The sequence below is a fragment of the Marinobacter confluentis genome, assembly GCF_004785685.1.
In the GTDB taxonomy this organism is placed as follows: Bacteria; Pseudomonadota; Gammaproteobacteria; order Pseudomonadales; family Oleiphilaceae; genus Marinobacter; species Marinobacter confluentis.
In genome coordinates, this window is sequence record NZ_SRPF01000001.1 from 283,226 (window position 1) to 512,709 (window position 229,484).

The following is a 229,484-nucleotide window of genomic DNA, read 5'->3' on the forward strand; positions in this document are numbered from 1 at the left end:
GTCACAGGACGAAATTGATGCGCTGCTCCACGGTGTGGACGATGGCGACATTGATACTTATGACGAATCTGACGGGGAGGGCGTCAAGAATTACGACCTCGCCAGTCAGGACCGGATCGTCCGTGGCCGGATGCCCACTCTGGAAATGATCAACGAGCGCTTTGCCCGCTACACCCGTATCAGCCTCTTCAACCTTCTGCGCCGTAACGCCGACGTATCAACCGGTGGCGTCCAGATCATGAAATTCGGCGAATACATCCATACGCTCTATGTTCCCACCAGCCTGAACCTGACCAAGGTTCGCCCGCTGCGTGGCACTTCCCTGTTCGTGCTGGATGCCAAGCTGGTGTTCAAGCTGGTCGATAACTTTTTCGGAGGCGAGGGACGTCACGCCAAGATTGAAGGCCGCGAATTCACGCCCACGGAAACCCGCATCGTGCAGATGGTGCTCAACCAGGTTTTCCACGACATGAAAGAAGCCTGGCACGCCGTTCTGAAAGTAGATTTCGAGTACCTGAGTTCCGAAGTAAACCCGGCCATGGCGAACATTGTCAGCCCCAGCGAAGTGGTGGTGGTCAGTACGTTCCATATCGAACTGGACGGTGGTGGCGGCGAGCTTCATATGGCACTGCCTTATTCAATGATTGAGCCGGTCCGGGATGTGCTGGATGCGGGCGTGCAGAGCGATATAGATGACGTGGATGAGCGTTGGGTCAGCGCACTGCAGGAAGACATCAAAGACGTTCATGTTCCCATCAACGCGACGGTTTGCCGCCGGCGAATTTCACTGAGGGATGTTGCCCGGTTCAAGGAAGGCGACATCATTCCGGTGGAAATACCGGACACACTGACGCTCACTGCCAATGGTATTCCGGTTTACCACGCAACCATGGGAACCCGTGACGGCAAGCTGGCACTCAAGATCAAGGGTCGGGCAACGCTGCCCAAAGTAAAAAAACAACTGAAGGTGGGACGCAATGGCTGACGACGACAAGAAAGACGAGCAGGAGCTCAGTGAAGACGAGAAGCTCGCCGCCGAGTGGGAATCTGCCATGGAAGAATCGGGCGATTCAGACGGCGAAGATCGGGATGATGAATGGGCAGCCGCCATGGCAGAAGCTGGCGAAACCGGCGAGGACGAAAAGCCCAGGAAGGACAACGTACGCGCAGCGCCCATGGAAGAATTCCCGGAAGGTTCCAGAATTTCCCAGGGCGACGGCCCGGCGCCGGACCTGGACGTTATCCTTGATATCCCGGTGACCATTTCCATGGAAGTGGGCAACACCCAGATTCCCATTCGCAACCTGCTGCAGTTGAACCAGGGCTCGGTGATCGAACTGGACCGGCTGGCGGGCGAACCGCTGGACGTGCTGGTCAATGGCACCCTGATTGCCCACGGTGAAGTGGTTATGGTGAACGAGAAGTTCGGCATACGCCTGACCGACGTGATCAGCCCGGGCGAGCGTATCAAACGGCTGCAGAAATAATATGGACGGCGACGAACAGGCTGCAGCAGCGGCGGCGGCAGAGACCGCAACAACGGGGTCAGCCCCGGACACACTAATGACCATGCTGAGCCTTGGTCTTGGCCTGCTGGCGGTGATCGCCGTTATCTTTGGCTGCGCCTGGCTTGTTCGCCGGATGAGCGGCATGACCGGCGGCAATACCCGCGCCATGAAAGTGGTGTCGGTGATGCCCATGGGCACCCGCGAACGGATTGCCCTGATCGACGTTGGCGGCAAACAGATCCTGATTGGCGTAACGCCCCAGGCCATTCGCACCCTCCACGTGTTTGACGAGCCGGTGGTTGCCCCCGGCGAGCCTGTGTCCGGCGATTTCGCCCGTAAACTCCAGGGCATGATCGGCAAATCCTGGGGATCCGGTTCCGCTAACAGGGACGGTTCCTGACATGATCTTTCGGCTTTCCGGGCGGAGCGTCGCTCTGGTTTCGTTGATTCCGCTTCTTTTCTGGCTGCCGTCTGCGATGGCTCAGGATGCCGGTATTCCAGGCATCCCTGCATTCACGGTAACGCCCGGCGAAGGCCAGGGCACCGAGGAATACTCGGTATCGCTGCAGATTCTGGCGTTCATGACGGCGCTGACCTTCCTGCCGGCGATGCTGATGATGATGACCTCGTTCACCCGCATCATCGTGGTGTTTGCCATTCTGCGGCAGGCCCTGGGCCTTCAGTCGACGCCTTCAAACCAGGTGCTGCTAGGGCTGACGCTGTTTCTCACCATTTTCATCATGAAACCGGTGTTCGAAGAGGTGAACACCCTGGCACTGCAGCCCTATATGCAGGAAGAAATTACCTCAATGGAAGCGGTAGAGCAGGCCAGCCTGCCGTTCCGCGAGTTCATGATGGCCCAGACCCGCGAAAGCGATCTGGCGCTGTTCATGCGGATTTCGGATGAACAGGCCGCAACCCCTGAGGACGTATCATTCTGGGTGTTGATGCCTGCATTCGTGACCAGCGAACTGAAAACCGCGTTCCAGATCGGCTTTATCCTGTTTATCCCGTTCCTGATCATCGACATGGTCGTAGCCAGCGTTCTGATGGCCATGGGTATGATGATGCTGTCGCCGATCATTATTTCCCTACCGTTCAAGATCATGCTGTTTGTGCTTGTGGACGGCTGGGCCCTGATCATGGGCACCCTGGCGGCCAGTTATGGGATATAGATCCGCTATGACACCGGAAGGAGCACGCTCATGACACCCGAGACCGTCATCGATATCCTCCGTGAGGCGCTCTGGATGATTGTGCTGCTGGCCAGCCTTATCATCGGGCCGGGCCTGGTGATTGGTCTGGTGGTGAGCACGTTTCAGGCGGCCACCCAGATCAACGAACAGACCCTGAGCTTTCTGCCGCGTCTGCTGATCACCCTGATCACCATCATCGTCGCCGGGCCCTGGATGCTGACCCAGTTGATGGACCACGCCGAACGCCTGATTTCCAGCGTTCCCTATCTGATCGGCTGACCGGGAATGCCCACCGAAATTACCGTCGACCTGATCAGCCAGTGGATCGGCCAGCATTTCTGGCCCCTGTTCCGGCTGGCCAGTTTCATGATGGTGATTCCGTTCATTGGAACCCAGCTGGTCCCCGCCCGGGTTCGCCTGGGCCTGGCGCTACTGATCACCGTGCTGATTGTTCCCATGATTCCCCCGGTGCCCACCGTTGACCCTTTCAGCGCCAACGCAGTGATCATTACCCTGCAACAGATACTGATCGGCGTCGGCATGGGCTTCGCCCTGACGGCACTGTTCCAGCTTTTTGTGGTGGCGGGCCAGATGATCGCCATGCAGATGGGGCTTGGCTTTGCGTCCATGGTGGACCCGGCCAACGGCGTAAACGTACCGGTGCTGTCTCAGATCTACAGCATCACCATCACTCTGCTGTACCTCGCGATGAACGGCCACCTGGTGGCGTTCGATGTGTTTATTGAAAGCTTCTACACCCTGCCCATCGGCCTTGAAGGGTTGGGGCAGGCCGGTGTTTGGTCCCTGGCCCACAGAATCAGCTGGATGTTCGCCGCCGCCATGCTGCTGGCGCTGCCGGCTGTAACTGCCGTGTTTATCGTCAACATCTCCTTCGGCGTGATGACCCGCGCCGCGCCCCAGATGAACATTTTCGCCCTGGGCTTCCCGATTGGCCTGATTTTTGGATTGTTTGCCATATGGGTACTGCACGCCAATTTTCTGCCACATTTCGAGCAGTATTCCCGAGAGACTTTCGAATTCATGCGCCAACTGCAGGGCCAGCCTTAGCCAGCAATGAACAGATGAAATGTTTTTGTTTAAGGCGCGCTTAGACGTTGGCAAAGGTTGGTGGGGATGGTTATCCAAAACTGTGCGGAGCCATGGATGGCGGAGCCCAAGCGTCACATGGATGTGCCGTAAGGAGCGTGTTTTGGATAACCATCCCCACCAACCGACACCCCCAGAGTAGAAAGTAAAATGGCTGAAGAGAACGATAACAGTCAGGAGAAAACCGAAGAGGCCACCCCCCGAAGGCTAGAAAAAGCCAGGGAGGATGGCCAGACTGCCCGTTCCAAAGAGCTGGCCACCATGGCCGTGCTGCTCGCCGGTGCCGGCGGGCTGCTGGTGTTCGGCGCCGCTATGGGCACGTCCATGGTCGACATCATGCGCGACAACTTCATTCTGGAACGGTCCGCCATATTCGACACACGGGAAATGAGCAACCAGCTGCTGGCTGCCGCAAAAGATGCCACCTGGGCCACAGCGCCCCTGTTGATACTGATGCTGGTAGCCGCCATTGCCGGTTCCATCGGCATCGGCGGCCTGCTGGTCAGTGGCAAAGCGATAGCGCCCAAGCTGAACCGGATGGACCCGATCAAAGGGCTGGGCCGAATGTTTTCAATGCGCTCGCTGATTGAGCTGGTTAAAGCCCTGCTCAAAGTGGGCCTGGTGCTCGTGGTGGCAATTCTCATCCTCAACGTGCGCACCGACGACCTTCTGAGTATCTCCGAGGAACCTGTCAATTCAGCGGTGGAGCATGTGCTCTGGACCCTGGGCTGGAGCTTTGTGATTCTGGCCTGTGCCACCATTATTATCGCGGCCATCGACGTGCCTTTCCAGATCTACGATCACCAGAAAAAGCTGCGGATGACCAAGCAGGAAGTGAAGGACGAGTTTAAGGACACCGAGGGCAAGCCGGAGGTCAAAGGCCGCATTCGCCAGTTGCAGCGCGAGATGGCCCAGCGCCGGATGATGCAGGAAGTGCCGGGGGCCGACGTGGTGATTACCAACCCGACCCATTATGCGGTAGCGTTGAAGTACGATCAGAAAAAGATGGCGGCGCCGGTTGTGGTCGCCAAAGGATCGGATGAAACGGCTTTCAAGATCATGGAGATCGCCCGTGAGCACAAAGTGGAAATCATGCGAACGCCGCCGTTGACCCGGGCGGTTTACCACAACACCGAGCTGGGTGATGAGATTCCGGATGGCTTGTATATGGCCATTGCCCAGGTTCTGGCCTACGTGTTCCAGCTAAGGCAGTTCCGCAAGGGGCGCGGTGACAAACCTCATGTGCCGGACTTCCCGATTCCTTCAGATCTGCGGCGGGATGTTTAAGCGAATACTGGTTCTGTTGGTTATTCTGGCGCTCTCCGGGGCCCTGTATGCGCGCCATGAGTGGCAGCAATGGCGCGCGGCCAACCATATTCAGGACCTTGAATGGCAGGGTATGGGCGTTTCCTGGAATGGTGTCAGCTTCGATAGCCTTTCAGTGACTCAACTGCGTGACGGGCAACCCTGGCATGCCCGGGGCGACCTGAAGGTCTCAGGGCTTCTCACGCCCGGTGAACGGGAGTTTACGACCGGCTCCATGACCGTCACAGCGCCTCTCCCCAATAGGGCGCTGGCCGGCTGGCAGCCCCGTGAAGGCCAGGTCAACCTGGTCATTGCCGGAACCGCAAGCGAGCAATCCGCAACCCTGACCCTGATGGCTGGCAGCCGCCTCGAGCTTGCCGAATTGACCGCACCCGAGGGTGCCGCGAGTTTCGACAGACTGACCCTGGATCTGGCCGGTCTGGAAGTGAACGGCGAATACACCCTGGCCCCCATATCACTGGAAAGCCTTGTGTTCAGCGGTCCGATTGTGGCCGCGGCGCAGGCCATCCATCAGCCGCAGTTGTTGCCTCAGCCATGGCGCCTGAAAGGACATCTGAACGGAAATCTGGAATCGGTCGCACTGGATGGCAGGCTGTCTTCGGATGCCGGCGCCGATACTGATATCAGCCTGCAGTTGCCGTTTAACGGGGTTCCGGAGCTTGACGTTGAGTTGGTCTCCACCGGCGCCTTGGGCGGTCGGGCTCTGGCAGCCACGTTTACCGCCTGGCCTGAAGCGCTGGAAATTACGGAAGGCACTGCAAAGGCGGTTCTTGGCGTGAAACTCCTGCCCGAGGGCACCAGTTTGAACGGAGACTTTGAGTTTGAAACGGTGAGCGGATTGTTCGACCGAACCGCCTGGACCGGACTCAATGGCTCTGTCGCCCTGAACATATCCGGGGAACAACTTGATGTGAGCACATCGGATCTGTCTCTGGATACGGTGAACCCGGGTATTGCACTGAGCAACATCCGTTTTACCGGCCGCTATGGTTCGGCACTGGAAAAGCCGTTAGAAGGCGAACTCTCAGTGAATCGCGCAAGCGCCGGGTTGCTGGGTGGTCTGGTTCAGGTTGAACCGGGCCAATGGCAGCTGTCGGATCTGTCGTCCCGGAGACCCCTGCGGGTGCCTGTTGATCTCTCGGGTATCAAGCTGTCAGAACTGATGCAGGTATACCCCGCCGAAGGGCTGGCGGGCAGTGGGGTGATCCATGGTCGAATTCCGGTTCTGGTGGGGCCCGATGGAGTTACTGTCGAAGCCGGGCGGGTGGCGGCAATGGCCCCGGGGGGAACACTGAAGCTGCCCGCCGACCGGCTCAGGGGCCTGGCTCAGGGCAACGAGGCAATGGCGCTGGTGGTTCAGGCCATGGAAAACTTTAACTATGACGTGCTGAGCAGCACCATAGACTATGATCAGGATGGTAGGCTGATGCTGGGACTAAGGCTTGAGGGCAACAGCCCTGAGGTGCGCGACGGCCACCCGATTGTGCTCAACATCAATCTGGAAGAGGACATCCCCGCGCTACTGACCAGCCTTCAGCTCAGCGGCCGAGTCAATGAGGCGGTGACAGAAAAGGTGCGCGACCTGATCCAGAAGCGGAATGCGAAGCCCCAGTCAGACGGGTCGGGGAAATAATCGGGTAACTAATCGGGAGCAAGGCAGATGGACGGATACAGACCGGGCAACTCACCCGGAAAGAGTCGGAAAGTACTGGTGATTCTGGCGTTTGTTCTGGGGGCGGCAGCCTGCACACCCACCGTTCGGATGGAGGCACCCAAAGAGCCCATCACTGTGAATCTTAACGTCAAGATTGAGCACGAAATCTACGTGAAGGTGGATGAAGATGTGGATGAACTCTTCGGTGAAAAGGGCTTGTTCTGATGGTTAACTCTGAATCCAGGGAGTCACTCATGAAACGGTTTGTACAGATCGGTGCTTTCGTCCTTGCGCTCTGCCTGGCCCTGCCAGCATTCGCAATGGAGCTGAACGACGCTAAAAAACAGCTGGATACGGCCAAACAACAGGGCCTGGTGGGTGAAACCCCGACCGGTTATCTGGACGTGGTCAGATCCGAGGGCAATGCCAGCAGCATTGTGGAGGCCATTAATCAGGCCCGGCGGGACGAATACGCCCGCATCGCAGAGAAGCACAACATCCCTGTCACTCAGGTGGAAACGGTTGCCGGCCAGAAAGCCCTGGAGAAAACACCGGCGGGGCAGTACATCCTGGTAAACGGGCAGTGGAAGAAAAAATAGACGTGTGCTGCTGATTCGCCTCAACCGGCCTGGTCAGGCACCTCCGACCGGTGCCAGACGGCACCGGTGTAGAGGGCGTTAAACCTGATTCCGCTGCTGCCGCTGGCTGAGCGGTCCTTAGTGGTCCGGCGTTTCATCGATATTCCCCCAGGCCTCGCCTTTACCGGGCAACACCAGGTTCAGGACGATGGCGGCGACGGCGCATAGGGCGATGCCTTCCATCTGGCCCAGCGCCATACCGCCGATGCCGAACACGAGGGTAATGGCCACAATCACCAGGTTCCGCGCCTGGGACAGGTCTACCTGATGACGGATCAGGGTGTTCAGGCCTACGACCGCGATAGAGCCAAACAGCAGGCATAGAATGCCGCCCATGACCGGAACCGGGATGGTCTGCAGGGCCGCGCCAAACTTGCCGACAAAGGCCAGCACAATGGCAATGGCTGCGGCCCAGATCATCACTTTCGGGTTGAAGTTGCGGGTCAGCACGACAGCGCCGGTAACTTCCGAGTAAGTGGTGTTGGGTGGCCCACCAAATGCCGCCGCTGCGCTGGTTGCCAGGCCGTCGCCCAGCAGGGTGCGGTGCAGGCCGGGTTTCTTCAGGTAGTCCTTGTGGGTGACGTTGCCAATGGCCAGTATGTCGCCGATGTGTTCTATCGCCGGGGCAATGGCTACCGGAATCATGAACAGAATGGCGCCGGTGCTGAACGCCGGGGCGACGAAATTGGGAATGGCCAGCCAGGGTGCGTCGGTAATCGGTGAGAAATCAACAATGCCGGTAAAATAGGAAATCACGTAACCGACAATGATGCCAAACATGATCGGAATCAGTCGCAGGAAGCCGCTGGTCCAGACCGACATGACCACGGTGACCAGCAGTGAAATCATCGCTATCCAGATGGCAGTGTCGTAGGGGATCAGCTGATTCGCGCCATCACCGGTGCGGCCAGAGGCCATATGAACCGCAACCGGCGCCAGGCTGAGGCCGATCACCATGATCACCGGGCCGATGACCACCGGGGGCAGCAGTCGAGTGATGAAGCCGGTGCCCCGGGCTTTGACCAGTCCGCTCAGAACGATGTAGAGAATACCCGCGGCCATCAGGCCACCCAGGGTTTCTTCCATGCCAAAGCGGCCCTTGGCAGCGATGATGGGGGCAATAAAAGCGAATGACGATGCCAGAAAGATGGGAATCTGTCCGCCAGTCACGATGTGGAAGATCAGGGTGCCAATGCCGGCGGTGAACAGCGCTACGTTGGGGTCCAGCCCGGTGATCAGGGGCATCAGCACCAGTGCGCCGAAGGCAACCAGCAGCATTTGCGAGCCGGCAATGACCTGTTTCCAGACCGGGTCGTTGGTGTGGTCCTGCATGATCAGACGTCCTTTTGTTTAGTACCGAAGATTTTGTCGCCGGCGTCGCCGAGGCCGGGAAGGATATAGCCTTTTTCGTTGAGACCGTCGTCAATTGACGCGGTGTAGATTGAAACATCCGGATGCTTATCAAGCACTTTTTTGATGCCTTCGGGCGCTGCCACCAGTACCAGCGCGCGTATTTCATTGCTGCCGGCTTTCTTCAGGAGGTCAATGGTGGAAATCATTGAGCCACCGGTGGCCAGCATAGGATCAACGATCATCGCCATGCGTTGATCCAGTTCGCCCACCAGTTTTTCGAAATAAGTGCTCGCTTCCAGGGTTTCTTCGTTCCGCACCTGACCAACCACGCTGACCCGCGCACCCGGTATCAGGTTCAGCACGCCATCCAGCATGCCGAGGCCCGCGCGCAGTATCGGCACGATGGTGATTTTCTTGCCCTGGATCTGTTCGATGGTGACCGGCCCAGCCCAGCCTTCAATGGTTTTTGGCTGAAGCGAGAAGTCCTTGGTGGCTTCATAGGTAAGCAGGGCGCCGACTTCCTGGGCCAGTTCCCGGAAGTTCTTGGTGCTGATTTCAGCGCGGCGCATCAGGCCGAGTTTGTGACGAATGAGCGGGTGTTTGACCTCGTGAACGGGCATGGCGCTACCTTTTTTGCAAAAGCGCAAGGATACCGCATCTGGAAACAAGCGTCAGGCCGGGTGTGAATAAAATAATGCAGTACTGGTACGGATATTGCGATGACTCCCTGAAACCGGCCCTGGCGTCAAAAAAACCACTGGCCCCGCCGGCCACAGAGCGATAATCAGAGAGTTTTCCGGCATGGACCGAGCGTTAATCGTCAATAATGTCAAATCCCTGACGCGGGGCAATATCGGCATCCCGGTGATGCTGATGGGGCTTCTGGGCATGATGATTCTGCCCATGCCAACGTTTTTGCTGGACGTGTTTTTCACTTTCAACATCACCCTGTCCATTGTCATTCTGCTGGTGTGTGTCTATGCACTACGGCCGGTGGAGTTTGCGGCTTTTCCCACGGTTCTGCTAGTTGCCACTCTGTTCCGTCTGGCGTTGAACGTGGCGTCTACCCGGGTTGTTCTGTTGAACGGCCAGGAGGGTGGTGACGCTGCCGGTAAGGTCATCGAGGCGTTCGGCGCCGTCCTGATCGGCGGTAACTACGCGGTCGGCCTGATCGTGTTTGCCATTCTGATGATCATCAACTTCCTGGTGGTGACCAAAGGTGCCGGCCGGGTATCGGAAGTCAGCGCCCGTTTCACCCTGGACGCCATGCCGGGCAAGCAGATGGCGATCGATGCCGACCTGAACGCCGGGCTGATTAATCAGGAGGAGGCCAAGTTCCGGCGCGCCGAAATCGCCCAGGAAGCGGACTTTTACGGCTCGATGGACGGTGCCAGTAAATTCGTCAAGGGCGATGCCATTGCCGGTCTGCTGATTCTGGCGATCAACATTATCGGCGGTGTGGCCATCGGTATGATCCAGCACGGGCTGGAATTTGGCACTGCCATGCAGAACTACGCGCTGTTGACCATCGGTGACGGACTGGCGGCGCAGATTCCTTCGCTGCTGCTGGCTACGTCCGCGGCTATTATGGTGACCCGGGTTACCTCCAGTCAGGACATGGGCGGCCAGATCCTGCAGCAGATGTTCAATGCCCCCAAGGCCATCGGCATTGCTGCCTTTATTCTGATTATCCTCGGTCTTATTCCCGGCATGCCTCATCTGGCGTTTCTGGGCCTGGGCGCCATTGCCGCCGCCATTGCCTGGTATATCTGGCAGAAAGACCGCCAGACGGTAGAAGAAGAAACCGTGGTGCCAGCCCGCGGCGGCGCAAGGCCGGCGGGCCGTGATATTCAGGCTGGCGATACCAGCGACCAGGGCCGTCAGCTTCCCGCGCCGGGCGAGACCCGGGAGCTGGGCTGGGATGATGTGGCCACCGTTGACATTGTCGGCCTGGAAGTGGGCTATCGCCTGATTCCCATGGTGGACAAGTCCCAGGGCGGGCAGTTGCTCAGCCGTATCAAGGGCGTGCGCAAGAAACTGTCCCAGGACCTGGGTTTCCTGATGCCGTCGGTGCACATCCGCGACAACCTGGATCTGATGCCCAACGTTTATCGCATCACCCTGATGGGCGTGACCATTGCCGAAGCGGAGATCCATCCGGACCGGGAACTGGCCATTGATCCCGGCCAGGTGTTCGGCAAGATCGAGGGTATTGAGGGCAAAGACCCTGCGTTTGGCCTGGACGCCAGCTGGATTGAAACCGACCGGAAAGATCAGGCCCAGACCCTGGGCTACACCGTGGTGGATGCCAGCACCGTGGTGGCCACCCACCTGAACCAGATTCTTCAGAAGCACGCCCACGAATTGCTCGGCCACGAGGAAGTGCAGAAGTGGCTGGACCAGCTTGAAAAACTGTCACCGAAGCTGGCGGAAGAACTGGTGCCAACCACGGTATCCATCAGCCTGCTTTTGAAGGTGCTTCAGAACCTGTTGAAAGAAGAAGTGCCGATTCGCGATATGCGCTCTATCGCCGAGGCCATTGTCAACGTTCATCCCAAGAGCCAGGACCCGAAAGTTCTCACCACCATGGCCCGGCAGGCCCTGCGCCGGATGATCATCCAGAGCATCTGCGGCAATGAAAGCGAAATCCCGGTGATTACCCTGGACCCCGATCTGGAACAGTTATTGCTGAAGTCGGTTCAACAGAGTCAACAATCTGGCGGCCAGGACGACATTGGTCTGGTGCTTGAGCCCAACATGGTTGAGAAGTTGCAGCGGTCCCTGCGGGACAGTGTCCAGCGCCAGGAAATGCTGGGTAAGCCCGCCATTCTGCTGGTTTCCGGGCCGCTGAGGCCGGTGCTGGCGCGCTTTGCCAGTTACGGGGTCGAACGCCTGCACGTGCTGTCTTATCAGGAAGTGCCGGATAACAAACAGATAACGATTGTGGCCTCCGTTGGCCAGTAAGCGCAGCGGTTCACAGAGCGGCCGGCGACAGATGTCGCAGGCCCTGGAGGAAAGTTCATCATGAAAGTACAACGGTTTTTTGCCAAAAGCATGTCTGAAGCGCTGCGTCAGGTGCGTGATCAGATGGGAGAGGACGCAGTGATTCTCTCGAACCGACGGGTGGACGGCGGCGTCGAAATCGTGACAGCTCTAGATTATGACGAGAATATGGCGCGTCAGCGCCTGGGCGATGCCGCCAAGGAAGCCACCAATGGCTCTCGCCTGGCAGAACTTCAGGCGGAACAGCACCGCAGGCTGGAAGCGGAACTGAGCCGCTCCCGCGACCGGATACGGGAAGTGCGGGACGGCCAGTCTGAAAAAGACAGGCCGGAGCCGTCACGCCCTGTTCACACCGAGTCGCTGGCGGGCGTCTACCCACAGTTCAGCGAAGAACCGGCCAACGAGTTTGCCGAGCCCGGCTATTCCGGCGAGCTCGCCCAGATGCGGGCGGAAATCAGCTCGCTTCGGGATATGATGAGTGCCCAGCGTATCCGTCAGGAAGGTCAGAGAGGCAGAACTGACGCTCCTGAAAAAACCGGCACCAGTGCGGTACAGCAACGTCTGGCCGAGCGGCTTCAGGAATTTGGCCTGGGTGCGGAACTGTCGGGCAGCCTCGCCCGCCGCCATCGTGAGGGTCGCCTGGAAGATGGCTGGAAGCAGAGCCTCAAAATGCTGGCGGCGGGCGTTAAAACTGCCCGCGGCGATTGGGGCGCAGAGGGCGGTGTCTACGCGTTAGTGGGCCCGACCGGGTCTGGCAAAACCACGACCATTGGCAAGCTTGCGGCCCACTATGTTCTGAGCAATGGCCCGGAGTCGCTGGCGCTGGTCACCACTGACCGTTATCGGGTCGCGGCCCACGAACAGCTTTTCGTGTTTGGCCGGATTCTGAATGTGCCGGTCAGGGTGGTTGATGAACGCCATTCCCTTGATGATATTCTTGATGAGCTGTCCGACCGGCACCTGGTGCTGATCGACACCGCGGGACTGACCAGTTCCGACAAAGGGTACGAAGAACAGCTCAATGAACTGGCCAGAAGTCACCACCAGATAAGGACCCATCTGGTGGCCTCGGCAACCAGTCAGCCGCGGATTATGAAATCCGTCTGGCATTGCTATAAGATGGCGAATCTCACTGGTTGCGTGGTGACGAAAACCGATGAAGCACTGACCCTCGGGGAAGCTCTCGGCTTTGTGATGGAAACAGGTTTGCCCGTTGCCTACTACACTAACGGACAGAAGATTCCGGAAGACCTGCATCGGGCAGAATCTGTGCCGCTGGTGCGCATGGCAGTAGAGAGGCTGAAAAAGATTCAGCAGCAGTCCCCGTTGGCCGTCTGATTACAGCAGCCCGGAAAAAGCACTCAAAAATTACAAAACAGAGCCCTCGGTTTTCAAGGGCAAGAGATCAGAGCCAGTATGAGCAGACCACACGCGGTTCAGGTAATAGCGGTCACAGGCGGTAAAGGAGGGGTTGGCAAGAGCAACGTATCGGTCAACCTGGGCATCGCGCTGTCCCAGATGGGGCGCCGGGTTGTGCTGCTGGATGCCGACCTTGGTCTTGCAAACATAGATGTGCTGCTCGGCATTACGGCCAACCGCAACATTCAGGATGTCATATCCGGCGATTGTGACCTGCGCGACGTTCTGGTCAATGGCCCGGGTGGCATAAAGATCGTTCCTGCCTCCTCGGGCACCCAGAGAATGACCCAGCTGTCGAACCTGGAACATGCCGGGTTGATCAATGCATTCAGCGAGCTGGGCGACCAGATTGACGTGCTGATTGTGGATACCGCAGCGGGCATTTCCGAATCGGTTGTCAGCTTTCTTCGCGCTTCCCAGGAGCTGCTGCTCGTGGTCTGTGACGAACCCACGTCCATCACCGATGCCTACGCGCTGATCAAACTGATGAATCGGGATTATGGCACTGACCGATTCCGGATTCTGGCCAACCAGGTTCGCAACGAGCAGGAAGGCCGCCACCTGTTTGAAAAACTGACCAGAGTGACCGAGCGATTCCTTGATGTGGCGCTACAATATGTGGGTATCGTGCCTTACGACGAAGCCGTGAAGAAGGCGGTGCAAAGACAGAAAGCGGTTCTGGATGCCTATCCCCGGGCCAAAGCGTCGTTGGCGATCAAAGCCCTTGCCGAAAAAGTCGACAACTGGCCGTTGCCGATGTCTCCCCGGGGCCATCTTGAATTCTTTGTGGAGCGGCTCGTCGAAGTCTGATTCTGATCCTGTCACTGAGTAACCGGATACATGACATTGGCGAAAGAACTAGGAATCTACCAGAGAACCGGAGCGGGCGGCGCTTCAGCACTTGTTGAAGAGCATGCGCCTCTGGTCAAGAAAATCGCACTTCACCTTCTGGCCCGCCTCCCGGCTTCCGTCCAGTTGGAAGACCTGATGCAGGCCGGAATGATGGGGCTGCTGGAAGCTTCCCAACGCTATACCTCCACCAAGGGCGCCACTTTCGAAACCTACGCCGGTATCCGTATCCGCGGTGCCATGGTCGATGAAATCCGCAAGGGTGACTGGGTGCCACGGTCAGTTCACCGTAATGCCCGGCGTATTTCGGCGGCGATCAAGGTGGTTGAGGACCGGCTTGGCCGCGAAGCCCAGGACTGGGAAGTGGCGGAGGAACTGGGGCTGGAGCTGAACGATTATTATGCCAGCCTAAATGATGCAAGTAGCGGACGTCTTTTTAGTCTCGATGAGCTCAATGAATCCGGCGAGCTGCCGATAGACGTTCAGGACGTGGGAGATAACCCACTGGAGGGGCTGGCGTCTGACAATTTCAAAGCCAGCCTTGCCGGCGCCATTAACGAATTGCCCGAACGGGAAAAACTGGTGCTCAGCCTGTACTACCAGGAAGAGCTTAACCTGAAGGAAATCGGCGCGGTGCTCGGAGTCAGCGAGAGCCGGGTCAGCCAGATTCACAGCCAGGCCGCCCTGCGACTCAGAGGCCGTCTGTCAGACTGGCGTCAGTCATAGCCGGTGCAAAAAAAACGCTATAAACAAGGGCCTGCTAAACTGAACACTATTTTCGGGCACTTTTAACGGGAGGTCCCATTGGACAAAAACATGAAAATCCTGATCGTGGATGATTTCTCAACCATGAGACGGATCATCAAGAATCTGCTGCGCGATCTCGGGTTTACCAATACCGATGAAGCGGACGACGGCAACACGGCCCTGCCAATGCTGAAAAGCGGCAAATACGATTTTCTGGTAACTGACTGGAACATGCCGGGCATGTCCGGGCTGGATCTGCTGAAGGAAGTGCGGGCGAATGAGCAGCTCAAGACCATGCCGGTGCTGATGGTGACCGCCGAGGCAAAGCGGGATCAGATCGTGGCGGCGGCCCAGGCGGGCGTGAATGGTTATGTGGTCAAGCCGTTCACCGCTGCCGTCCTGAAGGAAAAGATCGAAAAGATCTTCGAACGCATCCAGTAACCAGAGGTCGGATAGGCTCTATGAGCAAGCATGAGACAGGCCATCAGGGCCTCGACGCCGAGGTTACAGAAAAACTTCGAACCCAGGCGACAAAGCTGGTCGAGCAGCTGAATGCGGGTGACTACGCAGGCGCGATGACGGTCATAAACGACCTCAGTGAAGTGCGGGACCAGAGCCTTTATCGGGAAGTGGGCAGGCTCACCCGAAGTCTTCATGAGGCGATACGGAATTTCCAGATAGACCCCCGTAATCCCGAGCAGTCTGAAGCGCTTTCCAAGATGACCGACGCATCGGACCGACTGGAATATGTGGTCCAGATGACCAGCAAAGCGGCTAACCGCACCATGGACCTGGTGGAAGAGGCGATGCCTCGGGCCAGCTCGATGCGGGATGAGGCGGCGGAACTGCGTGATGAGTGGCAGCGGTTGCGGCGTCGGGAAATGAAACCGGCCGAATTCCGGGCGCTGTATGCACGCATCGACAGTTTTTTCGTGACGCTCAATGCAGACGCCAATGCGACCTACGACAACCTGTCTGAAATCCTGTTGGCACAGGATTTCCAGGATCTGACCGGGCAGGTGATTCAGAAAGTCACGGCACTGGTGAAAGAGGTCGAAGAACACCTGTTGAGCCTGGTGGTGATGGCCAGCCACGTTGACCAGATAACCGGGACCGTCCATGAAGTTTCTCTGGACGACCGGGAACCGGAATCGGCAGAAAAGGGCGTTGGGCCCCAGATCAAGGCCGGCGAACGGGAAGATGTAGTGTCCGGACAGGACGATGTAGACGACCTTCTGTCCAGTCTTGGTTTTTGAGTTGCGAGGTTAACCCATGGCGTTGGATGCTGATGAAGAGATTCTGCAGGACTTCCTGATTGAAGCCGGCGAGATTCTCGAAAAACTGTCGGAGGAGCTGGTCGAGCTGGAGCAGCGCCCTGACGACAGCGATTTGCTGAACGCCATTTTCCGGGGTTTCCACACCGTGAAAGGCGGTGCCGGTTTCCTTCAGCTTGATGCGCTGGTGAGCTGCTGTCACTCGGCGGAAAACGTATTTGATACACTCCGGAATCACAAGCGCAAGGTCGATTCGGATCTGATGGACGTTGTGCTTCAGGCCCTGGACAACGTCAATGCCATGTTTGAGCAGGTTCGCCAGCAGGAGGAACCCACGCCCGCGCCGGATGAACTGATCAGGGCGCTCGACAGGCTGGCGGTGCCGGCCAGTCAGGATCAGCCCGCCGCTGATGCCACCCCCGATGCTGAAGAGTCTGAGCCCGTCGACGCCGGGGCGGCTGACGGCGACATCACCGATGATGAATTCGAGCAGCTGCTGGATGCCTTGCAGGATAACGGCGAGGAAGAACAGGGCAGCGGTGATGAGATCTCCGACGACGAATTTGAAAGCCTGCTGGACGAATTGCACGGCAAGGGCAAGTTTTCCGGCCCGCCGACAGCAGACAAGGCGCCGGCTGGTCAGGAAGACAGCGACCCGGACCTGATCAGCGATGATGAATTCGAGCGCTTGCTGGACGACCTGCACGGCAAGGGCGGAAGCCCCACCGAACCCAGTGCTTCAAAGCCCGCAGCGAAGAAACCCGCAGCAGACAAATCACCTGCTGACAAAAAGCCGGCGGACAAAAAGCCTGAAAAGGCCGCTGCGCCAGAACCAGCGCCAGCAAAAGAGGCCCCGGCTGCGCCAGCCATGCCCGCAAGGGATACTGCTGCGCCCGTGGCAGAAACGTCTGTGCGTGTGGATACCAAGCGCCTGGACGACATCATGAACATGGTGGGCGAACTGGTGCTGGTGCGTAACCGGCTGCAGCGGCTGGGTGGTGAAAGCGAAGACGAGCAGATGCACAAGGCGGTGGCCAACCTGGACGTTGTCACGACTGATCTGCAGTCGGCTGTCATGGCCACCCGTATGCAGCCGATCAAGAAAGTATTCGGCCGCTTCCCCAGGGTCGTTCGTGACCTTGCCCGCAGCCTCAAGAAAGAGATCAATCTTGAGATGCACGGCGAAGAGACAGACCTCGACAAGAATCTGGTTGAGGCACTGTCCGATCCGCTGGTTCACCTGGTCCGCAACTCTGTAGACCATGGCATCGAAGCCCCGGACGTCCGGGAAAAGGCCGGTAAGCCCCGGCAGGGCAATGTTGTGCTGTCAGCGGAGCAGGAAGGGGACCACATTCTTCTGTCGATCAGCGATGACGGCGCTGGCATGGACCCGGCGGTTCTGCGTCGAAAAGCCGTGGAAAAAGGCGTCTATGACCAGGACGCTGCGGACCGGCTGACCAACAACGAATGCTACAACCTGATCTTTGCCGCGGGTTTCTCCACCAAGGACCAGATTTCCGACGTGTCCGGCCGTGGTGTGGGCATGGATGTGGTCAAAACCAAGATCAGCCAGCTCAACGGCCAGATCAGCGTTGAATCGGAGCTGGGCAAAGGCTCGCGAATCATTATCAAGGTGCCGCTGACCCTGGCGATCATGCCCACTCTGATGATCAAGCTGGGCGATCAGGCGTTTGCGCTGCCGCTGGTCAACGTGGTGGAAATCTTCCATCTGGATCTGACCAAAAAGAACATTGTCGACGGGCGCGAGTGCATCGTGGTCAGAGACAAGGTATTCCCGCTGTTCCATATCAAGCGCTGGCTGGTGAAAAAGAATGGCGAGCCAGAACCAGAGAACGGCCACGTTGTGATCGTGGCCATGGGCACACGCCGGGTCGGATTTGTGGTAGACCAGTTGGTGGGGCAGGAGGAAGTGGTTATCAAACCTCTGGGCCGGGCGCTTCAGGGCACTCCGGGCATGGCGGGGGCCACGATCACAGGGGATGGCCGTATTGCACTTATCATTGATGTGCCGAGCCTGCTTCAACACTACGGTTAAGGGACGCCCTGCATGGCAGTGTCTAGGAGAAATGGATGACGGTTTCTGTTCTGGTCGTTGATGATTCCGGATTCTTCCGTAAACGGTTGACGGAAATACTGACGGTTTCGGGCCAGATCAAGGTTGTGGGCGTTGCCACCAATGGCCGCGAAGGCGTCGATATGGCCGAGAAACTTCGGCCAGACGTGATCACCATGGACTACGAAATGCCGGTCATGGACGGCATTTCGGCGGTACGGGAAATTATGGCCAGGCGCCCGGTTCCGGTGCTGATGTTTTCCTCGCTCACCTATGAGGGCGCACGGGTCACTCTTGATGCCCTGGAAGCCGGCGCCGTTGATTTCCTGCCCAAAAACTTCGAAGAAATTGCCCGGGATTCAAGCCAGCTCCAGCGAATTCTGATTGATCGGGTGCTGGATGTGGCCCGCAGCAGCCCCGGGTCCCGGCCGACGGCGTCGACCAGTGTCGCGGCTTCGCCTTCGCCGGCGCGCCAGCCAGCGCCGGCACCCACTTCACGTCCATCAAGGCCGCAGGCTTCAGTTGCTGAGGTCCGGGCAGCGTCTTCACAGCCGGAAACGCCCCGGTCGACTTTCCGGCGCAGCCCGGCCAAGCGCTACAGTGTTGTGGCCATTGGCACATCGACCGGCGGCCCGGTGGCGCTTCAGCGGGTGCTGACCCACCTGCCTGCGTCTTTCCCGGCGCCGGTGGTTCTGGTCCAGCACATGCCGGCCAGTTTTACCCCGGCTTTTGCCGAACGCCTGAACAAACTGTGCAAGATTGAGGTTCGGCAGGCGGAAGACGGAGACCTGTTAAAGCCGGGGCTGGCATTACTGGCCCCCGGCGGCAAGCAGATGGTGATTGAGAACCGCGGAGGCCAGGGCAGGGTGAAAATTCTGCCCGGTGATGACCGCCTGCATTACAAGCCGTGTGTGGACGTTACCTTTGGCTCACTGGCCAGAGCCTACCCCGGCAAGACCCTGGGCGTGATCCTCACCGGCATGGGCGCCGATGGTAAAGAAGGTTGCCGGCTGATGAAACAGAGCGGCTCGGTTGTCTGGTCGCAGGACGAGAAGTCGTCGGTGATTTACGGCATGCCCATGGCCGTTGCCAAAGCCGGCCTGACCGACGAGGTGCTGTCGCTGGATGACGTGGGTCCCCGGCTGATCGAGGGAGTGAGCTGATGGATATTCTCAGCCTGCTGGGAATCATTCTTGCGTTTGTTGCCATTCTGGGAGGAAACCTGCTGGAGGGTGGTGCCCTCGGCTCGCTGTTCAATGGGCCGGCGGCCCTGATCGTGATCGGTGGCACCCTAGCCGCCACCATTCTGCAGACTTCGTGGCCGCTACTGAAACGCGCCTGCCGCCAGGTTCGCTGGGTGTTCTTCCCGCCTTATATCAGCCTGGAAGACGGCATTGGCAAAGTGATCGACTGGAGTGTGAAAGCCCGCAAGCAGGGGCTTCTGGGGCTTGAGGGCCTGGCGGAAAAAGAACCGGAGCGGTTCGCCCGAAAGGGTCTGCAACTTCTGGTAGACGGTTCCGAGGCGGAAACCATTCGCAGCATTATGGAAGTGGAGCTGGAATCCCGCGAACAGAGGGACATGGAATCTGCCCGGGTATTTGAGGCCATGGGCGGTTACTCCCCGACCATTGGCATTATCGGCGCGGTGATGGGGTTGATTCAGGTGATGACCAACCTGGAAGACCCGGAGTCCCTGGGCAGCGGCATAGCGACGGCCTTTGTCGCCACTATTTATGGCGTCGCCCTTGCCAACCTGCTGTTTTTCCCGGTGGCCAACAAACTGAGGGGAATTCTCAGAGAGCGTACCCGCTACGAAGACATGATGATCGACGGCATTATTGCCATCGCCGAAGGCGAGAATCCGAAATCCATTGAGCTCAGGTTGCGGGGCTTCCTACAGTGAAAGGTTTTCTGCAGTGATCCGACGCCGCCGCAGGGCAGAAGAAGACGATCTGCACAACAAGGAACGCTGGCTGATTTCCTACGCCGATTTCATCACCCTGCTGTTCGCTTTTTTTGTGGTGATGTATTCCGTGTCTTCGGTAAACGAGGGCAAGTACAAGGTACTGTCTGAAACCCTCACCGGTGTCTTCAATGCCCCGCAGCGTTCTCTTCAGCCTATTGAAATAGGAGAGGAGCCGCCGGTTTCAGCGCAGCCGAGCCAGGATGTGATTCAGCCCCCGGTTACCGAAGCGCCGCGCAATCCGGACATGGATGAGGCGGGTCGGACCGAAGCCCTGCGGGCTATGGCGGATACCCTGGCTCTGGAGTTTGATGAACTGATCAACCAGGGCGTGGTGACGGTGGAAAGTAATGAGGCCTGGCTTGAGCTTAGCCTGCGAAACAGCCTGCTGTTCAGCAGCGGCGATGCAGAGCCACACTATGACGCCTTTGAAGTGATTGAAACCATCGCCTCGGTGCTTGTGAACAAAGACAACGCCGTGCGGGTCGAAGGTTTTACCGATGACCAGCCCATTCGCACCAATGCCTTTCCCTCGAACTGGGAGCTCTCTACGGCCAGGGCGGCAGCGGTTGTTCGCATGCTGACCATGGAAGGGGTCGAACCCGAACGCATGGCCGCCATCGGGTATGGCCAGCACCAGCCGGTTGCGCGGAATGATACTGAGGAAGGACGCCGCCGGAACCGGCGGGTTGTATTGCTGATCTCAAGGGATGCCAGCATTCGCGGGGCTGTGCGTTAGGCGGTAAATTGCTTGCCGAAAATTCTTCAAGTTAGGCGGATTTCAGCCGATAACTCTTTGTGGATTCCGGGTTTTCCGGAGCGGTTCATTCTGGGGAGCAGCGTGTGCGGATCTGGGCAGTAGCCAATCAGAAAGGTGGTGTGGGTAAGACGACCTCCGTCGTTGCCCTGGGCGGCTTGCTGGCAGAGCGGGGCAAGCGGGTGCTTGTGGTGGATCTTGACCCCCATGGCTCACTGACCAGCTGGTTCGGCTATGACCCGGACACCATCAGCCACAGCGTTTTCGATCTGTTCCAGCATCAGGGCAAGGTGCCCGATGGTCTGACTGCCCAGCTGATTACTGAAACCAGCTGCAAGGGTCTGTCCCTGCTGCCGGCCAGCACGGCGTTGGCGACCCTTGAGCGGAAAATGGTGGGCGTGTCCGGAATGGGACTGATTATTTCCAGGGCGTTGGCGCAGATCTGGGACGATTTCGATTATGTGCTGCTGGACAACACGCCCTCACTGGGGGTTCTGATGGTCAATGCTCTGGCGGCGGCCCAGCATCTGATCATTCCTGTTCAGACTGAATTCCTGGCGCTCAAGGGTCTGGAGCGCATGCTGCACACCCTTGAGATGATCATGCGGTCTCAGAAAAATACCCTGTCCTACACCATTGTTCCGACCCTGTTTGACCGCCGCACCCAGGCATCGGTCAAGAGTCTGAACCAGCTTCGCAAAAGCTATCCGGATACCCTCTGGAAATTTGCCATACCGGTGGACACCAAATTCCGGGATGCCAGCCATGCCGGGCTTACTCCTTCAGCACTTGATTCCGAAACCCATGGGGTCAGGGCTTACGCTCGGCTGCTCAATGACCTGCCGTCGCTGACCCGTGCACGGTCGGAGCAGCAACATGGGTGAACGCAAGCCTGACTTCAGGGCCGACAGAAAATTGACGCAGGTCAGCAGTCCCAGCTCGGCCATTGCCAGTTATCTTGACGACCTTCTGCACACGGCGACTGATACGGCGGAAGATGAGATTTTTCTGGAGCCTGAAATTCAGGTCAGCAAGCCTGTTCCGCCAGAGCCAGAGCCAGAGCCAGAGCCAGAGCCAGAGCCAGAGCCAGAGCCAGAGCCAGAGCCAGAGCCCGTCGAAACGCCCATGCCACCTGCCCAGGAGCCACCGGGCCGTCCGGACTGGTCCCACAAACCATTCGAATGTCTGATTTTCACGGTGGCCGGGCTGAAACTGGCAGTGCCACTTATTCTACTAGGCGCCATTCACCGCATCGAAGAGCCGGTAAAACCCTTGCCGGGCAGCCCCCGGTGGTACATGGGGATGCGGCCGGATCGCGGCCATAACCTGCGGGTGGTTGATTCCGCCGAATGGATCATGGCCGGCAGGGCGCCCGCCGATGCCCGGGAGCAATACCAGTTTATTATCCGGCTCGATAAAAGCGACTGGGGGCTGGCCTGTGACGACGTGGCCCAGTCCTTCACCCTCAAGCCTGATCAGGTGCGCTGGCGCACCGCCCGCAGCAAGCGGCCCTGGCTGGCGGGCACGGTGATTGACCATATGTGTGCGCTGATTGACGTGCGCACCATGGCTGATCTGCTGGTTCGGGCGGAGCGGGAACAGCACCTGGATCTGAGCTGACCGAACTGAAAACCGCCCGTGCCCTGCGCTAGTGGCACGGTTTGTGCCCTGAACTATAGTAATGGGCACTGGTGATGATTTTTTGACGATCAGGTTGCCCGCCGGGCAGCCGAACAGGAGAGACAAGGCTATGGCATCCCCGAGCGGACAACAGAAACAGGCTCACGATGATCAGGTACTGCAGTATGTGACTTTCAGGCTGGACGATGAAACCTACGGCATTGACGTGATGCAGATTCAGGAAGTGCTGCGTCACACCGAGATCGCCCCCGTACCCGGCGCGCCGGATTACGTACTCGGCATCATCAACCTGAGGGGCAATGTGGTAACAGTGATTGATACCCGCCGCCGCTTTGGACTGGCCGACGCTGAGATCACCGATTCGACTCGGATTGTGGTGATGGAATCAGCCAATCAGGTGATGGGTATTCTGGTGGATTCAGTGGCCGAGGTGGTTTACCTGAAGGCCAGTGAAATTGAAACAGCGCCCAATGTGGGCAACGAGGAAAGCGCCCGGTTCATTCAGGGTGTGTGTAACAAGAACGGCGAACTGATCATTCTGGTCGAGTTCGACAAGATGTTGTCAGACCACGAGTGGGCTGAAATCTCCGGACTGTAAAACCGGCCTGAACCCGGACAGATCCCAGATGGACGTTCCCGTGGCATCACAAGCGAGGACGTCCGTAATGACCGAAATTCTGTTTGCAAAGGCCCCCTGGTTCCTGACCGCTGCCATTCTATGCCTGATGTTTGTTCAGGGTATTGCCGCCCGCCGCCAGATCCACAAGCTGCGGGCGGAACTCAAAGCCCGCTGTGAAGATCTTGGCCGCGAACTGCACGCAACCGCCAGTGGCAGCATGGGGGTCGGCCAGCGGGTTGTGGCCTGTGAGCGCCAGCTGCATGAACTGCGTGGCACCCTGGATGAAATGCGCCAGAACGATCCCCTGAGAATTTCCTACGATGAAGCCTCCCGGCTGGTGGACCTGGGCGCCGATATAGACGACCTGATGAATACCTGTGGAATTTCCCGGCCGGAAGCTGAACTGGTGTCTGCCCTGAGAAAACGACAGGCCGCCTGACCGCTGCAGCGCATCAGTCTCTGCTGGGGGGATGGCCCGCGTCCTCGGGTGTCCGGCCCTCCAGGTTGAAGGCAAACGCCAGAATCTCCGCAATGACCCGGTACAGGGTTTCGGGGATTTCCTCGTTCAGGTCCAGTCGCGCCAGAATTCCGGCAAGTTCGGCATTCTCGTAAAGCGGTACCCCGTGCTCACGGGCGATCCGGATGATCTCTTCCGCCAGTTCGTGGGTGCCTGTGGCCGCAATGGTCGGCGCGTGCGTGCCGTCGTATTTCAGGGCCACAGCCGCAGGTGATGCCGGTTTCTGATTGCTGTCTGTCATGCCCTTGTATCCACCAGCCGGTGTTCCAGATGGGTTGTTGCCCCCCGGGGTATACCTCGGCGGCATTCGAGATCGGTCACCTCCAGCCCCAGGTCGACCAGGCTTCTGCGAAGCTCGGGCAGCCGTTCCCTGGCCTGCTGGAGCGTCGACTGTCTTTCTGCCCAGACCTGCGCGGATACCTTTCCGAACCCCAGTGACACATCGAAATGCAGGGCGCCTGCTTCGTCAAGATTCATTGCCAGGGACAGCTTCCATTCGGTGTTCCGGGACCGGTTGTTGCGGTCGTTATCGCTTTCCCTGGCCTGTTCTTCCACCCTTACCTGTATGACCCGGGGTTCATTGTTCTGGTTCAGCCAGGGCAGGTCCACTACCAGGGTGTTGTTCGGCGCTGGCGCGTCTGCGGTGGTTCGTGTGGACAATATCTGGCTGTGCAACTGGTTTACGGTGATCCGGTTCAGCACCCCGGCCAGCAGCCTGAGCATCTGGCCCACGCTGACGGGTTCTGATGAGAACTGCGCCATCTGTGGGCTGGAGGCGGCCGGGAACTGCAGCGGTGCCTGCACCAGATCCGGGCTGGGGATGGGCGTCAGCCGGTTGAATGCGTTCAGGTTCTGGCCCTGCAGTTCCAGTAGCTGATGAATGATTCTTCCGATCGCCAGTTTCAGGTCGGCCGGCGGGGCATCGGGGGCGCGGGCGGTTCGGGATTCCGCAAAAACCCCGCTTTGTTCAAGCCATTGCCTGATCTGATTGGCCGCAGGTGCGCCGGGGCCCGTTGTAGTTGCGGCACCACTGCCACCAAGAGGCGCGGACCCGGCGGCTGGTGGGGCCGCCTGCCCGCGGGGGCCAGCATCTCCGGCGACCAGCGCGGACAGGGCCTGGCGGTTGGGTAACAGGGTTGCTAACTGTTCGATAGCCTGGCGTACCCCTGGCGGCAGCGGTTGGGCGGCGTCCGTAAATCCCGTGGCAGGCGCCGGGATGGCAGTGCCTGCATCGGCTCTAACCCCGCTGGTCAGAGCAGTCAGTACCCGCGCCAGGCCTGCATCCAGGGACTGCTGCCAGGGCAGCCGCTGGGCCAGGGCTCTGGCAACGGTGGATTCGGCGGCAGTCGCAAGTTTCCCCATTAGTCGCAGTTCGTTGCCGGCCCGCATGACCTTGACCCAGTCGCCGGTTTCCAGCGCGGTTTCACCAATGGTGGCATTGACCGCCAGGCTCTGCCCGCGCACATCGAGGAGCAGGCGGCTGGCGCCAGTGGACTGCTGGTTAATGACTTCTGCCACCCGTGCCAGTACGGTCTCGCGGTTGGCAAGATTGAGCTGGGCAAGCTGGGCCCGTGCAGAATTGGCCTGGCTGACCTCTGCGGGCTGGCCTTGCAATGCCGCGCGGGCGGTCTGCAAAGGCCCGTCCGGAGCTGGGGGCGGCAGATTGCCGTTAGGTACTTTCATCGCGTCTGGTCTCGAGTCCGAATTGCTGCCTGAGCAGAGTATTCCGGTAGCTCTTTCGTTATAATACCGGCCGCCGGCGGGTCTTGCCCGGCCGCAACCATGAACCAGTTCCGGGGCCGTGATGTCCGAACCACTGCTACAGGCCGTCAATCTGCATTGTGAGCGGGATCATCGTACCCTGTTCCGGGACCTGTCCTTCTCCATACTGCCCGCTACCCTGACCCGTGTCGAGGGCCCGAACGGTTCCGGCAAAACCACGCTGTTGCGGGTGCTGGCGGGCCTGAACGATAACGCTGACGGCCAGGTGCTCTGGCATGGCGAGGATCGTGGTGCCAGTCGCGAATCCTTTTTGCGCAATACCCTCTATATCGGTCACCGGCCCGGAATCAAGGCCATGCTGACTCCTCTGGAGAATCTTCAGGCCCTGACCGCCGGAAGGGGAGGTTGCCCGGATTCAGCCCTGCGCCAGGCCCTCGCGGGTACCGGGCTGTCGGGTTTTGAGGATATTCCCTGCCGCCGCTTGTCTGCAGGTCAGCAGCGACGGGTTGCGTTGGCCCGGTTGCTGGTCGCGGATGAGCCACTTTGGATTCTCGATGAGATTTTCACCGCCATCGACGCCCAGGGCGTTGAGGCGCTGGAGCGTCTGCTGGTTCAGCGGGTGGCAGAAGGTGGCAGTATTATCCTGACCACCCATCACGATCTGCGGGTGCCGGGCATGGAGCGCATCCGTCTGGGAGATAGCGACCATGAGGAGGTCAGCCATGGGCTCTGACCTCTCGGCGATGAAAGCGGTGATGTTGAGGGATATCAAAACGTCCCTGCGTCAGCCCCAGGATCTGTTGAACCCGCTACTGTTCTTTATTCTGGTGGTCATGCTGTTTCCTCTGGGGGTCAGCCCGGAAGTGGAGTTCCTGCAGCCTGCCGGTGGGGGTATCCTTTGGGTGGCGGCGCTGCTGTCGGTGTTGCTGTCGCTGGACCATCTGTTCCGGCACGACTTTGATGACGGCACCCTGGAACAGTTGATGCTCCAGCCTCAGCCACTGTTTCTGCTGGTGCTGGCAAAATCCATCGCCCACTGGCTGCTGACCGGGCTGCCGCTGGTCGTGCTGACGCCATTGCTCGCGGTTATGGTGCATCTTGAGGGGAACTCCATTGGCGTTCTCTGTCTAACGCTGCTGATCGGCACCCCGGTACTGAGTCTGATCGGCGCGATTGGTGCGGCCCTGACCCTGGGTTTGCGATCGGCAGGGGTGCTCTTGTCCCTGATGATCATTCCGCTGTACATTCCGGTCCTGATTTTTGGTACCGGCACGGTGATGGCCGCGGCAGAAGGTGCTGCGGTTGCGGGGCAGCTGGCGCTGATGGGCGCGTTTCTGGCGCTGGCGCTGACCCTGGCGCCTTTTGCAGCAGCAGCGGCATTAAGAATCAGTCTGTCGAACGGCTGACCGGACAAGGCAAAGAGGAAGGTAAAGACCGAATGTGGCAAATTTTTCACAAACTGGGATCGCCTAAATGGTTCTACGGCATTGCGTCCCGGTTGATGCCATGGTTGCTGTGGGTCGGGGTTGCGCTGTTCATCGCAGGGGTCATCTGGGGCCTGGCGTTCGCGCCACCGGAACGCCTTCAGGGCAACAGTTACCGGATCATCTATATCCATGTTCCGGCTGCGTTTCTGGCCCAGTCTGTCTATGTCATGATGGCGGTCGCCGCAGTGGTGACCCTCGTGTGGCGCATGAAGCTGGCGGATGTCTTCGTCAAATCGGTTGCGCCGATAGGCGCACTGCTGACTTTTCTGGCACTGTTTACCGGCGCGGTCTGGGGCAAGCCCACCTGGGGTACCTGGTGGGTCTGGGACGCGCGGCTGACCTCCATGCTGATACTGATGTTGCTGTACGCCGGCGCGATTGCACTGGGCCGGGCCATACAGGATGAAAAATCATCGGCCCGGGCGGTTGCCGTACTGGTGCTGGTGGGAGTAGTGAACATTCCCATCATTCAGTATTCGGTTGAGTGGTGGAATACGCTGCATCAGCCATCCACCTTCAAACTCACCGAGAAGCCGAAAATGGCCTCGGAGATGTGGGTGCCGCTACTGATGGCGATTCTTGGCCTGTACATGCTGTTCGGTTGGCTGGCCTGCCTGAGAATGCAGACCGAGGTGCTGGTTCGTGAAGGTCGAACACGCTGGGTGAAAGAACTGATACAGCAGGGAGGTACTCGCTAATGGCATTCGATTCCCTGGAAGCCTTTATTACCATGGGTGGTCACGGACCCTACGTCTGGTCCTGCTATTTCGTCTTTTTTGCGCTGTCGCTCGTACTGATTCAGTGGTCGCGGGTTCATCGCCGTTTTGTGCTGCGAACCCTGGCGCGAGGCTATGCCGAGCCAGACACCGCGGGTACCAGCAGGGCCAGCGCCGATTTCGCGCGGGTGGACACTTCAGATCACTGAGCTATCGATTCAATCATTGACGGGTAGGCAAAATGCATCCGATTCGTAAAAAACGGCTGACCATTGTTCTGTTTCTGGTGGTTGGCGTGTCAGTGGCAGTGGCGCTGACGACCTACGCCCTACGACAGAACATCAACCTGTTCTATGACCCCAGCCAGATTGCCGCCGGCGAAGCGCCTGTGGATGTCCGTATCCGCGCCGGTGGCATGGTCGAGGAAGATTCAGTGATCAGGGACCCGGAAAGCCTGATGGTTGAATTCAAGGTAACCGACTTTTCCTCCTCCGTGCTGGTGGAATACACCGGCATACTTCCGGACCTGTTTGCGGAAGGTCAGGGCGTGGTTGCCATGGGGCGCCTGAATGGCCAGGGCCGGTTCGTCGCCGATCAGGTGCTTGCAAAACACGATGAAAACTACATGCCGCCGGAAGTGAATGAAGCTCTCGAGAAAGCGGCCAACAAGCGCGCCAGCGAGAGCGGCGGACAGCTTGAGACATCGGCAGGCTACTGAGCCGGCTGACACACAGACTTCTGGAGTAAATCGATGTATCCCGAACTCGGACAGATGACGCTGATACTGGCGCTGTTGCTCGCGGTACTGCTGTCGGTGGTGCCGCTCTATGGCTCGGTCACCGGCAGGGAGCAACTGCAGGCGTTCGCCAGGCCCTTGACCGCCGGGCTGTTTGTGTTTGTGGCCCTGGCATTCGCGCTGCTTACCCACGCCTTCCTGACCGATGATTTTTCGGTGGCCTATGTGGCCAATAACAGCAACAGCCTGCTGCCCTGGTATTACAAGTTCAGCGCTGTCTGGGGCGGCCACGAAGGGTCGCTGGTGCTGTGGATTCTGATGCTGGCAGGCTGGGCGCTGGCGGTGGCGATCTTCAGCCGCCGGCTGCCATCAGTCATGGTGGCGCAGGTGCTGTCTGTGATGGGCATGGTGACGGTCGGTTTTCTGCTGTTCACTGTGCTGACGTCCAATCCTTTTGACCGGATTCTGCCGAACGTTCCCCAGGACGGGGCGGACCTGAACCCGCTGCTTCAGGACTTCGGGCTGATCATTCATCCGCCGATGCTTTACATGGGTTATGTGGGTTTCTCGGTAGCCTTTGCCTTTGCCATTGCGGCGCTGATCAACGGTCGCCTTGATGCAGCCTGGGCTCGCTGGTCCCGCCCCTGGACGACGGCTGCATGGGCTTTTCTATCGCTGGGTATCGCCCTGGGCAGCTGGTGGGCCTATTACGAACTTGGCTGGGGCGGCTGGTGGTTCTGGGACCCGGTGGAGAATGCTTCCCTGTTGCCTTGGCTTTCCGGCACCGCGCTGATGCACAGCCTGGCGGTTACCGAGAAACGTGGCGTGTTCAAAAGCTGGACCGTGTTGCTGGCGATCGTCACCTTTGCCCTTAGTCTGCTGGGGACGTTTCTGGTACGTTCGGGGGTTCTGACGTCCGTTCACTCCTTCGCATCGGACCCTGAGCGCGGCACTTTCCTGCTGGCCTTGCTGGCGATCACCATAGTCTCCAGTCTGACACTCTATGCCTTCCGGGCGCCGGTGGTTCATGCCCGGGCGTCCTACGCGGGGCTGTCGCGGGAAGTGTTCCTGCTGATGAACAACGTGCTGTTGGTGGCGTCAACCCTGCTGGTTCTGCTCGGTACACTCTACCCGCTGGTGCTGGACTACCTGGATATGGGCCGGCTGTCCATCGGTGAGCCCTTCTTCAACCTGACCTTCAGCCCCCTGGCTGTGGCGGCCGGGCTGCTTCTGGGCGCGGGCATTTTCTCCCGCTGGAAGAAAACCGACGGTGGCTGGCTTGGCCGAAAGCTGCTCTGGCCCCTGGCTGTCAGTACGCTGTTTACGGCGCTGGTCATGGTCGGCTACGGCGAATTCAAACCCTGGGCCTTCGCCGGTACTTTCTCGGCGTCCTGGGTGGTTATTGCCACTTTCTGGGATCTCTGGGAAAAATCTTCGTCCCGCAAGGGCAGGCTCCACGGTCTGAAGCGCCAGACCCGAAGCTACTACGGCATGGTGCTGGGCCATCTGGGCATGGCAATTGTCATGGCCGGCGCCACCATCGCCTCTAACTATGGCATTGAACGGGACGTCCGGATGTCACCCGGTGACACCGCTCAGGTGGGGGACTATCAGGCGCGGTTTACCGAAATCGGCAATCGGCGGGGCCCGAACTTCACCGCAGAGTACGGGCGCTTCGAGGTTCTGGACAGCGATGGCCAACTGGTGTCGGTTCAGTATCCGGAAAAACGCCAGTATCTGGTTCAGCGCAGCGTGATGACCGAGGCGGGCATTGATGCCGGTCTGTTCCGGGACATTTTCATTGCCGTTGGCGAGCGGGTATCGGACGACGCCTGGGCGATACGCCTGCAATACAAGCCACTGGTTCGCTGGCTGTGGCTGGGTTCCATCTTTATGGCCGTAGGCGGTTTCCTGGCGATTTCTGATCGTCGTTACCGGCTCAGGGACAAGGTGCCTGAATCTGCCGGTAAAGCGGCAGCAGAGGGGGGCGGCCAGGCACCCGGTAAACCGGCTGGAGCGACCTCATGAAGCGGCTGCTGATGTTTCTGCCGGTGGTGTTGGTGGTGGTTCTGGGGGTTATCCTGTTTGCCGGTATTGGCAAGGACCCGAACCGGCTGGATTCCGCGCTGATCGGCAAGCCGGTCCCTCAGTTCAGTCTGGCGGACCTGCGCGCGGCTGATCAGCAACTGGGCCCGGAGCTTTTTCAGGGGCAGGTGTCGTTGCTGAATGTCTGGGGTACCTGGTGCCCGGCCTGCCGCGACGAGCATGATGATCTGCTATGGCTGGCCAACGAAAAAGACGTTCGCATTGTCGGGCTGAACTACAAGGATGATCGCGAGGGCGCGTTGAAATGGCTTTCTGACCTTGGCGACCCTTACGCGGTCAATATCTACGATCCGAGGGGCAGCCTGGGGTTTGATCTGGGCGTGTACGGCGCACCGGAAACCTATTTCATCGACGCCGAGGGCATTGTGCGCTTGCGCCATGTCGGCGTGGTCAATGAGAAAGTATGGAACGAGAAGTTCCAGCCGTTGATGGAAGAGTACGGGGAGAGCCGTTCATGACCGCACCAGCCCGAGTCGGAATATTGCTGGCGCTGATGCTGTCATCGGTATCAGTGTTTGGCCAGAGCCAGGACGTGTACCAGTTTGATTCCCGGGAACAGGAACAGCGCTTCCAGACCCTGATCGCCGAGCTGCGCTGCCCCAAATGCCAGAACCAGAATATCGCCGACTCCAACGCGCCGATCTCCAAGGACATGCGCGAGGCGGTTTACCGGATGATGTCTGATGGCGCCAGTAACGAAGAAATCACCAATGCCCTGGTGTCCCGTTTTGGCGAATTTGTTCGCTATAAACCGGAAGTGGACAGCCGCACCATCATGCTCTGGGCGACCCCGGCGCTGGTCGTGTTCATCGGGGTTGTTGTGGTGCTGCTTACGGTCCGCCGGTCTGGCCGGGCCGGCCCCGCTGCCGGTGCCCTGACCGATGAAGAGCGGGCGCGCGCATCCCGTCTGCTCTATGACGAAGACCAGAACGACCGCTCATCCTGACCACATTTCAACCATTGACTGACGGATCTATGACACAGACCTTTTGGCTTACCGCCAGTGTGCTCATCCTGCTGGCGCTCTGTTTTATTGTTGCACCGCTGGTTTTCCACCGTTCCGGTCGGCGTGCCGCGCTGGATCTGCGGAACCAGAATCTGCTGGCCTATCGCAGTCGTCTCGCAGAGCTGGATCGTGAGCTGGAAGCCGGGACTCTTGATCAGGAAAGCTATCAGCAGCTCAGGGATGAACTGATCGGCAGCCTGACGGACGATGTACCGGACGCCGACCGGGGTATGCTGGATTCTCCCAACATGATGAAGGGTGGCAGAAGCGCCCGTGTGGTGGTGCTGGCATGCCTGATTGCAATACCGGCTGCGGCGGTGTTTTTCTACGAGCGCTGGGGATATATGGGCGAACTGGAGCAGTTTCTGACCATGCAGGAGATGGCGGCCAGCGACGGCGACAGGCGCGGCCAGATGCAGGGCCTGGCCGAGCAGTTGAGGGAGAAACTGGAAGCCAGCCCGGGCAATACAGATGGCTGGGCCATGCTTGGCCGCACTTACATGACCCTGGAGCAGTATCCGGATGCCGCCTGGGCGTTTGAACGCCTGGCCGAGAGTATTGAGGAAGATCCACAGCGGGAGGCCACCGCCTGGGGCCTGTCGGCCCAGGCCCTGTTTTTCCAGAGTGAGGGTCAGCCCGGTGGTGAGGTACAGCGGGCCATTGAAAACGCCAGGGCCATAAACCCGGACGAGGTGAATTCGCTGGGTCTTCTTGGTATTACCGCGTTCAGCCAGCAGCAATACGAGGATGCGCTGAATTACTGGGAGCGGATTCTGGAGGTCGCGCCCGACCATCCACAGGTTGCGTCAATTCGCCAGGGTATCGAAGAGGCCTATCAGCGTCTGGGCCAGGAAATGCCAACGACGGAAATGCCATCGACGGCCGGTTCCGCCGATGGCCAGGGATCGGCCGGGGTGCTGGTGAAAGTCGAGATTGATCCGGCCTTTGCCGATGACATTGCCGACGACACGGCCCTGTTCGTGTTTGCCCGCCCGGTGGATGCCACCGGCGGCGCGCCGCTGGCCGTTGCCCGCTTGACCGCCGGCCAGTTGCCGGCCGTGGTGCGGCTGGATGATCGCAACGCCATGTCACCCCAGGCACGGATTTCTGATGCGGAGTCGGTTCGGGTGCAGGCGAGGTTGTCCCGCAGTGGCAACGCCATGCCCCAGGCGGGAGACTGGCAGGGCCAGATTGATGAGCCAGTTGTGGTTCAGGAGAACGCCGGGGCAGCATCTGAGCCGGTCACTCTGGTGATTGATACCCAGTTGACCAATTAATCTTGGCTGGCAGCTGCACCGAGCATTATGAACGACCGGCGTCAGGGCTCAGTTCTTTCGGGTAGAGTGATGGCAGAGGGCTCCTGGCCGCCGGCCTTGCGGTCATGGCCTGTCGGCATTCAGATAGGGCCTTGACCAGCCGGTCACCCTGCCAGCCAGACGTGCTATCACTCGACTGACCGTAAGCCCGCGCCTGCAGGTTCCGGATTTCCTCCTCCACCCTGTCATCGCCGAGTAACTGGAAGGCGTCGCCAAGGCTGACGACGGAGTGCTGGGGGTTACTGTGCTGTACCCAGCGGATCAGGTGGTCCGGGGTTTCAGGGGCACCGACCTTCGCCGATTCACTCAGGGTTGAAAACAGGGATTTCTCGGACCTGTCTTCGCTGACCAGGGTCGCGTCCTGCCGTTTTGATGAGCGCTTCGAATACCACCAGCCAAATCCGGTCACGGCCCAGCCTGCCAGCAGTATCAGCGCCACAATCTGCCATATGGCCGTTGAAGCCGGTGCTGTCCCGGTCTCTTCTGATGCAGGCTCCGGTTCTGGCGATGCAGGTAGCTGCGGGCTTTCGCCGTCACCAGCACTGACGGGCGACGGAGCCGGCGCGCCCTGAACGGTCAGGGTTCTGGCCGGAAGCGTCGCAAATTTCTGGGTGTCGGTATCCGTGTCCCACCAGGGAATGCGGATTTCAGGCAGAGTGAGGTCGCCGCCGGCCACAGGCACCAGTGCCGTAGTCTGGGACAGTTTTGCGGTCAGCCCTGACTCTGTCGGCACGGTTGTCCGCTCTGCGTTCTCCGGGTAGGCCCGCAGGCCCTGGGGCATGTCATGGGTGAAGGGAGGCAGTGCTTCTGCGGGCAGGCCTTCCGCCACCAGTGACAGGCTACGAGACAGGTTCTGCCCGGCTTCCAGGGTGGGGTCATTGGGCAAGCCGGATTCTGACAGGGTCAGATCACTGGCGGGCAGCCAGGTGTCCCCGGTGAAGCTGTCTGGTATGTCCTGGACTGGCACCGTAAAGAGTTGTTTGCTGTCCCGCAGAAACTTCAGCCTTCCCGATGAATCCCGGGTCTGCCCCTCAAAGCGGATGGCCGGAAGGGTGAGCTCACCGGCCTGCTGGGGAAAGATTCCATAGCGGCGCTCAACGACCCGATAGCGGACACCATCACGGAATCGGGTGTACTCGGTCTGCTTGCCCAGGCTTTCGATAATGGCGTTGGGGTGCGACGGCTCCGATAGTTCGCCGCGGATCAGATTGCCGTTGAAGAAAAGTTTGACCGACAACACCATCTGCTCCTGCACATAGACGCTGTCTTTGTCGGCTGACAGTTCGATAAAGCTGTCTCTGGGCTCTCCGCTCTGTTCCGGCGCGGTGTCTTCCACCACTTCGATGGTGACGGGGTCCGATTGCGCATCGCGGAAGGTCAGCGGTGGTATGGTTAGTTGGCCCTGGGTTTTTGGCGCCAGCTGGTAAACCCAGGTGACTTCGCCGACCATTTCGCCGTTAACGGTCTGTATCGAGTAACGCTGGTTCTGCCCCACAATGTCGAAGTCACTCTCGACTTTTTCAATGTCCGGCTGGGGCAGGCTCGAGGTATCGAAATCAAACAGATTGTCCAGGTTGATGTCGATGGTCATGGTGCCCTTGACGGTCAGGGTCAGCACTTCTCCGGCGTACAGACGTTTGCGGTCAGGTTCAACAGAGAGGGTTTCCGACGCAGCTGCAGGGGTCACCAGGGCCCAAAGAAGCGGGATCAGAATGAGTGGAAAAACCAGCCGGTTTACCATGGTGTATCGCCCTCGTCAGTTTGTGTGTCCCTTTGCTGATACTGCTGAAGAAATTTTCGGCGAAGCAGCCCGCCAGGGTCATCCGGCACCCGCCTGAGCCATTGTTCCTGGCCCTGGGAGAGGGGAGATGTTTCCAGCTCGGCGGGCGCCTCGGCGGTTTGCTGCTGGTCATTATCCTCGCCCTGGTCACCCTGGGCCTGCTGCTCCTGACCGGGCTCGGCCTGCTCATCCTGCTTTGACGGCTCACCGTTCTGGCCATTCTGCTGCTGGTTTTCTGAGGGCTCGCTCTGGCTCTGGTTTTCGCCAGACTGGTTCTGCTCGCCGTTCTGGGTGTCTGAGCCCTGCTGTTCACTGTCCTGCTGGTCACCGTTTTCGGACGATTCATTTGAATTATCGCCCTGTTGTCCGGACTCCTGTTGCTGCTGTTGTTCGAGTAACTGTTTTACCAGGTCACGGTTGAAGCGGGCGTCCTCATGGTCGGGTTGCCGCTCGAGCAGTTGCTCGTAGGTTTCCAGTGCCTCCTCCAGTTTGCCAGCCCGGGCCAGGGCGTTGGCCTGGTTGTAGGCGGCAGACGGCTCGTTGCCCCGGGCAAAGGCTTCGGCGGCGCTGTCGAATTCGCCCTGGCGATAAAGTGCGCTGCCTCTCAGGTCCGGGTCTTCCAGTTGTTGAGCCGCCTGTTCCGGGTTCTGGCGGATCAGCTCTGGCGCACGCTGGTCTTCGCGCAGCCAGAGGCTGTCCCAGGACTGTGCCTGAGCAGGGCGCGGGGTGACGGGTAGCAGGGTAAACAGCACCAGCAATACGGCGCCCCTGCGCCACCCTAGCAGGGCCAGAGGGATGACAAGCCACAGCAGCCAGTAGCCGTCGTCCTGCCAGCGGTCAACGGTCAGGTCACGTTCGCTGTCCTGCCAGTCGTCGGAATCTTCTGAACGCAGTTCAAGCGCCCGTATATCTTCATCGGTAATAGTCATCTCACGGCTTTCACCGCCCCCGGCGTCAGCCGCTGCCTGCATGGAGCTCGGGTCCGACCGGGCAATCACTATTTCGCCCTGGTCGCGTATGAAGCCCTGGCGTGCCAGAGGAATAGGCCCACCGCCTGTTGTGCCAACCACCAGTGTGTTCAGTGGGTAGCGGCTATCGGCGAGGGCGTTTTGAAGGTTGTTCTGGTAACGCCGGGCAATGCCATCGGAGATCAACAACAGCCTGCCCTTGCCGGGTGCCCCCTGTTCCAGCAGATCCAGGGCCCGACGGATTCCGATATCCGCGCGATTGCCGGTTGCCGGCATGATGGTCGGGTCCAGCACGTCCAACATGCCCACTATGGTCTGGCTATCATCGGTGAGTGGGGTGACAACGTGGGCGTCAGCGGAATAAACCACCAGTGCCGTCAGGCTACCTTCCCGCGCCTGCAGAATGTCGCGGATCTTGCGTTTGGCAAGGGTCAGGCGGTCTGGCTCCACGTCGGTTGCCAGCATTGACAGCGACAGGTCCAGTACGATCACCAGGCTGTCGTTCTGCTGCTGCAATGGCGCCGGGGCCTCTCGCCAGGACGGCCCGGCCAGAGCAATGGAAAGCAGCGCAATCGCCAGCATCAGCGGGACCGTAGGCGAGCGAGCTCCGCTGGCCAGCTGGCCGGATGTGCGGATTAGCGGGGTCAGTAGTCTGGCAGGAATAACCCGGCCCCAGCCGCTGTCGTTGTTGCGGAATTTGCGCAACACCAAAGGCATGAATAGCGCAGCGAGCAGCAGTAGAAGCCAGAGCGGGCGGATGAAATGGAAATCAGCCACGGTCAGCCTCCTGGTTATGACTGGAGGATTTTGCCAGAATCAGCGCCCGCCCCAGTTGCAGTATCAGCCAGATCAGCACGGCCAGGCCGGCAGGCCAGAAGAACAGTTCAGTCACCGGGCGGTAACGCTTGCCGTCCAGTTCAATGGGTTCCAGCTGGTTAATGCTTTCATAGATCAGTTCCAGCTCGGGCAGGCTGCGTGCCCGGAAGTACTGCCCGCCGGTCTGCTGGGCCATGCGGGTCAGTAGGCCTTCGTCCAGGTCCCGGGATGGATTTACACGCCGTGAGCCTAACAGCCCCCGTTGGACCATGGATTCCGCGCCGATACCGATGGTGTAGATTCGCACTCCGGCGGCCTTGGCGATTTCCGAGGCCTTGTCAGGCGGTATTTCACCGGCGGTATTGGCGCCGTCGGTCAGCAGGATCACCACGCGCTGTTCCTGGGGCCGGTTGCGAAGCCGTTTGACTGCCAGGCCAATGGCATCGCCTATGGCAGTTGCCCGGCCCGCCATGCCAATGCCGGCTTCATCCAGCAGGGTTCGCACGGTGCCCAGGTCAAAGGTCAGAGGCGCCTGAATGTAGGGTTCGGTGCCAAACAGAAGCAAACCCAGGCGGTCGCCCTGTCGTCGTTCGATAAAGTCATGCAACACCCGTTTGACGGCCTGCAAACGGTTGATGCTGCGGCCCTGCATGACCATGTCCTGCTCGTCCATGCTGGGTGAAATGTCCACCGCGAGGAGCAGGTCACGGCCGGTCACCGGAAGCTGAACCTGGTCGCCCACATGTTGTGGCCGGGCAATTGCTGCCACAAGCAGCACCCAGATCAACAGCAGCGCCAGTTTCTGCAACAGAGAGGCTCGCCCTCCGCTACGGCTGACCCCGGGCAGGTCTGACAGCCAGTGCCCGGTTGGTAATACCGGCGCCTCCACGGAGGGCGCCCGGCGCTTGCGGATATTCAGCAGCAGCGGCAGGGCAATCAGCAACAGTAGCCAGGGGTAGGCAAAACTCAGCATCTCTGCCCTCGCAGCCAGAGCCTTGCGAATCGCAGGGCATCGTCGGTAGAACAGGTCGGCGTAGGCTGATAGCAACTGTCCACCATTGCCATAACCACCGGCCCGGACGCCACCCGTTCATTCGGGCTGGTTTCCAGCAGAAAATCGACCCAGGCCTGGCCGGTCAGGGATTCCGGTTGACGCTGGGGGTAACGGGCAATGGCCGATTGTTTCAGCAGCGCGTTCAGGTCACTGAACCACTGGCTGGTCACGGCCGCCCGGTTGGCCAGACGATCCAGATCACGGCTGGCCACCCGATGCCAGGCATTGCGTTGCCTGCGCCGACGGACTGCGACAGCGATGATCACCGCCAGGGCAATGACCGCAATCAGCAATACCCACCAACCAGGCGCGGGCGGCCAGAAACCGCCCGGCGCCGGGATGTGAATGTCTCTGAGCTGGCTCAGTGGGTCCTGTTCCATCATCGTTCCGAAATTAGGTGGTTAGCCAATATGCCCCCGGGGGCCGAGCAGGGCCTGAAGGGCAATAGCGGGCTCGTCACCGGTCATGACTGTTGCCGGCTGGACGCCGGCCGTTCGAAAACACTCGTCCAGCATGGCCTGATGTGCGGTAACTTTTTCAGCATAGGCGCGCTGAAATCGTGGGTTGCTGCCGTCGAACCAGACCGGGCCGTCTTCGCCGGCGATGGCAAATCGCCCGGTGTCCGGCAACTGGCGCTCCAGCGGATCCACAATTTGCAGGGCGCTGACGGTATTGTGCCTGGCCAGGGAACCCAGCAGTCGCGAAGTGTCGCCAGTAATGTGCATGAAGTCGCTGATCACAAAAATCCGGCTGCCGGTGTGGGCCACGCGCCTGGCTTCACTCAAGGCCGTATCAAGGTCCGCACCGGGGGTCGCGGTTGGCGACTCGGTACCCGGGCCCTGAATTCTTTGCTGACTGGCCAGGGTGTCCAGCAACTGCAGCACCGATTTCTTGCGCCGGGCCGGGCGCTGGACTGTCAGCTTATGGCCATCGAAGACAAGGCCACCAACCTGGTCACCGGACCAGAGAGCCAGCCAGGCAAGAATGGCGGCTACCTGCGCGCAACGAACCTGCTTATAGGCGCCGGTACTGGCGAAAAACAGTGACGGCCCCAGATCGCACAGCAGCAATACCGGTCGTTCACGCTCTTCTTCATACAGTTTGGTGTGTGGCGATTGCCTGCGCGCAGTAACCCGCCAGTCGATACTGCGAATGTCATCGCCGGGCTGGTACTGGCGCACTTCAGCAAAGGCCATACCCCGGCCACGACGAGGTGATCGCTGCAATCCCGCCTGGCGCGACCGCACCTGCCTGGCTGACGGCAGTTTCAGTGCCCGGGCATCCGCCTGAAGGCGAATCAGTTGCGGCAGAGCAATGTGGGTTAAGGGTTCTGCGGGCGTCATGGTCACCGCCGTCAGGCTGCTACCGGCACGTGCGCGATCAGGCGTTTGATAATGGCATCGGCGGTCATGCCCTCGGCCTCTGCTTCAAAGGTCAGCAGAATCCTGTGGCGCAGTACATCGAAGGCCACGGTTCTGACGTCATCCGGACTGACGTAATCGCGACCGTCCAGCCAGGCATGGGCCCGGGCACAGCGGTCAAGGGCGATGGTGCCACGGGGGCTGGCGCCAAAGGCGGTCCAGCGAGCCAGTTCCGGGGCAACCGCTGCCGGTGACCGGGTTGCCAGCACCAATGCCAGCAGATACTGTTCGACGGTTTCGGACATGTAGATATCCGCAACTTCGTTTCGCGCCTGGAAAACCTGATCGGCGGTGACCCGGGTCTCGGCGGCAACCTGACCGCGGCGGAAGTCGTTCCGCGCCAGGTGCAGAATCGCTTTTTCCGCCTCTGCTGACGGGTAATCAATCACCACATGCATCAGGAAGCGGTCGAGCTGGGCCTCTGGCAGCGGGTAGGTGCCTTCCTGTTCAATCGGGTTCTGGGTGGCCATGACCATGAACAGTTGGTCCAGCGGGAATGTACGCATGCCAACGCTGACCTGGCGTTCGCCCATGGCCTCCAGCAGCGCTGACTGAACTTTTGCCGGCGCCCGGTTGATCTCATCTGCCAGCACCAGATTGTGGAAAATAGGGCCCTGCTGGAATTCAAACTGGCCGGTCTCGGCACGATAGATTTCGCTGCCGGTGACGTCGGATGGCAGCAGGTCCGGGGTAAACTGGATCCGGTGGAAATCGCCTTCCAGGTGATCGGCCAGAGCCTTGATTGCGGTGGTTTTGGCGAGGCCGGGGGCGCCTTCGACCAACAGATGTCCGTCTGCCAGCAGGGCAATCAACAGGCGATCAACAAGCTTTTCCTGACCAATTATCCTTTTCGCTAACTGAGTTCTCAGGTCGCCGAACGTATCCTGTAATGCCATGGGTGTCGTTCACTCCAGTCAGAGACGATTTAGGTAAGTAGATGCCGCAGTTTTCGCATCTGGCCAGCAAAAATCAAGGGTTTGACTATCCTTATGTAACAGCTCAACGGTTACGTTTATTTCACACTTTTAGAGGTTGACTATGAATGCGCTGACAATCGCCAGCAAGGAACAGTTTTTCGAGCAGCTGGCTGATGCTTTCGCAGAGAAGATCGCGAAAGCAGAAGCGAAAAAAATTACGGACTTCGCAAAGCAGCATTTCGCCCACATCCCCCTTCAAGAGCTGGCCCACCGACGATTTTCAGATACCTACGGCGGTATTCTCTCTGCCTGGCAATTCCTGCAGAAGCGGGAACAGTATGAGTCGCCCGTGTCGGTTTTCAATCCGGACCTTGAGAGTGACGGATGGCAGTCAACCCACACCGTCATCTTTATCCTTCACCCGAATATGCCATTCCTGATTGATTCCCTGCGAATTGCCATCAACCAGCGGGAAATTGGTACCCACTCCATCCAGCACTCGGTTCTGCAGGTTGAGCGCAACGCCGACGGCAAGCTGAAGAACCTGCACCCGCCCAAGAAAAAAGCCGCGGATACCAGTTATGAAGCTTTCATCGTGCTGGAAATCGACCGCCACAGCAGTCCGGATGATCTGCGTGAACTGGAAGAGGTGTTCCAGAACATACTGCATGAAGTTCGTATCGCTGTGAACGATTTCCCGATTGTGACGGAAAAAGTCCATCAGATCCGTAAAGAGCTGGACAGCACTGCCGCGCGCATTGACGACGATGACAAACAGGAAGCCAAGGCGTTTCTGGACTGGTTGGTGAAAGATCATTTCACCTTCCTGGGTTACGACGAGTACGACTTTGTCAGAGACAAGAAGGGCATGGTGGTGCGCCGGGTCGAGAATTCAGAGCTGGGGATACTTAGGGTCAATAACGAACGGCCGGATATGGTCCGGCTGAACGAGCTGCCCCAGCGTACCCGTCATGAAATGACCCGCACCGACGACATCTTTATTTTTGCCAAGTCTGCCCAGCGGTCCCGGGTGCACCGCCCGGCCTACCCGGACTACATCGCGGTCAAGAAATTCGATGACAAGGGCGAAGTTGTTGGTGAGCGCCGGTTCCTCGGCCTTTACACCTCCCGCGTCTATAACGAACGCCCTGACGAGATTCCATTGCTCAGGAAGAAGTTCCAGACCGTGATGCGTCGCTCTGGCTTTATGCGCGACGATTACGCTGGCAAGGAACTGGATCAGATTCTGACCGTCTACCCGCGGGACGAGCTGTTTGAAATCGAGCCGTCGGACCTGCTTTCGGTCGCCAAGAACATCCTGTACATCCAGGAGCGTCGCCGCATTGAACTGTTTATGCGCGAGGACGTTTACGGCCAGTTTGTTACCTGCCTGGCCTTCTTCCCCCGGGATATCTACAACACCGAGTTGCGCCTGAAAGTCGAGCAGGTGCTGCTGGACCGGCTGGGCGCGGAAGACATCGAGTTTGTCACCCACTTTTCCGAGTCGGTGCTGGCACGGGTTCAGTTCACCATCCGGGTGCCCCAGGTTGAAAACCGCGAACTGCCGATTCAGGAAATCCGCGAGCAGGTGATTGCGCTGGCCCAGTCCTGGCGAGACGGCCTGCTGGAATCCCTGAATGAGTCCTATGGCGAGGAGCAGGGCAATGAAATGTACCGGTTGTATGCGTCGGCCTTTCCGGCCAGCTACAAGGATATGTTTTCGCCCCGTCGTGCTGCCATTGATCTTGAGCACATAGCCCAGTCGGCGAAAGGCAAAAAGCTCACCATGAGCTTTTACCGGGCCCTGGAAGAAGACGAAAACACGCTGCACTTCAAGCTGTTCTTCCCGGATGAAACCCTGCCCCTGTCCGACGTGATGCCAATTTTCGACAACCTGGGGTTCCGGGTGATCGGCGAGCATCCTTTTGAGGTGGTAGACCGCAGCGGTGCGGTTGTCTGGATCCACGATTTCACCCTGCAGACCACCGGCGGAACCGTCGTGGATATCCATCGCATTCGCCCGATTTTCGAAGATCTGTTCAGCAGGGTCTGGTACGGCGATGCGGAAAACGACGCCTTTAACCGGTTGCTGCTGTCGTCCTATATGAGCTGGCGTGAGATCGCCCTGTTGCGGACCTTTGCCCGTTACATGCGCCAGATTCGCGTATCCAACAGCCAGACCTTCATTTCCAACACCCTTGTTAATCACGTGGATCTGGCACGACTGCTGCTGGAGTTCTTCGAGGTGCGTTTCAACCCCGCGCGCTATCAGAGCCCCGGCAAGAGCCGCGCGGCCCAGCAGAAGCTGGAAATTGAATTCAATGCTGGCCTGGACAACGTAGAGAATCTGAGTGAAGACCGGGTGTTGCGGCTGTACATTGAGCTGATGCAGGCAACCCTGCGGACCAACTACTACCAGCCGGACGCCGAGGGTAATACCAAGCCCTACATCAGTGTGAAATTCGATCCTCACATGATTCCGGATGTGCCACTGCCGCTGCCGATGTTTGAAATCTTTGTCTACTCGCCAAGGGTCGAGGGCGTTCACCTGCGGGGTGGCAAAGTGGCCCGGGGTGGCCTGCGCTGGTCAGACCGGTTCGAGGATTACCGCACTGAAATTCTGGGACTGGTGAAAGCCCAGCAGGTGAAGAACGCGGTGATTGTTCCCGTGGGCGCCAAAGGCGGCTTTGTTGCCAAACGTCTGCCTGACATGTCGGACCGCGAAGCTTTTCAGGCTGAAGGCATTGCGGCCTATAAAACCTTTATCCGCGGCCTGCTGGACATCACTGACAACCTGGTGGATGCGGGAATCAAGCCGCCGGAATCGGTTATACGCCACGATGAAGACGATCACTACCTGGTGGTGGCGGCCGACAAAGGCACGGCCACTTTTTCGGATATTGCCAACGGTCTGGCGGCGGAATACGGCTTCTGGATGGGGGATGCCTTTGCCTCTGGTGGCAGTAATGGTTACGACCACAAGAAAATGGGCATCACCGCCCGCGGCGCCTGGGTATCGGTAGAGCGGCACTTCCGCGAGCTGGGTATTAACCCGGCGCTGGACGAATTTACCGCCATTGGGATCGGCGATATGGCCGGTGATGTGTTCGGTAACGGTCTGCTGTCGTCGGAAAAGACCAAACTGGTGGCCGCTTTCAACCATATGCATATCTTTGTTGACCCGTCGCCTGACCCCGAGGCGAGCTATAAAGAACGCAAGCGGTTGTTCGAACTGCCCCGGTCATCCTGGACCGATTATGACGCAAAGCTGATCTCTCAGGGCGGTGGTGTGTTTAACCGCAGCGCCAAATCGATACCGGTCAGCCCGGAAATGAAAAAGCTGCTGGGTATCAAGTCCGACCGGGTGCCGCCAAACATGCTGATCACCCATATTCTGAAATCCCAGGTGGATCTGCTGTGGTTTGGTGGCATCGGCACCTATGTCAAAGGCAAGCACGAATCCCACGCTGATGTGGGTGACAAGGCCAACGATGCCCTGCGTGTGGATGGCTCTGAACTGCGCTGCAAGATAGTCGGTGAGGGCGGCAACCTGGGGATGACCCAGAATGGCCGGATTGAATTTGCCCTGCGCGGCGGCCGGCTGAACACCGACTTCATCGATAACTCCGGCGGTGTTGATTGCTCGGACCACGAAGTGAACATGAAGATACTGCTGAATCACGCGGTCGCCATGGGGGATCTGACCGACAAGCAGCGCAACCAGATGCTGGAAGAGATGACCGATGACGTCGCCAGCCTGGTACTGAAAAACAATTATCGTCAGGCGCAGGCAATCAGCATTGCCAGTGTGGGGGCAGCGACCCGGCTGGAAGAATACCGCCGTTTGATGAACACTCTCGAGAGCGAGGGCAAGCTCAATCGCAGCCTGGAGTTTCTGCCGGAAGATGAAACCCTGGCGGAGCGAAAGCTCGACAAAAAAGGCCTGACCCGGCCGGAGCTGTCGGTGCTGATCTCCTATGTAAAGGGTGATCTCAAGCAAACCCTGATCAATAGCAGCCTGCCGGATGACCCGCTGCTGGCCAGCGAAATGTACAAGGTGTTTCCCCAGGACCTGACCCGGAAGTTCTCGAAAGAGCTGGGTGAGCATCAGCTTCGCCGGGAGATCATTGCAACCCAGATCGCCAACGATATGGTGAACCACATGGGGATCACCTTTGTGGAGCGTTTGAAGCAATCCACCGGCGCTGACGCTGCTACCGTGGCGCTGGCCTGGATCATTGCCCGGGATGTGTTCAGACTGGACACCTGGTGGGACAAGATCGAGTACCTGGATTACTTTATCCCCGCCAGCCTCCAGATCGAGTTGATGAACGACCTTATGCGGCTGATTCGCCGGGCTGTGCGCTGGCTGCTGCGCAATCGCAGGGCAGAGCTCAGTATTCAGAGCCACATGGAACGGTTTGCTGACAATGTCTGGATGATCACCTCCGATCTGCCAGAGTATCTGGGCGACCAGGCCCGGGAAGACTGGAGGCGCCGACACGATGAACTGGTCGCCGCCGGGCTTCCGGAAGATCTGGCATCGGTGGTGTCCGGTACAAACTATCTCTATTCCTCGCTCGGCATTATCGAGGCGCACGAGGCAACCGGTATGCCACTCAAAACCGTGGCAAACCTCTATTACGATCTCGGCGACAAGCTTGAACTGAACTGGTTCGCCAACGCCATTGCCTCTCTGACGCCCGCGTCGCACTGGCAGGCTCTTGCCCGGGAGAGTTTCCGTGAGGACCTGGACTGGCAGCAGCGCGCGCTGACCACAGGGGTGCTGCGTATCGCTGGCAAACCCGATGAGGTGAACGTGTGTGTGGAAGGCTGGATGCAGCGCCACACCACGCTGATTCAGCGATGGAAAACCATGCTTGCTGAGTTGAAGGGCGTGCGCGAGCCCGAATACGCCATGTTCTCGGTGGCACTGCGGGAGCTGCTTGACCTGGCTCAGTCCACCATGCACACCCACCATGATGAAGTGATCGCAGAGGTTCAGTAACATGCGTGGGTGTCTGACCAAGAGGAACCTCAAATGGGGCAACTGGATTCGTTACTGGAAAAAAACCGGGCCTGGGCCGAAGGTATCAAGCAGGACAAGCCTGACTTTTTTCAGAAGCTCTCAAACCAGCAGGCGCCGGAATATCTGTGGATAGGCTGTGCCGATAGCCGCGTGCCGGCCAACCAGATTGTTGATCTGATGCCCGGTGAGCTTTTTGTTCACCGTAACGTGGCCAACGTGGTCGTGCATACGGATTTCAACTGTCTTTCCGTTCTGCAGTTTGCGGTTGACGTGCTGAAAGTGAAGCACGTTCTGGTTGTGGGTCACTACGGCTGCGGCGGTGTAAAAGCCGCTCTTCACAACGAGGGCTTCGGGCTGATTGCCAACTGGTTGCGCCACGTTCAGGACGTGAGGGACAAATACCAGCAGGTGCTGAACGGTATTGAAGGGGAGCAGGACCGGGTTGACCGCCTGTGCGAACTGAACGTGGTTGAACAGGTTACCCACGTTTGCCAGACCAACATCGTTCAGGAAGCCTGGGCGCGAGGCCAGCCGCTGACCGTTCACGGTTTTGTCTATGATCTGAGAGACGGCCTGTTGCGGGATATGGGGCTTCACATCAGCTCCGACAGTGACAAGGAATGCATCAAACAGAACAGCGTGGAAGAACTGGTATTGCGGCCAGTCCGGGCAGGGCGTCAAAAATAGCGACATGTTTAGTGTCAAATTGTGTCAAAAATTCGTGACCTGGGTCACTTGTTGACCCCCGGCGTCATCACAGTTATCGGTTCCACCAGTTGTTACACTCAAAGCGTGGTTGAGAGTGTATTAACCGAGGAGTGGAACCATGCGAGAGATCATGCAGAAAGCGTTGACGGCTATCAGCGCCCGCAAAGATGTAAAAATGTCTGACCGCAAGAATCGGTCTTCAGCCAGTGCGCCGTCCTCGTCATCAGCCTCTGAAGACTGGGGCATGTCCCCGGAAGAGGCACTGAAAGCCACCATGGTTTCCGGCTACAAGTAAACTTTCCGTTCTGTCCCATTCCGATTAAAGTGACCCCCGGCCATCTCAAGGGGGTTCCATTTCATGTCTGCGTTGCCAAATTCTCATCAGGCGCTGCTGAAAAACAGTGACTGCCTGGTCGGTCGTACCGTTTTTCTGGGGCTGAGCGACCCCGGGCTGCTTGACCGGATTGCCGGCAATGGCCTGGTTATGACCGAAAACGCAGGCACCCTGGCACTTCTGCAGTCTTCCCATCCTGACTGGCAAGCGGCTTTCGGCTATGACGACCCCATCCTCGGGCCTGGCCTGGCCGACACGGTCGCCATTTTCATGCCCAAATCCCGGACCGAGCTCTCCCTGCGGTTGGCCCTCGCGGTGTGGCTGGTCGCCGACGGCGGCCGGGTGCTTCTGGTCGGCGAAAAGAAAGAGGGTATCGCCGGAGGCGTACGGCAAATGAAGGAGGTTCTGCCGGAGTCCGGCAAGCTGGACAGTGCCCGGCACTGTCAGGTGTGGCAGGCAAAGGGTGTGTCGACCTCCCGGTTTTCTGAGTTCCGTCTGGCAGACTGGGTAAAGTGGCATACCGTTGAAAGCAATGCTCTGGCGATAGAGGTGGCGGGGCTGCCAGGAATCTTCAGTGATGGCGAACTGGATGCGGGGACGGCGCTGTTGCTGGATACCCTGGCCCGGTCGCCCCTGGTCCCGGGCAGGGCTCTGGATTTTGCCTGCGGCGCCGGTGTGATTGGTGCCTGGCTACAGACCTTGCAGGCGCGGGACGGGGGTGATGCCTACCCGGTCGAAGGCCTGGACGTTCAATTCCAGGCGGTAACCTGTGCCCGTTTGACCTACGACCGCGCCGGCGCCCAGGGCACTATCGCAGCCTCGGATGGCCTTCCGGCCAGCGCCGGCCCCTGGCAGTCAGTGGTAACCAACCCACCGTTTCACACTGGCGTGCGGACCGATATGTCGGTCACCGAACGGTTTCTCGAGTCCGTAAGCCGCCATCTGGTCAAGGGCGGCGAGTTGCGGCTGGTGGCCAACCGGTTTTTACCCTATCGGCCACTGATTGAGCAGCACATCGGCCGGGCGAGCGTGCTGGCCGAGAACACGAAGTTTGTGGTCTGGTCCGCTTTCAAGCCGTGATCTGCCCAAAAAAAAGCCCCTGGGGTAAGGGGCAAGCGTTTGTGTCCGAACAGAGGACCAAACAAAGGGAAAATGGCCTGATGCGCCAGGCGCTGACGGCAATCGTTACTGATCGTTCGTGGTGTCCGATTCCGCCGGTTTGCGACCGGTTATTTCTCGCAACTGAACGAACAGCCTGCGGGCTTCGGATTCGGCGCGTGCGCGGGCACTGTTGAATCTAGGTGCAACCTCGGTTTCGAAGGTTTTGCCGGCCCTGTCGTAGGCGTAGGCGGTGAGCATGTTGGCGTCCCACCACAGTTTCTTGCGAAGATCGTAAGTGGCCATGTCCAGGTTCAGCGACAGTTCGCGGAAGCTCGGGTTCTTGGCCCGGATCTGGCTGACTACCTCTTTCAGGGACCGCTCTTCATCCATAGACACGCCCAGATCCCTGAGAACCTTCCGGAACTCGCCGGACGCCCGGTCAAATTGCGGACGGACCTGGCTCTGGTAACGCTGTTTGAGGGAATCCGGAATCATAAGAACCTCTGTGTCGGGGCTAAGTATCAATGAGCGCTAGATTAGGGTTAATTTCTAGAATAATCAGCCTAGAATGTTGGCCGATGTTCACAGTTCGCAGAAAAACGGGTGAAACCTGCTGTTATGCCTGAACAAATGTTTCGGATGAAAGGTGTTGAACTGGCGCTCACACGGCCGGGGCTTCACGGTGGCGAGCTGCGCGGCTGGGACAGCGCCGACGAGCTGCTGCTGGAGCATGCCACAGAGTGTCTGAGTGCCAGGCCCGGGCAGCGGCTGCTGGTGCTGGACGATCAGTTCGGGGCATTGACTCTGGGGCTGGGCCAGTGGTCCCCGGTGACGCTGGCCGACAGCGCAACACTGGCAGAGGCCCTGACCCTCAATCACAAGCACGCCAATCCACCGACGGGACCCAGCGAGCCATTGAGCTGGTTGGCGCCCCCAGACACTGGTTTTGACCTGGTGGTGATGAGAATTCCACGACAGCTGGACTACCTGGCCTGGATGCTTCGATGGGTGAATCAGGTACTGGACCCGGCGGGGCAGATTCTGGCCGGCGGTATGATCAAACACCTGCCGGACCAGAGTGCGAAAGTGTTTGACCAACTGGTTGTTACCCGCGCGGTGTCGCGGGCCCGCAAAAAGGCCCGGGTAATTACCGCCGGCCCTGGTACTGAAACACTTCAGGGCTGGGAAGGCCAGTGGCAGGGCTATTCTCTGGCGGAGACCGGGTTGCAGGTTGAAGGCCTGCCCGCGGTTTTTTCCCGTCGGCGGCTGGACATCGGCACTCGTGAATTACTGCCACTGGTGCAGCAAGAGGTTGTGCATTTGCCGCCGGCGGCCCGGGTGGTGGACCTGGCGTGTGGAAACGGTGTGCTGGGGCTGGCGGCGCTGGCGGCCAGGCCGGATATCGAAGTGACGTTTTCCGATGTGTCCAGCCAGGCATTGCTGAGTGCCCGCCATAATGTTCAGCGGGCGTTCCCGGGAGCCCGGGCGGACTTTGTTCATGGCGACGGCCTGTCGCCGGAGGCCGATGGTTTTGACCTGATCCTGCTGAATCCGCCGTTTCATGAAGGTGGCGTGGTGGGCGACCACATCGCCCTGGCGCTGTTCCGGCAGTCTTCTGCGGCGTTAGCGCCAGGGGGCCAGCTATTGATGGTGGGCAACCGGCATCTGGGGTATCACCGCACCCTCAAACAGCACTTTGGCCGGGTGCGGCAGTTGGCCGCAAGCCCGAAGTTTGTGGTGTTCGGCGCCGGCGATCAGGAGGCAGGGCGGTCGTAGCCGAGCCGGGCCAGAGTGTCGACGATGGTCTGGGTCTGGCTGTCGATCTCGATATTCACCTGTTCTCCCACGGCGGCATCCGCAAAGGTTGTCGCTCGCAGGGTTTCCGGTATCAGGTGAATGTTGAACCGGTTTTCTGTGACGTCGCCGATGGTCAGGCTGGCGCCATTTATCGCAATATAGCCTTTCGGAAAAATATAGCGGGCCCAGACGTGAGGCACTTCGAAGGTCAGGGTGCAGTTGTTCTCCGGCCGATCTATGGCAACGATGTTGGCCGTTGTGTGCACGTGGCCGGACAAAAGGTGACCGCCGATCTCATCGCCAATGCGCGCTGCCCGTTCGAAGTTGATCCGGTCTCCGGGTTTCAGGCTTTCCAGGGTGGTCAGGCCCAGAGTTTCCTGCATGGCGTCGAAAAACAACAGGTCGCCCTGCTGGCGGGTGACGGTCAGGCAGGTGCCGTTGATAGACACAGAAGCACCGATGGTGACGCCCTGTACACGGTCAGCGGGAAACCGGATGGCAAAGCTGCTCAGACCCGGCGCTGATTGGACGTCGTCGACAACAGCGACGCCCTGAACGATACCTGTAAACATTCATAATCCTCATACGCTGATTGCGGCGCTGGCCTTGAACTCCCGGCCCGCCGATACTGAGCAGAGGATACCGGGGCGTTAAAGAAAACGCGACTCAGGCCGTTAATACGTTCATGGCAGAAAACAGACGTTCGGCGACCAACAAAGCAAAATCCCTTCCTGACGAGCCCCTGCTGCGTCAGGGGCGCCCGGCTGATCCGCTGGCTGAGCCGGCAGAGCGGTCTGAAGCGTCTGCACCAGAAACGTCTGAAGCCGATAACCAGGCGCAAGAGCCCGCTGGTTCCGCGCCAGAGGACCGTGGTCTTGCCAGGGGCATAGAGAAAACCATTGCCGAGTCCCGACAGCGCAAACTGCGTCTGATGCTGCGCCAGTGTGACCGGGTGATGCTGATGGATTTCGACATTCTTGCCATGCCGGACTGGCCAGATAACTATGCACTGGCGCTGGCCAGGCGCAGCCGGGACCTGTGGCTGTTTTTCACGTTGCTGGCTGCGGTGGTGTTTCTCAGTGGCATGACCGGTTTTGTACCCGCGTGGATTGCCGGCGCCGGCTTTGGGGTGTTTGTGATCCTGCTGCTTTCCGGCCTGCCGTCCGTTCGCAGACTGGTCACCCGAAAACCTTCCTATCTTGATCTGATCATCAAGCGACGGCGGTTGCTCGACGATGCCCGCAAGCATATTGCGCACCTCGAAGGTGGCGACGGCCTGCTCTGGCAGTGTGCGCACATGGTGGAATTCAACACCGCCTTGCGAGCGATGAGGTTCAGCGAGCTGCTGACGTTATCCGAGCGCCGGGTGCTGGCAAAGCATCTGACCCGCAGGGAGCATATCCGGCTTTATCTGATCTACATGCTGGAAGCTGAGAAAGCCTACTCCCGGGCAGAGAAGGCGTTTTTCGAAGGCCACCAGACGGCACTGGACAAAGGCTGGGAGTCGGTCGCGCTGAGCTCTGAGAGCAAGGCTTGACAGACCGACCTATCAAACGTATGTTTGAAACAGACGTTTGGTAGAGGCGCTGAAATTTATATGGCTCAGTCTGATACGGTTGACCGGATACTTGATGCTGCGGAAGAGCTTTTCGCGGAACGGGGATTTTCGGAAACTTCCCTCCGCATGATTACCAGTAAGGCTAAGGTAAATCTGGCCGCTGTCAATTACCATTTCGGCTCAAAGAACGCGCTGATTCATGCGGTTTTTGCCCGTTTCCTGACGCCATTCTCGGCGACCCTGGAAAACGCCTTCAACGATCTTGAAACCCGTTGCGACGGCCAGCCGCCGACCCTGAACCAGACGCTCTGGGCTCTCACCGAAAGCGCGGTCAGAATGCCCCAGCGTAACGAGAATGGTATCTCCATTTTCATGCGGCTTCTGGGCCTGGCCTATACTCAATCACAGGGGCATCTTCGCAAGTTTCTCGAGCAGGAATACAGCCAGCCGTTCAGCCGGTTCATGCGGCTGCTGAAGGAATCCACGCCACAATTGTCGGCGGTGGACCGCTACTGGCGAATCCAGTTCATGCTGGGTGCGACGGCCTTTACCATGTCCAGCAGCGATGCCCTGCGGGACATATTGCAGAACAAACTGGGGGTTGAAACCACGGTGCAGGAAATTGCGGCCCGTCTGGTGCCTTTCCTTGCCGCCGGCATGCAGGCGGAAGACCCCATGCTCATCATGCCCTCAGCTGGTAAAACCTCGGTTGCCTGAAGCCCGCCCGGTCGGTTAATCTGCGCCTCTGGTTTTTCGCCGGGAGGCTGAACACCCATGCCACAGAATCCCGCCAGGGATGTTTACCCGACCATCGACATCAGTCTGGCGAACCAGGCCCTTTCGCTGTGGACCCACCCGGGTGCCCAGCCGGTTATCTACCCCGTTTCAACGGCACTGAATGGCGCCGGTGAACGCAACGGCAGTGGTTGCACTCCACGAGGAAACCATTACATTCGCGCGATGGTTGGCGGCGACCAGCCTCTGAACACGGTCTTTGTCGGGCGACGTCCCACCGGTGAAATTCTTACCCCGGAACTTGCCGCCCGATACCCCGAGCGGGACTGGATCCTGACCCGCATACTCTGGCTGTGTGGGTGCGAACCTGGTAGAAATCGGCTGGGCCAGGTCGATAGTTTCCGCCGATTCATTTACATTCATGGCACACCAGACACCGAACCCATGGGCATACCCCAGTCCCACGGCTGTATCCGGATGAGAAACGACCAGGTTGCGGAACTGTTCCGTCAGGTCCGACCCGGCACCCCTGTCTCCATTACCTGAGCGCATCACAGAGGCCGCTGATGATTGAAGAAACACCTCCTTTTGTCGAGACCATGATTCAGGACTGGAGCCTGCTGTCGGAAAACTGGCGGGTCGGGCTGGTGGTTTTCGGACTGGTATTCGGTACGGCTACGGTTGCCTATCTGGCCAGCCTTTTCGTGTACGCGCTGGAAAAGCGGTTTCAGCGCACCAGCAATCTGTGGGACGACACCTTCCTGCACGCAGCGAGAAAGCCGGTGGTGGCGTTTGTCTGGCTTCAGGGTGTCTATTGGGCGGCGGAAGTGGCCCACAAGTTTTCCGAGGCGGAAATTTTCAAGGTCAACGATACGGTTCTGCGCCTGGGCTTCGTCTGGCTACTGGTCTGGACGGTGTTGCGCCTGATCAAGGAAGGTGAGGCTATTCTGTCCTCGCCGGTGAAAATGGAAAAGCCGCTGGACTACACCACGGTGACTGCGGTCAGCAAACTTTCTCGGGCGGTGGTCATCATTACCGCTGTGCTGATCATGATGCAGTCCCTCGGTTACAGCATCTCGGGCGTTGTGGCGTTTGGCGGCGTTGGCGGTATCGCGGTAGGTTTTGCGGCAAAGGATCTGCTGGCCAACTTTTTCGGCGGCTTTATCATTCATCTGGACCGGCCTTTCAAGGTGGGCGACTGGGTGCGTTCCCCGGACCGGAACATTGAGGGCACTGTTGAGCACATCGGCTGGCGGTTGACCACCATACGGACGTTCGACAAGCGACCGCTCTATGTACCGAACGCGGTGTTCACCACCATTGCCGTCGAGAACCCGTCGCGCATGTTCAACCGCCGGATTTCGGAAACCGTGGGTATTCGCTACGCTGACGTCAGCCTGATGGAGACCATTGTCGACGACATCCGCGAGATGCTGCAGAACCATGAGGACATCGATAACAAGCAGACGCTGATCGTGAATTTCCTGACCTTTAATTCGTCCTCGCTGGACATCATGGTCTACACCTTCACTAAAACGGTTGACTGGACAACGTTCCACAAGGTGAAACAGAACGTTCTGCTGAAGATCAGTCAGATTATTGAATCCCACGGCGCCGAAGTCGCCTTCCCGACGCGTACGCTGCACATGGTCGAAAATGCGCCGGCAGAAGCCATGGCAGAGCCGGCAGAAAGTGTCGGGAAAGGGGGCAGGGCTTCCAGGGCTCAGTCCCGCCAGGGGGAAGCTGCCGGGAGCCAGAATGATGAAGCCTGATGTCGTCCACCCGGTCGGGGTCATTGGTGGCACCGGCCTGACCAGTCTTTCAGGGCTTGAAATCACTCGCCAGTGGGAGGCTTCAACTTCCTGGGGCGAGCCTTCGTCAATGCTTTCCGAGGGGGTCATATCCGGTCAGCCGGTGCTTTTCCTTGCGCGCCATGGCGACCCTCATCGTATACCGCCGCACCGTGTTAACTACCGGGCGAATCTGCAGGCACTGTATGACGCCGGTGTACGAACGGTAGTCGGAGTTAATGCTGTCGGGGGTATTCATCCGGAAATGGGGCCGGCCAGGGTGGTCATACCCGATCAGTTGATTGACTACACCTGGGGCCGCGCCAGCACTTTTTTCGAAGACGATCTGGAGCACACTACCCACATCGATTTCACCTATCCGTACTCGGAACCCGCGCGGCAGATTCTGTTGGATGCTGCCAAGCGGATCTCCCAGCCGGTTTCCGGTTTCGGTGTCTACGCCGCCACCCAGGGTCCGCGGCTGGAGACCGCCGCCGAGATTGCCAGGCTGGAACGGGACGGCTGTGACCTGGTAGGAATGACCGGTATGCCGGAAGCCGTGCTGGCGGCCGAGCTGGGGATGAACTATGTCTGCCTGGCCCTGGTAGTGAACTGGGCCGCCGGCAAGACCGAGCAGGTGATCACCATGGCCGACATTGAGGCGGCCATTGATCAGGGGATGGCCGGGGTACGCACCGTTCTGGAGGCGTCTATCGAGCCTCTTGGGTCGCTTGCTCACCGCTGAGACCGAGCTTGCGGATTAGTGGAGCGGCGTCCTCGGGCTCAATTTTCTTGAAGAAAATCAGTACGCCAAGTGTAGGGGAGTCCAGGAAATGGACTTCTTCACTGCGCATACGGCGGGTTTCCTGAATCCAGGTCAGCAATTCCGCCCGTGGCCAGTTCAGGCCGGCAATCAGTGGTTGCTCACCCTGTGCTGTAGTGGCCAGGCCCGGCGCACTGTTGGGCTCGGCGCTGTCGAGCTGAGAGCTGCCCGGCACCAGTGCTTGTACTGGCGGGCGTGGCCGGCTGGGCGTTTCCGCGTTCAGGTCCAGGCCGAGCAGGTTGTCGGTGGAGGACTTTGGCACCCAGTGGTTGAGTTGCACATCAACGTGCAGATAGCGCTGACGATCAATGGTAATGGTGCCCTGTACATCCGTATGCTTCGCTTCCGGCAGCCAGTCGCCGATGGTGACCCACAGGGGTTCTCCCTCGAAATCCGGCGGGAAACCCTGGTACCAGCCCTCTGCCAGCAAAACCCGGTAACGGCCACTTCGTTCCAGACGCTCAGCGGCGGAGTTAAGGTGCAGTTCACTCTGGGGAACCAGCTTCAGTGTTGTCCGGGTGTCACCGTTTTCAGAGGTGTGGCGAAGAATTTCCTCAACGCCCGGGGCGGGCGGTTCCGGCACGCGTCCAGCCATTTTCTCGTTGATGTCAGCGGGCTCTACCTTGCGTTCCAAGATCACGAACTCTGCCCGGTAGAAGTCCTGCGCCAGCGCCTGCTGGGCCGGAGTTAACTGCGACCGGGGTGCAGGCTCCCCGGTCTGCGCTGTCTGTTGAGCCTGCAATGAAGGCGCAAACGCCAGGATGGCGGCAATCGTAGCGGCAAGCGTCAGAACCGGAGTTCTGGGTGTTGGTCTACCGGGCGTCTGCAAGGGCATGGCTCCACTGTTTCGGTCAGTCATCGTCGGTTTTTCATGTCGTTATCGGTTTGCCGCGGGCAGTCTGTTGGTCTTTTGCTGGCGCCAACTGCCCGAGCATGTCGGAAATGCCGTCGAGTTTACCATTGGTTGAGGCATCCTTCAGCCGGAAACGGAAACTGTTGGCGCCTTCCAGCCGGTAATCGTTGGGGGCGGATTGCACTTTTTTAACCAGAACCAGAGGATCCACCGGAGTTGAGCTGCCGAATTCAAAGCCGGCCCACTCCTTCCCGGCGTCCACTTTGGTGATGCCCAGGGCTTCCGCGCGAATTCTGAGTTCGGACTGGCGCATCAGGTTTTTTGCCGGTTCCGGTAATAATCCGAAACGGTCGATCATTTCTACCTGAAGTTCTTTTAATCCGTCCCGGTCGTCCACGCTGGCAATACGTTTGTATAGCATCAGCCGGTTGTGGACGTCGGGCAGATAATCGTCGGGAATCAGGGCCGGAATTCGCAGATTCATTTCAGTGCCGTGGCTCAACGGCAGTTCTGCATTGGGGGTTCGGCCCTGGCGGATGGCCTCTACGGCTTCATCCAGCAATTGCATGTACAGGGTAAAGCCGATGCTTTCGATCTGGCCGCTCTGTTCTTCACCCAGCAGCTCGCCCGCGCCCCGTATTTCAAGATCGTGGGTAGCCAGCATGAAACCGGCTCCCAGGTCCTGGGCTTCTGCAATGGCTTCCAGCCGTTTTTTTGCATCGGCTGAAATCGATTTCGGCGGAGGCGTCAGCAGATAGGCGTAGGCCTGGTGGTGTGAACGCCCGACCCGGCCACGAAGCTGGTGCAGCTGCGCCAGTCCGAATTTGTCCGCCCTTTCAATAACAATGGTGTTGGCGCTGGGGATGTCGATGCCGGTTTCGATGATGGTGGTACACACCAGCACGTTGAAACGCTTGTGGTAGAAGTCCGACATGATCTGTTCCAGCTCGCGTTCCCGCATCTGGCCATGGGCGACGCCCACGCGCGCTTCGGGAATCAGCCGGCGCAGGTCTTCTGCGGTTTTCTGGATGGTGGCCACATCATTATGCAGGAAATACACCTGGCCGCCCCTCAGCACCTCGCGCAGGATGGCTTCTTTTACCATGGCTTCGTCGCGCTGGCGGACAAAGGTTTTGACCGACAGGCGGCGGGCCGGTGGCGTGGCGATGATCGACAGGTCCCGCAGGTGGCCCATGGCCATATTGAGGGTTCTGGGGATTGGCGTTGCGGTCAGGTTGAGCATGTCCACTTCCGCCCGCAGGGCTTTCAGCTTTTCTTTCTGCTGAACTCCGAAGCGGTGCTCCTCATCGATAATCACCAGGCCGAGGTTCTTGAACTTTACATCGCCCTGAAGCAGTTTGTGGGTGCCGATGACAATATCAGCCTTGCCTTCTTCAATGGCCTGGATCGCCTTCGTGGTCTGGCTGCCGCTGCGGAAACGGCTCAGCAGTTCAATAGTGACGGCGGTATCGGAAAAACGGTCACGGAAGGATTCGTAGTGTTGCTGGGCCAGCAGGGTAGTGGGCACCAGCACCGCCACTTGTTTGCCGGAATAGGTCGCCATGAAAGCCGCACGCATGGCCACTTCGGTTTTACCAAAGCCTACGTCGCCACACACCAGTCGATCCATGGGTTGTTCGCTGACCATGTCCTCGAACACAGACTCAATGGCCAGCTGCTGATCGGGCGTCTCTTCAAACGGAAAGCCGGCGGCAAAGGCGCGATAGGCTTCTTTCGGGTCTTCGAAGGCAAAGCCTTTGCGGGCTTCACGCCGGGCGTAGACATCCAGCAGTTCGGCGGCGGTGTCGCGGATTTTCTCCAGCGCTTTTTGTTTGGCATTGCTCCAGCGGTCGGTGCCCAACTTGTGAAGAGGCGCATGATCCAGGTCGGAGCCGGTGTAACGGGAAATCAGATGGAGGCTGGAAACCGGCACGTAGAGCTTGGACCCGCCGGCGTATTCCAGCATCAGGAATTCGCTGGCCTCTCCCTCCACGGTAATGGTTTCCAGGCCCTGGTAGCGGCCAACGCCGTGGTCGATATGAACCACTGGTGCGCCAATACGCAGCTCGGACAGGTCACGGTAACCGGAGTCGTCTGCTTCCGTCGGTTTCTGGCGGCGCCTGCGCTGCAGCACCCGTTCCCCGAAAAGCGCCGTTTCGGTAATCAGGGTCAGTTTCTGATCAGGCAGAACCAGGCCCAGTTCCATGGGGGCAATGGTAATGCCCAGGGCGCAGGACATGTCAGAAAGGAACGACTGCCAGCTGTCCAGAGTGTCCAGGGTCAGGCTCTGGTCCGCAAGGGTGTCAATCAGCGCTTCGCGCCGCCCGGAGGACTCGGCGCAGATCAGCACCCGACCGTCAAATTCATTGATGAATCGTTTCAGTCGACCAGCAGGGTCGGCGGCCCGGCCGTCCATGGCGATGTCCGGAAGCGCCTCGGTCTGGCAGTTGACCGCCCCTGCGCCCTCTACCGTTTCGGAACTGATGGTAATGCGCGGATAGTGCTTGAGCTGGGCAAATAGCTCGTCGTCTTTCAGGAACAGTTCAGACGGCGGCAGTATCGGCCGCAGCCGGTCGTGCCGACGGTCTTCGTAGCGCGCTGCGGTATCGGCAGTGAATTGCTCCGCCGCGGTGTGAAGGCCGTCGGCGGTGAACACCAGGGTCTCGTCGGGCAGGTAGTCGAACAGGGTGGCCGTCTGGTCAAAAAACAGCGGCAGATAGTATTCGATGCCCGGCGGCGTGATGGCCTGGGTGACGTCCTGATAGATAGGTGAGTCTTTATCCGCACGGGGGAAGGCCTCGAACCAGCGGTTGCGGAAGCCGGACCGCGCTTCTTTATGCCAGGGAAATTCATTGGCCGGCAGCAGTTCGACTTTTTCGATCCGGTCGATGGAGCGCTGGGTTTCCGGATCGAAAGTGCGCAGTGTTTCGATTTCGTCATCAAACAGATCAATCCGGAATGGCCGCGCAGCGCCCATCGGGAAAATATCGAGGATAGCGCCCCGTACTGCGTACTCGCCGTGCTCGTAGACGTTGTCAGAATGCCGGTAGCCGGCTGCCTCCAGTTGCTGGCGCCAGGTGTTGATGTCCAGAGACTGGCCAACTTCCAGAAGCAGGGTGTTGCCCTGCAGGTAGCTGACCGGTGGCAGGCGATGCATCAGCGTTCGTGCCGGTACCACCAGCACCCCGTGACGGGTTGCCGGCAGGCGGTGAAGGGCACGGATACGCCTCGAGGTGATGTCCTGGTGGGGTGAAAACAGGTCGTAGGGCAGTGTTTCCCAGTCCGGCAGTGACAGCAGCTCCAGCCCGTCACCGGTTACCGCGGGCTGGTCTTCCTCGGTCGGAAGCCCTAGATAGAAGCGCATGGCCTGCTCAAGCCGGATGGCCTCATCGGTATTACGGGTGATGACCAGGGTTAGCCCGACATGTTCCCGGGCAGTCTCACAGATCGCCAGGGCATCGCTGCTGCCATGCAACTGGCCCCAGTGCCGGTGGTCTGCGGGCTGGGTCGGGGGCGTGGGCGAGAGCAGTCTGGCCGGGGCTTGGGGCCGTTTTTCACCATTAGTCATGGGTGATCTGGAACTCCTGGGCTGGGTATCCGGTTCTGGGTGTCAGATCGGGCGGTCCGCTATTCTAACCGTCCGCCCGGTGGCTGTCATGGCAGGTATGGGCACAGTCTACGAACTGAGGGACACTCCGTATTTGCTGTAGGGACAATTACGTTGGATAATACGCGGCCAATTTTCCAGGTTCCAACAGTAGGGGTTCAAGCGTGAGTCACGAGCAGATCAACCAGCACCTGTCTAACTGGACTGAGAGAGAGTCCACCGCGGAAGCGATGATTCCGCTTATTGGTCGTCTCTATCGCAAGAATAATGTGGTGACTTCAGTCTATGGCCGTGCCGTGATCAACCAGTCGGTGATTGATATCATCCGGGCGCACCGGTTTGTCCGCCAGGTCGAAGACAGCGAACTGTCTGTTCACGATACCCTGCCCATATTGCAGGCAATGGATCGGATGGAACTGGGCCGCGGCCATGTGGATATCGGCAAGCTGGCGGTCAGGTTCAAGGAAAACGGCGGCTCGCTGGAAGATTTCCTGAAGCAGGAAATTGGTCCGATCATTGGGCAGTACCAGGCCCAGTCTGCTGAAGACGCCGAGAGCGACACCAAAGATGTGGTCCTCTATGGCTTTGGCCGTATTGGCCGTCTGCTGGCCCGCATCCTTATCGAGAAAGCGGGCGGCGGCAACAACCTGCGTCTGCGCGCCATCGTGGTCCGCCAGGGCGGTGCCGAAAACGATCTGGAAAAACGTGCCAGCCTGCTGCGCCGGGATTCGGTTCACGGGCCGTTCAACGGCAGCATCACGGTTGACGAAGAGAATTCCGCACTGATTGCCAACGGTAACTTCATCAAGGTGATCTATTCTCCGGGTCCGGATCAGGTCGATTACACCCAGTACGGTATCAACAACGCTATCGTGATTGATAACACCGGTATCTGGCGCGACGAAGCCGGACTTGGTCTTCACCTGAAATCCAGGGGCGTCAGTCGGGTGCTGCTGACCGCGCCGGGCAAGGGCGAGATCAAGAACATTGTGCACGGTATCAACAGTGACTGGATCACCGACGATGATCGGATCCTGTCGGCGGCTTCCTGTACCACCAATGCCATCACTCCGGTGCTGAAAGCGATTCAGGACGAGTACGGCATTGAGGACGGCCACGTTGAAACCGTTCACTCCTACACCAACGACCAGAACCTGATCGACAACTACCACAAGGGCAGCCGTCGTGGCCGCAGTGCCCCCCTTAACATGGTAATTACCGAGACAGGCGCGGCGAAAGCGGTGGCCAAGGCGCTGCCGGAGCTGAAAGGCAAGCTGTCTGGCAACGCTATCCGGGTGCCTACCCCGAACGTCTCCATGGCGATTCTCAATCTCAACCTAAAAAAGGAGGTGGACGTTGAGGGGGTCAATGAGTACCTGCGTGAAATGGCGCTGCACTCCGAGCTGCAGAAGCAGATCGACTTCGTGAACTCGCCGGAAGTGGTCTCAACGGATTTCGTAGGCTCGCGCCACGCGGGCATTGTGGACGCACAGGCCACAATTGCCAGCGGCAAGCGGCTGATCCTTTACGTCTGGTACGACAACGAAGCAGGCTACAGTGCGCAGGTTATTCGGGTGGTCAACCAGATGGCCGGGGTTGAATATCCGATATTTCCGAAGCGGGTTCGTGGCTAATTTTTAGCCAATCCCTGTGTTGATCTCAAACCCCGGCTTGCCAAGGCCGGGGTTTTTTTATGGCTGCGACCCAGCGTAGCAATTTACCTTCGGGCACAAACTAGACCGGGTTTCTGGTGGAAATGGCATTCCGTAAACCTTATAATTGGCGCGATTTTGGGTACGTCTGGCACCCGCTTCCCAAGACTCCCTGCAGTTGAATGACTGGCCGTTTTTCGCAGGTCCATTCGACGCCGAGGCACCGCCTTCCGGTAACACCCGGATCTGGCCCGGGCCGCAGGAGTCGGGCGTGAAAATCCATCGAACAAGTTCTGATGATTGGATGAGGCTAATGATCAAGATCAAAAGAGGCCTGGATCTTCCCATCAGCGGCGCTCCTGAGCAGACCATTACCGATAGTAAAACTATTCGCCACGCGGCGTTAATTGGTTTTGACTATAACGGCATGAAGCCGACCATGGCTGTTAAAGAGGGAGATCGCGTCAAGCGCGGCACGTTGCTGTTTACGGACAAGAAGACCGAAGGCGTTCGTTACACCTCACCGGCTGCCGGTGTGGTCAAGGAAATCAACCGCGGCGAGCGCCGTGTGTTTCAGTCCGTTGTGATTGAAATCGATGGTGACGAGGCAGAAACCTTTGCTCGCTACAGTGAGTCTGACCTGGCATCGCTCGAGCGTCAGCAGGTAGTCGATAACCTGGTGGAGTCTGGCCTGTGGACAACCTTCAGGACCCGGCCCTACAGCAAGGTGCCAGAGATCGACACCGCGCCGCATTCGATCTTCGTGTCGGTGATGGACACCAACCCTCTGGCAGCTGATCCCACGGTGATCATTGCAGAAAACAAGCCAGCATTTGAACGTGGCCTGCGGATCCTGGCCAAATTGACCCAGGGCAAGGTATTTGTATCCGGTAAACCCGGTTCCGACCTGCCAGTGCCGGATTCTGATTCAGTGGAAGTCCAGCAGTTCGATGGCAAGCACCCGGCAGGTAACGTGGGTACCCATATTCACTACCTGGACCCGATTGTCGGTGACAAGGTAGTCTGGAGTATTGGTTACCAGGATGTGATTGATATCGCGAGACTGTTTGAAACGGGGGAACTTCCTGTTGATCGCGTGATCGCAATTGGTGGCCCGATGGTTACCCGGCCGCGGCTGGTCCGCACACGCATTGGTGCCTGCCTGCCCGAGTTGCTTGAAGGCGAAATTAACACCGACTGTGAAGTCCGCATGATTTCCGGGTCTGTGTTTGGTGGTCGCCGTGCCGATGGCCCCTGTGCCTATCTTGGCCGGTTTGCAAACCAGGTGTCAGTGCTTGAAGAAGGCAACAAGCGCGAATTCATGGGCTGGCTGTCACCCGGGGCAAACAAGTTCTCGGTGCTGAACATCTACCTGTCGAAACTGGCGAAAGGCAAGCTGTTCAATTTCACCACCACCACCAACGGCAGCGAGCGCGCGATGGTGCCGGTAGGCGCCTACGAGAAAGTGATGCCGCTGGACATTCTGCCCACGCAACTGCTTCGTTCACTGATCGTGGGTGATACCGAAATGGCTCAGCAGCTGGGTGCACTGGAGCTGGATGAAGAAGATCTGGCGCTGTGCACCTTTGTGTGCCCGGGCAAATACGAATACGGTCCGATTCTCCGCGAGAATCTGACCCGGATCGAGATCGAGGGCTAACAGATGGCAATTCGACAGTTTCTCGATGGCATCGAGCACCACTTTGAAAAAGGTGGCAAGTACGAGCGCTGGTACGCGCTCTACGAAGCGGTTGATACCATTTTCTATACACCCGGCAAGGTAGCTTCTACCACCTCCCATGTGCGTGACGGCGTTGACCTGAAGCGCATCATGATCACGGTATGGATGTGTACTTTTCCGGCAATGTTCTTTGGCATGTGGAACATTGGCTATCAGGCCAACAGTTTTCTCGCTGAAAATCCGGATGCCCTGATGGGCGACGGTGGCCTGCGGACAATGTTTATCAGTGCGCTGGCGGGTAATGACCCGTCCAGTATCTTTGATAACTTTATCTACGGCATGGCCTACTTTGTGCCGGTTTACGCTGTGACCTTCATCGTCGGTGGTTTCTGGGAAGTCCTGTTTGCGACGGTACGCCGTCATGAAGTGAACGAAGGCTTCTTCGTGACCTCGGTGCTGTTTGCACTGATCTGCCCCCCGACCATCCCGCTGTGGCAGGTGGCTCTGGGTATTACCTTCGGTGTCGTTATCGGCAAGGAAGTCTTCGGCGGCACTGGCAAGAACTTCCTGAACCCGGCCCTGACAGGCCGCGCATTCCTGTACTTTGCATACCCGGCACAGATTTCTGGTGACACGGTATGGACCGCCGTCGACGGCTTCAGCGGGGCGACCGCCCTTAGTTGGGCAGCCAGTGGTGGCGTTGAAGCGTTGGAAAGCCAGATTGGCTGGATGTCTGCTTTCATGGGATCCATTCAGGGTTCCATGGGTGAAACCTCCACGCTTGCGGTGCTGATTGGCGGCGCGATTCTGCTGGTGATGCGAATTGCCTCTTACCGGATTGTGGGCGGTGTGTTGATCGGCATGATCGGCATGGCCGTGCTGCTGAACGTTGTCGGTTCCGAGACCAACCCGATGTTCGCGGTTCCGGCGCATTGGCACCTGGTCATGGGAGGATTCGCCTTCGGCATGATGTTCATGGCGACAGACCCGGTTTCATCAGCCATGACCAACACCGGTCGCTGGTGCTTCGGTATTCTGGTCGGTGTGATGACGGTGCTGATCCGTGTGGTTAATCCGGCGTTCCCGGAAGGCATCATGCTGGCCATTCTGTTCGCCAACCTGTTCGCTCCGCTGATGGACCATTATGTGGTTCAGGCCAATATTAAACGGAGGCTTGCACGTGGCTAAACCAAAAGAAACCGTCTCCAGAACCCTGATGGTTGCCCTGGTGCTGAGCATCGCCTTTTCGGTCGTGGTGTCAACCGCCGCCGTCATGCTTCGCCCGGCCCAGGTCAAGAACCAGAATCTGGATATCCGTTCCAACATTCTCGCGGCTGCGGGCATGCTGGAGCCGGGTGCCAGTGCCGAAGAGATCGAAGAAGCCTTCTCCCGCTTTGATGTTCGTCTGCTCGACCTGGATTCCGGTGAGTACGTAGAGCCGCAGGACGTGGGCGTGCAGGACCCAATGAAGTACGACATGTACAAGGCGGCTTCCGACCCGGCCATGTCTACGGACATCCCGGCATCAGAAGACAAGGCCGGCATCAAGCGTCGGCCGAACGTTGCCAAGATTTTCACTCTGACTGAAAACGGTGAGCTGGTGCGCGTTGTGCTGCCGGTTCATGGTTACGGCCTTTGGTCCACGCTCTACGGGTTTGTATCACTGGAAGGTGATGCCAACACCATTGAGGGCCTTGGCTTCTACGACCATGCGGAAACGCCGGGTCTTGGCGGTGAGGTGGACAACCCTCGCTGGAAGAAGCAGTGGGTTGGCAAAGAAGTCTACGGCGAGCAGCTTGATGAGCCTCAGATCAGGCTGGTAAAAGGCGGTGTCAGCGCTGACGCTGCTGACAAAGAGCACAAGGTAGATGCGCTCTCCGGTGCTACATTGACAAGCCGGGGGGTGGAGCAACTGGTCAACTACTGGATGGGTGACCGTGGCTACGAAACCTACCTGAAAAAACTTCGCCAAGGGGAGGTCTGATCATGGCAGACGCAACCGCCAAGCAGGTTCTCTTCGAACCGATCTTCAGTAATAACCCCATCGCCCTGCAGATTCTGGGAATCTGCTCCGCGCTGGCGGTAACCACCAGCATGAACGTAACGCTGGTTATGTGCGCGGCCGTGATTGCCGTCACCGCGTTTTCCAACCTTGCGGTATCCCTGGTGCGTTCCCAGATTCCCGGAAGCATCCGGATCATCGTGCAGATGACCATTATTGCTTCGCTGGTTATCGTGGTGGACCAGGTACTCAAGGCCTACGCCTATGAAATCAGCAAGCAGCTATCGGTATTTGTGGGTCTGATCATCACCAACTGTATCGTCATGGGTCGCGCTGAAGGCTTCGCCATGAAGAATGGCCCCTGGCTGAGCTTCCTGGACGGCATCGGTAACGGCCTGGGCTATTCGGTCCTGCTGATTTTCGTCGCATTTTTCCGCGAGCTGCTGGGTGCAGGTTCGCTGTTCGGCATTACCATCATGCCGGTGGTGAACGAAGGCGGCTGGTACATCCCGAACGGTCTGTTGCTGCTGCCACCGAGCGCCTTCTTTATTATTGGTCTGGCGATCTGGGGCCTGCGGGTCTGGAAGCCGGAACAGGTTGAAGAGGCGGATTACAAGATGTCGCGGCACACCGCCAAGGAGGCCTTCTGATGGAACATTATATCAGTCTGATTCTGAAGGCTGTTTTCGTTGAGAACATGGCGCTGGCCTTCTTCCTGGGCATGTGCACCTTCCTGGCAATCTCCAAGAAAATCGAGGCCGCAACGGGCCTGGGTATAGCCGTTATCGTGGTTCTGACGGTCACCGTTCCGGTCAACAACCTGCTGTACAACGGCATTCTTCGTGAAGGCGCGCTCAGCTGGGCGGGCCTGCCCAATGTTGACCTGAGCTTTCTCGGATTACTGTCGTATATTGGTGTAATTGCGGCGCTTGTCCAGATCATGGAAATGGTTCTGGATAAATACATCCCGGCACTCTATGCCGCTCTGGGTGTGTTTCTGCCGCTGATTACGGTGAACTGCGCCATCCTGGGTGCCTCACTGTTCATGGTCGAGCGTGATTACACGTTCGGTGAAAGTGTGGTCTACGGCTTTGGTGCCGGCCTTGGCTGGGCACTGGCGATCATTGCCCTGGCCGGTATCCGTGAGAAGCTCAAGTACAGTGACGTACCCGAAGGCCTGCGCGGTCTGGGCATCACCTTCATCACGGTTGGCCTGATGTCGCTCGGATTCATGTCGTTTTCCGGCATCTCACTGTAATCAACCCGGTGATTCGATCTAACGAAAAGGCGAGACCATGAACACAGAGATTATTCTTGGTGTAGTCATGTTCACCGTTATCGTACTGGCCCTGGTCGCAGTTATTCTTGCGGCCCGGTCCAGGCTGGTAAGCACCGGTGACGTGACCATTGAAATCAATGATGACCCGGAGCACACGGTGAAAACCGAGGCCGGTGGCAAGCTCCTGGGCACCCTGGCGAATCAGGGCATTTTCCTGTCTTCTGCCTGCGGTGGCGGCGGTACCTGCGCCCAGTGTAAATGCAAGGTGTTTGAGGGCGGTGGCGCCATGCTGCCAACGGAAAAAACCCACTTCACCAACCGTGAAGAAAAAGAAGGTTGGCGCCTGAGCTGCCAGGTTCCGGTGAAGCAGGACATGAAAGTGGAAGTGCCGGAAGAATTCTTCGGCGTGAAGAAGTGGGAATGCGAGGTTGTGTCCAACCACAACGTGGCCACCTTCATCAAGGAGCTTGTACTGAAGCTGCCGGAAGGCGAGGAAGTGGATTTCCGTGCCGGCGGCTATGTGCAGCTTGAGTGCCCGCCGTACGAAATCAACTTCAAGGATTTCGATATTGAAGAAGAGTTCCACGGCGACTGGGACAAGCTCGATATCTGGCGCTACAAGGCAGTCAACAAGGAAGACACCATCCGCGCCTACTCCATGGCCAACTATCCGGAAGAGAAAGGCGTCCTGAAGTTCAACATCCGTATCGCCACACCGCCTCCGGGTACGAACCATAACCCGGGGATCATGTCCAGCTACGTGTTCGCGCTGAAGCCGGGGGACAAAGTGACGGTAATGGGGCCCTTCGGCGAGTTCTTTGCCAAGAAAACCGACGCCGAAATGGTCTTCATTGGCGGTGGTGCCGGCATGGCGCCAATGCGGTCGCACATTTTTGATCAGCTCAAGCGCCTGAACAGCAAGCGTAAGATCAGCTTCTGGTACGGCGCTCGAAGTGTCCGTGAGATGTTCTATGTGGAAGATTTCGACGGGCTTCAGGAAGAGAATGACAACTTTGAGTGGCACGTGGCACTGTCGGATGCGCTTCCCGAAGACAACTGGGAAGGCCCGACCGGCTTTATTCACAACGTGTTGTACGAAAACTACCTGAAGGACCACCCGGCGCCTGAAGACTGTGAGTACTACATGTGTGGGCCACCCATCATGAACGCATCCTGCATCAAGATGCTGAAAGATCTGGGTGTTGAGGATGAAAACATCATGCTGGATGACTTCGGGGGTTAAGCAACTCGCATGACATTCGGCATGACTCGACCCGTCAGGGCGGCACTGGCCAGCGTTTTAACCGCGCTGGCACTCGCCGCGCTGGCGGGTTGTTCGTTTGAACCGGAACAAAAGGTCTGGGAAATCTCTGGCCCGGTTTTTGGCACCCAATACCACATCAATGTGGTGATGGAAGACGACCAGGACCGCCTGAAAGCGCTGTCAGAAGGCATTGAGAAGGTACTTGAAACAGTGGATGCCTCCATGTCCACCTGGCGGGAAGACTCTGAGCTGTCCCGTTTCAACCGTCTGCAAAACCAGGATCAGTGGACGGAAATCTCCCCGGCGCTTTACCAGGTGCTTGCCCGGGGGCAGGAGATTTCAGAGCTTACGGATGGCGCCTTTGATGTCACTATAGGCCCGGTAGTGAATCTCTGGGGCTTCGGCCCAGACGCAAGGCCGGAAGAGATCCCGGCAGGAGAGGCATTGGCGGCTTTGTTGGCAGCGACCGGCCATGAAAAGCTTGAGCTGAGACCTGATCCGCCGTCGGTACGGGCCCAGCCCCGGCAATATGTGGACCTGTCAGCCATCGCAAAAGGTTATGCTGTGGACGCCGTCGCCCGTTTTCTCGCCTCCGAGGGTCTGTCATCCTTTCTGGTAGAGATCGGCGGGGAAGTCAGCGTTCAGGGTCGCAAGCCCGGTGGCGATGTCTGGCGTCTTGCCATAGAGGAACCGGTGACTGATCGGCGCCAGGTCAACCGTGTGGTTGCGATTGGTGACCGGGCAATGGCAACCTCCGGCGACTATCGTAACTATTACGAATCGGAAGGGCGCCGGTTTTCCCATACAATAGACCCTGAAGATGGCATGCCCATCGATCACAGGCTGGCGTCGGTGACGGTCATTGCCGAAGACTGTATGACCGCCGACGCGCTGGCAACGGCGTTCAATGTGATGGGGCCGGAAAAAGCCAGAGCGCTGGCGACACAGGAAAACATCGCCGCCTATTTTATTGTTCGGGGAGACAACGGCTTTGAAACGGATTACTCGCCGGCGTTCTCCTCGTTCCTGACACAATAGCGGAGAGACCTTATGGGTACTTTTCTACTGGTTCTGATGATTGTGGTGCTGCTGGTGGCAGCAATGTCTGTGGGCGTCATTCTGGGGCGCAAACCCATCAGTGGCACCTGCGGTGGTCTGGGTGCCATGGGCATCAGCAAAAGCTGTGATATCTGCGGTGGCAGCCCCCAGAAATGTGAAGAAGAGAATGAACGCCTGTCTGCCAAGGGGCAGTCTGCGGACGAACTTACCTACGATGCATCTAAATCCGGCAAAGGCTGAAGCCGCGGCCGGAAGACGATAAGGAGTTATTGCGCAATGGCAGAGCACCATTACGACGTTGTCGTTATTGGCGCAGGGCCTTCAGGCGAAGGCGCTGCAATGAATGCAACCAAGCACGGTCGACGAGTTGCCATTATCGAGGACAAGCAGACCGTGGGGGGCAATTGTACCCATTGGGGCACCATCCCTTCAAAGGCGTTGCGTCATTCTGTCAAACAGATCATTACCTTCAACACCAACCAGATGTTCCGGGACATTGGCGAGCCCCGCTGGTTCTCGTTCCCTCGGGTTCTGCAGAATGCCCAGAAGGTGATTGGCAAGCAGGTCAAACTCCGCACCCAGTTCTACGCCCGTAATCGGGTGGATCTGATCAACGGCCGGGCGGCCTTTCTGGATGCCAATCGTCTGGAAATCCGTGGTAACAAGTCCCACGAGATCGTACATTTCAAGCAGGCAGTGATCGCCACGGGATCCAGGCCATATCTTCCACCGGATGTGGATTTCCGTCATCACCGTATCTACAACTCGGATACCATTCTGAACCTTTCACACACGCCACGAACGCTGATTATCTATGGCGCAGGCGTGATCGGGTCAGAGTATGCGTCCATTTTCGCCGGTCTTGGGGTCAAGGTTGACCTGATCAACCCGGGCAGTCGCCTGCTGACCTTCCTGGATGACGAAATTTCCGATGCGTTGAGCTACCACCTGCGCAATAACGGCGTGCTTGTGCGGCACAACGAAGAATACGAGTCAGTCGACGGTGACGACCACGGGGTTGTGCTGTCGCTGAAGTCCGGCAAAAAAATCCGTGCTGACGCCTTCCTGTGGTGTAACGGCCGCAGTGGCAACACCGAAAATCTGGGGCTGGACTCCATTGGCCTGACACCCAATGGCCGTGGCCAGCTGGCGGTAGACGATCACTACCGCACGGACGTTGAAAACATCTACGCCGCCGGCGACGTGATTGGTTGGCCGAGCCTGGCCAGCGCCGCTTATGATCAGGGTCGTTCAGCGTCGTCTGATATTGTTAAAGATGAGTATTTCAGGCTGGTATCGGATGTACCCACTGGCATCTATACGCTGCCGGAAATCAGCTCTGTGGGCCAGACCGAGCGTGAGCTGACCGGGGCCAAAGTGCCTTATGAAGTAGGGCAGGCCTTTTTCAAGGACCTGGCGCGGGCTCAGATTACCGGCGACCCGGTGGGAATGCTGAAGATCCTGTTTCACCGGGAAACCCGTCAGATACTGGGTATCCACTGTTTCGGTGACCAGGCCGCGGAGATCGTTCACATCGGCCAGGCCATTATGAACCAGGAAGGCGAAGCCAACTCCCTCAACTACTTCATCAATACCACCTTCAACTACCCCACCATGGCAGAAGCCTATCGTGTGGCGGCGCTGAACGGCCTCAATCGCATTTTCTGATCAGGCGTTTGAGGTCGAGGCCTCGCGGCTGGCACCGGTTGCCAGCTGCAGCCGGTTCTGGAGCCGGTTGTCGAAGAACATACGGGTACTGGTGGGAAAGTCGGTGATGATGCTGTCCACGCCCATCTCTTCCAGGCAGAGCATGTCGTGAATCCGGTTGACGGTCCAGGTAGACACCTGCATGTCCCGTCGGTGCGCTTCCTCAACGAGGGATTTGCTGCAAATCTTCCACCCCAGGCATAGAAAATCGCAGTGAAGCCGAGCAGCCGCATTTACCGGGCGGGGGAACTTCCGGTCTGTGACCAGGCCGATTTTAACCTGCCGGTCACGACGCCTGACTTCCCGCAGAAACCAGGTGTCTGAGGATGTGACGACAACCCGGTTGTACAGGCTGCGGCGCTGGATAATCTCAATGATACGGTTGCAGAGGATATTCAGCCGCTGCCGCGCGTCTTTCTTGACCTCAAGCTGAAGATGTTCCAGGTCCGGGAACTGGTCCAGCAGGTCTTCAAGGCTGGGTACGCAGGCCGGGGATGGCCAGGCGGCGGTGTTGCGCCGAGCGTCCATGGCAGCCAGCTCGGCCGCTGTAAACTTATGAACTTCGCCGGTTTTGCCCGTGGTGCGGTCGACGGTCAGGTCATGAATAATCATCGGTTTACCGTCTTTCGACAGCACCAGATCCAGTTCGAAGTGGCGAATGCCCTGCCGGTAGGCGTGCCTGAAGCCGGCCAGTGTGTTCTCCGGCGCTTCACCTTTTGCGCCGCGGTGTCCGTACACGATCATTCTGATTGGGAATCCTTCAATGTGCGGTAAATCTGTTGACGTTTCTTCCAGGTGTCGTGGCACAGGCGAATGTCCTCCAGGTAAGCCGGAAGCTCATTCATCAGCAGTGCCTGAGGTCCGTCCACCAGGGCCTTCTCGGGCCGGGGATGGAAATCCACCAGCACCATGTTTGCGCCTGCAATCACCCCCTGGGCCGTGGCATGCATAACGTCCAGAATGCCGTCGGGTGACTGTTCCCGGGTGCCCACCGAGTGGGACGGGTCCACGCAGACGGGCATCCGGGTCAGCCGTTTGACCGCCGGCACATGGGCAAAATCCACCATGTTGCGGTGGGGCTGCCCGGCCTCGGTTTTCATGCCGCGCAGACAGAAAATGACGTTGGCGTTGCCTTCGCTGGCCAGGTATTCCGCTGCGTTCAGTGATTCGTTCAGGGTGATGCCAAAGCCCCGCTTCAGCAGCACCGGGTAGGTGGTCTGGCGGCCAATGGCTTTCAGCAATTCAAAGTTCTGGGTGTTGCGGGTGCCCACCTGAAGCATGACCCCGGTGGGGCGCCCCAGTTTTTCCAGGCACTGGTCAATTTCCTCGATATGGCTTTCGTGGGTGATTTCCATGGCAATCACCTTGATGCCATGCTTTCCCGCCTTTTCGAAGACCCATGGCAGGCAGCCCTTGCCGTGGCCCTGGAACGAATAGGGGTTGGTTCGGGGCTTGTAGGCGCCCATACGGGTGCAGACCTCGCCGTTTTCCTCAACCGCCTTCATCATCTGTTCGACGTGCTCCGGCACGTCGACCGCGCAAAGCCCGGCAAAAATATTCAGGTTGTTCTGATCGAAGGTCACGCCGTTGTAGGTGAAGCCGCTCTGGCGGCGGTCGTCTTTATGGCGACCCAGTATGCGGTAATCATCCGAGATGCGGATGGCCCGTTCCACCGCCGGCAGGGCCTCGATTTCTTCCTTGTTGAGACCCTTGGTGTCGCCCAGCAGGTAGACCTCAGTCAGGCGTTGTCGCTCACCCTGAACTTCATGCACCCGAACCGTTACGCCCGGAAGATTTTCAAGAAAATGCATGGTCTGGCGATAGGCTTCACCGTCCGTGGCGGTATCCGGGTGGAGTATGGCTAGCATGGTGTCTCCTCAGACTGGCTGGATCGGAAAGGGTCAGCTATCGCCTTCAGCCCGATGGCGGGCCTGGATGTATTCGCGATGGTTCAGGTGCAGCAGGTCGGCCATCCGGCGGATAAGATGCGCTTCGTATTTATCGATACGACCGTCTGCGAAGGCTACCCGCCAGATACTCTCCAGCAGGGCCTGTTTCTGCTGCTGATCCAGATGTTCATTCAGCTGCCCTGTGAATTCGTATAAAGAGGTGGCGTCGTCCGCCTGGCTCAGTGCGTCCGCCAGGATATCTTCGGCCTCTTCCCGGGTGACCTGCTGGCTGCTTACTGCACAGTCTACAATGGTTTTGAGCTCAGCATCGTCCTGATTGCTGTCCACCCTGGACAGCTGAACCATCAGCGCGGTTGCAGCCACCGTTAACTGGTGGGCATCCGGTTTTTCCGGCGTGGTCTCGCTGGGGGCAAAAAACTGCTTCAGCCGATCTATCATAATGTCTGGTCTGCTCCTGTGGTGTGTGGTCAGGCAGCGTCTGACAGGCGTCTGACCCGATGCTCCAGTTCAATCTGGTCGCTGGTAAAGCGGCGAATGCCATCCGCCAGTTTTTCCGTGGCCATGGCGTCTTCATTGGATTCCCAGCGGAACAGCTTCTCGTCAATCTGGCCGGGCCGGTCGCTGGTGCTGGCGTTGTTAGCGGACAGCTTGCGCTCCAGAGTGCCGGAATCGCCGCTCAGTTGCTCCAGAAGGGCCGGGCTGATGGTCAGCCGGTCGCAACCCGCCAGCATTTCAATCTCGCCGGTGTTGCGGAAGCTGGCGCCCATCACCACGGTCTGGTAGCTGTTGGCTTTGTAGTAATTATAGATGCGCGACACCGACAGAACCCCGGGGTCTTCACTGGCGGGGAAGCTGTCGCGACCGGACGCGGCCAGGTGCCAGTCCAGAATCCGGCCGACAAACGGCGAAATCAGGAAAGCCCCGGCATCGGCACAGGCTGCAGCCTGGATGAAGGAAAACAGCAGGGTCAGGTTGCAGTTGATGCCTTCCCGCTGAAGCTGTTCAGCGGCACGGATGCCTTCCCAGGTGGCGGCAATCTTGATCAGCACCCGGCTGGTATCCATGCCGAGCTCATCGTACAGGGCAATCAGCCTGCGGGCCCGGGACAGCGTGGCACCGGTGTCAAACGACAGGCGCGCGTCCACTTCGGTGGAAACCACACCCGGAACCAGCCCCAGAATTTCCCGGCCGGCCAGGACCGCCAGCATATCGGTAGCCCAGGTCAGCTGTTCGGCGTCAGAGCCACCTTTTTTGCGGGCGGCGGCCACGGCCTGGTCCAGCATTGGCCGATAAGCCTCGGAGGCGGCTGCTTTCAGCAACAGGGACGGATTGGTCGTGGCGTCCTGGGGCTTCCACTGGGCAATGGCGTCTAGGTCGCCGGTGTCAGCGACCACCGTGGTCATGGTTTTCAGTTGCTCAAGCTTGCTGGTCATTCGTCCTGTCATCCCGATAGGTTTGTTATGCAGGCCTGCTGTGCAGGCGCTTTATGAATACGCCTACAATAACGGGCTGATACTACCGTAACAAGACGGACAAAGGTGTCAGGCGGGGGTTGGCGCAGATATTTCCGGTTCCGGTACCTTTGCCATGGCCGCTTCAATGACTTCAATGCCGGACCCTGGTCTGTGGGCGTTCTCGCTGATGTAACGCCGGAACTGGCGGCCGCCAGGCTGGCCATGAAACAGCCCCATCAGGTGCCGGGTGATATGGCTGAGGTAAACACCCCGGTCCAGTTCTTCCTGAATAAATGGTAATACCCGGCGCAGGGCGTTGTGGCGGGAGTCCACTGGGGCGGGCTGGCCAAAGAACTCAGTATCCACGCCTGCCAGCAGCCAGGGGTTATGGTAGGCCTCACGCCCGAGCATCACGCCATCGGTGTGTTGCAGATGCTGGTGGCACTCATCAAAGGTTTTGATGCCGCCATTGATGATGATTTCCAGGTGCGGGTAGCGCGCCTTCAGTTGGTAAACCCAATCGTATTTCAGCGGCGGGATGTCGCGGTTCTCCTTCGGGCTCAGGCCCTCGAGAATGGCGATCCGCGCATGGACAATAAATGTCCTGCAGCCAGCTGCAGACACCTTGTCGATAAACTCGCACAGATCCTCCCAGGAATCATGACCGTTGATGCCGATCCTGTGTTTGACCGTCACCGGCAGTCGGGTGGCAGCGATCATTGCGGCGACGCCATCGGCAACCCTGTCAGGGTGCTCCATCAGGCAGGCGCCAATCATGTTGTTCTGAACGCGGTCGCTGGGGCAGCCCACATTCAGGTTTACCTCATCAAAACCGAACGCTTCCGCAAGCCGCGCGCAATGAGCCAATTCACCCGGATCACTGCCGCCGAGCTGGAGCGCCAGCGGGTATTCCTTCGGGTTGTGCCGCAGAAAACGGTCGGTATCGCCGTGAATCAGCGCGCCGGTGGTGACCATCTCGGTGTACAGCAGGGCCTGTCGGCTGAGCACCCGCGCCATAAAGCGATAGTGGCTGGTGGTCCAGTCCATCATCGGGGCCACGCAGAAGCGGCGGGAGGGTTCCCTTGCCTGGTTTTCTGAGTTCAGATTCTTGCTCATTGACTGCCTGGTTGCGTTCTCTTGTTCAACTAAGAATGTGGGGAACATTTCACTGGACGTGATTTTATCAGGAATAGACCCGGATTTTTGACCCATGGCCAGGGGATGTCCCCAATTTTGTTGGCTTAGTGTTACCGCCCCCTTACGTCGCCTGATTCTTCGCTATACTGGTGCCTGCGCAAAACAACAACGATTCTGCCCCTGTCTGTGGTGGTAAATGCACGGATTCTGCAACGGTAAAACACCGGAATGTTGTTCTGGCCAGGCTGCTTCAACAATCTGGACAGCCGTGTTTGCTCTGCTTTTCGGCCTGCTGTTTATGGTTGGGCCGGTTCTGGCTGTTGAGGTACGTTGGGACCAGCAGGAACTGGACATTACCGGCGGCTATGAGTTCCTGAGAGAGGGTGACCGGACGCTGTCTGTGGATCAGGTGCGTCATCCTCTCATGGCTGATCAATGGCAGGCATTGGAGGGCAAGCCGAATTTCGGCTATCTGCGGGATGCGGTCTGGTACCGGCTTGATCTTGAGGTTCTGACTCAGGGTGACATACGCCGGTATTTTGAAGTCAGTTATCCACTGCTGGATCGGGTTGAGCTTTACCACTTCGCCGATGGTCTGCCGGTGTTCAAGGCCTTGACCGGTGATAATCTGCCCCATGGCGAGCGCCCGGTTGATGTTCGCACCTTTGTGTTTCCGCTGCTGCTGGACCATGAAAAAGAGCACATTCTGTACCTGAGGGTGCAGACCTCCGGGGCTCACCAGTTGCCGGCCAGGCTTTGGAAACCCGAGACCTTCTACTCCGCCAATGAAAAAGACATGATGTGGCGCGCCATGTTCTACGGCATGTTGCTGATCATGGCGGCGTCTACCCTGTACCTGACGTTCACCATCCGCGAGCGGAGTTTTCTGTACTTTTTTGGCGTCCAGATTTTCCTGATGGTGATCATGACCGGACTTCATGGAGTGGCGTTCCAGTATCTCTTCCCGCGCCTGCCAAGGGTCCATGAGCTGCTGATTCTGACGTCTGTTCCCCTGGGAACCATGTTGTTCTCCCTGTTCAGTATCGAATTCCTGAACCTCAGAACCCGGCTCCGATGGGGGTTCCAGTTGCTGCGGCTCATGGCTGCGCTGACTTTCGTGGCGTTTCTGGGGGGCTTTTTCCTGAGCTATGACCTGTCTACCCGCATTTCCGTCATGCTGGCGGCCATGTCCTGCCTGTCCATCCTGACTGTCGGCCTGGCGCTTTTACATAAGGGTGATCGCAGCGCGCGCCACTTTGTGGTTGCCTGGGTGGCCCTGTTGGTGGGAGTGGTCAGTCACATTCTGGGGCTGAGCGCCGTGCTGCCGGAGACCTGGCAGATTCCCTACGCGGTGGAGATCGGCAGTGTGTCTGCTTCGCTGTTGCTGTATTTCGCCATGGGCGACCGCTTTCACACCGAACGCAGTGCCCGCATCGAGGAGCAGCATGCCCGCATTGAAGCCATGCAGGCCCGGGAGCTGGCGGAAAGCCGGGTAATGGAGGCGGCGCGGCACCACGGCCTGACCGGCCTGCCGAATCGGGTGGCCCTGGAGGAGTGCCTCCAGCAGCATCTTGGTGTTGCCGCACGCCCGGGGAAATCCCTGGCGCTGGTGCTTCTGCATCTTCGTGGGTTTGACGACATCAACAAGACCCTGGGCCATGAAAATGCCGACGCCATTCTGACCGAAATGGCCGGACGCATGGACACACTGGTCAAAGCTCAGCCAGGCCATCTGCTTATCGAAAACCAGGCGTCCCGGGTATTTGCAGTGGCCCATGTGGAAGGCGTGACCTTTGCCTGTGTATTCCGGCCGCCCTGCAAGGATGATATGGCACCCCTGATGGGCGCCCTGGCAGAAGGTGTGCGCCAGCCGGTGGCGTTCCGCGGGCTGAGTGTTGATCTTGGCCTGGTGGGCGGTTGCTCGTTCTATCCCGATGACAGCCCTGATGTGCCCACCCTGTTGCGTCACGCTTTTATTGCCTTTGACCGGGCCGATGCCGAAGCCGACCACATGGCAGTGTTCACAGCGGACCTGAACCCCTACAGTGAACGTCGGCTGACGCTGATGACCCATCTGCGCATGGCGCTGGACAGCGACGACCTGACGCTGAGTTTCCAGCCCCAGTTGTCAGTCAGCACGGGCAGGGTGTCAGGATTTGAGGCGCTGCTTCGGTGGCAGCACCCGGACCATGGTTTTGTGCCGCCGGATGAATTCATACCGATGGCAGAGCAGACCGGCCTGATCCGGCCAGTCACCGCCTGGGTTCTGGAGAAATCACTGGCATTCTGCCGCGAACTGGAGCAGGTGGGTTTCAAGGTGGGGGTGTCGGTGAACATCTCTGCGGTAAACCTGCGTGAAACCAGTTTTGTCGACATCGTGCGTGAAGCGCTGGAGCGGCATCAGGTTGCGGCCGACCGGCTGGTTCTGGAGGTGACGGAAACCGCTACCATGGTCGACCCCAAAGCGGCACTGCAATGCCTGCGGGCGCTCAATGAGGCCGGGATTCGCCTGTCGATTGATGATTTCGGTACCGGGTATTCGTCGCTATCCTACATTCGCAAACTGCCGGTGCACGAGATCAAGATTGATCGTTCGTTCGTGATGGAGATGAGCAGCAATCGCGGCGATGCCACTATCGTTCGAGCCACCATCAACATGTGTCATGACCTTGGCTATGATGTGGTTGCGGAAGGTGTTGAAAACCAGGATACCTGCGATCTGCTATCATCCATGGGTTGCGATATTGCTCAGGGCTACCACCTGTCCCGCCCTATTCCCCGGGCGGACGTGATCGACTGGTTGCGGACCTATTACCAGGAAAGTGGCCAGCAACCCTTTCCGGCCCGGGTGCAGAGCCACTAAGGAAACGCTTGATGAACGAATCCATATTCATTACCGGTGCGGGTGCCGGTATTGGTCGCGAGACTGCGCTTATCTTCGCGTCAAAGGGCTGGTTTATCGGGGCCGCGGACCGCGATGAGGCGGCGCTGAAATCCTTGCAGCAGTCGCTGGGTGAAGACGCTTGTAGCATTCATGTGATGGACGTGGTGGATGAAGCGTCGGTCAAAGCCGGCCTGGCGGATTTTGCCAGGCGCACCGGCGGCCAGCTGCGGCTTCTGCACAATAACGCCGGTATTCTGAAAGTGGGCCGGTTCGAGGACATCGACATGGCGACCCATAAAGCCATTGTCGAGATCAATGTCATTGGGCTGATGAACCTGCTGCATGCAGCTTTTCCCTACCTCAAGGCCACGCCCGGTGCTCAGGTGATTAATATGAGTTCGGCGTCTGCCGCCTTCGGGACGCCTGACTTTGCTTCCTACTCGGCCAGCAAACACGCAGTGCGGGCAATGACAGAGGCTCTGAGTATTGAGTGGGAGCCCTACGGTATTCAGGTGGGCGACCTGATGCCGCCGTTTGTGAATACCGGCATGGTGCAGTCCAATGAAGGCAAGTCTGCGCTTTTCGGCAATCTGGGGGTGAACCTGGGTCCGGTGGATGTGGCTGCTGCCGTCTGGCAACAGGCCTGTCAGCCCCGGTTGCATCGGCCACTGTCTGCCCAGTTCCGGATGCTCTGGCCGCTGACAAAGTCGTCACCTTCGTCCCTCACCCGCGCGGTGATGAAACGGCTGTGGCGGCCACAATGAACCTGATTGAACGGCAACGGAGAGGTGATCGGTCATGGGTCTGATCGCGCAGGCCCTGGTGCCGGTCTTCTTTCTGATCCTGATGGGTTATCTGTTCAAGCGCTGGCAGTTTCCCGGGGATGGGTTCTGGCTTCAGGCCGAGCGGTTTTCCTATTACGTGCTGTTTCCCGCGATGCTGATTTTCAAACTGGGGCAGGCCAGAGTGCCGGCGTCTGCCTATGGCGATGTGATCATCCTGGTCACGGCCATGCTGTGCGCCATGACTCTGGTGCTGATTGCTGCCCAGCGGATTTTCCGCTGGCCCGGGCCTATATTTTCGTCCGTCTATCAGGGTGGAATCCGCTTCAACTCCTTTGTTGCCATTGCTACTGCGGGCATGCTGCTCGGTGATGACGGCCTGTCGACCATGGCGATCATCATTGCCGTGATGATTCCCCTGATCAATCTGCTGTGTATTCTGATGTTCTCGCTGGTGGTCGGGCAGGGTGGTGCGCTGCGCTGGCAGCCGGTCGCCCGGGCCATTGTCACCAATCCGCTGATTATCGGGTCGATTGTCGGCGCGCTCTGGGGCTATTTCCGGATCGGTTTTCACCCTCTGCTGGCCGGCGTTCTTGAGCCTCTGAGTGACCTGGCGCTACCGCTCGGTCTGATGACCGTGGGCGCCGGCCTCCAGTTGAAAGCGCTGCGCGGTACATCCATGCCGTTTCTGGTGGCGTCGGGCCTGAAGCTGCTCGGGTTTCCGCTAATCACGGCGGGCCTGGCTCTTGCCCTTGGCCTGAGCGGCACGCTGGTACAGGCCGCCATTCTGCTGTCGACGCTTCCCACGGCAACCTCGTCTTACATTCTGGCGCGCCAGCTCGGGGGTGACGCACCGCTGATGGCTGCGATTGTCAGCGGGCAGACCCTGCTTGCAGTGGTTACCATCCCGCTGATGCTCAGCCTGTTCTGGTAGCCTTCCAACGCCGGCCCGCCGTTAAAGGCAGGCCATGACCGAGGCGGCGATGGATTTCTGGAAGGCGATGTAACCGCTGGCATCTGCTTTGATATCGGAAGCCAGTGGGTCCCAGTCACTGAAGTTCACCGCAACGTCGCCAACGATCGCGTCCCAGCTTTCCGGATTGAAGGGCCTTTCAGTCATCAGGCAGGGTCGGTGGGCCTGGCGCAGTGTTTCCTGGACTTCCGCCATATGCCGGGCCCCGGGGGACAGTTCAGGATTAATAGTCAGCACCCCGGCCAGCGGCAGGTCATAGTGCTCGGCGAAGTGGTAAAAGGCGTTGTGATAGGTAAACAGCGATAGCGCCCGGGTTGGCGCCAGTTGCTGCTGGATCTGTTGCTCAGTGTCGGCCAGGGCCTGTTCAAATGCTTTCAGGTTGGCGGCCAGTGCTGCTTTGTCCGCCCCCGGCAGGCTCGCCAATACCTCGTGGATGACTTTGGCCATGTCACCGGCAGTGGCCGGGTCCAGCCAGATATGGGGATCGTTCTCGGTGCCATTGCTTTCACCATGATGGTGGTCGTGGCTATGCCCATGATCTGAGTGGTGGCCGTCATCATCGCTGGCGTTCGCTTCGCCGGGCCTGAAGGCGTGTGCCCGGGCCTGGAACTCATCCCCCTGTAGCAGGCGGGTCAGAAATGTTTCCATTTCCGGCCCGACCCAGAAGACGGCATCGGCCTCGGCAAGAGCCCGGCGCTGGGAGGGTTTCATGGAAAAGTTGTGAGGATTGGAGCCCGGCCCGACAAGCGTCGTCACGGTCGTGTTTTCGGTGGCAACAGCCCGCACCAGTAACTCAAGGGGTTTGATTGAGACCACAACTTTTTGGGCAGCCAGTGAGATTGTGGGTGACAGCGCCAGTGCCAGGGCAGCGGCTCTGAGATAAAGGGTGGGGGTATTGTGATGGCCCATGATGCAGGTTCCTATTAAAGTGATACGTTATAATATAACACTACTGCTCTCGGTTAAAGCGCCTTGATTCCCTTCATGCGATTTCCTGCTGTGACCGCTATAATGCAACGCTTTTAACGCATGGCCTGTTTCAGGCATAGACTGCCTCAGGCGGAAACAATCAGGATGCTTTCATGACTGTACGTACCCGAATCGCACCGTCGCCGACCGGTGATCCCCACGTTGGCACCGCCTTCGTGGCCCTGTTCAATCTGTGCTTTGCCCGTCAGCACGGCGGCCAGTTCATTCTGCGAATCGAAGATACGGATCAGGCCCGCAGCACCGATGAATCGGAGAAAGACATTCTCGGCGCGCTGCGCTGGCTTGGCCTGGAGTGGGATGAAGGCCCGGACGTGGGTGGCCCTTACGGCCCTTACCGCCAGTCAGAGCGCAAGGATTCCTACCGCCAGTACGCCGAAGATCTGGTGACCAAGGGCCATGCCTTTTACTGTTTCCGTACGCCGGAAGAGCTGGACGCGATCCGTGAGGACCGCAAAGCCCAGGGTCTGAACCCGGGGATTAAGGGGGATCTGGAGCTTTCGCCGGAAGAGGTGAATCGTCGTCTGGAGGCGGGTGAGCCTCATGTTATCCGGATGAAAGTACCCGAGCACGGCGTCTGCGAAATTGACGACATGCTGCGGGGCACCATTGAAATTGACTGGTCCCAGGTAGACTGCCAGATACTGCTGAAATCCGACGGCATGCCCACTTATCATCTGGCCAATGTGGTCGACGACCATGAGATGAAGATCACCCATGTTCTTCGTGGCGAGGAGTGGATCAATTCCGCCCCCAAACACCAGCTACTTTACGAGTATTTTGGCTGGGAAATGCCGGTGCTTTGTCATCTGCCGCTGCTGCGCAACCCGGACAAGAGCAAGCTGTCCAAGCGCAAGAATCCCACCAGCATAAACTTCTATGAGCGAATGGGCTTTCTGCCGGAAGCAGTAACCAACTATCTGGGTCGAATGGGCTGGTCCATGCCGGATGAGCGTGAAAAGTTCACCCTTGATGAAATGATTGCTAATTTCGATATCCAGCGGGTGTCCCTGGGCGGCCCGGTATTCGATGTGGAAAAGCTGCGCTGGCTGAACGGTCAGTGGATCCGCGACGAGCTGAGCGATGAGCAGTTCATCGAGCGCATGCGCCACTGGTGGTTCAATGAACAGGCCTTGAAGGACCTGGTGCCCCACATCAAGGGGCGTGCCGAGGTATTCAGCGATGTTGCACCCATGGCGTCCTTCATGTTCTCGGGCATGTTGAATCTGAAGCCGGAGGATTTTGCCCACAACAAGTTGGACGAAGGACAGGTCAGGCGGGTGTTGCAGTTTACTTTATGGAAACTGGAGGCTCAGCGGCATTGGAGCAAGGACAACATCTTTGCTGATATCAAGACCCTGGCAAAAGCTATGGACCTGAAGATGGGGGATTTCATGTTTGCCATCTTTGTCGCGATTGCCGGTACACCGAACTCCTGGTCGGTGATGGATTCCATGGCCATGATGGGCCCGGATATGACCCGTTCCCGCCTGCGTCATGCACTTGAAGTGATGGGAGGTTTCTCGAAAAAGGAGACCAAGCGGGTGGAAAAAGAGTACGCGGCGCTGCTGACGGAATAAACCGAAAAAAATCCCCGGAAAAGGTTGACCTCTTATAGGGCGATCCTTAATATACGCAGCCGTTGTGGGGCCATAGCTCAGCTGGGAGAGCGCAACACTGGCAGTGTTGAGGTCGGCGGTTCGATCCCGCCTGGCTCCACCAAGTTTTCTAGTCCCCTTCGTCTAGTGGCCTAGGACTCCGCCCTTTCACGGCGGCAACAGGGGTTCGAACCCCCTAGGGGACGCCAATTCGGCTTGACGGTCTAGTCCACCGAAAAGCCATCAAAAAACCGCCTTCGGGCGGTTTTTTTTGTTACGGGGTCTTACGGGGTCTGTCCCAAGGGGTCTGTCCCAAGGGGTCTGTCCCCGAACGGGGACTGACCCCATCCCATGGCCTGACTGGGGTGCGAAATTCATAGTTGGGTAATGGGGTCAGTCCCCGTTCGGGGACAGACCCCTAGTAGCAACAGCCCCCTTACCAACCCCCTCATAAGCTTTCACCATAATGGTATCGTCCGGAAAGTCCGCTTTCAGCTGATCGGCGATATGCGCGGCAATCAGTTCAACCGTGGTGTCCGTAGCCAGCATATAGACCCGTTTTTCCGGCAGCGTCAGGGAAAACTCGCCCTGTTCGGCTTCATATTCGAAACTGACGTAGGCCGTGCCGTCTTCGGCCACCCAGCGGCCGGTGACGTCCTCTTCGGTGCCCACGTAAATGTCTTCCCAGAGTCTTGCCCAGCGACGTTCCAGGTCCCGGTCACGCTGGCCGTTGCGGTCGATCCGGATGGGGGAGCGGTGGCCGTGGGCGATGCGCTGGCAGTTGCCCAGGTGCTTTTTCAGCCCGTGAACATAGTGATAGTAGGCACCTTCAATCACCTCTTCCCGCAGCTGAATGTCGATATCGGTGACGTTGCCGGGCAACACCGCCCGCAGTTCCTGCTGCAGCAATGTGGAAACAGCGGACGGAACAACCCGGTCAGAGGATAGCCACACCACGGCTTCGTCGGGGGAACGGTGAGTCAGGGCGGTGCCGTCGGTCAGGACCCAGGAAAACGCCTGGGGGTCGTTTTCGTCCCACTGCAGGCCGCTGTAGCCACGGGGAATGACCAGGCGATGGTCAACGCGTTCGTCGATGACACGTTTGATGGTGCGTTTGACGTTGCTGAAATCGAACACCATGCCCTGGTCGTCCAGCTCGCCACCAAGAACAACGTCCACAATCCAGCTTTCGCCTACCAGGCCCCTTGATGCATCGAGGTAGGCGAAATCAATCACCGTGAGATTGTCTACGAAAAGGTGGTTCATTGAGCAGGTCCACAAGGGTGGGTTGGAAGATGGGCGGAGTCTAACAAAATTCTGCCAGGCTATCTTCCAGCCTGATCGAAAGCCAAGGGATCAGGCGGCTGATGCTTGTCAAGCCATTGCCGCAGACCGGCGAGGGAAAGCGGGTGGCACAGCCAGAAGCCCTGGACGCGGTCACAGTTCAGATGTCTTAGTAATTCGGCGCTTTCCCGGTCTTCCACCCCTTCAGCAACCACCGAGTAGCCCAGCCCGTGAACCATGTTGATCGCGGTTTCAACGATCACTCGGGAGCTGTCGCTGGTGCAGATGTCGACAATAATTGAACGGTCGAGTTTGATTTCGGAAGCTGGCAGCTGTTTGAGGTAAGACAGCGACGAATAGCCGCTGCCGAAATCATCAATGGATATCTGCAGGCCGCTCTCGGCCAGGTGCTGCAGGGCCTTGAGGCCTGTTTCAGGGTCCTCCATGGCGGCGGTTTCAGTCAGTTCCAGGGTAAGTCGGCTGGCTGGTAGCCCGTGGCGTTGCAGGGTCTCGGTTATCTGGTGCCGCAGCCCCGGAGAAGACAGGTCCCGGGCGGAGATATTGATTGCCAGGGTCAGTTCCGGATGCGTCGCGTTGAGCTTTGCCAGATCCGCAATTCCACGGTTGATGGCCCAACTGGTGAGTTGCATGATCACGCCGGTTTCCTCAGCCAGCGGCACAAAATCCCCGGGGTATACCCAGCCGCGATCCGGGTGGTGCCAGCGGATCAATGCCTCAACGCCGATTACCCGACCGGTGCTGAGGCACATCTTGGGCTGATAGTGCAGTTCGGTCTGATCCTGGTTCAGTGCTTCCCTGAGATCAGACATCAGGGTCAGCCGGCTTTCGTCGTAGATATCGTACTGGGACGAGTAGAGGCCGGTTTCATATCGATCATGGGGTGTGATCTCCATCCCCACATGGGCATTGCGTATCAGCAGCGCCGCGTTGTCGCCGTGGCCCGGGTAGATCGCAGCGCCAAATTTCGGGTGAAGCTCAATGGCCAGGTTTTCCATCATTACCGGTTCGGCAAGCCGGCGCAGCGAACGGTTCAGGCTCTGGTAATCGTCGTCAACCTGCCTGCTGTCTATCAGCAGCCCAAAGCAATCGCCGGCCAGCTGGTAAACACGCTCTTCCCGCCCCTGGTTATCGTGAATGGAGACAACGCTCGGCAGGGACAACGCCAGGTCCATCATCTGTTGCGCAATCTGCTGAACCAGCTTTTCACTGCGGTTGAGGCCCAGGGTACGGTTGATCTCGTCCAGCCGGGTGATCCGTGTGACGCCAACAAAATAGATGCCTTCCGGGTCCTCGCTGAGCCGCTGATTGACCATCCATTCGAAGCGGTTGCGGTTGGGCAGGCCGGTCACCGGGTCGTGGGTCATGGCTTCGGTCAGTCGGTCCTGGGCTTCATTGCGGGCCTTTTCCTTTTTCAGGCTATCGGCCTGGGCCGCAATCTTCTCCTCCCGCTCCCGGTAAAGCCGGTCGGCCAGCGCCAGGGTCAGGATAAACGCTTCCAGGCCCGACCCGATCTGCATCGCGTGTTCGGTCAGGAAATTCTCGGGGAAGAAACCGAGGGAGCGCCCTGCGGTGGCCAGAACGCCTACGGTTAATGGGGTCCAGGCGAAGGTGAAGAATGCACCGGCCCTGACGCCGGCTGCCCAGGTAATGGGCCCGGCCACGAACAGCAGAGAGAAGAACACCAGCGCAGAAATGGCAGACAGCATAACGGCGTCGTTGTAGCTGAGGGTGAGGGCGCAGATGAAATTGAGGATCTCGAACCAGATCATGGCCCGGATAGCCACATCCAGTCGCGGGCTGTGGGCGGGAATTCGCAGGAACTGGCGGCAGAACAGCACCGAAAACAGAGCCAGGATTGGCATCGATATCAGCAGCGCCCGGGCGTGCAGGCCCGGTAAATCCGGATAGAGCAGTTGGAAGCTGTAACCCTTGATCGATGCAAAAAACAGCAGGTAGCCGCTGATCGCAAGCGCGTAGTAGAGATAGAGGCGCTCTCTCAAAGTCAGGAAGACCGCCAGGTTAATCAGAATAATGACAGTCAGGCTACCGTAGTAGAAAAAGTGAAGTTTCTGTTCGTGTGAGGCCGCCGCGAAAAATCCATGTTCGCGCCAGATATTCAGCGGAAGGATCATGGATCCCGCAGTTTTTACGCGAATGTACACCGTGGCTGTCTGCTCTGGTGCAAGAGCGAATCGCAACAGCATGTGAGGGTGGTCAACTTCCCGGGGGTAGAAGGCAAAACTGTCACCGGTGCGGAAGGTTTTCTGCAGTTGACCACCTGAGAGGAGGTAGAAAGTCACATCGTCCAGCTGGGGGTAGGCCAGCTCGGCAACCAGGTTAAGATCTTCGCTGGTACGGTTGCTGACGTTGAATCTCAGCCAGTATGCCGATGAAGTAATACCCTGGGTTGCGCTGCCCTCGGGTGCCTGTTGCCAGTCCTTGTCGGGCCTGTGGGTAATGTCGTCCAGGCTGGCGCTGGCGCTCGGGTCCTCGAGATATTCAAAGGTGGACGCGATCGGGCCCTGCCCGGAAATCATGATCGATGGCGCACTCGCCTGTGCCATCAATGAAAAACACAGTGACAGGAATGCCAGGACCACGGGAAGGGACGGGGCTGCTTTCAAAATCCGCTGACCGTTATAAATGCGTTCCTATGATCTTAGCCCAGTTTGTTGTGCCGGGTATGCAGCCTCAACCGAACAGGCCGGAAATATAGGCAATGCCCAGGGTAAAAATACCCAGGCTTGCGGCCAGGCCAATGGTGTAGATTCGGGAGGTCGCCGAACGCTGTTGCGAGATGAACAGGTCAATGGTGCGCTGGGCGATGTCTTCGGCGGTTTCCCGGGAAATTTCATGAGCCTGCTGGATCGCCTCTGACTGGAGCGTCTGCCAGAACTCCGTATCAATGGTCTGAACGCTGGTGATATGGTCTTTCAGTTCCGCCATGTTTTCGGCGGTGAAGCCGTTATTCTTTGCCAGCTCCTTGCGAACGTGGGACAGCTCCTGAACCAGGTTCAGATTCACTTCGGCGGCGACGTCGTCTCGCAGGTTGGCGGTGCGGTTATCGACCATCTCGGCAACGGCGTTCAGCTTCTCATCAATGACGGCTTCCTGCTTGCGGCTGGTCTCGTCCAGCACCCGTTTCAGATGATCAAACTGTTCATCAAACAGGGAGCTCAGCAGTTCATGCAGGCGGTTGTTGATGTGGGTTTTTACTGCTGAACGGGCAATCTGTTCAATCAGGTCACTGGTCAATGGCACAACCTGTGGATGAGTGCCCTGAGCAGTTCCGTTGGTTTTTGTCTCGGATTTTGGCGACAGTTCCAGGGCCGCATCCTCCGGAATGTCCAGCAGTTCTTCTTCATCCGTCTGGCCTGCAAAGTCCAGTTCCGGTGGCTCTGGCAGGGTGCCACCGGTGACGTCCATGTTGAGCTGTTCAAGAACCGAGCTCAGCCCGTCGATCTGGGGCGGCTTGGTGAGGATGTTGTAAACGCCAAAATTCCGGGCTTCTTCGGTAAAAGACTGGGATTTCTTGGACGTACACATGATGATCGGTATACCGGCGGTTTCCGGATTCCCCTTGATCGCCTTGGTGGCCTCAACGCCATTCATTCCGGGCATGAGATGATCCATGAAAATGACATCCGGCCGGTTGTTGGCGCTCAGGTAGTCCAGGGCCTCCTCAGCCGAGCCTGCCATGTTCACTTCCATGTCTCGGCCTTCGAGCAGTTTGCTCAGGGCGAACCGGGCTACTTTGGAGTCGTCTACCAGCAGTGCGTTCTTAATCGTCATGTCACAACCTCAACCTGTACAGCTTGCGTGTTCGTTACCGGGCCGATGCCTCTGGGCTTACCAGCCTTCCAGTGTCGGGCACTGAGTGGCCCGATAGCTCTTGTCCCGATAACAGACACCGGGTTCCGTGGTTCGGGCGGTGAAAATTTCACCGGCTGCTGTTGTCAGGCGAACCTTTCCATAGGGTTCGCCGTAGCGGAAGGTTGCCTGGATCGAGCTGCCGTTGGGATTACTGAGCAGACCCTTGCCGTGGAACGAACCTTCGATGTACTGACCTTCGTACTGCTTGCCATCAGCGAATACTTCCTTACCGGCACCATGGAACTCCCCGTTGGAAAATTCGCCCTCGTAAAGCCGGCCGTCAGGGTAGGTGAGGGTGCCCTCGCCGTGGAATTCATTATTGCGGAACCCGCCGACATAAAGCATGCCATCGGACGTCGTCAGGGAGCCGTGGCCATTAAGCTGTCCTTCGGCCCACTGGCCGGTCAGAATGTCGCCGTTTGACAGGGTCAGTGTGCCCTGGCCACTGAACTGGTCATCGCGGAACTGGCCGGTGTAGCGGGTGTCGTCCGCGCTTCGCCAGTTGCCTTCGCCATGGCGTTTCCCGCTAAGCCAGTCGCCTTCGTAGCGGCTGCCGTCGGGGTACCAGGCAGTGCCTTCGCCGTGGAACCTGCCGTCAACAAAGTGCCCTTCATAGCGAAGACCCTGGCTGTTCTCGAGGGTGCCGTCACCGGTTTTGACACCGCCGACCCAGATGCCATCACGAAACTCCACCTTGGTTATGGCCTCCAGACGGCCCACCAGAGTGGTTTCGTCACCGGCATCGAGAGTGACGTTGCGCTGCCAGGGTCGGTAGCCGCTCTTGCGAATCACCACATTGTAGGTGCCGGGGCTGAGTTCAAGGTCCAGACGGGTAGCGCCGTAGTTTCTGCCGTTCACCGAAACCTGATCGCCTACCACATTGGAGCGCAGCACCAGCTTGCCGGTGGTGGGTGCCGGTGTTGCGGGTACTTCTTCAACGGCAACCTGTGGCTCTGGCTCTGGTTCTGGCTCTGGCTCAGGTTCAGTCGCCAGTTCCTGTTTGGGCTCGGGTTCTGGTTTTCCGGGGGTTGCATCGGTAAGGGTCGGTGTCATGGCCGCCACGGGTTCGGCTTTTGCGACCCGCGTCGGTTGTTCAGGTATTTCGTCGATAACAAATGGCTCTGCGGTGATTTCCGGCTTGTCGTCAACAAATACGCTTTCGTCCTGCGGGTTTGCCGCAGCAACGGTTTTATCGAGTTCAGGCGTCTGCCGGTTATGACCGGCGGTGCCGGTGATATCCTCATGTACCGACGCAAAGCCTGCCGTAACCAGCAGCATCAGTGCGAGGACATTGATAAACAGAAGCGGTCTGAAATCGACCATAGGCAACCTCTCGGTACTCGTTTTTGTGCTGTTATCTTAACGAGTCAGGCTTGCCTTATGTAACATAAAGTCACTGAAGTTAACGAGAATGCAGGGCCTATCACACTTTGTCCGGAAGCTGATCATGGTTGAGCTGCTCCCAGGATCGCATGTAAACGTCTGCCTCGTATTCATAGGGCGATTTGAAGGGCGTTAACACGAAATCAAACACCAGGAAGAAGAATCCGATGGAGGCCCAGGCAATGGTCAGGGTGCTCAGGGAGGTTGCCTGCTCTTCAGGATTGGCCTGAACGAAGTTCTGCAGAATGGGGATCAGATCTGTTGCCATGACCACCGGATTGAAGCTGGAAAGCACAAACGGCAGCCAGAAGGCGATAAATACGGGGAAGAAACCGAAGGACCAGAGTATGCGCCGCAGCAGGTAGATGCCCACCGCCCGCCAGAACCGCTGGCGGACTTCGGGAACCCGGCGGACTTTCTCCAGATATCGGCGGCGCTCTGCCCAATAGGCGGCAACTTCGGGTGCCTGCATGGACGCGTGACGCCCCGGGGTAGAAGCCGGTTTCGCGGCCGTCGGAGCTGATCCGGATGTTTCATCTGACGTAGTAATCGACATTGAATCCTGCACTACCCTGTTGCGTTGCGTTTGTGCATGATAATCGAAAGTACGTGTTACCCTACAAATCCTTTTTCATGAAAGACAGGACAGTAATACATGGCTGCAGTTATGGGGACTATGGGCACTACGGAGAATACCGCGAACAAGGTCCATCCGGCCTTCGAGCAACTCCGAAGCCACCGCATTGACACGCTGAACATTACCGTTGAGGAATATCGTCATCGGAAAACCGGTGCTCGGCACCTGCACCTTGCGGCGGACAACGACGAGAACGTGTTCTTCGTGGCGTTGCGCACCTTTCCCATGGATTCCACCGGTGTTGCTCACATTCTGGAGCACACGGCCCTGTGTGGAAGCGAGCGGTTCCCGGTGCGCGATCCCTTTTTCATGATGATCCGCCGTTCGCTCAACACCTTCATGAATGCCTTTACCAGCAGCGACTGGACCGCGTATCCCTTTGCCAGCATGAACCGCAAGGATTTTGACAACCTGCTTACGGTGTATCTGGATTCGGTGTTCTTTTCGTCTCTGGATCCGCTGGATTTCGCCCAGGAAGGCCATCGCCTGGAATTCGACACCCCTGACGATCCGTCCACCGATCTGGTCTATCGTGGCGTGGTTTACAATGAGATGAAGGGCGCCATGAGCTCGCCCACGTCCCAGCTGTGGCAGAACCTGTCCAGCCACCTGTTCCCGACCACGACTTACCATTACAACAGCGGTGGCGAGCCCGACCATATTGTGGACCTGAGCTATCAGGACCTGCTCAGCTTTTATCGTCATCACTATCATCCCAGCAATGCCACCTTTGCCACCTATGGCAATATTCCGGCCTACGAGCACCACGAGCGCTTTGAAGAGCTGGCACTGAAGCGTTTTGACCGCCTGGAGATCGACCTGCCGGTGCATGACGAAAAGCGGATGTTCTCGCCGGTGCGGGTAGAGCAGGGCTATGCCATCAGTGATCAGGAAGAGACCGCCAACAAGACCCATATTGTGATGGGCTGGCTGCTAGGGCACAGCTTCGACCTGCAGGAAAACCTGGAAGGGCAGTTGCTGGCCAGTGTGCTGCTGGAGAACAGCGCGTCACCGCTGATGCGTGCACTGGAAACCACGGATATAGGCCACGCGCCATCGCCCATGTGCGGCATTGAAGACTCCAACCGGGAAATGACGTTTGTCTGCGGTATCGAGGGCACAGAGCCCGAGCAGCAGGGCGCACTGGAAACCCTGATCGAGGAAACCCTGGCGCGGGTCGTCAGCGAAGGTGTCAGCCAGGAACGGCTGGAAGCGATTCTGCACCAGCTGGAGCTGCATCAGCGTGAGATTGCCGGAGATCAGTTCCCCTATGGCCTGCAACTGATCATGAGCGCTATTTCACCGATGATTCACGGTGGTGACCCGGTCGAACTGCTTGACCTGGAGCCGGTGCTGGAGACCATGCGCGAGAAAATCCGCGACCCCGACTATGTGCCGGGCCTGATCCGCCGCAAGCTGCTGGAGAACCCGCATCGGGTGACCCTGACCCTGCGGCCGGACCAGAAACTGGACACCCGTCGCCAGCAAACCATTCGCGAAGCTCTGGCTCGTCGCAAGGCCGCGCTGACCGAACAGGAAGTTCAGGAAATTATCGAGCGGGCCCAGGCACTGGAAGAGCGCCAGACCCGCAAGGACGATGATTCCATTCTGCCCAAGGTAGACCTGACAGACGTACCGCTGCAGCTGCCGGAACCCGAAGGCCGTTATGACGGCGATGCCTCGACCTGGCTCTATGCCCGGGGCACCAATGGGCTGGTGTATGAGCAGATCGTGGTGCCGGTGCCGAACCTGTCCCGCGACGAACTGGTGCTGCTGCCTTACTACACCACGCTGATTTCCGAAGTGGGCTGCGGTGATCTGGACTACCTGCAGATGCAGGACCGGATTTCGGCCGAATCCGGCGGTGTCGGCGTTTCTTTCTCGGCCAAGGGCCAGATCGATAACGTGCACAACCTCAGTGGCTACATGATTTTCAATGGCAAGGCGTTGGCGCGTAATCGTGCCGCATTGACCCGGTTGCTTGGGGACCTGTTCAATAGCGCCCGCTTTGATGAGCATGATCGTATCCGTGAACTGGTGGCCCAGATTCGCGCCCGCCGAGAGCAGGCCATTACCGGAAGCGGCCACGGCCTGGCTATGGGCGCGGCATCCCAGGGCATCAGCCCGGGAGCCTGGCTGGCATTCCGGCTGGGCGGGCTGGAAGCCATTCGTGGGGCCAAGACCCTGGACAAATCCCTGGATGATCCGGATGCGCTGGCTGCGTTCTGCGATCAGTTGGCCAGCCTGCACAGGCGCATTCAGCAGCAGCAACAGCAATTCCTGCTGATTGCCGAATACGAGCAGCTGGAGCCAATGCTGGACGAGGTCAAAACCTTCTGGAACGGCCGGTCGGCACAGAACAGTGAAGCCTGGGTGCTTTCCCAGGACACCTATCAGGTCCAGCAGGCATGGCTGACTTCGACCCAGGTGAACTTCTGCGCCAGAGCCTTCCCGACGGTGGCCATAGACCATCCCGACGCAGCGGCGTTGACGGTTCTGGGCGGTTTTCTGCGTAACGGCTATCTGCACCGCGCGATACGTGAGAAAGGCGGTGCCTACGGCGGCGGCGCCAGTCAGGACAGCGTCAACGGCAGCTTCCGGTTCTTCTCCTACCGGGATCCTCGCCTGAGCGAAACCCTGGATGACTTTGACCGGTCGCTGAAGTGGCTGGAAGAGGAATCCCATAACGCCCAGGACCTGGAAGAATCCATTCTGGGTGTTATCGGCCAGTTGGACCGGCCCCGCTCGCCAGCGGGTGCAGCGCGGCATGCGTTCCACAACCATCTGTTTGGCCGCACGCCTGAGCAGCGCTCACGTTTCCGTGAACGGGTACTGGCTGTGACCATTGATGACATGAAGCGGGTAGCTGGCACCTGGCTGACGCCGGACAGGGCGAGTACAGCCGTGATTACCAGCCACGAAAACCGTGAACGGGTCGAGAAGCTGGGCCTTGAGATTCAGGAAGTCTGAACCGGGCCGACAGTGCCGACTATCGGTTTCGTTTCAACCCGGCGCTCACCATGATCCGGGTTGAAATTTCCTCCACTGAGTAGGCGGTGGTGTTCAGATAAGGAATCCGTTCACGACGGTACATCAGCTCTATTTCCTCGATCTCGTGCATGCACTGCTTGATTGACGAGTAGCGGGAGTTGGGTTTGCGCTCGTTGCGAATGGTCGCAAGCCGCTCCGGATCGATGGTCAGCCCGAATATTTTCTGCTTGTGTGGCCGCAGCGCCGCCGGGATTTTCTGGTCGTCCAGGTCCTCCTCGGTGATCGGGTAGTTGGCGGCTTTCACCCCATATTGCAACGCGAGATACAGGCAGGTCGGAGTTTTTCCGCTGCGGGAAGCGCCTACCAGGATCAGGTCGGCCTCGTCATAGTGCCGGGTACGTGCGCCGTCATCATTGTCCAGTGCAAAATTGACCGCCTTGATTCGCTGCTCGTAACGACTTTCGTTGCTGATCGCGTGGGATTTGCCCACAGAATAGGAAGACGACGACTGCAGTTCCTGTTCCAGGGGGCTCAGGAAGGTTCCAAAGATATCCACCATGAAACCGTTGGCGCCGGAAATAACCTCTCGGATATCACTGTTCACAATGGTGTCAAAGACCAGTGGGCGCGCGCCGTCAGTTTCCTCCGCCTGGTTGATGCGTTTGACCATCTCCCGGGCTTTTTCGGTATCGTCGATGTAGGGAACGGTAATCCGCTCGAAATCGATTTTTTCAAACTGGGCCAGAAGGCTGTGCCCGAGGGCTTCGGCGGTCAGGCCGGTGCCGTCGGAAATAAAGAAGGCGGTGCGTTTCATGAGGTCTGGTCAGGCTCCGTATTTGGCGGGTTCCCTAGGTAATTCCCACAGGTTACAGTATCATACACGCCGAGTTCGATAGCCCGTACTGCAATGAATCAAGGGAGACCTGCTTTGGAAGATTACATTATCTGGTTTGATCACCTGGGAATGTCTGACGTAGACCGGGTTGGCGGAAAAAATGCCTCGCTCGGCGAAATGATCAGTAATCTTGCCAATGCTGGTGTGACCGTGCCGGGCGGCTTCGCCACGACCGCGCATGCTTACCGTGAGTTCCTGGCCAAAGATGGCCTTCGTGAAAGAATTGACAACGCGCTGGACAGTCTTGACATCAATGATGTCAACGAGTTGGCACGTGTGGGCTCGCAGATTCGTCAGTGGATCATCGATATGCCGTTTCCCGAGGCCCTGGAAAAACCACTGGAAGATGCCTATGCCGCCCTGCAGGCAGGCAATGCCAATATGGCGGTGGCCGTGCGTTCTTCGGCAACGGCGGAAGACCTGCCTGATGCCTCTTTTGCTGGCCAGCAGGAGACTTTCCTGAACGTCGTCGGCCTTGAGCAGGTGCGCACTTCGGTCAAAGAGGTGTTTGCCTCTCTTTTCAATGATCGTGCGATTTCCTATCGGGTACATCATGGCTTTGATCACAAGCAGGTTGCCCTGTCTGCCGGTATCCAGAAAATGGTCCGCAGTGAAACTGCGGCGTCTGGCGTAATGTTTACCCTGGATACGGAATCCGGTTTCCGGGATGTAGTCTTTGTAACCGGTTCCTACGGCCTGGGTGAAACCGTGGTACAGGGTGCGGTGAATCCTGACGAATTCTATGTGCACAAACCCACCCTGGCCGCCGGTCGTCCTGCGGTTCTGCGCCGTAACCTGGGCAGTAAAGCCATCAAGATGGTGTACCACACAGACCCGACGTCCGAACAGTTTGTGGAAACCGTGAAGGTAGATCAGGAAGACCGGAACCGCTTCTGTATCACCGATGCAGAAGTGGAAGAGCTGGCGAAACAGGCGATGATCATCGAGAAGCACTACAGGCGCCCGATGGACATTGAGTGGGCAAAAGACGGTGACGATGGTCGTATCTATATCGTCCAGGCGCGCCCGGAAACCGTCAAAAGCCGGTCAAACGCCAATGTCATGGAGCGCTATCTGCTTAAAGAAACCGGTAAGGTTCTGGTAGAGGGGCGGAGCATCGGCCACAAGATCGGCAGTGGTCCGGTCAAGGTGATTACCAGCATCAAGGAGATGGACCGGGTCCAGGCCGGGGATGTTCTGGTTACCGATATGACGGACCCAGACTGGGAACCGGTCATGAAGCGGGCTTCCGCTATTGTGACCGATCGTGGCGGGCGCACCTGCCACGCTGCGATCATTGCCCGGGAGCTTGGAATACCGGCGGTTGTCGGCTGTGGCGATGCCACCGAGCTGCTCAGCGAAGGCCAGGAAGTCACCGTCTCCTGCGCCGAGGGTGATACCGGCATGATTTATGAGGGCAGCCTGGATTTCGAGCTTAAAGAAAATACCGTCGACTCCATGCCCGCGATTCCGTTCAAGATCATGATGAACGTGGGCAACCCGGATCGGGCCTTTGATTTCCAGGCACTGCCCAACGAAGGCGTTGGCCTGGCGCGACTCGAGTTCATTATCAACCGCATGATTGGTGTTCATCCGAAGGCGCTGCTGAACTTTGACGGCCTGCCGAGGGATGTACGTCAGACCGTCGAGAAACGAATTTCCGGCTACAGCTCGCCGGTGGACTTCTACGTCGACAAGCTGGTTGAGGGTATATCCACACTGGCGGCTGCTTTCTGGCCAAAGAAAGTGATTGTCCGCCTGTCGGATTTCAAATCAAATGAATACGCCAATCTGATCGGCGGTACTCTGTATGAGCCAGATGAAGAAAACCCGATGTTGGGCTTCCGGGGTGCCTCGCGTTATATTTCCGAGACCTTCAGAGACTGCTTTGAGCTCGAGTGTCGGGCGCTGAAGAAAGTCCGCAATGACATGGGGCTGACCAACGTTGAAGTGATGGTGCCTTTTGTTCGCACCGTGGGCGAGGCGGAACAGGTCGTCAGCCTGCTGGCAGAAAACGGCCTGAAGCGCGGTGACAACGGCCTACGCGTGATCATGATGTGCGAGTTGCCGGCGAACGCCATTCTGGCCGAGCAGTTCCTGGAGCACTTTGACGGTTTCTCCATCGGTTCGAACGATCTTACTCAGCTGACCCTGGGCCTGGACCGGGATTCCGGAATCATTGCCCACCTGTTTGATGAGCGCAACGATGCGGTGAAAGCGTTGTTGGCGAGTGCGATCCAGGCCTGCAAAAAGGCCAACAAGTACATCGGTATCTGCGGTCAGGGCCCATCGGACCACCCCGATCTGGCGAAATGGCTGATGGATCAGGGCATCGATACGGTGTCGCTGAATCCCGATTCGGTGCTGGATACCTGGTTCTTCCTGGCCGACGAAAAAATTGACTGATTGCTTAGACTGATTGCTTAGAAAAGGAGAGCGCAAACGTGGCTATCGTAACTCCCGACCTGTGTGACGAGCATCCGGAAATCCTGGCGGTTGAGCCCGGCTTCCGTAATTTCGGCGGCGTGGACAATTTCGGCGGCGAGATCGTAACGGTCAAGTGTTTCGAAGACAATTCAGTGGTCAAGGAGCAGGTAGCGCTGCCGGGCCATGGCAAGGTGATGGTGGTTGATGGTGGTGGCTCCAAGCGAGCCGCACTGCTTGGCGATATGCTGGCTGAGAAAGCGGTCAGCAACGGCTGGGCGGGACTGGTTATCTATGGCTGCATCCGCGATGTCGATGTCATTGGCAAAACCGAACTCGGAGTTCAGGCCCTGGGCACCCATCCGCGAAAAACCGAAAAACACGGCGTCGGCCAGTTGAACGTGCCTGTCACATTTGGCGGTGTCACCTTTCACCCCGGCCATTATGTCTATGCAGACAACAATGGCATCGTGGTATCAGAGAAGCCCCTGAAAACCGATTAACGGCGGGGCTTTACCTCAAGAGTTCTGAACCTGTAGGGCGTTAGCGCTTCACCTGAGTGATTTCGACGCCCAGCAGGAAACCTTCCGCATCCGGTTCGCATCGCAGAACCCGACACACGGTCTCGAAGGGTGGGAACTGGTCGCTGGTGGCGGGCAGGAGGGTATGGAGTTCATCCCCTTCAGCGAATTCGCGCTCAACAAACAGCTGCATGCCAGTGCCGCTAAGATCCCGACAGACCCCTGCCAGGGAAACGCCATTGCTGTCTGTGAGCTCAATCTCTGAATTCATCCTCATCCGATGAAAATCACGCTTCTCTGAATAGTCCTTCATGGTTACAGACATCCCGGTTTCTCCCGTTTGTTGTTTTGGTATTTATAAAGTGTCCGGGTAGGAGCGTCAAAGAATTCATCGGAATAAGAAGACCGGTAATCCGTTTCTGTCAGGGCCTGAGGATCAGGCCCAATTATCGGTTTTTCGGGTCGGCTTCAGGGCCGGAACGATCAGCGCGAGAATGATGCCCAGTAGAACCAGGCCGGCACCCAGAAGCATGAAGTCAGAATCGGTGTTGGCTTCCAGCCGCTCTTTTTCCGCCGTCAGCACTTCCAGTTCGTTGCGAAGCTTCTGGTTCTCATTACTGAGTTCTTCGTTGCGTCTGTTCAGGTTCAGAGCGTCGGCAGCAACGGTCTTGATCTCCTGCAGTTCCTGGCTCAGGCGACCGGCACGGGCCTCCAGGCTGCTTTCTGAGCTGCGCAGGGAATCCCTCTCCTGGGTAACGGCTTCCAGCTCGCTGCGCAGTGTGGTCACGGTCTCCCTGGCCTCGGCGAGCTGCCGGTTCGCGGCTTCCAGGCGCTCCCTGGCAATGGGAGTTTCCGTCAGGTAACGCGAGACCATCCAGCCTTCTATGCCGTCGGGGGTTCTGACCCGGCTGTAACCGGATTCCGAGCGCTCCAGCAGCTCCAACGGCGTACCACTGCGTACTCCGGAGTGCAGGATGCGGTATTGAGTACCTTCCCCGCTACGAATGGGGGCATAGAGAGTGTCATCCACGTACACGGTCTCTGCGAACGCCGAAGAGACGGTGAAAACGAGCATTAGGCAACAGAATAACGATCTTACAGAAGGCACTGGTAGATTCCCTGAAACAGTATTTTTAACGCGCAATTCTGGCATAGTTACCTGCCTGTACAAGGTGGGTTTCATTACAAAACCCTCATGCAGGTGTGCCGGTTCGGAACACCGCCCCGTCGGTCAGGGTAGAACCACCTTGAACGGTTTTACAGTGACTTTCTGGTATACCCCCGCGGCCACGTAAGGATCAGCATCGGCCCATGACTGCGCCGCCTCCAGGCTGTCGAACTCAGCGATCACCAGGCTGCCGGTAAAGCCGGCGTCTCCGGGCTCCGGGGTATCCAGGGCAGGGTGCGGACCAGCGACCAGCAACCGGCCTTCGTCTTTCAGATTGTTCAGTCGTTCCAGGTGAGCCGGCCGGGCCTGCATCCTGAGCGACAGGCTGTCTTCAATATCTTCACTGATGATTGCGTAATACATTATGGGCTCCGAGGGATATTCGTGTGGGTCAACGCTGGCTGGTACACTGGGCACTGTATTCGTCGACCATCCGGAAGTTCAGTGACTATACCCCAAGAAGCCAGTTTCTGCATCGACTTGCACTGCCACAGCACCGCCTCAGACGGTGCCCTGTCACCGGAAGACCTGATTACCCGCGCGTCTGAAAAAGGCGTGACCCATCTGGCGCTGACGGACCACGATACCGTGGCCGGGCTTACCCGTGCGGCGAGTTCTGCGGCAGGTGCGGGGATATCGCTGATCAGCGGAACTGAGCTGTCCTGCGTCTGGCGTAGCCAGACCATTCACGTGGTGGGTCTGGATTTTGACTCTGATGACCCGGTGTTTCGTGCAGCGCTGGACCGGCAAAACGATAACCGCTGGGGCCGTGCCCGGGCAATCACAGACAAGCTCAGCAGGCTTGGTGTCGATGATCTGCTCGGCAAGGCAACGCTTTGCGCCAATGGTGATGTACCGGGCCGCCCCCACTTTGCCCGTGTTCTGGTTGATGAGGGGATTGTCAAAGACCCTGCCCAGGCGTTCAAGCGCCATCTGGGTGCGGGGAAACCGGGAGACGTGAAAGCCTTCTGGCCCGAGCTGGAAGAAGTGGTCCAATGGATTGTTGATGCCGGCGGCGTGGCCGTTCTGGCTCACCCGCGTAAGTATCGCCTGACCGCAACCCGGCTTCGTGCCCTGGTGGCGGATTTCAAGCGGGCCGGTGGCCGGTCCATTGAGGTGTCCACTTCCGGCCAGTCGAGCGGCGATCTTGGTTTTCTGGCCGAGCTGTGTCGAAGGGAAGAGCTGTTGGGGTCCCAGGGAAGTGATTTTCATTTCCCGGGCGCGCCCTGGTGTGAGCTGGGTCGAATAACAAAAATGCCAGACGGTATTGAACCCGTCTGGCATCATTTTCGGACCCCTGTGGGTCAGGCCGGGGCGTGAAACAGCAGGTAAAGATCCGTCAGTGAGTCGGGAATGGCATCAGACATCTGTCTTGCCATCTTCTCGTCATTACGGACTTTCTGAAAATCTTCATCCTCGAACAGGCCGGACAGAGTCAGCATGGGAACCAGTAGGTCTGCGGCTTCTTTCTCATCAACTTCAAGCCAGGCATCCTCGTTTTCCAGGAAGGTGTCCACGAACCCTGCACACCAGTTTTCCAGGGCGTTCATGGGGTCACCGTCCTCGGGCTCTGGCAGCTCCAGGGTCTGGCCCATGTCCAGCGCATGGGCCATATCCCGGGACAGGCGCTCCACCACTGACGTGAATGCTGGCGGCGTTCCGTCAGCCGGCGCACGTTCTGTTCCGGTTGCCAGAGCGAAGAGTTCATTCACGTCCAGGGCAACCGGACCAACGACACTTGCACAGACAATACCGTGCAGGCCGAAGAAATCTACCGCCTCGTCGCCCCAGGGCTCGGCAAACAATATGTCTTCCAGCGCTTCAATGTCCGAATTGGAAAGCATTCTTTAATTGCTCCCTTCGGTCTTGCTGGCTTCTTCGGCTGCGCGACGACGCTTGCGAACTTCCCGCGGGTCATTGTAGGCACGGCCTGGTGTTACCGGCGGCGTTTGATCTGCTGGTGCCGGGGTTTCCTCAGCAGTTGACGGCGCTTCCTCTGTCGGTGCAGGGGTTTCTTTTGCGGCTGCAGGTTCCTCTTCCAAAGCTGCAGGTGCTTCGTCATTTGGGGTCGCCGCAGGCTGCGGCGTTTCCGGCTCTGGCCGAACCTGCTTTTCTTCGTCCTGAGTCGCTACTGGCTCCTGCTCCTGTTTCGGCTCGGGCTCTGCGTGAGCAACCTCGGGCTTCACAGTTTCTGACTTGGCCACCTCTGGTTCAGTCGCTTCTGCCTCGGCAACGGTCGGCTCAGCAACCTCGGGCTCAGTGACGTCAGGCTGAGTGGGCTCGGGTCGGGATGCCTCAGGGGCGGATTCCGACGCCTCAGGCTTGGCGCTCTCTGGAGTGGCTTCTTCGGCCGGGGCCTGCTTCTTCCCAGCAGCCTTGCGGGCAGACGTCCGGCGCGGGCGTGAAGGCCGACGTTCTTCCGGTGCTTTCGCCTCTTCTGGAGTCTTGGGCTCGGCTTCTGAAGCTTTACCCTCGGCGGCTGGTGCCTCAGGCTCGGCTGGCTCAACGGTTTGTGCCGTTGCCTCCGCTGCCGGGGCTTCTTCCGGGTGATCAGCGGGTGAGTCTTCCGGCGACGGGCTTGCCTCAGGCAGGATATCAGAGGCTTTCACTCGCTCTTTTACCGTTCTTTCGGCAACCGGTTCCTCTGCAGGGGCTGCTACCGGAGTCTCTTTCCGATCCTCCAGCGCGGTGTCCTTCTGGTCTTCCGGCTGGGTGTCCTTCTGATGGCGCTCACTGCGGGTGTTTTTCCGTTCAGCAGGCGTGGTTGAAGGCGTTTCAGCGGCGGATCCGTCGCGGTTGCGATTGCGCCGAGGTTTACGGCGTTTTTCTTCGGCTCCGGCTTTTTCCGGGGTCGCTGATGTTCTATCGGCAGTCACGCTGCTTTTGGCGGTCTGTGACCCAGCCGTCTGGGACGCAGTAGCTTGCGGGCTGCCCGTTGACGATGCCGCTGCCTGGGATGTACCAGCCGTTCTGGTCTGAGAGGCATCGGTGGTATCGTTCTGGTCGCGGCCGGGCTGCTTGCCACGGTTGCGGTTACGATTATTGCCGCGGTTGCGGCCACGATTTTCATCGTTTCGTGCCTGGCCCGGTCCGTTCTGACGGCGCTCGTTACCGGTGCGGTTTCCATTGCCGGATGAGCTGTCATCTCTGGCGACTCTGGATTTTCTGCGTTCCTGGCGATCCTGACCCCGACGGTCGTCACGATTCGGTCTTTCAGTGCCAGAGCTGCGTGGTGCGGGCTCCCCAATGATTTCTTCGCCGCTGAAGAAGTCGGCAATCTTGCGGCCGAGTCTGCTGAACAGGCTTTCGGTCGGTTCTTTGGCCGCTTCTGGTTTGGCGGCCGTTGCAGGGGCCGCTGAAGGGGCGGGAGCGGTGGGTCGAATCGCCTTCACTGCCGCCTGTTCGCGAGCCGGCGGAGGAGTAACCGGTGCCTCCAGAATTTCCTCTTCGCGCTGATTGTATTCCTGGGCAACCTGGTAGCTTGAAACATGCTCTGCGCCAGTTTCATCGTCACGCATACGCACGATTTCAAAGTGCGGCGTTTCCATGTGCGGCGCAGGCACCACAACAACCTGTACTTCCTGGCGGGCTTCAATGTCAGCCAGCTGTTTACGTTTTTCGTTAAGCAGGAAGGTGGCAACGGCGACCGGCACAATGGCGCGTACTTCGCCGGTTTTCTCTTTGGAGGATTCCTCAAAGATCAGGCGCATGATGCTCAGCGCCAGGGATTCGATGCCACGAATGGTGCCCTGGCCTTCACAACGGGGGCAGACTTCGCTGCGGGTTTCGCCCAGTGACGGACGCAGGCGCTGGCGCGACATTTCCAGCAGGCCGAAGCGCGAGATTTTGCCAACCTGAACCCGGGCGCGGTCAATTTCCAGCGCTTCCCGAACTTTCTGTTCAACTTCGCGCTGGTGCTTGGCGGGGGTCATATCAATAAAGTCGATGACAATCAGGCCGCCCATGTCACGGAGCCGCAGTTGCCTGGCGATTTCTTCCGCCGCTTCAAGGTTGGTCTGACGTGCGGTTTCCTCGATGTCCTGGCCTTTGGTGGCCCGGGACGAGTTAATGTCGATGGAAACCAGAGCTTCGGTGGGGTCGATCACAATCGAGCCGCCTGACGGAAGTTTTACTTCACGCTGGAAGGCCGTTTCGATCTGGCCTTCGATCTGGTACCGGCTGAAAAGAGGGATTTCATCCTTATACAGCTTGATCTTGTTTTCAAAGCTGGGCATGACTGCGCGAACAAAGTTCAGCACGTCTTCGTAAACGGTGTCTGAATCGATCAGGACTTCGCCAATGTCCTGGCGGAGGTAGTCACGCACGGCGCGGATAATGACGTTGCTTTCCTGATGAATCAGGAAGGGCGCCTTGCGCTCACTGGCGGCTTCCGAGATGGCTTCCCAGAACTGGACCAGATAGTTGAGGTCCCACTGGAGCTCCTCGGAAGAGCGGCCAATGCCGGCGGTACGCACAATGATACCCATGGACTTGGGCACCTGGACGTCGTTCATGGCTTCTTTGAGCTGGGCCCGCTCGTCACCCTCGATGCGTCGGGAAATACCACCGGCGCGGGGGTTGTTTGGCATCAGTACCAGATAGCGACCAGCCAGGGAGATAAACGTGGTCAGTGCAGCGCCTTTATTGCCGCGCTCCTCTTTGTCTACCTGGATGATGACTTCCTGGCCCTCAGAGACCACTTCCTTGATATTGATCTTGCCTTCAATCTGGCCGGGCGATTTCTTGAAGTATTCCTTGGAGATTTCCTTGAGCGGAAGGAAGCCGTGGCGTTCAGCGCCAAAGTCTACGAACGCGGCCTCAAGGCTGGGTTCTACGCGGGTAATGCGGCCCTTGTATATGTTGGCTTTTTTCTGTTCACGAGAGCTGGATTCAATGTCCAGATCGAACAGTCGTTGTCCATCGACCAGAGCTACGCGCAACTCTTCGGGATGAGTCGCATTTATCAGCATTCTTTTCATGGGAAAGAAAGGGTTCCTGTCGTTTTGTGATGACAGAAAACCGGGGGGATTTCATCAGCGAAGCAGAACGTGCGTGCCGCGGGGCTCCGTAATGCAGAGCAGGCCGACGGCCAGACAGATCAGACCAGAGCGGAGTAAAGCCCCGTCGATCCGAGTCTACCGCCGACGATTCCACTGCAAAAATACAGTGAAGAGTCGAATGAGGTCGTTGTCTGTAGACGCATGTTATCCGTTTTCAGGTTCACGCTGGCGCCTTGGGTCTCACGTCGTATTCGTATGCTGGACGGCCCGGCCCTGCGTGCTGGCAAAGATTTTTCGCGATGTAGCCCGACGGTTCTCCGTACGGTTACCATATCCCGCCAGACTCTGGTTTCCTTCCAGGGTATTGCCCCTGAGGTTTTTTCCCTAGAGCCAGTGGGAATTTTCCAATCGCCGTGCCCGATAATGATTGGGCTTCCGGCGCTCAAACTGTTTACCGGCGTTCAAACTGTCTATTAGTGTCGGTATACTCTGCCGCTCCGGCTTCTGGCGTTAGCGCCAGGCCGTAGACAAACGGCAAATCACGTCGGAATATAACAGTATTGTTCCGACCCTTCAATCCCGGGCGTTGTTCGGCAATTTAAGGCATTTATGTCACGGTCACCCAGACACAGGCGTACTCCCAGCCAGTCATCGAAGGAGCCGCCCGCGACGGCCCGCAGCGCCCAGCCGGGGGAAACGCGCCAGGGCGTTCGCAAGGTGGTGGTGGATGAAGATAACGCCGGCCAACGGGTGGACAATTATCTGATGGCCCAGGTCCGGGATCTTCCCCGCAGCATTATCTACCGCATCATCCGTAAGGGTGAAGTCAGGGTGAATAAAGGAAGGGTCAAGCCCGACACTCGCCTGAAGGCCGGCGATGAGGTTCGCATTCCTCCGGTCACTCGGCGGGAAAAGCCAGCGCAGGTGGTGCCCGGTGCGCGGGTCCAGAATGTAATGGAAGGCGCGATCATCTTCGAGAACGATCAGATGCTTGTGGTGAACAAACCCTCAGGCATCGCCGTTCATGGTGGCAGCGGCGTTGATTTCGGACTGATTGAGGTGCTGCGGGCGGCGCGGCCCCAGTCGAAATTCCTGGAGCTGGTGCACCGTCTTGATCGGGACACATCGGGACTGATCATGGTGGCGAAAAAGCGCTCCGCGCTGCGTTACCTGCAGGATGAGCTGCGCCAAAAGCGGATTCGCAAACACTATCATGCGTTGGTGTCCGGGCAGTGGGATCCGGCGGTGGCACGGGTCAGTGAGCCACTTTTGCGGTTCGAACTGAAATCCGGAGAGCGGCGGGTGAGGGTGGACGCGGCTGGCAAGGAATCGCTGACACTGTTTCGCTGCCTGAAGCAGTTCAGCGGTTACACCCTGGTTCAGGCATCGCCGGTAACCGGCAGGACCCATCAGATTCGCGTGCACAGCGCCTGGGCTGGCCACCCGATTGCGGGCGATGACAAGTACATGGATGATGTCAGCCTGAAAGCTTTCCGGTCAGCCGGTGGCGAGCGACTGATGCTCCACGCCAGGGCGCTGGAATTCACTTTGCCGTCGACGGGGGAGCCGATAAGACTTGAGGCGCCCTACGACGATGCGTTCGGGAGCATTGTCTCCAAATTCGGCGCCCGGCTCGAAACCGGTGAATAGCCTTCGGTCAGGAAATTCGTTATGGATGTAAAGGTAGTCATATTTGATTGGGACGGGACTCTGGTTGATTCCGTTGAGCACATTGCCGAAAGCCTGCACCAGGCCGCCACCGACCTGGGTTACCCCGAGCTTGAGCGGGAAGCCTACCGGGACATTATCGGGCTGGGGATGGTCGAAGCCCTGCACAAGCTGTATCCCGGCATCACTCATGAAGAAATGACCCGTATTCGCGAGGGCTATTCGGCCTACTTCTTTGCCAAGGTGACAACACCCCAGAATGTGTTTGCGGGTATGGCCGATGTGGTTGCCGATCTGCGCGCGTCGGGCCGCGGCTGTTCAGTCGCCACCGGTAAAAGCCGGCGTGGTCTGGAAGGGGCGCTGGTGTCCAGCGGTCTGGGGCCGCACTTTGACACCACCCGTTGCGCCGACGAGACTCGCTCCAAGCCGGATCCGCGCATGCTTTCGGAAATTCTTGAGTTCTACAGTATCCGGCCGGAGCAGGCGGTGATGATTGGCGATACCCGCTACGACCTCGAGATGGCCCAGCGAATCGGTATGCCGTCGATAGGCGTAGAATGGGGTGTGCATCAGCGGGATGTTCTCAGGCATTACGAGCCACACGCCATTGTGGATACGGTGGCAGATCTGCGTGGCGTATTAGGCATCTAGCAAATTACAGGCGGGACGTTTGAATGAGTGATTGGGATTCAGATCAGAAATCAGGCTGGGGTGATGAACCGGTGGATCGGGAACCTTCGCCCAGGGCTGGGCGCAGGTCACCGGCAATGCCCCCGGAAACCAGTCGCGACTGGAAGCTGATTGAAAAACTGGTGATGTCGCTCCAGTCCGAGCAGCGCAAAAGCAGGCGCTGGGGTATTTTCTTCAAACTGCTGACGTTCACCTATCTTTTTGCCCTGTTCTTTCTGCTTCAGTTTCCGATTTCTGGCGGCATCGACAGCGGGAGCAGCAAGCACACGGCGGTTATCGATATAACCGGCACCATTGCCGCGGATGAGCTGGCCAGCGCTGACAATATTGTCGGGTCCCTGCGCGAGGCGTTTGAGAGCGAGAATTCTGTGGCGGTGATCATGAGAATCAACAGCCCTGGTGGCAGCCCTGTCCAGTCCGGCTATGTTTACGACGAGATGCAACGGCTGAAAGAAAAGTATCCGGACAAGAAACTGTATGCCGTGATTTCAGACGTTGGCGCATCCGGAGCTTACTACATGGCAGCGGCAGCAGACGAGATTTACGCAGACAAGGCGAGCCTGGTGGGCTCAATCGGTGTCGTGGCCGGCGGCTTCGGCTTTACCGATGCCATGGAAAAGCTGGGCGTGGACCGTCGGCTTTATACCGCCGGGGAAAACAAGGCATTTCTGGACCCCTTCTCTCCGGAGAAACAGGAGGATGTCGACTTCTGGGAAGACGTGCTGGAAACCACGCACCGGCAGTTTATCGAGAGCGTGCGCGAAGGCCGAGGTGACCGGTTGGCGGACGATGAAAAGCTGTTTTCCGGGCTGGTGTGGAGCGGTGAGCAGGCCCTGGAGCTTGGCCTGATCGATGGTCTTGGCAGTACCTCTCATGTCGCCCGTCAGATTGTAGGTCAGGAAGAACTGGTGGATTACAGCCACCGGAAGTCTCCTTTTCAGGACATTGTTGACCAGTTCGGCGTCTCAGTTGGAAGTGGCATCGCCGATTACCTGATGGAATCCAGGCTCCAGTTACGCTAGGAGCTGGCCGCCGGTTGCGCGGCCAGAAGCGGGTTCAGGCCCCATTGGCGGAGCATGTTGGTCAGTGCGATTAAAGGAAGGCCCACCAGGCTGTTGGGGTCCGGGCCTTCCAGTTTTTCGAAGAGCGTGATGCCCAGCCCCTCCATCTTAAAACTCCCGGCGCAGTCAAAGGGTTGTTCTACCGTCAGGTAACGTCGGATTTCTTCTGGCGTCAGTGTCCGAAAGTGGGCTCTGTAGGTTTCGCAGAGACTCAACTGCTTACCGGTTTTCGCATCCAGTAACGCCAGGCCAGTAAAGAAGGTCGCTGTCTGCCCGCTGCTGCGTGTCAATTGCTCAATGGCGGTTTCAAGGTTGCCGGGCTTTGACAGCTGTTCGCCGTTGTTCAGGCTCGCGACCTGGTCAGAACCAATGATCCAGTGTCCGGGATAGGCGTCTGCCATTGCGGCTGCTTTCTCGCACGCAAGCCGTGTTGCCAGGGCTTCGGGTGTCTCGTTGGCCAGGGGTGTTTCGTCGATGTCAGGCGATGCCCAGGTAAAGGGCAGCCCGATCCGCGCCAGAAGTGACCGGCGATAGGGTGAGGATGAGGCGAGTAGTAGCGGTTGTGGCATGGCTGGCTCCTGTGCGATGTGTCATGTCGTAGAATACACCTATAAGCGGCCCGGGCTCTGCCCAAAAACCGGAGGAAGTCTTTGACACCGGCGGGCCAGGCCCCTAGAATTGCGCGCCTATGCCAAAAGCGCCAAACGCCGAACTGCCAAAATCCGTCGACCCCTTCAAGTTGGCGGAACAGAGTGTCGTATTGGAGGGAGAAGTTCCTCTGAGCGCATTGTCTCGTTTCCGGGATGCAGTCCATAGCGTTGGGGATGACAGCAGTTGTCGGGTTAGCCTGTCTTTTTCACAGGACCCGGAACGGCGTCGCATGGTAACGGGTGAGCTGGAAGCCCCTGTTGTGCTGGAATGCCAGAGATGCATGGGGCCGATGCCCTACACACTGGTTTCCAGGTTCAACCTGGGTCTGGTGACATCCGATGCCCAGGCTCAGCAATTACCGAAAGAGCTTGAGCCGTTTCTGACCGAAGATTTCAGTGCTGATCTCTGGTCAATGACGGAAGACGAACTTTTGCTGGTTCTGCCGCCATTTCCGCTTCATGAGCGCGACGAGTGTCCGGCAACGGAGACTCTGGAAGCGCTGGAACCTGAAGGCGTGGCGGACGAGCCAGAACAGAAATCCGGCGATAACCCGTTCAGCGTGTTGGCGGATTTCAAGACAAAGAAACATTAAACTTTACGAACATACGTTGATCAGGTCAGGAGCATAATCATGGCTGTACAGAAGAACCGAAAGACCCGCTCGAAGCGCGGTATGCGCCGTTCACACGACGCCCTGAGCACGGCAGCGCTGTCTACCGACACCACCACTGGTGAAGTTCATCGTCGTCACCACGTTTCGCCAGACGGTTTCTATCGTGGCAAGCAGGTTATCGAAGCGCGCGACGAGTAACATCGGGCCATTGATACTCCAGTGAGAGCCAGGTAATGCCGGATCAGGATGGCGGGGCGGTAAAACCGGTCACCATCGCGATTGATGCCATGAGCGGGGATCGCGGACCTTCCGTAGTGGTTCCGGCGGCACTGGCTGCTGTGAATGAAAACGAAGCCTTGAGCATTGTTCTGGTGGGTATCCAGAGCGAGCTCGAGGCTTTGTTGCATCAGGGCCACGAGCGAATCCGTATTGTCGAGGCGGCGGACGTGGTGCGAATGCATGAGCGCCCGTCCCATGTCCTGCGGCATAAGCGCAGTTCTTCCATGGCCGTGGCGCTGGGGCTGGTGCGTGACGGCGTCGCCCAGGGTTGTGTCAGTGCCGGCAACACCGGGGCCCTGATGGCCTTCGGCCGCTCGGTTATCCGCATGTACCCGGGTATCGAACGTCCTGCCATTGCCAAACTGATTCCGTCATTGCGGGGACGCTGCCATGTGCTCGACCTGGGTGCCAACGTTGATTCGTCGGCTGAGAACCTTTACCAGTATGCCCTGATGGGTTCTTTGATGGCCTCGGCCATATGCGGCCAGGCGGAGCCAAGAGTGGCTCTGCTCAATGTCGGCGAAGAGGAAATCAAGGGTAACGAGCAGGTGCGACTGGCGTCTCACATGTTGGCGCAATGCGACACCATCAATTACATCGGCTATATCGAGGGCAGTGATCTGTTCCGGGATGTGGCAGACGTTGTGGTTTGTGACGGTTTCGTAGGCAATATCGCCCTTAAAACCGGAGAAGGCGTTGCCGGACTGCTTATCGAATTGCTCGAGCAGGCGTTCACTAAAACCCTCTACGGCCGGTTCATCGGTTTTATGGCCAGGCCCATTATGGGTAAGTTACTGCGCCTCATGGATCCATCGCGTCATAACGGTGCCAGTCTTCTTGGGCTCCAGGGCGTCGTTATAAAGAGCCATGGCAACGCCAATGAGCGGGCGATGCTCGCGGCGATCCGTCAGGCGGTCCGCGAAGTCCAGCTGGAAGTGCCGGGACGCATCAATGAGCGCCTCGACGACCTGATGTTCTAGCCACCTGCGATCGCAAGGTGGTACGAATGCTCGATACCGACTAGAGTCTATCTCATGCTGCCAGATTGGCCCGCCATCAGGCTGGCTTGTACTATTGGCTAATCTTCAGTCACAGCGTAAACCGGTAATATTCTCACCATGAAATCAGCCTTTATTTTTCCAGGACAGGGATCGCAGTCAGTCGGCATGCTCGCACAGGCCGCCGAAAGCTGGCCGATGATCGAAAAAACCTTTGATGAAGCCTCATCGGTGCTTGGCTACGACCTCTGGCATCTTTGCCAGCAGGGCCCCGCAGACGAGCTGAACCAGACAACCGTTACCCAGCCGGCCCTTCTTACCGCCAGCGTTGCCTTGTGGCGCCAGTGGTTTGTTGCCGGCGGCCCTTCTCCGGATTTTCTCGCAGGTCACAGTCTGGGCGAATACAGCGCTTTGGTGGCGGCAGAAAGCCTTAACTTCTTTGACGCGCTTCGGCTGGTCCGTTTGCGTGGCGAATTGATGCAGTCGGCGGTGCCGGCTGGCACTGGCAAAATGGCGGCCATTATCGGGCTGGAAGATGATCAGGTCACCGAAGCCTGCGCGGAAGCTGCGAATGGTGAGGTAGTGTCTGCGGTGAATTTCAACGCTCCCGGTCAGGTCGTGATTGCCGGTTCAACGGCGGCGGTGGATCGGGCTATTGATGCCTGCAAGTCGAAAGGGGCTCGCAAGGCCATGGCACTCCCTGTTAGCGTGCCATCTCATTGCGCGCTCATGAGAGGCGCTGCCGAGCAGCTTGCCGAGGCGCTGGATGAAGTCGCATTTAACGATGCTGTCATTCCGGTTGTGCAGAATGTGACTGCCCGGGCCGAGACTGAAAGCGACACACTGAAAGCCAATCTGGTCAGACAGCTGTACTCACCCGTGTTGTGGACAGATTCCGTACGCGCGATGTCGGCGCAGGAAGTCCGGGTGGCAGTGGAATGTGGCGCGGGGAAAGTGCTGGCGGGATTGGCCAAGCGGATTGATCGAGACCTCACGGTGTATGGCATTGAAAGCCCGGAAGCGCTGGAGAAGGCGCTGGACGGCTTCAGGCAGTAACCTCATTTCTGAAACAGTTAGGGAGTAAACCATGTCGCTTGCAGGCAAGACCGCACTGGTCACCGGTGCCACCCGTGGTATCGGAAAAGCGATTGCAAAGGCGTTGGCGGAGCAGGGTGCTACAGTGGTCGGCACGGCGACCAGTGAACAGGGCGCCGAATCCATTACCGCGGACCTGAAAGCCTCCGGCGGTTTCGGCCTGGTGATGGATGTGTCTGACCCGGCCAGCGTGGAAGCCGGTCTGAAACAGGTAAGCGAACAGGCGGGCGCGCCGGCGATTCTGGTTAACAATGCTGGTATTACCCGCGATAACCTGTTGATGCGACTGAAAGATGAGGACTGGTCTTCGGTGATGGAGACCAATCTGTCCAGTGTCTACCGGACCAGCAAGGCAGTGCTTCGGGGTATGGCCAAGGCGCGCTGGGGACGCATTATTAACGTGAGCTCGGTGGTTGCCGGCATGGGGAACCCGGGCCAGGCGAATTACTGCGCGGCCAAGGCCGGTGTCGAAGGGTTTACCCGAAGCCTTGCCAAGGAAATGTCGAACCGGGGTATTACTGCAAATTGCGTTGCCCCCGGTTTTATTGACACTGATATGACCCGAAAACTGGACGACAAGCAACGCGAAGCTATGATGGAAGTCATACCCGCCGGTCGTCTGGGTGAGCCGGAAGAAGTGGCAGCAGTGGTTGCCTTTCTGGCATCGGACGCAGCCGCCTACGTGACGGGTGAGACAATCAACGTCAATGGCGGCATGTACATGGGCTAGTCCGGCTGCGGGCTGATCGCGCAACTCCTTGTTGCGAAACATGTTTGAATGGAATCCCTGCTTGTTCGCAGGTTGGGTTTAAACTAAACTGGCAGCATCTGAGTTGCTTGGTTGACACAAAAAGTGAGGACATTATGAGTACAGTTGAAGAGCGCGTTAAGAAGATTGTCTGTGAGCAGTTGGGCGTTAAAGAGTCCGAGGTTCAGAACGCATCTTCTTTTGTAGAGGATCTGGGCGCTGACTCACTGGACACCGTCGAGCTCGTCATGGCACTGGAAGAAGAGTTTGAAACCGAAATTCCCGATGAAGAAGCAGAAAAGCTGACGAGTGTTCAGGACGCGATCGACTACATTGTCGCGCATACCTGATACTCTGAAAGGTCTGTAAACCAGGCAAGAAGCCGTCCATGTGAATATTCAGTGGACGGCTTTTTTATTGGATATTCCGGAAGATCAACAAGGCTTCAGGTGAAGGATTATGGCTAAACGACGGGTTGTGATTACGGGTATGGGCATGCTGTCGCCGGTTGGCAATGATGTTGCCTCCTCGTGGGATGCCGTGCAGAAAGGCGTCAGCGGTATTACCGGTATAGACCGTTTCGATACCACGGGATACAGCACTCGTATTGGTGGCGCCATCAGGGATCTGGACCTGGAGCCGTATCTGTCCACCAAGGATGCCCGAAAGCTGGATGCGTTTATTCATTATGGCATCGTTGCCGCGCAGCAGGCGGTAGATGCCAGCGGGCTGAATGACTTTCCGGAACTGGACAAAGAGCGGGTGGGCGTTGCCATTGGTTCCGGTATTGGTGGTCTGGAGTTCATTGAGAAGAACATCATCAGCATGGAAAAAGGGGGGCCCCGAAAGGTGTCGCCATTTTTTGTGCCTGCATCCGTCATTAACATGATTTCCGGCAACGTGGCCATCCGGTTTGGGTACCAGGGCCCGAATATTGCCATAGTCACCGCCTGCACCACCGGGACCCACAACATCGGCTATGCCGCCCGTACCATTGCTTATGGTGATGCTGACGTGATGCTTGCCGGGGGCTCTGAGATGGCCACCACCCGCAGTGCGATAGCGGCATTCTCCGCGGCCCGGGCGCTTTCCACCCGTAACGATGAGCCGGAAAAGGCCAGTCGACCCTGGGATAAAGGCCGTGACGGTTTCGTGCTGAGTGATGGTGCCGGTGTGCTGGTACTGGAAGACCTGGAGCATGCCCGGCGCCGTGGCGCGACTATTCTGGGCGAAGTAGCGGGTTTTGGCATGAGCGACGACGCCTTTCACATCACGTCGCCACCGGAAGGCGGCGCTGGAGCGGCCCGGTCCATGCATAATGCCATTCGCGACGCAGGCATTGAAACCGGGGACATTGATTATATCAACGCCCACGGTACCTCGACCCAGGTGGGCGATGTGGCCGAGGTTGCCGCCGTCAAATCGGTTTTTGGCCAGCATGCCGGCAAGCTGGCCGTCAGCAGTACCAAGTCCATGACTGGGCATCTGCTGGGCGCTGCGGGTGCCGTTGAAGCCATTTTCTCTGTGCTTGCCATAAAAGATGGCACTTTGCCGCCGACCATTAATCTGGACGACCCGGATGACGGGTGTGACCTGGACTTCGTTGCAGAGGGTGCCCGTAAGGCCGATATCCGTTTCGCGCTTTCCAATTCCTTCGGGTTTGGTGGCACCAACGGAACCCTGATTTTCCGCCGCTTCGAAGACTGATCAGTACCGTGCTCACCGTGATCCAAGCCAACAGCCAGGCGGTTCCCGCAGCGGATCGCGGGCTCGCTTACGGTGATGGCCTGTTTGAAACCATCCGGATGTCGGGGCAGAAGGCTCTGCTTCGCCAGCATCATCTTCGGCGCATGGCTTCTGACGCGGCGCGTCTCGGAATACCCGCCGATGTTGATGACCTTGATCGTGAGCTTACCCGGGCCGCCCGGCGCCTTGGGCCGCCGGATGACAACCATTCGTGGATTCTCAAGCTGATTCTTACCAGGGGCAACGGTGGCCGGGGTTATAGGCCGCCCCAGAACCCGGAGCCGCACCTGATTGCGTCTTCGGCGACTCTGCCGCCTTTGCCCGGCCCGGAGGGCGTCGTGGCCCGCTGTTCCAGCTTTCCACTCACAGTGAATCCGAAGCTGGCCGGCATCAAGACCCTGAATCGGCTGCAGCAAGTCATGGCCAGCCGGGAGTTTACCGGCGCTGAGTGGGAACTGATCATGAAAGACGGTGCTGACCACCTGGTCGAAGGTACCCGTACCAACCTGATTGCCCGTCTTGGGGATTGTTGGGTGACTCCGCCGGCAAGTTCCGTAGCCGTCGCCGGCGTGATGCGTCAGTACGTCATGGAACGCCTGGTGCTAGCGGGAGAAACGGTTCTGGAGCGGCCCCTGCCCGCCGACCTGGCGGCACGGGAAGACCTGCGCGGGTTTTATCTGCTTAACAGTGTGTTCGGAGTTGTCGCCGTGCGTTCCTTCGAGGGAGCGGATTTGCCAGTCGATGGCACACTTGCGACAATCTGCGGCCCTATTGAAACTTTGGAATAGTCGCTTGGTGAAGAAGTTACTGCTGGCAGCCGTCTCACTGATTGTTCTTCTGGGTTCCGGCCTGGGCATCTGGCTCTGGCAGGGTCTTCAGACCCTTGAACAGCCTGTTGTTCTGGACGAACCGGTTCTGTTCTCGGTGCCGATGGGCGCAGGGTATGACCAGATCGCCCGGTCAATGGAACAGAACGGATTTATGGATGACAGTCTGTGGATGCGGATTCACGCCCGTCTGAATCCGGAACAATCCAGGCTGCTGGCTGGCGAATACGAGTTCACCAGTGGCATGTCACGCCTGGATATGATCCGCAAAATGGTGTCTGGCGATACCAAACAATGGCAGATCCAATTCATCGAGGGCTGGACCTTCCGGGATATGCGCAAGGCGATTGCTGCCAACCCGCGCCTGGACAAGGTCACCACGGACTGGACCGATGCCCAGATCATGGAGGCGATGGGCGCTGCAGACGAGCACCCGGAAGGGCGTTTCTTCCCGGATACCTATCTGCACGGCAGCCAGGAAACCGATCTTGACCTGTATAAACGGGCGTTCAACCGGATGGAACGCGTGCTGGCGGAAGAGTGGGAGAACCGGGCTGAAGGCCTCCCTTACGACACTCCCTACGAGGCCCTGATCATGGCTTCTATTGTCGAGCGGGAAACCGGTGCTGCGCATGAACGGGCGGAGGTTGCCGGGGTGTTTGTCCGTCGTCTTGAGAAGGGCATGCGTCTGCAGACGGACCCGACGGTGATCTATGGTATGGGTGATCAGTACAAAGGGCGAATTACCCGCAAGGACCTTCGCACCTATACCGACTACAACACCTACCGGATCAACGGTCTGCCGCCCACACCCATAGCGCTTTCCGGACGGGAAGCCGTGCATGCAGCCCTGCACCCGGCCGATGGAGATACTTACTACTTTGTCGCCCGGGGTGACGGCACCCACAAGTTTTCTCGCACTCTGGCTGAGCATCAGGAAGCCGTGCGCCAGTTTCAGCTGAACCGACGTGAAGACTATCGCTCGTCGCCAGCAGCCCCTGAAACTGACAGTCAGAAGGAATAGCCGAGCCCATGAAACCAAGGGGGCAGTTCATTACGTTTGAAGGCACTGAGGGTGTCGGCAAGTCGACCCAACTGGGCCAGGCGGCATCGCTCTTGCGCGACCTTGGCGTTGAAGTGGTGGTTACCCGGGAACCCGGTGGAACCCCGATGGCGGAAGCAATCCGTGATTTGCTGCTGGCGCCCCGCGACGAGCCGGTTAACGATCTGACCGAACTGCTGCTGATGTTTGCCGCCAGGGCCCAGCATCTGCACACGCGCATTCTTCCGGAGCTGGAAGCCGGGAAATGGGTGTTGTGTGATCGCTTTACTGATGCGACCTTCGCCTACCAGGGTGGCGGACGGGGCGTACCGGCAGATGCAATCGCAACGCTTGAAACGCTGGTTCAGGGCAGTGTCCGGCCCGATCATATTGTTTTGCTTGACGCCCCGGTGGAAACCGGGATGGCCCGGGCAAGGCATCGGGGCGAGCTGGACCGGTTCGAGCAGGAGGCGGTGGCATTTTTCGAGCGTATCCGGCGCACCTATCTTGACCGCGCTGCCGCGGCACCGGAAAGGTACCACATTGTCAACGCCGCCCGACCTCTTGAACAGGTCAGCGAGGACGTCTCACATCTGTTCAAAAGTTTCGTTCTGCGCTGATTCGTGCAAATTCTGACCATATCTGGTTTAATCAGGTTATATTTTCTGTAAACGGTCGGTATGTAGGTATGTTGGATGCGCGCCTGCTAAAGCTTCCTACCGCTTCTCATCAGCATCGGCATGAACACCATCAGATCGTGGTGGGAGTTCGCGGCGAAGCGGATCTGAATGTTGATGGCACCGGCTCTCACCTCGATACCTGGCGGGCCTGTCTGGTGCCTACCCAGGCCCGGCACGATTACTGCGGGGATCTCCAGAACCATGTTCTGGTGATTAATCTTGACCCGTTTATTCCTCCCCTGGCCAGCCCTGAACACGCCGATTACGAAAAACTGGCTCCGCTTTTCGAGAAGCCCAGAACCTTTGTGCTGGATAACAAATTACAGAACCTGGTCCAGTTTGTCGCAGGCGAGTTTGATCGGTCCCCGGGAAATGAAGGTATGAAACGCCATCTGGGCGCCAGCATTCTGCATTGCATGGCGGAGCGCCTGAACGAGGACCGGGATATGCGCGCCAATCGTCATGCCATTAGCCCGGACACCCTGCGGCGCTATATCATGGAGAACCTTCAGCGCAAGATAACGGTGAATGATCTGGCCGGTGTTGCCTGCCTTAGCGTTAGCCGGTTTCATGAGATGTTCCGGGATGTGACCGGGATCACGCCCCACCAGTTTCTGTTGCAGACCCGGCTCGATCAGGCCGTGCAGTTGCTCGCAGGTACCACGCTGACGATCTCAGAGGTCAGCTTTCGTACCGGATTTTCCTCCCAGAGTGCGCTGACAAACGCCCTCAGAAAGTACAAAGGCATTACGCCCTCCCGACTGCGTTCCGCTGCCTGATCCCTGGACATTCCTGCCAGAAGCCAACTCAGTATGATTTTGCAAAAGAATCGTAGAAATTTGTAAGCCCGCACTCCGTATTACTACTAAGTTATTGTCAGGTTGGTCTACTTGACCTGCGCAGAGGCGCAGGAAGAGACCAGTGTGATGGGCAAAGCGGCGTATCGACAGCATCCGCCGCGAGGATGGTCAGATGTTCGATGCGAGCAGGGCTCTGGAGCCTGCGTTTCAGGAACAGCCTATCTCTTTCTTCTGGCAGAGCATCCTTGCGAACTACGCTGTCAATGAAGACTCCTACCTCAGGAAGCTGATCACCCTCGCCCAGAGCGATGCTGCCGAACAGAAATTTGCCACCGAAACCGCAACGGACCTGATCCACAAGGTTCGGGAACGGGACGACGGCGTCCACATGATTGATGCCCTGCTTCAGGAATACAGCCTGGATACCGAGGAAGGCATCCTCCTGATGTGCCTGACTGAAGCCCTGATGCGAATACCGGACAAGTTCACTGCCGACCGGCTGATCCATGAAAAAATGACCGACGCCGACTGGGACCGTCATCTGGGTTGCAGTGACTCAACGCTGGTGAATGCCTCCACCTGGGGGCTGCTGTTGACCGGAAGGGTGATCCGAATGGATCGCCGACTGGACGGGTCTCCTTCCGGAATCTGGCGTCGTCTGGTGAGGCGCAGCGGCGAGCCGATGATTCGACGGGCATTGAACCAGGCGATGACGATCATGGGGCGACAGTTCGTGCTTGGCGAAAGCATTTTTGAAGCGCTCGACCATGCGGAAAGCTACCGCAGTAAAGGGTACACCTATTCTTTTGACATGCTCGGTGAAGCGGCGATGACCGAGCAGGATGCAGCCCGGCACCTCAGCGATTATCGCCATGCCATTGCCGCCGTCGGCCAGCAGGCCTGGGATTCGACCAGATTATTGCCGCCCTCCATTTCCATCAAGCTTTCAGCCCTGCACCCCCGGTACGATGCTTTCCATGAAAACCGGGTACTGGAAGAGCTTCACCCGGTCGTTTGCGAGCTGGTTGGCTTTGCCAGGGAGGAGGGCGTTGCGATCACTCTGGATGCCGAGGAAATGGATCGGCTGGAGTTGTCGCTCAAACTGTTCGAACAGGTGTTCCGGTCGCCCTCCGCTGAAGACTGGAGTGGCCTGGGGCTTGCCGTACAGGCCTATTCCAAACGTGCATTGCCGGTGATCTGCTGGCTGAACAAGCTGGCGAAAGAGCAGGGAAAGGAGATTCCGGTGCGTCTGGTGAAGGGGGCCTACTGGGATAACGAGATCAAGCATGCGCAACAGCTTGGCATTGCGAACTACCCGGTGTTCACCCGAAAGGAAAGCACTGACACCTCCTACCTTGCCTGCCTCAGGTTTCTGCTAAGCGATTACACCAGAGGGGCCCTCTATCCTCAGATGGCCAGCCATAACGCCCATACCGTGGCCTCGGTGCTGGCCATTGCTCGCAAAAAGGAACGCCCAATCGAACTGCAGCGACTGCATGGTATGGGCGACGCTCTTTACGAGTCAGTTCTGAAAGAGCATGAAACTCCTGTCCGTATCTATGCCCCGGTCGGTGGTTATCGGGAGTTGTTGCCGTATCTGATTCGGCGATTGCTGGAAAACGGGGCCAACTCCTCGTTTGTCCATCGGTTAGTGGACGCCGCAACACCGGTCGATGCCCTGGTTCAGGATCCGGTACAGGAGCTTGAGAAATACCCGACACTGTCCAATGACCGGATTCCTTCGCCATCAGCGCTTTACGGCAATGAACGTTTGAATGCCAGAGGCTGGAATCTCAGGGTAGCCGATCACCGTGATCCCTTGCTCAGGGAACTTGAGAGCTGGCGTCGGCATCGCTGGTCTGCAGGGCCACTGATCATGGGTGAGCCCAGTTTCAAGGGGGAGGGCAGAGCGGCCCCTTCAGCGGCGGACATGTCCCACAAACTGGGGAAAGTCTTTTCCAGCGATCTATCGCAGACAGGCAAAGCCCTTCAGGCCGCACAGAAGGGGTTGGCGGACTGGCCCGGCAGACCAGTTGCCGAACGTGTCCAGTGTCTGCTTCGTTACGCGGAGCTGCTTGAAGAAAATACCGCTGAACTGGTTTCGCTTTGCAGCCAGGAAACCGGCAAGTCAGTCAGGGACGCCGTTGACGAGTTGCGTGAAGCGGTTGATCTTTGCCGTTATTACGCCAGCCAGGGAAAGGCGCGATTTGGTCACGCCATGGCGTTGCCGGGGCCGACCGGGGAGACCAACGAGCTCTACATGGAGGGCCGCGGCATCTTCTTGTGTATAAGCCCGCAGAGTTCGCCGCTGGCGGTCTTTTCGGGGCAGATTCTGGCTGCGCTGATGGCGGGTAATCCGGTTCTTGCCAAGCCTGCATACCACGCCAGCCTGACCGGTTTCCGGGCAGCGGAACTGATGCTCGAAGCTGGCGTGCCTGCCGGCGCGCTGCAGCTTTTGCCGGGCGATGGCGCCACCATCGCAAAAAGACTGCTTCCGGACCCTGGTATCGCCGGCGTTGCCTACACCGGTTCCAGGGCGGTGGCGCGCCTGATCAACCGGGCACTGGCGGAGCGGGAAGGTGCGATGGCGCCGTTGATTGCAGAGATGGGCGGCCAGAATGCAATGATTGTCGACAGCAGCGCACTGCCTGAGCAGGTCGTCGCGGATGTGATCAAGTCAGCATTTACGGGAGCCGGGCAGCGGTCTGCGGCATTGCGGCTGTTATATCTTCAAAGGGATGTTGCCGAACGGATCGAAACGCTGTTGGCCGGGGCCATGAGTCAGCTTTCATTGGGTGATCCTGGCCGTCTGAATACCGACATTGGCCCTATTGCCGACGCTGGCACTCGCTCCGGGCTAGTAGAGCATCTGGAGGTTCTTGAGTCCGGGGCGCGCCTGATTGGTCGCGCGCCTCTACCGGAGGATGCTGACAAGAGCCTGTTCGTCGCGCCGACCGCCTGGGAAATAAAATCACTTAAATACCTGAAAAATGACTGTTTCGGGCCTATCCTTCATGTAATCCGTTACGATGCTGACCGTCTGGATAACGTGATTGAGGACATAAACGGCCTTGGATGGGCTCTTACGCTGGGCATTCACAGCCGCAGCGAATCAAGCGCAGCCTATATCGAGAAGCGCATCAAAGCAGGCAACACCTACGTCAATCGTGACCAGTTGGGTGCTGTCGCCGGCGTTCAGCCATTCGGTGGCCAGGGCCTTACGGGTACCGGGCCCAAGTCAGGTGGCCCTAATTATCTGTTACGTTTTGCTGCAGAGAGAACCCGAACCATCAACACCACAGCGCTTGGGGGCAATGCATCGCTGTTGTCTCTGGGCATCGAGAGGGTGTGACGTGCGCGTTGTCTTGACGACGTTGCTAAATTCAAACGGAACCATAAGGAGGTAACCATCGGATAATGGGGGCTTTGAGCGAATGACAGCCGTGCCGTTTTAGCGGGGCAAAGCAAACCGTTAACAAATATAAAGAGGGCGACTGCCGGGCCTGGCGCGGTATGCGTACCAACTGGTCGGAATGCGTTCCGGCCCAAAGTACTGGAGGATTTTCATGGCTATTGGTGTATGGATTAGTCTGATTGGTTATTTTGCGCTGATGATCGCCATTGGCGTTTATGCGATGCGCACATCTACGTCTTCATCCGAGGATTACATGTTGGGTGGACGCTCGCTCAGCCCGAAGGTAGCGGCGCTGTCCGCCGGCGCTTCGGATATGAGTGGCTGGTTGCTGCTGGGCCTGCCCGGCGCGATGTTTGTCTCGGGTCTGGGTTCGGCCTGGATCGGTATCGGCCTTCTGGTTGGCGCGTTCTTCAACTGGACGCTGGTAGCGCCGCGTCTTCGTGAACAGACGGTTCATTATGGTAATGCCATTACCATCCCGTCTTTCCTCGCTAACCGCTTCCCGACCCAGGCGTTGTCCCTGCGCACGGTCTCAGCCATCGTCATTGTCATTTTCTTTGCGGTTTACACGGCGTCTGGTCTGGTTGCTGGCGGCAAGCTGTTTGAAAGTGCATTCGCCGGCATCTTCAACTTTGGCGGCCTGAGTGATTATGCGGCGGGTATCACCATTACCCTCGGCGTGGTTCTGGTCTACACCGTTGTTGGCGGTTTCCTGGCTGTGAGCATGACCGACTTTGTTCAGGGCTGCATCATGATGTTGGCACTGGTTATCATGCCGGCGGTTGTGCTTTTCGGCGAAGGCGGCGGTGGCATCGGCCAGGCGACCCAGACATTGAACGAGGTTGACCCAAAGTTGCTGTCCTGGACGGAGGGATTGACCTTTATTGGCTGGTTGTCTGCGGTTACCTGGGGCCTTGGCTATTTTGGTCAGCCCCACATTATCGTTCGCTTTATGGCAATCCGCACCCTCAAGGACGTACCCATCGCCCGCAACATCGGCATGAGCTGGATGCTGATTTCACTGATCGGTGCCGTTTCCCTGGGTGTGTTTGGTCGCGCCTACGCCATCCGCAATGGCATGAATGTGGAAGATCCGGAAACTATCTTCATCATTCTGTCTGACCTGCTGTTCCATCCGCTGATCACCGGCTTCCTCTACGCGGCTCTGCTGGCGGCGGTGATGAGTACCATTTCCAGTCAGCTGCTGGTGTCTTCTTCTTCGCTGACGGAGGATTTCTATCGTCTGTTCCTGCGTAAAGAAGCGACCGACAAGGAGTGTGTTGGTGTAGGCCGGATCTGCGTTGTGCTGGTTGGCCTGGTGGCCACCATCATTGCGTCTGACCCTGACTCCCAGGTTCTGGCGCTGGTCAGTAACGCCTGGGCCGGCTTTGGCGCCGCCTTCGGTCCGCTGATTATCCTCTCGCTGATGTGGTCACGCACCAACGGTGCCGGCGCCATTGCCGGTATGGTGGTGGGTGCCGCCACGGTGATGATCTGGATTTCACTGGGCTGGAACAGCGAGTTCATGGGCGGCCCGGGTGTCTACGAGATCATTCCGGGCTTCATCCTGTCTTTCATTGCGATCCTGGGTGTCAGTAGCGTGACCGCCGATGCTGGCGAGTATCAGCACATCACCCGTTAGGCTGAAAGGCGCCTAGCGCCTTAAGTATAAGCAGGGGTTAAGATCCAACCCTGCTAGACTACCAACAAACCCCCGCTCAGCAGCGGGGGTTTGTTGCATTCAGGCTTCCCATTTTCGCGGTATCACTATGACGGTCATTGAAATCCTGGCCCTGCTGGCCCTTGGGGGGCTTGCCGGGTTTATAAACGTGTTGTCGGCGGGCGGCTCCATGCTGACCCTGCCGCTGTTGATGTTTCTTGGCCTGCCTCCCCAGGTGGCAAACGGTACCAATCGCGTAGCCATTACCCTTCAGAGTATTACCGCCGTTGGCACCTTTCACCGGATGGGTCACGGCAATCTGATTGTCAGTCTGCATCTGGCCGTTCCCGCCGTTCTGGGTTCGTTGCTCGGAGCCTGGGTGGCCACCTGGGTGGCAGATGCTGTCTTTGAGGTGGTGTTGGTGATGGCCATGATTGGCGCTTCGGTTTTTATGCTGCTGCCGCAACCGAAGCTTGATACCAGCCCGCTGACGCCCGAACGTCTTGGCCCGGTGATCTATCTGGCCATGTTCCTGATCGGCGTATACGGTGGTTTCATTCAGGTTGGCGTAGGTGCGCTTTTCCTGGTGGTTCTGTATCGAATGCTGAAGATTGACCTGCGCCAGGTAAACGTCTTCAAGGTGTCCATCGTGCTGCTATACACCCTGCCGGCGCTGCTGATCTTTGCCATCAATGATCAGGTGCTCTGGGGCATGGGGCTGACACTGGCCCTGGGCAATATTACCGGCGCGTTCATTGCGGCCCGGGTCAATCTGAGTGAAAAAGGCGCGCAGTGGGTCAAGTGGCTCACCCTGGTAATGGTGGCCGCGATTCTGGTCCGGCTCATCGTTTATTAATGTCTGATTTGGAGGTAGTCATCATGAAAGCCATGGTCATTGAAGAGTTTGGCGGTCCGGACGTTTTCGTTGAGCGGGATGTACCCACACCGGAGCCGGCCGAAGGGCAGGTCCGGATACGGGTGGTGGCGTCCAGCGTGAATCCTCTGGAAACCAAAATCCGTTCGGGGCTGGTGAAAACAGGCCCGGCGATGCCGGCCATACTCAACGGCGACGTGGCTGGCGTGGTGGACAAAGTTGGGCCGGGTGTCGTCTCCCTTGCAGAGGGAGACGAAGTCTTTGGCTGTGCAGGCGGCGTGGGTCAGTGGCAGGGTGCCCTGGCGGATTACATGGTCGCCGATGTCCGTTTGCTGGCAAAGCGAACCCCGGCCATGGCCTTACCTCTCGAGGAATGCGCTACCCTGCCGCTGGTGTACCTGACGGCCTGGAGTGCGCTGGTGGACCGGGCTGGCATTCAGGCCGGTGAGCATGTGCTTATCCATGCAGGCACCGGTGGCGTGGGCCATGTCGCAATCCAGATAGCAAAAGCCCGGGGAGCTCGTGTCGCCACCACGGTTTCTTCAGAAGACAAGGCCCGGCTGGCCCGTGATCTCGGCGCTGACGACATCATCTTCTATCGGGAAGAGTCGGTGGAGGATTACAAGCAACGGCTGACCGATGGCCGCGGGTTCAGCCTGGTCTTTGATACCGTGGGCGGGCAGAACATCGACCGCTCCATTGAAGGTGCGGCAATCAACGGTCGGATATGTTCTATCAATACCCGTTCCACCCATGATCTTACGCTGATGCACGCGAAAAGCCTGACCCTGCACGTGACTTTCCGCTCGCTGGCGCTGCTTCACGGCATTGGTATGGAGGATCAGCCGCGACTGATGAAAGTGCTGAGCGATGCGTTGGAGCAGGGCGGGGTGCGGCCGCTGATCGACGGTCAGCGTTTTGCATTCACCGAGATTGGCGAGGCTCATCGCCGCATCGAATCTGGCGAAGCGGTCGGTAAAATTCTGCTGACGCGTTAGACGCCCGAGGCGTTCGTCCATAAAAAACGCCAGCCCTCGGGCTGGCGTTTTACTGGCACCACTGTCTGCCCGTGAGGGCAGAAGGTCAGGTCTTAAGCAACGTTCGCTTCAGACGCCTTGCTGGTGTAGTTCTCCATCTGGTCGAAGTTGAGATACTTGTAGATCTCTTTCGACATGCTGTTCAGGTCCTTGGCGTACTCCATGTACTCCGCAGCGGAGGGGAGCTTACCCAGAACCGCACCCACGGCCGCCAGTTCGGCAGAGGTCAGGTACACGTTGGCACCATCGCCCAGACGGTTGGGGAAGTTACGGGTGGAGGTGGACAGAACCGTACTCTTGGCGGCGACACGGGCCTGGTTGCCCATACACAGCGAGCAGCCCGGCATCTCGGTGCGCACACCGGCGGTGCCGTAGATGTTGAAGTAACCCTCTTCCATCAGCTGGGCCTGGTCCATCTTGGTGGGCGGAGACATCCACAGACGGGTCTTCAGGGGCTCCTTGTTCTGTGCCAGCAGTTTACCGGCGGCACGGAAGTGACCGATGTTGGTCATGCAGGAACCGATGAACACTTCGTCGACCTTGTCGCCGGCCACTTCGGACAGGGTACGGGCGTCGTCCGGGTCGTTCGGGCAGCACACGATCGGTTCCTTGATTTCCGCCAGATCGATTTCCACCACGTGAGCGTACTCGGCGTCCTGGTCGGCACGCATCAGCTTCGGATCGGCAATCCACTCTTCCATCTGCTGGGCGCGACGCTCCAGGGTGCGGGGGTCGCCGTAACCTTCGGCGATCATCCAGCGCAGCATGGTGATGTTGGAGCGCAGGTATTCAGCCACGGACTCTTCCGACAGATTGATGGTACAACCGGCGGCAGAGCGCTCCGCGGAGGCGTCAGACAGTTCGAACGCCTGCTCGACGGTCAGGTGCTCAAGGCCTTCGATTTCCAGGATGCGACCAGAGAACTCGTTGATCTTGCCTTTCTTCTCAACGGTCAGCAGGCCCTGCTTGATGCCGTACAGCGGGATCGCGTGTACCAGGTCACGCAGGGTAATACCCGGCTGCATTTCGCCCTTGAAGCGAACCAGCACCGACTCCGGCATATCCAGCGGCATCACGCCGGTGGCAGCAGCAAAGGCCACCAGGCCAGAGCCGGCCGGGAAGGAAATACCCATTGGGAAACGGGTGTGGGAATCACCACCGGTACCGACTGTGTCTGGCAGAAGCATGCGGTTCAGCCAGGAGTGGATGATACCGTCGCCCGGGCGCAGGGAAACACCGCCACGGGTGCGGATGAAGTCCGGCATGGTGTGCTGCATTTCCACGTCTACCGGCTTAGGATAGGCCGCAGTGTGACAGAAGGACTGCATGACCAGGTCGGCCTGGAAACCCAGGCAGGCCAGGTCTTTCAGCTCGTCACGGGTCATCGGGCCAGTGGTGTCCTGGGAACCGACGGTGGTCATGTGCGGCTCGCAGTAGGTGCCAGGGCGAACGCCTTTGCCTTCATCCAGGCCACAGGCCTTGCCGACCATCTTCTGGCCCAGGGTGAAGCCTTTGGTGCCGGCTTCGGGATCGTCCGGCAGGCGGAAGATATCCGTGGCGCCGAGGCCAAGCGCGGTGCGGGCCTTGGCAGTCAGGCCACGGCCGATGATCAGCGGAATTCGGCCGCCGGCCTGAACTTCGTCCAGGATCACGTCGGACTTGAAACCGAACTCGGAGATGGTCTCGCCAGCTTCGTTCAGAATCTTGCCCTCATAGGGGCGGATCTCAATCACGTCACCCATGTTCATGTCGTCGACTGGCGCTTCGAATACCAGGGCACCTGCGTCTTCCATGGTGTTGAAGAAGATCGGGGCAACCTTGTTACCGATACAGACACCGCCGGCGCGCTTGTTGGGCACGCCCGGGATGTCCTCACCGAAGAACCACAGAACCGAGTTGGTGGCGGATTTCCGTGAAGAACCAGTACCGACAACATCGCCGACAAAGGCGACCGGCAGGCCCTTGGCCTTGATTTCGTCGATCTGGCCCATGGGGCCGGTGACGCCGGGCTCTTCCGGCTTCAGGCCGTCACGTTCCATTTTATAGGCAGCGCGGGCGTGCAGCGGGATGTCCGGGCGGGACCAGGCGTCCGGGGCCGGAGACAGGTCGTCGGTGTTGGTTTCGCCGGTGACCTTGAAGACCACCATCTTCGTGCTCTCAGGCACCTTCTTCTTGTTGGTGAACCACTCGGCGTTAGCCCAGGATTCAACCACAGACTTGGCCACGGCGTTGCCGGCGTCCATTTTTTCTTTGACGTCGTTGAAGGCGTCGAACATCAGCAGTGTGTGCTTGAGCTCTTTGCCGGCCAGTTCCGCCAGTTCGCTGTCGTCCAGCAGATCGACCAGAGTGGCGATGTTGTAGCCGCCCTGCATCATGCCAAGCAGTTGAACGGCCTTTTTCTTGTCGATTAGCGGTGAAGTGGCTTCACCCTTGACGATGGCGGACAGGAAAGCGGCTTTCACATAGGCGGCTTCGTCTACACCCGGCGGAATGCGGTTTTCCAGCAGGTAGACCAGGGTTTCCTCTTCACCGGCCGGGGGATTTTTCAGAAGGTCGACCAGCGCGGCGGTCTGTTCGGCATTCAAAGGCTTCGGGGGAATGCCCAGAGCCTCGCGTTCTGCAACGTGTTCACGATAGGCTTCTAACACGATATGGGTCCTCATCAGTTGGAATGTCCCGCTCCGTGGGCTTCGTCGCCTGGCGGGAGTTTTATGGCGTAAAAGGCGGTAAGTTGGCGCTGCATTCTATAGGAAACCCCTCCTAAAGTTAAGCTGGAGATGCATGGCGCTAAACAGTACGGAGCGGTCGGAGGCGCCCGCGAGGTCATGTATACTGGCGCCTTCCATTGACCGACCCGTTGTAAACCATGACCGACGCACTGAATGACATTCACCAGTTTCTACCTTGCAGAACCCCCGATCGCTGGATCGAAAATGCCCTTGCCAATCAGGATCTGATGCTGATTGACCACGCCCACTGCGAGAAAAAGGCCGCTTCCACGGCGCTCAGTCTGATGTACCGCTACGTGGATAACACCGATCTGCTGAATAAGATGTCGCGCCTGGCGCGGGAGGAACTGCGCCATTTTGAGCAGGTGCTGGCGATCATGAAAAAACGTGGAGTGACCTACGACCACCTCACACCCGCCCGCTATGCTGCCGGCTTACGAAAAGAGGTAAGGGCGGAGGACCCGGGCAGGCTGGTGGACGTGCTGGTAGTGGGTGCCATTATTGAGGCCCGCTCCTGCGAACGTTTCGCCTCCCTGGCGCCGCATCTGGATGAGAAACTGGCAGATTTTTACAATGGCCTGCTGAAATCCGAGGCGCGTCACTATCAGGATTATCTTACTCTGGCTGAACAGGCTGCCGGTGGCCCTGTTGATGATCGGGTTCGAGCATTCCTGGCCATCGAAAAGTCATTGATCGAATCGCCGGATACCCAGTTCCGGTTTCACAGCGGGCCCGTTTAACCGGGTTCCAGCTGGGGCGGGTCTTCCAGCTGTTCACAGAGTTCAATCCACCGGTCAATGCCGGCACTGCGATACTTCTGTTTGTGCAGAATGAAATAGAAGGTACGGTCGAACAGCCGATGGGCCGGCACCCCCAGCGGCACCAGGCTTTTGCGGCGGAAAGCGTCGGCCAGACAAACCCGCGACAGGCAGCCAATGCCCAGGTTGGCTTCCACCGCTCGCTTGATGGCCTCGGTGTGTTCAAGCTCCAGCAGGATGTTCAGGTCCGGCAGTAGTCCATGCATGCCGCGCTCAAAGGTTTGTCGGGTGCCGGATCCCTGTTCCCGCATGATCCAGGTGGCGCGTCGTAGGTCGTCGTCGGACAGTTCTTTCACCGCTGCCAGTGGATGATCCGGCGAGCAGAAAACCACGAGTTCGTCGCCACGCCAGGGGATAACGTCCAGTTCTGAGGATTGCAGTTCGCCCTCAATCAGCCCGATATCCAGTTCAAAGTCGCTGACCCGTTTGGCAATGGTGCGCGTATTGGCAACCTCAAGAGCAACCCTGGGGCGGGTAGGCGTATTCATGTAGCGCGCCATAACCCCTACCGCCAGGTAATTGCCAATGGTAAGGGTGGCGCCAACCTTGAGTTCGCCAACTTCAGTGTGTTTGCTGAACGCGTTCTCAAGCTCACCGGACTGTGCCAACAGGGACTCAACCTTGGGACGGTAAAGTCGGCCCAGTTCGTTTAGCTGAAGCCGTTTGCCAACCCGGTCGAAAAGCTGGATGTTGAACTGGGATTCCAGTTCTTTTAGAGCGCTGCTGGCTGCCGACTGGGACATGGCTAGCGATTCAGCAGCTTTGGTGATGTTCTGGTGGTGCGCCGCGGCCAAAAAAACTTCGAGCTGGCGGAAACTGAACTTCATAATCGGTATTTCCGAATAAGGTTAGAAGAATATCCCATTTTGTCGATATGTTTTCCCGGGTTATTATATAGGAAATAAAATTCAGTCATTTTCGGTATAACAGAGACGGGTAGCACCATGAGCAATCTCAACAAAGAGCGTGTAACAAGTGTTCGTCACTGGAACGACACCCTCTTCAGCTTCACGACGACCCGTGACCCTGGGTTTCGTTTCAAGAACGGCCATTTCACCATGATCGGTCTGGAAACCGATGGCAAGCCCCTGATGCGTGCCTACAGCATCGCCAGTGCGAACTATGAAGAAGAGCTGGAGTTCTTTTCCATCAAGGTTCAGGACGGCCCGCTGACCTCCCGTCTTCAGAAGATCGAAGTAGGGGATGAGATCATGGTCAGCCGCAAGCCGACCGGTACCCTGATTGCAGACAATCTGCTGCCGGGCAAGAACCTGTGGATGATCAGCACAGGCACCGGCCTGGCGCCGTTTATCAGCATTATCAAGGACCCCGAAATCTATGAGGCCTTTGACAATGTGATTGTGACCCACGGCGTGCGTTACAAGTCGGAACTGGCGTACCAGCAAGAAATCGAAGAGCTGCCGAAAAATGAGTTCTTTGGCGAAATGGTCGACGGTAAACTGAAGTACTATCCCACAGTCACACGGGAAGAGTTCCGTAATACCGGCCGGTTGACCGATGCCATGGAAAACGGGAAGCTGACCAGTGATCTGGGCATGCCGGATTTTGATCTGGAAAACGACCGGTTCATGGTCTGTGGTAGTCCCAGCATGTTGAAGGACACCTGCGCCATTCTGGAAAAGATGGGCTTCAAGGAAGCCAGGCAGGGGCACCAGGGTCACTATGTGATCGAGCGGGCGTTTGTGGAGCAGTAAATCAACCGCTTCAGCAACCAAGTCAGGCCATAGGCGGAACCCCGAAGCGAAAGCTTCGGGGTTTTTGCATTCAGAGCAAGATGTTGTCGTAAAACGTCGTCGCACACAAAAGGTGAGATCCGGAATGATTCAGTGGGTATTTCTGTCAGTGGCCATTGTTGCGGAAGTGGTCGGGACCTCGTTCCTTAAAAGCTCTGAGGGTTTTACCCGGTTCGCCCCCTCTCTGGTTGTCGTGGTTTCCTACATGGTTGCGTTCTATTTTCTGGCGCTGACACTGAAAACGCTTCCTGTGGGCGTTGCCTATGCCGTCTGGGCGGGCGCCGGTGTGGCGTTGATTGCGCTGGTCGGATATGTGTTTTACGGGCAAGCGCTGGACCTGGCAGCCATTACCGGAATCAGTTTGATCGTTGCCGGTGTTGTGGTAATCAACGTATTCTCAGGCAGTGTAGGTTGAATCCGACAAGCCCGAGGTGGATGTTTGAAAAAAGCCATGGTAATTCTGGGTGCGGCCCTGCTGGTTGCCGCACTTGCCAGTTATGCCTCCCGGCCGGTGCCGATTGAGCAAAAGCTCATTTCGATACAGGCCCGCGACGCACTGCCAGGTTTTGACAGCATCCACAACGAGCCGATTGAGGTCCAGGCCGCCATACTGGATCTGGGCGACGACCCGTTGCTGCTGCTTAAAGCCCAGGCTGCGCTGCTCGCCTATCCCGAGATGGCCAGGGAAGTCCTTCCCCTCTACGCCTCTGAACCGGAGTTTCGCGAGGTACTGACCACCTACGGTGGGAATGTGCTGCCGCCCATTCAATACTTCATCCAGAATCCCGTCAGTTCCGTTGAGTGGATGAACAAGGCAGCCCGGCAATATGACCGGGTCAGAGCCTATATTGCCGAACTGAGGGGGCAAGAGGCTGAAGCGCCGAAAGACGCCGAGCCACTGTCGCCGGAGGAGCGCGGCTGGTATGCGGTGAACTTCATTCGCAGCGAAGGCCACGATTTCCTCGGGCAGTTTGTGGTGAACGACAGCGGCGAGACCCAGTGGGTACAGACGGAGCGGGTCACGGAAGGCATTACCCAGTTTTTTACCAGTGGTGTCCGGCAACTGGAGACGAATTACCGCACCGGCGAGGACATCTCTGCCAGCGATATCGGCTGGGCGTCGGTGGACGTGCTGGTGTTTGCCAGTGCGGTCAAGGTTCTCAGGGCAGGGAGGACCGCGGCGCAAGCCACTCGTGGGGCGGCGTTGTCGACTCGGTCCGCGGCACTGGCGGCACGAATTACCGGCAGCGGACGGCTGATTCTGAGCAGTGCCCGATACGCAAAATGGCCCTTGATTATTGGGGCGGGGTATCTGGTGGTGACCCATCCCAGCCTGATCAATGATTTTTTTGCGGGAGTGGCGGATGTGCTGGGAGTGTCGCCGATGCTGATCCAGCTTGCCGGCTGGCTGTTGATTCTGATACCCGCATTCTATCTTCTCAGCTGGTTGGTGTGGCCAGCCATCGCCCTGCTTAAAGGGCTTCTTGCCATTCTTTATCAGCTTGCCGGCCGCAGAACCGGTTATTCAGAGTTCCGGTAGCCTCCGTTACCGGCAGACACCGCTCTGCAAATTTTGACGGCCGGCGTGTTACCTCATGGCAACAGATCTGGCATGAAGAGTATCCCCATCGGCAGGAGGCTGGTTATGTTACGCACTGGATATGAGCCCCTGATAATCGGCCTGACACTAGTGCTGACTCTTGCTGGCTGTGGGCGCAATGACGACCTGGGGCAAATGGAAGTTGAGCTGGCGCCCGCGGAGCTGACCTGGATTGGTGATCAGATTTTCCAGAACGAATGTGCGGGCAGGGAATCCTGCCTGGTGCACTGGAATGAGGGGGAAGCTTTTCCATCGCTCGGGATTGGCCACTTTATCTGGTACCCCGCCGGAATCGAAGGCCCATTCGTTGAGAGCTTCCCGGTGATGATTGCTTACCTGTCTGAGCAGGGGGTGGAACTTCCAGATTGGCTTTCCGGATTAGAGCCCTTCGACGCGCCCTGGGAAAACCGGGAAATTTTTCTGGCGCAGTCGGGTGCGGATAGAGTTCGTGAACTGCGAGCATTTTTGTCCAGTACCCGAGGCGAGCAGGCGGGGTTTGTCGTTCAGCGTGCCAAACAGGCGCTCAGGCGGGTTGTTCTCGCAGCACCCGCGGAGCAAAGGGAGTCCATGTCAGAGCGAATCGAATCGTTGATCCAGACCCCCGGCGGTACCTATGCCCTGATTGACTACGTCAACTTCAAAGGTGAGGGGTTGGCAGAAGCTGAGCGCTATAAGGGCCAGGGTTGGGGCCTGCTTCAGGTGCTTCAGGGAATGCTAGAACACCAGGGAACCCCAGCGCTGACAGCTTTCAGGAAGTCTGCCGCAGCTGTGCTAACGCGCCGCGCTGACAATGCCGAACAGCCGATAGAAAAAGCCCGCTGGCTGCCCGGTTGGCTGAATCGCCTGGAGACCTACCGCGAACCGGAGTGACGTTTGTGTAAAGAAATGTTCCGGAAAACTGGTTGATTCGCGTTTACGGTTCTACTTTATAGTAAGACGTTCTGGAAGGTGAGCTCCAGATACGCAGGCGTGCCCTGAACCGAGGCGTTCAGTGCCCGCTTTTGTGGCTCTGATTCACCGACCAATGCGGCTCAACAAGGAAAAAATGAACAAAAACATTGAGGTCCATCGCTGGCTTGTAAATTGCTTGCCAGATCACGCGATGTTCCTTAACCCACGGATTTCGGAGAACTGATAATGAACAACACCAAATCAATGGCCGCCGGCGCAGTGATGCTGTGCGGTGTTCTTGCTGCCCCTTTTGCCACTGCTGCAACCACCCTTGAAAGCGTAAAAGAGAAGGGGCACCTGCAGTGTGGCGTGACCAGCGGCCTGCCAGGATTCTCCCAGCCGGACGACAAGGGCAACTGGACCGGTATTGACGTGGATACCTGCCGTGCCGTCGCTGCTGCCATCTTCGGAGACGCTCAGGCCGTCGAGTTTACTCCGCTGACCGCAAAGGAGCGCTTCACTGCGCTGCAGTCAGGCGAAATCGACATGCTGTCCCGGAACACCACCTGGACCCTGACCCGCGATGCCTCTCTGGGTCTGAACTTTACCGGCACCAACTATTACGACGGTCAGGGTTTCCTGATCAACAAGGATCTGGGCGTCAATGACGCGACTGAGCTGGATGGCGCGACCATCTGTATTCAGGCAGGAACCACAACCGAACTGAACCTGTCCGACTATTTCCGCGCCAAGGGGATGGAATATCAGCCAATCGTGTTTGATACCTCCGAACAGACGGTTCAGGGCTTTGCCGCCGGACGCTGCGACGTTCTGACATCCGACCGTTCACAGCTGGCCGCACTCCGTTCCAAGTTGACCGACCCGAGCTCAGCCGAAATTCTGCCGAACACCATCTCCAAAGAGCCGCTTGGCCCGGTGGTGCGTCAGGGTGATGATCAGTGGTTCAACATCGTCAAGTGGGTACTGTTTGCCCAGATCAACGCCGAGGAGCTGGGCATTACCAGCGCCAACGTTGAAGACATGCTGAAGTCTGACAACCCGAACGTGCAGCGTCTGCTGGGTACTGACGGCGACATGGGCGCCAAGCTTGGACTGCCGGATGACTTTGGCCACAAGGTGATCAAGCAGGTCGGTAACTACGGCGAAATGTACGACCGTAACGTTGGCCCGGACACCCCGCTGGGGCTTGACCGTGGCTTGAACGCGCTGTGGACCGAAGGCGGTATTCTTTACGCGCCTCCACTTCGCTAACACCTGAAAGCGAACAGCAGGCGGACGACTGTCCGTCTGCTGTTTTCGTGATTTGCTTCATCGCGGTTCAGCTTTCCGGGAAACTCCATGAAAAAACAGACTGTTGATTCCAGACCGGCAGGGCCCAAGCCCTGGTACGATCCCCGAATTCGTTCACTCTTTTTTCAGTTCGTTGCCATTGCCCTTGTGTTCTGGGGCGGATGGACGCTGGTTGATAACACCCTTTCAAACATGGAAAGCCGAGGCATCAGCACGGGTTTCGGCTTCCTGAATGAGACTGCAGGCTTCGGCATTATCATGTCGCTGGTGCCTTATGACGCCACCATGACCTACGGCCGGACTTTTTTTGTTGGTCTGATGAATACCCTGCTGGTGTCGGCAATGGGTATTGTCGCCGCCACTATAATCGGTTTTATTATTGGTGTGGCTCGGCTTTCCAGCAACTGGCTGGTGGCCAAGCTTGCGCTTGTTTACATCGAAGTGATTCGCAACATTCCGCTGCTGCTGCAGATTTTCTTCTGGTATTTTGCGGTTCTCGGAAGCCTGCCTTCGCCCCGTCAGAGTGTTGAGGTGGGCGGCAGTTTTTTCCTCAATAATCGAGGCCTCTATTTACCCGAGCCGATTACGCAGGACGGCTTTGGTCTTGTCTGGGGCGCGTTGATTGTCGCCATTGTTGCGGTAGTCGGTCTGCGAACCTGGGCGAAGAGGCGCCAGCTTGCGACCGGCCAGATATTTCCAACGTTCAAGGTAGGTTTTGCCATTCTGGTGATTCTTCCCGTGTTGGCTTATCTGACAGCGGGCGCGCCCCTTGAGTGGGACTTACCGGCACTGAAAGGATTCAACTTTGGTGGTGGCATTACCATCATCCCTGAGCTCGCAGCACTGTGGATAGCTCTGTCTCTTTATACTGCAAGCTTTATCGCCGAGATTGTTCGCTCCGGCATTCTCTCGGTCAGCAAAGGCCAGACCGAGGCCGCGAAGGCGCTTGGACTGCCCAATGGCCTGACCCTGCGTCTAGTCGTTATTCCCCAGGCCATGCGGGTCATCATCCCGCCGCTGACCAGCCAGTATCTGAACCTGGCAAAGAACTCTTCACTGGCAACTGCTATCGGCTACCCGGACCTTGTGGCTGTGTTCATGGGAACAACCCTGAACCAGACCGGTCAGGCCGTGGAGGTGGTCGCTATAACCATGGCGGTGTATCTCACCATCAGCCTGACAATCTCCCTGTTTATGAACATCTATAACCGGGCCGTGGCGATTAAGGAGCGATGATGGCTGAGCCAATGTTGAAACCACCCAAAGTTGCGATCAGCCCCCTGGACTGGATGCGCCAGAACCTGTTCTCAAGCTGGTACAACAGCCTGCTGACCATTGTGGTCGGATATATGGTTGTCACCAGCGTGGGGCCGCTGTTCACCTGGCTGTTTTTTGAAGCCACCTTTCTGGGAGACGAACCCAGTGACTGTGTCGGCACCGGCGCCTGCTGGCTGTTTATAAGCCAGCGACTGAACTTCTTTATCTACGGCTTCTATCCGGACGAATTCCAGTGGCGGGTGGATGTGATGTTCCTGTTGCTGGCGGTCTGTTTTGTGCCCCAGTTCATCGAACGTTTCCCCGGGCGCAAATGGTTCGGGCTGTTTGGCCTGACCGGCCTGCCCGTTGTGGGCTACTTCCTGATTCCGGGCGGGAACTTCGGCCTGGAGATCGTGGAAAGCAGTAAATGGGGCGGCCTGATGCTGACGCTGATTCTTGCCTATATCGGCATCATCGCGTCGCTGCCAATCGGCATACTGCTGGCTCTGGGGCGGCGCTCGGAAATGCCGATCATTCGCGGTATCTGCGTGGTGTTCATCGAGGTCTGGCGAGCGGTACCGCTGATTACGGTGCTGTTCATGGCGTCAGTGATGCTGCCGCTGTTCCTGCCAGATGGCATGAACTTCGAGAAGCTTATGCGGGCGCTCATAGGTATCACCCTCTGGCAGTCGGCCTACATGGCGGAGGTTATTCGGGGCGGCTTGCAGGCGATCCCGAGAGGGCAGTATGAAGCGGCGGATGCGCTGGGCCTGGGTTATTGGAAGAAAACGGGGCTGATCATCCTGCCCCAGGCACTGAAGATGGTCATCCCCGGCATCGTTAACACCTTCATATCGCTGTTCAAGGACACCACGCTGGTGCTGATTATCGGCCTGTTCGACATTCTCGGCACCGTGCAGTCAACGGTAACCGATCCGGCCTGGCAGAACGTTGCCATCGAAGGTTATGTATTCGTGGCCTTCTGTTTCTGGGTGTTCTGCTTTGGCATTTCCCGCTACAGCCAGAATCTTGAACGCAAACTAGACACCGGTCATAAGACCTGATGGGTAACACTATGACAGATCAAACCCAGGCAACGGGCTCCACGGGCCCCGTTCCAAGTCAGAAAGATGATAGCAGCTCGGCGATTATCCGGGTTGAGTCCATGAACAAGTGGTACGGGGATTTTCACGTCCTCAAGGACCTGAACCTGAGTGTCCGCCAGGGCGAGAGGATCGTCATCTGCGGTCCTTCCGGATCGGGCAAGTCAACGTTCATTCGTTGTATCAACCGTCTGGAAGAGCATCAACAGGGCAAGATTATCGTCGATAACATCGAACTGACGGACGATATTCGCCACATCGACACGGTACGCCGTGAAGTCGGTATGGTGTTCCAGCATTTCAACCTGTTCCCGCACCTGACGGTGCTTGAAAACTGCTGCCTGTCGCCCATCTGGGTTCGAAAAACACCCAGAAAAGAGGCGGAAGAAGCGGCCATGGAGTATCTGGAGCGGGTCAAGATACCGGACCAGGCCAACAAGTTCCCCGGCCAGCTGTCCGGCGGCCAGCAGCAGCGGGTCGCGATCGCCCGGGCATTGTGCATGAAGCCGAAAATCATGCTGTTTGACGAGCCTACCTCGGCACTGGATCCGGAGATGATCAAGGAAGTGCTGGACGTCATGATCGAGCTTGCGGGCAGCGGCATGACCATGCTGTGCGTAACTCACGAGATGGGTTTCGCCAAAACCGTGGCAGACCGGGTGATCTTTATGGACGGCGGCGAGATTGTGGAGGAGGCGCCGCCCCATGAGTTCTTTACCAACCCGCAGGAACCGAGAACCCAGAAGTTCCTGGAGCAGATTCTGGACCACTGATGACGGAGGCTGGCCCCAGTGTGGGGGCCTTTTCCTCCGGGAAAAAGAACTCGCTGCGCTCAGACACCTTTGTTCCCTGCAGAAAAGGCCCCCACCCTGGGGCCGATATCAGGCGATCCTGCTGGCCTCTTTTTTAAAGAGGGTATTTGTTAAGTTCTGGTTTTTCGTCCGGCGTGACTTCCAGCCACCATACGTTTTCATGCCAGTCACCCAATACAATGCGCTTGGCAGGCTTGCCATTAGCGGTCAGGTCATGCTCTGCAGGCCTGTGGGTGTGGCCGTGAATGATGTTCTGGACGCCGTGGGCTTCCAATTCGCGCACCACTTCCTCGGGCGTCACATCCATGATGGACTCTTCCTTGCCCTTGTTCTTGGCCATGCTGATTTCCCGTAGCTGGCGCGCCATGGTTTTGCGGTCTTCCAGCGGGCGCTGAAGAATCATCTGTTGCCACTGAGGATTGCGCATGTTGGCCCGAAACTTCTGGTATTCCACATCTGCGGTACACAGGCTGTCGCCATGCATCAGCAGGTAGGGGGTGCCGTAAAGCTCCACCACCGAGGGGTCTTCAAGCAGGGTGGCGCCAGCCCGTTGGCAGTAGTCCTCGCCAATCAGGAAATCCCGGTTGCCGTGCATGAAGTAAATTGTGGTGCCGCTGGCTTTGACTTCCCTCAGTGCGCCGGCCACGGTTTCCTGCAAGGGGGTTCGCTCGTCGTCCCCAATCCAGGCTTCAAAAAAATCACCCAGGATATAGAGCGCGTCTATGGCCATGGCTTTGTCTTTCAGAAACGCCAGAAACGCGTCGGTAATGTCCGGTCTGGATTCTTCCAGGTGCAGGTCGGAAATGAAACGCGTGGTCACGCGGGTTCCCCATCCTCAGTGACTTCAGCAGAGATGATCACAACATCTTCAGCGGGCACATCCTGATGACCGTCACGCATGGTGGTTGGCACTGACCGTATGATGTTCACGGTGTCCATGCTGTCAACAATCTTGCCGAACACGCAGTAGCCCCAACCTTCGGCGTTCTCGGCTGTGTGGTCCAGAAAGCCGTTATTCTCGACGTTGATGAAGAACTGCGCGGTGGCGGAGTGGGGGTCCATGGTGCGGGCCATGGCAACCGCTCCTTGCATGTTGCTCAGACCGTTGTTGGCTTCGTTGCGAATTGGTGCGCGGGTTTTTCTGGGGGCCATTCCCGGCTCAAAGCCGCCGCCCTGGATCATGAAATTGCTGATAACACGATGAAAGATCAGACCATCGTAGAAGCCATCCTTTACATACTGTTCGAAATTTCTGGCGGTTTCTGGGGCTCTTTCGTGGTCCAGCTCGATCTTGATATCGCCATGGGAGGTTTTCAGCAGAATCATCAGGGTTTCCTGTTCAGGGTGCTTTAAAAGTTGTTCCCATTGTACTGAAGAGTTTGCAGCTGTGCATGAGTTGAGCCACCATTTATGCGTATAATACGCGGTTTCAGACCCAACCCGACGACTGAGACTGTATGAGCGCCGAGTCAAAGAAAGCCCATAACTTTATCCAGAGCCTGATAGAAGACGCCATAACCAAAGGCGAGCACACCGGCAAAGTGGTCACGCGGTTTCCACCAGAACCCAATGGATACCTGCACATCGGCCACGCCAAGTCGATCTGCCTGAATTTCGGCATTGCTGATACCTTTAACGGCGACTGTACGCTCAGGTTTGACGACACCAATCCGGAAAAGGAATCCCAGGAATACATTGACGCCATCAAGCAGGATGTTCAGTGGCTGGGTTTTGAATGGGCAGGGCAGGTGCGTTATGCCTCGGACTACTTTGACACCATTTACGCGTTCGCCGTCGAGCTGATCGAAAAGGGCAAGGCCTATGTGTGCGCCCTGTCCGCAGACCAGATGGCCGAATACCGGGGCACCCTGAAAGAGCCGGGCAGGAACAGCCCCTTCCGCGACCGCCCGGTAGAAGAAAACCTGCAGATGTTCCGGGATATGCGAGATGGCAAATACCAGAACGGCGAACTGGTGCTGCGCGCGAAAATCGACATGGCGTCCCCGAACATCAACCTGCGGGACCCGATCCTGTACAGGATTCGCTACGCCGACCATCACCAGACCGGTGACAAGTGGTGTATCTACCCGATGTACGACTTTACCCATCCGATTTCCGATGCCATGGAGGGGATTACCCACTCCCTGTGCACACTGGAATTCGAAGATCATCGCCCGCTCTACGACTGGGTCCTGGAAAACATCTCCGCCCCCTGCCAGCCGCGGCAGATCGAATTCGCCCGGCTGAACCTGAACTACACCATCACCAGCAAGCGCAAACTCAAACGCCTGGTGGACGAAGGTTTCGTCGACAGCTGGAACGATCCGAGAATGCCGACAATTTCAGGCATGCGCCGTCGCGGCTATACCCCCGAATCACTGCGCACGTTCTGCGACATGATCGGTGTCAACAAGGCGGGCGGCACCGTAGACATGGGCATGTTGGAACATGCCATCCGCGAAGACCTGAACACCCGCGCACCCCGCGCCATGTGCGTGATGCGCCCGTTGAAAGTGACCCTGACCAACTACCCGGCTGACAAAACCGAAACCCTGGTGTTGCCGGTGCACCCCCAGAACCCAGATATGGGCGAGCGGGAAGTCACCTGGAGCCAGACCCTGTACATCGACCAGGAAGACTTCGCGATGGAGCCGCCGCGCAAGTGGAAACGCCTGGCGCCGGACCAGGCCGTTCGCCTGCGAGGCGGCTACGTGATGACCTGTCGTGAGGTTATTCGCAATGACAGTGGTGAGATTGTCGAACTTAAGTGCGAATACGATCCGGACACCTTGGGTGTGAATCCGGAAGGCTACAAGCCGAATGGTGTTCTGCATTGGGTATCGGCGACTGACAGCGTTGAAACCGACATCAATCAGTACGACCGCCTTTTTAACACTGAGAACCCGGACGGCGATAAGGAAACGGATTTTGTTGATTCGATCAATCCGGAATCGCTGATTGTCCTGAAGGGCGCAAGAGTGGAAAAAAGTCTGGCTACGCCCAACACGGACTTGCCGTACCAGTTCGAGCGCGAAGGCTATTTTTTCTGCGATCAGGAACTTACCCAATCGGCAGGTCGCCCGGTGTTCAATCGTACCGTGACCCTTCGGGATTCCTGGGGAAAAACTAAATAGGGCGCCAAGGCACCAAGCCAGACCCGAATGCACCAGACAAAACGAGCAAAACAGTGATCAGAATCTACAACACCCTGAGTCAGAAAAAGGAAGAGTTCCAGCCGATAGAACCGGGAAAGGTTCGCATGTATGTCTGCGGCATGACCGTTTACGACTACTGTCATCTGGGCCACGCCAGGGTGTTGGTTGCTTTTGATGTGATTACCCGTTATCTACGCCACCTTGGATATGACGTGCGCTACGTGCGTAATATCACCGATATTGACGACAAGATTTTGCGTAGGGCCGACGAAAACGGCGAGCTGTATAGCGAGCTGACCGAACGCATGATCAAGGCCATGCACGAGGACGAAGCGAAACTCGGCGTCATGTCGCCGAGCGAAGAGCCCCGCGCCACCGCCTATATCGACGAAATCATCGCCATGATCCACAAGCTGGTTGCTAGCAATCACGCCTATGCGGCAGATAACGGCGACGTCTACTTTTCCGTGGAGTCCTACGAGGGTTACGGCAAGCTCAGCAAGAAAAAACTGGAAGATCTGGTCGCCGGCGCCCGAGTGGACGTTCAGGAAGCCAAGCGTAGCCCCGCGGATTTTGTTCTGTGGAAAGCGGCCAAGCCCGGAGAAGTGAGCTGGGAATCGCCTTGGGGCGACGGCCGGCCTGGGTGGCACATTGAGTGCTCAGCCATGTCCAGCTGCTGCCTCGGGGATACGTTTGATATTCACGGCGGCGGCCCGGACCTGCTGTTCCCCCATCACGAGAACGAAATTGCCCAGTCCGAAAGCGCCAGTGGCCAAACTTTCGTGAACACCTGGATGCACGCCGGGGCGATTCGGGTGAACAAGGAAAAGATGTCCAAGTCACTGGGCAACTTCTTTACCATCCGGGAAATATTCGAGACTTACGCGCCTGAAGTGGTGCGCTATTTTCTGGTATCCAGCCATTATCGCAGCCAGGTGGACTATTCCGAGGAAAACCTGGCGGAAGCGGGGCGAGTGCTTAACCGCCTTTACCAGGCGCTGCGTGGCCTGGTGCCTGCCAAGAACGTGCCGGAATCAGAGTATGACCGTCAGTTCGATGATGCCATGAGTGATGACTTCAACACCGCTGGCGCCATGGCGGTGCTGCACAGTGTCGCCAACGACATAAACCAGCACAGGCGCGACGGTGACGATGCCGCGGCGTCGGAAAAGGCGGCGGTGCTGGTGCGCCTGGGCAGCGTACTCGGTCTATTGCAGCAGGATCCGGAAGCCTATTTCCAGGCCGGTGCGGAAGGCGAGCTGAGCGCAGATGACATTGAGGCCATGATCCAGGCCAGGGCTGATGCCCGCAAAAACAGGGATTTCGCCGAAGCCGATCGTATTCGCGACGAACTTCTGGACAAGGGCGTCATTCTGGATGACAGCCGGCAAGGGACCAGCTGGAGACGAGGATAGGGCCTTTTGAGCCAGCGCGAAAAGCAAAGGACAGAGGGCGAGGCCGGGAATGACGTGATAGGCATTTTCTCGTACAATACGCCCTTTCATTAAAAAGGCCTACCCGGCGATGGCCGGTCTAGGCCCAAGAAAATAGAACCTACCGAGGCAAATAACGATGACAGAACGCGTACAAGTCGGCGGCCTGCAGGTCGCGAAGAATCTGCTCGATTTCATTAACAACGAAGCGATTCCCGGCACCGGTGTTGATGCCGATAAATTCTGGGCGGATTTCGATAAAATCGTCCATGAGCTGGCGCCGCGCAACAAGGAGCTGCTTGCCAAGCGCGATGCCATCCAGGAAAAGATGGACAGCTGGAACCGTGACCACAAGGGTCAGAAGCTCGACATGGCCGAGTACAAGGGCTTTCTCAAAGAAATCGGTTACCTGGTAGACGAACCGGGCGAATTCAAGATCTCCACCTCAAACGTAGATCCGGAAGTGGCCACCATGGCCGGCCCTCAGCTGGTCGTTCCGGTGATGAACGCTCGCTTTGCCCTGAACGCCGCCAACGCCCGCTGGGGCAGCCTGTACGATGCGCTTTACGGCACCGATGTCATTTCCGAAGAAAATGGTGCTGAGAAAGGCCGCGGCTACAACCCGGTGCGTGGCGCCAAGGTTATCGAATTCGCTCGTAATCTGCTGGACAGTTCAGCGCCCCTGGCATCGGGTAGCCATAAAGACGCGGCTCTGTATTCGGTCAGCGGCGGCAAGCTGGCAGTCAAGTTGCAGAATGGCGAGACCACCGGCCTGAAAGACGAGTCCGGTTTTGTGGGCTACACCGGTGCCGCTGATGCACCTACCGGCATTCTGCTGGTGAAGAACGGCATGCATTTCGAAATCCAGATCGATGCCAGCCATCCGATCGGTAAAGACGATGGCGCCCACGTTAAAGACGTGCTGATGGAATCCGCGCTGACCACGATCATGGACTGCGAAGATTCTGTTGCGGCTGTAGACGCAGACGACAAGGCTCTGGCCTATCGCAACTGGCTCGGCCTGATGAAGGGCGATCTGGAAGAGAGCTTTGAAAAAGGCGGGCAGCAGATGACCCGCAAGATGCACGGCGACCGCAGCTACAACAAGCCGGACGGTGGCGAGCTGGTGCTGAAAGGCCGCAGCCTGATGTTTGTGCGCAACGTGGGCCACCTGATGACCAACCCGGCGATTCTTCTTAAAGATGGCAGTGAAGTGCCTGAAGGGCTGATGGACGGTATCGTGACTTCGCTGATTGCGATTCATGACCTGAAGGGTAACGGCAAGCTGCAGAACAGCAGCAATGGCTCTGTCTACATTGTGAAGCCGAAGATGCACGGCCCGGAAGAAGTGGCGTTTACCAATGAATTCTTTGGCCGTGTTGAAGATGCGCTTGGCCTGCCGGCTTACACGCTGAAAGTCGGCATCATGGACGAAGAACGTCGCACCACTGTTAACCTGAAAGCCTGTATTCATGCCGCCAAAGAGCGTGCTGTGTTTATCAATACCGGCTTCCTGGACCGTACCGGTGATGAAATCCATACCTCCATGGAGCTTGGACCTTTCATTCGCAAAGGCGCGATGAAGCAGGCCACCTGGATCCAGGCCTATGAGCAGTGGAACGTGGATATTGGCCTGGAAACCGGTTTCCGTGGCGTTGCCCAGATCGGTAAAGGCATGTGGGCCATGCCGGACCTGATGGCAGGCATGCTGGAAGCGAAGATTGGCCACCCGAAAGCCGGCGCCAACACCGCCTGGGTTCCGTCGCCGACGGCTGCTACGCTGCACGCGACTCACTATCATCAGGTTAGCGTTGCCGATATCCAGAAAGAACTCGAAAGCCGCGCCCGCGCCAACCTCGATGACATTCTGACCGTGCCGGTCATGGACGATCCAAAGTCGCTGTCTGCTGAGGAAATCCAGCAGGAGCTGGACAATAACGCCCAGGGTATCCTCGGTTACGTGGTTCGCTGGATCGACAGCGGTGTCGGTTGCTCCAAAGTGCCGGACATCAACGATGTGGGCCTGATGGAAGATCGTGCCACCCTGCGTATTGCATCACAGCTGCTGACCAACTGGCTGTACCACGGCATCTGCACGGAAGCGCAGATCCATGAAACCATGAAGCGCATGGCCGCGGTGGTGGATCGCCAGAATGCGAATGATCCGACCTATCGCAGCATGGCGCCGGATTTCGATAGCAGCATTGCCTTCCAGGCCGCTATGGATCTGGTACTGAAGGGGCGTGAACAGCCGAACGGCTACACCGAGCCGCTTCTGCACGCTTATCGTCTCAAGGCCAAAGAGAAGTTTGGCCAGTAAGTTCTGTCCTGACTTGCAGAACCCGCCCGCCGTGGCGGGTTTTTTTATGTCTGCGGATTAAAAATTTGCAGGACTGAGAGGCAGATCACCCTTCACCGCTATTCGTGTTTTAGTTCGCCGTAAGTGTTGGTATTAAAAACAAAGTCTTTATTACCACCATCAATTGACGAGGAGAACACAAGCCATGGCTGAGCGGCGTCGGCGCAAAAGATTACCCTGGCTGTCCATGCAGGCACAGGTCCGGGTCAAGAAAAGCATGCTTTCCAGTGAGTGGGTATCGGTAGAGGTGGCCGATTACAACAGTTTGGGTATGGGAATACGCCCTGAGAAGACCCTTCTCACCAGCCTGCAGAAGCAGGGAGCGATCCAGCTCAGCCTTCTGCTTGCGACCGAGGTAGGGGAGATCAGCGCTGACCGGGTCAGTGCGAAGGTGAGGCACGTGGCGGAAGAAGGTGGCCTGAGTTTCGTCGGGATTGAATTCGATCAGGATCTGAAAGCATCAACGAAAGAATCCCTGGAGCGAATCGAAAGCATCCTCAACCGGCATCAGCAGTTGTCCCTGAGGGTCGCTGCTGGCAGCGGCGAGGACGCTTGAGGGGCTAGTCTGCGTGAAGCTCGTTGGCCGCGTAGAGCGTATTTTGAAGCAACGTGGCGATGGTCATCGGGCCAACGCCGCCTGGCACCGGAGTGATATAGGCTGCGCGCTCGGCGGCTGTGGCGAAGTCTACATCGCCGTGCAACTTGCCGTCTTCCATCCGGTTAATGCCAACATCAATCACCGTCGATCCCGGCTTTACCCACTCGCCCTTGATCAGCCCCGGTTTTCCGGCGGCAGCGATCAGGATATCCGCTTCACCCACAAATTTTTCGAGGTTGTCGGTAAACCGGTGACAGATAGTGACCGTTGCACCTTTGAGTAACAGCTCCATGGTCATGGGGCGCCCAACGATGTTCGATGCACCGACGATCACCGCGTGCTGTCCCTTGTAGGGAGTTCCGATGCTGTCCAGCAGGGTAATGACACCCGCCGGTGTGCAGGGGCGCAGGGTGGGTTTGCGCTGCATCAGCCGGCCAATGTTGTAGGGGTGGAAGCCGTCGACGTCTTTGTCCGGGCGAATCTTCACAAGTATGGGGTCGGCGTCCAGATGCTTTGGTAGTGGCAGTTGGACCAGAATGCCGTCGACGGCCGGGTTTTCGTTCAGCTCGTCTACCAGAGCTTCCAGAGCTTCCTGAGACGTATCCGCGGGCAGGTCATAGGACAGCGACACAATGCCGGCCTGGTCGCAGGCTTTACGTTTATTGCCCACATACACATGGGAAGCCGGGTCGTCGCCCACCAGAACCACGGCCAGCCCGGGCGGCCGCAGGCCCTGTGCCCGGCGCAACTCCGTGCCCGCAGCCACTTCCTGCCGAACACGGGCGGCGATTTCTTTTCCATTAATCAGTTCTGCGGTCATGTCTTTGTCTTGTCGGTTGTGCGAGAATCAAAAGGCGCAGCATTGTCTCACGGTTACCGTCTTCAGCCAATCGCCGGGGTAAATGGTGAAAAGCGTGTTGACGCGCCGGGTTGGCGCCGGTAATATGCGCGCCAACTTTGCTGAGGTATCTGTTGTTCAGTTCAGACGGGGTATAGCGCAGTCTGGTAGCGCGCCTGCTTTGGGAGCAGGATGTCGGGAGTTCGAATCTCTCTACCCCGACCACTTTCTGGATGTTCAGGTGGGCGAACGGTTTTATGCGCCCGTAGCTCAGCTGGATAGAGCATCGGCCTTCTAAGCCGGTGGTCGCAGGTTCGAGTCCTGCCGGGCGCGCCATACCGCAGACGGTCTGATCCGTCCCGGAGACACCGAATCAGCAAAGTTAACCGGAAGTATCTGTTGGGCCCTGCCCAACGGTAGCCTGAATGTGGTGGGCGTAGCTCAGTTGGTAGAGCTCAGGATTGTGACTCCTGCGGTCGAGGGTTCGATCCCCTTCGTCCACCCCAATTTCCTTCTGAAGTATTTCAAGGTTGTTTTCTGCAAATTCCGGTTTGTTCATGCCCTGATTGGGCCAAGGCTTACTGGTTATTCTGTGCGAGCGTGGCGGAACTGGTAGACGCGCTGGATTTAGGTTCCAGTGTTGAGGGTTTTAAAACGCTGTTTTATCAGGTTTTTTTGAAGTGACACAGGATTTTGTGTCAATTATGTGCCAAAACGTGTCAGGTAACTGCCTTTTTCAACCGGCAACCAACACGGTAAAATGGTCTCAGTTTTCAAAATTCGGGTTGTGGCGGAACTGGTAGACGCGCCAGATTTAGGTTCTGGTTCCGAGAGGAGTGGGAGTTCGATTCTCCCCAACCCGACCAATTACTAAAGCCTCTCAGAAGCCCTGAGAGGCTTTTTTTATGTGGGATAGGCTAGGGTACTGATCAGGTCGTCTATCGCTTCCCATGGCTGTCTGAGGTGTAACCTTGTGCAGCCTCCCAAGACTTCCTAGCGCACACCGCATCAAACCTGTCTTTAAACGTTCCTAGATTTTTTTTCCCAAACTTGCCACAAGGCTGTTTAATCGAGGCCTGAGCCCGGTAGCGTCCATCGGTCATTCTATGGACACCGCATACACCAGATGAGTTAGTTCGATATCTTTTTAAGTTGTTGCTATTTAATCTGGGTGTGACGTCTCTAAGATTCGACCACCTGTGATCTAAACTGTTTCCGTTTATGTGGTCGATTTGGTGAGCGGGCCAACTACCAGTGACCCAATACCATATAATTCTTGAAACACTAAACTGTTTCCCACCTAAATTAACAACATGTCTTTTATATGTGGAATTCCCTTTCTTTTCAGCTCTAACCGAGCCGGCTTCATTGCCTGCGTGATGGTTAAGGTAAAAATAAAACCTCCCATCGTCTTTGAAATGGTTTCTAGGTCTGTTGTAACTCCAAATTAATTTCCCGGTTAATGGATCATAATCTAATGCCTCGTTTAAATATTTTTTTGTTAACCTCATTAAATAACTCCTATATTTGATATAGGAGTCTCACGGATTTAGTATTTGTCAATAGGCAAAATTTTACTTTTTTATCTTCTTATTATTATTTGAAAGTTAATTTCAAAATTTTCGAAAAACATGACTTCACCACATCAGGTCTCTCATCCAAGCAAGTGAGCTTTGGATGCCTATACTCGATTGCTTTACAAACTATCAATGCCGGACTGAGTTCTGATCACGGACAGTAAGTGTGCTAGAGTCAGCACCTATACGATTAGAAGGTTTAGAGATCATGAAGTTACCGGTATGGGCGAGGGAAGTAGTAGAGGTAGCGAAGGAATTCGGACTAGCGTTTTTTTCCTGCGGTCTCGGCGTCACGGCGCTAACTCTTGTGATGATGGGGCTGGCCATCGTCCTTCAATGGCCGATACAGGAAATTCTGGAATACTACACACCACTACTCTTAGGTTTGTTCTCGATAGCTATCACCCTTTATCTGTTTCAAAGAAACATCAGAGAAGGCAGAGATAGAGCCAAAAGAGAGCGGGATCAGAACGTTAGACCGATTCTATTAGCGAAGGCTGTAGGTCTAACTGCTAAAAAGAACGGATATTTTGGCTGTCAAGAATTTGAGAAATATGAATGTATTGTAGATAGCGGCAATGTCGATAGAAAGCTATATGTGAAATTAGAAAATTTTGGTTTGGGTGTTGCTTTAAATGTTGAGGTATTTATTAAATGCCTCAACGGAGAATTTTACTTAGTGGCTTACGAGGTTCCAAAAGTTGAAGTAAATGGAAGTGCGTTTTTAGAAATTCGTTGTACTCTTCCAAGCAATATTGGAAGTCTTATAACGAGCTATAAGGATATTTTTGATAATACTCATTTTTGTTTACATCCGATTTGTGATGATTATATCGGCCCTGATCAAATGGTGATAGGAAATGAGTATAGCGTAGACTTTCCGCGCGACCGTGAGGAGTCTGAGAGATTTAATAAGGCACTTCAAAGAAGGCCACTAACCAGAGAGACCTACTTGGTCGTCGGCTATACCGTCGATCCTGAAGCAGTGAACGATGAGTAATCTATGAAACGTCTACCCGATTGGTTAGGAAAACTTTGTTTTGAAATCTTGAACGACCTTCTGTTGATTTCAGTGGTCGCTTTGGTCTTCATTGGTGCAGGTTCTCTCATAGGGCTAAGTGCGGGTGAGTTCCTGACAAAATTTACCCCTCTGGTCCTAGGTTTGTTTAGTATTGCGATCACTGTCAGCGCTTTAAAAGTGAGCATTAAAGAAGGTAGAGACAGAGCCCAGAAGGAAAGAGATCAGGCAGTTAGACCTATCTTAATCATGAATAGCTGTGATGCATTTCGATACCCCAGCGCTTTAGAGAAAGAATGTTTTGTGTCGCGTTTGGATTCTCCAAGGTCGATAAACATCGGCCTTGAAAATGTAGGCCTAGGAATCGCTATAGAGGTTGCATTGTTCATCCAGTGCGAGGAGGGGGATATTTATCAGGTCGCCTACCCCTTAACGCAAATTAAACGTGATGAGCGCTTAGGAATAGTCATACGGGCTACTCTCCCGAGCAACATAAATGCCCTGATTACCAGATGTGAGGACATCTATAAGAATCGTCACTATGGTTACTTTGGATACGTCGAAGATGAAAAAGCTAGTGACAAAATCTTCTTCTGTGACTTCAAAGATCAGAATGATGCGGAGGCCGAAGAAATCGAAAAGGCTTTACGTGTTGGGGTTAGATCAAAAGAGCGATACATTAGACAAGAGGAATTCAACAGAAAACATGGACTATAAGACTATCGATCCAGTGGGGACGGATACAAGTGATTGATAGTGAACGTTATATGAAATTGATCCTTGCGCATGTGTCAAAATTAGTGGCAATGAGTGTGAATTTTGAGGCTTAACACGTTCAACGGTATTAGGCGATTGCAATACTACTTGCCCTGAAGGTATAAAAGTCTATGGCATTCGCATTGGGGAATTTGCTCTGGGATTGCATTTATTTTGGATTGGTTAGCTCAGTGAAATGAATGTGAAGAAGTCTAGCGCCTATTTCTGGGACCTTTTTTTTAATTCCTCTAATCCGCGTTCTAATAGCATGTCAATAATTTTGGGTTGATTCATAAGCAGGCTGAAAAATATTTCATGTGGTTTTTTATAGGTTGTTGTTTTTCTGTGCTTTATCCCCTTCCATTTTATGATTACATATTTTGACAGGAAAGCGGCCAAAGATTCTCTATGTGTCAGATATTGCTCTTTGTCAGATGGAGAATACTTAAGAAGATTGATAAAAATCTGTCCTGCCAATTTTCCTTCGATTCCTTTTGTCTTTAGAATTGCGGAAATTTTTTGGTTTTTTAATTTTAATATTTCCTTTATTAGTCGAGTTAGCGTGTCGAGGTTTATCTTAATTTGACCGCTTTGACTAACCTTGATTGTTGTTTTTTCTCTTTCTTCGCTTTCTTTGTCTAAAATTACATCTGAAATTTTCATTCTAAATTTTTCTCACTTTATAATTTTTAAATTAAAATTTTAGTAAAATTTCGCTTAATAAAATAAGCTCTTATTTTCGTATTTGAGTACTTGTATATTTATAAATCTAGGTAATTTAATTTATGATGTTTTCGTGTTATGACATTTATTCAAATAGAAAATTTAAGAAAATAGATGTGTTCATAATCCGACATTAATTTTGGTTATAAAGATTATGTTGTCTCTTCCTGTTTTTTCAAAATTTTTACTCTATATAATTTTCATTATTGATAAATGAACGAAGTGAGTTTAAATTGGTGTGGAGCGAAAGCGATCACATCAATTTATTTGGGTTATGAGTGGTAGCGAATAACACGAAAAATAAATTTTATAATAATTAGGTTGGTATCTGCGAAACTCCTTATCAGTCGTTTCACAGTAAATTTGTTCAAAGAACAAATTAAAATTTAAAAAAAGAAAGATACTTTTCTTTAGGCAAAGCTTCGCCCTAGTGCCTTTGAAAAAGAGAGTAGGGAGGTATTAACCTTTGCCTAAACCGACCAGCTTACACATCTCGTATTTTACATAGCGATTTTTGCCGTCATGCGCCTTTTACCAAGTACCTTTTTCTTGGCTGGGTCTAATGGATTAACTGGTAGCTACGAGCCGAGGACAGTGTGCTAACTGGTAAGAGAAGTGTTAGCTCTACTTGCTAGATACCTTGCTAGGTGAGGGCGGTTGGCCTGTACCCTTCTTACATCTGGCCGCTTTTCCAACGGGCAAAGATCACCTTTTCAGATGAAGTTAATATAACAGCAAGTAGCCAATTTATATTAACCCGATTACTTAAGTAATCAATCCATATCTTTAAGTGTTAATCCAATTAGTCATTTAAGGTTCCGCTCTACTTATCGTACTATTTAACAAAGTTTTAACAACAAGCTTCTGATACCACCTGTAGATGCTGCCTTTTGCCTAAAAGAAATAAATTTTCAAAGGTAATTATTCATTAAACCATAGGTTTCGTTTTTGTCAACCTAGTTTTAATATTTATGCCATATAGAGTTTTTATGGTGAAATTGTGCATTTTTTCATTATCAAAAAGAACAAAAATATTTTATATTTTAGCAAGGCTGTGCAAGAATTAATTCTAGTATATTTTTTTATTATTTATATCGTTAGCGGTCTTTTGAGAGGTATTTGATTTGTCGATAAAGCAACGCGGTAATAGTTGGCAAGTGGCTATCACTCTAGATAAACGCTATCGGAAGTCGTTTAAAACCCGCGTAGAGGCTGAAAGATGGGAGTTAGAAGCCAAGCTTAGGCACTCGAAGGGTGAAGCGGTAGATGACAGTAGGCGTAATAAGGAAGGCAAGACAGAAGCTATCACTTGGGAAGAGCTTAGGCAGGAAGTCACACGGACTAGATGGAAGAACCAGAAATCTACCAAAACTCATGAAATCAACGGAAAAGCTATTGTTGAACTGATTGGGCAAGATGCTCTAGTAAAGAACATCACACAGAGAATGATTGATGATGTAGGCGTGATGATGCAGGAAGAAAACGAAGAGGTGTCACCGGCTACTATTAATCGTAAGTATTCTTCATTAAGTGTGATGATTAAGCACGCAAAGAAGAGGGGGTATATATCGAAAGATTTTGATTATGAAATTCCAAAGTATAAAGAAGCTGAACATAGAATACGTTGGATTTCAGACGAAGAAGAAAGAAATATTATTAGTTATCTTAAAACCATTAAGCCAGAGGTAGCTGATATGGTTGTTATATTAATCAACACAGGTCTTAGGTTGTCTGAGTTATGGAGACTTACAGTTAGAGACGTAACCGATACCCATCTAACAGTATGGGAATCAAAAAGCGGGAAAGCTAGATCAGTACCTTTGGTTAAACGAGTAAGAGAGGTTTTTGACAGATATAAAGAAAATAAAGCCCCTGATAGTCGAATCTTCCCAGATTGGACCAATTGGAGGTTAACCCACTACTGGAACAGAGGCAGAGACTACCTAGAGCTAGCCAATGATCCGCAATTCGTACCGCACGTGTGTAGGCATACGTTCTGTACAAGGCTGATTCAAAGGGGTGTACCTATCACCCATGTTCAGCGTTTAGCGGGTCACAGTGTCATCACAACAACGCTTCGTTATGCCCACCTGTCACAGGGTGATTTAGACCTAGCGATACTGGCACTGGAAGAGTGGCAGGAAGGCCGTAAAAGTACCCTCAAGGGTGAGCCTGAAAGCACCTATATAAAGGAAGGAAGAGTAGGAGCCCTTCAGGGTGTCTAAACTGTGTCAAAAGTGTGCCAAAATCCGGCAAAAATGACACATAACCGTATATCGCAAATCTAAGGAAAGCTGTAAGAAGAGAGTCCTAACAACTTTCACTGTCACGCTGAACGATTTAGGTTCCAGTGGGGCAACCCGTGAGAGTTCGAGTCTCTCCGCTCGCACCATCTCTTTGCTTTACCCCTCCTTTTCAATTTCCCGACGGGCCTTGGCGTCTTTGTTTTACAGACTGTTCGTAGGGTGATTCTCTCGGCACGGCAAACCGTGATAAACTACGGCCTTTTAATTTCAGGCCTCTTCTGGAGACATTGTTCAGTTAAGGCCTTTTCGCAGTATTTTCATTCACATACCGACTCTGTAATTTGAGGATCTTCCATGCAAGCGTCTCTTGAAACGACCTCCAACATCGAACGTCGCCTGACGATTGGTGTGCCCGCACAGGAAATTGACCAGGCAGTCCAGAAGCGCCTGCAGGAAACGGCTCGTACCGTCAAAATGAACGGTTTCCGCCCGGGCAAGGTTCCCATGAGCGTGGTCAAGCGTCGTTTCGGTGACAGTGTCCGCCAGGAAATCGTTGGCGAGGTCATGCGTGACAACTACATCAAGGCCATTCAGGAGCAGGACGTCAATCCCGCCGGCTGGCCGCGCTTCGAGCCCAAGACCATGGAAGAAGGTAAGGACCTCGAATTTGTTGCCATCTTCGAAGTACTGCCGGAAATTGAGCTGGGTGATTTCAGCAAGATCAGCATTGAGAAACCCGCAGCGGAAATCGGCGAGAAAGACGTCGATAACATGATCGATAACCTGCGCCGCCAGCAGGCCACCATGAAGTCGGTCAAACGCAAGTCCAAGAACAAGGACGTTGTGCTGATCGATTTCAAAGGCTTTATTGATGGCGAGGAGTTCGAAGGCGGTGCCGCCGAGAACCACAAACTGACTCTGGGGTCAGGCCAGATGATTCCCGGCTTCGAAAAGGGCATTGTTGGTGGTAAGGCCGGCGAAGAACTTGAAATTGAAGTGACCTTCCCCGAGGACTACCAGAGTGAAGAGCTGGCTGGCAAAGATGCCAAGTTCGAAATCAAGATTCACGACGTTCAGGAGCCGCAGCTTCCGGAGCTGAATGCTGAATTTTTCGAGAAATTCGGAATCAAGGCCGAAGATGAAGCCGCATTCCGGGCCGAAGTCCAGAAGAACATGGAGCGCGAGCTGAAGCAGGCGATCTCCAACAAGGTCAAGAATGACGTGGTTGAAGGCCTTCTGGAAAGCACTGAAGTAGACGTTCCGGCGGCGCTGGCAGATCAGGAAATTGATCGCCTGCGTAAGGACGCCGTCCAGCGTTTCGGCGGCCAGGTTGATTTCCAGCAGCTGCCAAAAGAAATTTTCGAAGAACAGGCCAAGCGTCGTGTCAAGACTGGTCTGCTGTTCCAGGAAGTGGTCAAGAAAAACGATCTGAAGGCAGACGCTGCGAAAGTGGATGCTAAGATCCAGGAAATTGCTTCAACGTATGAACAACCTGAAGAAGTTGTTGCTCACTTCAATAGCAGCCCGGAGCAGAAGCAGCAGATTGAATCGGCGGTACTGGAAGATACCGTTGTTGACCTGATCCTCGAGCAGGCCAGGGTCAAGGAAAAGAAGATGAAGTACGAAGAAGCGATTCAGGCCGGGCAACAGCAGCAGGGTTGATTCCTGACGGCCGGTGCCCCATTAAAGGGACAGGCCGTTTCGTAGCAGACAACAGCCGGCAAGTCCGGCTGTTTTCATCTAGAGTCTGTGGTGGATATTCATCACGCCCATTGTCCATAAGGAGTTCACGCGCATCATGACGCAGAAACCAATTGATGGTCCCGCAATGGTTACCAGTTCCGGCCTGGTGCCCATGGTTATTGAGCAAACCGCCCGCGGCGAGCGCTCATTCGACATATATTCCCGGCTGCTGAAAGAGCGGGTGATCTTCATGGTTGGCCAGGTTGAAGATCATATGGCCAATCTGATTGTTGCGCAGTTGCTGTTCCTGGAATCCGAGAATCCGGACAAGGATATTCATCTGTATATCAACAGCCCGGGCGGCTCAGTCACTGCAGGCATGTCGATTTACGACACCATGCAGTTTATCAAGCCTGACGTTGCAACCCTGTGTGTGGGCCAGGCGGCCAGCATGGGCGCTTTTCTGCTGTCCGGTGGTGCAGAGGGCAAGCGTGCGTGCCTGCCCAACTCGCGGATGATGATTCACCAGCCGCTGGGTGGTTACCAGGGGCAGGCCACGGATATCGAGATCCACACCCGCGAGATCCTGAAAATCCGGAATACGCTGAACACCATCCTGGCGAAGCACACCGGCCAGGACATGGAAACCATCGCCCGGGACACCGAACGCGATAATTTCATGGATCCGCAGCAGGCCAAGGACTATGGCCTGATTGATTCAATACTTGATAAGCGCACACCTAATCAATAATACTGGAAGGTGATCGCATTAATTCCGGCCGGCGTAAGCAGATGAGCGAGTCGGCAAATCAAGCTCAGAGGTATTTCAATGGCAGATGAAAGAAACGGCAGAGGCGACGATAACGGCAAGTTGCTGTACTGCTCGTTTTGTGGAAAAAGCCAGCATGAAGTCCGGAAGCTCATTGCAGGGCCCTCGGTGTTCATCTGCGACGAGTGCGTCGACCTGTGCAATGACATTATTCGTGAAGAGATTCAGGAAAACGCCCAGGAAGAAGCCAGTGATCGCCTTCCGACACCTGCTGAAATCCGTGACAACCTCGATGAGTATGTGATCGGTCAGGACCGGGCGAAAGTCGTTCTGTCCGTTGCGGTCTACAACCATTACAAGCGTCTGCGCTACGGCGAAGGCAAGGCTGAGGTAGAGCTGGGCAAGAGCAACATCCTGCTGATCGGTCCCACCGGTAGTGGTAAAACGCTGCTGGCAGAGACCCTGGCCCGCATGCTTAATGTGCCTTTCACCATTGCAGATGCAACCACTTTGACCGAAGCAGGGTACGTGGGTGAGGATGTTGAGAACATCATCCAGAAGCTGTTGCAGAAGTGCGATTACGATGTCGAGAAAGCCCAGCGTGGTATTGTCTACATCGACGAAATTGACAAGATTTCTCGCAAGTCGGACAACCCTTCAATCACCCGCGACGTGTCTGGCGAAGGTGTTCAGCAGGCGTTGCTCAAGCTGATTGAAGGGACCGTTGCCTCAGTGCCTCCGCAGGGTGGCCGGAAGCATCCCCAGCAGGAGTTCCTGCAGGTGGACACGGGCAACATGCTGTTCATCTGCGGTGGTGCCTTTGCGGGCCTGGACAAGGTTATCCAGGATCGCTCCGAGCGAAGCAGCATTGGGTTTTCAGCCAAGGTGAAAAGCCCGGACGATACCAGGAACACCGGGGACATCATCAAGAATGTCGAGACTGAGGATCTCGTGAAGTACGGGCTGATTCCGGAGTTTGTCGGACGTCTGCCAGTCGTGGCGACGCTGACGGAACTGGACGAGGCCGCACTGGTCCAGATACTGACCGAACCGAAGAACGCACTGACCAAGCAGTATCAGAAACTGTTCGATATGGAAGGGGTTGAGCTGGACTTCCGTGAAGACGCACTGCGGGCCGTTGCCAACAAGGCAATGGAGCGCAAGACTGGCGCACGTGGTCTCCGTTCAATAATGGAAGCAACCCTGCTGGACACCATGTACCAGATTCCGTCTGAGCATGGCGTATCGAAGGTAGTTATTGATGAAAGCGTAATCCGGGGTCAGTCCGAACCGTTCAAGATTTACGCGAGCAGCGATCACGCAAAAGCGGTTCCGGAGGACTGAAACAGTTCACCGGGTTGAAAAAGGGCGGCGACGCCCTTTTTTTATGCCCGGCCCGCCGGGGTGGACGCCCCTGGGGGCTCGAAAGATTGCATTTTCTGCTGTCGCCCCAAAGAAGGGTGGTATGCTGAATAAAACACCGTCAGAGGATTTTCTATGACCCTGATACCAGAAGAAACTGTGCAAGAATACCCGCTGTTGCCACTTCGTGATGTGGTGGTGTTCCCGCACATGGTTGTGCCATTGTTTGTTGGGCGCGAGAAGTCCATTCAGGCGCTTGAGGCGGCAATGGACGGCAGTAAGGAAATCCTGCTGGTTGCCCAGAAAGACGCATCCACTGATGAACCAGGTGCCGGCGACGTCTTTGATATGGGCACCCTGGCAACCGTGCTACAGATGTTGCGTCTTCCCGACGGCACCGTGAAGGTGCTGGTCGAAGGCAATGCCCGGGCGACCATCAGCGACATCACCGAAGTCGATTATCTGGCGGGTCATGCCATGCTGATCGAAGAAGAGGCCCTGCCCGAGCGTGAGCAGGAAGTTCTGGTCAAGACCCTGATGGATGAGTTTGAAAAATACGTCAAGCTTTCCCGTAAAGTGCCGTCTGAGGTCTCCAGTTCGCTGACGGGCATTACCGAACTTGAGCGCCTGGCCGATACCATGGCGGCTCACCTCGAGCTGAAGATTCCGGAAAAACAGGAGCTGCTGGAAGCCCTGAATATTCGTAAGCGGGTGGACCTGCTGCTCGGCAAACTGGACGGCGAGATCGACCTGATCGAAGTCGAAAAGCGTATTCGTGGCCGCGTGAAAAAGCAGATGGAACGCAGCCAGCGTGAGTATTACCTGAATGAACAGATGAAGGCTATCCAGAAGGAGATGGGCAGCCTGGGTGAAGGCAATAACGACTTCGAGGAGCTGGAGCAGAAGCTGGAAGAAGCCAGCCTTCCGGAGGAAGCCCGCAAGAAAACCGAGACCGAGCTGAACAAGCTCAAGATGATGTCGCCCATGTCGGCGGAAGCCACGGTGGTCCGTGGTTACATTGACTGGATGCTGTCGGTGCCCTGGAAGAAGCGCAGCCGTGTTCGTCATAACATCGAAAAGGCCCGAGAGATTCTGGACGAAGATCACTACGGACTGGACGAGGTCAAGAAACGCATTCTGGAATACCTGGCCGTGCAGAGCCGGGTCAAGAAAGTGAAAGGCCCCGTTTTGTGTCTGGTGGGACCGCCTGGCGTGGGTAAAACGTCCCTGGGCCAGTCCATTGCCCGGGCCACCAACCGCAAGTACACCCGTATGGCCCTTGGCGGCGTCCGTGACGAAGCGGAAATCCGCGGCCACCGCAAGACCTATATAGGGGCGCTTCCTGGCAAGCTGCTGCAGAAGCTTTCCAAGGTAGGGGTGAAGAATCCGCTGTTCCTGTTCGATGAAATCGACAAGATGGGCATGGATCACCGCGGCGACCCGGCGTCGGCGCTGCTGGAAGTGCTGGACCCGGAACAGAACCACACGTTCAATGATCACTACCTGGAAGTGGATTACGACCTGTCTGACGTGATGTTCGTGTGTACCTCCAACTCCATGGACATTCCACCGGCGCTGCTGGACCGTATGGAAATCATCCGCATCCCCGGTTATACCGAGGATGAAAAAGTGAACATTGCGCTGAAGTATCTGTTACCAAAACAGATCAAGGCCAATGGTCTGCGCAAGGATGAGCTGGTGCTGCCTGAAGCAACCCTGCGGGACCTGATCCGTTACTACACCCGTGAGGCGGGCGTACGCGGACTTGAGCGCGAGATTGCCAAGATCTGCCGGAAGGTGGTCAGGAATCATGTGGAAAGCGGCGACAAGGCCTCTGTAGAGCTCACCCCGGAACTGCTGGACGATTATTCAGGCGTCAAGAAGTTCAAATACGGCCTGGCAGAAGAGAAGAACCAGATCGGCCAGGTTACCGGCCTGGCCTGGACCCAGGTCGGTGGCGAGCTGCTGACCCTGGAGTGTGCGCTGACCAAAGGCAAAGGCCGGGTCGTGAAAACCGGTTCCCTGGGTGACGTTATGCAGGAGTCCATTCAGGCCGCCCTGACGGTGGTCAGAAGCCGTGCTCTGGGGCTGGGTATCAAAGATGATTTCCACGAAAAATACGATCTGCATGTGCATGTGCCAGAAGGTGCAACGCCAAAAGATGGCCCCAGCGCCGGTATTGGTATGTGCACTGCGCTGGTTTCTGCGCTGACCCAGATTCCGGTCAGGGCGGACGTGGCTATGACCGGTGAGATCACTCTGAGAGGGCGGGTTCTGCCCATCGGCGGCCTGAAGGAAAAGCTGTTGGCAGCCCATCGTGGCGGCATCAAGACGGTCATCATCCCCGATGAAAACGTCAGGGATCTCAAGGAGATACCGGATAATATCAAAGAGTCTCTGGATATCCGCCCGGCCAAATGGATCGACGAAGTGCTGGATATTGCACTGGCGTATCCGCCAGGTCCGGCCGCGGAAGAATCGGTGGCTGAGGCGGGATCATCCGGCAAGAGGGATGACGACAGCGATGCTTCGGAGCGCATAAATACACATTAAACACGTGCTGTGTTGTTGACAGCCTAGAGAGCCCATTGGTATAACTGTTTCGCCGTGAAGCAGCCAATATCAAGGGCTCCCGCGCAGTTTAAGCCTATTCCGAATAGCGGTGACAAGCCGAAAGGAATAATAAAAGCGAAGAATGGAATTCTCTGACCGCTTATGCGATAGTCGGAAAAATCCAGGAAACAACAAAACCAACCTACAACATCTTCAACCTAGAATCGAAGGGGTTTAGTGTGAACAAGTCCGAACTAATCGACGCAATTGCAGAATCCGCAGACATCTCCAAAGCCGCAGCAGGTCGCGCTCTGGATTCAATGACTTCCTCCATTACAGGTGCACTGAAAAAAGGTGATCAGGTTACTCTGATCGGCTTTGGCACTTTCTCTGTCAAGGAACGCGCTGCACGTACCGGCCGCAACCCGCAGACTGGTGCAGAAATCAAGATTCCGGCCTCTAAAGTGCCTGGTTTCAAGGCAGGTAAGGCCCTGAAAGACGCCGTTAAATAACGGACTCTTTCATCTGGCAGCAGCCGTCATGGTTGTTGCCGGAGCCGCCCGCCAGCGGGTCTGTTCCGACGGCAGGTGGCTCCGAAAGAATTCCAAGGCGCATTCCTGACCGGATGCGCCTTTTTACGTTAAGTGACCCTAACCGACACTGATCAGGGATCCGGGAGAAACATGCTTCAAGATATTCGGGAAAATTCCCAGGGCACGATTGCCAAAATCATCATTGGTCTTCTGATAGTTTCACTGTCGATCTGGGGGATGGATGCCATCATTGGCGGGTTTTCCGGTGAGCCGGAAGTGGCCACGGTCAATGGCGAAGAAATCACCGAGCGGGAGTTCATGCGGGTGGTTCAGCTTGAGAGCCAGCGCCGTCTGTCCCAGATGGAGCGTCCGGACCAGTCACTGCTGGACGAAGACAGGATTCGCCGCGACGTGCTTGAATCCCTGATCCAGCAGAAGGTGCTGACCCAGGATGCAACTGAGCAGGGTCTGGCCCTTTCAGACGCCGACATAGATGCGCTGATTACCCAGATGCCGCAATTCCAGGTGGACGGCGTATTCAACAGTGATCGTTTTGTCGCCAGTGTCCGGAACATGGGTATGGGCGTGGGTGAGTTTCGCGAAACCATGCGTCGCCAGTATGTCATCAACCAGATTCGCACGGGTATTGCCCAGAGCGGCGTCTCGGCCGGCCAGAACGCCGCGCGTCTGTTGGCCATTCAGAATCAGACTCGTGACTTTCGCACGGTGACGCTTTCCGACTCAGCCGTCGCCGATCAGGTCAGCGTCAGTGATGACGAAGTCGCCAGCTACTACGAAGAAAATGCCGCGGATTACCAACTGCCGGAGCAGGTAGATGCTCGCTACATTGTCCTGTCCCTTGAGGCTCTGGCGGAAACCATCGAGGTCACGGATCAGGAACTTCAGGCCTATTACGAAGACCGGGCCTCTGATCTGGCGCGGGAAGAGCGTAAGGCTTCGCATATTCTTATCGAGGATGGCTCTGACGCCGAAGCGACCATGGAGACCATTCGGGAGCGCCTGGACGCCGGTGAATCCTTTGCCGACCTGGCGAAGGAGTATTCAATAGATACCGTCTCTGCAGAGCAGGGTGGTGATCTGGGCTACGCGGGCCGCGATGTCTATGATCCAGCCTTCGAAGAAGCCATGTTCAACCTTGAGGAAGGCGAGATATCAGAGCCGGTATCAACCAGTTTCGGTGTACACCTGATCCAGGTGACAGACATCCGCAGGTCTGCGGTGCCACCTCTTGCGGAGCTGGAGGATCAGTTGCGCCGTGATCTGGCTCGCAGCCGCGCCAACGAGCGCTTCGCCGAGGTCCGCACAGATCTGCAGGATCGTGCCTATTCAGCAGACAATCTGGAAGAGCCGGCACAGGAGCTAGGACTTGAGGTTCGCTCGAAAGAAGGTATTACCCGGGAAGGCGGGGAGCCACCTTTTGATCATGCCGGACTTGTGCGCCAGCTGTTCTCCGAGGATGTGCTTGACGACGGTTTCAACACCGAGCTGATTGATGTGGGGGATAACATGTCGGTGGTCGCTCGCGTTGCACAATACAACGAAGCTCGCCAGCGTCCGCTGGAAGATGTCGAGTCTGACATTCGCGACACCCTGACCCGGCAGAAAACCATTGAAGCGCTCCGGGAGCGGGCGGAGTCGCTTGTAGCTGACCTGGAATCCGGCACTGACCCAGCGTCACTGGATCTGGGCGAATGGACAACTTACACCGATGAGGGGCGTAACGTATCCACGCTCAGCCCGGCATTGTTGTCGCGAGTGTTCTCGCTCGGACGCCCTGACGATGGTTCGGTCTATGGCGCCGAAGTGACAGCTGATGGCGCCACCATCATCGCGCTTGATGCAGTGAACGAAGGTGACATTGACCGCGAAAGCGATGAATTCCAGCAGGTCCGTGATTTTCTGGCGACCATCGGTGGCCAGCAGGAATATCAGGCTTACCAGGATTACCTGAGAAACCGGGCCGAAATCGAAAGGCTTTGATAAAAGCCCTGATAAAAAAAGCACCCTTTGGGTGCTTTTTTTTGCCTGCTCGAGGGGCAAAGCCAGATCGTAAAGAGGGGCTATCTGGGTATTCGGGTGGGCCGCAGGCTTTCCTTGATCTTTTTCAGGTGATCGAGAAAATCCTTGCCCCGCTTCAGGGTGACGCCGGTGGCAAGAATATCAATCACTGTCAGGTGAATGATTCTCGAGGTCATGGGCATATAAACTTCCGTGTCCTCCGGCGCTGTCACGCCAACAACGATGGTGCAGACCTCCGCCAGTGGAGAGTCAGGTGTGGTAATGCCAATCACCGTTGCGCCGGTGGCTCTGGCGTGCTGCGCAATCTCAATGGTCTCGAGGGTGCGGCCGGTGTTGGAGATGAGCACGATCACATCACCGGTTGAACTGCCTGCCGCCACCATCCGCTGCATCAGCGGATCATCATAGAAACTCACCGGGATATTGAAGCGGAAAAATTTGTGTTGGGCATCCATGGCTACAGGAGCGGATCCGCCCATACCGAAAAAATGAATCTGCTTGGCCTGAATCAGGTGGTCGATTGCTCTGGCCAGCGCGCCCGGGTCCAGAGATTGCCGGGTCTTTTCCAGGTTGGCGATGGTGCTCAGCATGATTTTGTCAGAGAACTCATCCACCGAGTCGTCGGGTTCGATGTTCTGCCCGACATAGGGCGTACCCGTGGCGATACTCTGGGCCAGGCGAATCTTGAAATCTGGAAATCCGGTCGCAGAGAAGCCGCGGCAGAAACGGTTTACTGTAGGTTCGCTGACGTCTGCGGCACGGGCAAGCGCTGCAATGCTGTAACGCGTGGCGGCGGTAGGGTCACGCAGAATGGCCTCTGCGACTTTTCGCTCGGATTTGTTCAGGGTTTCAAGTCGGTTCTTGATGTCTTCCAGCAGGTTGTCATCGCGCTGTATTTTATTGCCAGCCATCGAGGGCGCTCCTGAAGCTGTTGGGCTTTGTGTCGAAATTGTCGCGATTATAGCGTGTTTAGATACTCAATAGGGTAGTAAACCTATCATTCCATCGATCAGGGCCTTGGAATGGCCGGTACTTGCTGTCATTATTTTGATAAAATTACTACCGAAGCCGCCGTAAACCGCGAGGCAGGCACTGCGCAACGGGGAATCAGGGAGATTGGAAGCCGATGGTTGATCGTGAAGAAACCCGCTGTGATCTGATGATGTTTGGCGCACTTGGCGATCTGGCGCAGCGCAAACTGTTTCCTGCACTTTATCAGCTTGAGCGAGCAGGGCTGCTGCATCCGAAAAGTCGCATTCTCGCCATTGCTCGTCGTGAAGCGGACACCGGGTCGGTGCGTGAGTTACTGCTGAACAGACTTCGGGAGCATGTGAAGCCGCAAGAATTCGATGCGGATGTCGCTCGCGGCTTCCTGCAGCGCGTTGACTATCACTGCCTCGATTTCAGTGATCTGGATGGCTTTGCGGCGCTGAACGAGTGGCGCAGCACCGACCCCAGCCATCTGGTGGTTTACATGGCCACGCCACCGGCCATGTATGGTGAAATTGCCCGCAACCTGCGCAGTAGTGACTGCTGCGATCACAATACCCGGGTGGTGGTTGAGAAACCGATCGGCCATGACCTTGCGTCGTCAAAGGTCATCAACGATGAACTGGGCGAGGTATATAACGAGAACCAGCTGTTCCGTATCGACCACTACCTGGGCAAGGAAACGGTTCAGAACCTGATTGCCCTGCGCTTTGCCAACAACCTGTTTGCCTCCCAGTGGGATCAGAATCATATCTCCCATGTGGAAATTTCGGTGGCTGAGAGCGTTGGTATCGAGGGTCGGTGGGGCTATTTCGACAAGGCAGGTCAGATCCGGGATATGGTCCAGAACCACTTGCTGCAGCTGCTGTGCCTGATCGCCATGGATCCGCCCTCTGATCTTTCGGCAGACAGTATCCGGAACGAGAAAGTCAAAGTGCTCAAGGCCCTGCGTGAAGTAACGCCGGACATGATGGATACCCATGTGGTTCGCGGGCAATACACGGCGGGCACCAGTGGCGGAAGGCCGGTGCCGGGTTACCTGGAAGAGGACGGCGCCGCCCGTGGCAGCAAGACGGAAACCTTCGTGGCGCTGAAAGCGGAAATTGAAAACTGGCGCTGGTCCGGAGTACCTTTCTACATTCGCACTGGCAAACGCCTGCCAGAAAAGCTGTCCCAGATCATTATTCACTTCAAACCGGCCCCGCATTACATCTTTGATCCGGACCAGAAGCACCTGGCCAACAACAAACTGATCATCCGCCTGCAGCCGGATGAAGGCATGTCCCTGCAGATCCTGACCAAGGACCAGGGGCTGGATAAGGGCATGCGGCTGAGGCAGGGACCGTTGGAGCTGACTTTCTCGGAAACCTTTGAAACCGATCGAATACCGGATGCCTATGAACGTCTGCTTTGGGAAATCATGAAAGGCAACCAGTATCTGTTTGTACGCCGGGATGAGGTGGAGCATGCCTGGCAATGGGTGGATCGGATCATCCGTAACTGGGATGACAGCGGTCAGCCCCCCAAGCGTTACGCGGCCGGAACCTGGGGCCCGGTGGCGTCAATCGCGATGATCACACGCGACGGGAGGAGCTGGTATGAAGATGCATGATCTGAATCTGCCAGAAGGGGTGAGTGCTGCCTTCTACGATACACCCGAAGATGCTGCGCTGGTGCTTGCAGATGCGGTGGCGGAACACCTGTCTGAGCGGCTGCTGGTGGCTCCACGGGCAAGCCTGGTGGTATCTGGCGGGTCAACGCCTGTGCCATTTTTTGAGGCTTTGCGACAAAAGCCGCTGGATTGGGCGAGAATCAACGTGCTACTGGCCGACGAGCGCTGGGTGCCTGAAGATGACGAGACCAGCAACACCCGCCTGGTAAAACAGCACCTGCTCCAGGGCCCGGCCTCCGAGGCCACTTACCTGTCCCTGAAACAGCCGGGAGCGACGCCGGCAGACGGACTGGCCGCAGTGAAAGCCGCTCTGGCTGATGTGCAGTTTCCACTGGATGTGCTGATTCTGGGCATGGGGACCGATGGCCACACAGCGTCACTGTTTCCGGATGCCCCGGAACTTGAACTTGCTCTGGACGATCAGTCAGATGAGGTTGTGTCCCCGATGACGCCACCCTCCCAGGCCCAACAACGAATCAGCCTGACCTTAAGGGCGCTGAAACAGGCCGGATTGACAGCGCTGCATATCAAAGGTGAAGACAAACTTGAAACCCTGCAGGCGGCCTGCAGCAATACTGGCAACGTTCGCGAAATGCCCATTCGGGCTTTCCTCAAGCCGGGTCTGCAGATCTACTGGAGCGCCTGAATGAACCAACTGTCTGATTACCACCGCGATCGGGTTCGCGCCGTTCTGAATGCCTCACCACTGATTCCAGTGATCACCATCAACCATCCGGACCATGCCCTGCCTTTGTGCCGGGCCCTGGTCGACGGTGGGATTCGCGTCCTGGAAATTACCCTGCGCACGCCCCATGGCATCAAGGCCATTGAACAGATCAGGGAGGCCATCCCCGAAGCCTGGGTAGGGGCGGGTACCGTCACCAGCATTGCCCAGTACCGCCAGGTCGAATCGGCGGGCGCGCAGTTCGTGATCACCCCAGGAGTTACTGAGGCGATTCTGGAATTCGGAGTAACTTCAGAAGCGACATTGCTGCCCGGAATTTCGACCATTTCCGAGCTGATGATCGGCCATAACCTGGGTTACCGGGAATTCAAATTCTTCCCGGCCGAAGTCTCCGGCGGTATTCCCGCCCTGAAGGCCTTCGCCGGACCCTTCCCGGATGTTACCTTCTGCCCAACCGGTGGTATCCGGCGTGATACGGCCCGGGACTATCTGGCCCTCAAAAACGTCACGGCCGTCGGGGGTACCTGGCTGACACCGGGCGGTCTGGTCGCTGCTGGCGACTGGGACGGGATTTCAGAGATTGTTCGGGGGAGTCTGGCTGACCTCTGAGATATCTGATAGGTCTAAACAGAGGCTGCGGGGCGGGGCTTCCCAAAATGTGCGGAGCCAGGGATGGCGGAGCCCAAGCGCCCACGGATGGGCTTGCAGCGTTTTTGGGAAGCCCCGCCCCGAAGCCTCAAGGCACTACACCCGCAGGCTACGCAACGGAGGGCAACTCCCGAACTCAGCAGGCTACCGAATATCCGTACCAACCCGAACAATCTTCATGGTGTTGGTGCCACCCTGGGCATTTACGTAATCGCCCTTGGTGATCACCACCAGATCGCCATCCTTCACCGCTCCCATTCGCACAAGCTCATCCACCGCCCGGGCGTTGGTTTCTTCCGGCGCAATGCGCTCCGAATCAAACGGCACCGTCTGCACACCGCGGAACATGGTCACCCGGTGCTGGGTAGAGTGGTGGCGCGAGAAGGTGAAAATCGGCAGGCTCGATTTGATGCGGGACATCAGCAGGGGCGTAGCGCCGGTTTCAGACATGCAGATAATCGACGTCACACCTTCCAGGTGATTGGCCGCATACATGGCTGACAGGGCGATTGCCTCGTCAACATGCTCCATGCTTTCGTGAATCCGGTGTTTGGACTGATGCATCGAGGGCTGCTTTTCCGCCCCGATACAGATCCGCACCATCGCCTGCACCGCTTCGGTGGGGTAATCGCCAACGGCGGTTTCCGCTGACAGCATCACCGCATCGGTATAGTCCATGACTGCATTGGCCACGTCGGAAACCTCGGCACGGGTAGGCATCGGGTTTTCGATCATCGATTCCATCATCTGGGTCGCGGTGATGACCACCCTGTTGAGCGCCCGGGCGCGGTTGATGATGTGCTTCTGGACGCCCACCAGTTCAGCATCGCCGATTTCCACCGCCAGGTCACCGCGGGCGACCATGACCGCGTCGGAGGCTTCAATGACCGCGTCCAGGGCGGCGTTGTCGTGGGCCAGTTCAGCCCGCTCGATCTTGGCCACCAGCCTGGCTTCGGAACCGGCTTCTTTCAGCAGGCGACGGGCGACGTGCATGTCCTCGGCAGTGCGAACAAAGGAGACAGCCACGTAGTCCGCGCCCAGCCGCGCAGCGGTCTTGATGTCCTGTTTGTCTTTCTCTGTCAGGGCTTCGGCAGACAGTCCGCCGCCGCGTTTGTTCAGGCCCTTGTTGTTGGACAGGGGGCCGCCGATCAGAACCCGGGAGGTAATGCTGGTGTTGTCCACCGACTCTACTTCCATCTCGATGCGGCCGTCGTCCAGCACCAGGATATCGCCGGTTTTTACGTCCTTGATCAGCTGTTCGTAATCAATGCCAACACGCTCATCATTACCCGCTTCCTTGTCCATGGCAGCGTCGAGAACGAAGGTCTGGCCGGCTTTCAGGGTGACCTTGTTTTCGGCAAACCGGGCTACCCGCAGCTTTGGTCCCTGCAGGTCAGCCAGCAGAGCAACAAAGCGCCCGTTGGCTTTCGCACTTTCACGCACCCGGCGGGCGCGCTCCATGTGATCTTCCGCGCTGCCATGGGAAAAGTTCAGTCGGGTAACGTCCACGCCAGCCGCAATAATGGCTGAAAGGGATTCCGGTGAATCGGTAGCGGGGCCGAGTGTGGCAACGATCTTGGTGCGCCTGAGCATGGTTCCTGTTCCTTTTTATTGACTGTGAAGGCTTCCGGGAGCATACCGGGACAATACCGTAGGCGGCCAGAATTACTGGCTCGCCTTAGACATAAGTGCAAGGGCATTATCGAGCATGCGATTGGAGAAGCCCCATTCATTGTCATACCAGGCCATGACTTTTGCGTGACGTCCCATGGCCCGGGTGTGGTTGGCGTCGAATATGCTGGAAAGGGCATTGTGGTTGAAGTCCACACTGACCAGTTTTTCCGCATTATACCCCAGTACCGGACTGTTCTCGGCAGCGGCTCTGACAGCTTCGTTGATTTCTTCAACGGTGGTGTCGCGGCTGGCAATGAAGCCGAAATCCACCAGCGATACGTTGATGGTGGGCACGCGTACGGCCAGGCCGTCAAACTTACCTGCCAGTTCCGGAATGACTTTACCAATAGACGCCGCCGCGCCGGTTTTCGTCGGAATCATCGACTGGGTGGCAGACCGTGCCCGGTAGAGATCTGAATGATAGACATCGCTCAGCTTCTGGTCATTGGTGTAGGAATGGATCGTGGTCATCAGCCCGCTTTCGATGCCGATCCTGTTGTGCAGGGCTTCAACCACCGGCGCCAGACAGTTGGTGGTGCAGGAGGCATTGGAAATGATGTGATGGTCTGACGTCAGTATTCCATCGTTGACACCGTAAACGATCATGGCATCCGCGTCCGGTGAGGGCGCGGAAATAATGACTTTCCTGGCGCCAGCTTTCAGGTGGCCTTCAGCCTTGGCCCGGGAAGTGAACAGCCCGGTGCATTCGAACACCACGTCGACGTGGTAGTCTTTCCAGGGGAGTTCTTCAGGATTGCGGATGGCGGTAATGCCGATCCGGTCACCGTTGACCGACAGCGACTCGTCATCGTGGTTTACAATGCCATTAAAGCGGCCGTGCACGCTGTCGTACTTAAGCAGGTGGGCGTTGGTTTCTGCATCGCCCAGGTCGTTGATGGCCACAACCTGCATCTTGCCGCGGTAGTCATTTTCGTAAAGCGCGCGGAGTACGTTGCGGCCAATGCGGCCAAAACCGTTAATTGCGATCCGAATGGTCATAGTCTGGCTCCAAATCTGTTTGTTTATTGTTCGCTTTGTCTATTTATGTAGTAAATATAACAACAATAAACGAATAAATGAACATTGTTCGGTGTTCGTAGCGAAAAAAGCACGTAAAATTACGCGAATTAGAAAATGAGTCACTCGTAAAGCTTCAGGAGATCCACTATGCATCCCACCGTAGCGGCGGTAACCCGGCGGATTATCGAGCGCAGCCAGGGCACGCGTCAGGACTATCTGGACCGGATGGAGGCCCTGAAAGCACAATCGCCCCACCGCAGCAGCCTGTCGTGTGGCAACCTCGCCCATGGTTTTGCGGCCTGTAACCAGTCCGACAAAGACACCCTGAAATTCATGAACAAGGCCAATGTGGCTATTGTTTCGGCCTACAACGACATGCTGTCGGCCCATCAGCCCTACAAGGATTTTCCGGATGTGATCCGTGAGGCGGCCAACGGCATGGGGTCGGTGGCGCAGTTCGCCGGGGGCACGCCGGCCATGTGTGACGGGGTGACCCAGGGCCAGCCGGGTATGGAGCTGAGTCTGTTCTCCCGCGATACCATCGCCATGAGCACCTCGGTGGCGCTCAGCCATAATATGTTTGATGCCACTCTGTTGTTGGGGATCTGCGACAAGATTGTGCCGGGCCTGCTTATTGGGTCCCTGAGCTTTGGTTACCTGCCGACGGTGCTGGTGCCGGCTGGGCCGATGCCGTCTGGCCTTCCGAATAAAGAGAAGCAACGGATCAGGCAACTGTATGCCGAGGGCAAGATTGGCAGGGACGAACTGCTTGAAGCGGAGTCCCAGTCCTACCACAGCCCCGGCACCTGCACCTTCTATGGCACCGCCAACAGCAATCAGCTTCTGGTAGAAGTGATGGGCCTGCATCTTCCGGGCGCGGCATTTGTAAATCCCGGCACGCCCCTGCGGGATGCGCTGACCCGGGCGGCAACCGAGCAGGTGATCCGGCTATCCAAACCCCACGGTGGATCCCTCGGCCTGGGTGACATGATCAACGAAAAAAGCATTGTCAATGCTCTGGTGGCGCTGCTGGTGACCGGTGGATCCACCAACCACACCATTCACTGGATCGCCATTGCGCGGGCGGCGGGCATCATCATCGACTGGAATGACTATTCCGAGCTGTCTGCGGTAGTGCCCTCGATGACTCGGATTTACCCCAACGGTGAGGAGGACATCAACGCGTTTCATGAGGCAGGGGGAACCCCGTTCCTGATCCGGGAACTGCTGGAGGCGGGCCTGCTTCATAACGATGTTGAAACAGTGGTAGGGCATGGCCTTGAGCGCTATACCCGGATGCCGGAAATGGATGGCGACAAGCTGGTCTGGAAGCCTGCTGCCACGCAAAGCGCAAAACCGGATGTACTCAGTACGGTCAGGGAGCCATTTGCGCCAGACGGAGGATTGCGGGTGCTGGAAGGAAATCTGGGCCGTGGTGTGATCAAGGTATCGGCGGTGGCCGAAGAGCATAGAGTGGTGAAAGCCCCGGCGGTGGTTTTCAATGATCAGAACGAGTTGAAAGCCGCGTTCGACGCCGGTGACCTCAACCGTGACTGTATTGTTGTGGTGCGCTTTCAGGGGCCCAAGGCCAATGGCATGCCGGAGTTGCACAAGCTGACTCCCTATCTGGGCGTACTGCAGGATCGCGGCTTCCGGGTCGGCCTGGTGACGGACGGGCGTATGTCTGGCGCGTCCGGCAAGGTTCCAGCGGCGATTCACGTGTATCCCGAGGCTGCCAATGACGGTCCGCTATCCAGAGTGAAGTCCGGTGATGTGATTACCCTGGACGCCGCAAAGGGGGTGTTGGAAATTGATCTTCCGGCGTCTGAATTTGCCCAGCGGCCGGCCGCCAACGCAGACCTGAGCGGCAATCGCCATGGCCTTGGCCGGGAACTGTTCGGCTGGATGCGCCGTGCAGCCAGTACGCCGGAGGAGGGCGCCAGCTTTTTCTGGAACCACGACGCGTGATCGCAGACTACGACTCGCTGGTTGGCGACATTGGCGGAGCCAATGCCCGCTTCGCGCTGGTAAAGGCCGGGCAGCTGGACCCGGAATCCATCCGGATGATGGCTTGTCGGGACTACCAGGGACTGGACAACGCCATTTACGAATATTTCCGGCAGGTCGGCGGTGCGGCCGCGCGCGATGCCTGCCTGGCGGTTGCGGCCACGCCCTCCGGCGCGTCAAGCGACAGCGCAAGGGTGACCATGACCAACAGCCACTGGCGCTTCGATATTGAACATGTTCGCCGCCAGTTTGGCTGGGAAAAGCTGCGGCTGATCAACGATTACACCGCTATGGCCCTGGGCATTCCCCATGTGCGGCCCGACAGACTGGTTCGGATTTGTGGCGGCCCCGGTAACGAACGTCGGCCCAGACTGGTGATCGGCCCGGGCACCGGCCTGGGGGTATCAGCACTGGTGCCATCGCGCAATGGCTGGCTGGCGCTGATGACCGAGGGTGGTCATGTTGATTTTGCCGCGACCAACGACACCGAACTGTCCCTGCTGAAGATTCTTCGCAATCATTTTGGCAGGGTGTCTGCCGAGCGGGTTCTCAGTGGCCCCGGGTTGCTGAATCTTTACCGGGCCCACGGAGAAATGCAGGGACTGCCAGCAACTCTGAGCGAACCGGAGGACGTTACCAAAGCCGCACTGGCCGGTTCTGACCCGCTAGCTGGCCAGACTCTGGAACATTTCTGTGAAATTCTCGGGCGGGTTGCCGGTAATGCGGCGCTGACTCTGGGCAGTACCGGCGGCGTCTATCTGTGCGGCGGGATTCTGCCGGGGATGATCGATTTTCTGAAGCAAAGCCGGTTCAAGCAGGCGTTTACCGACAAGGGGCGCATGGGCCCCATGCTCGAACGCATGCCGGTTTACGTGGTTACCGAGCGCCATACCGGGCTTTTCGGGGCGGCAGCGGCGCTGACCAATCCGGAAATCCAGAACGCCAGCGACGACTACAGATAATGCACCAGTTCACGGCTGTCAAAGCGATACTGGCGGTTGTATACGCCTTTCTCAGAGCGTTTCCCAATCGCCACAATCATGGTCACCAGTCCCTTGCGTGGCACGCTTAGCAGGCGTCTTACCCGGCACTCATCAAAGCCTTCCATTGGACAGGAATCGTAGCCGTGGGCCCGTAGCGCCAGCATCAGATTTTCCGCCGCAAGAGCGGTGGATTTAGTGGCCCAGACTTTCATTTCGTTCACCGAATAGGGCCCTCGTGGCACCGGCCGGGACAGGCCAACCACCAGGCCAGCCGCTTTCTTGGCGACGCCCAGTACTCCGAAGGGCCCCTGGTTATAGTGGATCGGTGCAATCTTTGAATAGTACTTTTTCACGATTCCCGGCATTTGCTCTTCCGGCCATTGCTCCAGAGCCATCCGGGAATGCTGGCGCCAGGTGTCTGGTCGGGCCACCACGGCAACCAGTACCGGTGCGGTTTTTGCGGCGTTCTGCCCCAGGCAGGCTTCGGCCAGCTTCGCCTTGAGATCCGGTGTTCTGACTACAAAGAATTCCCAGGGCTGAAGGTTGCTGGAATTGGGCGCCAGCATGGCCAGTTCCAGGCAGTCGCTGAGTACCTCATCCGGTACTGGTTCGTCAGTGAAGCGGCGAACTGAGCGCCGGCTGCGTACCACCTTGCGGAATTCCTCCAGGGTGGTACTGGAAACAGAATCGGGCGAAATGTCTGACTTGGCATTCATCGGGTGAGCAATCCTTTTTGCCGGCGGCAGGACAAGGCATTAAGGTTACGTTAAGTTGCTGTTTATGCAATGACCTTTTCTTCTGCAGCGGTTGGCATGAATAACCATGGATGAATTGCGTATTCCGACAGAACAGCTGGTAGAGCAGGTGCGCCAATGCCGGATCTGTGAGCAGGCCTTGCCCCTGGGGCCAAGGCCGGTGATCCAGATGTCAGAGTCTGCCCGCCTGCTGGTGGTGGGTCAGGCTCCGGGCAGGCGCGTGCACGAAACCGGGCTGCCGTTCAACGATCCCAGTGGCGACCGCCTGAGGGACTGGATGGGTATTACCCGGGACACCTTTTATGACGACCAGCAGTTAGCCATTCTGCCCATGGGCTTCTGCTACCCGGGCACCGGCAAATCCGGCGACCTGCCGCCGCGCCCGGAGTGCGCCCCGGCCTGGCGGGAAACATTGCTGGAACGGCTGGAACAGGTGGAGCTGACGCTGGTCATTGGCCAGTACGCCCAGGCCTGGCACCTGCCTGGCAGGAAAGTGTCGGTGACCGAACGGGTAAGGCAATGGCAGGAGGTGTGGCCAGCAGCGCTGCCGTTGCCCCACCCCAGCCCCCGGAACAATTTATGGTTAAAGCGCAACCCCTGGTTCGAGGGGGAGGTGGTCCCCCGGCTTCGCCAGCGGGTTGCGGCGATTCTCCAACGATGATTCAGCAGCATTGAATCAGCGCGCCTCTTCCCAGCGGGACAGCAGCGCCTCATAGCGAATGGTCTGTCCCGGGGGCTTCTCATTCTGCAGTCTGGGTTTTGGTGCGCCCGGCTGGGCCAGCCAGTAGTCCCGTCCTTTGGCTTCTTCGTTGGTGGCAATACGGGGAGGACAGTTGTCAACGGTAAAGTTGCGCTCAATAACGGCCATTGCACGATCCTGGCTTTCCGCAAGCTTGTCCATGGCCTGTTGTGCTGTACGCTTTCCAGACATGGCATCGGCAATGTTCGGCCACCACAGTTTTGCCAGTTTGGGATAGTCGGCGATGTTCACGCCGGTAGGAGTCCAGGCTTCCCGAGCCGGGCTGCGGTAGAACTCAACAAGCCCACCAAGTGCCGCGCTCTGTTCCAGCATCTCCGGTGAGTTCAGGTCGGATTCGCGGATAGGGGTCAGGCCTACCAGGGTTTTCTGCAGGGAAACGGTTTTCGATACGGTAAATTGTGCGTACAGCCAGGCGGCTTTCTGGCGCCGTTCGCTCATTACCCTGGGTATGGTCCAGGCGCCCACATCCTGATAACCCAGTTTCATGCCGTCGGACCAGTAGGCACCGTAGGGTGAGGGAGCCATGCGCCATTTTGGTGTGCCATCCTCGTTGACTACCGGCAGGTCCGGTTTGGTCATGTCGGAGGTAAACGCGGTGTACCAGAAAATCTGCTGGGCAATCTGACCCTGGGCGGGTACCGGGCCTGCCTCTGAAAAGTTCATATCCCTGGCTTCGGGGGGCGCGTAGTTCTTCAGCCAGTCAATGTACTTCTGCAGGGCGTAGACCGCCGCCGGACCGTTGGTCGCGCCGCCACGTTCCACAGACGAGCCCACCGGGTTGCAACCTTCCATCCTGATGCCCCATTCATCCACTGGCAGGCCATTGGGCAGACCCGGGTCGCCGGCGCCGGCCATGGACAGCCATGCATCGGTGAAGCGCCAGCCAAGGGATGGGTCGCGCTTGCCGTAATCCATATGGCCATAGACTCGTTGCCCATCAATTTCGCGAACGTGAACCGAGAAAAATTCAGCGATGTCCTCGTAGGCTGACCAGTTCAGTGGCACACCCAGTTCATAACCATAACGTGCCTGGAACCTTGCCCGAAGGTCCGGGCGCTGGAACCAGTCATATCGGAACCAGTAAAGGTTGGCGAACTGCTGGTCTGGCAACTGGTAAATCTTCCCATCCGGCCCGGTAACAAAACTCAGGCCAATAAAATCCTGCAGGTCGAGGGTCGGCAGCGTAAAGGCCTTCCCTTCGCCTTCCATGTAATCGCTCAGTGCCAGCGCCCAGCCGGTGCGGGAATGGGTGCCGATCAGGTCAGAATCGTTGACGAAGGCATCGTAGCGACCCTTTGCCGCCATGATCCGCTGAAGGTTGACCTGGCGGATAACCTCACCCTCGGGTTTCAGGTCATGGGTCACTTTGATCCCCGTTATCTCGGTGAATGCTTTGGCAAGAACCTGCGATTCATAGCGATGGGTTGCCAGGTTTTCCGACAGCACCGAAATTTCGAGGCCTTCGAGAGGCTCGGCTGCCCGGGCAAACCACGCGAGTTCCTCGGCCTGTTGCTCTTCAGACAGGGTAGAGGCGGTGAAGGACTGATCGATCCACTGATTGATGATCTGTTTGCGAGCTTCCGGCAACGAGTTGAACGTGTCAGATCCGTGACTGTTGGTGGTCATGCTGAGCAGACAGGTAGCGGCAATGATGATTGGCCATTGAGTCATGGGACACCTTTTTGGTCTGTTTTTGTTGTTTGTTTTACTACATGATCAGCGTAATGTTCGCTGTAAACTTCGTCAACGAAAATTCGTGAACAATTGTGTAACATGAAAAATAACCGGTAAAACAGTATGTTGTAAGATTTCGCACGAAAATTGAGCATAAAAAGCATCATAAAATCGAAAAAAATATGTTCTAAAACTTTCCATTTTTTCTCAAGCGAGCTAAATTCGGTGTGTCTCGAAAACAGAAAACGGTCCAAGACCGCAATGAATGTTCGGGATGACAGCGTCTTCCAGACCAGAGGTTCGCTCTAGACAATTGATTTAAAGCGTAATCTGCTGCCTGAAAGCGGCAGAAGTGGTGGACCGGAATATCTCAAACAATAATAGGAAGCTATCATGATCGAAAACAAAAAATGTTCGCACAAAAACGTTTTCAAGCGGTCAGCGCTTGCTGCCAGCGTTGCGCTGGTCGCTGGTGCATGGGCTGCACCAGTTCTGGCAGAAGCCACGTTCGAGTCAGATAACGGCTGGAAAGCCGGTTTTAATGGTCATATCCCGATTTTTGCGGTACTTGGCAGTTACGACGATCCGACCGATGAAGACTCGTTTACCATCACAACCGGCTTTAATCCGGCTACCCTGCAAACGAACATTTATGCGCCAACCCAGAACGGCCTGACGGTGTCCGGCCACTTCCAGATGAACGCGGATATTGCGCCGGGTGATGCCAATGCCAACTTCCGCAGCCGGGTGTCTGAAATTGCCGTGGCCGGTGACTTTGGTACGGTCAACATCGGTAAGGGTTTCGGTATCTTTGGTGTGCCCGCGATCGGTGATAACGGCAGTGGTCTTGGTGTTGGCCTGATCGGTGGGCCTGACCAGGTTGCCGCCACGGCCGGTCGAATCGGCAACGGCTATTTCTACGCCAACTTCACGCCCCGGGTAATGTACACCTCTAACAATCTCGGTGGGTTGCAGTTCAAGGCGGGTGTGTTCAGCCCCTCAAAGGTTGATGGCGTCGCGGACGCTGAATACAGCACGCCCAGGATTGAGGGTAATGTAGTCTACACCGCGGACATGTTCTCGCTTTGGTCGAGCGCCTTTACCCAGGACGTAGACTCGAAAACCGGAACCTTTGACGACTACACCATGTCAGGCGTTGATTTCGGTGGTTCGGTCTCACTGGGGGATCTGAATGTCCGTGGTAACTATTCCATGACATCCGGCACAGGCAACGGTGTATTCGCTGCTCGTCTGGATCCGAACGAAGAAGATGCCAGCCAGTGGTACGTTGAGACCACTTACGGCATCAACAAGACTACCCTGGGCGTAAGCTACGGTGAGGGCGAGGATGACATTAACTCGGACGCTTTCGACACGGATCTGACGATGATCTTTGCCCGGTACGCCGCAACCGATGCGCTGACCCTGATGGCGGAATACACAACTCTGGGCACCGAAGGTGGCCAGGGTGAGTACGATGCCTTCATCGTTGGCTCTCAGCTGACGTTCTGAGGAGAAGGACTTTACCCTTTCCCTTCATAGGGGAGGGGTGAAGGGGAGTGAAAGCCGGGTTCTGAGGAGCGCCCGGCTTTTTTGTGTCTGCAGAAACGACGGAACCCGGCCATAAAAAAGCTCCGGGCGGTATTACCGGCCGGAGCAAATGCCTGAGGGAGTAGTTCAGGCGCTGTGGTGCAGAGCAACGGTTTGAGGTTGAGGTGTGTCCCTGGCGGCCAGGTAGCGATCAAGTTCGCGCACTTCCTCTTCGGAGGCATACAGGCCCTGTTTGGTGCGGCGCCAAAGTATATCGTCTGAAGAAATGGCCCATTCGTTCTTGATCAGGTATTCCACTTCTTTTTCATAAAGGGTGCCGGTAAAGCGGTAGCCAAGGTCCTGAACCGACTCTGCCTTGCCCAGAATGTCATAGGCTTTGGTGCCAAAGGTACGTACATAGCGGCTGCATACTGCCTCGGGCAACCAGGGGTAGTCTTTCTCGAGTTGGGCTTCCAGGGTCGCGTGATTCTCAAACTCACCACCGGGCAGAATTCCGGTCTTGGTCCAGCGGCCACCCGCCTTCGGGAAGAAATGGCACAGTTTATCGGTCGCCGCTTCTGCCAGTTTGCGATAGGTGGTGATCTTGCCGCCAAACACTGAAATAACGGGTGCCTGGCCATTGGCACGATCCACTTCAAAGGAATAATCGCGGGAGGCCTTCTTGGCGTCACCTTCTTCGTCATCCATCAGGGGCCGCACACCGGAATAGGACCAGACGACATCGCTTTCGGTCAGCTGGCGCTTGAAGTGGGAATTGACGATATTGAGCAGATACTCGGTTTCTTCCGGAGAAATTTTCGCTTTCTTCGGATCCCCCTCGTAATCCACATCGGTGGTGCCAACCAGGGAAAACTCGTCCTCGTAGGGAATCACGAACACAATGCGCTCGTCTTCGTTCTGAAGAATATAAGCTTCGGTTTCCCGGTTCAGGCGCGGAACCACGATGTGGCTGCCTTTGACCATGCGAATGGTTTTCGGCGCTTTCATCGCCAGGCTTTCGCTGAACAGGCGGCTGACCCAGGGGCCGGAGGCGTTCACGATTACCTTCGCCGAAACATGATGCACACTGTCGTCATTCATATCCTGAAGTGAAATGTCCCAGGAATCTCTGCCACGCTTGGCATCAATGCACTTGGTCCGGGTCAGGATGGTGGCGCCACATTCCTGCGCCTTTTTCGCAGTCAGAACCACCAGGCGCGCATCGTCCACCCAGCCGTCGGAGTATTCGAAACCTTTAGTGATGTCGGCTTTCAGGGGATCCTTTTCATCAAACTTGATGGAGCGAGACCCCGGCAGTACTTCGCGCTTGGCCAGATGGTCGTAAAGGAACAGACCCATCCTGATCATCCAGGCCGGGCGCAGATGGGGCTGATGGGGCAGGCGAAACCGCATGGGCCACATGATGTGTGGTGAATTGCGCAGCAGCGATTCCCGCTCGGCCAGTGCCTCCCGTACCAGGCGAAATTCGTAATGCTCCAGGTAGCGAAGGCCGCCGTGAATCAGCTTGCTGCTGCTGGAAGACGTGGCTGAAGCCAGGTCGTTCATCTCGCACAGCAGAACCTTGAGGCCACGGCCTGCGGCATCCATTGCGATGCCGGTGCCGTTGACGCCGCCGCCGACTACGACAACGTCAAATGTCGTGTTCTCTGAAGTCATCTTGTGTCATCTCCTGACGCCAGTGGAAGAGCGCTTCCCACGCCCTTACCGGTGATTCATACAAATGTATGGAACTATTATGCGAAAGCAATGAATATTCGTAAAGGAAAATACAGAAAAAAAACGAAAAATTCGAAGCAAATGTTAATAGCATCACGCTCAGGACGCAGGAAAAACAGGGCGGGGCTTGGCTCGGGGTCAGACCAGGTGGAGTTCTACGTTGTGTTCGCGCAGCAGCTGGCGGATTTCAGTGGGCGGTGGCTCGTCGGTAAATACATGGTCGGCCTGGGCAATGCTACCCAGGCGCACCATGGCGTTGCGGCCGAATTTGGAATGGTCCGCGGCCAGTAGTACCTGGCCTGAATTGGCGATGATGGACTGTGCCACGCGCACTTCACGGTAGTCGAAATCCAGCAGTGAGCCATCCGTGTGGATACCGCTGATGCCGATAATCCCGAAGTCCATCTTGAACTGGTTAATGAAGTCCCGGGTTGCTTCGCCGACAATGCCGCCGTCCCGGTTACGCACCTCGCCGCCGGCAATAATGATGTGAAAATCTTCCCGAGCGGACAGGATTGATGCCACATGGAGGTTGTTGGTGACGACCTGAAGGTTATTTTTTTCCAGCAGCGCCTTGGCGATGGTTTCGGTGGTGGTGCCAATGTTGATAAACATGGACGAGTTGTCGGGGATCATCGCTACCAGGGCTTCGGCGATTCGCTCCTTGGCTTCCAGGTCCATGATTTTTCGGGCCTGGTAGGCGGTGTTTACGGTGCTGGAATCGATGCCGGCGCCGCCATGATGCCGCCGCAGCTTTTTCTGGCTGGCCAGTTCGTTAAGGTCCCGGCGGATGGTCTGTGGTGTTACCTTGAACTGGTCTACCAGCTGTTCAGTCGTCACAAAGCCATTCTGTTGAATCAGCTCCATGATCAGATCCTGTCGACGTCGCTGTGCCATTCAATTCCTCCGGGTCCCGGCTTTCTCTAACGAACCAGTTTGTACTTGTTGGTGTAGACGCAGTTTAGAGTGTTTTTCAGGTTTGTGCAGCCTTTTTAGGGGCTTGTGGCCGTTTGCCAGAGTCTCGCCCGCAAAAGGGGTTGGCTTTTGTTTTCAAAAAAGTAAAAATACGAAAAAATAAGAACACCAAGGCGAAATCACTATGACTCAGTACATTCTGTCGATCGATCAGGGCACAACCAGTTCGAGAGCCATTCTTTTCACCCTTGATGGCAACATTCACGCGACCAGCCAGCAGGAATTCACCCAGCATTTCCCAGCCAGCGGCTGGGTCGAGCACGACCCGGAAGACATCTGGCGAAGCGTGCAGGACACCTGCCGTGACGTGATGGAAAAAGGCTGCGACGAGAACGACGAAGTGGTAGCCGTTGGCATTACCAATCAGCGCGAAACCACGGTTGTATGGGATCGGGCCACCGGGGAGCCGGTTTACCCGGCCATTGTCTGGCAGGACCGTAGAACCGCTGACTGGTGTGAAACCCTCAAGAAACAAAGCCTGGAACCGTCGGTGAACAACAAGACGGGCCTACTGATTGACCCCTACTTTTCAGCCACCAAGATTCGCTGGGTTCTGGACAACGTACCGGGTACCCGACAGCGGGCGGAAAGGGGAGAGCTGGCGTTCGGAACCATTGACAGCTTCCTGTTGTGGCGGCTGACCGGTGGCAAGGTGCACAGAACCGATGCCACCAACGCCAGCCGCACCCTGCTGTTCAATATTCATGAACAGAAATGGGACGATGAATTGCTGGAACTGTTTGGCATTCCCGAATGCCTGCTGCCGGAGGTGATGGATTCCTCCGCGGATTTCGGCGAAATAACCTGTGGCGGCCGCCTGAATGGTTGCTCAGTGATGGGAATGGCGGGCGATCAGCAGGCAGCGCTTTTCGGCCAGACCTGCTTTGAAGTGGGCATGGCGAAGAGCACTTATGGCACCGGCTGCTTTCTTATGCTGAACACCGGCGAGGAAGCGCTGAAATCCGAACATCGCTTGCTGACCACCGTGGCCTATCGCCTGAACGGCAAACCGGTCTATGCCCTGGAAGGCAGCATTTTCATTGCCGGTGCGGCTATCCAGTGGCTGCGGGATGGCCTTCAGCTGGTTCGGGATGCCTGCGAAACAGAGCCTCTGGCGGAAGGTACGCCAGTGGATCACGGGGTCTATCTGGTGCCGGCCTTTACCGGTCTTGGCGCTCCTTACTGGGACCCCAACGCCCGTGGCGCCATCTTCGGGCTGACCCGGGACACCGGGATAAAGGAAATTGTGACCGCCGGCCTGCAGTCCGTGTGTTATCAGACCAAGGACCTGCAGAAAGCCATGCAAAAGGATGGCCTCCGGCCGATTGCCCTTAGGGTTGATGGTGGTATGGTGGCCAACAACTGGGTGTTGCAGTTCCTTGCAGACATTCTGGGCGCGACCGTTGACCGTCCGCAAATGGTTGAAACCACGGCGTTGGGTGCCGCTTACCTTGCAGGTTTACAGGCGGGGGTTTTTGAATCCCTTCAGGCGCTGCAGGATGCCTGGCAATGCGACCGTCGGTTCGAGCCACTGATGACAAAAGAGAAGCGGGATAAACTTTACGGCGGCTGGTGTTCGGCGGTGGCAAAACTGCAGAGCAGCCCGGACAATCCGACCTGATTGAGGATGCCGTTGCGGGGTGTCAGTCAGTTCCCGCGGGTCGGACGTATTTGTAAACTGTGTTGCGGCTTACGCCCGCGGCGCGCGCCGTGCGGGCCACATTGCCGCCATTTGCCCGGTAGAGCCTGGGGATCAGTTCCTCCAGGGGTTCCGTCGTCAGGTTGCCGGGGCGACTGGTATCGGTGAAAAAATCATCGGGCAGGTGGTCTTCCTGCAGAAGCTCGCCATCGGCCATGGCCATGCCGACCCTCAGGATGTGGACCAGTTGGCGAACATTGCCGGGCCAGGGATGGCGAACCAGCAGGTCAAGCATGCTGTCGCTCAGTGCCGGGCCTGGCTCGGTTGCCAGCAGGCGCTGATGAACAAACCTGACCAGTTCCCTGACGTCGGTTCGCTCCCTGAGTGCCGGTAGTTCGACATTGAGCCCGGTGATCCGGTAGTAAAGGTCCTGCCGGAAATGCCCCTTCTGAATATCGTCCCGCAGATTCCGGTTGGTGGCCGAAATCAGTTTGATATCAACCGGAAAATCCTCGGTAGAACCCAGTGGCGTTACCACTCGCTGCTGCAGCACACGCAGCAGCCTGGACTGCAGCGCCAGCGGCATCTCGCCGATTTCGTCGAGGAAAAGGGTGCCGCCATCTGCCTGGCGGATCAGGCCGACATAGCCTTTGGTGTGGGCGCCAGTAAAAGCGCCTTTCTCGTAGCCGAACAGCTGGCTTTCGGCCAGTTCCGCTGGAATGGCAGCGCAGTTGACCGCGATCAGCGGTCCCGGGGCGCGGCTGCTATGGTAGTGCAGGCTTCTAACCAGAATTTCCTTGCCTGAGCCGGTCTCGCCGAACACCAGAATCGGAATATCCTTTTCCATCATTTTTCGCGCCTGGGCCACCAGTCTCCGAACCCGGCTGTCTCCATGTTCCAGATCCTCCAGTGCCAGAACGTCATCGGGGATGTCCGCAGCGTCTTTCTGTCGTTCTTCCTGGGACGGCTGGGGCTGTTCCGGAAGCATTACCTGACCCAGCACCTGGTAGTTTCCGTTAGCCGTCAGGCTGGCTGGCCGGTTGTTGGCAATTGCCGTCAGACCGTCCAGATCAATACTGAAGATCTGCTGAAGGCTGGTTCTGGCCTGACGTTCGCCAAGAATGGTAGCCGCCCGCCGGTTCGAGGCGAGCACATTGCCTGTCTTATCCAGAACAAGCAGACCGGCCCAACTGCTGTCGAGACTGGAGGCGCTGGTGTTGATCTTTAAAATGTGGAAGTTGCCTTGATAAGTCTGAAAAATCAGACGATTCTCAATGCCGTGGGACAGAAGTTTGACCATGCCCAGAGTGTAATCGCCGGACATTTTTGTGGTGGAACACAGATTCAGGACCCCGGCTAGTTGACCTTCGGCGTCAAAGACGGGCGTTGCAGAGCCGGTAAGCTGGTGGTGAGCTTTCAGATAATGCTGGTCGCCGCGAACATGCACCGCCTGTCCTGTGGCCAGGCTTGTGCCAATGGCATTGGTGCCTGCGGAAGCCTCATTCCAGATATGCCCCGGGCGTATGCCCGCGAAAGCGGCAGATGGCTGGTCCATTGGGTGCCAGGTTTGAAGAATAACGCCGTCCGGGTCGGCAAGCACCACCAGGCACTGGGTGTTTTGAAGCATGTTGTCAAAGTAGGGGAGCGCTTCGTCTTCCGTTGCCTGGATCAGGCTGGCGTGTTCCTGCTGCAGTCTGTTGAGCGCATCAGGCGGGAGTGTTTCGAACCCGGGATTGCTATTGCAATCAATTCCCAGATTGCGGCATCGCGCCCAGGATGTTTCGATGGGGTTCAAAGAAGGGTCCATGCAACGGTCCTCAGGTGTTCGTTTTAGAGAAATTCTTACAGTAATGAACACCAAAAATTTGTTTTCGAACAAATCAAGTATTGTTGATCGAACTCGCAGTGGTCAATTCCAATTTGCTGACAGAAAGGAGGCTGCCGGCACCTACCGTCAAAAAAACTACCTAAATATATGATATTCATTTAAAATATTGTCTCGTTCCAGAGTGTTCAGATTTTTGGGTCTGAGTGAACATAATGAACATAATGAACAGTTCTGATGCAAGTAACTGAAACGGAAGCCCTGGCCCAGAAGCCTTTATTACAGGGATTTGAAAAAATTTATTTTCGTATCTTTTCGTTTTGGCATAGCTCTTGTACACTCAGTTAAAACAAAACAACAACCGAAAGGGAAAAAGCATGTCTCTAACGCTGCAGAATGTATCGCGCGTTGTGGACGGGGAAACCTGGATATCAGACGTCACCATGACGCTGGAACCCGGCTCCTTTAACGTCCTTCTTGGCCGGACTCTTGCCGGCAAGACAACTCTGATGCGCATCATGGCAGGCCTGGACAGGCCTACAAGCGGCAAAATCCTGATGAACGACGCGGACGTGACCGGTGTTGCGGTCCAGAAGCGGAACATCTCCATGGTGTATCAGCAGTTCATCAACTACCCGACCATGACTGTGTTCGAAAACATCGCATCACCCCTCAGGCTTGCAAAACAGAGCCCGAAGGAGATTGACCGCCGGGTTCGCGAAACCGCAGAACTTCTCAAGATCGAAAACCTGCTGGACCGCCTTCCGCTTGAGCTTTCCGGTGGTCAGCAGCAGCGCGTATCCATGGCACGGGCGCTGGTGAAAGATGCCGATGTGGTGCTGTTCGATGAGCCGCTGGTGAACCTGGATTACAAGCTACGGGAAGCCTTGCGCAGCGAATTGAAAGATCTGTTCCAGGCCCGCAACTGCATTGCCGTCTACGCCACCACCGAAGCCCAGGAAGCCCTGGCGCTGGGCGGCGAAACTGCCGTACTGCATGAGGGGCGCTTGCTTCAGAAGGGCCCGACACCCGAGGTGTATCATCGTCCCCGGGACATCGAAACTGCCGAAATGTTTTCTGAGCCACCGATCAATATCATGCCAGGGCGGGTAACCGACACCGAGGTGACCTTCGATGAGCGGGTTCATTTCCAACTGAACTCGGACCTGCAATCTCTCAAGCCAGGTGATTACAAATTCGGTGTTCGGCCATCGCACATTGGCCTGGTTCCGAACGCGGATGACGACCTGGAAATTCCGGTCAATGTTGATCTGGCAGAAATCAGTGGTTCAGAAACCTTCCTGCACGTGCACAGCGAATCCTACGAGCTGGTATTGCATCTACAGGGCATCTATCAGTTCCGCCCCGACGAGCAGATCAAGGTTTACTTCCCAACCCATAAACTCTACGCATTCGCGCCTGACGGTCAGACAATTCTGGTGCCTGGCCGGGCGGAGGGTCACTGACATGGCTGAAATTACTCTCAAGACACTGGCCCATTCCTACAGCAAAAATCCGTCGGGCCCGGAAGATTATGCCATCCGCAAAATGGAACACGTCTGGGCCCAGGGTGGCGCCTATGCACTGCTGGGGCCGTCCGGCTGCGGCAAATCCACGCTGCTGAACATTATCTCCGGACTGGTAACACCGTCTGAAGGCGACGTGCTGTTTGACGGCAAGCGCATGAATGAACTGCCGCCGGAAAAGCGCAACATCGCCCAGGTTTTCCAGTTCCCGGTGATCTACGACACCATGACGGTCTACGACAACCTTGCCTTCCCGCTGCGCAACCAGGGTGGTTTCTCGGAAGAGCAGATCCGAACCAAAGTGCACGAAGTGGCGGATGTTCTTGAACTTTCCGGCGAACTGTCGCGCAAGGCCAAAGGCCTCAGTGCTGACCAGAAGCAGAAAGTATCCATGGGGCGCGGGCTGGTACGCGAAGACGTGACCGCAATTCTGTTTGACGAGCCGCTGACGGTTATCGATCCACAGCTGAAATGGCGCCTGCGCCGCAAGCTGAAACAGATCCATGAGCGTTTCGACATCACCATGGTCTACGTGACCCACGATCAGTTGGAAGCCTCAACCTTCGCTGACAAGATCGCGCTGATGTACGAAGGGCAGATCGTCCAGTTCGGAACGCCCCAGGAACTGTTCGAGCGCCCGGCCCACACTTTTGTCGGGTATTTCATCGGCAGCCCGGGCATGAACTTCTTCGAGCCGCGGCTTACCGATGAGGGGCTGATGTTCAACGGCAAGGTGATTCCGGTTAGCGATCAGGTGCTAGCGAAGGTTCGCAGCAGCGGTTCTGACAACATCAAACTGGGCATACGGCCCGAGTTTGTGACCCTGGGTGCGGAAGCAACAGATCAGCGCTACGAGGTGACGGTCACCGGCGTTGAGGATCTGGGCACCTACCGCCTGGTGGATGTCGAGTTCGGCGCCGTTACCGTGAAGGTTCGTATTCCCGAAGACCAGCCGGTCCCCAGTGATGCCGCAAGCATCGGCTTTCCGGAACCCTGGCTGAAAGTGTACGTCGACGAGCGGCTAGTGGAGGCCGATCATGAATAAGATCGAAAATAATAAAGCATGGTTTTTTGTCATCCCGGTCTTCGTGGTGGTGGCCTTTTCGGCGGTGATACCGCTAATGACGGTAGTCAACTACTCGGTTCAGGATATTTTTGGTGCCAATTCCACGTTCTGGACAGGCACAGAATGGTACCGGCAGATGCTGCGCGATCCTGACCTACAGGCAGCCCTGCTGAGGCAATTTGCTTTCTCTTTTGCGATTCTGGCCATCGAAGTGCCCCTGGGTATCGGTATTGCCCTGTTGATGCCGAAGAAAGGCTGGGCCGCGTCTGCAGCGCTGGTGCTGGTGGCCATGCCTCTGCTGATTCCTCTGAACGTGGTTGGCACTATCTGGCAGATTCTTGCCCGTACCGACATTGGTCTTCTGGGCTGGAGCCTCAGCAGCATTGGCGTTGACTACAACATCAACGCCAATGCCGCCGACGCCTGGTTCACCATTATCCTGATGGATGTCTGGCACTGGACACCGCTGATTGCCCTGTTGAGCTACAGCGGCCTGCGCGCCATTCCTGATGCCTACTATCAGGCCGCCCGGATTGACCGTGCCTCCCGCTGGGCGGTGTTCCGCTACATTCAGCTGCCCAAGCTGAGTAATGTCCTGGTGATTGGTGTGCTGCTGCGATTCATGGACTCTTTCATGATCTACGCCGAGCCGTTTGTACTGACCGGCGGTGGCCCGGGCAGTTCTACCACTTTCCTGAGTCAGGCGCTGACCACCATGGCGGTAGGGCAGTTTGACCTTGGGCCGGCGGCTGCCTTCTCCATCATTTATTTCCTGATCATTCTGGCCGTCAGTTGGGTGTTCTACACCGCCATCATGAACGCGCAGAAAGACAAGTCAGCCCAACAATAAGAGCAAGGGGACAGACGTGAAATCACGCATCGCATTTATCGTTTACATCGTCTTGATGCTCCTGCCAATTTATTGGCTGGTGAACATGTCGCTCAAGACCAACTCGGAGATTCTCGGCGCGCTCAGCTTCTGGCCGACCAATCTCACCTTCGACAACTACATCAATATTCTGACCGATGACAGCTGGTACATGGGTTATGTGAACTCCATGACCTATGTGTTCATGAACATGGCCATCAGCCTGACGGTGGCCCTACCGGCGGCCTACGCCTTCAGCCGCTATAAGTTTGTGGGCGACAAGCACCTGTTCTTCTGGCTGCTGACCAACAAGATGGCGCCGCCAGCGGTATTCGCGCTGCCGTTCTTCCAGCTGTATTCCTCGGTTGGGCTGTTCGATACCCACATCGCAGTGGCACTGGCCCATACCCTGTTCAACGTCGCCCTGGCGGTGTGGATTCTGGAGGGCTTCATGAGTGGCGTGCCCAAGGAAATCGACGAAACCGCCTACATCGACGGCTACAGCTTTCCCAGGTTCTTCGTGAAGATCTACATCCCGCTGATCCGTTCCGGTATCGGTGTGACTGCGTTCTTCCTGTTCATGTTCTCCTGGATCGAGCTGCTGCTGGCCAGAACCCTGACATCAACCGGGGCCCAGCCAATCCAGGCCATCATGACGCGTACTCAGGGGGCCTCGGGGATTGACTGGGGGACCCTGGCGGCGGCCGGTGTACTGACTATCGTGCCGGGCATCGCGGTTGTCTATTTCGTTCGCAATCACATCGCCAAGGGCTTTGCCCTGGGCCGTACCTGAGGAGGCTTGTTATGAGCTGGATGCATTGGACCGGCCCCACGGCAGGATTCTTTATCTCGATTGCCCTGATTCTGACGGGCATGACCGTATGGCAGTACTTTTCGCCCTCTGTAGAGCGGAAAGGCTTCCTGCCGATCGCTACAACCCGTGGTGACCGGCTATTCATTGGTCTTCTGACCAGTGCGTTCATTCACCTCGCTTATATCGGAGTGACTGAATTCCACGTTTTGGTGGCAACCGCAGTATCTGTTGTATGGATGGTCATCCTGATGCGCTGGGGTTGATCCAAACAAAAGGACTTACTTTCTTGCAAGGATGCAAAAAAAGCTAGATGAGGTCTGTATGAAAAACAAGAAACTCAACTACCTGTCGCTGATGATCTCAGGAGCACTCCTGGCATCGTCCCAGGTATACGCACAGGACTACAGGGCGGCAGCTGAGAAGGCTCTGGACGAGCATTTCCAACGCTCCACTCTGAGCCGGGAAGAACAGCTCAAAGAGCTGGAATGGTTTATCAAGGCAGCAGAGCCTTTCCGCGGTATGGAAATCAAGACCGTGGCAGAGGGCCTGACCACTCACACCTACGAAGCCGAAGTTCTGGCTGAGGTATTCACAGACATCACCGGTATCGAAGTAGAGCACAACATCATCGGTGAAGGTGATGTGGTGGATACCATGCAGACTCAGATGCAGTCTGACCGCAACATCTATGATGCCTACGTCAACGACTCTGACGCCATTGGTACCCATCTGCGCTACGGCAAGACCATTGCCATCTCGGATGCCATGGAAAACGAGTGGAAAGACTTTACCAACCCCTATCTCGACCTGGACGATTTCATCGGTCTTCAGTACACCACTGGCCCCGATGGCAAAATCTACCAGCTGCCAACCCAGCAGTTCGCCAACCTCTACTGGTTCCGCGCTGACTGGTTTGATCGCGAAGACCTTCAGGAGCAGTTCCGCGAGCGTTACGGCTATAACCTGGGCGTACCTCTGAACTGGTCTGCCTATGAAGACATCGCTGAGTTCTTCAGCGTCCACGTCAAGGAAATCGACGGTGAGCGAGTCTATGGTCACATGGACTACGGTCGTCGTGATCCTTCCCTGGGCTGGCGCTTCCACGACTCCTGGCTGTCAATGGCAGGCATGGGTGACAAGGGCATCCCCTTCGGTAATCCGGTTGATGACTGGGGTATCCGTGTCAATGAAGACGGCAACCCGGTGGGTTCCAGCGTAAGCCGTGGTGGTGCAACCAACTCACCGGCTTCCGTGTACGCACTGACCAAAATGGTTGAATGGCTGCGTGATTACGCGCCGGAAAGTGCCCGTGGCATGACCTTTGGCGAGGCCGGCCCGGTACCTGCCCAGGGCCAGATTGCCCAGCAGATTTTCTGGTATACCGCGTTTACCGCTGACATGACCGATCCAAGCCTGCCGGTTACCGATGATGAGGGTAATCCGAAATGGCGTATGGCACCTTCTCCTGCCGGTCCCTACTGGGAAGAGGGCATGAAGGTGGGTTATCAGGACGTGGGTTCCTGGACCTTCTTCAACTCCACGCCTGAAGACCGTCGTACTGCAGCATGGCTGTTTGCCCAGTTCACGGTTTCCAAGACTGTGTCACTGGAAAAGACCATCGCTGGCCTGACGCCGATTCGTCGTTCCGACATCTTCTCGGATGAAATGACCGAGCTGGCGCCGAAACTGGGCGGCCTGGTTGAGTTCTATCGCAGTGAGAACGAGAGCATGTGGACTCCGACAGGCACCAACGTGCCGGATTACCCGCGCCTCGCACCGCTGTGGTGGCAGAACCTGGCACCGGCTGTTAACGGTGAAGTCACGCCAAAAGCAGCGCTGGACAGCCTGGCCGAAGCCATGGACCGCACCATGTCACGTCTGGCACGGGCAGACGTGTTCTCGGACTACGAGCCAATCCTGAACGAGCCGCGTGACGAGCAGTACTGGCTTGATCAGCCTGGTGCACCCAAGCCGAAGCTGGCCAATGAGAAGCCCCAGGGCAAGACCATGCCATACGATCAGATGATGCAAGAGTGGATGGCCAAGTAAACCTGGCCTGATCCTGAACTGACCCTGCCAGCCCGCAGTATCGCGGGCTGGCAGAGGCCAGCTCTCCAGACACCGCAAGGATGCCGCCTATGAATAATTAGAACGCCAACACTCACAGAGAGGTGTACTGGTGAATAACAACAATAATTCCAACCAGACTGTTCATGAAAAAGGCCTGTGGCTGCACAGGATTGGCTCCCGGGTATCACTGGTTACCCTGCTGGTTGCCATCATCATTGTGGGAGTTTTCATTTATTCCCAGTCCGGACTCAGACAGATTACGGACCGCTACAATCATCTCGTCACCGAAATCAGTCAGAGCGGTGACCGACTCAAGCAACTGACCACCAATTTTCTACTCACCTCCAATGGCGCGGGTACCCTTGCTTCGGCAACGAGCAGCGCACAGGTGCGTGACAATCATCAACAGATCAACGCCCTCAAGCCCCAGTTCGAGCGGATTACTACCGAATTGGCGGACTCATTACCGGATTCAGCAGATCAGATTGCGGCGCTCAGAGCGGAACGGCAACGTTTGGATGAAGCGATCGGCGAGATTGCCAGGCTTCAGACCCGGACCCTTGATCTGAGGGCGTCCAACCAGCAAGCCATGCTGGCGTTCAGGGCAGGGGCGGCCGAATTGGCGAGCGGTTTTTCAGACCTGATCCAGATGATCAGCATTTTCGCCAGCGATTATCCCATCGTGATCGAGGCACAGACTATAGAGCGGGCCGTGCTGACGCTTGAGCTGTCGATGATCAACTACATGGCAGAGCAGGACGAAGCCCGTCTTGCCCAGCTCAGAATGGCCATTGAAGATCTTATGGCACAGGGGCGCACCCTGTTTGACCGCCTGTTCCTGATGATTGATGACCCTGGAACGGAGCAGGATTTTCAGGCCCTGAACCAGCAATACAATGATTGGCTGGACCAGACCCTGATTGGCCCGGACCTGCTGAACACCCGGCTGGCCCAGCTTGAGGCGCGGGACAGGGCGCTTGGCCTGGTCACTGAAGTGCAGGGTTCTATCGAACAGTTCGGCGAACGCATCGAAGCGGTACAGGCGCTATCCGGCCAGTGGACAGCGGCGTCCCGCAAACAGTCCCAGGATATCGCCGGGCGGGTTGCCGCGACCATGAACACCGGGGCGGTGCTGGTTGTTCTGGGCTTTGTGGGGCTGCTCTGGATGCTGCGGGTACTGGTTACCCGGCCGGTTCATGTGCTTAGCCAGCGGGTGCTGGATATCGCTGAGGGCGAGGGTGATCTGACCCGTCGCATCGACAGCCGGCGGCAGGACGAGCTGGGCCTGTTGGCTCGTTATTTCAACGGGTTCATTGGGCGCATCCAGGAAATGATTCTGAGAATCCTGGACGTCAGTCGAAAGCTTGGCGAACACAGTCGACTGCTGAGCCAGCGGGCGGAAACCACCTTCGATTACAACCAACGGCAGAAAGCGGATATCGAGGCGCTGACCGCCGACATGTCGGTTCTGGACGAGTCGGTGGAAGAGGTCGGGCGCCTGGCCAGTGAATCGGTGGATACAGCCTCGCAGACCATCCAGACCGGCCGAAACACCCATGAGCGGGTGGCGGCTGCCATTACGTCGTTCGAAGCGCTGGGTAAGGATGTGGGGACCGGGGCAGGGCTGATCCAGTCCCTGGCAGCGGATATATCTCAGGTGGACTCGGTACTGGAGGTGATCAACTCGATTGCCGAGCAGACCAATCTTCTCGCGCTGAACGCCGCCATTGAGGCCGCCAGAGCCGGTGAGCATGGGCGTGGCTTCTCGGTAGTGGCAGACGAGGTGCGATCGCTGGCGTCCCGAACCCAGCAAAGCACGGCCGATGTCCAGCAGCTGATTGAGCGGGTGCATAGCGGTTCCGCGCGGGCAACCAGCTTCATGCAGGAAAGTCAGAGTAAAAGCGAGTCCGCACTGGAAGGCGCCCGGGCCGCCCGCGAACAGCTCACTCTCATGGTTGAGGCGATTGCCCGGGTGGAAAGCGCTAACCGAACCATTGTCGACGCAGTTCAGAGGCAGGGTGACCTGGCTGAACAGGTGATTGCCCGCACCCGCACGGTGGAATCCGTGAGTGAGAAAACCCTGGAAGAAGCCAGGGAGAGCGCTCGCTACTGCCGCGACGTGGATGAGCTGAGCAAAAGTCTCAACGAACTTGTGTCACGCTTCCGGGTCACGGAATGACCCTGGATTCTGAAATTTGCCAATAAAAATGTTCGAAAAGCGTTGACAAAGTTCGTTTGCGAATACTACAGTAAATAACCGTTGTATCGGTGGGTCTTGGCCGGTTGCTTCCTACCCCCCTTAATAGCATTTCAGGCGTTTCCCGCACCTTGTGGGCCAACCCTGCCGGCCTTTTTTTTCTTCTCCTGGTGAATTTTCAAGTCTTTACGACCCCTCCAATGATTACTTTTTAAGCGGTTTGCGTTTTCGATATAACAAAATCATATGTTCAAACGCTCATTTCTGCTTGTCTGTGTTCGCTTTCGAATATTACAATCAATGCTCATTACAAAAACAACACAGTCAGGCAGGTCAACAATGATGGAGCGTATTCAATCCGTAATTGCGCGGGAAATTCTTGATTCACGGGGTTTCCCCACAGTAGAGGCAGAAGTAACGCTGGCCAATGGCATTGTAGGTTGCGGCCGGGCGCCTTCTGGCGCTTCCACCGGTTCCCGTGAAGCGCTTGAGAGGCGCGACGAGAACCCGGATCGCTACAACGGCAAGGGCGTTCTGGGTGCGGTGGAAGCGGTCAATCGCCAGATTGCACCGGCCCTGAAAGACCGGGAAGTGTTCGACCAGCTGGTCATCGACCGGATGATGCGCACTCTGGACGGCACAGACAACAAATCGGCCATGGGTGCAAACGCCATACTGGCGGTATCGCTGGCGGTTGCCAATGCCGGCGCGAATTTCCATCAGCGGCCGTTGTATCGCTACCTGGCAGAGCTTTATGGCTGTTCCGGCCCCTGTGTACTGCCGGTTCCGATGATGAACATCATCAATGGAGGCGCTCATGCCGATAATAACGTGGACCTGCAGGAATTCATGATTCAGCCGGTTGGTGCGCCAAGCTATAGCGAAGCCCTTCGCATGGGGGTGGAGACATTTCATGCGCTCAAGGCGCTACTGCGACAGAAAGGGCTGTCCACAGCCATTGGGGACGAAGGTGGTTTTGCACCGGACCTTGGTTCCAGTGAAGAGGCCCTTGAGCTGATTCTGGAGGCCGTCACCCAGGCCGGTTACCGACCCGGCACTGACATTGTGCTGGCCCTGGACTGCGCCGCATCCGAATTCTACCGGGAGGGTCGTTATGAACTGACCGGTGCTGGCAAGAGCTTTGACTCAGCGGGCTTTGCCGACTATCTGCACGCCCTGGCCATGACCTATCCGATTGCTTCCATCGAGGATGGCATGGACGAAAACGATTGGGATGGCTGGAAGTTGCTGACGGAAAAGCTTGGCGAGCGCGTGCAACTGGTGGGCGACGACCTGTTCGTCACCAATGCCGCTCTGATTTCCGAGGGCGTACATCGTGGCATCGGAAACTCGGTGCTGATCAAGTTTAACCAGATCGGCACCCTGTCCGAAACCTTTGATGCCATAGGCATGGCCCAGGATGCGGGTTATACCGCCGTGATCTCCCATCGCAGTGGTGAAACTGAAGATACTTTCATTGCGGACCTGGCTGTGGCCACCCGGGCCGGGCAGATCAAAACCGGCTCCCTTTGCCGCTCTGACCGGGTCGCCAAATATAACCGCCTGTTGCGCATCGAGCAGGACTTGGGTGCCCATGCTTTTTATCCTGGTGTCGGGGCGATTCGCTGTGCACTGGACGGTTGAATCCAGCCCGACCGAGTTCTCGATTAAGTTCTCAAGCGTCCCCGCGAGGCACTTCACAGGAGACAGATGATGAGAAAGCCGATACTGATTGCAAACTGGAAAATGAATGGCAGCCTGCATTCCAACCAGGCTCTTTTAACGCGGATGCTGGCAAAGCTGCGGCCGATCCGGAAGACCATTGATCTGGTGATCTGTCCGTCCTTTCCCTATCTCTTTCAGGTCAGGGACCTGCTGGGCTACACCGGCCTGGCACTGGGCGCACAGAACGCCAGCCTGGCAACATCCGGTGCCCACACCGGCGAAGTCAGTGCGACCATGCTTCAGGAAATGGGCTGCCGCTACGTGCTGGTGGGCCATTCGGAGCGCAGGTCGATCTACCACGAGACCGATGCCGAAGTAGCGGCCAGGTTCCGCCAGGTCCTGGGTGCCGACATGACACCGGTTGTATGCGTGGGGGAGACCCTGGAAGAACGTGACCAGGGCAACACCATGACGGTTATCGAACGCCAGTTGCAGGCGGTCATCGATGAAGCCGGAATCGCGGCCCTGACCAGCAGCGTTATTGCTTACGAGCCTGTCTGGGCTATCGGTACCGGCAAAACCGCGAGCTCGCAACAGGCGGCGGAGACCCACCAGGCGATTCGCCAGTTTCTGGACAGGTGCGCGCCCGGGGCAGGCCAGTCCACACGCATTGTTTACGGTGGCAGCGTGAAAGCGGCCAATGCCGCAGAGCTGTTTCAGTCCCCGGAAATTGATGGCGGCCTGATTGGCGGCGCATCCCTGCAATCTGAGGAGTTTTCGGCGATTGGTTCCGCGCTGGCCAATAGCGTCGAAGAAACCGACAGCCCCTGCGATGCACTGGATTGATTGTTGCCGTTTTTGACGACAACCTGGCAGTGGCGGCGGGCGATCTGTCGCCACTCGGGTTAGACTGGGCCTCAGAAACTTTCGTCGATGAGGCTGATTATGCCGAAACTGGTCACCCTGGCTCTGCTGTTGCTGGTCGCCGTTAGCCCTGCTCACGGGGAGTGGGTGAGGGTCAGTGGCACTGCAATGACCACTGAGATTGACATGGAATACTGGGCTGCGGACCCGGAAGCTGCCGAGCAGGCCGGGGAGGCCGTGCTTGAACTCTTCAGGCAGATCGACCGGCAGATGACCCGCTATCAGGACGATTCCGAGCTGTCCCGACTCAATCGCCGGGCCGCGCGGGAACCGGTAAAGGTCAGTGACAGTCTGTTTCAGGTGCTTCAGCGCGCGGTTGAGGTCTCCGAGCTTAGCCAGGGCGCCTTTGATATCAGCTTCGGGTCCGTCGGATACTTCTACGATTTCCGTGAAAAACGTCAACCCACCGGCGAGGAGCTCGCCGCCGGACTTCCCTCGGTGAATTACCGCTCAATAGTGCTGGACCCGGATGCCAGAACCGTTCGTTTTCTCGATGAAGGCATCAGGCTCGATCTTGGCGGCATTGCCAAGGGCTATGCGGTCGATCGCGGGATTGCGATCCTTGAATCTTTCGGTATCCGCAATGCCCGGCTTAGCGCCGGCGGTGATATGCGGTTGCTGGGAGACAGGCGAGGCAAGCCGTGGATTGTGGGTATTCGTGATCCCAGGTCGGAAAACCGCAATGCGCTGGTGATGCCGCTGGCAGACGTGGCGGTATCCACGTCCGGGGATTACGAGCGGTTCTTTACCGATGAATCAGGAGAGCGTATTCATCACATCCTGTCGCCTGCAACCGGCAAGCCCGCGAGAGGCGTACAGAGTGTTACCGTGCTTGGCAGTGACACACTGACCACCGATGGGCTTTCCACGGCGGTGTTCGTGCTTGGGGCTGCGGAAGGTCTGGCGCTGATCAATAGCCTGCCGGGGGTGGACGCAGTGATCATTGATGAGAAACGGCAGGTACACTACTCGGAGGGGCTGATGCCACCCGGGGATTGACCCTGCCCCGGGTGGCCGGTTAGCGCTTCAGACGATCGGTTCGATGCCGACCAGTCTGTCGCGGCTGGATGGGCCACCCAGGCCGTGGCCGGCCATTGTTGTCTCAAACAGCCCCTCCTCATTGTTCAGGGCCATGTAATTGAGCACCACCGTCTGCACCAGCTGGTTTACGTTATTGGCAGCCGGACTGGAGGCCGTCTCCACGGAGGCATCGGAACGCATGTAGCCGATCTGCTGGTTGCGCACAACGGGCCGGCTGGTCGGGTTATACACCAGGTAGAAAGACGCCGCCGTCTGTTGGTTGTCGCCCGTCCACTCACCTTTGCCGCGACCGCCTTCACTGTCATCAATCCGACCATTGCTTGATACCGAACCGTCACTAAAGACATAAAGCATCAGTGGGGCCCCCACGCGGTGTGCGTATTCCAGGCAGGCGCCCATGCAGCGGCCCGCGAGATAGTCGCGGTCTTCGCCCGTGGCGCGTTCGCCAGTGTGGTAATCGTAGCCTCCAAGAGTGACGGTACCGGCGCCGGCGTAGCGATTCTGCACCAGTTTCATCACCGAAGCGGTCTTGCGGAACTCACGGGCCTGTCGGTTGTTGGCAAAAAATTCGGCGTCAGTAAAGATGCCGGAGGCCCCGACGATGTCAGTGTCCAGAGCCGGGTCGACGGTCGATGGGTCGCCAAACTCTTCAATCAGGTAAGCGCTTTTGATGTAGCTGCAGTCCACCTGGCTTTTGATTTCTGCGTCATTGGGCAGGCCGGTATTGACGGTTGCCAGATTGATCTTGTCCAGGCTGATATTGCGAATGGACTCCAGTACAGACACTGCATCCGACTGGTTGAGGATCGCTGTCAGGTCGCCCACGTCGACAAGCCCGGTGGCATCAGTAGGGCGGTCCACCTTGGTAGGCCGGGCCTTGGGGTTGATCAGGCTCATGGGTGCCATGGAGTTGCCGCCACTCTCGGAGCTCTGGGAACCTACCAGTGACAGCAGCTGGCCGTCGGCGCCGGCTTTCAGAATGCCGTACATGGGGTTGTGTGGATTGTTGCCGGTATCGTTTTCAGAGCGAGCCGCAATGACCGCGCCGTTAATGAACGCCCGGGCACCGATGGAGGTACTGTCCTGCATGCCGCGGAGGAAGCCACTGTCGGAATGAAAGGCCAGGCCGAACTCCTGGTTCACGAACTGCGGCTGGTTGGGCAGCATGTCGCCGGGCAGGCCCAGCTTGTTGTAACCGGCGGTGCTCAGAAAATCGAGCTGGCCGCCGGATTTACCCATTAGCACGTTGGAGCCAACCATGTTGGCGCCGCCGGCCAGGTCAAAGCAGATAAAGGGCACCTTGCCGCCGGTCAGGGTGCTGATATTGCAGTCCCCTTTCCGGTTTTCCAGATCCTCAGACAGTGCCATGGCTCTGCCCGGTGTCAGCAGGTTGAACATGGCCGCGGTAGACAGGGTGGCCGCGCCGGCCATAAAGCCCTGGGCAATGAATTCCCGCCGGGTCTTCGGCCTGGCATGATCCGGGTGAAGCAGAGGCTCTTCAAGCGACAGGGCGCGTTTACGCTGGGTTTTGATAAGCATGTTCAAGTCCCCTACTGAATCAGTGTGACGGCGCTGCCGAGAACAGCCGCGCAGCTTGCTTTGACCACGGTTTCGCTTCGCCCGTCCGGACAACTGCCGCCGCATTCAGACAGCTTCACCATCAGGCTGCCCAGCTCGTCTTCAATGTCCAGGTTGGCAGGCTGAGTGTCCAGATCGACACCTACAAATGCCGTTAGCAGTGGGCCGGTGACCTGGCTCTGGCCGATGTCATCGAACGCGGTGGCGGCATTTTGTGAGAAATCGAACTCGGGGAAGAAGGCATTGCGACGGCCCTCATCGGCCACCAGCACATCGCAGTATTGAATCGCCATCTGGGTAATCGCCATCTGGTGAGACGACAGGAAACCACCGATGTTTTCAACGGTCGGCAATTGCTGTTTGACCTTGATAAAGGTTTCGTAGATGCGAGGCTCGGTGGTCGGGATCCCTGTTACCCGAGACATAGAAGCGTTTACTTCGTCAAAGGTCTTGATACCGATGGTCGATACCTGGTCGAGATCTGCAGGCTCAGGCTGGGGCCCCAGATCACTCTCAACGCGAACGTCGCGATTGCCATCGAGGTTTTCAAAGGTCAGGAAAAACTCGTCAACGTCCGGCCCGTTTTCCAGCCCAATCACCGTGCCAAACGGTGAAAGCGGCTGACCGGAGCCAGGCTGGTATTCCGGACTGCCCAGGGTGACGTCAAGGTTGGCGAATGCCTGGCCCACGGCCGGTTCGCGGCCGTTGATACCGATGCGCATACCCTGAATCCTGACGCCGGAAGGCGTTTTGCTGTCGTCCAGGTCGATGTAGAACGGGTTCGAAAACAGATAGCTGAAATTGTCGAACTGGCTAACCTCGAATACGATGAAGCTCTGCTCCATGCCGTCAATCAGATGAGACACACTGAACAGCAGGAAAAATTTCTGGCCAACGCCCACATCGTAGTTGGCCTGAACCTGTTCTGGTGTGAGCGCGCGATTGTGAATGGCGACCATACGAAGGGCACCTTCCCAGGGCGAATTGCCATCGGTTTCGTTGCCAAAAACCAGGGCGAAGGTGTTGTCCCAGTCCGTCAGCAGTCCCGGTTCATCCGGGTCAATGTCCCCGGTGGGCTGGCCGTTAACAAAGATTTCACGGCCCTTGCCCGGTGAATAATTGACCACGACGTGTTGCAGGGTTGCCTGAAGCAGCATTGGATTGTTTTCTGTTGAGAAGGGCGCGTTCTGATCACTGGTGGTGCTTCGATGCAGAACATCGTACAGCTGCTCGGTCTGGCCCAGGGTAAAGTTGCGGGCCGTCGCACTGCCTGAATAGGTGACGATGCGTGCGTCTTCCTGAACGGTATTGCCGGGCACTACCCAAGCCTCGATGCTGTATTCGCCAGAGGCTGTCAGCAGATTATGCAGTTTGCTGCTGTCGTCGGTAGACCCTTGAGCCTTGCCGGCGCGGATGGTTGCCCCATCTTCCTGATAGGACGGTCCGAACTCCACGCCCCAGCCGCCAACCCAACCCACGTTGCCGCTGAGGGTCATGTCGAGAGCAGGGAGAACACCGCTGGTGTCAAAGGCCGTCTGGCCCTCACCGGTTTTAAATTCATAGAGCGCGATCACGTTGTCTTCAAAACGGCCGCCGGAGTTGGCTTCAAGGCCATCTCCATTCAGCGTCAGTGCCTTGCTGACAATCAGGTTCTCCGGAATCGGTTCCGGCTCGCCAAGTGTGGCCACAAAGTTCTGGATGGCGGCGAGCATGGTCATTGCAGATTCGTCGCAGTCCGCATCCCAGCAGTTGTGCTGGTCGTCCCGCAGGCGCTCCACCAGACGGGATGACGCTTCGTCCAGGGTGACGTCTGCAGAGTCGTTAAGGTCAATCCGGCTTTTGGCCTGTTCATAAGCCGTTTGCGGATTCGCACTGGCGATGTAAGGGGTCTGCCCGTTGCCTGTGTGGCAATCGCTACAGTATTCGGTGAGCGTCGGATAGATGTGGGTTTCGAATGCGCTGGACGTTTCCGGAAAGGCCAGGGTATTGCCCACATCTTTTATCTCAGGGGCGCTAAGCTCGACGGTTTTTACCGAGCCTTCAGAATTGTTCGCCCAGTTTGCAATGTACGTGGTCAGTATATCCACACAAACGTTTGTGCTGGACGCCCAGCAGTTATGGTTGTCCGCCACTTTAGCGATCATCGGCGACTGGGCCGGCTCAGACAGGTTTACGACGGTATTGGCCTGCGCGTAAGCCGCATTAATATCATCTTCATTCATGAATTTTGGGGACTGGCCGCCGGCGTTGCTGTGACAGTCTCCGCAACCCCCGGGCTGTTCCCTCAGCTTGTCCCAGAACTCGCGCTTGAAGTTGGCAACATCATCAGTGGCCGGTATCGGGCCGCTGTAGCTGCTGGTGGTGTTGTCAGCACCGTCGTTAGGCAACTGCTCGGTTGATTCTCCGCCGCAGCCAGCCAGAAACAGCATGGACGCCAGAAGCGTCGGGAGTGCTCGGGAGGTAAAGATTCCGGAATAACGGGTCATGTTTATCATCCTTTTACACCCCCTTGCAGTAGGCGGCGGATTCGGCGAACACGTCTTTCAGGTTGTGACCCGTTTGAAAGATCGACACCATGCTGTTGACTGCGGCGCGGTCGTTGCTGTCGCTTGGATCGCGCAGGCAGACATTGCGAAACACCTTTTTGACCTGGCACTGGGCGAACGCATCTGAATGGGCGAATTCTTGCCCGAGGCTTTTGGCGCCGCTGCCGGAGCCTGGCAGGCCGCTGTCCCAGCCCAGTCGGCGGTTAGCGCCAGATCGCCAATAGTTGTCCCAGCTGTCATCCGGGGTCAGGTAACCCTGCTCAAAGGTAGTGCCGTTAATATGGTATTTGGGCATCACACGGGTGTTCTGGACCTGGCTGGTGCTGCCGGTTTCACCGACCTCGTTGTAGATCAGCCGGCCGGTCTCAATATCACCGTCGTATTCGTAGTCATAGTAGGCAAAGGCCTGGGTCATAGGGTCCATACCCGTGTGGCAGCCAACGCAGTTATTCAGGAACACGCGGCTGTCACCACCCGGGCTGCGGGACACGTCCTGGCGAATGCGGTCCGGCGGCAGCGACACGTCTGCCACCTGTTCCAGGTCGTTACACATGTGATTGAGTAGGGTGAAGCGGAACATGGCACGGTTGGTACCGGCGCTGAAAAAGGCTTTAGCGGCGGCGCGGGTGGTCATAACACCGGCTGTGGCAGTACCGGGAAGTTCCGGATTTTCGGCAGACTGGGTCGTGGCCACCAGAACGTTGGGGTCGCTCAGGCTTTCTCCGGAGCTTTCGAGTTCTTCGTAGTGTCTGTTGTCCGTGTTCGAGTAGCCTGTGAGGCCAAGTGAACTGTGCCCCTTGTAGAGAACGTTGCCGTAGAGTATTTCCCGGAAATCCCGGTTGTCCCGAACGATACCAATTACGGTGGCGGTGTAGTCGTTAAGCGGCACAAACGGTGACATGGCCTCGTTGGTCCAGGGCGCGACAAAGTTTTTCAGGGTGACATCGTAGAAGGCGGGGTCTTCAAGGGCGATTTCAGCGGCTGCCACTGCGCTGCCGTTTCGAACCAGGTCCTCCATTTCCTGAAGCGTTTCGGCGGAGGGAGGCACTCCGGCGATGCGATCATGAATCCGTTTGGCCTGTTCCCTGGCGCCGGCTCCTGCCTCAGGTGCCTGAGTGGCAAAGATGACCAGGAAAAAGGATACCGCTATAGTCCTTGAAACCAGTTGCCTGGTCGCGTTAAAGGCTGCCATGGTCGCTTCCCTTGATATCGTTAGCTTTCGCACATTAGTCTGATTTTACATTTGTTTAAAGTTTAATCGAGCTCTACCATGTGCTTTTGAGCGCCAGGCCACGTTATTACATAGCGTTACGTAAAAGCTTTGGAGCGCGGGCAACCACTGGGATTAGGTTATGAAAAGGAGTTCAGGACCGAGAAGGGGTTGCTGACGGTGAATTTACACCACACAAAAACGATCATTACCTCCAGGCTGCTTGCGTGGCCTGATGGCGAGGTTTTTTCGCGGTTTCTGGGCTGCGGTTTCCGATGGTTGCCAGGACTGATGGCCACCGCCCTGTTGACCGGCTGTCTCGCGGGCACCGGCGGCGATGGAGCAGCCACTGATCCCGTCGTTGTTGAAAACCCGTTGATGTACGTGGAAAGGCCGCTGCTGTTTGATGAAAATAACGGCATGCTGATTGGCGACAATATTGCCGAACCGGCTGGCTTCCGTCCTGGCGCCCGCCTGTTCCTGAAGAACTCGGCTGCCCCCGATGCGCCGGCAAGAGATATTTCATCCCGCGCTTTTACCAGCCCTCTGCGTTACGACGTCAAGGACCTGAATGTCTCCTTTGATGGCACCCGTGTGGTTTTTGCCATGCGGGCGCCCGAGATCGAGGGCGCCGATGAGGAAGACCAGCCGACCTGGAATATCTGGGAATACGATACCACCGATGACAGCCTCACCCGCCTGATCTCGTCAGATGTGACGGCGGAAGAAGGGCAGGACATCGCGCCGGCGTATCTTCCAGATGGTCGCATCGTGTTTTCAACCACCCGTCAGCGCGCCTCTCGCGCCATTCTTCTTGACGAGGGCAAGCCCCAGTATGCGGCGCTGGAGGAAGAACGTGACGTGCCGGCCTTTGTGCTACACGTGATGGATGCAGACGGTGAAAACATTCAGCAGATAACCTTTAACCAGAGCCACGACCTGGACCCACTGGTTCAGGACAACGGCAAGATCCTGTTCAGCCGCTGGGACAACGCCGGCCAGACCCAGAACAACGGATTCAACCTCTACCAGGTTAACCCCGACGGTACCGGGCTGAGCTATGTATTCGGCCGCCACTCCCACGATTCCGTCAGTGGTGACACGGCCGTGCAGTATCTGCGACCGCGGTTGACAGACACAGGTCGCATTCTGACGGAACTTCGCCCTCTGGAATCTGATGATTTTGCTGCGATCCCGACGACTGTCGACACCTCTGGTTTTGTCGAAGCCGATCTTGCCGTGGATGGATCATCGGGTTCAGGGCAGGGGGCTCTAGTCAGCGGCCTGAGCATTGGCGACGGCATTTCGCTGGGCGGTAACTACGGTTCGGTGTCCCCGCTGCTGGATGGGTCCAACCGCTACCTGGTGAGCTGGAGCCCCTGTCGTGTCCGGCTGGTGAACGGCGACGGTACGATTGTCAACTGCACTGCAGACCGGGTTGCGTCAGCGGCTTATGAAGCGGCGCCGCCGGTCTACGGGCTCTGGCTGCTGGATGCCGCCACCGGAACCCAGCGACCGATCCAGCGACCGGCGGAAGGGCGACAGTTTGACGAGGCCGTGTTGCTGCGGCAGCGCTCGCTGCCGGATTTTATTCCGGAAGCCCAGTATTTCGATGAAGAGGCTGCGCTTGCAAATGATGGCTACGGCGTGCTGGAAATTCGCAGTGTTTATGATGTTGACGGTTTAGACACATCGCCTCTGGGTATTGCCCAGACCGCGGACCCTGGGCAGCGCTCCCCTGATAACCTGCCGGTGCGATTCCTCAGGATCGAAAAACCCGTGTCCATCCCCGGTGAGGAAGTTCGTGATTTTGACAATACGGCCTTCGGGCGCAGCGCCAACCAGTCCATGCGGGAAATCCTGGGCTATGTGCCCATTGAGCCGGATGGGTCTGTCCGGGTTGCCGTTCCTGCCAATGTGGCCTTTGCTATCAGCGTCCTGGATGACCAGGGTCAGCGCATCGGTGCGCGACATCAGAACTGGCTCAACCTGCGGGCAGGTGAAACGGTTACCTGTAACGGATGCCACAATCCGGGCAGTGGTGTCCCCCACGGCAGACCAGATGCCTCACCGCCATCTGTCTACGATGGCGCGCCTACCACCGGCGTACCCTTTCCAAACACTGAACCTGGACTGGTCGATATGGGTGACACCATGGCGCAGACCTGGGCGCGTATCAATGGCACGCGCACCCTGAGCCCGAACCTGATCTATGAGGATCAATGGACCGATGCCGTCGCAGAGACACCAGGCACGCCCTTTACCCTATCGTACGCCGACCTTGGAACAGAGGATCCCATCCTGCCCGAATGTGAAGAGAACTGGGCCCGTGCGTGTCGCATCGTTATCAATTACGAGGATCATATTCATCCGCTTTGGGACCTCAATCGGCCTGTGCTCAATGAAGCAGAAGAGCAGATTGACGACTACACTTGCACCGGATGCCATTCCAATCAGGATGCCGCGGAAGCCGCGATGGTGCCCGACGGCCAGCTGGATCTGAGTAATGGCCCGTCACCGGACGAGCCGGATCACTTCAAGGCCTATCGCGAGCTGATGTTCAATGATAACCGCCAGATCCTGGATGGCGCGACACTGGTGGACGAACTTGAGCCAACCGGCGAGATTCTGCGTGATGATGAGACTGGCGAACCGATCCTGGACGAAAACGGCGATGAGATTCCGATTCTTGCGCCGATCAACGTGCCGCCAAGCATGAATGTTAACGGCGCCCAGGCCAGCAATCGGTTTTTCAATATGTTCCGCGCCGGTGGCGACCACGAGGACTTCCTGACCCCCGCCGAGCTGCGCCTGATCTCAGAATGGCTGGACATCGGCGGCCAGTACTACAACAACCCCTTTGACGCTCCGGCGGACTGAATGGACTCGAAACACAACTGACTATGCGATTCGCCCTCTGTCTGCTCCTGCTGTGCCTCCCGCTTGTCGCTTCGGCGAACTGGTTCTGGGGCGATGACGGTGAACCGCAACCGCAGGTTCAGGTTGCAAAACCGTTTATAGAATGGCGCACCGGGCCGGCGGCGGGCTATCCGGTGTTTCACACCAGCGAAAAAGGCGAGTGGCTGACGTTGCACAAGCGCAAGACCGCCTGGCTGAAAGTCACGGACGACAAGGGTAGGGAAGGCTGGGTGCACGTGGACGATGTGCTTGAAACCGTGGATGGCTCGGGCGAACAGGTCACTTTGAACGAGCCGAGCTTTGATGATTTTGACAGCCGCCGCTGGGAAGTGGGTTTGCTCATGGGCCAGTTTGAGGAAGCCGCATCCACGGCCGTTTACGGTGGATTTCTGATGACCGAGAACCTGTCGACGGAACTCTGGGCGACCCAGATACTGGGCAGTGCTTCTGAAATTCGCATGTTCAACGCGAATATTGTTCATCAGCCGTTTCCCCAGTGGCGGATTTCACCCTTTGTGACGCTGGGAGTTGGTCATATTTTTATTGAACCAAAATCCACGCTGGCAGTGCCGGAAGACCGGGACAACAGCATCGGCCATGCCGGCCTTGGGGTTCGCGCCTACGTGACGGACAACTACTTTATCCGGGCAGAGGTGAAGGACTACAAGATCTTCACCAGCCGGGCTACCAACGAAGAAGCACTGGAATGGAAAATCGGACTCAGCATATTTTTCTGAAAGGGGCCTTTATGGCAGGGCTGGCGATAGTCAGCACCGCAGCCTTCGCCCAGGAAGATGAACGCCCCCTGATCGAGCCGGATGTTCAGCCCGAGCCCGTGGATGAAGCCCTGATAGACACTGAGAATTTCGAAATCGGGGTCTTTTCAGGAATCATGAACATCGAGGATTTCGAATCGTCTTTTCTCTGGGGCGGTAAGCTGACCTATCACCTCAGCGAACGCTTCTTTTTTGAGGCCAATGTAGGCTTTGCGGAAGGGGGCGAAACCAGTTTCGAGAAGCTGGCGGGCAATGTACAGGTTTTATCCGATGAAGACCGGGAATACACCTATTACAACGTTAACCTGGGGATCAATATCCTGCCTGGTGAAGCCTTCCTGACTGAAAACTATGCGTTCAATACCAATTTCTATCTGATTGGCGGCGCCGGCGCGACGGACTTTGCCGGCGATACCCGGTATACCGCCAACGCCGGCGCCGGTTATCAGGTACTGCTGACCGACAGCATTGCGATCCAACTGGTGGTGCGCGAACACCTCTACCGGATTGATGTGCTGGGTGAGGAAAAACTTTCCATGAATACCGAAGTCAGCGCCGGTCTGTCTGTCTTTTTCTGATAAAGGAGTTGCCCATGAACAAGATGATGCTTCAAGTGTTTCTGTCCATCAGTTTGCTGGCTGGTGCGGCAGGGCTCCAGGCAAAGGAACTGAATGAGCCTGCCCCGGATTTCACCCTGAAAAGCCGGAGCGGTGAAAACCTTCGCCTGGAGGATTTTCGCGGGCAGGTGGTGATGTTGAATTTCTGGGCCTCCTGGTGCGGTCCCTGCCGTCAGGAAATGCCGCTGATGGACGACATCTATGAGCAGTACAAGGATCTCGGCTTTACCGTACTGGCCGTTAACGTCGATGAAAACCGCGAGGAAGCCCATCGCTTCCTGGACAAGGTGCCGGTGAACTACCCGATTCTTTATGACCCGGAAAGCCAGGTCAGCGAGCAGTACAACGTTCAGGCCATGCCCACCACCGTGATGATCGACCGGAACGGTAATGCCCGTTTCCTGCACTACGGCTACAAGCCCGGCTACGAAGACGATTATGAAAAGCAGATTCGCCAGTTGGTGCGGGAATAATCCCGTATTGGTGAGAGGAGACATCCCATGTTCAGGTTCCTGAAAATTGCTCTGCCGGCTACGGCCATTGTGCTGGCTCTGCTTGCCACCTCAGGCTGCAGCAACATCGAGCCCTGGGTGAAGCCCTATGAGCGGGATAAACTCGCCGACCCGGTGATGAGCCTGAGCCGCCACGGCAAGGCCAGTTCCTACATGCATCACGTGTATCAGTCCCGGGAGTCGTCCCGTGGTTCTGAAGGCGGGTCCGGAGGTGGCTGTGGCTGTAACTGAACGGCCCGGGTTCTGGCTGTTTGTACTAATGGTGGTGCTGGTCAGCCCCTGGGCAAAGGCGGCAACCCTGCCTGAAGACAACGTCGATCTGCTGTATCACCGCTATGAAGGTGGCGGCATGACAATTGATGGGCCTTCGGTGCTGGTGCGCAAGAACGTTGGCGCTCAGTGGTCGGTGTCCGGCCAGTATTACGTGGATTCGGTGTCTGCGGCGTCGGTGGACGTGCTGGCGACCGCCAGTGAATACACCGAAGAGCGCACCGAAGTGACCGCCGGTGTCGATTATCTGTACGAACGATCCATTCTGAGCCTGGGCTACACCAACAGCTCGGAAAATGATTACGAAGCCAACACCGTGTATTTCTCTGTGAGCCAGGAGTTTTTTGGCGGCATGTCCACCATCACTCTGGGTTACGCCAACGGCTGGGATGAAGTCGGGCAGAGGGGCAACGATTCGTTTGAGGAGGAGGCAGATCGCCGCAATTACCAGTTCGGTCTGAGCCAGGTTGTTACCGCAAACAGCCTGGTGGGCCTGGATTTTGAAGTGGTCACCGATGAAGGTTTCCTGCAGAACCCCTATCGGCAGAACCGTTATCTGGATGGAAGCGATAGGGGCTATGGCTACCAGGCGGAGCGTTACCCGGAAACCCGGACCAGTTATTCTCTTGCCGCTCGTGCCCTGTATTACCTGCCGTACCGAGCGTCTATCCGGGCGGAGTACCGGTATTTCAGCGATACCTGGGGCATTGATTCCCATACCTACGAGCTGGCCTACGTTCACGCCCTGAACCCCCGCTGGTCCCTGGAGGGCAAGGCACGCTTCTATGATCAGGATCAGGCGGATTTCTACAGCGACCTCTACGCCTTCGAAAATTCCCAGACCCATCTGGCCCGGGACAAGGAGATGAGTTCTTTCTCCGGCATTACCCTGGGTGGCGGGCTGGTGTACGAGTGGAAGCAGACCTCGCTGCCCGGGATTTCACGGCTGCAGGCCAGCCTCCTGGTAGATTGGCTCGATTTCGATTACGACAACTTCCGGGACGTCACCGCATCGGGCAATTTTGCCCCCGGCGAAGAACCCCTTTACTCCTTTGATGCCTTTGTAACCCGGGCATCGCTGATACTTGAATACTGACTGGTCGGGACGACTCATGATGATGACCCTTCGCACTGTTCAACGCCTGATCGCTGTTCAAACCCTGATTAACCGACAGGTCCTCTGTTTCCTGTGTGTGCTGCTGTTTTCATCGGTTCCGGCATCGGCACAGGACGCCAGCGATGAAAGCGCCGAGGAAGGCTCGGTCGCCCTGAGTGTGGAAGAACTGAAGAAAAAGGTGATCCGCCTCAACCGGGACCTGTTCATTCTGGAGGAGGACCTGCTGTTTCCGGCCAGCACCCAGTTTGCGGTGTTCCTGAGCCTCGACACCGGCCAGTTCCTGAAGCTGGACGCGGTCAAGCTCAAGCTGAATGACGACACGGTGGCGTCCCACCTCTACACCGATCGACAGCTTAAAGCCCTTCAAAGGGGCGGCATGCAGCGCCTGCACATCGGCAACCTGAAAACCGGCAGCCATGAAGTGACTGTGTTCGTAGAGGGCATGGGCCCGGACAACCGCGCCTACAAGCAGGCAGCGACCCTGCAGTTTGAAAAGGGCACCAGCACAGCGGCACTGGAAGTGCGCATTCGCGACCGATCCTCCAACTATCAGCCGGAAGTGGCCATTGTTGAGTGGGAGTAACGCGAACCGTGGCTGACTGTTTTCGTCCCCAGTTCACTGGTTTTAGTTTCAGGCTAGCCTGCAAGGGTGTGGCCTGTGCGCTTGTGATCGGATGTTCCAGTGTCATCGCGCTGGCGGATGACCGGCCGCAGCGGGCCGGCGACACCGGCTACGGTATGGCCCTTTATGAATACCATCAGGGCAATTTCTTCCAGGCGCTGACCCGCCTGAACCTTGCCAATGCCGAGGGTGGCATTGCCGGCCACGGGGACCACCCGCTGCTAGTGGAAGGCGGGCTGATGCTGGGCTACGGCATGACCCGGGAAGCCCAGACGCTGTTTCAGAACCTTCTGGATGAAGCTGATGTCGACCCGGAAACCCGCAACCAGGCCTGGTTCTACCTGGGCAAGGTGTTCTGGCTGGAAGACGATGCCGCGGCGTCATCCGATGCCCTGGAGCGGGTGGACGGCGACCTGTTGGAAGACACGGACGAAGCGCTCTATCACGAATGGCTATATTTAAAGGGCCAGTGGCTGCTGGGGCAGAATGACGCGCCCAACACCGCCGGGCCCCTTGGCGACCTTGTTGAGCAGCTGCCCGATAATTCCCCCTGGCGCTGGTATCTGAGCTACAACCGGGCTGTGCAACGGCTCGCGGGAGGGGATCTTGAGGGCGCTATTGTCGACCTGTCGGATCTGATCGATCGGGCCATGCCTGTGGACGATCTGCCGTCGGCAACGGCGGATGAACTCCTGGCTCTGGAACAACAGGCGCGCCTATCCCTGGGGCGCCTGTACCTTGGGCAGGGGGAGTTTGAACAGGCCATGGCAGTGCTGGAAAATATCCCACTGGACGGAATGCTCTCGGACCAGGCCCTGTTCGACTATGCGGTAGCGGCATCACGGCATGGCCGGAACGGGCTGGCACTTCAGGCCCTGGAAACCCTGCAGAGCCGCCCGCTGTTCACGCCCTGGCTGCAACAGGTTCCCTATGCACGGGCCTTCACCATTGAACAGATGGATCAGCCCGGGTCTGCTCTGGACGCCTATCGTGCGGCCGCGGAGCACTACGTCGCGCTGGATCAGCGGCTGTCTGCGGAACAGGCAGAGCTGGATGAGCAGCGCCTCGTTAACGCCCTGGCATTTATCCGGGAAGGTGAAACCGATCAGAATGCAGCGGAACCCGCACTGGGCGAATCCGCCATGCTTACGGATTCCTATGGTCGGGTACAGGTGCGGCCCCAGGACTTCAGTCTGGCAGAATTGCTCGCGGGTGAGCCTTTTCAACTGGCGCTGCGGGACCTGCATGAACTCTACCGTCTGGAGCATTCTCTCGATCAGTGGCGCAGGCAGCTCGCCTCTTTTGATGTAATGCTGGATACCCGTCGCAGCCGCCGGGAGACCCGAATCCGTGAAACCCGTGAAGCGCTGGCCGAGCTCGACGCCGACCAGTGGATCGCCCAGCAGGCCGAGTTCCGTCGCAGAATTGAGCAGGCCACCGATGAAAACGACGCGGCATTTTTCATGACTAATGAGCAGCGGGCACTCAAACAGCAGCTCGATGGCGTGGAAGAAAACCTCGCGTCCCTTCCGGATGACGACAGTACCCGCGAACAGCGCCGAACCTACGAGCGCATGCGCGCCTATTTCAACTGGTGGGTGGCCGACGAATTCAGCGTGAACCGCTGGGCCGCCGTAAAGCAGCTGCGGGAGCTGGACGACGCTATGGACACCTTCGTCAGCCAGCGTCAGTTGATGGAACAGGAGATGGCCTCCGATGCCAGGCTCGATGAATTCGCCGACCGGATCAGGCGTAAAGAGCAGGAGCTGGCTCAGGTTGACCAGATGCTGGACAAGGCGCTGGCTAAGACCCGACAGCAACTGGTGACTCAGGTGCAAACCGAGCTGGCCAGCCAGCGGCGTGAAATTGCTGGTTATCTGCGCGCGTCCCGCCATGCCCAGGCGCGGCTGGCTGATCAGCTGTTCCTCAGCGAGCGGGAAGCTAACGTTGTTGAGCCGGCCGGCACTGGACTGGAGGGCGCGGATGAATAACGGGCGCCGGTTCGGTAGACAGAATTTTCAGTGCCTGGCACTGGTATTGACGATGGGTCTGTCGGGCTGCCAGTCAATTTCCGGCCCGTTTGCAGGTGATGACAACACGCCGAAGCCGGGAACCCTGGGCAGCCTGAAGCCTGCGGCCATGCCCGAGCTGTCATCGGTTGGTGACGCGAGAAAGATCACTCGCGAACAGGTCACCGAGAGCTACCGGGCTCTGCTGCCGCTGCTACAGGATCCCGGCAAACGGCTGGAAGTACGTCACCGCCTGGCGGATCTTGAATTCGAGCGGGCTGAGACTCAACTGGTCGAGAACGCTGTTGACGAGATGGCCGGTGCCATCGAGGCCTATGAAAATCTGCTGGCCGAAAATCCCGGCGGCGAAACCAACGACCGCATTCTGTACCAGCTCGCCCGGGCCTATGATCTGCGGGGTATGCGCGGGCTCCAGCTGGATGCGCTGGACCGTCTGGTCAATGATTACCCCCGGTCTGAATTCTGGGTGGAATCCCAGTTTCGCAGGGGCGATATTCTGTTCCGCCAGAACCGCTATGCCGAAGCCGAAGACGCTTTTATGACCGTCATCAACGCCGATTCATCGGACGGCCGGCGAGAATCCTTTCTGGTTAACGCCCAGTACATGCGTGGCTGGAGCCAGTTCAAGCAGGAGGATTTCCGGGCGGCGTTGCAGAGCTACCTGAGCGTTCTTGACCTGGTGGTGCCCGGGGACACGTCGGTGGTCTCGATAGAAAAGCAGTACCAGACCCTGACCGAGGACCTTTTCCGGGTGTTCGGGCTGTCTCTGTCATACCTTGACGGGGCCCGCACGCTTCAGTCGCTGTTCGCGGAAGCCGGTGAGAAGTCCTACGAAAGGCTGGTCTATGACCGGTATGGCGACCAGCTGCTGGAGCAGGAGCGCTACTCCGATGCAATCAGTGTTTACGAGCGCTATATAGAATCCCGGCCCTTCAGCGCCTGGGCGCCGCGGTATCATATCCGCATCATCGACACCCTCCAGGCCGCGGGGTTCGGCAGCACGATTGTTGATCGCAAGGCCCAGTTTGTCAGCGACTACGGATTTTACAGCACCTACTGGCACCAGGCGGACGAGGAAACCCTGAGGTACATCGAGCAGCAGCTTGAAAGCCTGCTACCGGAGCTGGCCAATCGTCAGTACGCTCTGGCCACTGACAGCACAGGGCAGGCCTCTCGGGAGCATTACCTGGCGGCCGCCGATTACTACGAGGAATTTGCCGATACCTTCCCAGTCCATCCGGAAACGCCGGAAATGCTGTTCCTGCTGGGCGAGGCCAGACTGGCCCTCGAGCAGTGGCCGGAAGCAATCGCGGCGTTTGAACAGGTCGCTTACGATTTCCCATACCAGGGTGAAGTGCCAGAGCGCGCCCGGGAAGCTGGCTATGCCTCGGTACTGGCGTTTAGGGAATACGCGAAAACCTGGCCTGCCGAACCGGAAGAGGATTACCGGAGTTATGCCGAATTCCAGCAGATGAACCGTCTGCGTTTTGCCAACGCTTTCCCCCTGGATCCACGCTCGGATGACGTTCTGTTTACCGCGGTTCAGTACCGCTTTGAACAGCAGGGTTTCCAGCAGGTGGTTGAACTTAGCCAACAGCTGATCGCCCGCAACCCACGAGCGGAATTGCTGGCTGAATCAAGCCTGCTTCTGGCGCGAAGCCTGTTTGAACTTGAGCAATACGGCACGGCGGAACTGGCCTATCAGGACGCGCTGCAACTTATTCCTGCCGACGATGAGCGCCGCAGCGGACTGGTTGAGAGTCTGGCCGCCTCGGTGTTTCGCCAGGCAGAGGTCCTGGCAGATGCGGGCCAGACGGCAGAGGCGGTCAGTGAATTTCTGCGGGTCGGGGTTGTTGCCCCTACAGCTGCGCTGCGGGCAAATGCAGAATACGACGCGGCGACCTTGCTGATGGAGCTGGAGCACTGGCAGGACGCCATCGATGTGATGGTCGGGTTCCGCGCGGATTACCCTGACCACGAACAGATTGACCGGTTACCGGCGAGGCTGGCGCTGGCCTACCGTGAAACTGAACAGTGGGAGAGAGCGGGGGACGAACTGAACCGGCTCTTCGCTCTGGCCACCACCGATGAAGAACGCCGGGAAAATCTGCTGATTGCGGCAGAGCTTTACGAGCGCTCCGGCAACCTGGCCAAGGCCATTGATACCTGGCGCCGGTACGCCAATAACTACCCTCAACCCCGGGATCAGTTCATGGAGGCTGCAAAAAGCCTGTCAGGGCTATATGACCAGACCGGTAATGACGAGCGTCGCCGTTTCTGGCTCAGAGAGCAGATGGCGGCATTTGATGAAGCACCAGAGGAAGCGGACGACCGCATGCGCTACCTGGCGGCGGAAGCGTCGGTGATACTGGCCCGGGAAAAGCTTGAGTCCTACAACGCTATCCGCCTGACGTTGCCTTTGAACGAGAGCATGCGGGCCAAAACCGATGCCCTGGAAGAAGCTGTTGGGGCCTATCAGAAAACTTCCGGCTACGGCGTGTCTTCCTTTTCCACCGAGGCGGGCTATCAGATTGCCCATATTTACGCGCGGCTGGGTCAGGACCTGATGGATTCAGAGCGCCCGCCGGGCCTGTCCGAACTTGAAATGGCGCAATACGAGCTGTTGCTGGAAGAGCAGGCGTTCCCGTTTGAAGACAACGCCATCAGCATCCATGAGCAGAACGCCAGCCAGACCCGCAACGGGATTTACGATGAGTGGGTCAGGCGCAGCTTTGACGCACTGAAACAGCTGCTACCGGGACGTTACAACAAGCCGGAAATTCTGACAGGAGTCGTCGATGAACTGGGTTAAAGTTCCGGTGCGGGCTGCGGTAATGCTGATCCTCATGGCCTTCCTGGCGGGGTGTGCGACCAGGTCCGAGCCAAAGGACGATGCCGAAGCGGCTCGCGAGCAGGCAGAACAGGCCGCGCAGCAGGCGCTTCAGGAGGATTTCAGCGAGGCGGTCACGGCGATGGAAACGGGTGACGAAGATGCTGCCCGACAGCAGTTCCAGGCCATTCATCAGCAGGCCCCGGAGCGAACCGGGCCGCTGGCAAACCTGGGTATCCTGGCATTACAGGCCGGCGACCAGGCTGAGGCAAAAGCCCGGTTTGAGGCGGTGCTGGCGCTGGATTCCGGGCACCTGGTTGCGCTGAACCACCTGGGTGTTTTAGCCCGGCAAAACGGTGAATTTGAAAAAGCGGAGGCGCTTTACCGTGATGCGCTTACGGTAGACCCCGACTATCTTCCAGCGATGATGAACCTTGCCATACTGCTGGACATCTACCTTGGTCGGCCTGGCGAAGCACTGCCGCTTTATGAGCAGTATCAGTCCATGGCCGAAGACCCGCACCCAAGACTGAAGGACTGGATATTCGATGCCAAAAATCGGATCTGAAGCAATGGGATTTATGAGCCACCGCTGCAGAGCGCTGCTGTTCATCGGTTTGATAACAGGGCTGATCATGGTGTTGCCCTCAACCCTGGTGGCTCAGGAGGGTGTTATCACTCTTGAGGGTGCAAGAATTCGTGGCAACCAGGAAGCACCGCTGGTGCTGTACCTGGTGCCCTGGAAACCGCCGGTGGCGAGATCTCTTGCCCGACCAGACGAAGAGCTGATGCTGGCACGGCCCGTGGAGCCGCTGGAAAGGGCCGAATTTCGCCGACTGTTGGGCTATCATCGGCACTTTCAGGCGCTGAACCTGCCGGAAGCTGTGCCTGAAAACGCCAATAGCCAGCCAGAATGAGAGATTCATCACACTCATACTGTGCTTCGGCGCATGCAATGACAAACCGCAACAAAGCTTTTCGCCAACTTACCCCACACTCAGCCGTTGCCGAATAGACTCACAACATTCATGGATTACGGAGTGCCCAGAAAATGATTGAAACTGCCGTTCGCTTTTTTCAGGAAGGTGGCTTTTTTATGTACCCTATTGCCGTTGTACTGGTGATCGGTGTCATTGTGGCCGCTGAACGATATATCTATCTGTCTGCCCAGAAAATGACCAACCGGCGGGATTTCAATCGTCTGCATCAGATGATTTCCAAGAAAGACCTGAAGGGGGCGCTCAATTACGCCAATGAGGCAGGCAGTGCCATGGCATCGATGCTGGGTTTCGGGCTTCAGCGTCTGGCGCGGCGCCAGTCCCGGGAGGAAATCGAGTATGCCATGGAAGAGGGGCTGCTTGAGGTCATGCCCCGTCTGGAAAAGCGCACGCAGTATCTCGCCACACTGGCCAACGTCGCCACCCTGTTGGGCCTTTTGGGTACCATCATCGGCTTGATCGCAGCGTTTACTGCGGTGGCGTCTGCGGATCCTTCCCAGAAAGCCAGCCTGCTGTCCCAGAGCATTTCGGTTGCCATGAATACCACCGCGTTCGGTCTGATGTCTGCCATACCGCTGTTGTTGATCCACTCGGTGTTGCAGACCAAGACCAACGAAATCATCGACAGTTTTGAAATGGCCGGCATCAAGGTGCTGAACCTGATCAATGACGGCTCCGGTGGCAAGCCTGCGACAGGTGCGGCTCCAAAAGCGCCCCAGGGCGAACAGCCCGGAACCCCGGCAGGATCCATGGCCTAACCGTCATTTTATGATGAAATCAGGGAGCTCAGCCCATGAGGCGTAAGCATCGTCGGCTCCGTAGTGACGCCGACCTGGATATAACACCGTTCATGAACCTGATGATCGTTCTGGTGCCGGTTCTGCTGCTGAATATGGTCTTCGCGCACACCACCGTGCTGGAACTGAACTTTCCCAACACCAGTGGCAGTTCAGCCGAGGAACAGCAGGAACTGCAACTGCAGGTGATGATTTTTGATGACCAACTGGTGGTAGCGGACAACCAGGGCGGCGTGATCAAGGCCATTCCTCTAAAAGAAGCGGCCTACGATTATGAAACCCTGGGCAAGGTAATGCAGGAACTGAAAAGACGCCTACCAGAGAAACGCAACATTACCATCATGCCTTCAAGCGACACGCCCTATCAGGCCCTGGTATCGGTGATGGATTCGGTTCGTTCCTACGAAGCCGTGGTGGCTGGTGACGTGGTTAACGCCGAACTGTTCCCTGAGATTTCCCTGGGCGACGCGCCGGAACGGGCAGACCGCGCAGAAGCGGAGGCCAGTTCATGAAGGAATCCGCCAGGGCCAAACGTCTCAAGCGTCATCACCGGCGCACCAAACAGCAGAGCAAGCTGAACCTGGTGTCGTTGATGGATATTTTTACCATTCTGGTGTTTTTCCTGATGGTGAATTCGTCTTCCGATGTGCAGGTTCTGAACCAGGAAAACGCCATCAAGCTGCCCGAATCTACCGCCGAGACGCCGCCCGATGATGTGCTGGCACTTACGGTGACCGATAACGATATTCTGGTGAACGGCCGCGTTGTGGCAAAGCTGGATGCCTTCCGGGCATTCGACGGTAAGGTCGAGCCTTCATTGAAAGAAGAGCTGGATTATCAGGCTGGTCGTTCAGGCGCCGAAGCCCCGGAAGCCGGCAGACCCATCACCATTCTGGCGGACCGGGAACTGCCCTATGACCTGCTGAAAAAGATCATGTCCACCTGTGTGGACGCAGGATACGCCAGCATTTCCCTGGCCGTTAACCAGAAATCAGAGCAGGGAGCCTGACCGTGTCGCAGTATCGCCTGGGATTGCCCTGGAATCAGGAAACTGGAGAGCGTAAGCGGCTGATCGCGGTATCGATACTGCTGTTGCCGCTGTTTGTGCTGGTAGCCGGTTACATCACCTGGGTTGAATTGCCGGAAATCGAGCGCGAGGAGAGAGAAGCCCTGCCGCCGCAGCTCGCCAGACTGGTGGTAGAGCAGGAACCGCCGCCACCGCCGCCACCCGAGCCGGAAGAAAAACAACCGGAGCCTGAGCCAGAACCTGAGCCGGAAGAACCGGAGGTGGTAGAGCCGGAACCAGTGCCACCAGCACCCGAGCCCGAGCCTCAACCGGAACCTGAGCCGGAACAGGAAATAGCGGAAGCGCCCGAGCCAACTGAACAGGAAGTGGAAAAGGCCCGGGAAAAAGCCAAGAGCACGGGCATCCTTGCGATGGGGGACGAGTTGTCCCGGCTTGCGACCCTGGGTAAATCGGTCAAGCTGGACGCACCATCCACCGTAACCGCCGAACCCATTGCCCGCAAAACCGGCGATGCGTTGGCCCAGCGGGCGGACTCGGGTCGAAGCTCTGGCGTGGACGAGTCGCAACTTGAGCAGGAGAGTCGCCAGATTGCCCTGGCGGAGCGGCAGCAGGCGGAAGTGGAACAGGCCGAAGAGATTGTCGCCGAAGCCCGTCAGGCCGAGCGAAAACGCGAAGTCGCCAAACAGCGGCGTACCCGGGAAGCGGTCGAGCGCACCCTGGATGAAAACAAATCGGTCATTCTCAGCATCTATTACCGCGAGTTGCGCCGTCAGCCGTCACTGCAGGGCAACGTGACACCGGAGCTGGTGATTGAAGAGAACGGCGCCGTATCAAGCTGTGATGTGGTGTCTTCCACCGTTGATGAGCCCGGGCTGGAGCAGAAAATCTGCAACCGTCTGCGACTGGTTAATTTCGGTGCCCGCCCGGGCGTCGAGACCATGACAATCCGCTATCCCATTGAGCTGTTACCCGGCTGAGTCCGGGAACGGCTTTTTAACCCCGCTATCGCTTGCCCCCGGCAAGGGCCAACACCAGACTGACAGCGGCCGAGGCCGTCAGCGCCCCCACAAATGGCCAGAGTGTTGGAATCGCGCCCGGAAAGCTGGCCGCTTCCAGGCCTGCCATCAGGCTACCGCCGGTGATCCAGCCAGGCGCAATAGCGCCAACCAGTCCTGCCAGGCCGCCCAACACGGCCGCTTGCGTGGTCATTCGGCGCCATAGCCCCATCAGCACCGGAACAATCGCCGTTGCACACAGCAGGTCGGCAATCAGGAACAGCCGCAGCACCGAGATTCCCTCCAGTGCGACCAGCACCACCGGCACCATCAGCACCGCGGTAACCCAGCGCGCCGCCGACAGCGACAACCCCTTTTTTTCAGTGACCGCCAGCGATGCGAAGGCGTTCTGTAAGGTATCGACAGAAGAGGCCACCAGGGTCAGCGCCAGAATCAGGGCCGGTAGCGCCAGCCAGCTGGACGCACCGGAAAGCAAGGCGAAAAACGGAATGGGCGGTGACCCCAGATCCACTCCACTCATGGCAGCTACGATCCCAAGGCTGCCAACGACGGCGACTACCACAATGGTGGCCAGCCCACCGATCAGAGCACCACTGCGAAGAGAACCGACGTCCCTGGCGGACCAGAGTCGCTGCCAGTATCCCTGGTGAAACAGGTTGGCGGCGGTTACGGCAATAACCAGCGTGAGGGCGACGCCAAGCGCGTTGCCAATCGGGGCGCTGGGCATGGAAGCCGGCTTCAGCTCCGGCAGGTGCCCAACCACGGCAAACCCGACGATTCCGAGAAGCGCAATCAGCAGCCCCGCCTGCCACTGGTCCGTGACGATGCTTGCCCGCAAACCACCCCAGGCAGTGTAGGCCAGCGTGGTGATGGCCACGCCAAGAACCGCAAGGTTGCCGTTCACGTCAGACAACAGGGAGGTGATCGCGCCTATGGCGGTCAGCTCTGCGGTCAGGAAGCACAGCATGTAGAGCACAGAAATCAGCGCTACATAGCGCCGGACCGTGTTGCCGTAACAGGCCTGGGCGAACTCCCCGATGCTGCGTCCCTGTGGAAGGTACCTGCGAATAGCTGGCCCGCAGAGTCCGAACACGATAAAGGGCAGGGCGGCGCCAATGGCATAGCCTGCCAGAGCCACCGGGCCCACAAGGGCGCCGATTTCCGGCGGCGCAAACAGAATCCAGCCGCCCATGCCCGAGGCCAGAAACGATAGCCCCAATGCCCGCGAGCCCTGGGAGTTGCGGGCGGTGACAAAATCGTCCAGGCCGCCGTCGGCGAGTCTGGCCCTGAGCCCCAGCCAGGTGAAAAGCAGCAGCGCAGCGGCCAGGGCAGCAATGGTGGTGTAAAGCATTCGTGGGTCTCCATGGGTGGCAGGGTAGCGGGCGGCATGAACCAGTTCTCAAATCCCGGTAAAAGGGCCGCGGGTGCACCGGCAGATTTGAGGCACAGTTATCTTTAAGAGAGTAATGAATTCGGTATCTTACCGTAACAACATGTAACTCGGAAAACGTCATGTCTAATAATAACAGGGACTTCGCCTGACCATGCTGTTGGTACTCGCCGGATCAATCCTTTCTTTTACGATGGCCCAGGAAGCTGTGGTTGTTGAGCCTTTCGAGAAAGGCGCCATCGTGATCGAGCAGGATATCGATGCCAGCCCGATCGAGCTGAGAACCGACACCCGTGTGGAACCCCTGGTAGAACAGAAATTCCGCAATATCGTCCGTCAGGCCTATGACTATAGCTGCGGCAGTGCAGCGCTGACGACGGTTCTGAACTTTTACCTTGGCCGCTCCCTCGGTGAGCGTCAGGTGATGGAGGGCCTCCTGCATTACGGCGAAAGCGAGCGCATTGTTGAGCGCCGGGCTTTTTCCATGCTGGACATGAAACGACTGGTCACCGCGCTGGGATATCCCGCGGGCGGCTTCCGCGCCACCATTGATGACCTGATCGATCTGGACCACCCGGCCATCGTTCCCATCAACCACGCCGGCTTCAAGCATTTTGTGGTGTTGCGAACCATCCGTGAAGGACGGGTTTTCATTGCTGATCCGGCGGTGGGCAACATCTCGTTCACTCTCGCGCAGTTTGAAGAAAAGTGGGACGACAATGTTCTGTTCATTGTGTTTCCGGGCGGCGACAAGCCTCTGGATTATCTGGAACTGAAAGAAGAAGACCTGCGCTATGTGGATGATCAGACGCTAACACTGATGGCGTTACAACAGATGCCGGCCTTCCACGAAGCCACCGAGCGCCGAATTCGCAACGAGCTGGAACGTCAGAAGAACAATCCGGATGGCAGTGTCGAGAACACCCGTAAAGAGCTGTTCTATCGTCGGAATTAATAACGCCGGAATCACCGTGCCGTGGTTGTCTGCGGTACAGGAACCATTACTCGTAATCATAAGGGAGTCAGGATGAATCGTTGGGTTGTGCGAGGTTTAATCCTTTTTTCCGTGACTGGCCTTTTTTCCACCATGGCACTGTCGCAGGAAGGGAACGTTGACGACGCGAGGGAAGCGCTTGCCCGCCAGGAAGGGGACGAAGATTCCTCGAAGCAGCTTGAAGAGGTGTTCCAGGCAGCAGAGAACAGCTATTCGCTGCAGAAAAAAGGCACCCACTCCCTCAATTACTCTTTTGACTACACCTACACCGGTGATCAGCGCCTGGATGCGGAAATCCGCGATGGCAGCATCCGTCAGCTGGATATTACTCCAAGCGCAACCCACAGCTTTACCAATGCCTTCTCCTACGATTACGGACTGCTGGATAACCTGACGATAGGCACCCGGTTTCCGCTGGTGGTCAAATACGACACCCAGGACGAGCTGAGTATTTATGATGTCGGTGACGTTTCCGCAACGGCGCGCTGGCAGCCATTTCCCTACGTGCCGGGCAAGATGTCCACGACGCTGTTCGGGTCTTTCTCGAGCAAGACCGGCGTCAGCCCTTACGAAATCGACATTGATGAGCAGTTGTCTACTGGCAGCGGTTATTACTCGTTGTCCGGTGGCGTCAGTTTCTCCAAGGTTCTTGACCCGGTAGTGGTCTTCGGCTCGACCAGCATGAGCTATAACCTCGCCCAGACCGGGCTTGATCAGGTTCGCGGTGGCCGCCGCCTGATTGAGGTTGAGCCTGGTTTCGGTGTTTCCGGTTCCGGTGGTTTTGCCTACTCACTGTCCTATGATCTTTCCCTGAGTATCTCGGCGCAGGTCAGCTACAACGACGAGACGGTATTGACCTTTGCCGACAACTCCCAGGCGGTTGCCCAGGACCAGATGACCGGTTTCCTCAACATGTCGCTTGGTACCCGTATCAGCGACACCATGATTGTGAATACCAGTCTCGGTATCGGTCTGACCGAAGACGCCCCTGATTTCTCCCTCGGCGTGTCCATGCCTATTCAATTTTCTGGCCTTAAAGAGTGATTCCAGGCACTGACGCATTACGGAAAGGGACGATTTCATGTTAACTACCAGCCTGAAAAAAAGGATGCTTGGCGTTCTGGCGGTTTGTGCGCTGTCTGGCGGAGCCCAGGCGCAGCTGACCCAGAACCTGACTCTGCACCCCAAGGCACTGGCGTTGGGCAATGCGGTGACGGCCGATCCCCCCGGGATCATGGCAATCCATTACAACCCGGCGGGGCTGACCAAGCTGGAAGGACGCCAGCTTGAAGTGGTTCTGATGAACATCTATCTGGACATTGATGCCGACTTTTCGGCGCCGGACGGCTACGAGATATTCGGTATCGACGGCCTGGAAACCGACCCCATGACCGGAGAGCAACGTGACCCGGTGGCCAATTCCAGTAGTCATACCAACAACGTTGCACTTTACCTACCCGGCTTCGGTATTCTGCGTGCACCACCGGGGCCTGCGGTTGCGCCCTCTGCGGGTATCAGCATCAACCCGCCCGGTTCGAAACTGACTTTCGGTAACGCCTTCTTCCTGCCAATGGCGGCCGGCTTCTATCGGGACAAGAACGACCCGGGCCGGTATATGCCCCAGGCCACGGCGCTTCAGCGCACCACTTATCTGTCGCCGACCGTGGGCTACGAAATCAACGACAAATGGGCGGTGGGTGCCGGTATTCATATATCCCATATGGGCCTGGCGGCGGACCAGTATATGCGCGCACCGAACCTGCTTCTGGGCGTTGCCGAAACCCTGCAGACGGCCTTTAACTGTGAAAGTGGCGAAGAGCCCCTGCAGCCCTGGCTGGCCCTGTGCGGCGGTAACATCGGCCCCTGGGACGACATCGGCGTGCTCAGCCTTAACATGCAGGAAACCGTTTCGCCAACCTACGCTCTGGGCGTTATGTGGGAACCGACAGACTGGTTCCGCTGGGGTGCCAGCTACACATCCGAAGCTGACATGAACATGAAGGGCACCTTTGAAATCCAGTACACGGATGACTGGTCCGGGTTCTGGCAGCGCCTGAACAATTCGGTGCTTGGTGCCATCTCGTCCGCCATTCTGAGCCTACCCTCGGGGGCGCCAAGGGAAGCCGGCAACGTTTCCATGGATCTGACGTACCCCCAGCATTTTCAGACCGGCGTCAGTGTGGACGTTCACCCAAAACTGACCGTCAACGTTGATGTGGGCTGGACGGATTTCAAGCAGTGGGATGCATTTAACCTGCGTTTCGACCGCAACCTTGAATTTCTGGGTGCCGCGCGGATTCTGTCAACCAATGCGACTCAGAGCACGCTCAGCCTGCCACTGGGCTTCACCGATCAGTGGAACTGGGGATTTGGCCTGGAATTTCACGCAACCGACCGGCTTGACCTGAGAGCCGGTCTAGAGATCCGGGATTCGGTCATTCCCGATGATCAGCGCCAGATTCTTGCACCTTTCGGCGGAGCCAACCTGTACAGCGTGGGCATGGGTTACCGCTGGGACCGGGATACGGAAATTGACCTTAATCTCAGTTATCTTCAGTCCATCGAGACCATTCCGGCGAATGGCAGTTGCAACCTGAACTGCGATAACATCACCAATATTATCTACAACCCCTATGCCGGGCTGGATGTTAAAACATCGCTGCGGGCTGTTCTGGCGGGGCTGAGTTTCCGTACCAAATTCTGATTCTGCAGCGCCTCCATGTGTTGCGCCGGGTAGATAGCGGGGCCGAATGAATCGTGGTTTTCTGATTGTTTCTTTGCTGGCGGCTATGCTGTCGGGTTGCCAGATGCCCGGCGGCGAACCCTCGGGTGCCCGGGACGGCTATTTCACCTGGGTTGACGAGCAGGGTCAGGTGCGCCAGACGCCCATACCGGGCAGCAAGTCTCCCGACCAGGATGACAGGGCAGAGCAAAGCTCTGGTTCCTGGAGTAGGGCATCCTCGGGTAATCCTTCAGATGCGTCGGAAGAATCGTCCGGTTCCGGCACTCACCCGGAATTCAATCTTGAGAATTTCCCAGATGGCAACGCCCTCGAAGAAAGGGGCTATGTCCGCCCAGGTGACCCGGAGCCCTATTTCACATGGCGCGATGCCCAGGGGAATGTGCGGGTCAGCTACTATCAGCCGGATACCCGCACTGCCGTTGAAAAAGGTGAGATCGAGCCGCCGCTTGAGCTGACAGGAGCCAGCATTTACCAGAGCGTCAGAGAAGGGAAAATGGGGGGAGCCGCCCGGGACCCCGAAAATGCCCGTCTGCCAGAGGGCGCTGACCCACTGGCAGCGGCTGTGCTCGGGCTGGAAGAAAGCGAGGCTCCTTTTTTCGAGCGCTGGTCCGAGGCCTGTTGCGAGACGCTCGATCGCTCGGACTACCTTGAGTGGGAGCCCGGTCGCGAATTTGGCATCAACCTTCGCCAGACGTCTGCAAGCCACCCGTTCATCACCGGTGAAAGCCACTACCGGCTGGTGGAATTGCCGCAGGGAGCCGGGGTCGAGGACTTTATACTGAGGCTGCGTTCGTTTGATCAGAAGGGTCTGTTCGTGCCCTCGGTAGCGTTTCTGAACGGTGAGTTCGAACCGCTGCGGCTGATCACCAATCTGGCGGCGGAATTCGTGCCTGAATCCTGGAGCCAGCATGGCTTTCTCCGCGCCTATATTCCGGTCTTCCCGAGCCGTGGAGAGCGCTGGTTGCTCGTATACACTACAGCGGACGACATCGAAGGCCAGACAGTGATCGATACCCGTTATGGGCCCCGGGCCATCAAACATCAGCCCACAGGCGAGCTGGGGCTGATGAAGGTGGAACAATAGCGCAGCCCGCTGGTATTAATCCTCCGGCTGGCTGAGGTCTACCCACTGCTGGGAAAGCCAGTAAAAAGTTCCTTTGCCGGCCGGGTAGGTGCAGTTGTAGCGGAAGCGGCGGCTGTTGAATTCAGCCGGTGGCGTCAGACTGATGTCCCGTTGATTGTTCACCTCAAACTCAACCGCACCCTGGCCCGAGGCAAAACAGGTCAGCCGGTTGGCATCCATGGATTCCGGCAGGGTAAAGCTCAGAGTCGGCGGGTTCTCTTCCATGACGCCGTCTGGAAGTTGTTCCGCATCCACCGGCAAGGCCCTACTGGTCAGCTTGGTTTGCAGGGTCTTGATCTGGCCATAGGCATTTGCCATGGGAAAGCGGGGCAGCCTGGTGTTGTGGGAATCTTCGCCAATCGCACCGGATTGCTGCCCATATCCAAGCCAGCCCCGGTCCTGAAGCATCTGTTCCAGCTCTTCGCTGAATTCACCGTAGGGATAGGCAAACATCGGGACCTGAACGCCCAGCCTTTGGTCAAGAACCTCCTGTGCCCCGTCGAGGCTTTCTGTCACCCGGTTTTTCCAGCTGTCGTGGGATTCGTCCGGGCGGCGCACCATGTGGGCGTGGTCGGTGCTGTGGTTGGCAATGGTGATGTTCTCGTTATTGCGGAACTCTTCAAGCTCGGCCCAGGTCATGTAGCCTTTTTTGCCCACAGCGTCGGTATTCACGAACACCGTGAAAGGGTAGCCTTTTTCGGCCAGCATTGGCGCCGCTGTGGTGTATACGGATTCGTAGGCATCATCAAAGGTGATCGCGATCTGCTGTTTGTCGCCCAGTTTTCCGTCAAGGGCATCGGTGGTGCCGGATTGCAGTGGAACCACGTCCAGCCCGAGTTCTTCAATCAGGTCCAACTGGTCTTCAAACAGGGCAACGCCGGTACTGGTCGACGACGGCGTGGAGTCACTGACGTGATGATACTGAAGCGCCACCAGGTCGGCGCTGGCCTGGGTTGCCGCTGTTGTCAACAGCACCGACACGAAGACTGACAAACCGGATTTCCTGATCATGATGGCTCCTGGTATTAATCCTGAAAGTGGGCTTTGAGAACGCTGAAGGCGCTGTTGAGAGTCTGAATGGCTTCTGTTTCACCGCCCCTGTCCGGGTGAGCCTGCATTACGGCGCGGCGGAAGCGGTATTTGACCTCATCGAAGGAGATCGGAACGGTGTCAAAACCGAATACCCCGGCGGCCTCCAGGGCTTCCCCTTGCGCAGGCCGCCGACCGTGCCTTCCGGACCAGAAATCATCCATCATGCGGAGAATGGAATCCTCGGGCATGCGGTACCGGGACAGGTCGAGGTAAAAGGCGCGAAGCGGGTCCGGCGCGTCAACGGAACCGGTACCACCGACCACGTCCTGACGGCACAGGCGGATCAGCAGGGGTGAGATGGTCAGCGCTTCGTCTGATCCGGCCAATTGATCCCGCAGGCGGTACAACACGTGGAATATCAGGAAGTGGACGGGGTAGAGTTTGTCGGGTTCGGCATAGTTCACTGGCCCGATCAATTCCCAGGGTGGCTGTTGCAGAGCCTTGATCAGGTGCAGTTCGCTGATTCCTTCGGGCTGCTGCCGCAGAATCCGTTCGACAGCCACCGCCAGGTGTTGTACCTGAAACGCCAGCTTTTCCTGCTGTTGGTCTTCCTGATTGGGCGCTACATCCAGATTATTCATAGGGCTATCCTAAGCGACCTGCGGTGTTCAGGAAAGGGTCGTCGCGGGTTTGTTCCCCGCAGATGCACGCGTATAATCCACGGCTCACTGACCTGATGAACGGACTGTCTATGTCTGATGTTGTAACCGCCACCTCTGATTCTGTTGCTCTGTCGCAAGCCGAGAAAAAGCAGAAGTACGAATTCAACAAGCTGCAGAAGCGTCTGCGCCGGGAAACCGGGCAGGCCATTGCCGATTATTCGATGATTGAGGCGGGCGACAAGGTCATGTGCTGCCTGAGCGGCGGCAAGGACTCCTATGCCATGCTGGATATTCTGATGGGTCTGCAGAAGAGCGCGCCGGTGGCTTTCGAGCTGATTGCCGTGAACCTGGACCAGAAGCAACCGGGTTTTCCGGAGGAAGTTCTGCCGCAATACCTGTCCGAGCTGGGTATCGAATATCACATCATTGAGAAAGACACCTACAGCATCGTCAAAGACAAGATTCCTGAAGGCAAAACCACCTGTGGTCTCTGTTCACGCCTGCGCCGTGGCATTCTCTACAATTTTGCCGAGGAACACGGCGTGACCAAGATCGCGCTGGGGCACCACCGGGACGACCTGCTGGAAACCCTTTTCCTGAACATGTTCTACGGCGGCAAGCTCAAATCCATGCCACCGGTGCTGCACAGTGATGACGGGCGCAATACGGTGATCCGGCCACTGGCCTATTGCCGAGAGAAAGACCTGGCCCGATACGCGCGGATGAAAGAGTTTCCGATTATTCCCTGCAATCTGTGCGGATCTCAGGAGAACCTGCAGCGTCAGGTCATCAAGGATATGTTCCAGTCCTGGGACAAACAGCACCCAGGACGGCTGGAAACCATGTTCAGGGCCATGTGTAACGTTGAGCCATCGCACCTTGCGGACAATAACCTCTATGATTTCCGCAACGGTGAGCGCCGGGGCCAAAGCTCGGCCGCCGTCGGTCAGGCCGGGCCCGAGCCGGTGGATTACGGCCGGCTTAATGTCCTGAATGTGTAAGATGCATCAGCGGCAGGGTCCAGATGCCGAAGCCGATCAGCAACACGGCGGTCAGTTGACGGAAGCGTGAATTGCCTTTAAGCCGGTTAATCCAGCCGGCCGCGTAGCCGGTGGCAAGCATTGAGGGCAGGGTGCCCAGGCCAAAAAACAGCATGGTCATTGCCGCGCTGCCGACTGACGGCTGCAGCGCCGCCCAGCCCAGGGTGCTGTAGATCAGCCCGCAGGGCAGCCAACCCCAGAGGCCACCAAGAATCAGGGCTTTCCAGGTCCGGTCCACCGGCATCACGCGGCGGGTCAGTGGCGAGACTTTCTTCCAGACCGGTGACCCCAGGCGCTCCACATACCGTATTCCCTGCCACCACCGCCCCATGGAGAGCCCCATCAGAATCAGCAGGCTTCCCGCCAGGGTGCGCAGTATCGGGCCAATGCTGGCGTACTGATCGGCTGCACTGGTGCTCAGTAGTGCCACCAGCGTGGCAATGGCCACATAGCTGGCAATGCGCCCCCCGTTGAACGCAAGCAGCATCAGGGTCTGCCGACGCCTGTAGCCGGCACCGACCGGCAGGGCCATGGACAGGGACGCGCTGATGCCGCCACACATGCCGAGGCAGTGGGCACTGCCCATCAGGCCGATCAGGTAGGCGCTGGTATAACTGAGGACGAGTTCGCTTTCCATCAGGTTCTGCGTTCGTCCTCTTCCTCTGTTCTGTCGTCGGCCTTGTCACTATCGCCAGGGTTGTTGGCCGCAGTTCTCTGGTCCGGCTGTTTTGCGTCTTCGGGTATCCTGTCTTCATCATCGTCGTACAGAATCCGGTGGGCGGGGCCTTCCAGGTCGTCGTACTGGCCGTTCTTTACCGCCCAGGAAAACAGCAGGATGCCAAAGGCCACCAGAATCAGCATTACCGGAACCAGAATCATCACGATTTTCATAAGTCAGCCTGTAAGGTTGCGGAAGCGTTGTTGGCCCGACTGAGCCGCAGGGCATTGAGTACCACCACCAGCGAGCTCAGGGACATACCAATGGCCGCAAGCCAGGGTGGCACCAGGCCAGCGGCGGCCAGCGGCAGGGCCAACACATTGTACGTCAGCGCCCAGACCATGTTCTGCCGGATAATTCTGCGCATCGAGCGGCTGGTGTAAAGCGCTTCCGGCAGTTCCGTTAACTGGCTGCTTAGCAGCACCGCATCGGCGTTGAGCTGGGTGAGGTCAGCGGCGCCTCCCATGGCAACGGATACTGTCGCACCTGCCATGGAGGGCAGATCGTTGAGTCCGTCGCCCACCATCATGACACGATGACCTTCTTCTATTAAACGCTTGAGCACCGCCAGTTTCTGTTCCGGCGAGGCTTCGCCAATGGCATCATCGATACCCAGTTGGGCCGCCACTCTGGCGACATGAGCGGACCGGTCGCCGCTAAGCAGGATAGTGCGAATGCCAGCCTGTTGCAGAGCTTTAACGGCGTCCACGGCGCCCTGACGCGGCTGGTCGTCAAGCACGAAACGGGCAAGCCAGCGATCAGCGGTTGCCAGCCATACTTCGACGCCCTCAGTTGGGGCAAGTTCCGGCGCCGGGGTAGCAGTGTGACTTTCTACAAACGCCCGGTGCCCGATAACCAGGGCCGCGCCCTCAACCTCGCCGGATAAACCCCCGCCCAGATGATTCTGGACTCTCCCTGCTCGGGTATGGGGAAATCCACGGAATGCCCGAGCTATGGGGTGTTCGGAAGACTGCTCCAGGCTGGCGGCCATTCGCAGGCAGTCAGCTTCCGACAGATCGGTCAATGTATCGGTGGCAGTCAGATGAAGTTCGCCACGGGTCAGGGTGCCGGTTTTATCGAAAACCACGGTATCTACCCGATGCATGGATTCCAGGGTGTGTCCCCGGGTGGGCAGAAACCCGCGTTTGCGCAGGCGCAGGGTTGCCGATGTGATGGCAGTCGGGGTGGCAAGGGACAGCGCACAGGGGCAGGTCACCACAAGTACCGACAGCATGATATCGAAGGCGTTGGTTGCGCCTGCCAACCACCAGCCCAGGCCAATCAGCGGTGTGATCAACAGGACCTGTCCCACGAAACGCCCGGCGAGCCGGTCCGCAAGCAGCGCCACCGGGGGTTTTTCTGCCTGTACCCGGTCCAGTATTCGAAGGATGCCCGATAGACGGGTGCGGGCCCCTGCCCGGGTGACCCGTATTTCAACGGGGTGTTCCCCGTTCACGCTGCCGCCGTGGACCTGATCACCGGGGCCGCGGGTTTCGGGCAGGTACTCTCCGGTCAGCACGGCTTCGTCAATGGTGGTCTCGCCGCTGGTGATGACGCCGTCGGCCGGAAGAGTTTCCCCGGGCCGCACCAGGATAATGTCGCCTTCCTGCAGCTCGTGAGCCGGCACGAGGTCGGTCTGGGTGCCGGCAACCCGGTTGGCCACTTCAGGCTGGAACCCTGCAAGGCTGTTACCCGTCAGCCCGGCCCGGTAACGTGCCCGGCTTTCGATGTAACGGCCAAGCAGCAGGAAGAAGGTGAACATGCATACCGATTCAAAATAGACCTCTTCACCACCCAGCACCGTGACCCAGGCACTTGCCGCATAGGCCAGGCCGATGGCCGTTGCCACGGGCACATCCATGGTAAAGTGCCTGCTGCGCAGGTCCCTTAAGGCATTGGAGAAGAAGGGTCGGGCGCTGTAGAAAACCACCGGCGTGGCCACCAGCAGGCTGAACCAGCGAAAGAAGTCCACGAAATCGGTCGAAAGGTCGCTAACCAGTTCAAAGTACATGGGAAAGGCCAGCATCATGCTCTGGAACGAGCCAATCCCGGCGACCGTCAGGCGAATCAGCATCGCCCGGTTCTCTGCTTTCAGCGCCTGTTCGGCATCGTCTGCCCGGTAGGGTCGGGCGGTATAGCCCAGGCGGAAAACGGCCATCAGCAGGTCGCTCAACAGACTCTGGCTGGCATCCCATACCAGCCGCGCGCGCTGCGTCGTGTGGTTAACTGAGAACGACACTACCCCGGCCTGCTTTGCCATATGGTGCTCAAGCAGCCAGATACAGGCCGAACAGGTGATGCCGCCCATCAACAGCGTGGCTTCCTGACCACCCCTGACCGGCACAACAAATGAGGATTGCACAAGCGTGTGGTCAAGTTCACGAAGCCGGCTGATTTCAGAGTCGGTCAGTTTTCTGGGGGTAAGCGCAGGTTCAGTCCGAAAATTGTAAAAGCCCGACAGCCCTTCCGCGGTGATGGTCTGGAAAACCGCTTTGCAGCCTTCGCAGCAGAAACGGTGGGTTTCACCATGGTGCTCAAGGGTAATGGCCGGAGAGCCTTCGGCCGGCTCCCCGCAGTGAAAACACTCGGCAATGCTCACCCGCGATCGTCAGTCCGGTCGCCGAGAATGAGGTTTCGGGACATCGGCAGGTTGGCCTCGCCCTTCAGGCGCCAGTCGTTATCGGGCCCACGCAGATCAAAGTACCAGCGGCCATCAATGGGCTGGCTCAGATTGGCCGTATACTGGCCTTCGCCAGAGGGGCGGAACTGAATGGTGCGGTCAAACTCGGTCAGGGTCGGGTGGAACAGGTTAAGCACCACGTAAGGGAAATCCGCATTACCGGTAGCGGCATCCATGGTCAGGCTGGCGGTTCGCTCATCGAAATCCAGGCTGGCGGTCAGGCCCATGGCACGGGCGGTTTCGTCCCTGGCCCGCTCCATGGCGATTCCGCGTCCCTGTTTGGAGTAGTCATCGGTCACCATGGAACTGTCGATGTTCAGAGCGACCGTGATCATGGAGATGCACCAGATGATGGCGGCACCCGGAAAAATCAGCAGGAACCAGAACCAGGGCTGCTTGTACCAGGGGCTGACGATCTCTTCATTGCTCATAATTGGGTTTTCCAGTGTTCGTTCAGCGGTTAGGACCGACAAACCGGCTTTCAGTTTCCAGCACCAGGGATGGATCGGTTTCCGATGTCATCGTGAAAATGATGTTATTGCTGGAACTTGAAATGACATCCGGGTCCACGTCTACGACAGTAGGCAACGCGCGGTTGTCGCTGCTGTCTACGGTAATTGAAGTGTCGGTAAGAATCTGCGCGGTCTCCATGCCAGACACGGAAATGCTGAAGGTCTGCGGTACTTCTGTCATGTTGCCGATTCTCAGTGTGTAGGTGTTCTCAACCCGGCCCTGGCCGTTAAATTTGAACAGGGCGCCACGGTCGCGCTCCACATCCAGCGTCGCGGGAACCCGGGTTGCGATGGTGTAGCCCATGGCCAGAATCATCAGTATCAGCGCCAGGCCGTAACCAAAGGTGCGTGGCCGCATCAGTTTTGACGGCTTGCCCTCCAGCTCGTTTTCCGTGGTGTAACGGATGAGCCCGCGCGGATAGTTCATCTTGTCCATCACTTCATCGCAGGCGTCAATGCACAGCGCGCAGCCAATGCACTCGTATTGCAGCCCGTCACGAATGTCGATGCCGGTAGGGCATACCTGTACGCACTGGCCGCAATCGATACAGTCACCAAGGCCAAGTTCCGTCGGGTCTGCGCCTTTTTTCCGGCTACCCCGTGGTTCGCCCCGATTCGGGTCATAGGACACCACCCGGGTGTCCGGATCGAACATCACAGACTGGAAGCGTGCGTAGGGACACATATACAGGCAGACCTGCTCACGCATCCAGCCTGCGTTCAGGTAGGTAGCGGCGGTGAAAAAAGCAACCCAGAACCAGGCCCAGCCGTTGGCCTGGAAGGTAAGCAGGTCGGCGATCAGATCCCGTATTGGGTAGAAGTAGCCAACAAAGGTCAGGCCGGTGGCCAGGGCAATCAGCAGCCAGGCCAGATGCTTTGCTGATTTCTTGGCAACCTTGACGCCGGATTTGGGCGCCTTGTCGAGCTTTATACGCTGGCTCCGGCTGCCCTCAATGCGTTCTTCCACCCACATGAAAATGAAGGTCCATACGGTCTGCGGGCAGGTGTACCCGCACCAGACGCGACCGAAAAGGGTGGTGATGAAAAACAGTCCGAAGGCGCAGATAATCAGCGACCCGGAGAGCAGGATCAGGTCCTGGGGAAAGAAAGTGATACCGAAGAGATGGAACTCGCGGGCAGGCAGGTCAAAGTGAATCAGCGGCTGACCATCCACCGAAATCCAGACGAACAGGAAATACATGCCCATCAGCGCCGTCAGGCTGACGTTGCGGATTCTCTGAAAGAAGCCTTTGACTTCTTTGACGTAGATCTTCTTTCGACTGGCGTAGAGCTCTACAGTCCGGGTGTTATTTTTGTTATCGGAGGTGCCAGTGGAAGGGTCAATCTGTTTGACCGGAATCTCACTGCTCATCGTTACCTCCCGATGGTGAAACCGCTGCCGGGACCTGCGGTCCCGGCCTCTGGTTTATCTGGACAGGCTGTAAACGTAGGCTGCCAGAATCTGGATCTGGTCATCGGACAGACGATCGCTCTGGGCGGGCATCATGTTCTGACGGCCGTTGACAACGGTGTCCTTGATCCAGTCATAGGTTGAGCCATACAGCCAGGCGTCGTCGGTCAGGTTCGGAGCGCCAATACCCTGGTTGCCCTTGCCATCCGGCCCATGACAGGCGGCGCAGGCTTGAGCGTAGACCTGTTCGCCTTTTTTTGCAGCTTCTGGGTCCTCGGCACGATCGCTATAACTCAGGACAAAATTCACCACCTGATCAACCTGCGTTGGCGTCATGTTGGGCATGGTGCCCATGGCTGGCATAGCGCCGGCACGGCCATTGTGCAGGGTGGACAGGATGGAATCCGGGTCACCGCCGTATATCCAGGCGTCGTCGGTCAGGTTGGGAAAACCGATATTGCCGCGTCCGGCTGATCCGTGGCATACCGCACAATTGTTGGCAAACAGCCGCTGGCCGATCTGCATGGCATCGTCGTTGGTGTAAAGCTCTTCAACCGGTGTGTCGCCATAGCGGGCGTACAGCTCGCCGTAGCGGGCTTGTGCGATCTGCTGTTCCGCTTCCCACTGGTTTTCCTGGGTCCAGCCCAGTAGGCCCTTGTAATTGCCGAGGCCGGGATAGAGCGCCAGATAGGCCAGGGCAAACACGCAGGTTGCCACGAACAGGTAGTACCACCATTTCGGCAGCGGGTTGTCCAGTTCTTCGATACCGTCGAAAGAATGGCCGGTTGTGCGGTCAGTTTCTGAATCCGATGTCTGGTTCTTGCGGGTTTCGTATAGCAACCACCAGCAGCCGAAAACGGTCCCGAGCACGATCACGCTGATCCAGACGCTCCAGAAGGTACTCATCGCTTTTTCTCCGTCTTTTCCTGTTCAAGAGTACGCTTTTCCACCTCGTCATCATCGAAGGGAAGGTGGGCCGCTTCTTCGTTGGCGCGCTTCCGGCGGGCACTGTAGGCCCACCAGATAATGCCGAAGAACATGGCCATGATGATCAGTGTGTGTACGCCGCGTAACTCGTTTAAATCCATAGGGATCACCGTTTCTCTGAAATCACGGTACCAAGCTGCTGCAGGTAGGCAACCAGCGCATCAATCTCGAAGGTACCCTCAAGTTCTTCCGACGCATTCGCGATCTGCTCATCGGTGTAGGGCACGCCCAGTGTCTGCAGGGTCTTCAGCTTGTCTGCTGTTTTGGTGTGGTCGACCTTGTCGGTGAACAGCCACGGAAAAGCAGGCATGTTGGATTCAGGCACAACGCTACGAGGGTCATACAGATGCTGGCGCTGCCAGGCGTCAGAGTAACGACCCCCAACGCGTGCCAGATCCGGGCCTGTGCGCTTGGAACCCCAGAGGAACGGACGGTCGTAGACGAATTCGCCTGCCACCGAATAGTGCCCGTACCTTTCGGTTTCCGCCCGGAAAGGACGGATTTGCTGGGTGTGACAGACATGGCAGCCTTCACGGATGTAGATATCCCGGCCTTCAAGCTCCACCGCCGACAGGGGCTCGAGGCCCTCGACCGGCTCATTGGTTTCGTCGATGAAGAACAGCGGAACCACTTCCACCAGAAAGCCGCCACTGATGGTCAGAATGATCAGGAAGATCATCAGACCGATATTTTTTTCAATTACTTCGTGTTTCATCAGAGTCGTCTCCCGTTACGCCGCCTGGACTGCCGCATTCTCGTTGGCCACAGCGTCTCTCTGGCGAACGGTCATGTACACGTTGTAAGCCATGATCAGCATACCGCTCAGGAAAATCACACCACCAATGAATCGCACCAGATAGCCGCCTGCGGAGGCTTCGAGAGATTCTACAAAGCTGTAGGTCAGGGTGCCGTCCTCGTTGACCGCGCGCCACATCAGGCCCTGGGTGATGCCGTTAACCCACATGGCGACGATGTACAGAACCGTGCCGACCGTGGCCAGCCAGAAGTGCGTGTTGATCATCGCAGTGCTATACATTTCCCTCACGCCCCAGAGCTTGGGCACCAGGTGGTAGATGGCACCGATGCTGATCATCGCCACCCAGCCCAGGGCGCCGGAGTGAACGTGGCCAATGGTCCAGTCAGTGTTGTGGGACAGCGCGTTGACCGTCTTGATGGACATCATCGGTCCTTCAAACGTGGACATGCCATAGAAGGATAGAGACACCACGAGGAAGCGCAGAATCGGGTCGGTGCGCAGTTTGTGCCAGGCACCTGACAGGGTCATCATGCCGTTGATCATACCACCCCAGGATGGCGCCAGCAGAATCAGTGACATCACCATGCCAGCGGTCTGCGCCCAATCAGGCAGAGCCGAGTAGTGAAGGTGGTGGCCTCCGGCCCAGACGTAGGTTGCGATCAACGCCCAGAAGTGGACGATAGACAGGCGATACGAATAGACCGGCCGCTCGGCCTGCTTGGGCACGAAATAGTACATCATGCCCAGGAAGCCTGCGGTCAGGAAGAAGCCCACAGCGTTGTGGCCGTACCACCATTGCATCATCGCGTCGGTCACACCGGCGTACGCGGAATAGGATTTGAACGCACTGGCAGGCAGGGCCATGTTGTTGCCAATATGCAGGATGGCAACGGTGACAATGAACGCGCCGTAGAACCAGTTGGCCACGTAGATGTGGGGCGTACTGCGCTTCATGATGGTGCCGAAGAACACCAGACCGTAACACACCCAGACAATGGCAATCGCGATGTCAATCGGCCACTCAAGCTCGGCGTATTCTTTGGACGACGTAAGGCCGAGTGGCAGGGTGATGGCGGCTGAAACAATGATGGCCTGCCAGCCCCAGAAGGTGAAGGCAGCGAGTCCGTCGGATACCAGCCGCGCCTGACAGGTACGCTGCACCACATAATAGGCAGTGGCAAAAAGCGCGCTACCACCGAAACCGAAAATCACGGCATTGGTGTGCAGGGGTCGAAGGCGTCCGAAGTGAGTCCAGGGCAGGTCAAAGTTGAGGGCGGGCCAGTAGAGTTGCGCTGCGATCAGCACACCAAGTCCCATTCCCACAATGCCCCAGACTACTGTCATGATGGCGAATTGCCTCACCACCTTGTAGTTATATGTCAGGTTTGCATTAGCTGTGGTCATAGCCTTACCAAGTGGGTTCAAAGTGAGGAAAGATGCGGGCGCAAGTATGGAGAAACGCACCGCCGTTTGCAACGGAGTAGTCCACCCTTTGGATTCTGTCAAATCCGCCGGAATCAGCAAGATGGCGACAGTAGTATAGTATCTCGAAGCCGCCCATTCGACCTGAGGTGGCAGAAAAATATCCGCAGAATTCTGTTTTTTTCCAACCGGACCGGAGGCCGCGATGACAGCTATAAGGGTGTTCGAAAATCGCCCGGAAAACAAGATAACATGTACAAAAAATATAACTTTAATTCTCGCTCACGGTGCAGGAGCAGCCGCCGACTCAAAGTTCATGGAATCCATGGCCATCAGCCTGGCTCTGGGCGGTGTGGCAACAGTCCGGTTCGAGTTTCCGTATATGGAAAAGCGCCGGGCTGATGGTCGTAAGCGCCCGCCAGACCGTCAGCCGGTGTTACTGGCCCGGTACCGCCAGATTATTCAGCAGCTGGGCGCGCAGGAGAGAGGTGAACTGTGGATTGGCGGTAAATCCATGGGCGGGCGGATCGCCAGCATTCTGGCGGCTGATCCTGAACTGTCAGGCACTGTCGATGGCTGTGTTTGCTTTGGCTATCCGTTTCACCCGCCGGGCAGGCCCGATCGCTGGCGAGTCGAACACTTTGACCGGTTTCATTGCCCGGTGCTGATTGTTCAGGGCACCAGAGACCCATTCGGTAAAAAGGGAGAGGTACAGGCCTGCGATTCGGTGTCGGCTTCGACCTGCCGTATAAACTGGCTGGAAGGAGGTAATCATGATTTTCAGCCACTGGCCAGTCAGCGGGAAACGCCAGAGCAGATGATTGATTCTGCGGCCCGGGCCGCTGCGGCCTTCATTCTGGAAAACGGCTGAGGGATTATCCATGCGCGGGGCGGAGGGCAGATTTGTCAGTCTGGCTCAACGGCCTGAATGATCTGGTTCCGTCCGCCGACTTTTGCCCTGTAAAGCGCTTCGTCGGCCCGCCGGAAGAGCTCCCGGTCATCCTCATTCTGAAGTAGTGTTGCTGTTCCGGCACTCATGGTAATCGTGACGGGCCCATCAGTGGCGGTTTTTACAACCGACTGTTGCATATCTTCCAGAATGCGCTGGCATAGCCGGAGCGCGCCGGCGGCCTCTGTGCCGGGCAGCAGAAGCGCAAATTCTTCCCCGCCAAACCGGATGGCAACGTCCCGGGGTCGCTTGACGTGTCGGCTGAGTATTTCGGCAATATGCTTCAGGCAGGTATCTCCGAAATCGTGACCCCAGCGATCATTGACTGATTTGAAGTGGTCGGCGTCCAGCAGGGCCAGGGTCAGCGGTTGCCCGGTGCGACGGGATTCCGCACAAAGCTCCGGCAACAGGTTGTCCATATGCCGCCGGTTGTGCAGCCCGGTGAGTGAATCATTCAGGCTCATGGCAGCCAGTTGACGGTTGGCCTGTTCAAGCTCCCTCATGGTGGAACGAAGCTGTGAAGTGCGTTCGTGCACCTTCTGCTCGAGCTGGATTCGGGCATCGTGTTCAATATCCAGCAGTTTCTGGTTGAGCAGCCGCCAGCGCTGAACAATGGCGTAATTCAATAGCAGAACCTGGGTGCCAACGGCAACCTGCATGAAAATTTCCCGGGCCAGGAAATCCGTCAGGTAGCCAAAGGCCGCCAACGTGTAGATCAGTGTGCCGGCCAGCATGCCCGACCAGGCCAGCACATACCATTTGGCTGGCATGTAACCTTCACGCCAGCGGATAAAGCCGGTAATGAAGAGGCTGGCAATGGAGCTCAGGCCGACAATGGCATTGATAATGATCGACAGGCTGTAGGGCAAAACGAAAGCTAAAAGCGCCAGTGCACCGCTGAGCCATGCCTGGGCTTTGAGAAGCCGGTCGGCGAAGGTGTCTGGTGAAATGTCCAGGAACGAGCGGCCGAACAGGGTGATGGCCAGGGTGCAGACGGCGATAAGAAGCGGGATGGATGTATTGGCAAAGCCAGTACTGTTGGGCCAGAAATACTGGTTTGC

The 229,484-nt window shown here is 57.4% G+C and carries 203 protein-coding genes and 6 tRNA genes (2 of these 209 running past the window's edge); 146 read left to right on the forward strand and 63 right to left on the reverse strand.

Features of this window, described 5'->3' with window-relative positions; genetic code table 11:
- The 10 genes from fliM to E5Q11_RS01410 form a co-directional block, all read left to right on the forward strand.
- Window positions 1-985, forward strand: partial view of a flagellar motor switch protein FliM gene (gene fliM, locus E5Q11_RS01365; RefSeq protein ID WP_135801616.1) — the 3' portion only. It extends 14 nt beyond the left edge of the window; only the last 985 of its 999 coding nucleotides appear in the window; the start codon falls outside the window, past its left edge; its stop codon occupies window positions 983-985.
- Entirely contained in the window at window positions 978-1,487 is a 510-nt protein-coding gene (gene fliN, locus E5Q11_RS01370) for a flagellar motor switch protein FliN (RefSeq protein WP_135801617.1), read from the forward strand. The genes fliM and fliN overlap by 8 nt, the downstream gene beginning before the upstream one ends.
- Window position 1,488: 1 nt before the next feature.
- Window positions 1,489-1,908: a flagellar biosynthetic protein FliO gene (gene fliO / locus E5Q11_RS01375; RefSeq protein WP_135801618.1), complete on the forward strand. Its 420-nt coding sequence runs from the start codon at window positions 1,489-1,491 to the stop codon at window positions 1,906-1,908.
- A 1-nt stretch (window position 1,909) separates the two neighbouring features.
- On the forward strand, window positions 1,910-2,683 hold the full coding sequence (gene fliP, locus E5Q11_RS01380) for a flagellar type III secretion system pore protein FliP (RefSeq protein WP_135801619.1): 774 nt from the start codon (window positions 1,910-1,912) through the stop codon (window positions 2,681-2,683).
- Window positions 2,684-2,713: 30 nt separating this feature from the next.
- Complete coding sequence (gene fliQ, locus E5Q11_RS01385) at window positions 2,714-2,983, forward strand: flagellar biosynthesis protein FliQ (RefSeq protein ID WP_135801620.1); 270 nt, start codon at window positions 2,714-2,716, stop codon at window positions 2,981-2,983.
- A 6-nt stretch (window positions 2,984-2,989) separates the two neighbouring features.
- Complete coding sequence (gene fliR / locus E5Q11_RS01390; RefSeq protein WP_135801621.1) at window positions 2,990-3,772, forward strand: flagellar biosynthetic protein FliR; 783 nt, start codon at window positions 2,990-2,992, stop codon at window positions 3,770-3,772.
- A 189-nt stretch (window positions 3,773-3,961) separates the two neighbouring features.
- Entirely contained in the window at window positions 3,962-5,098 is a 1,137-nt protein-coding gene (gene flhB, locus E5Q11_RS01395) for a flagellar biosynthesis protein FlhB (protein ID WP_135801622.1), read from the forward strand.
- Entirely contained in the window at window positions 5,091-6,770 is a 1,680-nt protein-coding gene (locus E5Q11_RS01400; RefSeq protein WP_168215588.1) for a YdbH domain-containing protein, read from the forward strand. Before flhB ends, E5Q11_RS01400 begins: the two co-directional genes overlap by 8 nt.
- Before the next feature lie 27 nt (window positions 6,771-6,797).
- A complete protein-coding gene (locus E5Q11_RS01405; protein ID WP_135801624.1) occupies window positions 6,798-7,016 on the forward strand; it encodes a YnbE family lipoprotein in 219 nt (72 codons plus the stop codon).
- 29 nt (window positions 7,017-7,045) lie between these two features.
- The gene (locus E5Q11_RS01410; protein WP_135801625.1) at window positions 7,046-7,390 is read left to right on the forward strand and encodes a YdbL family probable chaperone protein; all 345 of its coding nucleotides are present in this window, start codon (window positions 7,046-7,048) and stop codon (window positions 7,388-7,390) included.
- Window positions 7,391-7,507: 117 nt separating this feature from the next.
- On the opposite strand, the gene E5Q11_RS01415 is transcribed toward E5Q11_RS01410, so the two are convergent.
- Both E5Q11_RS01415 and upp read right to left on the reverse strand, forming a co-directional pair.
- A complete protein-coding gene (locus E5Q11_RS01415; protein WP_135801626.1) occupies window positions 7,508-8,761 on the reverse strand; it encodes a uracil-xanthine permease family protein in 1,254 nt (417 codons plus the stop codon).
- 2 nt (window positions 8,762-8,763) lie between these two features.
- Entirely contained in the window at window positions 8,764-9,402 is a 639-nt protein-coding gene (upp, locus tag E5Q11_RS01420; RefSeq protein ID WP_135801627.1) for a uracil phosphoribosyltransferase, read from the reverse strand.
- A gap of 181 nt (window positions 9,403-9,583) precedes the next feature.
- Between upp and flhA the strand changes: the two genes are divergently transcribed.
- From flhA to E5Q11_RS01490, 14 genes are all read left to right on the forward strand, one after another.
- The gene (flhA, locus tag E5Q11_RS01425; RefSeq protein ID WP_135801628.1) at window positions 9,584-11,746 is read left to right on the forward strand and encodes a flagellar biosynthesis protein FlhA; all 2,163 of its coding nucleotides are present in this window, start codon (window positions 9,584-9,586) and stop codon (window positions 11,744-11,746) included.
- 60 nt (window positions 11,747-11,806) lie between these two features.
- Window positions 11,807-13,123: a flagellar biosynthesis protein FlhF gene (flhF, locus tag E5Q11_RS01430; RefSeq protein ID WP_135801629.1), complete on the forward strand. Its 1,317-nt coding sequence runs from the start codon at window positions 11,807-11,809 to the stop codon at window positions 13,121-13,123.
- A 78-nt stretch (window positions 13,124-13,201) separates the two neighbouring features.
- Window positions 13,202-14,014: a MinD/ParA family protein gene (locus tag E5Q11_RS01435; protein WP_135801630.1), complete on the forward strand. Its 813-nt coding sequence runs from the start codon at window positions 13,202-13,204 to the stop codon at window positions 14,012-14,014.
- A gap of 30 nt (window positions 14,015-14,044) precedes the next feature.
- On the forward strand, window positions 14,045-14,779 hold the full coding sequence (locus tag E5Q11_RS01440) for an RNA polymerase sigma factor FliA (RefSeq protein ID WP_135801631.1): 735 nt from the start codon (window positions 14,045-14,047) through the stop codon (window positions 14,777-14,779).
- Window positions 14,780-14,857: 78 nt separating this feature from the next.
- Entirely contained in the window at window positions 14,858-15,241 is a 384-nt protein-coding gene (gene cheY, locus E5Q11_RS01445) for a chemotaxis response regulator CheY (protein WP_135801632.1), read from the forward strand.
- Between the two features lie 20 nt (window positions 15,242-15,261).
- Complete coding sequence (locus tag E5Q11_RS01450; protein ID WP_135801633.1) at window positions 15,262-16,056, forward strand: protein phosphatase CheZ; 795 nt, start codon at window positions 15,262-15,264, stop codon at window positions 16,054-16,056.
- Between the two features lie 16 nt (window positions 16,057-16,072).
- Window positions 16,073-18,130: a chemotaxis protein CheA gene (locus E5Q11_RS01455; RefSeq protein WP_135801634.1), complete on the forward strand. Its 2,058-nt coding sequence runs from the start codon at window positions 16,073-16,075 to the stop codon at window positions 18,128-18,130.
- A 35-nt stretch (window positions 18,131-18,165) separates the two neighbouring features.
- On the forward strand, window positions 18,166-19,311 hold the full coding sequence (locus E5Q11_RS01460; RefSeq protein ID WP_135801635.1) for a protein-glutamate methylesterase/protein-glutamine glutaminase: 1,146 nt from the start codon (window positions 18,166-18,168) through the stop codon (window positions 19,309-19,311).
- Window positions 19,311-20,051: a flagellar motor protein gene (locus E5Q11_RS01465; protein ID WP_135801636.1), complete on the forward strand. Its 741-nt coding sequence runs from the start codon at window positions 19,311-19,313 to the stop codon at window positions 20,049-20,051. The genes E5Q11_RS01460 and E5Q11_RS01465 overlap by 1 nt, the downstream gene beginning before the upstream one ends.
- A gap of 13 nt (window positions 20,052-20,064) precedes the next feature.
- Window positions 20,065-20,850: a flagellar motor protein MotD gene (gene motD, locus E5Q11_RS01470; RefSeq protein ID WP_225314982.1), complete on the forward strand. Its 786-nt coding sequence runs from the start codon at window positions 20,065-20,067 to the stop codon at window positions 20,848-20,850.
- Window positions 20,851-20,954: 104 nt separating this feature from the next.
- Window positions 20,955-21,752 (forward strand): ParA family protein, encoded by a 798-nt coding sequence (locus tag E5Q11_RS01475; protein ID WP_135801637.1) that lies wholly within the window; start codon window positions 20,955-20,957, stop codon window positions 21,750-21,752.
- Window positions 21,745-22,488, forward strand: coding sequence for a chemotaxis protein CheW (locus tag E5Q11_RS01480; protein WP_135801638.1), 744 nt, complete (start codon window positions 21,745-21,747; stop codon window positions 22,486-22,488). Before E5Q11_RS01475 ends, E5Q11_RS01480 begins: the two co-directional genes overlap by 8 nt.
- 130 nt (window positions 22,489-22,618) lie before the next feature.
- Window positions 22,619-23,107, forward strand: coding sequence for a chemotaxis protein CheW (locus E5Q11_RS01485; RefSeq protein WP_135801639.1), 489 nt, complete (start codon window positions 22,619-22,621; stop codon window positions 23,105-23,107).
- 67 nt (window positions 23,108-23,174) lie between these two features.
- A complete protein-coding gene (locus E5Q11_RS01490) occupies window positions 23,175-23,567 on the forward strand; it encodes a DUF2802 domain-containing protein (protein ID WP_135801640.1) in 393 nt (130 codons plus the stop codon).
- 13 nt (window positions 23,568-23,580) lie between these two features.
- Here the strand turns inward: E5Q11_RS01490 and E5Q11_RS01495 are convergent, their stop codons facing one another.
- Window positions 23,581-23,886: an EscU/YscU/HrcU family type III secretion system export apparatus switch protein gene (locus E5Q11_RS01495; protein WP_135801641.1), complete on the reverse strand. Its 306-nt coding sequence runs from the start codon at window positions 23,884-23,886 to the stop codon at window positions 23,581-23,583.
- Window positions 23,883-25,328 (reverse strand): flagellar hook-length control protein FliK, encoded by a 1,446-nt coding sequence (gene fliK / locus E5Q11_RS01500; RefSeq protein ID WP_135801642.1) that lies wholly within the window; start codon window positions 25,326-25,328, stop codon window positions 23,883-23,885. The genes E5Q11_RS01495 and fliK overlap by 4 nt, the downstream gene beginning before the upstream one ends.
- A 121-nt stretch (window positions 25,329-25,449) precedes the next feature.
- Here fliK and ccmA point away from each other — a divergent pair, with 121 nt between their 5' ends.
- The 9 genes from ccmA to ccmI are packed head-to-tail and all read left to right on the forward strand — an operon-like array spanning window position 25,450 to window position 32,695.
- Entirely contained in the window at window positions 25,450-26,100 is a 651-nt protein-coding gene (ccmA, locus tag E5Q11_RS01505) for a cytochrome c biogenesis heme-transporting ATPase CcmA (protein ID WP_135801643.1), read from the forward strand.
- A complete protein-coding gene (ccmB, locus tag E5Q11_RS01510; protein WP_225314981.1) occupies window positions 26,090-26,773 on the forward strand; it encodes a heme exporter protein CcmB in 684 nt (227 codons plus the stop codon). The genes ccmA and ccmB overlap by 11 nt, the downstream gene beginning before the upstream one ends.
- 32 nt (window positions 26,774-26,805) lie before the next feature.
- Window positions 26,806-27,552 carry a heme ABC transporter permease gene (locus tag E5Q11_RS01515; protein ID WP_135801645.1) on the forward strand — a complete coding sequence of 249 codons (747 nt, stop codon included), beginning with the start codon at window positions 26,806-26,808 and terminating at the stop codon, window positions 27,550-27,552.
- Window positions 27,552-27,779, forward strand: a complete 228-nt coding sequence (ccmD, locus tag E5Q11_RS01520) for a heme exporter protein CcmD (protein WP_135801646.1) — start codon at window positions 27,552-27,554, stop codon at window positions 27,777-27,779. The genes E5Q11_RS01515 and ccmD overlap by 1 nt, the downstream gene beginning before the upstream one ends.
- Window positions 27,780-27,811: 32 nt before the next feature.
- Entirely contained in the window at window positions 27,812-28,288 is a 477-nt protein-coding gene (gene ccmE, locus E5Q11_RS01525) for a cytochrome c maturation protein CcmE (protein ID WP_135801647.1), read from the forward strand.
- Between the two features lie 33 nt (window positions 28,289-28,321).
- Entirely contained in the window at window positions 28,322-30,334 is a 2,013-nt protein-coding gene (locus E5Q11_RS01530) for a heme lyase CcmF/NrfE family subunit (RefSeq protein WP_135801648.1), read from the forward strand.
- The gene (locus E5Q11_RS01535; RefSeq protein ID WP_135801649.1) at window positions 30,331-30,870 is read left to right on the forward strand and encodes a DsbE family thiol:disulfide interchange protein; all 540 of its coding nucleotides are present in this window, start codon (window positions 30,331-30,333) and stop codon (window positions 30,868-30,870) included. The genes E5Q11_RS01530 and E5Q11_RS01535 overlap by 4 nt, the downstream gene beginning before the upstream one ends.
- Window positions 30,867-31,358 (forward strand): cytochrome c-type biogenesis protein, encoded by a 492-nt coding sequence (locus E5Q11_RS01540; protein ID WP_135801650.1) that lies wholly within the window; start codon window positions 30,867-30,869, stop codon window positions 31,356-31,358. Before E5Q11_RS01535 ends, E5Q11_RS01540 begins: the two co-directional genes overlap by 4 nt.
- A 29-nt stretch (window positions 31,359-31,387) precedes the next feature.
- The gene (ccmI, locus tag E5Q11_RS01545) at window positions 31,388-32,695 is read left to right on the forward strand and encodes a c-type cytochrome biogenesis protein CcmI (protein WP_135801651.1); all 1,308 of its coding nucleotides are present in this window, start codon (window positions 31,388-31,390) and stop codon (window positions 32,693-32,695) included.
- Window positions 32,696-32,720: 25 nt separating this feature from the next.
- Here the strand turns inward: ccmI and E5Q11_RS01550 are convergent, their stop codons facing one another.
- Genes E5Q11_RS01550 through E5Q11_RS01575 form a run of 6 tightly spaced genes read right to left on the reverse strand, consistent with a single transcriptional unit; the run spans window position 32,721 to window position 39,669 of the window.
- Complete coding sequence (locus E5Q11_RS01550) at window positions 32,721-34,475, reverse strand: BatD family protein (protein ID WP_135801652.1); 1,755 nt, start codon at window positions 34,473-34,475, stop codon at window positions 32,721-32,723.
- Window positions 34,469-36,259: a VWA domain-containing protein gene (locus E5Q11_RS01555; RefSeq protein ID WP_191964461.1), complete on the reverse strand. Its 1,791-nt coding sequence runs from the start codon at window positions 36,257-36,259 to the stop codon at window positions 34,469-34,471. Before E5Q11_RS01555 ends, E5Q11_RS01550 begins: the two co-directional genes overlap by 7 nt.
- Window positions 36,252-37,271: a vWA domain-containing protein gene (locus tag E5Q11_RS01560; protein WP_135801653.1), complete on the reverse strand. Its 1,020-nt coding sequence runs from the start codon at window positions 37,269-37,271 to the stop codon at window positions 36,252-36,254. The genes E5Q11_RS01555 and E5Q11_RS01560 overlap by 8 nt, the downstream gene beginning before the upstream one ends.
- The gene (locus E5Q11_RS01565) at window positions 37,265-37,732 is read right to left on the reverse strand and encodes a DUF4381 domain-containing protein (RefSeq protein ID WP_225314980.1); all 468 of its coding nucleotides are present in this window, start codon (window positions 37,730-37,732) and stop codon (window positions 37,265-37,267) included. The genes E5Q11_RS01560 and E5Q11_RS01565 overlap by 7 nt, the downstream gene beginning before the upstream one ends.
- Window positions 37,733-37,753: 21 nt before the next feature.
- The gene (locus E5Q11_RS01570; protein WP_135801655.1) at window positions 37,754-38,695 is read right to left on the reverse strand and encodes a DUF58 domain-containing protein; all 942 of its coding nucleotides are present in this window, start codon (window positions 38,693-38,695) and stop codon (window positions 37,754-37,756) included.
- Between the two features lie 11 nt (window positions 38,696-38,706).
- Window positions 38,707-39,669 (reverse strand): AAA family ATPase, encoded by a 963-nt coding sequence (locus tag E5Q11_RS01575; protein ID WP_135801656.1) that lies wholly within the window; start codon window positions 39,667-39,669, stop codon window positions 38,707-38,709.
- A 142-nt stretch (window positions 39,670-39,811) separates the two neighbouring features.
- On the opposite strand from E5Q11_RS01575, the gene E5Q11_RS01580 reads away from it, so the two are divergent.
- The 4 genes from E5Q11_RS01580 to E5Q11_RS01590 all read left to right on the forward strand — a co-directional run bounded on the left by E5Q11_RS01580 (window position 39,812) and on the right by E5Q11_RS01590 (window position 46,841).
- Window positions 39,812-44,698, forward strand: a complete 4,887-nt coding sequence (locus tag E5Q11_RS01580) for an NAD-glutamate dehydrogenase (RefSeq protein ID WP_135801657.1) — start codon at window positions 39,812-39,814, stop codon at window positions 44,696-44,698.
- A 33-nt stretch (window positions 44,699-44,731) separates the two neighbouring features.
- The gene (gene can, locus E5Q11_RS01585; protein WP_135801658.1) at window positions 44,732-45,406 is read left to right on the forward strand and encodes a carbonate dehydratase; all 675 of its coding nucleotides are present in this window, start codon (window positions 44,732-44,734) and stop codon (window positions 45,404-45,406) included.
- Window positions 45,407-45,545: 139 nt separating this feature from the next.
- Complete coding sequence (locus tag E5Q11_RS17750) at window positions 45,546-45,722, forward strand: hypothetical protein (protein WP_168215589.1); 177 nt, start codon at window positions 45,546-45,548, stop codon at window positions 45,720-45,722.
- 63 nt (window positions 45,723-45,785) lie between these two features.
- Window positions 45,786-46,841: a methyltransferase gene (locus E5Q11_RS01590; protein ID WP_135801659.1), complete on the forward strand. Its 1,056-nt coding sequence runs from the start codon at window positions 45,786-45,788 to the stop codon at window positions 46,839-46,841.
- A gap of 105 nt (window positions 46,842-46,946) precedes the next feature.
- On the opposite strand, the gene E5Q11_RS01595 is transcribed toward E5Q11_RS01590, so the two are convergent.
- On the reverse strand, window positions 46,947-47,357 hold the full coding sequence (locus tag E5Q11_RS01595; RefSeq protein WP_135801660.1) for a hypothetical protein: 411 nt from the start codon (window positions 47,355-47,357) through the stop codon (window positions 46,947-46,949).
- A gap of 123 nt (window positions 47,358-47,480) precedes the next feature.
- Here E5Q11_RS01595 and E5Q11_RS01600 point away from each other — a divergent pair, with 123 nt between their 5' ends.
- Window positions 47,481-48,638 (forward strand): class I SAM-dependent methyltransferase, encoded by a 1,158-nt coding sequence (locus E5Q11_RS01600; RefSeq protein WP_135801661.1) that lies wholly within the window; start codon window positions 47,481-47,483, stop codon window positions 48,636-48,638.
- On the opposite strand, the gene E5Q11_RS01605 is transcribed toward E5Q11_RS01600, so the two are convergent.
- Complete coding sequence (locus tag E5Q11_RS01605; protein ID WP_135801662.1) at window positions 48,617-49,231, reverse strand: riboflavin synthase subunit alpha; 615 nt, start codon at window positions 49,229-49,231, stop codon at window positions 48,617-48,619. The two genes, E5Q11_RS01600 and E5Q11_RS01605, sit on opposite strands and share 22 nt — an antisense overlap.
- A 113-nt stretch (window positions 49,232-49,344) precedes the next feature.
- Here E5Q11_RS01605 and E5Q11_RS01610 point away from each other — a divergent pair, with 113 nt between their 5' ends.
- The 5 genes from E5Q11_RS01610 to E5Q11_RS01630 are packed head-to-tail and all read left to right on the forward strand — an operon-like array spanning window position 49,345 to window position 53,487.
- On the forward strand, window positions 49,345-50,196 hold the full coding sequence (locus tag E5Q11_RS01610; protein ID WP_135801663.1) for a hypothetical protein: 852 nt from the start codon (window positions 49,345-49,347) through the stop codon (window positions 50,194-50,196).
- Between the two features lie 60 nt (window positions 50,197-50,256).
- A complete protein-coding gene (locus tag E5Q11_RS01615; RefSeq protein ID WP_135801664.1) occupies window positions 50,257-50,934 on the forward strand; it encodes a TetR/AcrR family transcriptional regulator in 678 nt (225 codons plus the stop codon).
- 57 nt (window positions 50,935-50,991) lie between these two features.
- On the forward strand, window positions 50,992-51,498 hold the full coding sequence (locus tag E5Q11_RS01620; RefSeq protein ID WP_135801665.1) for a L,D-transpeptidase: 507 nt from the start codon (window positions 50,992-50,994) through the stop codon (window positions 51,496-51,498).
- A gap of 20 nt (window positions 51,499-51,518) precedes the next feature.
- Entirely contained in the window at window positions 51,519-52,724 is a 1,206-nt protein-coding gene (locus E5Q11_RS01625; RefSeq protein ID WP_135801666.1) for a mechanosensitive ion channel family protein, read from the forward strand.
- The gene (locus E5Q11_RS01630; RefSeq protein ID WP_404802773.1) at window positions 52,714-53,487 is read left to right on the forward strand and encodes an S-methyl-5'-thioinosine phosphorylase; all 774 of its coding nucleotides are present in this window, start codon (window positions 52,714-52,716) and stop codon (window positions 53,485-53,487) included. The genes E5Q11_RS01625 and E5Q11_RS01630 overlap by 11 nt, the downstream gene beginning before the upstream one ends.
- Here E5Q11_RS01630 and E5Q11_RS01635 read toward each other — a convergent pair.
- Together E5Q11_RS01635 and mfd are read right to left on the reverse strand one after the other, a co-directional pair.
- Complete coding sequence (locus E5Q11_RS01635; protein WP_225314979.1) at window positions 53,453-54,424, reverse strand: CsiV family protein; 972 nt, start codon at window positions 54,422-54,424, stop codon at window positions 53,453-53,455. The two genes, E5Q11_RS01630 and E5Q11_RS01635, sit on opposite strands and share 35 nt — an antisense overlap.
- Before the next feature lie 10 nt (window positions 54,425-54,434).
- Window positions 54,435-57,986 carry a transcription-repair coupling factor gene (mfd, locus tag E5Q11_RS01640; RefSeq protein WP_135801668.1) on the reverse strand — a complete coding sequence of 1,184 codons (3,552 nt, stop codon included), beginning with the start codon at window positions 57,984-57,986 and terminating at the stop codon, window positions 54,435-54,437.
- 218 nt (window positions 57,987-58,204) lie between these two features.
- Between mfd and E5Q11_RS01645 the strand changes: the two genes are divergently transcribed.
- The 10 genes from E5Q11_RS01645 to sthA all read left to right on the forward strand — a co-directional run bounded on the left by E5Q11_RS01645 (window position 58,205) and on the right by sthA (window position 68,630).
- The gene (locus E5Q11_RS01645; protein ID WP_404802772.1) at window positions 58,205-59,659 is read left to right on the forward strand and encodes a glyceraldehyde-3-phosphate dehydrogenase; all 1,455 of its coding nucleotides are present in this window, start codon (window positions 58,205-58,207) and stop codon (window positions 59,657-59,659) included.
- Window positions 59,660-59,990: 331 nt separating this feature from the next.
- The gene (locus E5Q11_RS01650) at window positions 59,991-61,337 is read left to right on the forward strand and encodes a Na(+)-translocating NADH-quinone reductase subunit A (RefSeq protein ID WP_135801670.1); all 1,347 of its coding nucleotides are present in this window, start codon (window positions 59,991-59,993) and stop codon (window positions 61,335-61,337) included.
- Window positions 61,338-61,340: 3 nt separating this feature from the next.
- The gene (locus E5Q11_RS01655) at window positions 61,341-62,546 is read left to right on the forward strand and encodes an NADH:ubiquinone reductase (Na(+)-transporting) subunit B (protein ID WP_135801671.1); all 1,206 of its coding nucleotides are present in this window, start codon (window positions 61,341-61,343) and stop codon (window positions 62,544-62,546) included.
- A complete protein-coding gene (locus tag E5Q11_RS01660) occupies window positions 62,539-63,342 on the forward strand; it encodes a Na(+)-translocating NADH-quinone reductase subunit C (RefSeq protein WP_135801672.1) in 804 nt (267 codons plus the stop codon). Before E5Q11_RS01655 ends, E5Q11_RS01660 begins: the two co-directional genes overlap by 8 nt.
- Before the next feature lie 2 nt (window positions 63,343-63,344).
- Window positions 63,345-64,010: an NADH:ubiquinone reductase (Na(+)-transporting) subunit D gene (locus E5Q11_RS01665; RefSeq protein WP_135801673.1), complete on the forward strand. Its 666-nt coding sequence runs from the start codon at window positions 63,345-63,347 to the stop codon at window positions 64,008-64,010.
- Window positions 64,010-64,618, forward strand: a complete 609-nt coding sequence (nqrE, locus tag E5Q11_RS01670; protein ID WP_135801674.1) for an NADH:ubiquinone reductase (Na(+)-transporting) subunit E — start codon at window positions 64,010-64,012, stop codon at window positions 64,616-64,618. The genes E5Q11_RS01665 and nqrE overlap by 1 nt, the downstream gene beginning before the upstream one ends.
- Before the next feature lie 37 nt (window positions 64,619-64,655).
- Window positions 64,656-65,882, forward strand: coding sequence for an NADH:ubiquinone reductase (Na(+)-transporting) subunit F (gene nqrF, locus E5Q11_RS01675; protein WP_135801675.1), 1,227 nt, complete (start codon window positions 64,656-64,658; stop codon window positions 65,880-65,882).
- A gap of 9 nt (window positions 65,883-65,891) precedes the next feature.
- Window positions 65,892-66,941 carry an FAD:protein FMN transferase gene (locus E5Q11_RS01680; protein ID WP_135801676.1) on the forward strand — a complete coding sequence of 350 codons (1,050 nt, stop codon included), beginning with the start codon at window positions 65,892-65,894 and terminating at the stop codon, window positions 66,939-66,941.
- A gap of 12 nt (window positions 66,942-66,953) precedes the next feature.
- Entirely contained in the window at window positions 66,954-67,202 is a 249-nt protein-coding gene (gene nqrM / locus E5Q11_RS01685; RefSeq protein ID WP_135801677.1) for a (Na+)-NQR maturation NqrM, read from the forward strand.
- 36 nt (window positions 67,203-67,238) lie between these two features.
- On the forward strand, window positions 67,239-68,630 hold the full coding sequence (sthA, locus tag E5Q11_RS01690; protein ID WP_135801678.1) for a Si-specific NAD(P)(+) transhydrogenase: 1,392 nt from the start codon (window positions 67,239-67,241) through the stop codon (window positions 68,628-68,630).
- Here the strand turns inward: sthA and E5Q11_RS01695 are convergent, their stop codons facing one another.
- From E5Q11_RS01695 to dusA, 5 genes are all read right to left on the reverse strand, one after another.
- On the reverse strand, window positions 68,631-69,413 hold the full coding sequence (locus E5Q11_RS01695) for a glycerophosphodiester phosphodiesterase (RefSeq protein WP_135801679.1): 783 nt from the start codon (window positions 69,411-69,413) through the stop codon (window positions 68,631-68,633).
- Entirely contained in the window at window positions 69,410-70,537 is a 1,128-nt protein-coding gene (locus tag E5Q11_RS01700; RefSeq protein ID WP_135801680.1) for a 3-deoxy-7-phosphoheptulonate synthase, read from the reverse strand. The genes E5Q11_RS01695 and E5Q11_RS01700 overlap by 4 nt, the downstream gene beginning before the upstream one ends.
- 33 nt (window positions 70,538-70,570) lie before the next feature.
- A complete protein-coding gene (locus E5Q11_RS01705) occupies window positions 70,571-71,017 on the reverse strand; it encodes a tellurite resistance TerB family protein (protein WP_135801681.1) in 447 nt (148 codons plus the stop codon).
- A 29-nt stretch (window positions 71,018-71,046) separates the two neighbouring features.
- Window positions 71,047-72,012 (reverse strand): transaldolase, encoded by a 966-nt coding sequence (tal, locus tag E5Q11_RS01710; protein WP_135801682.1) that lies wholly within the window; start codon window positions 72,010-72,012, stop codon window positions 71,047-71,049.
- A 108-nt stretch (window positions 72,013-72,120) separates the two neighbouring features.
- Entirely contained in the window at window positions 72,121-73,149 is a 1,029-nt protein-coding gene (dusA, locus tag E5Q11_RS01715; protein ID WP_135801683.1) for a tRNA dihydrouridine(20/20a) synthase DusA, read from the reverse strand.
- A 289-nt stretch (window positions 73,150-73,438) separates the two neighbouring features.
- On the opposite strand from dusA, the gene E5Q11_RS01720 reads away from it, so the two are divergent.
- The 3 genes from E5Q11_RS01720 to E5Q11_RS01730 are packed head-to-tail and all read left to right on the forward strand — an operon-like array spanning window position 73,439 to window position 77,770.
- The gene (locus E5Q11_RS01720; RefSeq protein ID WP_168215590.1) at window positions 73,439-76,033 is read left to right on the forward strand and encodes an EAL domain-containing protein; all 2,595 of its coding nucleotides are present in this window, start codon (window positions 73,439-73,441) and stop codon (window positions 76,031-76,033) included.
- An 11-nt stretch (window positions 76,034-76,044) separates the two neighbouring features.
- The gene (locus E5Q11_RS01725) at window positions 76,045-76,818 is read left to right on the forward strand and encodes an SDR family oxidoreductase (protein WP_135801685.1); all 774 of its coding nucleotides are present in this window, start codon (window positions 76,045-76,047) and stop codon (window positions 76,816-76,818) included.
- A 34-nt stretch (window positions 76,819-76,852) separates the two neighbouring features.
- Window positions 76,853-77,770 carry an AEC family transporter gene (locus tag E5Q11_RS01730; protein WP_135801686.1) on the forward strand — a complete coding sequence of 306 codons (918 nt, stop codon included), beginning with the start codon at window positions 76,853-76,855 and terminating at the stop codon, window positions 77,768-77,770.
- Window positions 77,771-77,791: 21 nt separating this feature from the next.
- Here the strand turns inward: E5Q11_RS01730 and E5Q11_RS01735 are convergent, their stop codons facing one another.
- Complete coding sequence (locus tag E5Q11_RS01735; protein ID WP_135801687.1) at window positions 77,792-78,718, reverse strand: zinc ABC transporter substrate-binding protein; 927 nt, start codon at window positions 78,716-78,718, stop codon at window positions 77,792-77,794.
- Between the two features lie 173 nt (window positions 78,719-78,891).
- Here E5Q11_RS01735 and gltX point away from each other — a divergent pair, with 173 nt between their 5' ends.
- The 3 genes from gltX (at window position 78,892) to E5Q11_RS01750 (ending at window position 80,603) form a co-directional block, all read left to right on the forward strand.
- Window positions 78,892-80,376 (forward strand): glutamate--tRNA ligase, encoded by a 1,485-nt coding sequence (gltX, locus tag E5Q11_RS01740; RefSeq protein ID WP_135801688.1) that lies wholly within the window; start codon window positions 78,892-78,894, stop codon window positions 80,374-80,376.
- Between the two features lie 66 nt (window positions 80,377-80,442).
- Window positions 80,443-80,518 (forward strand) — tRNA-Ala (locus E5Q11_RS01745).
- 9 nt (window positions 80,519-80,527) lie between these two features.
- Window positions 80,528-80,603 (forward strand) — tRNA-Glu (locus E5Q11_RS01750).
- 184 nt (window positions 80,604-80,787) lie between these two features.
- Here E5Q11_RS01750 and E5Q11_RS01755 read toward each other — a convergent pair.
- From E5Q11_RS01755 to E5Q11_RS01775, 5 genes are all read right to left on the reverse strand, one after another.
- Window positions 80,788-81,660 carry a 6-carboxytetrahydropterin synthase gene (locus tag E5Q11_RS01755; protein WP_135801689.1) on the reverse strand — a complete coding sequence of 291 codons (873 nt, stop codon included), beginning with the start codon at window positions 81,658-81,660 and terminating at the stop codon, window positions 80,788-80,790.
- A 59-nt stretch (window positions 81,661-81,719) separates the two neighbouring features.
- The gene (locus E5Q11_RS01760; RefSeq protein ID WP_225314978.1) at window positions 81,720-84,323 is read right to left on the reverse strand and encodes an EAL domain-containing protein; all 2,604 of its coding nucleotides are present in this window, start codon (window positions 84,321-84,323) and stop codon (window positions 81,720-81,722) included.
- A gap of 67 nt (window positions 84,324-84,390) precedes the next feature.
- On the reverse strand, window positions 84,391-85,491 hold the full coding sequence (locus tag E5Q11_RS01765; protein WP_135801690.1) for a response regulator: 1,101 nt from the start codon (window positions 85,489-85,491) through the stop codon (window positions 84,391-84,393).
- A 57-nt stretch (window positions 85,492-85,548) separates the two neighbouring features.
- Window positions 85,549-86,895 (reverse strand): PEGA domain-containing protein, encoded by a 1,347-nt coding sequence (locus E5Q11_RS01770; protein ID WP_135801691.1) that lies wholly within the window; start codon window positions 86,893-86,895, stop codon window positions 85,549-85,551.
- Between the two features lie 100 nt (window positions 86,896-86,995).
- A complete protein-coding gene (locus E5Q11_RS01775) occupies window positions 86,996-87,427 on the reverse strand; it encodes a hypothetical protein (protein WP_135801692.1) in 432 nt (143 codons plus the stop codon).
- Between the two features lie 183 nt (window positions 87,428-87,610).
- Between E5Q11_RS01775 and E5Q11_RS01780 the strand changes: the two genes are divergently transcribed.
- Complete coding sequence (locus tag E5Q11_RS01780; protein WP_191964460.1) at window positions 87,611-90,562, forward strand: insulinase family protein; 2,952 nt, start codon at window positions 87,611-87,613, stop codon at window positions 90,560-90,562.
- A gap of 19 nt (window positions 90,563-90,581) precedes the next feature.
- Here E5Q11_RS01780 and ppsR read toward each other — a convergent pair whose 3' ends face one another.
- Complete coding sequence (ppsR, locus tag E5Q11_RS01785) at window positions 90,582-91,397, reverse strand: posphoenolpyruvate synthetase regulatory kinase/phosphorylase PpsR (protein ID WP_135801693.1); 816 nt, start codon at window positions 91,395-91,397, stop codon at window positions 90,582-90,584.
- A gap of 93 nt (window positions 91,398-91,490) precedes the next feature.
- Between ppsR and ppsA the strand changes: the two genes are divergently transcribed.
- Window positions 91,491-93,884 (forward strand): phosphoenolpyruvate synthase, encoded by a 2,394-nt coding sequence (gene ppsA / locus E5Q11_RS01790; protein ID WP_410111128.1) that lies wholly within the window; start codon window positions 91,491-91,493, stop codon window positions 93,882-93,884.
- Window positions 93,885-93,922: 38 nt separating this feature from the next.
- Window positions 93,923-94,405 (forward strand): ribonuclease E activity regulator RraA, encoded by a 483-nt coding sequence (rraA, locus tag E5Q11_RS01795; protein WP_135801695.1) that lies wholly within the window; start codon window positions 93,923-93,925, stop codon window positions 94,403-94,405.
- Window positions 94,406-94,445: 40 nt separating this feature from the next.
- Here the strand turns inward: rraA and E5Q11_RS01800 are convergent, their stop codons facing one another.
- From E5Q11_RS01800 to E5Q11_RS01810, 3 genes are all read right to left on the reverse strand, one after another.
- Window positions 94,446-94,748 (reverse strand): PilZ domain-containing protein, encoded by a 303-nt coding sequence (locus E5Q11_RS01800; protein WP_225314977.1) that lies wholly within the window; start codon window positions 94,746-94,748, stop codon window positions 94,446-94,448.
- A 111-nt stretch (window positions 94,749-94,859) separates the two neighbouring features.
- On the reverse strand, window positions 94,860-95,498 hold the full coding sequence (locus E5Q11_RS01805; RefSeq protein ID WP_225314976.1) for a TIGR04211 family SH3 domain-containing protein: 639 nt from the start codon (window positions 95,496-95,498) through the stop codon (window positions 94,860-94,862).
- Window positions 95,499-95,654: 156 nt separating this feature from the next.
- Entirely contained in the window at window positions 95,655-95,954 is a 300-nt protein-coding gene (locus E5Q11_RS01810; protein ID WP_135801697.1) for a YciI family protein, read from the reverse strand.
- Window positions 95,955-96,035: 81 nt separating this feature from the next.
- On the opposite strand from E5Q11_RS01810, the gene E5Q11_RS01815 reads away from it, so the two are divergent.
- Window positions 96,036-96,911, forward strand: a complete 876-nt coding sequence (locus E5Q11_RS01815) for a PHP domain-containing protein (protein ID WP_135801698.1) — start codon at window positions 96,036-96,038, stop codon at window positions 96,909-96,911.
- Here E5Q11_RS01815 and E5Q11_RS01820 read toward each other — a convergent pair.
- Both E5Q11_RS01820 and rne read right to left on the reverse strand, forming a co-directional pair.
- Window positions 96,896-97,435: a YecA/YgfB family protein gene (locus E5Q11_RS01820; protein WP_135801699.1), complete on the reverse strand. Its 540-nt coding sequence runs from the start codon at window positions 97,433-97,435 to the stop codon at window positions 96,896-96,898. The two genes, E5Q11_RS01815 and E5Q11_RS01820, sit on opposite strands and share 16 nt — an antisense overlap.
- 3 nt (window positions 97,436-97,438) lie before the next feature.
- Window positions 97,439-100,570 (reverse strand): ribonuclease E, encoded by a 3,132-nt coding sequence (rne, locus tag E5Q11_RS01825; protein ID WP_135801700.1) that lies wholly within the window; start codon window positions 100,568-100,570, stop codon window positions 97,439-97,441.
- 630 nt (window positions 100,571-101,200) lie between these two features.
- Here rne and rluC point away from each other — a divergent pair.
- From rluC to E5Q11_RS01840, 3 genes are read left to right on the forward strand one after another with little or no spacing between them, the layout of a single operon-like run.
- Window positions 101,201-102,241, forward strand: coding sequence for a 23S rRNA pseudouridine(955/2504/2580) synthase RluC (rluC, locus tag E5Q11_RS01830; protein ID WP_135801701.1), 1,041 nt, complete (start codon window positions 101,201-101,203; stop codon window positions 102,239-102,241).
- Window positions 102,242-102,262: 21 nt separating this feature from the next.
- Window positions 102,263-102,910: an HAD family hydrolase gene (locus E5Q11_RS01835; protein WP_135801702.1), complete on the forward strand. Its 648-nt coding sequence runs from the start codon at window positions 102,263-102,265 to the stop codon at window positions 102,908-102,910.
- Window positions 102,911-102,933: 23 nt separating this feature from the next.
- A complete protein-coding gene (locus E5Q11_RS01840; RefSeq protein WP_135801703.1) occupies window positions 102,934-103,971 on the forward strand; it encodes a S49 family peptidase in 1,038 nt (345 codons plus the stop codon).
- Here E5Q11_RS01840 and E5Q11_RS01845 read toward each other — a convergent pair.
- Window positions 103,968-104,579, reverse strand: coding sequence for a Maf family protein (locus tag E5Q11_RS01845; RefSeq protein ID WP_135801704.1), 612 nt, complete (start codon window positions 104,577-104,579; stop codon window positions 103,968-103,970). The genes E5Q11_RS01840 and E5Q11_RS01845 overlap by 4 nt on opposite strands.
- 119 nt (window positions 104,580-104,698) lie before the next feature.
- Between E5Q11_RS01845 and E5Q11_RS01850 the strand changes: the two genes are divergently transcribed.
- From E5Q11_RS01850 to E5Q11_RS01920, 15 genes are all read left to right on the forward strand, one after another.
- A complete protein-coding gene (locus tag E5Q11_RS01850) occupies window positions 104,699-105,253 on the forward strand; it encodes a YceD family protein (RefSeq protein WP_135801705.1) in 555 nt (184 codons plus the stop codon).
- Window positions 105,254-105,292: 39 nt separating this feature from the next.
- Entirely contained in the window at window positions 105,293-105,472 is a 180-nt protein-coding gene (gene rpmF, locus E5Q11_RS01855; RefSeq protein ID WP_036205010.1) for a 50S ribosomal protein L32, read from the forward strand.
- A gap of 35 nt (window positions 105,473-105,507) precedes the next feature.
- Complete coding sequence (gene plsX / locus E5Q11_RS01860) at window positions 105,508-106,533, forward strand: phosphate acyltransferase PlsX (protein WP_135801706.1); 1,026 nt, start codon at window positions 105,508-105,510, stop codon at window positions 106,531-106,533.
- A gap of 138 nt (window positions 106,534-106,671) precedes the next feature.
- On the forward strand, window positions 106,672-107,607 hold the full coding sequence (fabD, locus tag E5Q11_RS01865; protein WP_135801707.1) for an ACP S-malonyltransferase: 936 nt from the start codon (window positions 106,672-106,674) through the stop codon (window positions 107,605-107,607).
- Between the two features lie 31 nt (window positions 107,608-107,638).
- Entirely contained in the window at window positions 107,639-108,376 is a 738-nt protein-coding gene (fabG, locus tag E5Q11_RS01870) for a 3-oxoacyl-ACP reductase FabG (RefSeq protein ID WP_135801708.1), read from the forward strand.
- A gap of 134 nt (window positions 108,377-108,510) precedes the next feature.
- Complete coding sequence (gene acpP / locus E5Q11_RS01875; protein WP_135801709.1) at window positions 108,511-108,744, forward strand: acyl carrier protein; 234 nt, start codon at window positions 108,511-108,513, stop codon at window positions 108,742-108,744.
- 109 nt (window positions 108,745-108,853) lie between these two features.
- A complete protein-coding gene (gene fabF, locus E5Q11_RS01880) occupies window positions 108,854-110,101 on the forward strand; it encodes a beta-ketoacyl-ACP synthase II (RefSeq protein WP_135801710.1) in 1,248 nt (415 codons plus the stop codon).
- Window positions 110,102-110,109: 8 nt separating this feature from the next.
- Window positions 110,110-110,928 (forward strand): aminotransferase class IV, encoded by an 819-nt coding sequence (locus tag E5Q11_RS01885; protein WP_135801711.1) that lies wholly within the window; start codon window positions 110,110-110,112, stop codon window positions 110,926-110,928.
- A 4-nt stretch (window positions 110,929-110,932) separates the two neighbouring features.
- Window positions 110,933-111,991: an endolytic transglycosylase MltG gene (gene mltG, locus E5Q11_RS01890; RefSeq protein WP_225314975.1), complete on the forward strand. Its 1,059-nt coding sequence runs from the start codon at window positions 110,933-110,935 to the stop codon at window positions 111,989-111,991.
- An 8-nt stretch (window positions 111,992-111,999) separates the two neighbouring features.
- Window positions 112,000-112,629: a dTMP kinase gene (tmk, locus tag E5Q11_RS01895; protein WP_135801713.1), complete on the forward strand. Its 630-nt coding sequence runs from the start codon at window positions 112,000-112,002 to the stop codon at window positions 112,627-112,629.
- A 68-nt stretch (window positions 112,630-112,697) separates the two neighbouring features.
- Complete coding sequence (locus E5Q11_RS01900; RefSeq protein WP_135801714.1) at window positions 112,698-113,468, forward strand: helix-turn-helix transcriptional regulator; 771 nt, start codon at window positions 112,698-112,700, stop codon at window positions 113,466-113,468.
- A gap of 193 nt (window positions 113,469-113,661) precedes the next feature.
- A complete protein-coding gene (putA, locus tag E5Q11_RS01905) occupies window positions 113,662-116,841 on the forward strand; it encodes a bifunctional proline dehydrogenase/L-glutamate gamma-semialdehyde dehydrogenase PutA (protein ID WP_135801715.1) in 3,180 nt (1,059 codons plus the stop codon).
- Between the two features lie 214 nt (window positions 116,842-117,055).
- On the forward strand, window positions 117,056-118,546 hold the full coding sequence (putP, locus tag E5Q11_RS01910; protein ID WP_135801716.1) for a sodium/proline symporter PutP: 1,491 nt from the start codon (window positions 117,056-117,058) through the stop codon (window positions 118,544-118,546).
- 127 nt (window positions 118,547-118,673) lie between these two features.
- Window positions 118,674-119,420 carry a sulfite exporter TauE/SafE family protein gene (locus E5Q11_RS01915; RefSeq protein ID WP_135801717.1) on the forward strand — a complete coding sequence of 249 codons (747 nt, stop codon included), beginning with the start codon at window positions 118,674-118,676 and terminating at the stop codon, window positions 119,418-119,420.
- Window positions 119,420-120,436 carry a zinc-dependent alcohol dehydrogenase family protein gene (locus tag E5Q11_RS01920; protein WP_225314974.1) on the forward strand — a complete coding sequence of 339 codons (1,017 nt, stop codon included), beginning with the start codon at window positions 119,420-119,422 and terminating at the stop codon, window positions 120,434-120,436. The genes E5Q11_RS01915 and E5Q11_RS01920 overlap by 1 nt, the downstream gene beginning before the upstream one ends.
- A gap of 92 nt (window positions 120,437-120,528) precedes the next feature.
- Here E5Q11_RS01920 and E5Q11_RS01925 read toward each other — a convergent pair whose 3' ends face one another.
- Window positions 120,529-123,123, reverse strand: a complete 2,595-nt coding sequence (locus E5Q11_RS01925) for a bifunctional aconitate hydratase 2/2-methylisocitrate dehydratase (protein WP_135802392.1) — start codon at window positions 123,121-123,123, stop codon at window positions 120,529-120,531.
- A 218-nt stretch (window positions 123,124-123,341) separates the two neighbouring features.
- On the opposite strand from E5Q11_RS01925, the gene miaE reads away from it, so the two are divergent.
- A complete protein-coding gene (gene miaE, locus E5Q11_RS01930; protein ID WP_135801718.1) occupies window positions 123,342-123,944 on the forward strand; it encodes a tRNA-(ms[2]io[6]A)-hydroxylase in 603 nt (200 codons plus the stop codon).
- Here the strand turns inward: miaE and E5Q11_RS01935 are convergent.
- Window positions 123,941-124,849 carry a LysR family transcriptional regulator gene (locus E5Q11_RS01935; protein WP_135801719.1) on the reverse strand — a complete coding sequence of 303 codons (909 nt, stop codon included), beginning with the start codon at window positions 124,847-124,849 and terminating at the stop codon, window positions 123,941-123,943. The genes miaE and E5Q11_RS01935 overlap by 4 nt on opposite strands.
- Window positions 124,850-124,966: 117 nt before the next feature.
- Here E5Q11_RS01935 and E5Q11_RS01940 point away from each other — a divergent pair, with 117 nt between their 5' ends.
- From E5Q11_RS01940 to E5Q11_RS01975, 8 genes are all read left to right on the forward strand, one after another.
- Complete coding sequence (locus E5Q11_RS01940; RefSeq protein ID WP_135801720.1) at window positions 124,967-125,737, forward strand: ferredoxin--NADP reductase; 771 nt, start codon at window positions 124,967-124,969, stop codon at window positions 125,735-125,737.
- A 124-nt stretch (window positions 125,738-125,861) separates the two neighbouring features.
- Complete coding sequence (locus tag E5Q11_RS01945) at window positions 125,862-126,191, forward strand: DMT family transporter (protein ID WP_135801721.1); 330 nt, start codon at window positions 125,862-125,864, stop codon at window positions 126,189-126,191.
- A 24-nt stretch (window positions 126,192-126,215) separates the two neighbouring features.
- Window positions 126,216-127,316 (forward strand): hypothetical protein, encoded by a 1,101-nt coding sequence (locus tag E5Q11_RS01950; RefSeq protein ID WP_225314973.1) that lies wholly within the window; start codon window positions 126,216-126,218, stop codon window positions 127,314-127,316.
- Window positions 127,317-127,421: 105 nt separating this feature from the next.
- Window positions 127,422-128,246 carry a hypothetical protein gene (locus E5Q11_RS01955; RefSeq protein WP_135801722.1) on the forward strand — a complete coding sequence of 275 codons (825 nt, stop codon included), beginning with the start codon at window positions 127,422-127,424 and terminating at the stop codon, window positions 128,244-128,246.
- 267 nt (window positions 128,247-128,513) lie between these two features.
- Window positions 128,514-129,539, forward strand: a complete 1,026-nt coding sequence (locus E5Q11_RS01960; RefSeq protein WP_135801723.1) for an amino acid ABC transporter substrate-binding protein — start codon at window positions 128,514-128,516, stop codon at window positions 129,537-129,539.
- Window positions 129,540-129,626: 87 nt separating this feature from the next.
- The gene (locus tag E5Q11_RS01965) at window positions 129,627-130,814 is read left to right on the forward strand and encodes an amino acid ABC transporter permease (RefSeq protein WP_135801724.1); all 1,188 of its coding nucleotides are present in this window, start codon (window positions 129,627-129,629) and stop codon (window positions 130,812-130,814) included.
- Window positions 130,814-131,899: an amino acid ABC transporter permease gene (locus tag E5Q11_RS01970; RefSeq protein WP_135801725.1), complete on the forward strand. Its 1,086-nt coding sequence runs from the start codon at window positions 130,814-130,816 to the stop codon at window positions 131,897-131,899. Before E5Q11_RS01965 ends, E5Q11_RS01970 begins: the two co-directional genes overlap by 1 nt.
- Window positions 131,900-132,000: 101 nt before the next feature.
- A complete protein-coding gene (locus E5Q11_RS01975; protein ID WP_228260626.1) occupies window positions 132,001-132,711 on the forward strand; it encodes an amino acid ABC transporter ATP-binding protein in 711 nt (236 codons plus the stop codon).
- 133 nt (window positions 132,712-132,844) lie between these two features.
- Here the strand turns inward: E5Q11_RS01975 and E5Q11_RS01980 are convergent, their stop codons facing one another.
- Window positions 132,845-133,570, reverse strand: a complete 726-nt coding sequence (locus E5Q11_RS01980) for a UDP-2,3-diacylglucosamine diphosphatase (RefSeq protein ID WP_135801726.1) — start codon at window positions 133,568-133,570, stop codon at window positions 132,845-132,847.
- Window positions 133,567-134,076, reverse strand: coding sequence for a peptidylprolyl isomerase (locus E5Q11_RS01985; protein ID WP_135801727.1), 510 nt, complete (start codon window positions 134,074-134,076; stop codon window positions 133,567-133,569). Before E5Q11_RS01985 ends, E5Q11_RS01980 begins: the two co-directional genes overlap by 4 nt.
- 131 nt (window positions 134,077-134,207) lie before the next feature.
- On the opposite strand from E5Q11_RS01985, the gene E5Q11_RS01990 reads away from it, so the two are divergent.
- The 4 genes from E5Q11_RS01990 to E5Q11_RS02005 all read left to right on the forward strand — a co-directional run bounded on the left by E5Q11_RS01990 (window position 134,208) and on the right by E5Q11_RS02005 (window position 140,253).
- Window positions 134,208-135,884: a glutamine--tRNA ligase/YqeY domain fusion protein gene (locus E5Q11_RS01990; RefSeq protein ID WP_135801728.1), complete on the forward strand. Its 1,677-nt coding sequence runs from the start codon at window positions 134,208-134,210 to the stop codon at window positions 135,882-135,884.
- A 53-nt stretch (window positions 135,885-135,937) separates the two neighbouring features.
- Window positions 135,938-137,320, forward strand: a complete 1,383-nt coding sequence (gene cysS, locus E5Q11_RS01995) for a cysteine--tRNA ligase (RefSeq protein WP_135801729.1) — start codon at window positions 135,938-135,940, stop codon at window positions 137,318-137,320.
- 157 nt (window positions 137,321-137,477) lie between these two features.
- Window positions 137,478-139,658, forward strand: a complete 2,181-nt coding sequence (locus E5Q11_RS02000) for a malate synthase G (protein WP_135801730.1) — start codon at window positions 137,478-137,480, stop codon at window positions 139,656-139,658.
- Between the two features lie 184 nt (window positions 139,659-139,842).
- On the forward strand, window positions 139,843-140,253 hold the full coding sequence (locus E5Q11_RS02005) for a hypothetical protein (protein WP_135801731.1): 411 nt from the start codon (window positions 139,843-139,845) through the stop codon (window positions 140,251-140,253).
- Between the two features lie 4 nt (window positions 140,254-140,257).
- Here the strand turns inward: E5Q11_RS02005 and folD are convergent, their stop codons facing one another.
- Entirely contained in the window at window positions 140,258-141,115 is an 858-nt protein-coding gene (gene folD, locus E5Q11_RS02010; RefSeq protein ID WP_135801732.1) for a bifunctional methylenetetrahydrofolate dehydrogenase/methenyltetrahydrofolate cyclohydrolase FolD, read from the reverse strand.
- Window positions 141,116-141,281: 166 nt separating this feature from the next.
- Between folD and E5Q11_RS02015 the strand changes: the two genes are divergently transcribed.
- The 4 genes from E5Q11_RS02015 to E5Q11_RS02030 all read left to right on the forward strand — a co-directional run bounded on the left by E5Q11_RS02015 (window position 141,282) and on the right by E5Q11_RS02030 (window position 141,999).
- A tRNA-Pro gene (locus E5Q11_RS02015) sits at window positions 141,282-141,358 on the forward strand.
- A 34-nt stretch (window positions 141,359-141,392) separates the two neighbouring features.
- Window positions 141,393-141,469 (forward strand) — tRNA-Arg (locus tag E5Q11_RS02020).
- A 94-nt stretch (window positions 141,470-141,563) separates the two neighbouring features.
- Window positions 141,564-141,639, forward strand: a tRNA-His gene (locus tag E5Q11_RS02025).
- Window positions 141,640-141,914: 275 nt separating this feature from the next.
- Window positions 141,915-141,999, forward strand: a tRNA-Leu gene (locus tag E5Q11_RS02030).
- Window positions 142,000-142,071: 72 nt separating this feature from the next.
- On the opposite strand, the gene E5Q11_RS18160 is transcribed toward E5Q11_RS02030, so the two are convergent.
- Window positions 142,072-142,644 carry an HNH endonuclease gene (locus tag E5Q11_RS18160; protein WP_135801733.1) on the reverse strand — a complete coding sequence of 191 codons (573 nt, stop codon included), beginning with the start codon at window positions 142,642-142,644 and terminating at the stop codon, window positions 142,072-142,074.
- Between the two features lie 274 nt (window positions 142,645-142,918).
- On the opposite strand from E5Q11_RS18160, the gene E5Q11_RS02040 reads away from it, so the two are divergent.
- Window positions 142,919-143,710: a hypothetical protein gene (locus E5Q11_RS02040; protein WP_135801734.1), complete on the forward strand. Its 792-nt coding sequence runs from the start codon at window positions 142,919-142,921 to the stop codon at window positions 143,708-143,710.
- Window positions 143,711-143,713: 3 nt separating this feature from the next.
- Window positions 143,714-144,445 carry a hypothetical protein gene (locus E5Q11_RS02045; RefSeq protein ID WP_135801735.1) on the forward strand — a complete coding sequence of 244 codons (732 nt, stop codon included), beginning with the start codon at window positions 143,714-143,716 and terminating at the stop codon, window positions 144,443-144,445.
- A 258-nt stretch (window positions 144,446-144,703) separates the two neighbouring features.
- Here E5Q11_RS02045 and E5Q11_RS02050 read toward each other — a convergent pair whose 3' ends face one another.
- The gene (locus E5Q11_RS02050) at window positions 144,704-145,147 is read right to left on the reverse strand and encodes a hypothetical protein (protein ID WP_135801736.1); all 444 of its coding nucleotides are present in this window, start codon (window positions 145,145-145,147) and stop codon (window positions 144,704-144,706) included.
- A gap of 1,184 nt (window positions 145,148-146,331) precedes the next feature.
- On the opposite strand from E5Q11_RS02050, the gene E5Q11_RS02055 reads away from it, so the two are divergent.
- The 7 genes from E5Q11_RS02055 to E5Q11_RS02085 all read left to right on the forward strand — a co-directional run bounded on the left by E5Q11_RS02055 (window position 146,332) and on the right by E5Q11_RS02085 (window position 156,354).
- Window positions 146,332-147,432, forward strand: coding sequence for a tyrosine-type recombinase/integrase (locus E5Q11_RS02055; RefSeq protein WP_135801737.1), 1,101 nt, complete (start codon window positions 146,332-146,334; stop codon window positions 147,430-147,432).
- Window positions 147,433-147,807: 375 nt separating this feature from the next.
- Entirely contained in the window at window positions 147,808-149,115 is a 1,308-nt protein-coding gene (gene tig / locus E5Q11_RS02060) for a trigger factor (protein ID WP_135801738.1), read from the forward strand.
- A gap of 136 nt (window positions 149,116-149,251) precedes the next feature.
- Window positions 149,252-149,887, forward strand: a complete 636-nt coding sequence (clpP, locus tag E5Q11_RS02065) for an ATP-dependent Clp endopeptidase proteolytic subunit ClpP (RefSeq protein ID WP_135801739.1) — start codon at window positions 149,252-149,254, stop codon at window positions 149,885-149,887.
- Window positions 149,888-149,965: 78 nt separating this feature from the next.
- Window positions 149,966-151,249, forward strand: a complete 1,284-nt coding sequence (gene clpX / locus E5Q11_RS02070) for an ATP-dependent Clp protease ATP-binding subunit ClpX (protein WP_135801740.1) — start codon at window positions 149,966-149,968, stop codon at window positions 151,247-151,249.
- Window positions 151,250-151,402: 153 nt separating this feature from the next.
- A complete protein-coding gene (lon, locus tag E5Q11_RS02075) occupies window positions 151,403-153,820 on the forward strand; it encodes an endopeptidase La (RefSeq protein ID WP_135801741.1) in 2,418 nt (805 codons plus the stop codon).
- A 239-nt stretch (window positions 153,821-154,059) separates the two neighbouring features.
- The gene (locus E5Q11_RS02080) at window positions 154,060-154,332 is read left to right on the forward strand and encodes an HU family DNA-binding protein (RefSeq protein WP_135801742.1); all 273 of its coding nucleotides are present in this window, start codon (window positions 154,060-154,062) and stop codon (window positions 154,330-154,332) included.
- Window positions 154,333-154,503: 171 nt separating this feature from the next.
- Window positions 154,504-156,354: a SurA N-terminal domain-containing protein gene (locus tag E5Q11_RS02085; protein WP_135801743.1), complete on the forward strand. Its 1,851-nt coding sequence runs from the start codon at window positions 154,504-154,506 to the stop codon at window positions 156,352-156,354.
- 80 nt (window positions 156,355-156,434) lie between these two features.
- Here the strand turns inward: E5Q11_RS02085 and E5Q11_RS02090 are convergent, their stop codons facing one another.
- Window positions 156,435-157,304: a MurR/RpiR family transcriptional regulator gene (locus E5Q11_RS02090; RefSeq protein ID WP_135801744.1), complete on the reverse strand. Its 870-nt coding sequence runs from the start codon at window positions 157,302-157,304 to the stop codon at window positions 156,435-156,437.
- 215 nt (window positions 157,305-157,519) lie between these two features.
- On the opposite strand from E5Q11_RS02090, the gene zwf reads away from it, so the two are divergent.
- From zwf to E5Q11_RS02105, 3 genes are read left to right on the forward strand one after another with little or no spacing between them, the layout of a single operon-like run.
- Window positions 157,520-158,995, forward strand: coding sequence for a glucose-6-phosphate dehydrogenase (gene zwf / locus E5Q11_RS02095; protein ID WP_135801745.1), 1,476 nt, complete (start codon window positions 157,520-157,522; stop codon window positions 158,993-158,995).
- A complete protein-coding gene (pgl, locus tag E5Q11_RS02100; RefSeq protein WP_318527268.1) occupies window positions 158,982-159,701 on the forward strand; it encodes a 6-phosphogluconolactonase in 720 nt (239 codons plus the stop codon). The genes zwf and pgl overlap by 14 nt, the downstream gene beginning before the upstream one ends.
- Window positions 159,702-160,349: a bifunctional 4-hydroxy-2-oxoglutarate aldolase/2-dehydro-3-deoxy-phosphogluconate aldolase gene (locus E5Q11_RS02105; protein ID WP_135801746.1), complete on the forward strand. Its 648-nt coding sequence runs from the start codon at window positions 159,702-159,704 to the stop codon at window positions 160,347-160,349.
- Window positions 160,350-160,532: 183 nt separating this feature from the next.
- Here E5Q11_RS02105 and pyk read toward each other — a convergent pair whose 3' ends face one another.
- Both pyk and gap read right to left on the reverse strand, forming a co-directional pair.
- On the reverse strand, window positions 160,533-161,981 hold the full coding sequence (gene pyk / locus E5Q11_RS02110; RefSeq protein WP_135801747.1) for a pyruvate kinase: 1,449 nt from the start codon (window positions 161,979-161,981) through the stop codon (window positions 160,533-160,535).
- 72 nt (window positions 161,982-162,053) lie between these two features.
- Window positions 162,054-163,061 carry a type I glyceraldehyde-3-phosphate dehydrogenase gene (gene gap / locus E5Q11_RS02115; RefSeq protein ID WP_135801748.1) on the reverse strand — a complete coding sequence of 336 codons (1,008 nt, stop codon included), beginning with the start codon at window positions 163,059-163,061 and terminating at the stop codon, window positions 162,054-162,056.
- Between the two features lie 168 nt (window positions 163,062-163,229).
- On the opposite strand from gap, the gene edd reads away from it, so the two are divergent.
- Both edd and glk read left to right on the forward strand, forming a co-directional pair.
- Complete coding sequence (edd, locus tag E5Q11_RS02120; protein WP_135801749.1) at window positions 163,230-165,050, forward strand: phosphogluconate dehydratase; 1,821 nt, start codon at window positions 163,230-163,232, stop codon at window positions 165,048-165,050.
- The gene (gene glk / locus E5Q11_RS02125) at window positions 165,047-166,051 is read left to right on the forward strand and encodes a glucokinase (RefSeq protein WP_135801750.1); all 1,005 of its coding nucleotides are present in this window, start codon (window positions 165,047-165,049) and stop codon (window positions 166,049-166,051) included. Before edd ends, glk begins: the two co-directional genes overlap by 4 nt.
- On the opposite strand, the gene E5Q11_RS02130 is transcribed toward glk, so the two are convergent.
- Window positions 166,042-166,788 (reverse strand): nitroreductase family protein, encoded by a 747-nt coding sequence (locus E5Q11_RS02130; RefSeq protein WP_135801751.1) that lies wholly within the window; start codon window positions 166,786-166,788, stop codon window positions 166,042-166,044. The genes glk and E5Q11_RS02130 overlap by 10 nt on opposite strands.
- 106 nt (window positions 166,789-166,894) lie before the next feature.
- On the opposite strand from E5Q11_RS02130, the gene E5Q11_RS02135 reads away from it, so the two are divergent.
- Window positions 166,895-167,488 carry a uracil-DNA glycosylase family protein gene (locus tag E5Q11_RS02135; RefSeq protein ID WP_135801752.1) on the forward strand — a complete coding sequence of 198 codons (594 nt, stop codon included), beginning with the start codon at window positions 166,895-166,897 and terminating at the stop codon, window positions 167,486-167,488.
- 15 nt (window positions 167,489-167,503) lie between these two features.
- Here E5Q11_RS02135 and E5Q11_RS02140 read toward each other — a convergent pair whose 3' ends face one another.
- Window positions 167,504-169,258: an ABC transporter substrate-binding protein gene (locus tag E5Q11_RS02140; protein ID WP_135801753.1), complete on the reverse strand. Its 1,755-nt coding sequence runs from the start codon at window positions 169,256-169,258 to the stop codon at window positions 167,504-167,506.
- A gap of 396 nt (window positions 169,259-169,654) precedes the next feature.
- Between E5Q11_RS02140 and E5Q11_RS02145 the strand changes: the two genes are divergently transcribed.
- The gene (locus tag E5Q11_RS02145; RefSeq protein WP_135801754.1) at window positions 169,655-170,773 is read left to right on the forward strand and encodes a porin; all 1,119 of its coding nucleotides are present in this window, start codon (window positions 169,655-169,657) and stop codon (window positions 170,771-170,773) included.
- 165 nt (window positions 170,774-170,938) lie between these two features.
- Here E5Q11_RS02145 and glpD read toward each other — a convergent pair whose 3' ends face one another.
- A complete protein-coding gene (gene glpD, locus E5Q11_RS02150) occupies window positions 170,939-172,468 on the reverse strand; it encodes a glycerol-3-phosphate dehydrogenase (RefSeq protein ID WP_135801755.1) in 1,530 nt (509 codons plus the stop codon).
- Window positions 172,469-172,666: 198 nt separating this feature from the next.
- The gene (locus tag E5Q11_RS02155) at window positions 172,667-173,425 is read right to left on the reverse strand and encodes a DeoR/GlpR family transcriptional regulator (protein ID WP_135801756.1); all 759 of its coding nucleotides are present in this window, start codon (window positions 173,423-173,425) and stop codon (window positions 172,667-172,669) included.
- Window positions 173,426-173,627: 202 nt separating this feature from the next.
- Between E5Q11_RS02155 and glpK the strand changes: the two genes are divergently transcribed.
- The gene (gene glpK / locus E5Q11_RS02160; RefSeq protein WP_135801757.1) at window positions 173,628-175,124 is read left to right on the forward strand and encodes a glycerol kinase GlpK; all 1,497 of its coding nucleotides are present in this window, start codon (window positions 173,628-173,630) and stop codon (window positions 175,122-175,124) included.
- A gap of 22 nt (window positions 175,125-175,146) precedes the next feature.
- Here glpK and E5Q11_RS02165 read toward each other — a convergent pair whose 3' ends face one another.
- On the reverse strand, window positions 175,147-176,949 hold the full coding sequence (locus E5Q11_RS02165) for a sigma-54-dependent Fis family transcriptional regulator (protein ID WP_135801758.1): 1,803 nt from the start codon (window positions 176,947-176,949) through the stop codon (window positions 175,147-175,149).
- A 395-nt stretch (window positions 176,950-177,344) separates the two neighbouring features.
- On the opposite strand from E5Q11_RS02165, the gene E5Q11_RS02170 reads away from it, so the two are divergent.
- From E5Q11_RS02170 to E5Q11_RS02215, 10 genes are all read left to right on the forward strand, one after another.
- Window positions 177,345-178,433 carry an ABC transporter ATP-binding protein gene (locus tag E5Q11_RS02170; RefSeq protein ID WP_135801759.1) on the forward strand — a complete coding sequence of 363 codons (1,089 nt, stop codon included), beginning with the start codon at window positions 177,345-177,347 and terminating at the stop codon, window positions 178,431-178,433.
- 1 nt (window position 178,434) lies between these two features.
- Window positions 178,435-179,538 carry an ABC transporter ATP-binding protein gene (locus E5Q11_RS02175; RefSeq protein WP_135801760.1) on the forward strand — a complete coding sequence of 368 codons (1,104 nt, stop codon included), beginning with the start codon at window positions 178,435-178,437 and terminating at the stop codon, window positions 179,536-179,538.
- Window positions 179,531-180,409, forward strand: coding sequence for a carbohydrate ABC transporter permease (locus E5Q11_RS02180; RefSeq protein WP_135801761.1), 879 nt, complete (start codon window positions 179,531-179,533; stop codon window positions 180,407-180,409). The genes E5Q11_RS02175 and E5Q11_RS02180 overlap by 8 nt, the downstream gene beginning before the upstream one ends.
- A 55-nt stretch (window positions 180,410-180,464) precedes the next feature.
- Window positions 180,465-181,220 (forward strand): carbohydrate ABC transporter permease, encoded by a 756-nt coding sequence (locus E5Q11_RS02185; protein ID WP_135802396.1) that lies wholly within the window; start codon window positions 180,465-180,467, stop codon window positions 181,218-181,220.
- An 11-nt stretch (window positions 181,221-181,231) separates the two neighbouring features.
- The gene (locus E5Q11_RS02190) at window positions 181,232-181,504 is read left to right on the forward strand and encodes a DUF2160 domain-containing protein (protein WP_135801762.1); all 273 of its coding nucleotides are present in this window, start codon (window positions 181,232-181,234) and stop codon (window positions 181,502-181,504) included.
- Between the two features lie 58 nt (window positions 181,505-181,562).
- Window positions 181,563-183,290, forward strand: coding sequence for an ABC transporter substrate-binding protein (locus tag E5Q11_RS02195; RefSeq protein WP_135801763.1), 1,728 nt, complete (start codon window positions 181,563-181,565; stop codon window positions 183,288-183,290).
- Window positions 183,291-183,420: 130 nt separating this feature from the next.
- Window positions 183,421-185,490, forward strand: coding sequence for a methyl-accepting chemotaxis protein (locus E5Q11_RS02200; protein WP_135801764.1), 2,070 nt, complete (start codon window positions 183,421-183,423; stop codon window positions 185,488-185,490).
- A gap of 360 nt (window positions 185,491-185,850) precedes the next feature.
- Entirely contained in the window at window positions 185,851-187,152 is a 1,302-nt protein-coding gene (gene eno, locus E5Q11_RS02205; RefSeq protein WP_135802397.1) for a phosphopyruvate hydratase, read from the forward strand.
- Between the two features lie 69 nt (window positions 187,153-187,221).
- Entirely contained in the window at window positions 187,222-188,019 is a 798-nt protein-coding gene (tpiA, locus tag E5Q11_RS02210) for a triose-phosphate isomerase (protein ID WP_135801765.1), read from the forward strand.
- Between the two features lie 99 nt (window positions 188,020-188,118).
- The gene (locus E5Q11_RS02215; RefSeq protein ID WP_225314972.1) at window positions 188,119-189,096 is read left to right on the forward strand and encodes an FAD:protein FMN transferase; all 978 of its coding nucleotides are present in this window, start codon (window positions 188,119-188,121) and stop codon (window positions 189,094-189,096) included.
- Window positions 189,097-189,123: 27 nt separating this feature from the next.
- On the opposite strand, the gene E5Q11_RS02220 is transcribed toward E5Q11_RS02215, so the two are convergent.
- From E5Q11_RS02220 to E5Q11_RS02230, 3 genes are read right to left on the reverse strand one after another with little or no spacing between them, the layout of a single operon-like run.
- Window positions 189,124-190,677: a general secretion pathway protein GspF gene (locus E5Q11_RS02220; RefSeq protein WP_135801767.1), complete on the reverse strand. Its 1,554-nt coding sequence runs from the start codon at window positions 190,675-190,677 to the stop codon at window positions 189,124-189,126.
- An 11-nt stretch (window positions 190,678-190,688) separates the two neighbouring features.
- Complete coding sequence (locus E5Q11_RS02225; protein WP_191964459.1) at window positions 190,689-193,202, reverse strand: LamG domain-containing protein; 2,514 nt, start codon at window positions 193,200-193,202, stop codon at window positions 190,689-190,691.
- Window positions 193,203-193,215: 13 nt separating this feature from the next.
- Window positions 193,216-194,454 carry a hypothetical protein gene (locus tag E5Q11_RS02230; RefSeq protein WP_135801769.1) on the reverse strand — a complete coding sequence of 413 codons (1,239 nt, stop codon included), beginning with the start codon at window positions 194,452-194,454 and terminating at the stop codon, window positions 193,216-193,218.
- A 309-nt stretch (window positions 194,455-194,763) separates the two neighbouring features.
- Here E5Q11_RS02230 and E5Q11_RS02235 point away from each other — a divergent pair, with 309 nt between their 5' ends.
- The 15 genes from E5Q11_RS02235 to E5Q11_RS02305 all read left to right on the forward strand — a co-directional run bounded on the left by E5Q11_RS02235 (window position 194,764) and on the right by E5Q11_RS02305 (window position 209,964).
- Entirely contained in the window at window positions 194,764-197,352 is a 2,589-nt protein-coding gene (locus E5Q11_RS02235; protein WP_168215592.1) for an HzsA-related protein, read from the forward strand.
- 23 nt (window positions 197,353-197,375) lie between these two features.
- Window positions 197,376-198,128: an SH3 domain-containing protein gene (locus E5Q11_RS02240; protein WP_135801770.1), complete on the forward strand. Its 753-nt coding sequence runs from the start codon at window positions 197,376-197,378 to the stop codon at window positions 198,126-198,128.
- Window positions 198,098-198,745 (forward strand): outer membrane beta-barrel domain-containing protein, encoded by a 648-nt coding sequence (locus E5Q11_RS02245; RefSeq protein ID WP_135801771.1) that lies wholly within the window; start codon window positions 198,098-198,100, stop codon window positions 198,743-198,745. The genes E5Q11_RS02240 and E5Q11_RS02245 overlap by 31 nt, the downstream gene beginning before the upstream one ends.
- A gap of 23 nt (window positions 198,746-198,768) precedes the next feature.
- Window positions 198,769-199,257 (forward strand): TlpA family protein disulfide reductase, encoded by a 489-nt coding sequence (locus E5Q11_RS02250; RefSeq protein WP_135802399.1) that lies wholly within the window; start codon window positions 198,769-198,771, stop codon window positions 199,255-199,257.
- A gap of 27 nt (window positions 199,258-199,284) precedes the next feature.
- Window positions 199,285-199,527: a DUF4266 domain-containing protein gene (locus E5Q11_RS02255; RefSeq protein ID WP_135801772.1), complete on the forward strand. Its 243-nt coding sequence runs from the start codon at window positions 199,285-199,287 to the stop codon at window positions 199,525-199,527.
- Window positions 199,514-200,662: a DUF3570 domain-containing protein gene (locus tag E5Q11_RS02260; RefSeq protein ID WP_404802765.1), complete on the forward strand. Its 1,149-nt coding sequence runs from the start codon at window positions 199,514-199,516 to the stop codon at window positions 200,660-200,662. The genes E5Q11_RS02255 and E5Q11_RS02260 overlap by 14 nt, the downstream gene beginning before the upstream one ends.
- Window positions 200,663-200,678: 16 nt before the next feature.
- Window positions 200,679-201,266, forward strand: a complete 588-nt coding sequence (locus E5Q11_RS02265; RefSeq protein WP_225314971.1) for an AraC family transcriptional regulator — start codon at window positions 200,679-200,681, stop codon at window positions 201,264-201,266.
- 8 nt (window positions 201,267-201,274) lie between these two features.
- Window positions 201,275-203,296, forward strand: a complete 2,022-nt coding sequence (locus E5Q11_RS02270) for a hypothetical protein (RefSeq protein ID WP_225314970.1) — start codon at window positions 201,275-201,277, stop codon at window positions 203,294-203,296.
- Complete coding sequence (locus tag E5Q11_RS02275; protein WP_225314969.1) at window positions 203,289-206,147, forward strand: tetratricopeptide repeat protein; 2,859 nt, start codon at window positions 203,289-203,291, stop codon at window positions 206,145-206,147. The genes E5Q11_RS02270 and E5Q11_RS02275 overlap by 8 nt, the downstream gene beginning before the upstream one ends.
- A complete protein-coding gene (locus tag E5Q11_RS02280; RefSeq protein WP_135801773.1) occupies window positions 206,134-206,733 on the forward strand; it encodes a tetratricopeptide repeat protein in 600 nt (199 codons plus the stop codon). The genes E5Q11_RS02275 and E5Q11_RS02280 overlap by 14 nt, the downstream gene beginning before the upstream one ends.
- A gap of 13 nt (window positions 206,734-206,746) precedes the next feature.
- A complete protein-coding gene (locus tag E5Q11_RS02285; RefSeq protein WP_225314968.1) occupies window positions 206,747-207,082 on the forward strand; it encodes a hypothetical protein in 336 nt (111 codons plus the stop codon).
- Window positions 207,083-207,216: 134 nt separating this feature from the next.
- Entirely contained in the window at window positions 207,217-207,921 is a 705-nt protein-coding gene (locus tag E5Q11_RS02290; protein ID WP_135801774.1) for a MotA/TolQ/ExbB proton channel family protein, read from the forward strand.
- 35 nt (window positions 207,922-207,956) lie between these two features.
- A complete protein-coding gene (locus E5Q11_RS02295; protein ID WP_135801775.1) occupies window positions 207,957-208,472 on the forward strand; it encodes an ExbD/TolR family protein in 516 nt (171 codons plus the stop codon).
- Window positions 208,469-208,969, forward strand: coding sequence for an ExbD/TolR family protein (locus E5Q11_RS02300; protein ID WP_135801776.1), 501 nt, complete (start codon window positions 208,469-208,471; stop codon window positions 208,967-208,969). Before E5Q11_RS02295 ends, E5Q11_RS02300 begins: the two co-directional genes overlap by 4 nt.
- 2 nt (window positions 208,970-208,971) lie before the next feature.
- Complete coding sequence (locus tag E5Q11_RS02305) at window positions 208,972-209,964, forward strand: AgmX/PglI C-terminal domain-containing protein (protein ID WP_135801777.1); 993 nt, start codon at window positions 208,972-208,974, stop codon at window positions 209,962-209,964.
- A 25-nt stretch (window positions 209,965-209,989) separates the two neighbouring features.
- On the opposite strand, the gene E5Q11_RS02310 is transcribed toward E5Q11_RS02305, so the two are convergent.
- Complete coding sequence (locus E5Q11_RS02310) at window positions 209,990-211,354, reverse strand: sodium:solute symporter family transporter (RefSeq protein ID WP_135801778.1); 1,365 nt, start codon at window positions 211,352-211,354, stop codon at window positions 209,990-209,992.
- A gap of 193 nt (window positions 211,355-211,547) precedes the next feature.
- Between E5Q11_RS02310 and E5Q11_RS02315 the strand changes: the two genes are divergently transcribed.
- The 4 genes from E5Q11_RS02315 (at window position 211,548) to E5Q11_RS02330 (ending at window position 216,214) form a co-directional block, all read left to right on the forward strand.
- Window positions 211,548-212,348: a C39 family peptidase gene (locus tag E5Q11_RS02315; protein WP_135801779.1), complete on the forward strand. Its 801-nt coding sequence runs from the start codon at window positions 211,548-211,550 to the stop codon at window positions 212,346-212,348.
- Window positions 212,349-212,420: 72 nt separating this feature from the next.
- Window positions 212,421-213,431, forward strand: a complete 1,011-nt coding sequence (locus E5Q11_RS02320) for a transporter (protein ID WP_135801780.1) — start codon at window positions 212,421-212,423, stop codon at window positions 213,429-213,431.
- Window positions 213,432-213,468: 37 nt separating this feature from the next.
- Complete coding sequence (locus E5Q11_RS02325) at window positions 213,469-215,091, forward strand: OmpP1/FadL family transporter (protein ID WP_135801781.1); 1,623 nt, start codon at window positions 213,469-213,471, stop codon at window positions 215,089-215,091.
- A gap of 46 nt (window positions 215,092-215,137) precedes the next feature.
- Complete coding sequence (locus tag E5Q11_RS02330; protein ID WP_135801782.1) at window positions 215,138-216,214, forward strand: MalM family protein; 1,077 nt, start codon at window positions 215,138-215,140, stop codon at window positions 216,212-216,214.
- Window positions 216,215-216,229: 15 nt separating this feature from the next.
- On the opposite strand, the gene E5Q11_RS02335 is transcribed toward E5Q11_RS02330, so the two are convergent.
- Together E5Q11_RS02335 and E5Q11_RS02340 are read right to left on the reverse strand one after the other, a co-directional pair.
- Window positions 216,230-217,264 (reverse strand): polysaccharide deacetylase family protein, encoded by a 1,035-nt coding sequence (locus E5Q11_RS02335; RefSeq protein WP_135801783.1) that lies wholly within the window; start codon window positions 217,262-217,264, stop codon window positions 216,230-216,232.
- A gap of 14 nt (window positions 217,265-217,278) precedes the next feature.
- Window positions 217,279-217,926, reverse strand: a complete 648-nt coding sequence (locus tag E5Q11_RS02340) for a DNA-J related domain-containing protein (protein WP_135801784.1) — start codon at window positions 217,924-217,926, stop codon at window positions 217,279-217,281.
- A gap of 110 nt (window positions 217,927-218,036) precedes the next feature.
- Between E5Q11_RS02340 and ttcA the strand changes: the two genes are divergently transcribed.
- The gene (ttcA, locus tag E5Q11_RS02345; RefSeq protein ID WP_135801785.1) at window positions 218,037-218,948 is read left to right on the forward strand and encodes a tRNA 2-thiocytidine(32) synthetase TtcA; all 912 of its coding nucleotides are present in this window, start codon (window positions 218,037-218,039) and stop codon (window positions 218,946-218,948) included.
- On the opposite strand, the gene E5Q11_RS02350 is transcribed toward ttcA, so the two are convergent.
- Genes E5Q11_RS02350 through ccoN form a run of 9 tightly spaced genes read right to left on the reverse strand, consistent with a single transcriptional unit; the run spans window position 218,929 to window position 227,456 of the window.
- Complete coding sequence (locus E5Q11_RS02350) at window positions 218,929-219,624, reverse strand: sulfite exporter TauE/SafE family protein (protein ID WP_135801786.1); 696 nt, start codon at window positions 219,622-219,624, stop codon at window positions 218,929-218,931. The two genes, ttcA and E5Q11_RS02350, sit on opposite strands and share 20 nt — an antisense overlap.
- Entirely contained in the window at window positions 219,624-219,878 is a 255-nt protein-coding gene (gene ccoS, locus E5Q11_RS02355) for a cbb3-type cytochrome oxidase assembly protein CcoS (RefSeq protein ID WP_135801787.1), read from the reverse strand. The genes E5Q11_RS02350 and ccoS overlap by 1 nt, the downstream gene beginning before the upstream one ends.
- Window positions 219,875-222,304, reverse strand: a complete 2,430-nt coding sequence (locus tag E5Q11_RS02360) for a heavy metal translocating P-type ATPase (RefSeq protein WP_135801788.1) — start codon at window positions 222,302-222,304, stop codon at window positions 219,875-219,877. Before E5Q11_RS02360 ends, ccoS begins: the two co-directional genes overlap by 4 nt.
- Entirely contained in the window at window positions 222,301-222,816 is a 516-nt protein-coding gene (locus tag E5Q11_RS02365) for a FixH family protein (protein WP_135801789.1), read from the reverse strand. The genes E5Q11_RS02360 and E5Q11_RS02365 overlap by 4 nt, the downstream gene beginning before the upstream one ends.
- Window positions 222,817-222,838: 22 nt before the next feature.
- A complete protein-coding gene (ccoG, locus tag E5Q11_RS02370; RefSeq protein WP_135801790.1) occupies window positions 222,839-224,269 on the reverse strand; it encodes a cytochrome c oxidase accessory protein CcoG in 1,431 nt (476 codons plus the stop codon).
- A 54-nt stretch (window positions 224,270-224,323) separates the two neighbouring features.
- Window positions 224,324-225,214: a cytochrome-c oxidase, cbb3-type subunit III gene (gene ccoP, locus E5Q11_RS02375; protein WP_135801791.1), complete on the reverse strand. Its 891-nt coding sequence runs from the start codon at window positions 225,212-225,214 to the stop codon at window positions 224,324-224,326.
- The gene (locus tag E5Q11_RS02380; protein ID WP_135801792.1) at window positions 225,211-225,396 is read right to left on the reverse strand and encodes a cbb3-type cytochrome oxidase subunit 3; all 186 of its coding nucleotides are present in this window, start codon (window positions 225,394-225,396) and stop codon (window positions 225,211-225,213) included. Before E5Q11_RS02380 ends, ccoP begins: the two co-directional genes overlap by 4 nt.
- A 5-nt stretch (window positions 225,397-225,401) precedes the next feature.
- On the reverse strand, window positions 225,402-226,010 hold the full coding sequence (gene ccoO, locus E5Q11_RS02385; protein WP_135801793.1) for a cytochrome-c oxidase, cbb3-type subunit II: 609 nt from the start codon (window positions 226,008-226,010) through the stop codon (window positions 225,402-225,404).
- Between the two features lie 15 nt (window positions 226,011-226,025).
- Entirely contained in the window at window positions 226,026-227,456 is a 1,431-nt protein-coding gene (ccoN, locus tag E5Q11_RS02390; protein ID WP_135801794.1) for a cytochrome-c oxidase, cbb3-type subunit I, read from the reverse strand.
- A 223-nt stretch (window positions 227,457-227,679) separates the two neighbouring features.
- Here ccoN and E5Q11_RS02395 point away from each other — a divergent pair, with 223 nt between their 5' ends.
- Window positions 227,680-228,345, forward strand: coding sequence for an alpha/beta family hydrolase (locus E5Q11_RS02395; protein ID WP_168215593.1), 666 nt, complete (start codon window positions 227,680-227,682; stop codon window positions 228,343-228,345).
- Between the two features lie 35 nt (window positions 228,346-228,380).
- On the opposite strand, the gene E5Q11_RS02400 is transcribed toward E5Q11_RS02395, so the two are convergent.
- Window positions 228,381-229,484: the 3' portion of a sensor domain-containing diguanylate cyclase gene (locus tag E5Q11_RS02400; protein WP_135801796.1), read on the reverse strand. It continues 729 nt past the right edge of the window; 1,104 of the gene's 1,833 nt are visible here — the last part of the coding sequence; its start codon lies beyond the right edge, outside the window — the gene reads right to left on this strand; the stop codon is at window positions 228,381-228,383.

What these genes read in the sequence shown, in the direction of transcription:
- fliN (WP_135801617.1), top strand. Translation starts at nt 978, where the DNA reads ATGGCTGACGACGACAAGAAAGACGAGCAGGAGCTCAGTGAAGACGAG.
- fliO (WP_135801618.1), top strand. Translation starts at nt 1,489, where the DNA reads ATGGACGGCGACGAACAGGCTGCAGCAGCGGCGGCGGCAGAGACCGCA.
- fliP (WP_135801619.1), top strand. Translation starts at nt 1,910, where the DNA reads ATGATCTTTCGGCTTTCCGGGCGGAGCGTCGCTCTGGTTTCGTTGATT.
- fliQ (WP_135801620.1), top strand. Translation starts at nt 2,714, where the DNA reads ATGACACCCGAGACCGTCATCGATATCCTCCGTGAGGCGCTCTGGATG.
- fliR (WP_135801621.1), top strand. Translation starts at nt 2,990, where the DNA reads ATGCCCACCGAAATTACCGTCGACCTGATCAGCCAGTGGATCGGCCAG.
- flhB (WP_135801622.1), top strand. Translation starts at nt 3,962, where the DNA reads ATGGCTGAAGAGAACGATAACAGTCAGGAGAAAACCGAAGAGGCCACC.
- E5Q11_RS01400 (WP_168215588.1), top strand. Translation starts at nt 5,091, where the DNA reads ATGTTTAAGCGAATACTGGTTCTGTTGGTTATTCTGGCGCTCTCCGGG.
- E5Q11_RS01405 (WP_135801624.1), top strand. Translation starts at nt 6,798, where the DNA reads ATGGACGGATACAGACCGGGCAACTCACCCGGAAAGAGTCGGAAAGTA.
- E5Q11_RS01410 (WP_135801625.1), top strand. Translation starts at nt 7,046, where the DNA reads ATGAAACGGTTTGTACAGATCGGTGCTTTCGTCCTTGCGCTCTGCCTG.
- E5Q11_RS01415 (WP_135801626.1), bottom strand. Translation starts at nt 8,761, where the DNA reads ATGCAGGACCACACCAACGACCCGGTCTGGAAACAGGTCATTGCCGGC.
- upp (WP_135801627.1), bottom strand. Translation starts at nt 9,402, where the DNA reads ATGCCCGTTCACGAGGTCAAACACCCGCTCATTCGTCACAAACTCGGC.
- flhA (WP_135801628.1), top strand. Translation starts at nt 9,584, where the DNA reads ATGGACCGAGCGTTAATCGTCAATAATGTCAAATCCCTGACGCGGGGC.
- flhF (WP_135801629.1), top strand. Translation starts at nt 11,807, where the DNA reads ATGAAAGTACAACGGTTTTTTGCCAAAAGCATGTCTGAAGCGCTGCGT.
- E5Q11_RS01435 (WP_135801630.1), top strand. Translation starts at nt 13,202, where the DNA reads ATGAGCAGACCACACGCGGTTCAGGTAATAGCGGTCACAGGCGGTAAA.
- E5Q11_RS01440 (WP_135801631.1), top strand. Translation starts at nt 14,045, where the DNA reads ATGACATTGGCGAAAGAACTAGGAATCTACCAGAGAACCGGAGCGGGC.
- E5Q11_RS01450 (WP_135801633.1), top strand. Translation starts at nt 15,262, where the DNA reads ATGAGCAAGCATGAGACAGGCCATCAGGGCCTCGACGCCGAGGTTACA.
- E5Q11_RS01455 (WP_135801634.1), top strand. Translation starts at nt 16,073, where the DNA reads ATGGCGTTGGATGCTGATGAAGAGATTCTGCAGGACTTCCTGATTGAA.
- E5Q11_RS01460 (WP_135801635.1), top strand. Translation starts at nt 18,166, where the DNA reads ATGACGGTTTCTGTTCTGGTCGTTGATGATTCCGGATTCTTCCGTAAA.
- E5Q11_RS01465 (WP_135801636.1), top strand. Translation starts at nt 19,311, where the DNA reads ATGGATATTCTCAGCCTGCTGGGAATCATTCTTGCGTTTGTTGCCATT.
- E5Q11_RS01480 (WP_135801638.1), top strand. Translation starts at nt 21,745, where the DNA reads ATGGGTGAACGCAAGCCTGACTTCAGGGCCGACAGAAAATTGACGCAG.
- E5Q11_RS01485 (WP_135801639.1), top strand. Translation starts at nt 22,619, where the DNA reads ATGGCATCCCCGAGCGGACAACAGAAACAGGCTCACGATGATCAGGTA.
- E5Q11_RS01490 (WP_135801640.1), top strand. Translation starts at nt 23,175, where the DNA reads ATGACCGAAATTCTGTTTGCAAAGGCCCCCTGGTTCCTGACCGCTGCC.
- E5Q11_RS01495 (WP_135801641.1), bottom strand. Translation starts at nt 23,886, where the DNA reads ATGACAGACAGCAATCAGAAACCGGCATCACCTGCGGCTGTGGCCCTG.
- fliK (WP_135801642.1), bottom strand. Translation starts at nt 25,328, where the DNA reads ATGAAAGTACCTAACGGCAATCTGCCGCCCCCAGCTCCGGACGGGCCT.
- ccmA (WP_135801643.1), top strand. Translation starts at nt 25,450, where the DNA reads ATGTCCGAACCACTGCTACAGGCCGTCAATCTGCATTGTGAGCGGGAT.
- ccmB (WP_225314981.1), top strand. Translation starts at nt 26,090, where the DNA reads ATGGGCTCTGACCTCTCGGCGATGAAAGCGGTGATGTTGAGGGATATC.
- E5Q11_RS01515 (WP_135801645.1), top strand. Translation starts at nt 26,806, where the DNA reads ATGTGGCAAATTTTTCACAAACTGGGATCGCCTAAATGGTTCTACGGC.
- ccmD (WP_135801646.1), top strand. Translation starts at nt 27,552, where the DNA reads ATGGCATTCGATTCCCTGGAAGCCTTTATTACCATGGGTGGTCACGGA.
- ccmE (WP_135801647.1), top strand. Translation starts at nt 27,812, where the DNA reads ATGCATCCGATTCGTAAAAAACGGCTGACCATTGTTCTGTTTCTGGTG.
- E5Q11_RS01530 (WP_135801648.1), top strand. Translation starts at nt 28,322, where the DNA reads ATGTATCCCGAACTCGGACAGATGACGCTGATACTGGCGCTGTTGCTC.
- E5Q11_RS01535 (WP_135801649.1), top strand. Translation starts at nt 30,331, where the DNA reads ATGAAGCGGCTGCTGATGTTTCTGCCGGTGGTGTTGGTGGTGGTTCTG.
- E5Q11_RS01540 (WP_135801650.1), top strand. Translation starts at nt 30,867, where the DNA reads ATGACCGCACCAGCCCGAGTCGGAATATTGCTGGCGCTGATGCTGTCA.
- ccmI (WP_135801651.1), top strand. Translation starts at nt 31,388, where the DNA reads ATGACACAGACCTTTTGGCTTACCGCCAGTGTGCTCATCCTGCTGGCG.
- E5Q11_RS01550 (WP_135801652.1), bottom strand. Translation starts at nt 34,475, where the DNA reads ATGGTAAACCGGCTGGTTTTTCCACTCATTCTGATCCCGCTTCTTTGG.
- E5Q11_RS01560 (WP_135801653.1), bottom strand. Translation starts at nt 37,271, where the DNA reads ATGCTGAGTTTTGCCTACCCCTGGCTACTGTTGCTGATTGCCCTGCCG.
- E5Q11_RS01565 (WP_225314980.1), bottom strand. Translation starts at nt 37,732, where the DNA reads ATGGAACAGGACCCACTGAGCCAGCTCAGAGACATTCACATCCCGGCG.
- E5Q11_RS01570 (WP_135801655.1), bottom strand. Translation starts at nt 38,695, where the DNA reads ATGACGCCCGCAGAACCCTTAACCCACATTGCTCTGCCGCAACTGATT.
- E5Q11_RS01575 (WP_135801656.1), bottom strand. Translation starts at nt 39,669, where the DNA reads ATGGCATTACAGGATACGTTCGGCGACCTGAGAACTCAGTTAGCGAAA.
- E5Q11_RS01580 (WP_135801657.1), top strand. Translation starts at nt 39,812, where the DNA reads ATGAATGCGCTGACAATCGCCAGCAAGGAACAGTTTTTCGAGCAGCTG.
- can (WP_135801658.1), top strand. Translation starts at nt 44,732, where the DNA reads ATGGGGCAACTGGATTCGTTACTGGAAAAAAACCGGGCCTGGGCCGAA.
- E5Q11_RS17750 (WP_168215589.1), top strand. Translation starts at nt 45,546, where the DNA reads ATGCGAGAGATCATGCAGAAAGCGTTGACGGCTATCAGCGCCCGCAAA.
- E5Q11_RS01590 (WP_135801659.1), top strand. Translation starts at nt 45,786, where the DNA reads ATGTCTGCGTTGCCAAATTCTCATCAGGCGCTGCTGAAAAACAGTGAC.
- E5Q11_RS01595 (WP_135801660.1), bottom strand. Translation starts at nt 47,357, where the DNA reads ATGATTCCGGATTCCCTCAAACAGCGTTACCAGAGCCAGGTCCGTCCG.
- E5Q11_RS01600 (WP_135801661.1), top strand. Translation starts at nt 47,481, where the DNA reads ATGCCTGAACAAATGTTTCGGATGAAAGGTGTTGAACTGGCGCTCACA.
- E5Q11_RS01605 (WP_135801662.1), bottom strand. Translation starts at nt 49,231, where the DNA reads ATGTTTACAGGTATCGTTCAGGGCGTCGCTGTTGTCGACGACGTCCAA.
- E5Q11_RS01610 (WP_135801663.1), top strand. Translation starts at nt 49,345, where the DNA reads ATGGCAGAAAACAGACGTTCGGCGACCAACAAAGCAAAATCCCTTCCT.
- E5Q11_RS01615 (WP_135801664.1), top strand. Translation starts at nt 50,257, where the DNA reads ATGGCTCAGTCTGATACGGTTGACCGGATACTTGATGCTGCGGAAGAG.
- E5Q11_RS01620 (WP_135801665.1), top strand. Translation starts at nt 50,992, where the DNA reads ATGCCACAGAATCCCGCCAGGGATGTTTACCCGACCATCGACATCAGT.
- E5Q11_RS01625 (WP_135801666.1), top strand. Translation starts at nt 51,519, where the DNA reads ATGATTGAAGAAACACCTCCTTTTGTCGAGACCATGATTCAGGACTGG.
- E5Q11_RS01630 (WP_404802773.1), top strand. Translation starts at nt 52,714, where the DNA reads ATGAAGCCTGATGTCGTCCACCCGGTCGGGGTCATTGGTGGCACCGGC.
- E5Q11_RS01635 (WP_225314979.1), bottom strand. Translation starts at nt 54,424, where the DNA reads ATGACTGACCGAAACAGTGGAGCCATGCCCTTGCAGACGCCCGGTAGA.
- mfd (WP_135801668.1), bottom strand. Translation starts at nt 57,986, where the DNA reads ATGACTAATGGTGAAAAACGGCCCCAAGCCCCGGCCAGACTGCTCTCG.
- E5Q11_RS01650 (WP_135801670.1), top strand. Translation starts at nt 59,991, where the DNA reads ATGATCAAGATCAAAAGAGGCCTGGATCTTCCCATCAGCGGCGCTCCT.
- E5Q11_RS01655 (WP_135801671.1), top strand. Translation starts at nt 61,341, where the DNA reads ATGGCAATTCGACAGTTTCTCGATGGCATCGAGCACCACTTTGAAAAA.
- E5Q11_RS01665 (WP_135801673.1), top strand. Translation starts at nt 63,345, where the DNA reads ATGGCAGACGCAACCGCCAAGCAGGTTCTCTTCGAACCGATCTTCAGT.
- nqrE (WP_135801674.1), top strand. Translation starts at nt 64,010, where the DNA reads ATGGAACATTATATCAGTCTGATTCTGAAGGCTGTTTTCGTTGAGAAC.
- nqrF (WP_135801675.1), top strand. Translation starts at nt 64,656, where the DNA reads ATGAACACAGAGATTATTCTTGGTGTAGTCATGTTCACCGTTATCGTA.
- E5Q11_RS01680 (WP_135801676.1), top strand. Translation starts at nt 65,892, where the DNA reads ATGACATTCGGCATGACTCGACCCGTCAGGGCGGCACTGGCCAGCGTT.
- nqrM (WP_135801677.1), top strand. Translation starts at nt 66,954, where the DNA reads ATGGGTACTTTTCTACTGGTTCTGATGATTGTGGTGCTGCTGGTGGCA.
- sthA (WP_135801678.1), top strand. Translation starts at nt 67,239, where the DNA reads ATGGCAGAGCACCATTACGACGTTGTCGTTATTGGCGCAGGGCCTTCA.
- E5Q11_RS01695 (WP_135801679.1), bottom strand. Translation starts at nt 69,413, where the DNA reads ATGATCGTGTACGGACACCGCGGCGCAAAAGGTGAAGCGCCGGAGAAC.
- E5Q11_RS01700 (WP_135801680.1), bottom strand. Translation starts at nt 70,537, where the DNA reads ATGCTAGCCATACTCCACCCGGATACCGCCACGGACGGTGAAGCCTAT.
- E5Q11_RS01705 (WP_135801681.1), bottom strand. Translation starts at nt 71,017, where the DNA reads ATGATAGATCGGCTGAAGCAGTTTTTTGCCCCCAGCGAGACCACGCCG.
- tal (WP_135801682.1), bottom strand. Translation starts at nt 72,012, where the DNA reads ATGACCAGCAAGCTTGAGCAACTGAAAACCATGACCACGGTGGTCGCT.
- dusA (WP_135801683.1), bottom strand. Translation starts at nt 73,149, where the DNA reads ATGAGCAAGAATCTGAACTCAGAAAACCAGGCAAGGGAACCCTCCCGC.
- E5Q11_RS01725 (WP_135801685.1), top strand. Translation starts at nt 76,045, where the DNA reads ATGAACGAATCCATATTCATTACCGGTGCGGGTGCCGGTATTGGTCGC.
- E5Q11_RS01730 (WP_135801686.1), top strand. Translation starts at nt 76,853, where the DNA reads ATGGGTCTGATCGCGCAGGCCCTGGTGCCGGTCTTCTTTCTGATCCTG.
- E5Q11_RS01735 (WP_135801687.1), bottom strand. Translation starts at nt 78,718, where the DNA reads ATGGGCCATCACAATACCCCCACCCTTTATCTCAGAGCCGCTGCCCTG.
- gltX (WP_135801688.1), top strand. Translation starts at nt 78,892, where the DNA reads ATGACTGTACGTACCCGAATCGCACCGTCGCCGACCGGTGATCCCCAC.
- E5Q11_RS01755 (WP_135801689.1), bottom strand. Translation starts at nt 81,660, where the DNA reads ATGAACCACCTTTTCGTAGACAATCTCACGGTGATTGATTTCGCCTAC.
- E5Q11_RS01765 (WP_135801690.1), bottom strand. Translation starts at nt 85,491, where the DNA reads ATGACGATTAAGAACGCACTGCTGGTAGACGACTCCAAAGTAGCCCGG.
- E5Q11_RS01770 (WP_135801691.1), bottom strand. Translation starts at nt 86,895, where the DNA reads ATGGTCGATTTCAGACCGCTTCTGTTTATCAATGTCCTCGCACTGATG.
- E5Q11_RS01775 (WP_135801692.1), bottom strand. Translation starts at nt 87,427, where the DNA reads ATGCAGGCACCCGAAGTTGCCGCCTATTGGGCAGAGCGCCGCCGATAT.
- E5Q11_RS01780 (WP_191964460.1), top strand. Translation starts at nt 87,611, where the DNA reads ATGGCTGCAGTTATGGGGACTATGGGCACTACGGAGAATACCGCGAAC.
- ppsR (WP_135801693.1), bottom strand. Translation starts at nt 91,397, where the DNA reads ATGAAACGCACCGCCTTCTTTATTTCCGACGGCACCGGCCTGACCGCC.
- ppsA (WP_410111128.1), top strand. Translation starts at nt 91,491, where the DNA reads ATGAATCAAGGGAGACCTGCTTTGGAAGATTACATTATCTGGTTTGAT.
- E5Q11_RS01800 (WP_225314977.1), bottom strand. Translation starts at nt 94,748, where the DNA reads ATGTCTGTAACCATGAAGGACTATTCAGAGAAGCGTGATTTTCATCGG.
- E5Q11_RS01805 (WP_225314976.1), bottom strand. Translation starts at nt 95,498, where the DNA reads ATGCTCGTTTTCACCGTCTCTTCGGCGTTCGCAGAGACCGTGTACGTG.
- E5Q11_RS01810 (WP_135801697.1), bottom strand. Translation starts at nt 95,954, where the DNA reads ATGTATTACGCAATCATCAGTGAAGATATTGAAGACAGCCTGTCGCTC.
- E5Q11_RS01820 (WP_135801699.1), bottom strand. Translation starts at nt 97,435, where the DNA reads ATGCTTTCCAATTCGGACATTGAAGCGCTGGAAGACATATTGTTTGCC.
- rne (WP_135801700.1), bottom strand. Translation starts at nt 100,570, where the DNA reads ATGAAAAGAATGCTGATAAATGCGACTCATCCCGAAGAGTTGCGCGTA.
- rluC (WP_135801701.1), top strand. Translation starts at nt 101,201, where the DNA reads ATGTCACGGTCACCCAGACACAGGCGTACTCCCAGCCAGTCATCGAAG.
- E5Q11_RS01835 (WP_135801702.1), top strand. Translation starts at nt 102,263, where the DNA reads ATGGATGTAAAGGTAGTCATATTTGATTGGGACGGGACTCTGGTTGAT.
- E5Q11_RS01840 (WP_135801703.1), top strand. Translation starts at nt 102,934, where the DNA reads ATGAGTGATTGGGATTCAGATCAGAAATCAGGCTGGGGTGATGAACCG.
- E5Q11_RS01845 (WP_135801704.1), bottom strand. Translation starts at nt 104,579, where the DNA reads ATGCCACAACCGCTACTACTCGCCTCATCCTCACCCTATCGCCGGTCA.
- E5Q11_RS01850 (WP_135801705.1), top strand. Translation starts at nt 104,699, where the DNA reads ATGCCAAAAGCGCCAAACGCCGAACTGCCAAAATCCGTCGACCCCTTC.
- rpmF (WP_036205010.1), top strand. Translation starts at nt 105,293, where the DNA reads ATGGCTGTACAGAAGAACCGAAAGACCCGCTCGAAGCGCGGTATGCGC.
- plsX (WP_135801706.1), top strand. Translation starts at nt 105,508, where the DNA reads ATGCCGGATCAGGATGGCGGGGCGGTAAAACCGGTCACCATCGCGATT.
- fabD (WP_135801707.1), top strand. Translation starts at nt 106,672, where the DNA reads ATGAAATCAGCCTTTATTTTTCCAGGACAGGGATCGCAGTCAGTCGGC.
- fabG (WP_135801708.1), top strand. Translation starts at nt 107,639, where the DNA reads ATGTCGCTTGCAGGCAAGACCGCACTGGTCACCGGTGCCACCCGTGGT.
- acpP (WP_135801709.1), top strand. Translation starts at nt 108,511, where the DNA reads ATGAGTACAGTTGAAGAGCGCGTTAAGAAGATTGTCTGTGAGCAGTTG.
- fabF (WP_135801710.1), top strand. Translation starts at nt 108,854, where the DNA reads ATGGCTAAACGACGGGTTGTGATTACGGGTATGGGCATGCTGTCGCCG.
- tmk (WP_135801713.1), top strand. Translation starts at nt 112,000, where the DNA reads ATGAAACCAAGGGGGCAGTTCATTACGTTTGAAGGCACTGAGGGTGTC.
- E5Q11_RS01900 (WP_135801714.1), top strand. Translation starts at nt 112,698, where the DNA reads ATGTTGGATGCGCGCCTGCTAAAGCTTCCTACCGCTTCTCATCAGCAT.
- putA (WP_135801715.1), top strand. Translation starts at nt 113,662, where the DNA reads ATGTTCGATGCGAGCAGGGCTCTGGAGCCTGCGTTTCAGGAACAGCCT.
- putP (WP_135801716.1), top strand. Translation starts at nt 117,056, where the DNA reads ATGGCTATTGGTGTATGGATTAGTCTGATTGGTTATTTTGCGCTGATG.
- E5Q11_RS01915 (WP_135801717.1), top strand. Translation starts at nt 118,674, where the DNA reads ATGACGGTCATTGAAATCCTGGCCCTGCTGGCCCTTGGGGGGCTTGCC.
- E5Q11_RS01920 (WP_225314974.1), top strand. Translation starts at nt 119,420, where the DNA reads ATGTCTGATTTGGAGGTAGTCATCATGAAAGCCATGGTCATTGAAGAG.
- miaE (WP_135801718.1), top strand. Translation starts at nt 123,342, where the DNA reads ATGACCGACGCACTGAATGACATTCACCAGTTTCTACCTTGCAGAACC.
- E5Q11_RS01935 (WP_135801719.1), bottom strand. Translation starts at nt 124,849, where the DNA reads ATGAAGTTCAGTTTCCGCCAGCTCGAAGTTTTTTTGGCCGCGGCGCAC.
- E5Q11_RS01940 (WP_135801720.1), top strand. Translation starts at nt 124,967, where the DNA reads ATGAGCAATCTCAACAAAGAGCGTGTAACAAGTGTTCGTCACTGGAAC.
- E5Q11_RS01945 (WP_135801721.1), top strand. Translation starts at nt 125,862, where the DNA reads ATGATTCAGTGGGTATTTCTGTCAGTGGCCATTGTTGCGGAAGTGGTC.
- E5Q11_RS01955 (WP_135801722.1), top strand. Translation starts at nt 127,422, where the DNA reads ATGTTACGCACTGGATATGAGCCCCTGATAATCGGCCTGACACTAGTG.
- E5Q11_RS01960 (WP_135801723.1), top strand. Translation starts at nt 128,514, where the DNA reads ATGAACAACACCAAATCAATGGCCGCCGGCGCAGTGATGCTGTGCGGT.
- E5Q11_RS01965 (WP_135801724.1), top strand. Translation starts at nt 129,627, where the DNA reads ATGAAAAAACAGACTGTTGATTCCAGACCGGCAGGGCCCAAGCCCTGG.
- E5Q11_RS01970 (WP_135801725.1), top strand. Translation starts at nt 130,814, where the DNA reads ATGGCTGAGCCAATGTTGAAACCACCCAAAGTTGCGATCAGCCCCCTG.
- E5Q11_RS01975 (WP_228260626.1), top strand. Translation starts at nt 132,001, where the DNA reads ATGAACAAGTGGTACGGGGATTTTCACGTCCTCAAGGACCTGAACCTG.
- E5Q11_RS01985 (WP_135801727.1), bottom strand. Translation starts at nt 134,076, where the DNA reads ATGATTCTGCTGAAAACCTCCCATGGCGATATCAAGATCGAGCTGGAC.
- E5Q11_RS01990 (WP_135801728.1), top strand. Translation starts at nt 134,208, where the DNA reads ATGAGCGCCGAGTCAAAGAAAGCCCATAACTTTATCCAGAGCCTGATA.
- E5Q11_RS02000 (WP_135801730.1), top strand. Translation starts at nt 137,478, where the DNA reads ATGACAGAACGCGTACAAGTCGGCGGCCTGCAGGTCGCGAAGAATCTG.
- E5Q11_RS02005 (WP_135801731.1), top strand. Translation starts at nt 139,843, where the DNA reads ATGGCTGAGCGGCGTCGGCGCAAAAGATTACCCTGGCTGTCCATGCAG.
- folD (WP_135801732.1), bottom strand. Translation starts at nt 141,115, where the DNA reads ATGACCGCAGAACTGATTAATGGAAAAGAAATCGCCGCCCGTGTTCGG.
- E5Q11_RS18160 (WP_135801733.1), bottom strand. Translation starts at nt 142,644, where the DNA reads ATGAGGTTAACAAAAAAATATTTAAACGAGGCATTAGATTATGATCCA.
- E5Q11_RS02040 (WP_135801734.1), top strand. Translation starts at nt 142,919, where the DNA reads ATGAAGTTACCGGTATGGGCGAGGGAAGTAGTAGAGGTAGCGAAGGAA.
- E5Q11_RS02045 (WP_135801735.1), top strand. Translation starts at nt 143,714, where the DNA reads ATGAAACGTCTACCCGATTGGTTAGGAAAACTTTGTTTTGAAATCTTG.
- E5Q11_RS02050 (WP_135801736.1), bottom strand. Translation starts at nt 145,147, where the DNA reads ATGAAAATTTCAGATGTAATTTTAGACAAAGAAAGCGAAGAAAGAGAA.
- tig (WP_135801738.1), top strand. Translation starts at nt 147,808, where the DNA reads ATGCAAGCGTCTCTTGAAACGACCTCCAACATCGAACGTCGCCTGACG.
- clpP (WP_135801739.1), top strand. Translation starts at nt 149,252, where the DNA reads ATGACGCAGAAACCAATTGATGGTCCCGCAATGGTTACCAGTTCCGGC.
- clpX (WP_135801740.1), top strand. Translation starts at nt 149,966, where the DNA reads ATGGCAGATGAAAGAAACGGCAGAGGCGACGATAACGGCAAGTTGCTG.
- lon (WP_135801741.1), top strand. Translation starts at nt 151,403, where the DNA reads ATGACCCTGATACCAGAAGAAACTGTGCAAGAATACCCGCTGTTGCCA.
- E5Q11_RS02085 (WP_135801743.1), top strand. Translation starts at nt 154,504, where the DNA reads ATGCTTCAAGATATTCGGGAAAATTCCCAGGGCACGATTGCCAAAATC.
- E5Q11_RS02090 (WP_135801744.1), bottom strand. Translation starts at nt 157,304, where the DNA reads ATGGCTGGCAATAAAATACAGCGCGATGACAACCTGCTGGAAGACATC.
- zwf (WP_135801745.1), top strand. Translation starts at nt 157,520, where the DNA reads ATGGTTGATCGTGAAGAAACCCGCTGTGATCTGATGATGTTTGGCGCA.
- pgl (WP_318527268.1), top strand. Translation starts at nt 158,982, where the DNA reads ATGAAGATGCATGATCTGAATCTGCCAGAAGGGGTGAGTGCTGCCTTC.
- E5Q11_RS02105 (WP_135801746.1), top strand. Translation starts at nt 159,702, where the DNA reads ATGAACCAACTGTCTGATTACCACCGCGATCGGGTTCGCGCCGTTCTG.
- pyk (WP_135801747.1), bottom strand. Translation starts at nt 161,981, where the DNA reads ATGCTCAGGCGCACCAAGATCGTTGCCACACTCGGCCCCGCTACCGAT.
- gap (WP_135801748.1), bottom strand. Translation starts at nt 163,061, where the DNA reads ATGACCATTCGGATCGCAATTAACGGTTTTGGCCGCATTGGCCGCAAC.
- edd (WP_135801749.1), top strand. Translation starts at nt 163,230, where the DNA reads ATGCATCCCACCGTAGCGGCGGTAACCCGGCGGATTATCGAGCGCAGC.
- E5Q11_RS02130 (WP_135801751.1), bottom strand. Translation starts at nt 166,788, where the DNA reads ATGAATGCCAAGTCAGACATTTCGCCCGATTCTGTTTCCAGTACCACC.
- E5Q11_RS02135 (WP_135801752.1), top strand. Translation starts at nt 166,895, where the DNA reads ATGGATGAATTGCGTATTCCGACAGAACAGCTGGTAGAGCAGGTGCGC.
- E5Q11_RS02140 (WP_135801753.1), bottom strand. Translation starts at nt 169,258, where the DNA reads ATGACTCAATGGCCAATCATCATTGCCGCTACCTGTCTGCTCAGCATG.
- E5Q11_RS02145 (WP_135801754.1), top strand. Translation starts at nt 169,655, where the DNA reads ATGATCGAAAACAAAAAATGTTCGCACAAAAACGTTTTCAAGCGGTCA.
- glpD (WP_135801755.1), bottom strand. Translation starts at nt 172,468, where the DNA reads ATGACTTCAGAGAACACGACATTTGACGTTGTCGTAGTCGGCGGCGGC.
- E5Q11_RS02155 (WP_135801756.1), bottom strand. Translation starts at nt 173,425, where the DNA reads ATGGCACAGCGACGTCGACAGGATCTGATCATGGAGCTGATTCAACAG.
- glpK (WP_135801757.1), top strand. Translation starts at nt 173,628, where the DNA reads ATGACTCAGTACATTCTGTCGATCGATCAGGGCACAACCAGTTCGAGA.
- E5Q11_RS02165 (WP_135801758.1), bottom strand. Translation starts at nt 176,949, where the DNA reads ATGGACCCTTCTTTGAACCCCATCGAAACATCCTGGGCGCGATGCCGC.
- E5Q11_RS02170 (WP_135801759.1), top strand. Translation starts at nt 177,345, where the DNA reads ATGTCTCTAACGCTGCAGAATGTATCGCGCGTTGTGGACGGGGAAACC.
- E5Q11_RS02175 (WP_135801760.1), top strand. Translation starts at nt 178,435, where the DNA reads ATGGCTGAAATTACTCTCAAGACACTGGCCCATTCCTACAGCAAAAAT.
- E5Q11_RS02180 (WP_135801761.1), top strand. Translation starts at nt 179,531, where the DNA reads ATGAATAAGATCGAAAATAATAAAGCATGGTTTTTTGTCATCCCGGTC.
- E5Q11_RS02185 (WP_135802396.1), top strand. Translation starts at nt 180,465, where the DNA reads ATGCTCCTGCCAATTTATTGGCTGGTGAACATGTCGCTCAAGACCAAC.
- E5Q11_RS02190 (WP_135801762.1), top strand. Translation starts at nt 181,232, where the DNA reads ATGAGCTGGATGCATTGGACCGGCCCCACGGCAGGATTCTTTATCTCG.
- E5Q11_RS02195 (WP_135801763.1), top strand. Translation starts at nt 181,563, where the DNA reads ATGAAAAACAAGAAACTCAACTACCTGTCGCTGATGATCTCAGGAGCA.
- eno (WP_135802397.1), top strand. Translation starts at nt 185,851, where the DNA reads ATGGAGCGTATTCAATCCGTAATTGCGCGGGAAATTCTTGATTCACGG.
- tpiA (WP_135801765.1), top strand. Translation starts at nt 187,222, where the DNA reads ATGAGAAAGCCGATACTGATTGCAAACTGGAAAATGAATGGCAGCCTG.
- E5Q11_RS02215 (WP_225314972.1), top strand. Translation starts at nt 188,119, where the DNA reads ATGCCGAAACTGGTCACCCTGGCTCTGCTGTTGCTGGTCGCCGTTAGC.
- E5Q11_RS02220 (WP_135801767.1), bottom strand. Translation starts at nt 190,677, where the DNA reads ATGCTTATCAAAACCCAGCGTAAACGCGCCCTGTCGCTTGAAGAGCCT.
- E5Q11_RS02225 (WP_191964459.1), bottom strand. Translation starts at nt 193,202, where the DNA reads ATGACCCGTTATTCCGGAATCTTTACCTCCCGAGCACTCCCGACGCTT.
- E5Q11_RS02230 (WP_135801769.1), bottom strand. Translation starts at nt 194,454, where the DNA reads ATGGCAGCCTTTAACGCGACCAGGCAACTGGTTTCAAGGACTATAGCG.
- E5Q11_RS02235 (WP_168215592.1), top strand. Translation starts at nt 194,764, where the DNA reads ATGGCCACCGCCCTGTTGACCGGCTGTCTCGCGGGCACCGGCGGCGAT.
- E5Q11_RS02240 (WP_135801770.1), top strand. Translation starts at nt 197,376, where the DNA reads ATGCGATTCGCCCTCTGTCTGCTCCTGCTGTGCCTCCCGCTTGTCGCT.
- E5Q11_RS02245 (WP_135801771.1), top strand. Translation starts at nt 198,098, where the DNA reads ATGGAAAATCGGACTCAGCATATTTTTCTGAAAGGGGCCTTTATGGCA.
- E5Q11_RS02250 (WP_135802399.1), top strand. Translation starts at nt 198,769, where the DNA reads ATGATGCTTCAAGTGTTTCTGTCCATCAGTTTGCTGGCTGGTGCGGCA.
- E5Q11_RS02255 (WP_135801772.1), top strand. Translation starts at nt 199,285, where the DNA reads ATGTTCAGGTTCCTGAAAATTGCTCTGCCGGCTACGGCCATTGTGCTG.
- E5Q11_RS02265 (WP_225314971.1), top strand. Translation starts at nt 200,679, where the DNA reads ATGATGATGACCCTTCGCACTGTTCAACGCCTGATCGCTGTTCAAACC.
- E5Q11_RS02275 (WP_225314969.1), top strand. Translation starts at nt 203,289, where the DNA reads ATGAATAACGGGCGCCGGTTCGGTAGACAGAATTTTCAGTGCCTGGCA.
- E5Q11_RS02280 (WP_135801773.1), top strand. Translation starts at nt 206,134, where the DNA reads ATGAACTGGGTTAAAGTTCCGGTGCGGGCTGCGGTAATGCTGATCCTC.
- E5Q11_RS02285 (WP_225314968.1), top strand. Translation starts at nt 206,747, where the DNA reads ATGAGCCACCGCTGCAGAGCGCTGCTGTTCATCGGTTTGATAACAGGG.
- E5Q11_RS02290 (WP_135801774.1), top strand. Translation starts at nt 207,217, where the DNA reads ATGATTGAAACTGCCGTTCGCTTTTTTCAGGAAGGTGGCTTTTTTATG.
- E5Q11_RS02295 (WP_135801775.1), top strand. Translation starts at nt 207,957, where the DNA reads ATGAGGCGTAAGCATCGTCGGCTCCGTAGTGACGCCGACCTGGATATA.
- E5Q11_RS02300 (WP_135801776.1), top strand. Translation starts at nt 208,469, where the DNA reads ATGAAGGAATCCGCCAGGGCCAAACGTCTCAAGCGTCATCACCGGCGC.
- E5Q11_RS02310 (WP_135801778.1), bottom strand. Translation starts at nt 211,354, where the DNA reads ATGCTTTACACCACCATTGCTGCCCTGGCCGCTGCGCTGCTGCTTTTC.
- E5Q11_RS02315 (WP_135801779.1), top strand. Translation starts at nt 211,548, where the DNA reads ATGCTGTTGGTACTCGCCGGATCAATCCTTTCTTTTACGATGGCCCAG.
- E5Q11_RS02320 (WP_135801780.1), top strand. Translation starts at nt 212,421, where the DNA reads ATGAATCGTTGGGTTGTGCGAGGTTTAATCCTTTTTTCCGTGACTGGC.
- E5Q11_RS02325 (WP_135801781.1), top strand. Translation starts at nt 213,469, where the DNA reads ATGTTAACTACCAGCCTGAAAAAAAGGATGCTTGGCGTTCTGGCGGTT.
- E5Q11_RS02330 (WP_135801782.1), top strand. Translation starts at nt 215,138, where the DNA reads ATGAATCGTGGTTTTCTGATTGTTTCTTTGCTGGCGGCTATGCTGTCG.
- E5Q11_RS02335 (WP_135801783.1), bottom strand. Translation starts at nt 217,264, where the DNA reads ATGATCAGGAAATCCGGTTTGTCAGTCTTCGTGTCGGTGCTGTTGACA.
- E5Q11_RS02340 (WP_135801784.1), bottom strand. Translation starts at nt 217,926, where the DNA reads ATGAATAATCTGGATGTAGCGCCCAATCAGGAAGACCAACAGCAGGAA.
- ttcA (WP_135801785.1), top strand. Translation starts at nt 218,037, where the DNA reads ATGTCTGATGTTGTAACCGCCACCTCTGATTCTGTTGCTCTGTCGCAA.
- E5Q11_RS02350 (WP_135801786.1), bottom strand. Translation starts at nt 219,624, where the DNA reads ATGGAAAGCGAACTCGTCCTCAGTTATACCAGCGCCTACCTGATCGGC.
- ccoS (WP_135801787.1), bottom strand. Translation starts at nt 219,878, where the DNA reads ATGAAAATCGTGATGATTCTGGTTCCGGTAATGCTGATTCTGGTGGCC.
- E5Q11_RS02365 (WP_135801789.1), bottom strand. Translation starts at nt 222,816, where the DNA reads ATGAGCAATGAAGAGATCGTCAGCCCCTGGTACAAGCAGCCCTGGTTC.
- ccoG (WP_135801790.1), bottom strand. Translation starts at nt 224,269, where the DNA reads ATGAGCAGTGAGATTCCGGTCAAACAGATTGACCCTTCCACTGGCACC.
- ccoP (WP_135801791.1), bottom strand. Translation starts at nt 225,214, where the DNA reads ATGAGTACCTTCTGGAGCGTCTGGATCAGCGTGATCGTGCTCGGGACC.
- E5Q11_RS02380 (WP_135801792.1), bottom strand. Translation starts at nt 225,396, where the DNA reads ATGGATTTAAACGAGTTACGCGGCGTACACACACTGATCATCATGGCC.
- ccoO (WP_135801793.1), bottom strand. Translation starts at nt 226,010, where the DNA reads ATGAAACACGAAGTAATTGAAAAAAATATCGGTCTGATGATCTTCCTG.
- ccoN (WP_135801794.1), bottom strand. Translation starts at nt 227,456, where the DNA reads ATGACCACAGCTAATGCAAACCTGACATATAACTACAAGGTGGTGAGG.
- E5Q11_RS02395 (WP_168215593.1), top strand. Translation starts at nt 227,680, where the DNA reads ATGACAGCTATAAGGGTGTTCGAAAATCGCCCGGAAAACAAGATAACA.